At 67.0% G+C, this 227199-nt stretch carries 209 protein-coding genes (2 of these 209 only partly in view); 104 read left to right on the forward strand and 105 right to left on the reverse strand.

The features are described from left to right. The 4 genes from recD to recC form a co-directional block, all read right to left on the reverse strand. Positions 1-242, reverse strand: partial view of an exodeoxyribonuclease V subunit alpha gene (gene recD, locus RTW82_RS02905; protein ID WP_316924186.1) — the 5' end (the start) only. Its footprint begins 1609 nt before the window's first position; only the first 242 of its 1851 coding nucleotides appear in the window; the start codon lies at positions 240-242; its stop codon lies off the left edge, out of view. Continuing rightward, positions 239-3778 (reverse strand): exodeoxyribonuclease V subunit beta, encoded by a 3540-nt coding sequence (gene recB, locus RTW82_RS02910; RefSeq protein ID WP_316924187.1) that lies wholly within the window; start codon positions 3776-3778, stop codon positions 239-241. The genes recD and recB overlap by 4 nt, the downstream gene beginning before the upstream one ends. Continuing rightward, on the reverse strand, positions 3775-4860 hold the full coding sequence (locus tag RTW82_RS02915) for a Fic family protein (RefSeq protein WP_316924188.1): 1086 nt from the start codon (positions 4858-4860) through the stop codon (positions 3775-3777). The genes recB and RTW82_RS02915 overlap by 4 nt, the downstream gene beginning before the upstream one ends. A gap of 141 nt (positions 4861-5001) precedes the next feature. Further along, on the reverse strand, positions 5002-8250 hold the full coding sequence (gene recC / locus RTW82_RS02920) for an exodeoxyribonuclease V subunit gamma (RefSeq protein WP_316924189.1): 3249 nt from the start codon (positions 8248-8250) through the stop codon (positions 5002-5004). Between the two features lie 261 nt (positions 8251-8511). On the opposite strand from recC, the gene RTW82_RS02925 reads away from it, so the two are divergent. After that, complete coding sequence (locus RTW82_RS02925; protein ID WP_316924190.1) at positions 8512-10209, forward strand: Na/Pi cotransporter family protein; 1698 nt, start codon at positions 8512-8514, stop codon at positions 10207-10209. 44 nt (positions 10210-10253) lie between these two features. Continuing rightward, a complete protein-coding gene (locus RTW82_RS02930; protein ID WP_316924191.1) occupies positions 10254-11294 on the forward strand; it encodes an AraC family transcriptional regulator in 1041 nt (346 codons plus the stop codon). A 22-nt stretch (positions 11295-11316) separates the two neighbouring features. On the opposite strand, the gene RTW82_RS02935 is transcribed toward RTW82_RS02930, so the two are convergent. Both RTW82_RS02935 and RTW82_RS02940 read right to left on the reverse strand, forming a co-directional pair. Then, on the reverse strand, positions 11317-12279 hold the full coding sequence (locus tag RTW82_RS02935) for an NAD-dependent epimerase/dehydratase family protein (protein ID WP_316924192.1): 963 nt from the start codon (positions 12277-12279) through the stop codon (positions 11317-11319). Further along, on the reverse strand, positions 12267-13184 hold the full coding sequence (locus RTW82_RS02940; protein ID WP_316924193.1) for a bile acid:sodium symporter family protein: 918 nt from the start codon (positions 13182-13184) through the stop codon (positions 12267-12269). Before RTW82_RS02940 ends, RTW82_RS02935 begins: the two co-directional genes overlap by 13 nt. A 179-nt stretch (positions 13185-13363) precedes the next feature. Here RTW82_RS02940 and RTW82_RS02945 point away from each other — a divergent pair, with 179 nt between their 5' ends. From RTW82_RS02945 to RTW82_RS02965, 5 genes are all read left to right on the forward strand, one after another. Next, a complete protein-coding gene (locus tag RTW82_RS02945) occupies positions 13364-13669 on the forward strand; it encodes a hypothetical protein (protein ID WP_316924194.1) in 306 nt (101 codons plus the stop codon). 166 nt (positions 13670-13835) lie between these two features. Then, positions 13836-16067, forward strand: a complete 2232-nt coding sequence (locus RTW82_RS02950; protein ID WP_316924195.1) for a putative bifunctional diguanylate cyclase/phosphodiesterase — start codon at positions 13836-13838, stop codon at positions 16065-16067. Continuing rightward, positions 16064-17647: a methyl-accepting chemotaxis protein gene (locus tag RTW82_RS02955; RefSeq protein ID WP_043243832.1), complete on the forward strand. Its 1584-nt coding sequence runs from the start codon at positions 16064-16066 to the stop codon at positions 17645-17647. The genes RTW82_RS02950 and RTW82_RS02955 overlap by 4 nt, the downstream gene beginning before the upstream one ends. A 60-nt stretch (positions 17648-17707) precedes the next feature. After that, entirely contained in the window at positions 17708-19099 is a 1392-nt protein-coding gene (locus RTW82_RS02960; protein WP_316924196.1) for a pitrilysin family protein, read from the forward strand. 91 nt (positions 19100-19190) lie between these two features. Then, positions 19191-20228 (forward strand): DUF5924 family protein, encoded by a 1038-nt coding sequence (locus RTW82_RS02965; protein WP_184488232.1) that lies wholly within the window; start codon positions 19191-19193, stop codon positions 20226-20228. A gap of 347 nt (positions 20229-20575) precedes the next feature. Here RTW82_RS02965 and RTW82_RS02970 read toward each other — a convergent pair whose 3' ends face one another. Next, positions 20576-21802, reverse strand: a complete 1227-nt coding sequence (locus RTW82_RS02970; protein WP_316924197.1) for a nucleoside recognition domain-containing protein — start codon at positions 21800-21802, stop codon at positions 20576-20578. Between the two features lie 140 nt (positions 21803-21942). Here RTW82_RS02970 and wrbA point away from each other — a divergent pair, with 140 nt between their 5' ends. Then, the gene (gene wrbA / locus RTW82_RS02975; protein ID WP_316924198.1) at positions 21943-22539 is read left to right on the forward strand and encodes an NAD(P)H:quinone oxidoreductase; all 597 of its coding nucleotides are present in this window, start codon (positions 21943-21945) and stop codon (positions 22537-22539) included. 275 nt (positions 22540-22814) lie between these two features. Here the strand turns inward: wrbA and RTW82_RS02980 are convergent, their stop codons facing one another. From RTW82_RS02980 to RTW82_RS03005, 6 genes are all read right to left on the reverse strand, one after another. Next, entirely contained in the window at positions 22815-23279 is a 465-nt protein-coding gene (locus tag RTW82_RS02980) for an inhibitor of vertebrate lysozyme family protein (protein ID WP_184488228.1), read from the reverse strand. A gap of 9 nt (positions 23280-23288) precedes the next feature. Beyond that, positions 23289-23450 carry a DUF1328 domain-containing protein gene (locus tag RTW82_RS02985; RefSeq protein ID WP_021218842.1) on the reverse strand — a complete coding sequence of 54 codons (162 nt, stop codon included), beginning with the start codon at positions 23448-23450 and terminating at the stop codon, positions 23289-23291. Positions 23451-23482: 32 nt separating this feature from the next. Continuing rightward, positions 23483-23677 (reverse strand): hypothetical protein, encoded by a 195-nt coding sequence (locus tag RTW82_RS02990; RefSeq protein ID WP_021218841.1) that lies wholly within the window; start codon positions 23675-23677, stop codon positions 23483-23485. Between the two features lie 21 nt (positions 23678-23698). Next, complete coding sequence (locus RTW82_RS02995) at positions 23699-23962, reverse strand: hypothetical protein (RefSeq protein WP_184488227.1); 264 nt, start codon at positions 23960-23962, stop codon at positions 23699-23701. Between the two features lie 263 nt (positions 23963-24225). Continuing rightward, on the reverse strand, positions 24226-24660 hold the full coding sequence (locus tag RTW82_RS03000) for a ferritin-like domain-containing protein (RefSeq protein ID WP_021218839.1): 435 nt from the start codon (positions 24658-24660) through the stop codon (positions 24226-24228). A 32-nt stretch (positions 24661-24692) separates the two neighbouring features. After that, positions 24693-25526 carry a BON domain-containing protein gene (locus RTW82_RS03005; protein WP_316924199.1) on the reverse strand — a complete coding sequence of 278 codons (834 nt, stop codon included), beginning with the start codon at positions 25524-25526 and terminating at the stop codon, positions 24693-24695. A gap of 228 nt (positions 25527-25754) precedes the next feature. On the opposite strand from RTW82_RS03005, the gene algB reads away from it, so the two are divergent. After that, positions 25755-27101 (forward strand): sigma-54-dependent response regulator transcription factor AlgB, encoded by a 1347-nt coding sequence (gene algB / locus RTW82_RS03010; protein WP_263400284.1) that lies wholly within the window; start codon positions 25755-25757, stop codon positions 27099-27101. Next, a complete protein-coding gene (locus RTW82_RS03015) occupies positions 27098-28873 on the forward strand; it encodes an ATP-binding protein (RefSeq protein ID WP_043243836.1) in 1776 nt (591 codons plus the stop codon). Before algB ends, RTW82_RS03015 begins: the two co-directional genes overlap by 4 nt. A gap of 90 nt (positions 28874-28963) precedes the next feature. Here the strand turns inward: RTW82_RS03015 and RTW82_RS03020 are convergent, their stop codons facing one another. The 4 genes from RTW82_RS03020 to RTW82_RS03035 all read right to left on the reverse strand — a co-directional run bounded on the left by RTW82_RS03020 (position 28964) and on the right by RTW82_RS03035 (position 32847). Continuing rightward, the gene (locus tag RTW82_RS03020; protein ID WP_316924200.1) at positions 28964-30592 is read right to left on the reverse strand and encodes an EAL domain-containing protein; all 1629 of its coding nucleotides are present in this window, start codon (positions 30590-30592) and stop codon (positions 28964-28966) included. 99 nt (positions 30593-30691) lie between these two features. After that, entirely contained in the window at positions 30692-31504 is an 813-nt protein-coding gene (locus RTW82_RS03025; RefSeq protein WP_316924201.1) for an N-acetylmuramoyl-L-alanine amidase, read from the reverse strand. Beyond that, on the reverse strand, positions 31501-32094 hold the full coding sequence (locus tag RTW82_RS03030; RefSeq protein WP_021219840.1) for a MarC family protein: 594 nt from the start codon (positions 32092-32094) through the stop codon (positions 31501-31503). The genes RTW82_RS03025 and RTW82_RS03030 overlap by 4 nt, the downstream gene beginning before the upstream one ends. Positions 32095-32166: 72 nt before the next feature. Beyond that, positions 32167-32847: a hypothetical protein gene (locus RTW82_RS03035; protein ID WP_316924202.1), complete on the reverse strand. Its 681-nt coding sequence runs from the start codon at positions 32845-32847 to the stop codon at positions 32167-32169. A gap of 196 nt (positions 32848-33043) precedes the next feature. Between RTW82_RS03035 and RTW82_RS03040 the strand changes: the two genes are divergently transcribed. Further along, complete coding sequence (locus tag RTW82_RS03040; protein ID WP_316924203.1) at positions 33044-34465, forward strand: DASH family cryptochrome; 1422 nt, start codon at positions 33044-33046, stop codon at positions 34463-34465. Between the two features lie 6 nt (positions 34466-34471). Here RTW82_RS03040 and RTW82_RS03045 read toward each other — a convergent pair whose 3' ends face one another. The 5 genes from RTW82_RS03045 to RTW82_RS03065 all read right to left on the reverse strand — a co-directional run bounded on the left by RTW82_RS03045 (position 34472) and on the right by RTW82_RS03065 (position 39200). Then, on the reverse strand, positions 34472-36571 hold the full coding sequence (locus RTW82_RS03045) for a GGDEF domain-containing protein (RefSeq protein WP_316924204.1): 2100 nt from the start codon (positions 36569-36571) through the stop codon (positions 34472-34474). Then, a complete protein-coding gene (locus RTW82_RS03050) occupies positions 36568-37446 on the reverse strand; it encodes an endonuclease/exonuclease/phosphatase family protein (RefSeq protein WP_021219844.1) in 879 nt (292 codons plus the stop codon). The genes RTW82_RS03045 and RTW82_RS03050 overlap by 4 nt, the downstream gene beginning before the upstream one ends. A 21-nt stretch (positions 37447-37467) precedes the next feature. Next, positions 37468-38097, reverse strand: coding sequence for a thiol:disulfide interchange protein DsbA/DsbL (locus tag RTW82_RS03055; protein ID WP_021219845.1), 630 nt, complete (start codon positions 38095-38097; stop codon positions 37468-37470). 153 nt (positions 38098-38250) lie between these two features. Then, positions 38251-38856 (reverse strand): c-type cytochrome, encoded by a 606-nt coding sequence (locus RTW82_RS03060; RefSeq protein ID WP_021219846.1) that lies wholly within the window; start codon positions 38854-38856, stop codon positions 38251-38253. Between the two features lie 53 nt (positions 38857-38909). Next, positions 38910-39200 (reverse strand): c-type cytochrome, encoded by a 291-nt coding sequence (locus RTW82_RS03065; protein ID WP_031287843.1) that lies wholly within the window; start codon positions 39198-39200, stop codon positions 38910-38912. A 175-nt stretch (positions 39201-39375) separates the two neighbouring features. Between RTW82_RS03065 and yihA the strand changes: the two genes are divergently transcribed. Continuing rightward, positions 39376-40023, forward strand: coding sequence for a ribosome biogenesis GTP-binding protein YihA/YsxC (gene yihA / locus RTW82_RS03070; RefSeq protein WP_021219848.1), 648 nt, complete (start codon positions 39376-39378; stop codon positions 40021-40023). 251 nt (positions 40024-40274) lie between these two features. On the opposite strand, the gene polA is transcribed toward yihA, so the two are convergent. Continuing rightward, positions 40275-43022 (reverse strand): DNA polymerase I, encoded by a 2748-nt coding sequence (polA, locus tag RTW82_RS03075; protein ID WP_316924205.1) that lies wholly within the window; start codon positions 43020-43022, stop codon positions 40275-40277. A gap of 77 nt (positions 43023-43099) precedes the next feature. Here polA and RTW82_RS03080 point away from each other — a divergent pair, with 77 nt between their 5' ends. Then, entirely contained in the window at positions 43100-43384 is a 285-nt protein-coding gene (locus RTW82_RS03080) for a DUF2782 domain-containing protein (protein ID WP_111259321.1), read from the forward strand. A 32-nt stretch (positions 43385-43416) separates the two neighbouring features. Next, entirely contained in the window at positions 43417-44367 is a 951-nt protein-coding gene (locus tag RTW82_RS03085) for a homoserine kinase (protein WP_316924206.1), read from the forward strand. On the opposite strand, the gene RTW82_RS03090 is transcribed toward RTW82_RS03085, so the two are convergent. From RTW82_RS03090 to RTW82_RS03105, 4 genes are all read right to left on the reverse strand, one after another. Next, positions 44364-45443: a DUF4419 domain-containing protein gene (locus RTW82_RS03090; RefSeq protein ID WP_316924207.1), complete on the reverse strand. Its 1080-nt coding sequence runs from the start codon at positions 45441-45443 to the stop codon at positions 44364-44366. The genes RTW82_RS03085 and RTW82_RS03090 overlap by 4 nt on opposite strands. Positions 45444-45842: 399 nt before the next feature. Next, a complete protein-coding gene (locus RTW82_RS03095; RefSeq protein ID WP_169708402.1) occupies positions 45843-46532 on the reverse strand; it encodes an NrdJb in 690 nt (229 codons plus the stop codon). 12 nt (positions 46533-46544) lie between these two features. Then, positions 46545-48680 carry an adenosylcobalamin-dependent ribonucleoside-diphosphate reductase gene (locus RTW82_RS03100; protein ID WP_316924208.1) on the reverse strand — a complete coding sequence of 712 codons (2136 nt, stop codon included), beginning with the start codon at positions 48678-48680 and terminating at the stop codon, positions 46545-46547. Between the two features lie 167 nt (positions 48681-48847). Further along, positions 48848-49768, reverse strand: coding sequence for a zinc ABC transporter substrate-binding protein (locus RTW82_RS03105; protein WP_031287846.1), 921 nt, complete (start codon positions 49766-49768; stop codon positions 48848-48850). A gap of 63 nt (positions 49769-49831) precedes the next feature. Between RTW82_RS03105 and RTW82_RS03110 the strand changes: the two genes are divergently transcribed. Genes RTW82_RS03110 through znuB form a run of 3 tightly spaced genes read left to right on the forward strand, consistent with a single transcriptional unit; the run spans position 49832 to position 51910 of the window. After that, positions 49832-50332 carry a Fur family transcriptional regulator gene (locus tag RTW82_RS03110; RefSeq protein WP_021219856.1) on the forward strand — a complete coding sequence of 167 codons (501 nt, stop codon included), beginning with the start codon at positions 49832-49834 and terminating at the stop codon, positions 50330-50332. Then, the gene (gene znuC / locus RTW82_RS03115; protein WP_021219857.1) at positions 50329-51132 is read left to right on the forward strand and encodes a zinc ABC transporter ATP-binding protein ZnuC; all 804 of its coding nucleotides are present in this window, start codon (positions 50329-50331) and stop codon (positions 51130-51132) included. The genes RTW82_RS03110 and znuC overlap by 4 nt, the downstream gene beginning before the upstream one ends. Further along, a complete protein-coding gene (znuB, locus tag RTW82_RS03120) occupies positions 51125-51910 on the forward strand; it encodes a zinc ABC transporter permease subunit ZnuB (protein WP_043243847.1) in 786 nt (261 codons plus the stop codon). The genes znuC and znuB overlap by 8 nt, the downstream gene beginning before the upstream one ends. Here the strand turns inward: znuB and RTW82_RS03125 are convergent. Next, complete coding sequence (locus tag RTW82_RS03125) at positions 51907-53553, reverse strand: GMC family oxidoreductase (RefSeq protein WP_316924209.1); 1647 nt, start codon at positions 53551-53553, stop codon at positions 51907-51909. The two genes, znuB and RTW82_RS03125, sit on opposite strands and share 4 nt — an antisense overlap. 204 nt (positions 53554-53757) lie before the next feature. Between RTW82_RS03125 and RTW82_RS03130 the strand changes: the two genes are divergently transcribed. From RTW82_RS03130 to RTW82_RS03145, 4 genes are all read left to right on the forward strand, one after another. Beyond that, positions 53758-54591 carry a hypothetical protein gene (locus tag RTW82_RS03130; protein ID WP_316924344.1) on the forward strand — a complete coding sequence of 278 codons (834 nt, stop codon included), beginning with the start codon at positions 53758-53760 and terminating at the stop codon, positions 54589-54591. A gap of 234 nt (positions 54592-54825) precedes the next feature. Continuing rightward, positions 54826-55833 (forward strand): methionine ABC transporter ATP-binding protein, encoded by a 1008-nt coding sequence (locus tag RTW82_RS03135; RefSeq protein WP_316924210.1) that lies wholly within the window; start codon positions 54826-54828, stop codon positions 55831-55833. Continuing rightward, a complete protein-coding gene (locus tag RTW82_RS03140; protein WP_316924211.1) occupies positions 55833-56498 on the forward strand; it encodes a methionine ABC transporter permease in 666 nt (221 codons plus the stop codon). Before RTW82_RS03135 ends, RTW82_RS03140 begins: the two co-directional genes overlap by 1 nt. A gap of 56 nt (positions 56499-56554) precedes the next feature. Next, positions 56555-57325 carry a MetQ/NlpA family ABC transporter substrate-binding protein gene (locus tag RTW82_RS03145; RefSeq protein ID WP_021219863.1) on the forward strand — a complete coding sequence of 257 codons (771 nt, stop codon included), beginning with the start codon at positions 56555-56557 and terminating at the stop codon, positions 57323-57325. A 660-nt stretch (positions 57326-57985) separates the two neighbouring features. On the opposite strand, the gene RTW82_RS03150 is transcribed toward RTW82_RS03145, so the two are convergent. The 14 genes from RTW82_RS03150 to RTW82_RS03215 all read right to left on the reverse strand — a co-directional run bounded on the left by RTW82_RS03150 (position 57986) and on the right by RTW82_RS03215 (position 73170). Beyond that, a complete protein-coding gene (locus RTW82_RS03150; protein ID WP_021219864.1) occupies positions 57986-58381 on the reverse strand; it encodes a YbaN family protein in 396 nt (131 codons plus the stop codon). After that, positions 58374-58967 carry a biliverdin-producing heme oxygenase gene (locus tag RTW82_RS03155; protein WP_184488216.1) on the reverse strand — a complete coding sequence of 198 codons (594 nt, stop codon included), beginning with the start codon at positions 58965-58967 and terminating at the stop codon, positions 58374-58376. The genes RTW82_RS03150 and RTW82_RS03155 overlap by 8 nt, the downstream gene beginning before the upstream one ends. 154 nt (positions 58968-59121) lie before the next feature. Next, a complete protein-coding gene (locus tag RTW82_RS03160) occupies positions 59122-60459 on the reverse strand; it encodes a TolC family outer membrane protein (RefSeq protein WP_410478747.1) in 1338 nt (445 codons plus the stop codon). After that, a complete protein-coding gene (locus RTW82_RS03165) occupies positions 60456-61793 on the reverse strand; it encodes an HlyD family type I secretion periplasmic adaptor subunit (RefSeq protein WP_316924213.1) in 1338 nt (445 codons plus the stop codon). The genes RTW82_RS03160 and RTW82_RS03165 overlap by 4 nt, the downstream gene beginning before the upstream one ends. Next, the gene (locus RTW82_RS03170; RefSeq protein ID WP_316924214.1) at positions 61790-63562 is read right to left on the reverse strand and encodes a type I secretion system permease/ATPase; all 1773 of its coding nucleotides are present in this window, start codon (positions 63560-63562) and stop codon (positions 61790-61792) included. Before RTW82_RS03170 ends, RTW82_RS03165 begins: the two co-directional genes overlap by 4 nt. Positions 63563-63721: 159 nt before the next feature. Then, positions 63722-64483, reverse strand: a complete 762-nt coding sequence (locus RTW82_RS03175; RefSeq protein WP_184488212.1) for a heme acquisition protein HasA — start codon at positions 64481-64483, stop codon at positions 63722-63724. A 119-nt stretch (positions 64484-64602) separates the two neighbouring features. Further along, complete coding sequence (locus tag RTW82_RS03180) at positions 64603-67278, reverse strand: TonB-dependent receptor (RefSeq protein ID WP_316924215.1); 2676 nt, start codon at positions 67276-67278, stop codon at positions 64603-64605. A 144-nt stretch (positions 67279-67422) separates the two neighbouring features. Beyond that, on the reverse strand, positions 67423-68430 hold the full coding sequence (locus RTW82_RS03185; RefSeq protein ID WP_316924216.1) for a FecR family protein: 1008 nt from the start codon (positions 68428-68430) through the stop codon (positions 67423-67425). A 68-nt stretch (positions 68431-68498) separates the two neighbouring features. Further along, positions 68499-69014 carry an RNA polymerase sigma factor gene (locus RTW82_RS03190; protein ID WP_316924217.1) on the reverse strand — a complete coding sequence of 172 codons (516 nt, stop codon included), beginning with the start codon at positions 69012-69014 and terminating at the stop codon, positions 68499-68501. 81 nt (positions 69015-69095) lie between these two features. After that, positions 69096-69731, reverse strand: a complete 636-nt coding sequence (locus tag RTW82_RS03195) for an SCO family protein (RefSeq protein ID WP_316924218.1) — start codon at positions 69729-69731, stop codon at positions 69096-69098. Between the two features lie 89 nt (positions 69732-69820). Beyond that, positions 69821-70726 (reverse strand): heme o synthase, encoded by a 906-nt coding sequence (gene cyoE / locus RTW82_RS03200; protein WP_263400254.1) that lies wholly within the window; start codon positions 70724-70726, stop codon positions 69821-69823. Positions 70727-70749: 23 nt separating this feature from the next. Beyond that, on the reverse strand, positions 70750-71793 hold the full coding sequence (locus RTW82_RS03205) for a COX15/CtaA family protein (protein ID WP_316924219.1): 1044 nt from the start codon (positions 71791-71793) through the stop codon (positions 70750-70752). 86 nt (positions 71794-71879) lie between these two features. Beyond that, positions 71880-72467, reverse strand: coding sequence for a hypothetical protein (locus tag RTW82_RS03210; RefSeq protein WP_021219876.1), 588 nt, complete (start codon positions 72465-72467; stop codon positions 71880-71882). Next, a complete protein-coding gene (locus tag RTW82_RS03215; RefSeq protein ID WP_263400252.1) occupies positions 72442-73170 on the reverse strand; it encodes an SURF1 family protein in 729 nt (242 codons plus the stop codon). Before RTW82_RS03215 ends, RTW82_RS03210 begins: the two co-directional genes overlap by 26 nt. 69 nt (positions 73171-73239) lie before the next feature. Between RTW82_RS03215 and RTW82_RS03220 the strand changes: the two genes are divergently transcribed. Next, on the forward strand, positions 73240-73443 hold the full coding sequence (locus tag RTW82_RS03220) for a twin transmembrane helix small protein (protein WP_316924220.1): 204 nt from the start codon (positions 73240-73242) through the stop codon (positions 73441-73443). 78 nt (positions 73444-73521) lie between these two features. On the opposite strand, the gene RTW82_RS03225 is transcribed toward RTW82_RS03220, so the two are convergent. Genes RTW82_RS03225 through coxB form a run of 4 tightly spaced genes read right to left on the reverse strand, consistent with a single transcriptional unit; the run spans position 73522 to position 77706 of the window. Continuing rightward, positions 73522-74409 (reverse strand): cytochrome c oxidase subunit 3, encoded by an 888-nt coding sequence (locus RTW82_RS03225; protein ID WP_043241918.1) that lies wholly within the window; start codon positions 74407-74409, stop codon positions 73522-73524. 25 nt (positions 74410-74434) lie between these two features. Further along, on the reverse strand, positions 74435-74986 hold the full coding sequence (locus RTW82_RS03230; protein WP_184488204.1) for a cytochrome c oxidase assembly protein: 552 nt from the start codon (positions 74984-74986) through the stop codon (positions 74435-74437). Between the two features lies 1 nt (position 74987). After that, a complete protein-coding gene (ctaD, locus tag RTW82_RS03235) occupies positions 74988-76577 on the reverse strand; it encodes a cytochrome c oxidase subunit I (RefSeq protein ID WP_021219881.1) in 1590 nt (529 codons plus the stop codon). Between the two features lies 1 nt (position 76578). Next, a complete protein-coding gene (coxB, locus tag RTW82_RS03240; protein ID WP_316924221.1) occupies positions 76579-77706 on the reverse strand; it encodes a cytochrome c oxidase subunit II in 1128 nt (375 codons plus the stop codon). A gap of 375 nt (positions 77707-78081) precedes the next feature. Between coxB and RTW82_RS03245 the strand changes: the two genes are divergently transcribed. Further along, on the forward strand, positions 78082-78741 hold the full coding sequence (locus RTW82_RS03245) for a hypothetical protein (RefSeq protein WP_316924222.1): 660 nt from the start codon (positions 78082-78084) through the stop codon (positions 78739-78741). Between the two features lie 3 nt (positions 78742-78744). Here the strand turns inward: RTW82_RS03245 and RTW82_RS03250 are convergent, their stop codons facing one another. The 11 genes from RTW82_RS03250 to RTW82_RS31605 form a co-directional block, all read right to left on the reverse strand. Continuing rightward, positions 78745-80274 (reverse strand): SulP family inorganic anion transporter, encoded by a 1530-nt coding sequence (locus tag RTW82_RS03250; protein ID WP_316924223.1) that lies wholly within the window; start codon positions 80272-80274, stop codon positions 78745-78747. 72 nt (positions 80275-80346) lie between these two features. Next, positions 80347-80994: a carbonic anhydrase gene (locus RTW82_RS03255; RefSeq protein WP_374981977.1), complete on the reverse strand. Its 648-nt coding sequence runs from the start codon at positions 80992-80994 to the stop codon at positions 80347-80349. A 367-nt stretch (positions 80995-81361) separates the two neighbouring features. Further along, the gene (locus RTW82_RS03260) at positions 81362-82066 is read right to left on the reverse strand and encodes a carbonic anhydrase (protein ID WP_021219886.1); all 705 of its coding nucleotides are present in this window, start codon (positions 82064-82066) and stop codon (positions 81362-81364) included. A 148-nt stretch (positions 82067-82214) separates the two neighbouring features. Beyond that, positions 82215-83273: a PA0069 family radical SAM protein gene (locus tag RTW82_RS03265; RefSeq protein ID WP_316924224.1), complete on the reverse strand. Its 1059-nt coding sequence runs from the start codon at positions 83271-83273 to the stop codon at positions 82215-82217. A gap of 83 nt (positions 83274-83356) precedes the next feature. Beyond that, entirely contained in the window at positions 83357-83878 is a 522-nt protein-coding gene (locus RTW82_RS03270; RefSeq protein WP_271659536.1) for a hypothetical protein, read from the reverse strand. Beyond that, positions 83875-84699 (reverse strand): hypothetical protein, encoded by an 825-nt coding sequence (locus RTW82_RS03275; protein ID WP_021219889.1) that lies wholly within the window; start codon positions 84697-84699, stop codon positions 83875-83877. The genes RTW82_RS03270 and RTW82_RS03275 overlap by 4 nt, the downstream gene beginning before the upstream one ends. Before the next feature lie 128 nt (positions 84700-84827). Further along, the gene (locus RTW82_RS03280) at positions 84828-85469 is read right to left on the reverse strand and encodes a Vat family streptogramin A O-acetyltransferase (RefSeq protein ID WP_316924225.1); all 642 of its coding nucleotides are present in this window, start codon (positions 85467-85469) and stop codon (positions 84828-84830) included. A 37-nt stretch (positions 85470-85506) separates the two neighbouring features. Further along, positions 85507-86286, reverse strand: a complete 780-nt coding sequence (locus RTW82_RS03285; protein WP_316924226.1) for a DUF3658 domain-containing protein — start codon at positions 86284-86286, stop codon at positions 85507-85509. Between the two features lie 22 nt (positions 86287-86308). Next, positions 86309-86590: a YheV family putative zinc ribbon protein gene (locus tag RTW82_RS03290; RefSeq protein WP_021219893.1), complete on the reverse strand. Its 282-nt coding sequence runs from the start codon at positions 86588-86590 to the stop codon at positions 86309-86311. Then, a complete protein-coding gene (prlC, locus tag RTW82_RS03295) occupies positions 86587-88635 on the reverse strand; it encodes an oligopeptidase A (protein WP_316924227.1) in 2049 nt (682 codons plus the stop codon). Before prlC ends, RTW82_RS03290 begins: the two co-directional genes overlap by 4 nt. 82 nt (positions 88636-88717) lie before the next feature. Beyond that, complete coding sequence (locus RTW82_RS31605) at positions 88718-88906, reverse strand: hypothetical protein (protein WP_374979461.1); 189 nt, start codon at positions 88904-88906, stop codon at positions 88718-88720. A gap of 167 nt (positions 88907-89073) precedes the next feature. Between RTW82_RS31605 and RTW82_RS03300 the strand changes: the two genes are divergently transcribed. The 3 genes from RTW82_RS03300 to RTW82_RS03310 are packed head-to-tail and all read left to right on the forward strand — an operon-like array spanning position 89074 to position 91150. Continuing rightward, on the forward strand, positions 89074-89619 hold the full coding sequence (locus tag RTW82_RS03300) for a gamma carbonic anhydrase family protein (protein WP_316924228.1): 546 nt from the start codon (positions 89074-89076) through the stop codon (positions 89617-89619). Between the two features lie 36 nt (positions 89620-89655). Further along, positions 89656-90498: a DNA damage-inducible protein D gene (dinD, locus tag RTW82_RS03305; RefSeq protein WP_316924229.1), complete on the forward strand. Its 843-nt coding sequence runs from the start codon at positions 89656-89658 to the stop codon at positions 90496-90498. Between the two features lie 4 nt (positions 90499-90502). Beyond that, the gene (locus RTW82_RS03310) at positions 90503-91150 is read left to right on the forward strand and encodes an HAD family hydrolase (RefSeq protein WP_316924230.1); all 648 of its coding nucleotides are present in this window, start codon (positions 90503-90505) and stop codon (positions 91148-91150) included. A gap of 49 nt (positions 91151-91199) precedes the next feature. On the opposite strand, the gene RTW82_RS03315 is transcribed toward RTW82_RS03310, so the two are convergent. Then, entirely contained in the window at positions 91200-91433 is a 234-nt protein-coding gene (locus tag RTW82_RS03315) for a DUF1161 domain-containing protein (protein WP_316924231.1), read from the reverse strand. 31 nt (positions 91434-91464) lie between these two features. After that, positions 91465-92562 (reverse strand): aminopeptidase, encoded by a 1098-nt coding sequence (locus RTW82_RS03320; protein WP_316924232.1) that lies wholly within the window; start codon positions 92560-92562, stop codon positions 91465-91467. 49 nt (positions 92563-92611) lie between these two features. Here RTW82_RS03320 and RTW82_RS03325 point away from each other — a divergent pair, with 49 nt between their 5' ends. Next, entirely contained in the window at positions 92612-93028 is a 417-nt protein-coding gene (locus RTW82_RS03325) for a hypothetical protein (protein ID WP_316924233.1), read from the forward strand. Positions 93029-93079: 51 nt separating this feature from the next. Further along, positions 93080-93499, forward strand: a complete 420-nt coding sequence (locus RTW82_RS03330) for a hypothetical protein (protein WP_316924234.1) — start codon at positions 93080-93082, stop codon at positions 93497-93499. 1 nt (position 93500) lies between these two features. Here the strand turns inward: RTW82_RS03330 and RTW82_RS03335 are convergent, their stop codons facing one another. The 3 genes from RTW82_RS03335 to RTW82_RS03345 form a co-directional block, all read right to left on the reverse strand. Next, positions 93501-94499 carry an LLM class flavin-dependent oxidoreductase gene (locus RTW82_RS03335; protein ID WP_316924235.1) on the reverse strand — a complete coding sequence of 333 codons (999 nt, stop codon included), beginning with the start codon at positions 94497-94499 and terminating at the stop codon, positions 93501-93503. Positions 94500-94690: 191 nt separating this feature from the next. Then, complete coding sequence (locus tag RTW82_RS03340; protein WP_021219903.1) at positions 94691-94915, reverse strand: DUF1161 domain-containing protein; 225 nt, start codon at positions 94913-94915, stop codon at positions 94691-94693. Positions 94916-95072: 157 nt separating this feature from the next. After that, positions 95073-95288: a dodecin gene (locus RTW82_RS03345; protein WP_043241890.1), complete on the reverse strand. Its 216-nt coding sequence runs from the start codon at positions 95286-95288 to the stop codon at positions 95073-95075. Between the two features lie 137 nt (positions 95289-95425). On the opposite strand from RTW82_RS03345, the gene RTW82_RS03350 reads away from it, so the two are divergent. Then, entirely contained in the window at positions 95426-95749 is a 324-nt protein-coding gene (locus tag RTW82_RS03350; protein WP_052351281.1) for a hypothetical protein, read from the forward strand. Positions 95750-95861: 112 nt separating this feature from the next. Here RTW82_RS03350 and RTW82_RS03355 read toward each other — a convergent pair whose 3' ends face one another. Continuing rightward, entirely contained in the window at positions 95862-98108 is a 2247-nt protein-coding gene (locus tag RTW82_RS03355) for a TonB-dependent siderophore receptor (RefSeq protein ID WP_316924236.1), read from the reverse strand. A gap of 296 nt (positions 98109-98404) precedes the next feature. Here RTW82_RS03355 and RTW82_RS03360 point away from each other — a divergent pair, with 296 nt between their 5' ends. The 6 genes from RTW82_RS03360 (at position 98405) to RTW82_RS03385 (ending at position 106581) form a co-directional block, all read left to right on the forward strand. After that, on the forward strand, positions 98405-98905 hold the full coding sequence (locus RTW82_RS03360) for a sigma-70 family RNA polymerase sigma factor (protein WP_316924237.1): 501 nt from the start codon (positions 98405-98407) through the stop codon (positions 98903-98905). After that, a complete protein-coding gene (locus RTW82_RS03365) occupies positions 98902-99864 on the forward strand; it encodes a FecR domain-containing protein (RefSeq protein ID WP_316924238.1) in 963 nt (320 codons plus the stop codon). Before RTW82_RS03360 ends, RTW82_RS03365 begins: the two co-directional genes overlap by 4 nt. Positions 99865-99990: 126 nt before the next feature. Next, positions 99991-102414 carry a TonB-dependent siderophore receptor gene (locus tag RTW82_RS03370; RefSeq protein ID WP_316924239.1) on the forward strand — a complete coding sequence of 808 codons (2424 nt, stop codon included), beginning with the start codon at positions 99991-99993 and terminating at the stop codon, positions 102412-102414. 150 nt (positions 102415-102564) lie between these two features. Next, positions 102565-103083 carry a sigma-70 family RNA polymerase sigma factor gene (locus RTW82_RS03375; protein WP_021219910.1) on the forward strand — a complete coding sequence of 173 codons (519 nt, stop codon included), beginning with the start codon at positions 102565-102567 and terminating at the stop codon, positions 103081-103083. Then, complete coding sequence (locus RTW82_RS03380; RefSeq protein WP_316924240.1) at positions 103080-104039, forward strand: FecR domain-containing protein; 960 nt, start codon at positions 103080-103082, stop codon at positions 104037-104039. Before RTW82_RS03375 ends, RTW82_RS03380 begins: the two co-directional genes overlap by 4 nt. 100 nt (positions 104040-104139) lie before the next feature. Beyond that, complete coding sequence (locus RTW82_RS03385; RefSeq protein ID WP_316924241.1) at positions 104140-106581, forward strand: TonB-dependent siderophore receptor; 2442 nt, start codon at positions 104140-104142, stop codon at positions 106579-106581. An 11-nt stretch (positions 106582-106592) separates the two neighbouring features. Here RTW82_RS03385 and RTW82_RS03390 read toward each other — a convergent pair whose 3' ends face one another. After that, positions 106593-107486: a LysR family transcriptional regulator gene (locus tag RTW82_RS03390; protein WP_316924242.1), complete on the reverse strand. Its 894-nt coding sequence runs from the start codon at positions 107484-107486 to the stop codon at positions 106593-106595. Positions 107487-107593: 107 nt separating this feature from the next. Here RTW82_RS03390 and trpB point away from each other — a divergent pair, with 107 nt between their 5' ends. The 3 genes from trpB to RTW82_RS03405 all read left to right on the forward strand — a co-directional run bounded on the left by trpB (position 107594) and on the right by RTW82_RS03405 (position 110213). Then, positions 107594-108802 carry a tryptophan synthase subunit beta gene (gene trpB, locus RTW82_RS03395; protein ID WP_184488177.1) on the forward strand — a complete coding sequence of 403 codons (1209 nt, stop codon included), beginning with the start codon at positions 107594-107596 and terminating at the stop codon, positions 108800-108802. Further along, entirely contained in the window at positions 108799-109608 is an 810-nt protein-coding gene (gene trpA, locus RTW82_RS03400) for a tryptophan synthase subunit alpha (RefSeq protein WP_316924243.1), read from the forward strand. The genes trpB and trpA overlap by 4 nt, the downstream gene beginning before the upstream one ends. Before the next feature lie 80 nt (positions 109609-109688). After that, positions 109689-110213 carry an REP-associated tyrosine transposase gene (locus tag RTW82_RS03405; RefSeq protein ID WP_316924244.1) on the forward strand — a complete coding sequence of 175 codons (525 nt, stop codon included), beginning with the start codon at positions 109689-109691 and terminating at the stop codon, positions 110211-110213. 83 nt (positions 110214-110296) lie between these two features. On the opposite strand, the gene RTW82_RS03410 is transcribed toward RTW82_RS03405, so the two are convergent. Further along, positions 110297-111163, reverse strand: a complete 867-nt coding sequence (locus RTW82_RS03410; RefSeq protein ID WP_316924245.1) for a carboxylate/amino acid/amine transporter — start codon at positions 111161-111163, stop codon at positions 110297-110299. A gap of 105 nt (positions 111164-111268) precedes the next feature. Between RTW82_RS03410 and RTW82_RS03415 the strand changes: the two genes are divergently transcribed. Further along, complete coding sequence (locus tag RTW82_RS03415) at positions 111269-111949, forward strand: FadR/GntR family transcriptional regulator (RefSeq protein WP_265170172.1); 681 nt, start codon at positions 111269-111271, stop codon at positions 111947-111949. 67 nt (positions 111950-112016) lie between these two features. Further along, entirely contained in the window at positions 112017-113456 is a 1440-nt protein-coding gene (locus tag RTW82_RS03420) for a flavin monoamine oxidase family protein (protein WP_316924246.1), read from the forward strand. 4 nt (positions 113457-113460) lie between these two features. Here the strand turns inward: RTW82_RS03420 and RTW82_RS03425 are convergent, their stop codons facing one another. The 5 genes from RTW82_RS03425 to RTW82_RS03445 all read right to left on the reverse strand — a co-directional run bounded on the left by RTW82_RS03425 (position 113461) and on the right by RTW82_RS03445 (position 117808). Then, positions 113461-113829, reverse strand: a complete 369-nt coding sequence (locus RTW82_RS03425; protein WP_021219919.1) for a DOPA 4,5-dioxygenase family protein — start codon at positions 113827-113829, stop codon at positions 113461-113463. Between the two features lie 56 nt (positions 113830-113885). After that, the gene (locus RTW82_RS03430) at positions 113886-114491 is read right to left on the reverse strand and encodes a hypothetical protein (protein ID WP_316924247.1); all 606 of its coding nucleotides are present in this window, start codon (positions 114489-114491) and stop codon (positions 113886-113888) included. Further along, on the reverse strand, positions 114488-115708 hold the full coding sequence (locus RTW82_RS03435) for a peptidylprolyl isomerase (RefSeq protein WP_316924248.1): 1221 nt from the start codon (positions 115706-115708) through the stop codon (positions 114488-114490). The genes RTW82_RS03430 and RTW82_RS03435 overlap by 4 nt, the downstream gene beginning before the upstream one ends. A 40-nt stretch (positions 115709-115748) precedes the next feature. Continuing rightward, positions 115749-116735 (reverse strand): hypothetical protein, encoded by a 987-nt coding sequence (locus RTW82_RS03440; protein WP_316924249.1) that lies wholly within the window; start codon positions 116733-116735, stop codon positions 115749-115751. A gap of 122 nt (positions 116736-116857) precedes the next feature. After that, positions 116858-117808 carry a choline sulfate utilization transcriptional regulator gene (locus tag RTW82_RS03445; protein WP_021219922.1) on the reverse strand — a complete coding sequence of 317 codons (951 nt, stop codon included), beginning with the start codon at positions 117806-117808 and terminating at the stop codon, positions 116858-116860. 112 nt (positions 117809-117920) lie between these two features. On the opposite strand from RTW82_RS03445, the gene betC reads away from it, so the two are divergent. The 3 genes from betC (at position 117921) to RTW82_RS03460 (ending at position 122085) form a co-directional block, all read left to right on the forward strand. Next, positions 117921-119426, forward strand: coding sequence for a choline-sulfatase (gene betC / locus RTW82_RS03450; protein WP_316924250.1), 1506 nt, complete (start codon positions 117921-117923; stop codon positions 119424-119426). 52 nt (positions 119427-119478) lie between these two features. Beyond that, positions 119479-120405: a choline ABC transporter substrate-binding protein gene (gene choX / locus RTW82_RS03455; protein WP_316924251.1), complete on the forward strand. Its 927-nt coding sequence runs from the start codon at positions 119479-119481 to the stop codon at positions 120403-120405. 120 nt (positions 120406-120525) lie between these two features. After that, on the forward strand, positions 120526-122085 hold the full coding sequence (locus tag RTW82_RS03460) for a SulP family inorganic anion transporter (RefSeq protein ID WP_316924252.1): 1560 nt from the start codon (positions 120526-120528) through the stop codon (positions 122083-122085). A gap of 15 nt (positions 122086-122100) precedes the next feature. Here the strand turns inward: RTW82_RS03460 and aroE are convergent, their stop codons facing one another. After that, positions 122101-122925, reverse strand: a complete 825-nt coding sequence (aroE, locus tag RTW82_RS03465; RefSeq protein WP_184488167.1) for a shikimate dehydrogenase — start codon at positions 122923-122925, stop codon at positions 122101-122103. After that, the gene (hemF, locus tag RTW82_RS03470; protein ID WP_316924253.1) at positions 122925-123845 is read right to left on the reverse strand and encodes an oxygen-dependent coproporphyrinogen oxidase; all 921 of its coding nucleotides are present in this window, start codon (positions 123843-123845) and stop codon (positions 122925-122927) included. Before hemF ends, aroE begins: the two co-directional genes overlap by 1 nt. 156 nt (positions 123846-124001) lie before the next feature. Between hemF and RTW82_RS03475 the strand changes: the two genes are divergently transcribed. Next, a complete protein-coding gene (locus RTW82_RS03475; protein WP_316924254.1) occupies positions 124002-124979 on the forward strand; it encodes a quinone oxidoreductase in 978 nt (325 codons plus the stop codon). Here the strand turns inward: RTW82_RS03475 and RTW82_RS03480 are convergent, their stop codons facing one another. The 3 genes from RTW82_RS03480 to RTW82_RS03490 form a co-directional block, all read right to left on the reverse strand. Then, the gene (locus tag RTW82_RS03480; RefSeq protein WP_316924255.1) at positions 124980-125537 is read right to left on the reverse strand and encodes an L-threonylcarbamoyladenylate synthase; all 558 of its coding nucleotides are present in this window, start codon (positions 125535-125537) and stop codon (positions 124980-124982) included. It abuts the gene before it with no gap. Positions 125538-125576: 39 nt separating this feature from the next. Further along, complete coding sequence (gene dprA, locus RTW82_RS03485) at positions 125577-126662, reverse strand: DNA-processing protein DprA (protein ID WP_316924256.1); 1086 nt, start codon at positions 126660-126662, stop codon at positions 125577-125579. Positions 126663-126746: 84 nt separating this feature from the next. Next, positions 126747-127772, reverse strand: a complete 1026-nt coding sequence (locus RTW82_RS03490; protein WP_265170160.1) for a LysM peptidoglycan-binding domain-containing protein — start codon at positions 127770-127772, stop codon at positions 126747-126749. 141 nt (positions 127773-127913) lie between these two features. Here RTW82_RS03490 and def point away from each other — a divergent pair, with 141 nt between their 5' ends. From def to RTW82_RS03520, 6 genes are all read left to right on the forward strand, one after another. Then, the gene (def, locus tag RTW82_RS03495; RefSeq protein WP_043241851.1) at positions 127914-128420 is read left to right on the forward strand and encodes a peptide deformylase; all 507 of its coding nucleotides are present in this window, start codon (positions 127914-127916) and stop codon (positions 128418-128420) included. Positions 128421-128487: 67 nt separating this feature from the next. Next, positions 128488-129432, forward strand: a complete 945-nt coding sequence (gene fmt / locus RTW82_RS03500) for a methionyl-tRNA formyltransferase (RefSeq protein ID WP_265170159.1) — start codon at positions 128488-128490, stop codon at positions 129430-129432. Beyond that, positions 129429-130742, forward strand: a complete 1314-nt coding sequence (rsmB, locus tag RTW82_RS03505) for a 16S rRNA (cytosine(967)-C(5))-methyltransferase RsmB (protein ID WP_316924257.1) — start codon at positions 129429-129431, stop codon at positions 130740-130742. The genes fmt and rsmB overlap by 4 nt, the downstream gene beginning before the upstream one ends. 11 nt (positions 130743-130753) lie before the next feature. Then, positions 130754-132127, forward strand: coding sequence for a Trk system potassium transporter TrkA (gene trkA / locus RTW82_RS03510; RefSeq protein ID WP_021219935.1), 1374 nt, complete (start codon positions 130754-130756; stop codon positions 132125-132127). Between the two features lie 28 nt (positions 132128-132155). Beyond that, complete coding sequence (locus tag RTW82_RS03515) at positions 132156-132476, forward strand: tetratricopeptide repeat protein (protein WP_316924258.1); 321 nt, start codon at positions 132156-132158, stop codon at positions 132474-132476. 8 nt (positions 132477-132484) lie between these two features. Beyond that, entirely contained in the window at positions 132485-132913 is a 429-nt protein-coding gene (locus RTW82_RS03520) for a hypothetical protein (protein ID WP_052351279.1), read from the forward strand. Position 132914: 1 nt separating this feature from the next. Here RTW82_RS03520 and RTW82_RS03525 read toward each other — a convergent pair whose 3' ends face one another. From RTW82_RS03525 to RTW82_RS03535, 3 genes are all read right to left on the reverse strand, one after another. Continuing rightward, positions 132915-133178, reverse strand: a complete 264-nt coding sequence (locus RTW82_RS03525; RefSeq protein WP_021219938.1) for a PilZ domain-containing protein — start codon at positions 133176-133178, stop codon at positions 132915-132917. Positions 133179-133261: 83 nt separating this feature from the next. After that, positions 133262-134149: a lysophospholipid acyltransferase gene (locus RTW82_RS03530; protein ID WP_316924259.1), complete on the reverse strand. Its 888-nt coding sequence runs from the start codon at positions 134147-134149 to the stop codon at positions 133262-133264. Positions 134150-134231: 82 nt separating this feature from the next. Beyond that, positions 134232-134783 (reverse strand): DNA-3-methyladenine glycosylase I, encoded by a 552-nt coding sequence (locus RTW82_RS03535; protein ID WP_316924260.1) that lies wholly within the window; start codon positions 134781-134783, stop codon positions 134232-134234. Positions 134784-134991: 208 nt separating this feature from the next. Between RTW82_RS03535 and glyQ the strand changes: the two genes are divergently transcribed. The 4 genes from glyQ to RTW82_RS03555 all read left to right on the forward strand — a co-directional run bounded on the left by glyQ (position 134992) and on the right by RTW82_RS03555 (position 139381). After that, the gene (gene glyQ, locus RTW82_RS03540) at positions 134992-135939 is read left to right on the forward strand and encodes a glycine--tRNA ligase subunit alpha (protein ID WP_031287876.1); all 948 of its coding nucleotides are present in this window, start codon (positions 134992-134994) and stop codon (positions 135937-135939) included. Continuing rightward, positions 135936-137990 (forward strand): glycine--tRNA ligase subunit beta, encoded by a 2055-nt coding sequence (gene glyS / locus RTW82_RS03545; protein WP_265170156.1) that lies wholly within the window; start codon positions 135936-135938, stop codon positions 137988-137990. Before glyQ ends, glyS begins: the two co-directional genes overlap by 4 nt. A gap of 76 nt (positions 137991-138066) precedes the next feature. Then, entirely contained in the window at positions 138067-138597 is a 531-nt protein-coding gene (gene gmhB / locus RTW82_RS03550; protein WP_021219943.1) for a D-glycero-beta-D-manno-heptose 1,7-bisphosphate 7-phosphatase, read from the forward strand. A gap of 13 nt (positions 138598-138610) precedes the next feature. After that, positions 138611-139381 carry a lysophospholipid acyltransferase family protein gene (locus tag RTW82_RS03555; protein ID WP_316924261.1) on the forward strand — a complete coding sequence of 257 codons (771 nt, stop codon included), beginning with the start codon at positions 138611-138613 and terminating at the stop codon, positions 139379-139381. Positions 139382-139510: 129 nt separating this feature from the next. Here the strand turns inward: RTW82_RS03555 and RTW82_RS03560 are convergent, their stop codons facing one another. From RTW82_RS03560 to dnaA, 5 genes are all read right to left on the reverse strand, one after another. Then, positions 139511-139699 carry a hypothetical protein gene (locus RTW82_RS03560; protein WP_316924262.1) on the reverse strand — a complete coding sequence of 63 codons (189 nt, stop codon included), beginning with the start codon at positions 139697-139699 and terminating at the stop codon, positions 139511-139513. A gap of 65 nt (positions 139700-139764) precedes the next feature. Further along, a complete protein-coding gene (gene gyrB / locus RTW82_RS03565; protein WP_316924263.1) occupies positions 139765-142185 on the reverse strand; it encodes a DNA topoisomerase (ATP-hydrolyzing) subunit B in 2421 nt (806 codons plus the stop codon). Continuing rightward, positions 142182-143291 (reverse strand): DNA replication/repair protein RecF, encoded by a 1110-nt coding sequence (gene recF / locus RTW82_RS03570; protein ID WP_316924264.1) that lies wholly within the window; start codon positions 143289-143291, stop codon positions 142182-142184. The genes gyrB and recF overlap by 4 nt, the downstream gene beginning before the upstream one ends. 7 nt (positions 143292-143298) lie before the next feature. Then, positions 143299-144402, reverse strand: coding sequence for a DNA polymerase III subunit beta (dnaN, locus tag RTW82_RS03575; protein ID WP_263400189.1), 1104 nt, complete (start codon positions 144400-144402; stop codon positions 143299-143301). A gap of 38 nt (positions 144403-144440) precedes the next feature. After that, complete coding sequence (gene dnaA, locus RTW82_RS03580) at positions 144441-145904, reverse strand: chromosomal replication initiator protein DnaA (RefSeq protein WP_031286948.1); 1464 nt, start codon at positions 145902-145904, stop codon at positions 144441-144443. A gap of 524 nt (positions 145905-146428) precedes the next feature. Here dnaA and rpmH point away from each other — a divergent pair. The 24 genes from rpmH (at position 146429) to RTW82_RS03700 (ending at position 169283) form a co-directional block, all read left to right on the forward strand. Then, complete coding sequence (gene rpmH / locus RTW82_RS03585) at positions 146429-146563, forward strand: 50S ribosomal protein L34 (protein ID WP_021217136.1); 135 nt, start codon at positions 146429-146431, stop codon at positions 146561-146563. Between the two features lie 14 nt (positions 146564-146577). Then, positions 146578-146982: a ribonuclease P protein component gene (gene rnpA / locus RTW82_RS03590; RefSeq protein WP_043241807.1), complete on the forward strand. Its 405-nt coding sequence runs from the start codon at positions 146578-146580 to the stop codon at positions 146980-146982. Continuing rightward, entirely contained in the window at positions 146975-147220 is a 246-nt protein-coding gene (gene yidD / locus RTW82_RS03595; protein ID WP_021217138.1) for a membrane protein insertion efficiency factor YidD, read from the forward strand. Before rnpA ends, yidD begins: the two co-directional genes overlap by 8 nt. Before the next feature lie 2 nt (positions 147221-147222). Then, the gene (gene yidC, locus RTW82_RS03600; RefSeq protein ID WP_316924265.1) at positions 147223-148938 is read left to right on the forward strand and encodes a membrane protein insertase YidC; all 1716 of its coding nucleotides are present in this window, start codon (positions 147223-147225) and stop codon (positions 148936-148938) included. A gap of 86 nt (positions 148939-149024) precedes the next feature. Then, positions 149025-150392 (forward strand): tRNA uridine-5-carboxymethylaminomethyl(34) synthesis GTPase MnmE, encoded by a 1368-nt coding sequence (gene mnmE / locus RTW82_RS03605; protein WP_316924266.1) that lies wholly within the window; start codon positions 149025-149027, stop codon positions 150390-150392. A gap of 510 nt (positions 150393-150902) precedes the next feature. After that, on the forward strand, positions 150903-152795 hold the full coding sequence (mnmG, locus tag RTW82_RS03610; protein ID WP_316924267.1) for a tRNA uridine-5-carboxymethylaminomethyl(34) synthesis enzyme MnmG: 1893 nt from the start codon (positions 150903-150905) through the stop codon (positions 152793-152795). Continuing rightward, positions 152795-153442: a 16S rRNA (guanine(527)-N(7))-methyltransferase RsmG gene (gene rsmG, locus RTW82_RS03615; protein ID WP_021217142.1), complete on the forward strand. Its 648-nt coding sequence runs from the start codon at positions 152795-152797 to the stop codon at positions 153440-153442. The genes mnmG and rsmG overlap by 1 nt, the downstream gene beginning before the upstream one ends. A 15-nt stretch (positions 153443-153457) precedes the next feature. Further along, positions 153458-154246 carry a ParA family protein gene (locus RTW82_RS03620; RefSeq protein WP_021217143.1) on the forward strand — a complete coding sequence of 263 codons (789 nt, stop codon included), beginning with the start codon at positions 153458-153460 and terminating at the stop codon, positions 154244-154246. Positions 154247-154255: 9 nt separating this feature from the next. Continuing rightward, positions 154256-155128, forward strand: a complete 873-nt coding sequence (locus RTW82_RS03625) for a ParB/RepB/Spo0J family partition protein (protein ID WP_021217144.1) — start codon at positions 154256-154258, stop codon at positions 155126-155128. Positions 155129-155275: 147 nt separating this feature from the next. Continuing rightward, on the forward strand, positions 155276-155683 hold the full coding sequence (locus RTW82_RS03630) for a F0F1 ATP synthase subunit I (RefSeq protein ID WP_316924268.1): 408 nt from the start codon (positions 155276-155278) through the stop codon (positions 155681-155683). 16 nt (positions 155684-155699) lie between these two features. Continuing rightward, entirely contained in the window at positions 155700-156569 is an 870-nt protein-coding gene (gene atpB, locus RTW82_RS03635) for a F0F1 ATP synthase subunit A (protein WP_021217146.1), read from the forward strand. A gap of 190 nt (positions 156570-156759) precedes the next feature. Beyond that, a complete protein-coding gene (gene atpE, locus RTW82_RS03640) occupies positions 156760-157017 on the forward strand; it encodes a F0F1 ATP synthase subunit C (protein WP_003457994.1) in 258 nt (85 codons plus the stop codon). A gap of 48 nt (positions 157018-157065) precedes the next feature. Continuing rightward, positions 157066-157536, forward strand: coding sequence for a F0F1 ATP synthase subunit B (locus tag RTW82_RS03645; protein ID WP_021217147.1), 471 nt, complete (start codon positions 157066-157068; stop codon positions 157534-157536). A 12-nt stretch (positions 157537-157548) separates the two neighbouring features. After that, complete coding sequence (locus tag RTW82_RS03650) at positions 157549-158085, forward strand: F0F1 ATP synthase subunit delta (protein ID WP_021217148.1); 537 nt, start codon at positions 157549-157551, stop codon at positions 158083-158085. A 21-nt stretch (positions 158086-158106) separates the two neighbouring features. Further along, positions 158107-159651 carry a F0F1 ATP synthase subunit alpha gene (gene atpA / locus RTW82_RS03655; RefSeq protein WP_021217149.1) on the forward strand — a complete coding sequence of 515 codons (1545 nt, stop codon included), beginning with the start codon at positions 158107-158109 and terminating at the stop codon, positions 159649-159651. 50 nt (positions 159652-159701) lie between these two features. Next, positions 159702-160562, forward strand: a complete 861-nt coding sequence (atpG, locus tag RTW82_RS03660) for a F0F1 ATP synthase subunit gamma (RefSeq protein WP_021217150.1) — start codon at positions 159702-159704, stop codon at positions 160560-160562. Between the two features lie 30 nt (positions 160563-160592). Further along, a complete protein-coding gene (atpD, locus tag RTW82_RS03665; RefSeq protein ID WP_021217151.1) occupies positions 160593-161969 on the forward strand; it encodes a F0F1 ATP synthase subunit beta in 1377 nt (458 codons plus the stop codon). Between the two features lie 43 nt (positions 161970-162012). Beyond that, the gene (locus tag RTW82_RS03670; RefSeq protein ID WP_021217152.1) at positions 162013-162438 is read left to right on the forward strand and encodes a F0F1 ATP synthase subunit epsilon; all 426 of its coding nucleotides are present in this window, start codon (positions 162013-162015) and stop codon (positions 162436-162438) included. A 99-nt stretch (positions 162439-162537) separates the two neighbouring features. Continuing rightward, positions 162538-163902, forward strand: a complete 1365-nt coding sequence (gene glmU / locus RTW82_RS03675) for a bifunctional UDP-N-acetylglucosamine diphosphorylase/glucosamine-1-phosphate N-acetyltransferase GlmU (RefSeq protein ID WP_316924269.1) — start codon at positions 162538-162540, stop codon at positions 163900-163902. 116 nt (positions 163903-164018) lie between these two features. Then, positions 164019-164789, forward strand: coding sequence for a DeoR/GlpR family DNA-binding transcription regulator (locus RTW82_RS03680; protein ID WP_021217154.1), 771 nt, complete (start codon positions 164019-164021; stop codon positions 164787-164789). 11 nt (positions 164790-164800) lie between these two features. Then, entirely contained in the window at positions 164801-166633 is a 1833-nt protein-coding gene (glmS, locus tag RTW82_RS03685; protein WP_271659487.1) for a glutamine--fructose-6-phosphate transaminase (isomerizing), read from the forward strand. A gap of 222 nt (positions 166634-166855) precedes the next feature. Next, positions 166856-167641 carry a DUF1190 domain-containing protein gene (locus RTW82_RS03690; RefSeq protein ID WP_316924270.1) on the forward strand — a complete coding sequence of 262 codons (786 nt, stop codon included), beginning with the start codon at positions 166856-166858 and terminating at the stop codon, positions 167639-167641. Positions 167642-167668: 27 nt separating this feature from the next. Further along, positions 167669-168508, forward strand: coding sequence for a hypothetical protein (locus RTW82_RS03695; RefSeq protein ID WP_316924271.1), 840 nt, complete (start codon positions 167669-167671; stop codon positions 168506-168508). After that, the gene (locus tag RTW82_RS03700) at positions 168498-169283 is read left to right on the forward strand and encodes a hypothetical protein (RefSeq protein ID WP_316924272.1); all 786 of its coding nucleotides are present in this window, start codon (positions 168498-168500) and stop codon (positions 169281-169283) included. Before RTW82_RS03695 ends, RTW82_RS03700 begins: the two co-directional genes overlap by 11 nt. On the opposite strand, the gene RTW82_RS03705 is transcribed toward RTW82_RS03700, so the two are convergent. Next, a complete protein-coding gene (locus RTW82_RS03705; protein ID WP_316924273.1) occupies positions 169251-170414 on the reverse strand; it encodes a glutathionylspermidine synthase family protein in 1164 nt (387 codons plus the stop codon). The two genes, RTW82_RS03700 and RTW82_RS03705, sit on opposite strands and share 33 nt — an antisense overlap. 222 nt (positions 170415-170636) lie before the next feature. Next, on the reverse strand, positions 170637-171527 hold the full coding sequence (folE2, locus tag RTW82_RS03710; RefSeq protein ID WP_316924274.1) for a GTP cyclohydrolase FolE2: 891 nt from the start codon (positions 171525-171527) through the stop codon (positions 170637-170639). Positions 171528-171602: 75 nt separating this feature from the next. Here folE2 and dksA point away from each other — a divergent pair, with 75 nt between their 5' ends. Genes dksA through RTW82_RS03725 form a run of 3 tightly spaced genes read left to right on the forward strand, consistent with a single transcriptional unit; the run spans position 171603 to position 173918 of the window. Then, complete coding sequence (gene dksA, locus RTW82_RS03715) at positions 171603-172019, forward strand: RNA polymerase-binding protein DksA (RefSeq protein WP_111259210.1); 417 nt, start codon at positions 171603-171605, stop codon at positions 172017-172019. 49 nt (positions 172020-172068) lie between these two features. Then, the gene (gene zigA, locus RTW82_RS03720) at positions 172069-173274 is read left to right on the forward strand and encodes a zinc metallochaperone GTPase ZigA (RefSeq protein ID WP_316924275.1); all 1206 of its coding nucleotides are present in this window, start codon (positions 172069-172071) and stop codon (positions 173272-173274) included. After that, positions 173274-173918, forward strand: coding sequence for a DUF1826 domain-containing protein (locus RTW82_RS03725; RefSeq protein ID WP_316924276.1), 645 nt, complete (start codon positions 173274-173276; stop codon positions 173916-173918). Before zigA ends, RTW82_RS03725 begins: the two co-directional genes overlap by 1 nt. A 97-nt stretch (positions 173919-174015) precedes the next feature. On the opposite strand, the gene RTW82_RS03730 is transcribed toward RTW82_RS03725, so the two are convergent. Further along, complete coding sequence (locus RTW82_RS03730; protein ID WP_316924277.1) at positions 174016-174402, reverse strand: NADH:ubiquinone oxidoreductase; 387 nt, start codon at positions 174400-174402, stop codon at positions 174016-174018. A gap of 82 nt (positions 174403-174484) precedes the next feature. Here RTW82_RS03730 and RTW82_RS03735 point away from each other — a divergent pair, with 82 nt between their 5' ends. Next, on the forward strand, positions 174485-175450 hold the full coding sequence (locus RTW82_RS03735; RefSeq protein WP_316924278.1) for a CobW-like GTP-binding protein: 966 nt from the start codon (positions 174485-174487) through the stop codon (positions 175448-175450). Between the two features lie 534 nt (positions 175451-175984). Here the strand turns inward: RTW82_RS03735 and RTW82_RS03740 are convergent. The 4 genes from RTW82_RS03740 to RTW82_RS03755 form a co-directional block, all read right to left on the reverse strand. Further along, positions 175985-177292, reverse strand: a complete 1308-nt coding sequence (locus RTW82_RS03740) for an MFS transporter (protein ID WP_021217435.1) — start codon at positions 177290-177292, stop codon at positions 175985-175987. 1420 nt (positions 177293-178712) lie between these two features. After that, complete coding sequence (locus RTW82_RS03745; protein WP_263403836.1) at positions 178713-180053, reverse strand: sigma-54-dependent transcriptional regulator; 1341 nt, start codon at positions 180051-180053, stop codon at positions 178713-178715. Next, on the reverse strand, positions 180050-181810 hold the full coding sequence (locus RTW82_RS03750; protein ID WP_316924279.1) for an ATP-binding protein: 1761 nt from the start codon (positions 181808-181810) through the stop codon (positions 180050-180052). The genes RTW82_RS03745 and RTW82_RS03750 overlap by 4 nt, the downstream gene beginning before the upstream one ends. 71 nt (positions 181811-181881) lie before the next feature. Continuing rightward, positions 181882-182718, reverse strand: a complete 837-nt coding sequence (locus RTW82_RS03755; RefSeq protein WP_316924280.1) for a plasmid partitioning protein — start codon at positions 182716-182718, stop codon at positions 181882-181884. 328 nt (positions 182719-183046) lie between these two features. On the opposite strand from RTW82_RS03755, the gene RTW82_RS03760 reads away from it, so the two are divergent. Both RTW82_RS03760 and RTW82_RS03765 read left to right on the forward strand, forming a co-directional pair. Then, positions 183047-184801, forward strand: a complete 1755-nt coding sequence (locus tag RTW82_RS03760) for a DUF1302 domain-containing protein (RefSeq protein WP_316924281.1) — start codon at positions 183047-183049, stop codon at positions 184799-184801. A 16-nt stretch (positions 184802-184817) separates the two neighbouring features. After that, positions 184818-186179: a DUF1329 domain-containing protein gene (locus RTW82_RS03765; protein ID WP_316924282.1), complete on the forward strand. Its 1362-nt coding sequence runs from the start codon at positions 184818-184820 to the stop codon at positions 186177-186179. Here the strand turns inward: RTW82_RS03765 and RTW82_RS03770 are convergent. After that, positions 186176-186790 (reverse strand): TetR/AcrR family transcriptional regulator, encoded by a 615-nt coding sequence (locus RTW82_RS03770; protein WP_043241777.1) that lies wholly within the window; start codon positions 186788-186790, stop codon positions 186176-186178. The two genes, RTW82_RS03765 and RTW82_RS03770, sit on opposite strands and share 4 nt — an antisense overlap. Before the next feature lie 183 nt (positions 186791-186973). Here RTW82_RS03770 and RTW82_RS03775 point away from each other — a divergent pair, with 183 nt between their 5' ends. The 3 genes from RTW82_RS03775 (at position 186974) to RTW82_RS03785 (ending at position 189070) form a co-directional block, all read left to right on the forward strand. After that, a complete protein-coding gene (locus RTW82_RS03775) occupies positions 186974-187765 on the forward strand; it encodes an alpha/beta hydrolase (RefSeq protein ID WP_316924283.1) in 792 nt (263 codons plus the stop codon). A 67-nt stretch (positions 187766-187832) separates the two neighbouring features. Next, on the forward strand, positions 187833-188708 hold the full coding sequence (locus RTW82_RS03780; RefSeq protein ID WP_316924284.1) for an alpha/beta hydrolase: 876 nt from the start codon (positions 187833-187835) through the stop codon (positions 188706-188708). Continuing rightward, positions 188705-189070, forward strand: coding sequence for a hypothetical protein (locus tag RTW82_RS03785; RefSeq protein WP_265170135.1), 366 nt, complete (start codon positions 188705-188707; stop codon positions 189068-189070). The genes RTW82_RS03780 and RTW82_RS03785 overlap by 4 nt, the downstream gene beginning before the upstream one ends. Positions 189071-189620: 550 nt before the next feature. Here RTW82_RS03785 and RTW82_RS03790 read toward each other — a convergent pair. Together RTW82_RS03790 and RTW82_RS03795 are read right to left on the reverse strand one after the other, a co-directional pair. Further along, complete coding sequence (locus RTW82_RS03790) at positions 189621-190025, reverse strand: DUF3301 domain-containing protein (protein ID WP_021220995.1); 405 nt, start codon at positions 190023-190025, stop codon at positions 189621-189623. A 47-nt stretch (positions 190026-190072) separates the two neighbouring features. After that, complete coding sequence (locus RTW82_RS03795) at positions 190073-191611, reverse strand: sensor domain-containing diguanylate cyclase (protein WP_316924285.1); 1539 nt, start codon at positions 191609-191611, stop codon at positions 190073-190075. A 104-nt stretch (positions 191612-191715) separates the two neighbouring features. Between RTW82_RS03795 and pdxY the strand changes: the two genes are divergently transcribed. From pdxY to RTW82_RS03815, 4 genes are all read left to right on the forward strand, one after another. Continuing rightward, on the forward strand, positions 191716-192585 hold the full coding sequence (pdxY, locus tag RTW82_RS03800; protein WP_316924286.1) for a pyridoxal kinase PdxY: 870 nt from the start codon (positions 191716-191718) through the stop codon (positions 192583-192585). A 122-nt stretch (positions 192586-192707) separates the two neighbouring features. Beyond that, a complete protein-coding gene (locus RTW82_RS03805) occupies positions 192708-193091 on the forward strand; it encodes a DUF2946 domain-containing protein (RefSeq protein WP_316924287.1) in 384 nt (127 codons plus the stop codon). Between the two features lie 120 nt (positions 193092-193211). Further along, positions 193212-194591: a PepSY domain-containing protein gene (locus RTW82_RS03810; protein WP_316924288.1), complete on the forward strand. Its 1380-nt coding sequence runs from the start codon at positions 193212-193214 to the stop codon at positions 194589-194591. 71 nt (positions 194592-194662) lie between these two features. After that, positions 194663-195175, forward strand: a complete 513-nt coding sequence (locus RTW82_RS03815; RefSeq protein WP_316924289.1) for a copper chaperone PCu(A)C — start codon at positions 194663-194665, stop codon at positions 195173-195175. Positions 195176-195193: 18 nt separating this feature from the next. On the opposite strand, the gene ybaL is transcribed toward RTW82_RS03815, so the two are convergent. The 4 genes from ybaL to RTW82_RS03835 all read right to left on the reverse strand — a co-directional run bounded on the left by ybaL (position 195194) and on the right by RTW82_RS03835 (position 200623). Beyond that, the gene (gene ybaL / locus RTW82_RS03820; RefSeq protein ID WP_316924290.1) at positions 195194-196885 is read right to left on the reverse strand and encodes a YbaL family putative K(+) efflux transporter; all 1692 of its coding nucleotides are present in this window, start codon (positions 196883-196885) and stop codon (positions 195194-195196) included. Between the two features lie 177 nt (positions 196886-197062). Further along, positions 197063-197566: an acyl-CoA thioesterase gene (locus tag RTW82_RS03825; protein ID WP_316924291.1), complete on the reverse strand. Its 504-nt coding sequence runs from the start codon at positions 197564-197566 to the stop codon at positions 197063-197065. Between the two features lie 283 nt (positions 197567-197849). Next, complete coding sequence (locus RTW82_RS03830) at positions 197850-199217, reverse strand: glutamine synthetase family protein (RefSeq protein WP_316924292.1); 1368 nt, start codon at positions 199215-199217, stop codon at positions 197850-197852. Between the two features lie 14 nt (positions 199218-199231). Further along, positions 199232-200623 (reverse strand): aspartate aminotransferase family protein, encoded by a 1392-nt coding sequence (locus tag RTW82_RS03835; RefSeq protein WP_316924293.1) that lies wholly within the window; start codon positions 200621-200623, stop codon positions 199232-199234. Positions 200624-200902: 279 nt separating this feature from the next. Between RTW82_RS03835 and RTW82_RS03840 the strand changes: the two genes are divergently transcribed. Beyond that, positions 200903-201568 carry a GntR family transcriptional regulator gene (locus tag RTW82_RS03840; protein ID WP_316924294.1) on the forward strand — a complete coding sequence of 222 codons (666 nt, stop codon included), beginning with the start codon at positions 200903-200905 and terminating at the stop codon, positions 201566-201568. A 180-nt stretch (positions 201569-201748) separates the two neighbouring features. Continuing rightward, on the forward strand, positions 201749-203509 hold the full coding sequence (locus tag RTW82_RS03845; RefSeq protein ID WP_316924295.1) for a cation:proton antiporter: 1761 nt from the start codon (positions 201749-201751) through the stop codon (positions 203507-203509). Between the two features lie 4 nt (positions 203510-203513). Here the strand turns inward: RTW82_RS03845 and RTW82_RS03850 are convergent, their stop codons facing one another. Then, positions 203514-203921 (reverse strand): SMI1/KNR4 family protein, encoded by a 408-nt coding sequence (locus RTW82_RS03850; protein ID WP_021220983.1) that lies wholly within the window; start codon positions 203919-203921, stop codon positions 203514-203516. A 138-nt stretch (positions 203922-204059) separates the two neighbouring features. On the opposite strand from RTW82_RS03850, the gene RTW82_RS03855 reads away from it, so the two are divergent. Continuing rightward, positions 204060-204518: a GNAT family N-acetyltransferase gene (locus RTW82_RS03855; protein ID WP_021220982.1), complete on the forward strand. Its 459-nt coding sequence runs from the start codon at positions 204060-204062 to the stop codon at positions 204516-204518. Positions 204519-205225: 707 nt separating this feature from the next. Here RTW82_RS03855 and RTW82_RS03860 read toward each other — a convergent pair. The 3 genes from RTW82_RS03860 to uvrD all read right to left on the reverse strand — a co-directional run bounded on the left by RTW82_RS03860 (position 205226) and on the right by uvrD (position 210387). Further along, the gene (locus RTW82_RS03860; protein ID WP_021220981.1) at positions 205226-206074 is read right to left on the reverse strand and encodes a Tim44 domain-containing protein; all 849 of its coding nucleotides are present in this window, start codon (positions 206072-206074) and stop codon (positions 205226-205228) included. Positions 206075-206306: 232 nt separating this feature from the next. Further along, positions 206307-208094 (reverse strand): hypothetical protein, encoded by a 1788-nt coding sequence (locus RTW82_RS03865; protein WP_316924296.1) that lies wholly within the window; start codon positions 208092-208094, stop codon positions 206307-206309. Between the two features lie 109 nt (positions 208095-208203). Continuing rightward, positions 208204-210387, reverse strand: a complete 2184-nt coding sequence (gene uvrD, locus RTW82_RS03870) for a DNA helicase II (RefSeq protein ID WP_316924297.1) — start codon at positions 210385-210387, stop codon at positions 208204-208206. A 199-nt stretch (positions 210388-210586) separates the two neighbouring features. On the opposite strand from uvrD, the gene RTW82_RS03875 reads away from it, so the two are divergent. Next, entirely contained in the window at positions 210587-213472 is a 2886-nt protein-coding gene (locus tag RTW82_RS03875) for a putative bifunctional diguanylate cyclase/phosphodiesterase (protein ID WP_316924298.1), read from the forward strand. Here the strand turns inward: RTW82_RS03875 and yegQ are convergent. Continuing rightward, complete coding sequence (yegQ, locus tag RTW82_RS03880; RefSeq protein WP_316924299.1) at positions 213441-214799, reverse strand: tRNA 5-hydroxyuridine modification protein YegQ; 1359 nt, start codon at positions 214797-214799, stop codon at positions 213441-213443. The two genes, RTW82_RS03875 and yegQ, sit on opposite strands and share 32 nt — an antisense overlap. Positions 214800-215108: 309 nt before the next feature. Next, positions 215109-216530 (reverse strand): glucose-6-phosphate dehydrogenase, encoded by a 1422-nt coding sequence (zwf, locus tag RTW82_RS03885; RefSeq protein ID WP_263403901.1) that lies wholly within the window; start codon positions 216528-216530, stop codon positions 215109-215111. Between the two features lie 173 nt (positions 216531-216703). Here zwf and hexR point away from each other — a divergent pair, with 173 nt between their 5' ends. Beyond that, a complete protein-coding gene (gene hexR / locus RTW82_RS03890) occupies positions 216704-217570 on the forward strand; it encodes a transcriptional regulator HexR (RefSeq protein ID WP_316924300.1) in 867 nt (288 codons plus the stop codon). 33 nt (positions 217571-217603) lie between these two features. Here the strand turns inward: hexR and RTW82_RS03895 are convergent, their stop codons facing one another. After that, positions 217604-218380, reverse strand: coding sequence for an IclR family transcriptional regulator (locus RTW82_RS03895; protein ID WP_263403863.1), 777 nt, complete (start codon positions 218378-218380; stop codon positions 217604-217606). A 173-nt stretch (positions 218381-218553) separates the two neighbouring features. Here RTW82_RS03895 and RTW82_RS03900 point away from each other — a divergent pair, with 173 nt between their 5' ends. The 5 genes from RTW82_RS03900 to RTW82_RS03920 all read left to right on the forward strand — a co-directional run bounded on the left by RTW82_RS03900 (position 218554) and on the right by RTW82_RS03920 (position 222393). Further along, complete coding sequence (locus RTW82_RS03900; protein WP_316924301.1) at positions 218554-219312, forward strand: ABC transporter substrate-binding protein; 759 nt, start codon at positions 218554-218556, stop codon at positions 219310-219312. Positions 219313-219373: 61 nt separating this feature from the next. Further along, positions 219374-220030, forward strand: a complete 657-nt coding sequence (locus RTW82_RS03905; RefSeq protein WP_265170124.1) for an amino acid ABC transporter permease — start codon at positions 219374-219376, stop codon at positions 220028-220030. Then, entirely contained in the window at positions 220027-220770 is a 744-nt protein-coding gene (locus tag RTW82_RS03910) for an amino acid ABC transporter ATP-binding protein (RefSeq protein WP_316924302.1), read from the forward strand. The genes RTW82_RS03905 and RTW82_RS03910 overlap by 4 nt, the downstream gene beginning before the upstream one ends. Next, complete coding sequence (locus tag RTW82_RS03915; protein ID WP_316924303.1) at positions 220767-222056, forward strand: FAD-dependent oxidoreductase; 1290 nt, start codon at positions 220767-220769, stop codon at positions 222054-222056. The genes RTW82_RS03910 and RTW82_RS03915 overlap by 4 nt, the downstream gene beginning before the upstream one ends. A 112-nt stretch (positions 222057-222168) precedes the next feature. After that, entirely contained in the window at positions 222169-222393 is a 225-nt protein-coding gene (locus tag RTW82_RS03920; RefSeq protein ID WP_081672315.1) for a PA3496 family putative envelope integrity protein, read from the forward strand. Here the strand turns inward: RTW82_RS03920 and RTW82_RS03925 are convergent. Then, positions 222335-223282, reverse strand: coding sequence for a LysR family transcriptional regulator (locus RTW82_RS03925; protein ID WP_031288296.1), 948 nt, complete (start codon positions 223280-223282; stop codon positions 222335-222337). The two genes, RTW82_RS03920 and RTW82_RS03925, sit on opposite strands and share 59 nt — an antisense overlap. 201 nt (positions 223283-223483) lie before the next feature. Here RTW82_RS03925 and RTW82_RS03930 point away from each other — a divergent pair, with 201 nt between their 5' ends. The 3 genes from RTW82_RS03930 to RTW82_RS03940 form a co-directional block, all read left to right on the forward strand. Continuing rightward, a complete protein-coding gene (locus RTW82_RS03930; RefSeq protein ID WP_021220968.1) occupies positions 223484-224899 on the forward strand; it encodes an acetyl-CoA carboxylase biotin carboxylase subunit in 1416 nt (471 codons plus the stop codon). Between the two features lie 16 nt (positions 224900-224915). Further along, a complete protein-coding gene (oadA, locus tag RTW82_RS03935; protein ID WP_316924304.1) occupies positions 224916-226736 on the forward strand; it encodes a sodium-extruding oxaloacetate decarboxylase subunit alpha in 1821 nt (606 codons plus the stop codon). Between the two features lie 169 nt (positions 226737-226905). Further along, positions 226906-227199, forward strand: partial view of a CBS domain-containing protein gene (locus RTW82_RS03940; RefSeq protein ID WP_043243071.1) — the 5' portion only. Its footprint extends 147 nt past the window's final position; only the first 294 of its 441 coding nucleotides appear in the window; its start codon is at positions 226906-226908; the stop codon falls past the right edge of the window.

Below are 227199 nucleotides of genomic sequence, written 5' to 3' on the forward strand. Positions count from 1 at the left end.
GAGGCACGCAGGGCAGCCAGCCAGGTGGGCAGGGCCGGCAGGTCGAGACCGGCGGCGCCTTCGTCGAGCACCCGCTGTCCGGCCAGGCGCGCCAGGGGCAGGCACACATCGCCATTGGCCAGGGCCTGGCAGCACAGCGCGGCGGCGGCGGTGACCGCCTCGCCGGCATCCGGGTCGAGGCGCAGCAGGCTTTCGGCGAAGAAACGCTCCAGCGGGCCCAGCGGCCATTCGGCGAGCGTCATGGGCGGCCCTCCTCGAACAGGCGATCCAGGGCATCGAGCAACGCATCGTCGGGGCGGTGGAAATACACGCCGGCCTCCGGCATGCCCCGCAGGAACAGGTAGTAGGCGCCGCCCAGCTGCTCGCTGGCGAAGCCGTCCAGGCGCAGGCGCAGGAAGCGCCGCAGCGCCACCAGGTAGATCAGGTACTGCAGGTGATAGTGCTCGGCGGCGATGGCCTGTTCCAGGCGTTCGCCGCCGTAGTAGCTGGCGTCCGGGCCGAGCCAGTTGGACTTGTAGTCGGCGATGTACCAGCGCCCCCGGTGCTCGAAGGTCAGGTCGATGAAGCCCTTCATGAAGCCGTTCAACTGATCGAACTCCAGGCGCTCGGCGGCCAGGCGCATGGGCTCCGGCAGGCCGTGGGCGGGGTCGGCCAGCACCGCGCGCAGGCCCTGGATATCCAGCTGCGCCACGGGGAAGGTGAAGCCCAGCTCCGGCAGGCGCCGGCTCGGTTCGAGGGCGGCCAGGCTCAGGCCCTGGCCGTCGAGGTCGGCATCCAGCACCTTGCGCAGCTGCTCGATGGCGATCGCCGCCCAGTCCTCGGGCAGGCCGTGGCCCAGCAGGTGCAGCGGCACCAGGTCCTCCAGCTCGCCCTCACCGCGCACCCAGTCCTCGAGGATGGCGTGCAGGCAGGTGCCGGCACGGGCGCCCCGGGGGAAGCCGTAGAAGCCGGCCCCCGGGTCGGTGGCCGGGGGCACGAAGAAGGCGTCGCGGTCCGGCGCCTCCATGTGCATGCCGGCGGCCAGGCCGGAGAAGCTGCCCACCCGCCAGGCGCTGTGCAGGCCGCGTTGCAGGTGCGACAGGGCGGCGGGTGGCGCGGCGCGGGTCTCGCCCTGGGCGCTGGCCTCGGCCTCGCGGCAGGCCACCAGGGCGATGTCGCCGCCGCTGGCGTCAGCCAGGCCCTGCAGCTCGCGGCGCAGGCCGGCGCCATCCAGCGCGGCGAGGTGGCTGCCCAGCTCGGCCAGCAAGGCATCGCCGGGTAGTTCGCGGCCGTGCAGCAGCCAGGCGAGGGCGCTGCTGTGCAGGCCGTCCTCGGGCAGCTCGCCGTCCTTCTTCGCCTTGGGCAGGGCCACCGGGCCCCAGTGCAGCCACAGGCGGTCGCGGGCGCGGGTCAGCGCCACATAGGCCAGGCGCAGGCGCTCGGCGAAGCGCTCGCGGCGAGCACGCTCGCGGTTGTCGTCGTAGTCGGCGCCGCCCAGGTCCAGCAACGGGGTGCCGTCCTCGGCGTGGCAGGTAATGTCTTCGTCGCGCCGCAGCAGCGCGCCGTCCCAGAGGTAGGGGCAGAACACCAGCGGGTATTCCAGGCCCTTGCTGGTGTGCACGGTGACGATCTGCACCCGCTCGGCATCGCTTTCCAGGCGCAGCAGGGCGTCGTCGCCGTGGCTCTCCGCCGCGCGCTGGGCGTTGAACCAGGCCAGCAGCGGTTCCAGGCCGGGGCGCTGGAGGCTCTCGGCCTGCAGCAACTCGGCGAGGTGCAGGAGGTTGGTCAGGCGGCGCTCGCCGTCGGGCAGGGCGATCAGCCGTTCGGCCACCCGCTGCTCGTCGAGCCAGGCGCGGAAGGCGCGCATGAAGCCCTGCTGCTGCCAGAACTGGTGGTAGCGCTCGGCGTCCTCGCGCTCCTGGTCCCAGGCGTGCTCGTCGTCCTGGCAGCGCGCCAGGGCCTGGGCGTCGCGGCCCAGCAGGCGGGTGGCCAGGGCGTAGCGCAGCACGCCTTCGCGGCCGGGCTCGGCATAGGCGGCGAGCACGGCGGCCAGCTCCTCGGCCTCGGCGCTGTGCCAGACGCTGTCACGCCCCCGGCGCACGCTGGGCACGCCGCGCGCGGCCAGTTGCTCGGCCACGTCGCCAGCCTGGCGGTGGCTGGCCACCAGCACGGCGATGTCACCGCCGCGCAGGGGGGTGCGCACGCCGGCCTCGTCGAAATAGGCCTCGCCCCGGCCACTGGCGGCCAGCAAGGCGGCGATGCGCCGGGCGGTGTCGATGGCCACGGCGTTGCCGGCCTCGCCCTTGCCCATTGGTTCGTCGCCCAGCCACACCAGCTCCAGAGGCGCCCCCGCCTCGGGCAGCACCAGCTGGGCACGGGCCTTGTCGCTGGCGCCCACGGGCGGATAGGTCAGCCCCGGCTCGGCGAAGGGCAGGGGCCGGTCGAACACCTGGTTGAGCGCAGCGATCAGCGCCGGCACCGAGCGGTGGTTGGTGTTCAGGCTGTACTGCCGCGCGGCCTCGTCACGGGCCTTGAGGTAGGTGGCCAGGTCGGCGCCGCGGAAGGCGTAGATCGCCTGCTTGGGGTCGCCGACGAAGCACAGGTCGCCGCCTTGCTCGCCACCCGGGTAGATGCAGCGGAAGATGGCGTACTGCACCGGGTCGGTGTCTTGGAATTCGTCGATCAGCGCCACCGGGTAACGCTCGCGCAGGGCGGCGGCCAGCGCCTCGCCGGCAGGGCCCTGCAGTGACTGGTCGAGGCGGTTGAGCAGGTCGTCGAAGGCGAGCATGCGCTGCGCCGCCTTGCGCGCCGGCAGCTCGCGGTTGAGGGTGTCGAGCAGGCGCACCTGCAGGTCGATCAGCCGCGCCTCACCGGCGGGCTTGGCCTCTTCCAATGCATCGAACAGCCCCTGCAGCGCGGAATTGAGGGCATGCTCGGGCAGTTCGAAGCCCTTCTTGCAGGCCTTGATCAGCGCCTCGCGACCGAGCTTTTCCAGGCCCGTGGGCGCCGCGAACAGCGCCGCCGGGTCGGCGAAATAAGCGTCCAGCTCACCCTGCCAGAGGGCGAACTTGGCGGCGTCGTAGCTGCGCTTGTTGAGCCCGTCGAAGGCCGTCAGGTCGGCGAGGCAAGCCTGGGCATCCCGCAGCCAGGTATCCCGGGCATGGTTCCAGGCCTCGCCGGCCGCCCCCAGATCACCCAGCTCGGTTTCCCGGGGTTCGATGCGCAGGTAGGGCTTGCCCAGGTGCGAACGCAGGCGCTGGCGCAGGACCTGCGGGGTGAGGCGCTTCTGCGCGAGGAAGCGCGCCCAGGCCGGCTCGGCGGCTGCCAGCTCGGCACGCCAGAGGTCGGCGAGCAGGCCGTCGAGCACCTCGCGGTCGTCTGCCGTCAGCTCGCTGTCGAAATCGCCACCGGCCTCGAACGCCGCGTCCTGCAAGGCGCGCTGGCAGAAGCCGTGGATGGTGAAGATGGCCGCCTCGTCGAAGCCGTGCACCGCCAGCAACAGGCGGCGGTGGGCGTCCTCGCCCGGGTACTGCGCATGCAGGCCGGCCAGCACCGGGTCCGGCGCCGGTGCGCCTTCGTACATGGCCAGCAACGCCGCCAGTCGCGCGCGGATGCGTTCGCGCAGCTCGGCGGTGGCTGCGGTGGTGTAGGTCACCACCAGGATCTGCCCCACGCCCAGCTTGCGCTCCAGCAGCAGCCGCGCGTAGAGCGCGGTCAGGGTCCAGGTCTTGCCGGTGCCGGCGCTGGCCTCGATCAGGCTGCGCCCGGTGAAGGGATCGTTGAGCAGGTCGAGGCTCATGCTCCATCCCTCAGATCGTCGCCGGTGAGTACCGCATTGAGCGCCAGATTGCTGTAGTAGTTGGAGCGGCCGATTCGGCGCTTCTCAAGGAAACCGCTATCGGCGAGCTCCTGCAGGTAACGAGTGGCGGTGAGGCGAGAGACCCCAAGGTCGCGCATGACGAATTCGATCTTGGTGTACGGATGAGTGAACAGGTTGTTGATCAGGTCCTGGCTGTAGAACCTGTGCTGCGCCCTTATCCGATGCTTGTAATCGAGCAATGCCGCCTTGATCGCCTCGATGGTGCCGATTGTCTGGCGCGCGGTTTCCTCGACGGCAGCCAGCATGAAGAGCACCCAGTCCTCCCATTGCTCCTCATCACGCACCGCCTGCAGCAAGCGGTAGTACTCGGCCTTGTGGCGAACGATGTAGCGGCTCAGGTAGAGCACCGGGATGTCGAGCATTTTGCACTTGAGCAGGTAGAGCACATTGACGATGCGACCTGCCCTGCCATTGCCATCGTAGAAAGGATGGATGCTTTCGAACTGGTGATGGATAAGTGCCATCTTCACCAGCGGATCGGCGTCGAACAGCTCGTTATCGTTGATGAAACGCTCCAAATCCCGCATCAATTCGATGACACGCTCGGCATCCTGCGGCGGCGTATAGACCACTCTTCCCAGTCCGTCCTTCAGCGTGGTCCCCGGGAGGCGACGCAGCCCCGCGTTGTTGCGCTCCAACTCAGCCTGGATATCGATGATCTGGTTGGTCGTCAGCAGCCCGGTATCGCGCACGGATGCATAGCCGACATGGAGTGCCTGTCGATAGCGCAGGACCTCCTTGGCAGCGGGGCTGTTGGAGGCATCCGGAAATGCATCGTCCCGGAAAAGATCGTCGTGGGTAGTGACGATGTTCTCGATGGCCGAGCTGTCCTTCGCTTCCTGCATGCCCAGCGTATTGATGAGGATGCCTTGGTGGGGAATGGAAGAAGCGACACCCTTGAGCTCGGCCAACGCTCGGCTGGCCGTGGTCAGCTTGCGAAGTATCGATCGAGACTCGAAGCGGAGCGGATCGAGTTCGTGCAACCCGCGCAGATCAGTCATGACGACCGACTCCCTTCATGCATAGGAAGTCGCGATTTTCCGGCATATCAATACACATACGTATAGAAAAGGGCCGATTTCTATACATGTCGCGTCTGACCTGCATAGGGATATGCACAAACGCATCACTGTCGCCACGGTTCACGCGTCGTCCTCCTCGTCATCTGCCAGGGCGTCCAGCGCCGGGCCGAGGAGGGTTTCGGCGAGGCGCTCGAAGCGTTGGTCCAGCGGGTCACGGTCGCGGAAGGCGAGGGCGTACCAGGGGTCGCGGGACTCGCCCACGGGACCGAAGTCGATGCCGTCCCAGGCGATGCGCGCCTTGCTGCGGGCGGCGTCGAGGGGCTCCTTGCGCCCGGGCTTGCGCCAGCCGGAGACGAAGCCGTGGCTGGCCTTGGTCAGCAGCGGCAAAGGCTCGCACAGGGCCTCGCGGTAGGCGTGCAGCCAAGGTTCGAGGAGGGCGGCGGCATTGGCCAGGGGGCCGGCCTGCCAGTCGCCGGCGGGCGAGAGTAGGCGGCTCTCACGGGCGATGCCGGGGGTGGCCGAGAGGTTGAGCAGCAGGTGGCGCAGCCAGAAGGGCGCCAGCTCCCATTCGCCGAGGCGGTTGAGGCGCCAGCCGAACAGGCCGTCCTCGGTGACGCCGTCGAGCCAGCCGTGGATGCGCACGCCGGCCAGGCTGACGTCCACCAGCAGCGGTTGCGGCGCACTGTCCGGGCGCGCCTCGAACAGACGCGGGGCGAAGGCGCGCACCGGACCGCGCAACTGGCCCCAGAGCGCGTGGCCCAGCTCGCCGGTGGGCAACCAGCCGGCGGCGCGGGCGATGCGGCGTTCGTCCAGCTCCGACCAGCCGCGTTCCACCGCGTCCAGGGCCAGCTGGCGCAGGCCGCGCCAGGCAGGGCCTTCCAGGGCGAAGGGCTCGTCGCTGGCCAAGGCCTCCTCGGCTTCGGCCAGGCGCAGGCCCAGGCGCTGTTCGAGGAGGAAGCGCGCCGGGTGGCGGAAGCATTGGATCAGTTGCGCCGGCTCCAGGGTCAGCCAGTCAGCGTCGGGCTCCGGCAAGGGCAGGGCGAAGGGTGCATCCGGCTCCCGGGGCACCTCCGCCAGGCGCTGGGCGGCACGGAACCAGGGGGCGGAGAAACCGGCATGGCTGCCGCCGGCGAAGTTGCCGGAGGCGAAGGGCTGCAGCGGGTGGCTGATGAGCACCCGCTGGCTGGCCTTGGTCTCGCCGGCGGTGGCGGTGAGGTCGATGGTTTCCAGCAGTTCGCTGATCAGCACCGAGGGCGGCAGGTGTGCGTTGTCGCGCGGGTCGCGGCCCACGTAGCTGAGGTAGAGGCCATCGCGCGCCGATTGCAGGGTTTCCAGCAACAGGTAGCGGTCGTCGAGGCGCCGCGCGCGGTCACCCCGGCGCGGCTTGCGGGTGATCAGGTCGAAGCCGGCGGCCGGGGTGCGCCGGGGGAAGGCGCCGTCGTCCAGGCCCAACAGGCACACCAGGCGGAATGGCAGGCTGCGCATGGGCACCATGGTGCAGAAGGTCACCGCGCCGGTGAGGAAGCCCGAGGCGCCGCTGCCGGCGTCCAGGGCGGCCACCAGTTGCTGGCGCACCAGGCTCATGTCGATGGGCCGTTCGATGCCCGCCGCCTCGGCCTGTTTGCGCAGGTCGCCGCAGGCCTGGGACAGCAACAGCAGGGTGTCGCCGGCTTCGCGTTCGTCGAACAGCTGGTCGATCAGGCCCTGCAGGGTCTCGGCCCAGTCCGCCAACGGGCGCGGGCGGGCCAGGTCGTCGGCGAGATGGCCGAGGCGCTGGATGAAACCGGCCAGGCGCCCGAGCAGCTGGGCACGGGCGCCTTCCAGCGCATCCAGCGGCCAGCTGTCGCCGAGCAGGGGCGGAGCATCGCCGGCCAGTCGCGGCGGTGCGGCGAAGCCCAGCACCAGGCGCTCCAGGCCCTGGCGCCAGCTGAAGGCGTCTTCTTCCGGCAGGCCCAGGCGGGCGCGGTGGCGGCCATCGCGACCCCAGCGCACGCCGGCCTCGCGCAGCCAGTCGCGCACCAGCGGCAGATCCTCGGCCTCGATGCCGGCACGCACGGCCAGGGCCGGCTGCTCCAGCCAGCCAAGCAGCTCCTCGGCGGCGAAGCGGCTCTGGGCCAGGTCGAGCAGGGCGAGGAAGGCTTCCACCAGCGGCAGCTCCGCACGCAGGCTGCGGTCGGCCAGGCTGAAGGGGATGCGCGGCACGCCCTCGCGGGGGGCGAACACCGCTTCGATATAGGGGGCGTAGCGCTCGATGTCGGGGGTCAGCACCACCACCTGGTCGGGGGTCAGCCCGGGGTTGGCGGCGAAGCGCGCCAGCAGTTGGTCGTGCAGCACCTCCACTTCGCGCAGGGGCGAGTGGCAGACGTGCACTTCCAGGGAGCGGTCGTCCTCGCGCAGGGCCAGGCGCTCGTCAGCGTGGCGGGTGCGCAGGCGCAGGATGTCGTTCTGGATGGCCTGCAGCAGGCTGCCGTCGGCCAGGTCTTCGTTCTCGGCATAGATGCCGACTTCCTGGCCGCCGAGGGTGAACAGGGCGTCGAAGAAGTCGCGCCCCTGCTTGCCCAGGCTGGCCAGCAGCGGGTGGCCGACGTCGAGGTACCAGTCGTCGATGCCGGGCTCCGGCAGGGCGGCCAGTTCGCGGATGTCGCGGATATCGCCCCAGGCCTCACGGCAGGGGTTGAGGGCGAAGAGGATGACTTCGCAATGCCGCGCCAGCCCTTCGAGCACGCGCATATGGTGCGGCGGCAGGCTGCTGATGCCGAAGACGATAAGGCGCTCCGGCAGCCCGTCGATGGGCGCGTCGTCGTGCAGCCGCGCCAGCAGGTCGCCGAGCAGGCGCGCGCGGTGCGGGTGGCCGTCGGCGGTCAGTTCGCGCCAGAGCAGCGCCTGCCACTGTTCGTCGTTGCCCAGGCCGAGCAGCTCGCCGCGCTCCCAGGCGGCCAGCCAGTCGTCGCGGTACAGCAGGTACTGGTCGAGCACGTCGGCGATGCGCGCCGCCAGGGTCAGGCGCCGGCGCTCGTCGCCGCCCTCCAGGTACTGGGCGAGGCGCGGGGTGCGTTCGAGGTTGGCGGGCTCGCACAACCAGTCGTAGAGGCGCCAGGTCAGGGTCACCGGGTTGAACGCCGATTGCGGCGGCAGCTCGCCGAGGGCCTGGCGGGTGAGGTCCCAGATGAAGCGCGCCGGCAGCTGGATATCGAGCTGCATGGCGATGCCCTGGCGTCGCGCCAGTTGCAGCGTCAGCCAGCGCCCCATGCCCTGGCTCGGCACCACCACGCGGGACGGCGCCAGCGGGTCGCGCTGGGGCTGCACGAGCAGGCTGCAGGCCAGCTCGCCGAGGCTTTCCAGGTCATTGGCGTGGTAGAGGTTGAGCATCGAAAGGTCGCGTCCGCCGGGTCAGTACAGGTTATCAGTTCGACGAGGCTACAGGCAGCGGGCGACAGGGCCTGTCGCCTGCGACGGGCCGGGCAAGGCTGCGGTTTTACGACTTAACTTGCAGGTAGAAAAGGTGACGGGCACGGGTGAACGGGACGCGGGCTGGCAAGTCAGAATATGACGATCATGTTACAACCCCACCCCTAGATAGCCGCCCCACCTCCAGGAGCGGCTCATGTCGTTACCTTAAGGAGGGAACCGATGCTGACACTGCTCAACCTGCTCTCCGCCGTGGCCTTGCTCGTGTGGGGCACCAATATCGTTCGCACCGGCATCCTCCGGGTCTTCGGCAGCGACCTGCGCCGCTGGCTCAGCCACAGCATGAAGCGCGCGCCCCTGGCCTTCGCCGCCGGCATCGGCGTCACCGCCCTGGTGCAGAGCAGCAACGCCACTGCCCTGCTGGTCACCTCCTTCGTCGCCCAGGGGCTGATGGGGCTGTCCTCCGGCCTGGCGATCATGCTCGGCGCCGACGTCGGTACGGCGCTGATGGCGCGGGTGCTGACCTTCGACCTGTCGTGGCTGTCGCCGCTGCTGATCTTCTTCGGGGTGGTGTTCTTCCTCTCGCGCAAGCAGACCCGAATCGGCCAGCTCGGCCGCGTGGCCATCGGCCTGGGGTTGATCATCCTCGCGCTGCAGCTGATCGTCGCCGCCGCCGAGCCCATCACCACCGCCAAGGGCGTGAAGGTGCTGTTCTCCTCGCTCACGGGCGACGTGATGCTCGACGCCCTGACCGGCGCGCTGTTCGCCATGGTCACCTACTCCAGCCTGGCCGCCGTGCTGCTCAGCGCGACCCTGGCCGCCGCCAAGGTCATCCCGCTCAAGGTCGCCCTGTGCCTGGTGATCGGCGCCAACGTCGGCAGCGGCATCCTCGCCATGATCAGCGCCACCTCGCAAAACGCCGCCGGCCGCCGGGTGGCCCTCGGCAGCCTGCTGTTCAAGCTGGTGGGCTGCCTGCTGGTGCTGCCGGTGGTAGGGCCGGCGGCGGAGTGGCTGGACAGCTGGGCCTTCTCCACCGCCGAGCTGGTGATCGCCTTCCACGTTCTCTACAACAGCGCGCGCTGCCTGCTGATGCTGCCGCTGACGCCCTACATGGCGCGCTTCTGCGACTGGCTGCTGCCGGACCGCGAGCAGGCCACGGACGTGGCCAAACCCCGCCACCTGGACAAGAGCGCCCTGGACACGCCCAGCCTGGCCCTGGCCAACGCCGTGCGCGAGACCCTGCGCCTGGGCGATATCGTCGAGCAGATGCTGCACCACCTGCTCACGCTGATGCGCGGCGGCGACGCCCTGCTGGGCAAGGAGATCCACCGCCTGGACGACGACATCGACGCCCTCTACACCGCCATCAAGCTGTACCTGGCGCGCATGCCCCGGGAAGACCTGAGCGAGCGCGACAGCCGCCGCTGGGCCGAGATCATCGAGCTGACCATCAACCTGGAGCAGGCCGGCGACCTGATCGAGCGCATGGTCGGCGACGTGCAGCACAAGAAGACCTCCCAGCAGCGCTCCTTCTCCGAAGCCGGCCTGGCCGATATCGCCGAGCTGCACCAGCAATTGGTGAACAACCTGCGCCTGAGCCTCTCAGTGTTCCTCAACGGTGACCTGGAGAACGCCAAGCGCCTGCGTCGTGCCAAGCAGCGCTTCCGCATCCTCGAACGGCGCCTGTCCCACGCCCACGTCGAGCGCCTGCACCACCAGGTGGTGCAGAGCATCGAGACCAGCGCCCTGCACCTGGGCCTGATCAGCGACATGAAGCGCCTCAATTCGCTGTTCTGCGCCATCTCCTATGCGGTGCTGGACAACCCCGACGCGCCGCCGGTGGCCCTGGAGGACGGTGGCGTCGAGCCGCTGGTGGAGGACGATGTGGACTATCAGCCGGACGTCGGCTCCCATCGCTGAACAGGGCTCTTCCTGAGTCACGGCGGCTTGGGCAGAATCCCCCCATGAGCCCAACCGCCGCAGCACCCGACCAGGCCTCGGTCAGCGCCAGCCTGACCCAGGCCATCCTCCACGCCGCCGAGAGCCTTGGCCTGCCGCGCGCCGAGCTGCTGGCCGCCAGCGGCCTGGACGACGCCCAGCTGCGCGATCCCGACGCGCGCATCCCCTTTCTCGCCCAGGAAGCGCTGTGGAGCGCCATCGAATCACGCCTCGCCCATCCCGAGCCCGGCCTGGTGCTGGGCCAGGCCCTGGCGCCCGGCCAGTTCAGCGTGCTCGGCTACCTGCTGCAGAGCAGCCCGACCCTGGGCGACGCCCTGGAGGCCGAGCTGCGCTACCAGCGCCTGGTGGGCGAGGGCGGCACCCTGGCGGTGGACGTCCGCGGCGACGAACTCTGGACCCTCTACCGTCCGCTGCACCCGCAGCTGCCCGCCACCCGTGCGCGGGTGCTGGCGCTGATGGCCTTCTGGATGCGCCTGATGCAACCGCTGCTGGATGACTTCCGCCTACTGCGCGCCTGCTTCATCCATTCGCAGCCTGAAAGCCTGGCCGCCTATGAGGACTGCTTCGCCTGTCCGCTGGAGTTCGACGCCGCCGACTACGCCCTGGTGCTGCCGCTGAAACTGCGCGGCGCCGCCCTGCGCCAGGCCAACCCGCCCCTCCAGGCACTGCTGCGCCAGCACGCCGAAGCCCTGCTCGCACGACTACCCAGCGAAGGCCTGCGGGCCCGCGTGGTGGCCCTGCTGAGCGCCCAGCTGGCCCACGGCGAGCCGGACCGCGGCGCCCTCGCCTCCGGTCTCGGCCTCAGCGAGCGCACCCTGCAACGGCGCCTGGCCGAAGAGGGCAGCAGCTACCAGCAACTGCTCAGCGACACCCGCCTGCAACTGGCCGAGCGCCACCTGCAGGAGGGCAGCCTGCCCATCGCCGAGATCGCCGTGCTGCTGGGCTATTCCGAACCCAGCGTGTTCTTCCGCGCCTTCCGCCAGTGGACCGGCAAGACGCCAGGGGAGTATCGCCAGCAGCTGGTGGCTGATTCGGCCAGGACCTAGGGAGCGCTGCGCGCCGCCGGAGTCAGGTACGCGGCAACACACCCCGCGCATCGAGGAACGCCAGGAAGGCTTCGCGGCTGGAGTACTGCGGCTGGTAGCCGAACTCCTCCTTCAGGCGGCGGTTGTCGAGCACCGGGCGGTAGCGCAGGAAGTCCAGTTGCTCGGGGCCGTAGCGGGTCAGGCCGAGGGGTTTGAGCAGCGCCAGGGTGGCGAGGATCAGCGTCGCCGGCAGTGGCCGGTAGGGCTTGCCGAGGATGGCGGCGATCTCGGCCATGCTCAGCGCACCGTCGCCGGCCAGGTTGTAGATGCCTTCGGCGCCGCGCTCCAGGCCCTGGAGGATGATCGCCACCACGTCCTGGTCCCAGATGAACACGAAGCGGCTGTCATGGCCGCGCACGCCCATCACCGAAGGTTTGTCGAAGAGCGCGGTGATCTGGTTGTCCACCCGCCGGCCGAGGATGGTGCCCGGGCGCAGCACCAGCTGGCGCAGCTGCGGGTGGCGTTCCCGTGCCTCGGCTAGCAGCTCTTCCACCTCGCGCTTGTGGCGGGCATAGGCGAAGGCGTCATGGCCGCGCAGCGGGTCGGCTTCGTCGATCCACTCGGCGTTTTCCGGGTAGTAGCCGTAGGCGGCACCGGAGCTGGTCACCACCAGTTGCCCGACGCCATGAGCGGCGGCGGCCGTGACCACCGCGCGGGTGCCTTCGACGTCGATGGCGTGCAGGGTCGCCTCGCTCATGCCCGGCGGCGGCGTCACCACCGAGGCCAGGTGGACGATGGCCTGGGGCTGCCAGTGGGCGATGCAGGCGTCCACCGCCTCGGGCTGGGCGATGTCCAGCTGCACCTCCTCGACGTTCGCCGCGCGGGCGGACGCCGGCAGCGGGCGGATGTCCGCGGCCACCAGGCTCCAGTCGGGGTGGCGGGCGACCAGCGCCTCCAGCAGTTGGTGGCCGATGTAGCCGGCGGCGCCGGTGATCAGGACGCGCATGGCACACCCTCCTCGGCGACGGGCAACGGCCGGTTGCGCCAGAAGGCCACCAGCAGCAGGCCGCTGACCAGGTGCCAGGTGCCCCAGAAGGCCGCCACCAGGGCCATGTTCGGCTCACCGCCGAACTGGGCGAAGATCAGCCCCAGGGCGAGGCCGGAGTTATGCATGCTGATCTCGATGACCATGGCCCGCAGGTTGGCCCCGTGCTGGCGGGCGAGTCGGGCCATGGCCCAGCCGAGGACGATGGCGCTGGCGTTGTGCAGCACCACGATGAAGAACACCAGGCCGAGGTTGTCGACGAACAGGCGCCAGTTGCCGGCCACCGCGCCGCCGACGAAGACCACGAAGGCCAGCAGCGAGAAGCGCTTGAACCAGGGCATCACCCGCTCGGCCAGGCGCGGCCACAGGTTGCCCACCACCATGCCCGCCAGCAGCGGCAGGCCCAGCAGCAGGACAACGCTGACGAGAATGCTGCCGCGGTCCATCTGCAAGGCGCTGAGGCGCCCGGCCAGGTAGGCGGCGGCTTCCGGGTTGAGGCCGCTGGTGAGGGCGAAGTTGAGCGGTAGCAGCACCAGCGCCAGCAGGCTGGACAGCGCCGTCATGCTCATCGACAGCGCGGTGTTGCCGCGCGCCAGGTGAGTCATCACGTTGGACAGGTTGCCCCCCGGACAGCAGGCCACCAGCAGCAGGCCCAGCTCCAGCCCGGGATGCAAGTCCACCAGCAGGGTCACCGCCAGGGTGGCCCAGGGCAAAATCAGGCACTGCCCGAGCATGCCGGCGAGCACCGGCTGCGGCTGGCGCAGCACGGCGAGGAACTGGCCGATGCGCAGTTCCAGGGAAACACCGAAGATCATTACCGCCAGCACCAGCCCGAGGATGAGCTGCTGGTTCGCGTCGTAGTTCATGGCAAGGCGCCCGTGGTTCTTGTTATGGCCGCCACTTTAGCGGCAGCCACGGCGCACCGGCAGTGGCCGAGCCCGCCAGGCGGCGTGGCGATTCGCGACAGACTGACGCCGGTCAATGCCCGCCAACCGGGCGATGGCTAGAGTTCATAGCCAATTGCCATCAGCCATAGCCCCCGACCATGGACAGCTCCGATCCGCCGATCGCCGCCATCACCGATCCTGCGCTCGCCTGCCTGCTGCGCGAGATGCTGCCCGCCATGGGCGTCGTCTGCGAAGTGCTCACCGAGACCGGCCAATGCCAACGGGCCCCCCTGTGCCGATGGCTCAAGGACGCCCCCCTCAGCGAGACGACCCGATTGCGCATGCTCCTCGACGAGGCGGTGACGGTGCTCGACCGCACCCGCCACGCCTTCAAGTCCCGTGAACTCGGACGCTTGCGCCGGCGCCTGGAACAGGCGCTGGAAGAGTTGTCGGGCCCGGCCTGACTGGTGTACAACCTCGCGCTGCAAGGTTCCGCCAAGGGCGGGAACCGGCTTTGCCGGGCAGGACGCAAGGGCCTGCAAGACAAGGCGCCACGCGTGGCAGTTCACCCAGAACTGCCACCCGTGGCGCCTTTTTTATTGCCTGCAGGTTTTCACGAGGGATTGAGGGATGGGGCTGGAAACACAACTCAAGGGGATGCTCGGCAGAATCGGCCTCGGCCGTCGCGAAATCGACCAGCGCTGCCGCTACCTGGACTGGCAGGCGCTCGACGCCGCGCGCCTGAACCGCCAGGCGGAGGCGGTCGAGGCCCTGCATGAGGTGTTCGTCGAGCGCCTCTACGCGCACCTCGACCACTTCGAGCCGACCGCCAGCATCCTCCGCGACCCGGCGACCCTGGCGCGCCTGAAGGCCAGCCAGCTGGACTACTACCAGCGCCTGTGGAAGGGCCCCTATGACCGCGAATACGTCCTGCACCGGCTCAAGGTCGGCCTGGTGCACCAGCGCGTGGGCGTCGAGCTGAAGTGGTACCTGGGCGCCTACCGCCTGTACCTCGACCAGATGCTCACCGGCCTGCTCGGCGACAGCGAAACCACCCGCACCCTGGGCAGCCTCATGAAAGTGGTGTTCTTCGACATCGCCCTGGCCATCGACACCTACAGTGCCGCCCAGCACCAAGCCCTGGAGGACAGCGAGGCGCGCTTCGCCCGGGCCCTGCGCGGTGCCAACGACGGCCTCTGGGACTGGGACCTGGAGCACGACCGGCTGTACATCTCCGAGCGCTGGGCGAGCATGCTCGGCCGCTCACGCGATGCCTTCGGCGAGAGCAGCGCCGGCTGGTTCGCCCGCGTCCACCCCGACGACCTGCCGGCCCTGCGCCAGGCCATCGACACCCACCTGCGGGGCGACAGCCCCTGGCTCAGCCACGAGTACCGCATGCGCCAGCAGGACGGCAGCTACCTCTGGGTCCTGGTGCGCGGCGTCGCCGAGGGCCAGCGCATGGCCGGCTCGCAGACCGACATCAGCCAGCGCAAGGCCACCGAGCACCAGCTCAGCCACGCGGCGCGCCACGACCCGCTCACCGGCCTGGCCAACCGCCTGCGCCTCGACGAACTGCTGCAGCAGGCCCTGCAACGCCAGTTGCGCCCTGGCGCCCGCCAGGCGGCGCTGCTGTTCATCGACCTCGACCGCTTCAAGCTGATCAACGACAGCCTCGGCCACGCCGTCGGCGACCGCGTGCTGGTGGAAGTGGCCCACCGCCTGGAGCGTTGCCTGCGCCCGGGCGACCACCTGGCACGCTTCGGCGGTGACGAGTTCGTCGTGCTGCTGGACGACCTGGCCTGCCTGGGCGATGCCGAAGTGGTCGCCCAGCGCATGCTCGACAGCCTCCACCAGCCCCTGCACCTCGACGAGCGCACCCTGGTGGTCAGCGCCAGCATCGGCATCACCGGCCTCCAGGCCGAGGGCCAGACCATCGACGCCCTGCAGGCTGCCGACCTCGCCCTGTACCGCGCCAAGGAAGCCGGCAAGGCGCAGATCGCCCGCTACAGCAGCGAGCTGCAGGCCGCGGCGAAGAACCGCCTCGACCTGGAAAGCGCCCTGGCCCAGGCCCTGGCGCGCGACGAGTTCGAACTGCATTACCAGCCCATCTGCCGCACCGACCAGGGCCAGCCGCTGCTGGTGGGCGTGGAGGCCCTGCTGCGCTGGCGCCAGGGCGACCGCCTGGTGCAGCCGGCGCAGTTCATCCCGGCGCTGGAGGAGTCCGGCGAGATCATCGCCGTCGGCGACTGGGTGCTGCGCGAAGCCTGCCGCCAGACCCGCGCCTGGCAACTGGACGGCCAGCGCGGCCTGCGCTGCTCGGTCAACCTCTCCAGCCGCCAGCTGCACCAGCCGGGCTTCGCCGCGCGGCTCGAGTCGATACTCGAGGAATCGGGCCTGCCCCCTTCCAGCCTGGTGCTGGAGATCACCGAAAGCCTGCTGATGCAGGACGGCGCCGACACCCTCGCCTGCCTGCGCGAGCTGGCCTGCCAGGGCGTGCGCCTGGCGCTGGACGACTTCGGCACCGGCTACTCGTCCCTCGGCTACCTCAAGCGCTTCCCGCTGCACATCCTCAAGGTCGACCGCAGCTTCATCGACGGCGCCCCCGAAGACCCCGAGCTGCGCGCCATCTCCCGCGCCATCATCGGCCTGGGCGCCAGCCTGGGGCTGGAGGTGATCGCCGAAGGCGTCGAGCGCCCCGAACACCTGGACTTCCTCGCCGCCGAGGACTGCCACTACGCCCAGGGCTACTGGTTCAGCCGGCCGCGCCCGCCCCAGGCCCTGGAACGCCTGTTCAACGGCGAAGAATGTTTCGACGGGCACTGGTGCCTGCTGCCCGAAGCCACCACGAGAGCGACCTCATGAAACGCAACCTGCCGGTCAGCGGCCGCGCCATCGTCTTCGCCGACGACGCCAACATCCTCTCCACCACCGACCTCAAGGGCGTGATCACCCACGTCAACCAGGACTTCGTCGACGTCAGCGGCTTCAGCCGCCCGGAGCTGATCGGCCACAGCCACAACCTGGTGCGCCACCCGGACATGCCCGCCGCTGCCTTCGCCCACCTGTGGCAGACGCTCAAGGCCGGGCGCAGCTGGATGGGCCTGGTGAAGAACCGCTGCAAGAACGGCGACCACTACTGGGTCAGCGCCTTCGTCACCCCGGTGGTGCACGACGGCCAGGTGCTGGAGTACCAGTCGGTGCGCACCTGCCCGAGCGCCGAGCAGGTGCTGCGTGCCGAACGGGTCTACGCCCAGCTCGAGGCCGGCCGCATGCCCGCCCACACGCGCCTGCCGCTGCACCTGCGCCTGCTCGCCGGCCCGGCCCTGGGCATGGCGCTGGGCATCGCCCTGTACCAGGCCCTGGCGCCCTACGGCCTGCTCGCCGCCGTGCCGGCCTGGGGCCTGGCGCTGGGCTGCGCGGGGCTGGCCCTGCACCGCCAGCTGCGCCCGCTGCGTGAACTCCTGGGCCGCGCCCGGGGCATTGCCGACAACCCGCTGAGCCAGGCGGTCTATGGCCAGCGCAGCGACGAATTCGGCCAGCTCGGCTTCTGCCTGCAGATGCTGGAGATGGAGACCGGCGCGCTGGTCGGGCGCATCGCCGAATCCTCGCGCCAGCTCGCCGAGCACGCCGAGGAGCTGGCCACCGCCGTCGCCCACGGCAGTGCCGGCAGCCACCGCCAGCAGCAGGAGACCGACCAGGTGGCCACCGCCGTCGGACAGATGGCCGGCAGCGTCCAGGAAGTGGCGCGCAGCGCCCAGCAGAGCGCCTGCGCCGCCGACCAGACCGACGACGCCGCGCGCATCGGCCAGCACGAGGTGAGCGCCACCCGCGCCCGCATCGCCGAGCTGGACGAGGACGTGCGCAACGCCACCCGCGTGGTGCGCGAGCTGCAGGACCACAGCAGCGCGATCGGCCAGGTGCTGGACGTGATCCAGGGCGTCGCCGAGCAGACCAACCTGCTGGCCCTGAACGCCGCCATCGAGGCCGCGCGCGCCGGTGACGCCGGGCGTGGCTTCGCCGTGGTCGCCGACGAGGTACGCGCCCTGGCCGGGCGCACCCAGCAGTCCACCGCGCAGATCAACCAGATGATCAACAGCCTGCAGAGCGGCGCCGAGCAGGCCGTCGCGGCCATGCAGCGCAGCTGCGCCCAGGCCGAGAGCAGCCTGGCCCAGGCCCAGCGCGCGGCCGAGTCCCTGGAGCGGATCAACCAGCAGGTCGGCGCCATCAACGGCATGAGCCTGCAGATCGCCAGCGCGGTGGAGCAGCAGAGCGCCGCCAGCGAGGAGATCCAGCGCAGCCTGGCCACCATCCGCCGCGCCGCCGACGACAACGCCAACAGCGGCCTGTGCAGCCAGCGCAGCGCCGGCGAGGTGGCCGGCCTGGCCGCCGACCTGCGCCAGCTGGCCCTGCAGTTCTGGAGCAGCCGCCGCGGCCTGGGGTGATTGCGCAAGGGCGGGGGCGATCCGCTATGCTCGGCGCTTCCTCCCAGCCAGACCCTCGCCATGCGCTACCTGCTCTGCCTGCTGCTTTTGCTCGGTGCCTCGGCACAGGCGTTCGACCGCGACCGGGTCGAGGGCTACGACCTGCAGAACGGCTTGCAGGTGATCCTCAAGCCCACCCCCGAGCGCGGCCATGTCGCCATCCGCCTGGTGGTGGGTGTCGGTTTCGACGACTTCGCCTGCCCGGACAAGGAGCTGCCGCACCTGCTGGAACACCTGTTTTTCAGCGGCCTGGGCGGCGCCGGCGAGGCGGACCTGGAAGCGCGCATGCAGGCCCTGGGCGGCGAATGGAACGCCTTCACCAGCGCCAGCGACACCGCCTTCGTCATCGAGGCGCCGGCGCAGAACCAGCGCAAGGTACTCGACCTGCTGCTGCAGGTGCTCGACGACACCCAACTGACCGACGCCCGCATCGCCACCGCCAAGCAGGTGGTGCAGCGCGAGGGCGGCGGCCACTACTCGCACCTGGAACGCCTGCTGGACCGCCAGGACCTCGGCCGCGAAGCCCACGACCAGCTCGCCGTCGAACTGGGCCTGGCCTGCGCCGAGCGCCCCCAGGTGGAGCACCTGCAGCGCGAGGCCCTGGAGGCCCTGCGTCGCGACTGGTACGCCCCCAACAACATGAGCCTGATCGTGGTCGGCGACCTCGACCGCCTGCTGCCGGCCTTCATAGAGCGGCGCTTCGGCGCCCTGGCGCCGGTGGAAGTACGCGAGCACCCGGCCCTGCCGGAAAGCAACGACTACGCCGCCGAGCGCCGCACCCTGCGCCGCGGCCTGGTGGGCCAGAGCGCCACGCTGCACTGGATCTACCGCGAGCCGGAGGTAGACGGCGCCGACTACGCCGCCTGGGAGCTGCTCAAGGACTACCTGAACTGGGAGCTCTACCAGCAGCTGCGCATCCAGAACGGCCTCTCCTACGGGCCCTGGACCGAGCGCCGCGCCTTCGGCGGCGAAACCTTCCTCAGCCTCAACGCCGACCTGGAGCGCAGCGACGTGGAACCGGCGCTGCAGGTGCTGCGCACACTCACCACGCGCCTGCGCGACCAGGGGCTGGACCGCGACAGCTTCGAGCGCCTGAAGAACCTCGCCATCAGCCGTCAGGCATGGGCGGCACAGGGCAACTCGGCGCTGGCCGACTACTACTGGAACTCCCTGGGTGACTACCAGGAGGGCCGCTTCGGCAACGAGGCCGACGCCCTGCGTGCGGTGACCCTGCAGCAGGTCAACGCCATTGCCCGTGAGCTGTTCCACGAACCGGGCTACATCCGCATCGAGCAGCCCCTGCTGGGCTACGACCAGTTGGCCTGGCTGCTGCCGGCCCTGCTGGGCCTGGCCCTGCTCGCCGTCCTGCTGTGGCGCGGCCGGCGCCCGGGCACGCGCGCCGCGCCCGCCTGAGGCACTGGCCGTCGGCTGCCGCGCCGTGCGCCTTCTCAGGTCGGCGAGCGGGCAGTATCCTGCGGCCCCCGCAGCTTTCGCCGACCTGCCCATGTCGATCTGGAAAAACCGCCTGCTCGCCCTGATCGCGCTGATCCAGCGCCACCCGCGGCTCATCGCGCTCTATGGCTTCTGCTCGGGCGTCGGCAGCTTCCTGCTGGTGGATCGCGGCGCGCGCCTGGCCAAGGTGATCGCCATCGTCATGCTGGTGAGCTGGGTCTGGCTGCTGCTGGAGAACCTGTTCCGCAGCAGCATCGAGCGCCTGTTCAAGATCGAGCTGCCACCGCCGCTGACGCGCTTCCTGACCCAGCTGATCCACCAGGAAAGCCTGTTCTTCGTGCTGCCCTTCTTCCTCATCACCACCAGCTGGAACAGCGGCCAGTCGCTGTTCACCGGGCTGCTGGCGGTGGCGGCGGTGATCTCCATCGTCGACCCGCTGTACAACCGCTTCCTCGCGCCGCACCGCTGGCTGTTCCTCGCCTACCACACCCTGACCCTGTTCGCGGTGCTGCTCACGGCGCTGCCGATCATCCTCCACCTGACCACCGCGCAGAGCTTCGAGTGGTCCCTCGGCATCGCCGTGCTGCTGTCCTTCCTCAGCCTCTACAGCACCATCCGCGTGCAGCGCTGGTGGCGGGGCCTGGCCCTGGTCGGCCTGACCCTGGCCCTGGGCGCCACCGGCTGGCTGACCCGGGTGATGGTGCCGCCGGCCACCCTGTGGCTGACTGAAGTGGCGGTGACCCCGGAACTGGACGACCACCAGCGCACCCCGGGCAAGGGCGTGGAAACCGTGACCGCCGCCGAGCTGCGCAGCGATGGCCTCTACGCCTACACCGCGATCAACGCGCCGCGCGGGCTGAACGAACGCATCTACCACCTGTGGCGTTTCGAGGGGAAGGAAGTGGACCGCATCGCCCTGGACATCCACGGCGGCCGCGACAAGGGCTACCGCGCCTGGACCCACAAGCAGAACTTCCCCGCCAACCCGGTGGGCCGCTGGCAGGTGCGCGTGGTCACCGAGGCCGGGCAGATGATCGGCACCCTGCGCTTCGAGGTCACCGACGACCCGCTGCCGCCCAAGCCGCATTGACCTTGGCGCAGCGGAGCCTTTGGCGGTGCTACGCACCGCTTGGCGACTGAAGTCGCCCCTACAGGGTTGGACGCAGGCCGTAGGGCGGGTGCAACCCGCCAACCCGATCGCGAATGAATTCGCTCCCACCGGTTCAGTGCCGGCCGTAGCCCGGGCTTCAGCCCGGGAGCTGGGGTCAGCCGAAGAACCAGTAGCCCAACGCAGCGGGGCCGGACATCGCGCCGTTGGGCCTCGCTGCGCTCGGCGCCAACCTACGGTCGTTCCCTGTGGGATCGGGGTGGCTTCAGCGCGAATGAATTCGCGCCCACGGGGTGAGCCGTAGCCCGGGCTTCAGCCCGGGGCCGGGGTCAGCCGAAGAACCAGTAGCACACCAGGATCGAGGCGATGACGCCGGCGAGGTCGGCCAGCAGGGCGCAGCCCACCGCATGGCGGGCGCGCTGGATGCCCACGGCACCGAAGTACACCGCCAGCACGTAGAAGGTGGTTTCGGTGCTGCCCTGCATAGTGGCGGCCACTAGGGCGGGGAAGCTGTCCACGCCCTGGGTCTGCATGGTTTCGATGAGCATGGCGCGGGCGGCGCTGCCGGAGAACGGCTTGACCAGGGCGGTGGGCAAGGCGTCGACGAAGCGGGTGTCGAGGCCGGACCATTCCACCAGCGCGCGGATGCCATCGAGGCCGAAGTCCAGGGCGCCGGAGGCACGCAGCACGCCCACGGCGCAGAGCATGGCCACCAGGTAGGGCAGCAGGCTCTTGGCAACATCGAAGCCGTCCTTGGCGCCGTCAACGAAGGTTTCGTACACCGGCACCTTCTTCAACGCGCCCACCAGCAGGAACAGCATGATCAGGCCGAACAGCACCAGGTTGCCCAGCAGCGACGACAGGGCCGCCAGCGCCGTGGCTGAGAGGCCGGCCAGCAGCGCCATGAAGCAGCCCAGCAGCAGGGCGCCGGGTACCAGGTAGGCGAGCACCACCGGGTCCCACAGTTTCAGGCGTTGCATGAAGGCCACCGTGAGCAGGCCCACCAGGGTGGAAGCGCTGGTGGCCAGGAGGATGGGCAGGAATACCAGGGTCGGGTCGGCGGCCCCCTGTTGCGCGCGGTACATGAAGATGGACACCGGCAACAGGGTCAGGGATGAGGCGTTGAGCACCAGGAAGAGGATCTGCGCATTGCTCGCCGTGGTGGTGCTGGGGTTGAGTTCCTGCAGCGCGCGCATGGCCCTGAGCCCGATGGGGGTGGCGGCGTTGTCCAGGCCCAGGCCGTTGGCGGCGAAGTTGAGGGTGATCAGCCCCAGCGCGGGATGGCCCCGGGGCACCTCGGGCATCAGCCGGGCGAACAGCGGGCCCAGCAGGCGCGCCAGCACCTCCACCAACCCGGCCTTTTCGGCGATGCGCAGCAGCCCCATCCACAGGGTCAGGGTGCCGAACAGCAGGATCATCACCTCGACCGAAAGCTTGGCCATGGCGAAGAGGCTTTCCACCATGGCCGCCCAGACACCCGGGTCACCGCCGATCCAGCGCACCAGCGCCGCGGTCGCGGCCACCACGAAGAAGCCGAGCCAAAGGCCGTTGAGCATGAACGATCCCCCCGAAAACGATGGGCGGATGATAGCGGCGGCGGCACGGCGCGCGCCAGGAAGCCGCCCCGGCAATGTCATGAAAGCCATCTAGGCTGAACCGGGTCGGTCGATGACGACCTCTGTCCTGGGAGATGACGATGAAGAAGGTCCTGGTGCTCTATTACTCCATGTATGGCCATATCGAACGCCTGGCCGAAGCGGTGGCCGAGGGTGCGCGCAGCGTGCCGGGGGTGGAGGTGACCCTCAAGCGCGTCGCCGAAACCATCCCCGAGGACATCGCCCGCAACGCCGGCGCCAAGCTCGACCAGCCCGCCGCCGTGGCCAGCCCCCAGGAGCTGGCGGACTACGACGCCATCCTCTTCGGCACCCCGACCCGCTTCGGCAACATGGCGGGGCAGATGCGCACCTTCCTCGACCAGACCGGCGGCCTCTGGGTGAAAGGCGCCCTGGTGGGCAAATTCGGCAGCGTGTTCACCTCCACCGGCACCGGCGGCGGCTCGGAAACCACCATCACCTCGTTCTGGAACACCCTGGCCCACCACGGCATGCTCATCGTCGGCCTGCCCTACGCGGCACCCGAGCTGACCGACATCAGCGACGTACGCGGCGGCTCCCCCTACGGCGCCGCCACCCTCGCTGGCGCCGACGGCTCACGCACGCCGACCGACAAGGAACTCGCGCTCGCCAAATTCCAGGGCGCCCACGTGGCCAAGTTGGCAGTTAGGTTGCAATAGGAGTTGGTTGGGAATCAGAGGGAGGGATAGCTTGAAGCTTGAAGCTTGAAGCTTGAAGAAGAATCTAGCTTCCAGCTCTCGTCTTCCAGCTTCCAGCTGCTTTTAACGCTACCACCGAGAAGCTGGATCACAGCTTCCCGGCGGCGGCTTCGCCTGACCCGGCCCGCGTTCGCGGAGGTAACCCCTTTACCCCTAGGTCATGCCGCTCTACCGACGCGGAACAACCCGGCCCCATGGTCATGGCCCCGCCTGCGGGGCCTGTGGTCTGAATGGCTTCAGTACCAGTTCGGATCGCTTTTCAGCTGGTCTTCGAGAATCGCCTTCACCTCGTCATCCGGTTCGCCCAGCCAGCGCTTGCTGGCGTGGCGGCTCGGTGATTTGTCCTGGGGCAGGCCTTCCGGCACTTGCACCAGCAGGGCATAGGCGTCGTCCTTGTCCCAGCTGAAGGCGACGAGCAGTCGTTGGCTGGCGCAGGCATGCGGTTCGCACAACTCGCCAACCAGGTATTTATCGCCGTCCTGGTCAACCGCCTTCATCGGCGGTGCCGTCCCGCTCAGGTTCATTACCCATTCGGGCAGACGGCTTTCGTCCTTGACCAGCGCCTGCCAGGTCTCGCGGTACTGCGGGTCAGTGCCCAGCAGTTCGTTGAGCCTGTGCTGCGCGTCGGTATCGGCCGCCAGCACCAGGGTGCTGGCGAAGCCGAACGCGGCGGCGGCGCAGAGATCACGCAGGATGCGCATGCTGCCTCCCTAGCCCCTGCGGCGACCGAAGATGAAGGACACCACAAACAGGACCAGGAACAGCACGAAGAGAATCTTCGCGATACCTGCTGCGGTGCCGGCGATACCACCGAAGCCCAGAACGGCAGCGACGATGGCGATGACGAGGAAGGTAAGTGCCCAGCTGAGCATGATGGTTTCTCCTGCTTCGGTTTGTCGGGTTCTCAGTGCGCCGGCGACCAGGCCGGGTCGTGCTGAGCCGGCTGCGAGGCAAGGGCCTCGTCCGCCGGGGGATTGATGAAATCGATATCGCTGAAGTCGTTGCTGTCCTGCAGCGCCTGGCCAACCGCCAGGGCACTGCCGAGCATCAATACGGGGAGGATCAGGAGGGCGGTCAGGAACAGGGCGATGGTCCACATCTTCGTATCTCCTTTATGTACTCAGAACACCCAGCGGGGTTGCTGCGGTTGATCGTTCCAGCGCTGCTGGGCAACGCTCTGCAGCGAACCGTCGTGGAGCATGCCGTTGGCATGGAAAGCGGCCGGGGTGGGCGCGATATCCAGGCGGGCCGGCAGCGGGGGCTGCTGCTCGTGGCTGCGCAGGCTCTGGCGCAGCTGGTGTTCGGCCAGGAGGATCAACACCACGGCGAGGGAGGCCAGCAGTACCTTGCCCGCAAGGGCGAGACGCGCATGACGACGGTTCATCCTGAAACACCTCCTGAGCTGTTGATCGATCGAGGGAACCGAAGCGCCCCTGCCTGTCCTGTCCTTGCGGTCATCGCCGGCTGGCGATTTCCTTTTCCTGATGTATTGATTGCAGAGCGCATGCCAGTTTTTTGATTCAGGTAAATCCATTTAAATTCAACAACTTACAAATTGATTGATCACTGGATCTGCTGGCAACTTGCATGATCGCTAGCGCTGCGTCGTGCGTTTTGCATGGCCGGACATCCCTGTCCGATCCGGGCTCACTTCATCGCCAGCTTCAGGCTGCGCATGCGGTCATGGCAGGCCTTGACCCGGGGCATTTCCTGGGCGAGCAGGCCGCGCACCTCGGGCTCGGCGCTTTCCAGGGCGTCTTCGAAGGCGTGGAGGATGCGGTCCTCGGCTTCCTCCAGCTGGCTCACATAGGTGGCCTTCTCGTCGCTGGAGAGCGTGGCGCGGGTGTCCGCATAGACCTGGCGCAACTTGCCGACGAAGGTGCCGCCGGTGGACGGGTCTTCGTGGTTGGCCGCGACCCGGACCGCCAGGGCCTGGATGACCTGGGTCTTGGCCTGGGCCATGTCGCGGAACAGGCCCTGCAGGGCCGGGTCCTTCACTTCGTCGATGGCGTGCTGGTAGAAGCGCTCGCCGTCACGGGTGATCTCGATCAGCTCGTTGAGTTGCGCAGTGGTATTGGTCATGGCGTTTCTCCTTGGGGGTACGGGTCGCGCGTTCAGCCGGCGACCTTGAGGGATGCGGCGTGCACATCGAGCACGCCGCGAACATTTCTGGCCGTTTCCACCGCCAGCGCCTTTTCTGCCGCCGTGGCCACGTTGCCGGCGAGGCGCACCACGCCGTCGTCGGTTTCCACGGAGATATCCAGGGCGGCGAGGTTGTCGCTGGAGAGGAAGCGGGTCTTCACCTTGCCGGTGATCCAGGCGTCGCCCAGCAGGCTGCCGGCCTCGGCCCGTTGCTCACCGGCGCGCTGGGCGGTGCCGGGGTCGGCGCTGAGGTGAATGGCGTTGTCCACCCGCTCGACGCCCTCGGTGCTGGCGGCCAACTTGCCGGCCATCTCACGGGCCTCGGCGCTGGCGGAGCGACCACTGAGGGTGACCAGGCCTTCGCGGGTCTCGACACCGATGTCGAGACCTTGGGTGGTGGTGTTCCACAGCAGCTTGGATTTCACCTTGGCGGTGACGGTGGCGTCGTCGAGGTGGCTGTCGGCGGCGGCAATGGACAGCAAACGGGGCCGAACGCCCGGATCGACGCGGATGAGGTTATCCACAGCGTCGATACCCTCGACGCCGAGGGCGACCTGCTCGGCCAGCTCGCGGTTGACTTCATTCGCCACGGTGCCGGTGAGCGTGGCCAGGCCATGCTCGACATCGACGTTGAGGGAGAAGGGGCCGAGGTGATGGTTGAAGGCGAAGGCGGTCCAGATGCTGCCTTCCTGGCGGGCTTCGCGAATCTGTTCGCTGAAGCCGTCCCCGGCGGCCGCCGGCAGGGCGACCAGCCCCAGCAAGGCGCTACCGGCCATGGCGAGCGCCAGGCTGTGCAAGTGCGGCATGGAAACCTCCTGTCATCCACTTCGGCGCTCAGCGCCTCCAGATGCAGGGGTTATCGCAAGGCCTGTGCCAAGCCTTTTCTTGGCGTTTATTCCTTTAAAATCAATTGGTTATTGTAGATATCCAAATACCCGCTGCATGCAGGCTGCAATACATGTATGAAAGGACCTTGCAACTTGCACGATAATTCCTGGACTAAGCGATACGACTGAACAATGCGGAGCGACAAAATGGCATCAGCAACGGAAACCAAGGGACGCATCCTGCTGGTCGACGATGAGTCGGCGATTCTGCGCACCTTCCGTTATTGCCTGGAAGACGAGGGTTACAGCGTGGCCACCGCCAGCAGTGCGGCACAGACCGAGGCCATCCTGCAGCGCCAGGTGTTCGACCTGTGCTTCCTCGACCTGCGCCTGGGCGATGACAACGGCCTGGATGTGCTTGCGCAGATCCGCGTGCAGGCCCCCTGGATGCGGGTGGTGATCGTCACCGCCCACTCGGCCGTGGACACCGCCGTGGACGCCATGCAGGCCGGCGCGGCCGACTACCTGGTGAAACCCTGCAGCCCCGACCAGCTGCGCCTTTCAGCCGCCAAGCAGCTGGAAGTGCGCCAGCTCACCGCGCGCCTGGAGGCCCTGGAGGGCGAGGTGCGCAAGCCGGGCGACGGCCTGGATTCGCAGAGCCCGGCGATGATGGCGGTGCTGGAAACCGCTCGCCAGGTGGCGGGCACCGACGCCAACATCCTCATCCTCGGCGAGTCCGGCACCGGCAAGGGCGAGCTGTCCCGGGCCATCCACGGCTGGAGCAAGCGGGCGAAGAAGGCCTGCGTGACCATCAACTGCCCGTCGCTGTCGGCAGAGCTGATGGAAAGCGAGCTGTTCGGCCACAGCCGCGGCGCCTTCACCGGGGCCAGCGAGAGCACCCTTGGCCGGGTCAACCAGGCCGACGGCGGCACGCTGTTTCTCGACGAGATCGGCGACTTTCCCCTCACCTTGCAACCCAAATTGCTGCGCTTCATCCAGGACAAGGAATACGAGCGGGTGGGCGACGCGGTGACCCGCCGCGCCGATGTGCGCATCCTCGCCGCCACCAACCTCAACCTCGATGAAATGGTCCGCGAGGGCCGCTTCCGCGAAGACCTGCTCTACCGCCTCAACGTCATCACCCTGCACCTGCCGCCCCTGCGCGAGCGCACCGAGGACCTGATCGGCCTGGCCGAGCGCTTCCTCGCCCGCTTCGTCAAGGACTACGCGCGCCCGGCCCGCGGCTTCAGCGACGCCGCGCGCGATGCGCTGCTGGGCTACCACTGGCCCGGCAACGTGCGCGAGCTGCGCAACGTGATCGAGCGCGCCAGCATCATCTGCGGCCAGGAGCTGGTGGAAATCGCCCACCTGGGGCTGAGCGAAGCGCCGTCCAACAACGCCCCGCGCGTAGGAGCCTCCATGAGCCTGGAGGACCTGGAGAAGGCCCATATCGCCGCCGTGCTCGCGGCCAGCGAAACCCTCGACCAGGCCGCCAAGACCCTCGGAATCGACGCCTCGACGCTCTATCGAAAACGCAAGCAGTACGGTCTATGAAGCTGCCGATGAAGCTGCGGACGCGGCTTTTCCTCAGCATTTCGGCGCTGATCACCGTGGCCCTTCTGGGGCTGCTGCTGGGGCTGACCAGCGTCATGCAGCTGGCCCGTTCCCAGGAGCGCCTGATCTCCTACAACTTCGCCACCATCGACCTGGGCGAAAAGTTGCGCACACACCTAGGCGACCAGTTGGTGAACCTGACCCGCGAACAGCCGGATATCCAGGCACTGCTCACCTCGCAGCAACGTTTCCTCGCCGTGGTGCAACAGGGCCTGATGAACGCCCGCGACGAGCAGACCCGTCAGGGCTTCCAGGCCATCGCCGACAGCTACGGCGAGTTCCTGCGGGTCAGCGAACGCAACACCGACCGCCGCGACGATGATTTCAGCCAGGCGTTGAACGACACCCGCAATGCCATGCTGGCGCTGCAGAAGCATGCCTTGCAAAGCGCCGCCGAGGCCGAGCAGTCGGCCCGCGAGCGCGCCGGCCTGGTGGCCACCCTGCTTGGCCTGCTGGGCATCGCCGTACTGCTGATCGGCTTCGTCACCGCCCACGGCATCGCCCGGCGCTTCGGCCAGCCCATCGAGGCCCTGGCCCGCGCCGCCGACCGCATCGGCCAGGGTGACTTCCAGGTGACCCTGCCGATTTCCACGGTCAGCGAGATGGCCTCCCTGAGCCGCCGCTTCGGCCTCATGGCCGAGGGCCTGCGGCTGTTCAAGGAAACCAATATCGAGAAGCTGCTGGCCGAGCAGCGCCGCCTGAAGGCGGTGCTCGACAGCATCGACGACGGCTTGCTGATCCTCGACCGCCAGGGCCGCATCGAACACGCCAACCCGGTGGCCCAGCGCCAGCTGGCCTGGGAGACCGAGCAGCTCGGCCAACCCCTGAGCCAGGCCCTGGGCGACCCGGCCATGGAGGCGCCTACCCAGCAGGTGCTGCGCGGCCAGCCCCTGGAGCAGGTGCCGCCGGACCTGGCCATCGAGGTCGAGGGCGAGAGCCGCCTGCTGAGCTGGCGCCTGACCCCGGTGAGCCTGGACGAGGAGCGCATCCTCGGTGCGGTGATGGTGCTGCGCGACGTCACCGAGCAGCGCGCCTTCGAGAGGGTGCGCAACGAGTTCGTGCTGCGCGCCTCCCACGAGCTGCGCACCCCGGTGACCGGCATGCAGATGGCCTTCGGGCTGCTGCGCGAACGCCTGGTCTTCGCCGAGGAGTCCCGCGAGTCCGACCTGCTGCTGACGGTGGACGAGGAGATGCAGCGCCTGGTGCGGCTGATCAACGACCTGCTGCACTTCTCCCGCTACCAGAACGGCATGCAGACCCTGACCCTGGCGCCCTGCGATATCGACGACCTGCTCGGCGCCCTGCGCACGCGCTTCCAGGAGCCGGCGCAGAACAAGGGCATCAGCATCGAGCTGGACCTGCAGGAGCCGCTGCCCCGCGTGCCCATCGACCGCCCCCAGGTGGAGCGGGTGCTGGACAACCTGGTGAGCAACGCCATCCGCCACACGCCCAATGGCGGGCATATCCGCCTGCAGTCGCGGCGCCATGGCGAGCGGGTGATCCTAAGCGTCGAGGACAACGGCGAAGGCGTGCCCTACAGCCAGCAGGCGCGCATCTTCGAGCCCTTCGTGCAACTGGGCAGCTACACCGGCGGCGGCGTTGGCCTCGGCCTGGCGCTGTGCAAGGAGATCGTCCAGCTCCACGGCGGCCGCATCGGCATCTATTCACGCCCCGGCGAAGGCGCGCAGTTCTACCTGGCGCTGCCGCTCTAGCGGCGGGCTTGAACGCTATTTGGAGGATGGGTAGAGCGAAGCGAAACCCATCACCTCGGCGCGGCAGGATTCGCGGGACGCGCCCCATCCCTAGGCGGCAGGCAGGGTTTCGTCGTTGAGGGCCTGGGCAAGGTCGAGCTGGCCGGTCACCAAGTCGCGGAAGCGCGCGGCCGTGAGCGGCCGCGAGAACAGCCAGCCCTGGCCGTAGTGGGCGCCCTCGCTGGCGAGGAACAGCGCCTGGGCTTCGTGCTCGATGCCTTCGGCCACCACCTTCAGCTGCAGCGCCTGGGCCATGTGCACGATGTGCGGGGCGACACCGCTGCTGGCGGCGTCGTGGCCGAGGGCATCGACGAAGGCCTTGTCGATCTTCAGCACATCCGCCGGCAGCGCCTGCAAGTAGGCCAGGCTGCTGTAGCCGGTGCCGAAATCGTCGATGAGGATGCGATGACCCTGGGCGCGCAGCTGGCCCAGCACCTCCTGGGCGGCCTGGATATCGGCCAGGCCATGCTCGGTGACCTCGAAGGCGATCTGCTGTGCCGGCACCTGGTAGCGCGCCAGCAGGGCGGCGGTGAGCGGTGCGATGCGCGGCGAGCCGACATCGCAGGCGGCGAGGTTGATGGAAATGTACAGCTCGGGGTTCTTGCGCAGGAAGGCACTCTGCTGGGCCAGCACCTGTTCGATCATGAAGTCGGTGATGTCGCGGATCTGCCCGGTGCTTTCGGCCAGGGGGATGAACAGATCCGGGCTCATCATGTTGCCGTCGGTGCGGCGCCAGCGCACCAGCGCCTCGGCCCCCACGCAGCGGCGGCTGGCCAGGTCGAACAGCGGCTGATAGCGCACCCGCAGCTCGCGCCGGCGAATGGCACCCTGGAGCTCGCCACTGAGAGACTGGCGGCGACACATGGCGTAGTAGGCGAGCACGCCGAACAGCAGCGACAGCAACGCCGCCAGGGGCAACCAGCCGAGCAACGCATCACGGGCGCGGGCCATGAGTTCGCCGCGCGGGGTCATCACCAGCAGGTCGAACTCCGGCGTCTGCGTGGGCATGCGATAGGCCAGGCGATCGGCATTCACCTCCAGTTCGTAGTCCTTGGGCGTCGGCCACTCCGAGCCCGGCGGCCAGGGCTGCGCCAGGCCGAGGACCGGCAGCGCGGCGCCGGTGCTCCTGGGCAGCAACAGCAGGCTGGCCCCAGCGGGCAGCTCGACCATGTCGCTGAGGTGGCCGCGCGAGGTGGAGAGGCGGAAATAGCCGCGTCCCACCACCAGGGCGGCGAGGTTGTCGTCCGGCTGGTCGGTGCTGTTGAGCCAGTAGCTCTGGCGCTCGCCGACGATGTCCGCCGGGCGTTCGGGGCCGAAGGAGTTCTGCCGTGGCCAGGAGGAACAGCGCTGCCCCCCGCCGATGAAAGCCGCCTCGTAGATGAAGCGGTAGCGGAAGTTGATCTGCCGTAGGGTTTCCACCATGGCCATGTCGCAGCCCCGCAGGGGTTGGGCCTCCAGCGTGTCGAGGGCCTCGTGGAGCTGGCCGAAGACCTGCTCCAGGCGCGCCAGGAAGCGCTCGCCCTGGACCTTCATCTGTTCCTGCTCGGCGCGCTGGGCCTGTTGCGCCGACAGCCACAGGCTGGCCGCCACCAGCAGGCAGGCACTGAGCAGGCCGACCAGGATGGCCACGGGCAGGGGCTGGTAGAGGGTACGGCGCCAACGGGCGAAGGGGGGCTGCATGATGAGGAGGGTTGCGTCCGAGCGAGATCACTCAGGTATAGCCCACCGTCAGGAAATCATCGCGCCAGTCGCCAACCGGTGCAGGGCGCGATTCTAGCGTCAGTAAAACGTCACGGGACGGAGTGGCAGCGCCTCGCCCGGCATGCGGTTGAGCACCAGCAGCAGGGCGGCGGTCTCGGCGTCGGGCTGGCCGTCGAACAGGTGGGGGCGGTACTTCATCTGGAAGGCGGCGATGACATTACGCGTGGCCTCGTCCAGCTGGCCGTTGCGCGGCACCGGATAACCCTGGCGGGCCAGCTGCATCTGGAACCAGCCGACGGTGGGCAGCGCCTGGGCGAAGCGCGCCTGCTCGACCGCCACGGCGGAGGCTTCCGGCCAGGGCACCAGGCCGGCCTCGGCGAGGCGTTTCCAGGGGAACAGTGGGCCCGGGTCGACCTTGCGCTGGGGGGCGATGTCGCTGTGGCCGATGATGCTGCCCAGGGGCAGGTTGTGGCGTTTGACGATGTCCTTGAGCAGCACGATGAGCGCGTCGATCTGCTGGTCGTCGAAGGGCTGCCAGTTGCGCCCGGTGGGGGTCTGCTCGTAGCCCTCGTTGACCAGTTCGATGCCGATGGTGCTCGCATTCAGCCAGGTGCGCCCCTGCCACTCGCTCTGTCCGGCGTGCCAGGCGCGGCGGTTCTCGTCCACCAACTGGTAGATGGTCGGCGGCTGGGCGCCGATCAGGTAGTGCGCACTGACCTCGCCGTGGGTGAGCAGCGCCAGGGAGCGCGGCAGGTCGGTGGAGGTGTAATGCAGCACGACGTATTGCACGCGGCTGTTCTGGTTGACCGAGGTCTGGCTGCGATCGATGCGCGGGCCGCTGGTGCAACCGGCGAGCAGGGCCAGCAACAGGCCGAGGGCTAGGGTTCTCATGGGGTGATGTGTAGCACGCTTTGCAGGTTGTCCAGGAGCATGTCGACACTGAGCATGATCAGCAACATGCCGGTCAGGCGCTCCACCGCCATCAGCCCGCGCTGGCCGAGGAAGCGCTGCAGGAAGGCCGCCTGGAGCAGGATCAGGGCGGTGCAGGCCCAGGCCACCAGCACGGCGACGTAGAGCTCCCAGAGCTCGCCCTGGTGGGTATTGCGCAGGGTCATCAGCACCGCCAGCGCGGAGGGGCCGGCCACTGCCGGGGTGGCCAGGGGCACCAGCATGGGTTCGCCGTCCGGCAGGTCGCCGAGCACGCCCTCGGGCCGCGGGAAGATCAGGCGCAGGGCGATGATGAAGAGAATGATGCCGCCGGCGATGGCGATCGCCTCGCGGGACAGGCCGAGGCCACTGAGGATGTTTTCGCCGAAGGTGAGGAACAGCAGCAGCAGGCCGAGGGCGAACACCAGCTCACGCAGGGCCACCTTGAGCCGGCGCTCCGGCGCCACGTTCTTCAGGGCGGCGAGGAAGATGGCGATGTTGCCGAATGGGTCGGTGACCAGAAAGATCAGCACGGCGATGCCGAGAATTTCCATGGGCGCTCCTCAACTGAAGGACGAAGTGTAAAGGGCGCTGGCGGCGACGTCTCGCCGCCGTGCCGATCGGGGTCAGAAGTGGTACTTGAGCGTGCCGTTGACCGCGCGTTGCTCGCGGGAGGCGTTGCCGCGCACGTCGTCCAGCTCGCTGTAGCCACCGCTCTGCTGCAGGTACTGGATGCCGAGGAATAGCTGGCGACCCTGGGCGAAGAAGTAGTCGCCGGCATCGAAGCTCAGCTGCGGGCTGAAGCTCAGGCCCTGTTCGCGGTCGCCTTCGGCACCGGCCCAGTCGAGGCCGCCATCGAGCATCCAGCTGGCCTCGCCGAGGCGGAAGGCATAGGCCCAGGCGCCGCTGAACTGCACGCTGTGGCCGGGTTCGTCCTGGTCGTCGCGGTCGTAGAGGCTGAGGGTCAGGTAGTCGAAGCCGGGGGCCTGCAGGTCGAAGGCCGGGCCGAGCAGGTTGCCGCCCTGGCCAGGCGCCGGGGCCGCCTGGGCACCGCTGAGGCGCATCTGCAGGGGCGCCGGAGTGTGGCCGGGCAGCTCCGCCAGGACCTTGGGCGAGAGGCCGGCGGTGAAGGCCGGGCGCTCGGTGGCGAAGCTGAGGAAGCTCTCGCCGGCGGAATAGGGCAGGGTGGAGAACTGCAGGTTGCTGTCCTGCAGGTGCAGCAATTCGTTGCCGGCGACCTGAACGGCGCCGAAGGTCAGGGCAAAACCACCCAACCAGCTGGCGATACGGGAAAAGGAAAGACGCATTGACGATGTCTCCACAGGTGAATGCAGGCAGGGCCCGCGAAAAAAGGGGCGGATTATACGCAGCTCCCGGCCCGACGGCAGCAACGCCACCGGTCATCCTCCCGGCGGCACTGTTCAAGCCCGGCGAAAAGCCTATAACGTCTAGAAGCCAGCGGAATCAGTTGGCATAGGGAAATGCCTGCCGAGGATTTACGTCATGCGTCGTACTCTGCTCTGGTTCAAACAGGATCTGCGCCTCGATGATCACCCCGCCGTGCAAGCGGCGCTGGCGGCCGATTGCGTCCTGCCGCTGTTCGTTTTCGACCCGACCCTGCTGCGCCCGGGCGACCTCGGGATCCGCCGCATGGGCGTGCACCGCGCGCGCTTCCAGCTGGAGAGCCTCACCGCCCTGGACGCCGAGCTGCGCCAGCGCGGCTCGCGCTTGCTGGTGGTGCAGGGCAATGCCGCGCAGGTGATCCCGGCGCTGCTGGAACACCTGGACCTGAACGAAGTACTGACCCTGGAGGAGGTGGCGCCCCAGGAACGCACCCTGGTGGAGGAGCTGCGTCAGGCACTCGGCGACATTCCGCTGCGTGAGCTGGCCGGCAACAGCCTGCTGCGCCGCGAGGAGCTGCCGACCCCGGTGGAGCACCTGCCGGCGGTGTTCAGCCAGTTCCGCGAGCAGGTGGAGCAGCGCCCCAGCGTCTATCAACCACGCTCGGCCCCGGTGGCCTTGCCGCCCCTGCCCGAAGCGGTGGAGCCGCTCTTCGAACCCCTTCCGACGCCAACCCGCCTGGGTCTGGGCGAGCCGGTCGGCCTGCCCATCAGCGCCTTCCCCTTTTCCGGCGGCGAGGTCGCGGCACTGGCGCGACTGCGCGATTACCTGTGGGCGACCCAGGGCGTCCGCACCTACCAGGAGAATCGCAACGGCATGGTGGGCAGCGAGTACTCCTCCAAGTTCTCGCCCTGGCTGGCCAACGGCAGTCTCTCGCCGCGCCGCGTCGCCGCCGAGCTGCGCCGCCACGAGGCGCAGTACGGCGCCAACGCCTCCACCCACCAGCTGTGGCAACAATTGCTATGGCGTGACTACTTCCGCTGGACCCTGCTGCGCCATGGCCGCGCGCTGTTCGAAGCCGGCGGCCTGAAGGCCACGGTGCGCGCACCGCAGCAGCTGGACGAACGCTTCGAACGCTGGTGCCAGGGCCGCACCGGCATGCCGCTGGTGGACGCCAGCATGCGCGAGCTGGCAGCCACGGGCTTCATGTCCAACCGCGGCCGCCAGGTGGTGGCCGCCTACCTGGTGCACGACCTGGAGCAGGACTGGCGCCATGGCGCCGCCTGGTTCGAAGAACACCTGCTGGATTACGACCCGGCGAGCAACTGGGGCAACTGGGCCTACCTGGCCGGCGTGGCCAGCGATCCACGGCGCAGCCAGGCCTTCAACGCGCTGCGCCAGGCCCGTCATTACGACCCGGATGCGACCTATGTGAGCCTGTGGTTGCCAGAGCTGCGAGCGCTGCCCCAGGCGTTGCGGCATACACCCTTCCAGCTCTCGCGCCTGCAGCTGGACGCCCTGGACTACCCGCGCCTGGAGCACGTGCCGGAAGACTGGAAGCCCTACCTGACCCACGCCGCCTGAAGCGGCTCAGCCCAGTACGATGCGGTTGCGGCCTTCGCGCTTGGCACGATAGAGCGCCTGGTCGGCGCGCTCGAAGGCCTGTTCGTCCTTCTCGCCCTCGACGAAGGACACCAGCCCTCCCGACAGCGTGATGGTCACCGGCTCGCCCTTGAAGTGAAAGGGGCATTGCTCGATGGCCGAGCGCAGGGTGTCGAGCAATTGCTGGCCACCCTCCAGCGGCGTGGCGGGGAGCAGCAGGACGAACTCCTCGCCACCGAAGCGGGCGATGAAGTCGGTCTTGCGCAGGCGCTTGGCGATTTCGCCGGCGATGATCTTCAACACCTTGTCGCCCGCCAGGTGGCCGTAGTTGTCGTTGATGCGCTTGAAGTGGTCGATGTCCAGCACCGCCAGCAGCAACTCGCCGCCATAGCGCTTCCAGCGCGCCACTTCCAGCTCCAGGCGCTCGCTCCAGGCGGCGCGGTTGGGCAGGCCGGTGAGCGGGTCGCTGAGGGCTTTCTGCCGCTGCTCCTCGAGGTGGTCGCGGAAGGCACTGGCCTCCTGTTCCATGGTGGCGACACGATCCACCAGCACCTTGAGGCGCCCGCCGACTTCTTCTTCGCGGGCGGCGCGCTGGCGCTGGTAGTCGTTCATGGTGCTGAGCAGGCCGTCGAGGCGCTTTTCCACGGCGCGCTTGAGGTCGTCCAGGTCGGTGGCGTCCTGCACGCTGTTTTGCAGGTCGCTGACCTGCTCACGCAATTGGTCGTCGAGCACGCGCGCGCTTTCCAGGGTCTCGCTGTAACCCTCCTGGGCGGCGGAAATGGAGGCGACGAAGGCGACCAGGCGCTCGTTGAGCTGCTTGAGGTAGATGGCGAAGTCACGGTGCTCGCTGTTGGTGACGGCCAGCACCAGCACGGCGAGGTCATCCAGCACGGGCACCAGTTCGTACCAGTTCAGGCCACCTACCAGACGCTCGCGAAGGGCTTCTCCCTGGGGCTTGTGGCGCTCGGGCAGGTCGAGTTCGTCCAGCAGCCCGCGCAGGCTGGCGGCGACGTGGGGCGCGACGGCGCTGTAGCCGGGTTCGGGCGGCGTGGGCAGCGCATAGCCCGGGTCGCCTTCGCCGGTGAGCAGCGCCGCCGGCAAGGGCAGGCTGTCGAGGCGCGGCGTCAAGCTTGGGCTGACACCATCGGCCAGCGCGGTGACAGGCGCCGGAGCGGCGGCAGCGAGTGGCTCGACCGGGGCGGCAGGAGCAACCCCGGGCACGAGGGGCGCAACCACCGGTGCCGCTTCGGCGACCACCTGGGCCGAGGCAGACTGCTCGGTGGCGGCTGCCGGGGTGGGTACGGGAGCCCGGGCAGGAGCTGGGCCAGGCGCCGGAGCGGGAGCCGCAGCCACGGGGGCCGCCTCAACGGTAGGCGGCACGTCGGGAGCTGGCACGACAGGAGCCGGGGCGGCAGCGAGCGCCTGGGCCGGCGGTGCGGGCTCGTCGTCCAGCGGGGGCGCGGCCTGCAATGCGGCAGGTGCCGGGACGGCCGGTGGTGGAGCCAGGGCATCACCTGTCGGCAGCGCGGCGGCAGCGGGCTGAGCGTCTTCGGTGGTGTCACCCTGGCTGCCGAACAGACGCTGCAGCAGGCCGGGCTTGGGCGCGGCAGGGTCGGTGTTGGCGATCTCGTCGAGGGCGCGCTGTTGCAGGCCGCTGAGCTCGCCGAGGAGGGCAGGCATCTCACGCGCCTGGCTGGCGCGCTCGTCGATGCGCTTGGCGAACTGCTTGAGGGATTTGCGCACGTCACGCGGCACATCCAGCTTGAGCAACTGGTTGGTCAGCCCGGTGAGGGCGCCGACGTTCTGGTCGATCCGTTGCTGGCGACGCTGCTCGGAATCCAGCACGGCCTTTTCCAGGCGCGGTATCAGAGCGGAGAGGCCGGCGTCTATCTGGTCGCCACGGATGATCTCGCGCAGCTCCTGCATGCACTGGTCGACGGCCTTGTCGCTGCCTTCGGCGGCCAGGGAGCTGCGCACCAGGCCACGGCGCAGGAGATCGAGGCGGGCGTCCCAGCGACGCTCCAGCTTCTCCTGCTGCTCGAGGCTCTGCAGGTACTTTTCTTTCCAGCGCTGGCCGTCGTCGCTCATGAAGGTGATCCGTCGGGAGTGTCCACCAGGGCCGGCAACGCATCCCCGGTAAGGGACGTGGGCAGGCGGATGTCCACCGCCACTGGCAGGTGGTCGGAGATGGGTTGGCTGAGCACCTGCACGCGCTCCAGGGTCAAGCTGGGGCTGAGCAGGATGTGGTCGAGGCAGCGCTGCGGGCGCCAGCTCGGGAAAGTGGCCTCGACCTGTGGCGCGAGCAGCCCAAGGTCACGCAGGGGCGAGTTCTGCAGCAGGTCGTTGGCGTGGGTGTTCATGTCGCCCATCAGCACCTGGTGGCGGTAGCCGCCGATGAGCTCGCGGATGTAGGCGAGCTGGCGGGAGCGGGCCTTGGTGCCCAGGGCCAGGTGCATCATCACCACCACCAGTGCGTCCTCGCCCTCGCCGAAGCGCATAAGGATGGCGCCGCGTCCGGGCGGGCCGGGCAGGGGGTGGTCTTCCAGCTGGGTCGGCTGCAGGCGGCTGAGCAAGCCGTTGCTGTGCTGGGCGATGCGCCCGAGGTTGCGGTTGAGCTGTTGGTACCAGAAAGGGAAATCGGCCAGGTGGGCGAGGTGCTCGACCTGGTTGACGTAGCCGGAACGCAGGCTGCCACCGTCGACTTCCTGCAGGGCCACGAGGTCGAAATCGCCGAGCAGGGCACCGATGCGCTGCAGGTTGCTGGCGCGGCCGGCGTGGGGCAGCAGGTGCTGCCAGCTGCGGGTCAGGTAGTGGCGGTAACGGCCGGTGCTGATGCCGACCTGGATGTTGAAGCTGAGCAGCCGAAGGCGGCCATCCTTTGGGAGGCCGCTGGAGCCACAATGAGGATTGACCTGCGGAGCCCGCAGGCCTGCGGTTCGATCATTGCTCCAGCGGCGCAGCATCTTCGCTCTGCCGGGCGCCGCTTACTTCGCGGCGCGCTCCTTGGCAATGAGGAAGTCGGCGACCTGGGTGGCCTGCTCGAGGCCGCCCGAAGAACCGATGTCGAAGCGGTACTTGCCGTTGACGATCAGGGTCGGTACGCCGGAGATCTGGTACGCCATGGCGAGCTTCTTGGCCTTCTCCATCTGGCTCTTCACGCCGAAGGAGTTGTAGGCCTTGATGAAGGCCGCCTTGTCGACGCCCTGGCCAGCGAGGAACTCGGCCATCTCGTCGGGGGTGGAGAGCTTCTTGCCTTCTTTGTGGATGGCTTCGAACACGGCTTTATGCACGGCGTGCTCGACGCCCATGCTTTCCAGGGTAATGAACAGTTGGCCGTGGACGTTCCACACGCCACCGAACATGGCGGGGATGCGTACGAAGTTGACGTCCTCCGGCAGCTTCTCGGTCCAGGCGTTCAGGGTGGGTTCGAATTGGTAGCAGTGAGGGCAGCCGTACCAGAACAGTTCCACCACCTCGATCTTGCCGGGCTTGGAAATCGGGACCGGGCTGCTCAGTTCGACGTACTGTTTGCCGGCCTGGATATCCTCGGCCTGTGCGGTCATGCCGAAAAGGCTCGCACTGGCAAGAACGGCGGAAAGAATCAGGTTACGCATGCTCAACTCCTAAGCGGGTCATATGGTTCTGCGGCGGGCCTTGCTTCGACCGATCGCGTTGCGTCGGGTTCCGGCAATTGTAGCGGGGGCGCCAATGAAAAAGGGTGGCCATGGCCACCCTTTTATTTACCGTTTTCTACCGCTGGGCCGGACTTAGTGCAGGCCCTGAATGTAGCTGGAGACGGCTTCGATGTCCTTGTTGCTCAGCTTCGCGGCGATGGCGCGCATGATCATGTTGTCGCCATCGTTGGTGCGGTTGCCTTCGCGGAAGTCGGTCAGCTGCTTGGCCACGTACTGGGCATGCTGGCCACCCAGGTGCGGGAAGCCGGCAGCGGCGTTGCCGGCGCCGTTCGGGGAGTGGCAACCGGTGCAGGAAGGCATGCCTTCTTCCAGTTTGCCGCCACGGAACAGGGCTTCACCGCGAGCGACCAGCTTGGGATCGGCGGCGCCGACACTGCCGGACTGGCTGGCGAAGTAGGCGGCGATGTCGGCCAGGTCCTGATCGCTCAGGTTGGTCAGCAGGCCGGTCATTTCCAGGACCTGACGGTTGCCGGACTTGATGTCGTGCATCTGCTTGAGCAGATAGCGCTCGCCCTGGCCAGCCAGTTTCGGGAAGTTGGGGGCAGCACTGTTGCCGTCCGGGCCATGGCAGGCACCACATACGGCAGCTTTCGCCTGACCGGCTTTGGCGTCGCCAGCGGCGTGGGCCAGACCGGTGATGCCCAGGGTCAACAGCAGACTCACGAGTACTTTGTTCATCAGCTAATCCAATTACGGCTAAGGGTGAAAGAGTTAGCGCCGGGCTACCTTGATTATTGGCTCATCCACTGGATGACCGCTTGGTAGTCCTCGGCACTGCAGTCCATGCACAAGCCTCGGGGAGGCATGGCGTTCAAACCATTGGTGACGCTCTTGACCAGAGCATCGTTGCCCTTGGCCAGACGCGGCTCCCAGGCGGCCTTGTCGCCTTTTTTCGGCGCCATAGGCAGTTGACCGTTGTGGCAGGCACTGCAGGTCCGGTTGTAAACCGCTTCCGGATCCTGGGCAGCCTGCGCGCCAAAGGCCAGCGCCGCAAGGCTTGCGACGAGTAGCACTTTCTTCATGATCAACCTCATCAGAGGGGCCCTGCCATGCGTTCTGTCGCGCAACGGTCAGTCCCGTGAACACTGAACCCTGGGGGATAAAGCGCACACTAAATCTGCGGCATTATATACTGGCGATGCTCAAACGGAAACGAAACAGCCCCCTGCGACACCGCGTCGCACCCGTGGACACCTCATGTCATTCAAGAACCCGATCATCGGTCTGTGCCAACAGGCCCGCTTTCTCATCAGTGCCGCCAAGGTGGATCAGTGCCCTCCCGACGAAGGTCTGGAAGTCGCATTCGCCGGGCGTTCCAACGCCGGCAAGTCCAGCGCACTGAACACCCTCACCCACGCCAGCCTGGCGCGCACCTCGAAAACCCCGGGGCGCACCCAGCTGCTCAACTTCTTCTCCCTGGACGACCAGCGTCGCCTGGTGGACCTGCCCGGCTATGGCTACGCCAAGGTGCCGATCCCGCTCAAGCAGCACTGGCAGCGCCACCTGGAAGCCTACCTGAGCAGCCGCGAAAGCCTGGCCGGGCTGATCCTGATGATGGACATCCGCCATCCGCTGACCGACTTCGACCGGCTGATGCTCGACTGGTCCAGCGCTGGCAACATGCCCATGCACATCCTCCTGACCAAGGCCGACAAGCTGGCCTTCGGCGCCGCGAAGAACGCGCTGCTCAAGGTCCAGCAGGACATCCGCAAGGGGTGGGGCGAGGGCGTGACCATCCAGCTGTTCTCGGCACCCAAGCGCCAAGGCATCGAGGAAGCGCAGGCGGTGCTGGCCAACTGGCTGCAACTGGGCGAGGAATTCGAGCAGGTCGAGCCGGAGGCCTGAATCGCAGGCAAAAAAAACCCCGAGCTTCGTATGGGGAGGGGGAAGTTCGGGGTTCAAGTCTGAACCGCTAGGGCGGGGTTCAGATATCTGCCAACACTAAACACAGCAAAAGGAGCATCGAAGGCTTCACCAGCCATTCCCATCCTCTGACCCTGTGCCCAGGTATAAAGTTCACCGCCCCGCTGAAAACCGTTCGTTATTAGAGCCTCCGGCCTTATGCGCCGGAGGTCTATGTCAGGAATGGCGCCGGCTCAGTGCGCCTCGTCCCAGTTGTCGCCCACGCCCACTTCCACCAGCAGCGGTACATCCAGCTGCGCCGCACCGCTCATCAGCGGGCGGATGGCGTCGCGCACCTGGTCCACCAGATCCTCGCGCACCTCCAGCACCAGTTCGTCGTGCACCTGGAGGATGACCCGCGCATCGATGGCGGATTCCGTCAGCCAGTTATCCACAGCCACCATGGCGCGCTTCATGATGTCGGCCGCGGTGCCCTGCATCGGCGCGTTGATCGCGGTGCGCTCGGCGCCCTTGCGCATGGCCTGGTTCTTCGAGTTGATCTCCGGCAGGTACAGGCGACGGCCGAACAGCGTCTCGACGAAGCCCTGCTGGGCCGCCTGCTCGCGGGTGCGCTCCATGTAGGCGAGCACGCCGGGGTAACGGGCGAAGTAGCGGTCGATATAGGCCTGGGATTGCTTGCGATCGACGCCGATCTGCTTGGCCAGGCCGAAGGCGCTCATGCCGTAGATCAGGCCAAAGTTGATCGCCTTGGCGCTGCGGCGCTGGTCGTTGCTGACCTGCTCCAGCTCGACGCCGAAGACTTCCGCCGCCGTCGCCCGGTGCACGTCGCGGTCATGGCGGAAGGCATCCAGCAGCCCTTCGTCCTTGGCCAGGTGGGCCATGATGCGCAGTTCGATCTGCGAGTAGTCCGCCGCCAGCAGCTTGTAGCCCTTGGGCGCGACGAAGGCCTGGCGGATGCGCCGGCCCTCGGCGGTGCGGATCGGGATGTTCTGCAGGTTCGGGTCGGTGGAAGACAGCCGCCCGGTGGCCGCCACCGCCTGGTGATAGGAGGTGTGGATACGCCCGGTGCGCGGGTTGATCTGCTCCGGCAGCTTGTCGGTGTAGGTGCTCTTGAGCTTGCTCACGGTGCGGTACTGCATGATCACCTTGGGCAGCTCGAAGTCTTGCTCGGCCAGCTCCGCCAGCACGTTCTCGGCGGTGGACGGCTGGCCGGTGGCGGTCTTGGACAACACCGGCAGACCCAGCTTCTCGTAGAGGATGGCGCCGAGCTGCTTGGGCGAACCGAGGTTGAATTCCTGGCCGGCCAGCTCATAGGCCTGGCGCTCTAGCTCCACCATGCGCGCGCCCAGCTCGATGCTCTGCTGGCCGAGCAGCTTGGCGTCGACATAGGCACCGTTGCGCTCGATGCGTGCCAGCACCGGCACCAGCGGCATCTCGATATCGCGGAACACCGAAGCCAGCGAAGGCACGGCTTCCAGCTTCTGCCACAGCGCCTGGTGCAGCCGCAGGGTGACATCGGCATCCTCGGCGGCGTAGGGGCCGGCCTGCTCGATGGCGATCTGGTCGAAGGTCAGCTGCTTGGCGCCCTTGCCGGCGATGTCCTCGAAGCGGATGGTGCTCTGGCCGAGGTACTTCAGCGCCAGGCTGTCCATGTCGTGGCGGGTGGCGGTGGAGTCCAGCACATAGGATTCGAGCATCGTGTCGAACGCGATGCCCTGCATGAGGATGGGCGTCGAAGCGTTGGCCAGGACGTTCATGTCGTACTTGGCGTGCTGGCCGATCTTGCCCTTGGCCGGGTCTTCCAGCAGCGGCTTGAGGGCCTTGAGCACGGCATCGCGGTCCAGCTGCTCAGGCACACCCATATAGGAGTGGGCCAGCGGCACATAGGCCGCCTCGTGCGCGTTCACGGCGAAGGACACGCCCACCACCTGCGCCTGCTGCGGGTCGAGGCTGGTGGTTTCGGTGTCGAAGGCGAACAGCGGCGCGTCCTGCAGCTTCTTCAGCCAGGCATCGAACTGCGCCTGCTCCAGCACGGTTTCATAGCGGGTCTCGACCGCATCGGCCGGCGCTGCGGGCGGCGGCAGCGTCTCGCCGGCGGCCTTGGCCTGGCGCTGCAGGTCATCCAGGCCGGTCTTGAATTCCAGGGTGCGGTACAGCTCGGTCAGGGCCTCCACGTCCGGCTCGCCGGGGTGCAGCGCCTCGATCTCGACGTTCAGCTCCACGTCGCACTTGATGGTCGCCAGCTTGTAGGAGAGGTAGGCCATTTCCTTGTGCTCTTCGAGCTTGGCCGGCAGCCCCTTGGCGCCGCGGATCGCCAGCTCGGGCACCTTGTCGAGGTTGGCGTAGAGCACGTCCAGTCCGCCACCGACGCCGGTCAGCAGGCCCAGGGCGGTCTTTTCACCGACGCCGGGCACGCCCGGGATGTTGTCGACCTTGTCGCCCATCAGGGCCAGGTAATCGATGATCAGCTCAGGACCGACGCCGAATTTCTCTTTCACGCCATCGATGTCCAGCACGCTACCGGTCATGGTGTTGACCAGCGTAATGTGCCCGTCGACCAGCTGCGCCATGTCCTTGTCGCCGGTGGAGATCACCACCGCACGGCCCAGCGCCGCGCTCTGCCGGGCCAGGGTGCCGATCACGTCGTCGGCCTCCACGCCCTCCACGCACAGCAGCGGCAGGCCCAGGGCGCGCACGGTGGCGTGCAGCGGTTCGACCTGCACCCGCAGCTCGTCGGGCATCGACGGCCGGTTGGCCTTGTACTCGGCGAACATCTCGTCGCGGAAGGTTCCGCCCTTGGCGTCGAAGACCACTGCGAAGGGGCTGTCCGGGTACTGCTTGCGCAGGCTCTTGAGCATGTTCAGCACGCCCTTGACCGCACCCGTCGGCAGGCCGGCGGAGGTGGTCAGCGGAGGCAGGGCATGAAAGGCACGGTACAGGTAGGAGGAACCGTCCACCAGGACGAGAGGGGCTTGGCTCATGCGTGAATTCAACCTTTATTCGCCGGACCCGCAGTAGAATGGCCCGATCATTGACGATAAGGGACAAGGTTACCACCATGCGCGCCATCAACCGCCTGTTGCTTGCCAGCCTGCTGGTCGTCGCACCGGCCGGCGTATTCGCCGCCGACGACGCCCCCTCTGCCGAGCCCGACGTGACCATCCGCCAGGACGGCGACAAGACCATCCAGGAATACCGCGTCAACGGCTTCCTGTACGCCATCAAGGTCACCCCCAAGGGTGGCAAACCCTATTTCCTGGTCCGCGCAGACGGCGACAGCAACTTCATCCGGTCGGACAACCCGGACATGCTGATCCCGCAGTGGGAAATCTTCAGCTGGTAAGGCTGCTGCGCCGACCGTAACAAGGTAGTCCAATGTCCGTTTTCACCCCACTCGAACGCCCTGAACTCGAAACCTTCCTGGCCCCCTACGGGCTGGGGCGGCTCAAGGACTTCAAGGGCATCGCCGAAGGTTCGGAGAACAGCAACTTCTTCGTCAGCCTGGAGCAGGGTGAATACGTGCTGACCCTGGTGGAGCGCGGCCCCAGCCACGACCTGCCGTTCTTCATCGAACTGCTCGACGTGCTCCATGACGCCGGCCTGCCGGTGCCCTACGCCCTGCGTACCGGCGATGGCCAGGCCCTGCGCGAGCTGGCCGGGAAGCCCGCCCTGCTGCAGCCCCGGCTTGCCGGCAAGCATGTGCGCGAAGCCAACGCGCACCACTGCAGCGAAGTCGGCGCACTGCTGGCCCGCCTGCACCTGGCCACCCGCGAGCACCCCATCGAACGCAAGAGCGACCGCGGCCTGGACTGGATGCTCGCCGAAGGCCCATCCCTCGCCCTGCAGCTGGATGAGGCCGCGCTGCCTCTATTGCGTGACGCCCTGAAGGAAATCGCCGAGCTCAAGCCGCGCATCGTCGCCCTGCCCCGCGCCAACCTGCACGCCGACCTGTTCCGCGACAACGTGCTGTTCGACGGCCCGCACCTGGCCGGGCTGATCGACTTCTACAACGCCTGTTCGGGGCCGATGCTCTACGACCTGGCGATCTGCCTGAACGACTGGTGCTCCGACGACGAAGGCCGCCTGGACGCCCACCGCGCCCGCGCCCTGCTCGGTGCCTATGCCGCGCTGCGCCCCTTCAGCGCCGCCGAGGCGGATCTCTGGCCGGCGCTGCTGCGCATCGCCTGCGTACGCTTCTGGCTGTCCCGCCTGATCGCCGCCAACGCCTTCGCCGGCCAGGACGTGCTGATCCACGACCCCGCCGAGTTCCAGCGCCGCCTGGCCCACCGCCAGGACGTGCACCTGCCGCTGCCTTTCGCGCTCTAGCTGGAAGGCTCGTCCACCACCGCCCAGCCGAACGCCGGGTACAGCGCGCCGTCCGTGTCGCGCTGGGCCACGCCGAACAGGCCGCCCACCAGCCGTGCATTGCGCTTCGTGCCGGTGGTGAATTCGTCGATCAGCAGCACCGCACTCACCAGGCTCTTGGGGATGGCCTGCAGGCCCGGCCCCTGGGCCTGGTCCGCCATCAGCCAGCCACCGCTCCGCGCCATCACGCCCGCTCGCTCGAAGCGCACCTGCCAATCCCCCAGGTAGGGGTTCGGTCGCAGCGCGTCGGTGGCCGTGTCGACGATGTAGGGGAAGAGCGTGAGGATCCAGCCCGTCAGCTCCGACGGGCCCGAACCGCTGCGATAGCGGAAGAAGGACTCCCAGAAGGCGCGGTCCACCTCGCCGGCCGCAGTGCGGGCGATCGCCTCCAGCACCGGTTTCAGGCTCGCCACCCAATGGCCCAGGCCGTAACCCTCCAGGGCAGTGAAACGCTCGATGATCAGGCGCCAGTCATCCTCGCTGCCCTGCAGCTCGATCTCGGGGATGCCGCAGCCGGCCAGCATCTCGTAGTCGAAATAGCCACTGAAGGCATCCATCCAGCACAGCGAGAAGGCCGCCTGCTCGATGGGGCCGGTGGTGGAAAAGGCGGTGGCGATGAAGTCGGAGAACTGCGGGATCTCCCCGGCGATCTGCCGGGAGAAGTCACCGAACAGCTCGACCCAGCGGCTTTTGTCGGCGAAGGGGTAGTCGGGACAGAAGACCGTCAGCTTCTTCTTGCCCGTGTGGCTCACCAGGTCGGGGCGCAGCTGCTCGCCATGCAGGGCCATATGGTTCGCGAAGCCCTGGGCGAAGCAGAACCAGATGTCGTCCGGGCGGATCACCAGCGGGTGATGGCCATAGAAGGCACGGCAGGCGGCCTTGGCGAAGGCGTTGCAGTTGTCCTCCTCCAGCAACTCGGCGGCCGCACAATCCAGCGCCTCCACCGGCCGGTTGAGCAGCGTGCGCATGACGGTATCCGCCGGCAGGCGTGGATAAGGGGCGCCGTGTTCTACATCCGAAAGGGTGAAGCGGATCATTCGGGTTCTCCCTGAACCTGGAAAAGCGCCATGGTGCCGGTTTGCCGGAAGCGGTGCAGCTACCTACGTCCGACTCTGAAGCCACGGAAGGGCAAGGATAGAGGGCAGATGTAGCCTGGGCTTTAGCCCAGGAAATGCGCGCGAGGACGAAGCATGCTTGTCCGTGTGAAGGTAGAGCCCGCTGTGGACGTCCCTGTCGGTGCTCCGCTGCCTCAGTTCGACCCCGGCCCGGCCATCCGTGGCCGGGCGTTCGCCGGGGCAACGCATGCGTTGACCGAATGAAGGTAGAGCCCGCTGTGGACGTCCCTGTCGGTAATCCGCTGCCTCGGTTCAACCCCGGCCCGGCCGTCCTTGGCCGGTCGTTCGCCGGCGCAACGCATGCGTTGCGAAAACTCCGGCTCACCCACATTTCGAGTGCCCGCAGTTGAGGCAGGTGGCGCAGCCGTCCATTTGCACCACGGCCTGGGTGTTGCACTTGCCGCAGAGCTGGGAGCCAGGGGGGAAGCCTTCGCCAGGTTCGGCGGTGCTGGTGCCCAGGCTGGCTTCGTAGGCGGCGCGTTTTTCGGCGAGGTAGAGTTTCTGCTCCTCACCCAGTTGCTGGCCTTCCATCAGGCCGATGGCGATCAGGTGGCGCTCCAGCACCGCGCCTATCTCCGCCACCAACGAGGGCATGTAGATACCGCCGCGCTTGAGGTAGCCGCCGCGCGGGTCGAACACCGCCTTGAGCTCCTCCACGAGGAAGGTGCAGTCACCGCCCTTGCGGAACACCGCCGACATGATGCGGGTGAGGGCGACTATCCACTGGAAGTGCTCCATGCCCTTGGAGTTGATGAAGATCTCGAAAGGCCGGCGCTGCTCGTAGGCCGTGCCGGGGTTGAGCACCACGTCGTTGATGGTCACGTACAAGGCATGCTCGAACAGCGGCGACTTGATCTTGTAAGTGGCACCCACCAGGGTTTCCGGGCGCTGCAGGGTCTCGTCCATCTGCACCACGGCGGCGGCTTCCTCGGCGGCCAGGCGCACGCGCTCGGCCTCGACGTCGACCACCTTGAAGCCCTTGATCTTCTGGCTGATCTTCACGCTCATCACTGCCTCCGCGAATCAGTACTTGCCGTAATAGCCTTCTTTCAAGGCGTCGAAGAGGTTGGCGGCGCTGTGCAGCTCGCCGTCGTACTCCACCTGCTCGTTGCCCTTGAACTCCACCACGCTGCCGTCTTCCAGTTCGAAGCGGTAGCGGGTCTTCTCCAGGTCCGCGTCCTTCACCAGCACGCCCTGGAAGGCCGCCGGGTTGAAACGGAAGGTGGTGCAGCCCTTGAGGCCCTGGCGCCAGGCGTAGCGGTAGATGTCCTTGAAGTCCTCGAAGGGGTAGTCGGTGGGCACGTTGGCGGTCTTGGAGATGGACGAGTCCACCCACTTCTGCGCCGCGGCCTGGATGTCCACGTGCTCGGCCGGGCTGATGTCGTCGGCAGCAACGAAGTACTCCGGCAGCTTCTGCGCCGCGGCCTCGGCGCCCGGCACGGCGTGGGCGTTGACCAGGGTGCGGTAGGCCAGCAGCTCGTAGCTGCACACCTCGATCTTTTCCTTGGTCTTGCGCCCGGGGCGGATCAGGTTGCGCGAATAGGCGTGGGCGAAGCTCGGCTCGATGCCGTTGGAGGCGTTGTTGGCCAGGCTCAGGCTGATGGTGCCGGTGGGCGCGATGGAACTGTGGTGGGTGAAGCGTGCGCCGACCCGGGCCAGTTCCTCCACCAGCTCCGGTGCGTACTCGGCGATGCGCTGCATGTAGCGCGAATAGCGCGCGTGCAGCAGGCTGCCGGGCACCTCGTCGCCCACCTTGAGGCCGTCCGCGGCCATCTCCGGGCGCTTGCGCAGCATCTCCGCGGTCACCGCGAAGCGCTTGGCCAGCAGCGGCGCCGGGCCTTTCTCCCGGGCCAGCTCCAGGGCCTGCTGCCAGCCCACCAGGGCCATCTCGCGGGCCACTTCCTCAGTGAACACGCAGGCTTCCGGGCTGCCGTAGCGCAGGCGCAGCAGGGTCAGCGCCGAGCCCAGGCCGAGGAAGCCCATGCCATGGCGACGCTTGCTGGTGATCTCCTCGCGCTGCTGCGCAAGCGGCAGGCCGTTGATCTCCACCACGTTGTCGAGCATGCGGGTGAAGACCTTCACCACCTCGCGGAAGCGGTCCCAATCGAAGCGCGCATCCTCGCTGAAGGGCGCCTCGACGAAGCGGGTCAGATTGATCGAGCCCAGCAGGCAGGAGCCATAGGGCGGCAACGGCTGCTCGCCGCAGGGGTTGGTGGCGCGGATCGCCTCGCACCACCAGTTGTTGTTCAGGTCGTTGACCCGGTCGATGAGGATGAAGCCCGGCTCGGCGTAGTCGTAGGTGGAGACCATGATCATGTCCCACAGGTGCCGGGCCTTGAGCCGGCCATAGACGCGGCAGGCCACTAGCCCGTCCTCGCGCACCTGGTAGCCCTCGTGCACCGGCCACTCGCGCCACACCACCTGCTCGGGGTCGCCCAGGTCCACCTCGCCCAGCTCCTTGGCGTGCACGGGGAATACCAGGGGCCAGTCGTCGTCCGTCTCCACCGCCTGCATGAAGCCGTCGGTGATCAGCAGGCTGAGGTTGAACTGGCGCAGGCGCCCGTCCTCGCGCTTGACCCGGATGAACTCGCGCACGTCCGGGTGGCTGACGTCGAAGGTGCCCATCTGCGCGCCCCTGCGGCCACCGGCGGAGCTCACGGTGAAGCACATCTTGTCGTAGATATCCATGAACGACAGCGGCCCGCTGGTATGGGCGCCGGCGCCGGAAACATAGGCGCCACGCGGGCGCAGGGTGCTGAATTCGTAGCCGATGCCGCAGCCGGCCTTGAGGGTCAGCCCGGCCTCGTGGACCTTGGCCAGGATGTCGTCCATGGAGTCGTGGATGATCCCGGAGACGGTGCAGTTGATGGTGGAGGTGGCCGGTTTGTGGCCCAGGGCGCCGGCGTTGGAGATGATCCGCCCGGCGGGGATGGCGCCGTTGCGCAGCGCCCAGAGGAAGCGTTCGTACCAGTGTTCGGCGTCCTTGCCCTCCACCTCGGCCAGGGCCTTGGCGACCCGCTGCCAGGTGTGGTCGAGGGAGGTGTCGACCGCGGTGCCGTCCTTGTGCTTGAGACGGTATTTGCTGTCCCAGATATCTTCCGAAGCGGCCTGCAGGGCAATGCCCTCGCGCGCCTGGATCGTGGTGCCTGTCTTCGCCATTCGCCGGAACCTCCTGTCGTCTGGATGAACCCTTGGAAGCGGCTCACCCTATCAACATGTAGTGCCAGATCGATGACGCATATCAATATCTTGTGTCACCGAGCCAAAATCCTCGATGACACCTTAGTCGCTGGAACGCTCCCTCGCCGGGCGTTCCGTCCGAACCTTCAGAGCGCTTCCAGGCAACCGGCCAGGCCGTCGCCCAGGTTCTCCAGCAGCTTTTCGTAGCCACCGGCATCCAGGGTTGCCTGCATGCCCAGGGCGTCCAGCTCGGCCAGGCGCACCGGCAGGCCGGCGGTCAGGGTTTCGGCCAGGCGTGGACGCACCGGCGGCTCGTTGAACACGCAGCTGGGGCCGGCTTTTTGCAGCCGCGCGCGCATGGCGGCGACATGGCGGGCACCGGGCTGCACCTCGGCGGCGACGCTGAAGACCCCGGTGTGGCGCAGGCCATAAGCGGATTCGAAATAGTCGAAGGCCTCGTGGAAGACGAAGAACGGCTTGCCCGACACGGCGGCCATGCGCGCCTTGAGGCGCTGGTCGAGCTGGCCCAGGCGCTCGTCGAAGGCCTTGAGGTTGGCCTGGTAGCGGGCGGCGTTGGCCGGGTCGGCGGCGGCCAGGTCGGCGGCCATGCGCGCGGCGATCACCCGGGCGTTGGCCGGCAGCAGCCAGAGGTGGGCGTCGAGGGAGCCGGGGCGGTGGTCGTGGTCGTGCTCGTGTTCATCCTCCGCCCCGTGCTCATGCTCGTCGTGGCCGATGGCTTCGAAATGGCGCAGGGTCATGCCGGGCAGGGACTGCACCGCCACCGATGGCTTGCTGCGGCCTTCCAGCACGCGGGGGAGGAAGCCTTCCAGGTCCGGGCCGACCCAGTACAGCAGGTCCACTTCACGCACCCGCCGCACGTCGGATGGGCGCAGCGCGTACTGGTGCGGCGAGGCACCCGGGGGCAGCAGCACCTCGGGCGTGCCGACACCGTCCTGCACGGCGGCGGCGATCAGTTGCAGCGGCTTGATGCTGGCCAGCAGGCGCACTTCGGCCTGGGCCGGAAGGGCCAGGCAAGCGAGGAGAAGAAGAGGCAACAGACGTGACACGGGAACAGACTCCGGCTCGAAAGCGTAATAGAATAACGTCTCTTTGCCCGGACGTCGCCGCCCATGCTCAAGCCCATCAAGACCAAAGCCCCCCTGGCCTGCCTGCCCCACGACCATTCCCATTGCGTCCGTGATGCCCTGGCCGAAGCCGAGGTGCTCTGCGCTCGCGACGGCCTGCGCCTGACCGCCCTGCGCAAGCGCGTACTGGAGCTGGTCTGGGCCAGCCACAAGCCGCTGGGCGCCTACGACATCCTCGGGGTGCTCACCGAGGAAGACGGCCGCCGCGCCGCGCCGCCTACCGTTTATCGGGCGCTGGATTTCCTCCTGGAAAACGGCCTGGTGCACCGCATCGCCTCGCTCAACGCCTTCGTCGGTTGCAACCACCCGGGCGACGCCCACCAGGGCCAGTTCCTCATCTGCCGCGAATGCCAGACCGCCATCGAGCTCGAACAGCCGACCATCAGCAACGCCATCGTCGCCAGCGCCCAGGCCGTGGGCTTCAGCGTCGAAGGGCAGACGGTGGAGATCGTCGGCCTCTGCGCCACCTGCCGGGAGGCGGCATGAGCGACGCGCTGATCCGCCTCGACGGCGTCGGCGTCAGCTTCGCCGGCCAGGCGGTGCTGCAGGACGTCGGCCTGAGCCTGAAGCCCGGCGAGATCGTCACCCTGATCGGCCCCAACGGTGCCGGCAAGACCACCCTGGTGCGCACCGTGCTCGGCCTGCTCAAGCCCGAGCGCGGCAGCGTCTGGCGCAAGCCGCGCCTGCGCATCGGCTACATGCCGCAGAAGCTCCAGGTGGACGCGACACTGCCGCTTTCCGTGCTGCGCTTCCTGCGCCTGGTGCCGGGGGTGGACCGCGACGCCGCCCTGGCCGCCCTCAAGGAAGTGGGCGCCACCCACGTCATCGACAGCCCGCTGCAGAGCGTGTCCGGCGGCGAGCTGCAACGGGTCCTGCTGGCCCGGGCGCTGCTGCGCCAGCCCGAGTTGCTGGTGCTCGACGAGCCGGTGCAGGGCGTCGATGTCGCCGGCCAGGCCGAGCTCTACCGCCTCATCACCCGCCTGCGCGACCGCCTCGGCTGCGGCGTGCTGATGGTCTCCCACGACCTGCACCTGGTGATGAGCACCACCGACCAGGTGGTCTGCCTGAATCGCCACGTGTGCTGCTCCGGCCACCCCGAGCAGGTCAGCTTCGACCCAGCCTTCGTCGAGCTGTTCGGCCAGGACGCCAAGAGCCTCGCCGTGTACCACCACCATCACGACCATGCCCACGACCTGCATGGCGAAGTCGTGGCCACCCCCACCTTCCCCGAGGGCACCCGCTTCACGCCCGTCCACAAGCACGGCCCCGACTGCAACCATGGCTGATTTCCTCGTCAACGCGCTTCTCGCCGGTCTCGCCCTGGCCCTGGTGGCGGGCCCGCTCGGCTCCTTCGTGGTCTGGCGGCGCATGGCCTACTTCGGCGACACCCTGTCCCACGCCGCGCTGCTGGGCGTCGCCTTGGGGCTGATGCTGGATGTCAGCCCCACCCTGGCGGTCACCGTCGGCTGCGTGCTGCTGGCCGTGCTGCTGGTGACCCTGCAACAACGCCAGCCGCTGGCCTCGGACACCCTGCTGGGCATCCTCGCCCACAGCACCCTGTCCCTCGGCCTGGTGGCCCTGAGCTTCATGAGCGAGGTGCGCATCGACCTGATGGGCTACCTGTTCGGCGACCTGCTGGCGGTGAGCCCCACCGACCTGGCCTGGATCCTCGGCGGCAGCGCCCTGGTGATGCTGATCCTCATCCCGCTGTGGCGGCCGCTGCTGGCCATCACCGTGCACGAGGAACTGGCCCGGGTCGAAGGCCTGCCGGTGGCAGCGATACGCCTGGCGCTGATGCTGCTGATCGCCGTGGTCATAGCCGTGGCCATGAAGATCGTCGGCGTGCTGCTGATCACCTCGCTGCTGATCATTCCCGCCGCCGCCGCCCAGCGCCACGCACGCACCCCCGAGCAGATGGCCGCCGGTGCCAGCCTGCTGGGCCTGGTGGCGGTGTGCGCCGGCCTGGCGCTGTCCTGGTTCAAGGACACCCCCGCCGGCCCCTCCATCGTCGTCTCGGCGGCGGCACTGTTCCTCCTCAGCTTCGCCCTGCCCAAGCGCACCTAGCCACTCACCACCTGCGCCACGGTCGCCTTCGCAGCGCCCGTGGCCGCGTCCACCAGGATCATCCGTGCCGCCTTCTCGGCGATCATCAGGGTCGGCGAGCAGGTGTTGCCGGAGACGATGGTCGGCATGACCGACGCATCCACCACCCGCAACCCCGGCACCCCGTGCACCCGCAGGCGCGCGTCCACCACCGCCTCGCGGCCCTGGCCCATGCGGCAGGTGCCCACCGGGTGGAAGATGGTGGTGCCAATGGCCCCGGCCGCCTGGCGCAACTCCGCCTCGCTCTGCAGCGCCGGACCCGGCAGGTACTCCTCCGGCCGGTAGCGCGCCAGGGCCGGTGCGGCGGCGATGCGCCGGGTCAGGCGGATCGCGTCGGCAGCCACGCGCAGGTCCTCGTCCTCGCTCAGGTAGTTCGGCTGGATCAGCGGCGCCGCACTGGCCTCGGCGGCGCGGATATCCACCCGCCCGCGGCTGGCCGGACGCAGGTTGCACACCGAGGCGGTGAAGGCCGGGAAGGCGTGCAGCGGCTCGCCGAAGCGCTCCAGGGACAGCGGCTGCACGTGGTATTCGAGGTTGGCGCGGTCCTGCTCCGGGCCGCTGCGGGCGAAGGCGCCCAGCTGGCTCGGCGCCATGGCCAGCGGGCCGCTGCGGCTGAGCAGGTAGCGCAGGCCCATGCCGGCCTTGCCCCAGAGGCTGCCGGCCATCTGGTTGAGCGTCGGCACGCCGCTGACCTTGAAGATCAGCCGCAGCTGCAGGTGGTCCTGCAGGTTGCCGCCGACGCCCGGCAGCTCGTGGCGCACGGCGATGCCCAGCCCTTCCAGCAGCGGGCGCGGGCCGATCCCCGAGCGCTGCAACAGGGTGGGCGAACCGATGGCCCCGGCGCTGAGGATCACCTCGCGGGCGCGGAACTCCCGGGCCTGGCCCTGCCAGCGGGCCAGCACGCCCCGGGCGCGACCGTCCTCCAGCAGCACCCGCTCGGCCTCGACGCCGGTGAGCACCGTGAGGTTGGGGCGCTGGCGCGCGGGGCGCAGGTAGGCCTTGGAGGCGTTCCAGCGCACCCCGGAGCGCTGGTTGACCTGGAAGTAGCCGCAGCCTTCGTTGTCGCCGGTGTTGAAGTCCTCCACCGCAGCGATGCCGGTCTCGCCCGCCGCCTCGCGGAAGGCGTCCAGCAGGTCCCAGGACAGGCGCTGGCGCTCCACCCGCCATTCGCCGCCGGCGCCGTGGTGCTCGGAAGCGCCGCCGTGGTGGTCCTCGCAATGCTTGAACAGCGGCAGCACGTCGCTCCAGCCCCAGCCCGGGTTGCCCAGGGCGGCCCAGTGGTCGTAATCCGCCGCCTGGCCACGCATGTAGATCATCCCGTTGATCGACGAGCTGCCACCCAGCACCCGTCCACGGGGGTAGCCCAGGGCGCGGCCGTTGAGGCCCGGCTCGGCCTCGGTGCGGTAGCACCAGTCGGTGCGCGGGTTGCCGATGCAATAGAGGTAGCCGACAGGGATGTGGATCCACGGGTGGTTGTCGCGGCCCCCGGCTTCCAGCAGCAGGACCCGATGCCGCCCGTCGGCCGAAAGCCGGTTGGCCAGCAGGCAACCGGCGGGGCCGGCGCCGACAATCAGGTAGTCGTAGGGGCTGTTGTCAGGCTGCATCGGAACCTCGCCAGAGCGTGTAATTGTTGTCGTTCACCATGGTAGGGAAGCCGCCGCAGAAATACAGGACGAACGGCGAACGGCGCGCGGGCCGCCTGGTCTGATAGCACGCAGATGGCCAAAAAGTGGCCCCGACTTTTGTCCTGCCCGGTCGCGCAGTGTAGAATTGCGCGTTTTTTGAGCAACACGAGACTTGCAGGAATGATGCTGTTCGCAACCCGATACCTTCCCGTTATCGCGATTTCCCTGCTGTTAGCCGCGTGCCAGAGCAAACCGCAGGTGGCCAGCCTGCCCACCGACGACCTGGTCACCAGTTTCCGTCAGCTGGACCTGAGCCTGAACAACGGGCAGCTGGCCGACGCCGAAACCCAGCTCAAGGACCTCCAGCAGCGCGCCGCCGGCGACACCCGCCTGGAGCAGTACCAGCGCCAGCTCACCGAAGCCTGGCTGAAGAAAGGCCAGGCCGCGCTGCAGCAGGGCGACCTGGACACCGCCACCACCGCCCTCAGCCACGCCCGCAGCCTGATGCCCCAGGCCCCGGCGCTGACCACCGGCCTCGACGGCGCCATCGCCCAGGCCCGCGCCAGCGAGCTGGACCGCGCCGAGCAAGCCCGCACCGCCACCGAGCAGGCCGCCGCCAAAGAAGTCGCCGCCCGTACCGAGCAGGCCCGCCAGCAGCGCCTCGCCCTGGAGCGCCAGGCCGCCGAAGCCGCCAAGCTGGTGGCCATCCCGGCACCCGTGGCGCAGCCGGCCGCAGCCGCCAAGCCCGTACGCCGCGTGGCCAACCAGGTGGCGCTGCCGATGCTGGACAACGACGACAACGAGCGCCTGCGCAGCCTGCTCGATGCCGTCGCCGCCGACGTGGTCGCCTTCGACTGCGGCGTGCGCCTGCAGGTGCGCGAAGCCAAGCAGTACCCCTGGGTCGTGGCCCTGCTTTCCGCCCGGGTGAAGAAGCTCGACCCCAGCTACAAGCTGCGCGTGGACCACAGCGTCGACCCCGCCAAGGTGCCGAACCTGGTGCTCAGCCCGAAGAGCTGAGGCCCCGGCCCGCGCGCGCCGGGCTCCACCCGACCTACGTCACGCAACGCCGATCCGTAGGGCGGGTGGAACCCGCGTTTACCCCCGCCATGGCGTGACGCGCGTACTCCCATTCTTATTCCAACTGGCTATAGCCATAGGCCGACAAAGATTTTCGGCGCCTATGCGTGAACAGGTAAACTACTCGGCTTTTTAGGCCCCATCCGGCCCCCGAGAACCCACAAGGTTTCCCCCGTGATCGAATTCCATGACGTCCACAAGGCGTATCGCGTCGAAGGCCGCGAGATTCCGGCCTTGCAGCCCACCGACCTGCGCGTCGAGCAGGGCGAGGTGTTCGGCCTGATCGGCCACTCCGGCGCCGGCAAGAGCACCCTGCTGCGCCTGATCAACCGCCTGGAAGAACCCAGCGGCGGGCGCATCGTCATCGCCGGCGAAGACGTCACCGCCCTCGACGCCGAAGGCCTACGCCGCTTCCGCCAGCGCGTCGGCATGATCTTCCAGCACTTCAACCTGCTGTCTTCCAAGACCGTCGCCGACAACGTCGCCCTGCCGCTGAAGCTGGCCGGCGAGCTGTCGCGCAGCGAGATCGACGCCCGCGTCGCCGAGCTGCTGGCCCGCGTCGGCCTCAGCGACCATGCGAAGAAGTACCCCGCCCAGCTTTCCGGCGGCCAGAAGCAGCGCGTCGGCATCGCCCGCGCCCTGGCCACCCAGCCGAAGATCCTGCTCTGCGACGAGGCCACCAGCGCCCTCGACCCGCAGACCACCGGCCAGGTCCTGCAGCTGCTGGCGGAGATCAACCGCGAGCTGAACCTGACCATCGTCCTCATCACCCACGAGATGGACGTGATCCGTCGCGTCTGCGACCGCGTCGCGGTGATGGATGCCGGCGTCATCGTCGAGCAGGGCCCGGTGGCGGATGTGTTCCTCCACCCGCAGCACCCCACCACCCAGCGCTTCGTCCAGGAGGACGAGCAGGTGGACGAGGGCGAGCAGCGTGACGACTTCACCCACGTCCAGGGCCGCATCCTGCGCCTGACCTTCCGCGGCGAAGCCACCTACGCGCCGCTGCTGGGCACGGTCGCGCGCCGCACCGGCGTCGACTACAGCATCCTCGCGGGGCGTATCGACCGCATCAAGGACACCCCCTACGGCCAGCTGACCCTGGCCCTCACCGGCGGCGACATCGAGGCCGCGCTGACCTGCTTCCGCGAAGCGGACGTGCACCTGGAGGTCCTGCGCTGATGAACGAGCTCATCGCCAACATCGACTGGTTCGAAATCTGGCTGGCCAGCCTGGACACCCTGCTGATGCTGGGCGGCTCCCTGCTGTTCACCGTGCTGCTGGGCCTGCCCCTGGGCGTGCTGCTGTTCCTCACCAGCCCGCGCCAGCTGTTCGAGAACCGCGCCGTCTACAGCCTGCTGTCGCTGGTGGTGAACGTGCTGCGTTCGCTGCCCTTCATCATCCTGCTGATCGTGATGATCCCCTTCACCGTGTTCATCACCGGCACCTCCCTGGGTGTCGCCGGCGCCATCCCGCCGCTGGTGGTGGGCGCCACGCCGTTCTTCGCGCGCCTGGTGGAAACCGCCCTGCGCGAGGTGGACCGCGGCATCATCGAAGCCACCCAGTCCATGGGCGCCACCACCCGCCAGATCGTGGTCAACGCCCTGCTGCCGGAAGCGCGCCCGGGCATCATCGCCGCCATCACCGTCACCGCCATCACCCTGGTGTCCTACACCGCGATGGCCGGCGTGGTGGGCGCGGGCGGCCTCGGCGACCTGGCCATCCGCTTCGGCTACCAGCGCTTCCAGACCGACGTGATGGTGGTCACCGTGGTGCTGTTGCTGGTGCTCGTCCAGATCCTGCAAACCATCGGCGACAAGCTGGTGGTGCATTTCTCGCGCAAGTGAAAGGATGGCCGGCGTCCAACCCGACCCGGCCCTCGCATTCTCATAAGGAGCGTTCCATGAAAAAACTGCTGGTGGCCGCTGCCGCCTTCGCCGCCCTCTCCGCCCAGGCCGACACCCTGACCGTGGCCGCCACCCCGGTGCCCCACGCGGAAATCCTCGAATTCATCAAGCCGCAGCTGGCCAAGGAAGGCGTGGACCTGAAGATCAAGGTCTTCACCGACTACGTGCAGCCCAACGTGCAGGTCGCCGAGAAGCGCCTGGACGCCAACTTCTTCCAGCACCAGCCGTACCTGGATGAGTTCAACAAGGCCAAGGGCACCCAGCTGGTGAGCGTCGCCGGCGTGCACATCGAGCCCTTCGGTGCCTACTCCACCAAGATCAAGAAACTCGACGAGCTGCCCCAGGGCGCCGCGGTGGTCATCCCCAACGACGCCACCAACGGCGGCCGTGCGCTGCTGCTGCTGGACAAGGTCGGCGTGATCAAGCTGAAGGACAACACCAGCATCACCGCCACCCCCAAGGACATCGCCGAGAACCCCAAGGGCATCAAGGTGCGTGAGCTGGAAGCAGCCACCCTGCCGCGCGTGCTGACCCAGGTCGACCTCGCCCTGATCAACACCAACTACGCCCTGGAAGCCAAGCTGAACCCCACCAAGGACGCCCTGGCCATCGAAGGCAGCGACTCGCCCTACGTGAACATCCTGGTGTCCCGCCCGGACAACAAGGACAGCGCCGACATGCAGAAACTGGCCAAGGCCCTGCACAGCCCCGAGGTGAAGCAGTTCATCCTCGAGAAGTACAAGGGCGCCGTGGTCCCGGCGTTCTGATCGCTTCCCGGTCATGAAAAAGCCCGCTCATCGAGCGGGCTTTTTTGTGGGCGCGGAACGGCGTTAATCAAGGCTCTGTCTGCGTTAGCTGTTGTAGTTTTAAAGCAAGCGCTCAAGCACAGCCCTTTCCGGGCGCCCAAAGGTTTGTGCCTGCTCCGCCGCATGGGTTTCGCTTCGCTCTACGCCATCCTACGAAAGCCGTCGCCACGTGCGCGCTGGGTTGGTGCGTACATCAATGCGAGATGGAGCGAAAGAAAGTTGGAGCAGCCGCCAAACGCCCCTTTCAGGAGGCCGAGCGAATCGTCGTGGAAGGGGTTGAGCGACATGGATGTCGCGAGAGCCGCGATGGGCCAGGGATGGCCCTTCGCGGCGTGCCCCTGGAACGATGATGGAGCGAGGGAAGTCTTGCGAAGCCAGACCCGTATGCAGGGGCAAGCCCTTTTGGTTCCTTTTAAGGCGATTGTTAAAAGGGACTCGCCCGGGCGGGCGAAACCAGAAGCACCAGCAAAGCTCGGCAATCAGCTGGGCTCAACTCTTCTAGCAACACTTAACGCAGACAGAGCCTTAATCAACATCGTAGGGCGGGTGAAACCCGCGTGTTCACCGTGCTCGGTCGTCGGGTTTCACCCGACCTACGAAACGGCGCCAGGGTGCGGGTCTTCAGCCCGCGTCCGGCAAACGCTCCGGGCGCGACCAGATCCACGCGGCGCCGATGGCCATGCCGATGCCGGCCATGATCACCGACGGCAGGTGCGGCACGGTGCAGGCCATCAGCGTCAGGCCCAGGCACATGCTGGTACTGGCGACGACCTTGGTGCGCCGGGTGATGACCCCGCCGTTGCGCCAGTTGCGTAGCGAGGGGCCGAGCAGGCGGTGGTTCTCCAGCCAGGCGCTGAGGCGCGGCGAGCCCTTGGCCGCCGCCCAGGCCGCCAGCAGCACGAACTCGGTGGTGGGCAGCCCCGGCAGCACCACACCCAGCAGCGCCAGGCCGATGAACAGGTAGGCGAGGGCCTGCCACAACCAGCGCAGCGGCCCTCGCGCAACGGCCTCAGGCAAAGCAGCGCTCCAGGTGATCAGCGAAGCGGTTGAAGGCAGCGATGGCGGCGGCCTCTGCGTGGCGCTCCTGCTCGGCGTCCAGCTCGATGCCATCGAGGGTGGCGACGAAGCTCTTCCAGCCCTGGGCGCGGCCGCCCTCCGGGTCACCCAGGTGACGGGCGCCGAAGCTGTCGGACAGCTGCAGCGCCTCGGCGCGCTTGTAGAGGAAGGCGGCGCCGAGCTTGGAGCCCTCGGAAACGAACAGCCAGCCCAGGGCGGCACCCAGCGGGTGCTTGGCGCCACGCACGCTCTCGTCACCCTCGGGCACGGCCTGGCCCAGGTCGGCCAGGTCGAGGCGCGCCTGCTCGTGGCGGGCGCGGCTGGCGAGGTTGTCGAAGATCAGGCCCAGTTCGGCGTCGGCATAGAGCGCGGCCAGGTCGTACTGGAACAGGTACTGGGCGGCGACGAAGCGGGCGAAGTTCTCGCGGTTGCCGAAGGGGTCGTGGCTCTTCACCAGGGCGTCCAGGCGGCTGTGGGGCTCGTGGGTGAGCTGGTTGAGGCGCTGGGAACGCAGGGGATGGGAGAGTTGCGACTGGGAAGCGGTCATGACGATGTCTCGATTCGGGTTGGCCTGCCCGGTCGATCGGCCGGGCTTTGCACTGGATGACGTTTCAGCGAATGAAACTCAGTAAAAAATATTCCGAACGGTTTTCCCCGGGCTGAAACCCGGGCTACATCCGGGTATGGAACCCGATGCGGAGTCAGCTGCGGGCCTGGAAATACCCGGCCAGCACGTCCAGGTCGCCGGCCTCCAGCAGGCCGGCGTGGTACTTCAGCTGCAACCAGGCGCGCAGGTAGCCGTAGCGGGCCTGGGCCAGGTCGCGCCGGGCGCTGTAGAGCTGCTGCTCGGCGTTGAGCACATCGAGGTTGACCCGTTCGCCACCCGTCACGCTGCGCCTGGTGGCCTCGATCAGGGTGCTGGCCGATTCCACCGCCAGCTCGTAGGCACGCACCTTGGCACCGCTGCTGACGCAGAGGTTGAACTGCTTGCGCAGCTGGTTGAGGGTCTCGGCGGTCTGCGCATCCAGGGCATGGCTGGCGCGCTCCATCTCGGCGGCAGCCTGGCGGGTGGAGGCGGAGACCGCGCCACCGGCGAACAGCGGCAGGCTGATCTGGATGCCGATGCTGTCGGTGTCGTACTTCTGGTTGTAGGTGCTCTCCGAGCTGGAGCTGGTCTTGCTGGTGCTGGCGTAGGCGCTGAGGGTCGGCAGGTGGCCGGCGCGGTTGCGCTCCACCGCGTAGCTGGCGGCGTCCACCGCGTGGCGTTGGGACGCCAGCTCGGGGTTGCTGGCCAGGGCCAGGTCGCGCCAGGTCTCGAAGCGCGCCGGTTGCAGCGGCTGCACGTGGAAGCCCTCGGCCAGGGGTGTCAGGTCCTGGATGTCCAGCGGCTCGCCAACGATGGCCTGCAACTCGCGCAGGGCCGCATCGAGGTTATCCACAGCCTCGATCTCCTGGGCCTGGGCCAGGTCGTAGCGGGCGCGGGTTTCCAGCAGGTCGGTGCGGGTGCCTTCGCCGGCCTCGAACAGGCGCTGGTTGAGCTGCAACTGCTCGGCATAGGCGCGGCGCTGGGCCTGGGCGAGGGCGATCTGCTCGCTGGCGAACAATGCCTCGCTGTAGGCATTGAACAGCCGCACCGCCAATTCCTGGCTGCGGCTGCGCAAGCGCTCGTCGGCCAGCAGCGCCTTGGCCTCGCCCTGGCGGTACTCGGCCCAGGCGGCGTAGTCGAACAGCGGCTGCTGCAGGGTGAAGGTGGAGGAGTAGCTGCGGTAGTCCCGCTCGTTGGTGATGTCGCCGATCACGGTGGACTGGGTCACCTTCGAGTCGTTGCGGCCGTTGTTGTAGCTGTAGGAGAGCTTGGGCAGCAGCGCCGCGCGGCCGATGATGCGCTCCTCCTGGCCGGCGTCGCGCTCGGCGAGGGCGGCGTGGAAGGTCGGGTCGTTGCGCAACGCCAGGGCATAGGCGTCGCGCAGCTCCAGGGCGCTGGCGGGGAATACGGGCAACAGCAGGAAGAGGGCGAACAGCAGGCGCATCGGGCTCATTCCTCCGTCAGCGCGACGTGGGCGCGGTCGGTCAGCGGCTTGAACAGGTAGTTGAGCAGCGAGCGCTCGCCGGTGCGCACGAAGGCTTCCACCGGCATGCCGGGGCGGATCTGCACGCCGGCCAGCTTGTGCATACCCTCGTCGCTCACCTGCACACGCATGCGGTAGTAGGGGATGCCGGTCTTCTCGTCCTGCAGGCGGTCGGCGGAAACCAGCGTCACCCGGCCCTCCACCCGCGGGGTCAGACTCTGGTTGAAGGCGACGAACATCAGCTCCACCGGCAGGCCGGGCTGCAGGGTGTCCACCAGGTCCACCGGCACCTGGGCGTCCACCAGCAGCGGCGCGTCCTGGGGGACGATCTCCATCAGCTTCTGCCCGGGGCTGATCACCCCGCCCTCGGTGAACACGCTGAGGCCCACCACCACGCCGCCGCTGGGCGCGCGCACCTGGGTGTTGGCCAGTTCGAACTCGGCGCCGCGCAGGCGGTTGGCCAGGTCCTCGGCGCGCACCTGCTCCTCGGCGAGCTGGCCGCGCACTTCCTTCTGGTATTCCTCGCGGCGCTGGCCGGCGTTCAGGCGCAGCTCGGCCACCTGGCGCTGCAGCCGGCCGATATTGCCCAGGTCCTCGGAGAGGGTGCCGTTGATCTGCGCCAGCAGGCGCTCGTTCTCCAGCAGGCGGTTGCGGGCGATGTAGCCGTCACGGGCCAGGTCGCGCAGACCGCGCAGCTGTTCTTCCAGGGTGTCGCGCTGGGCTTCCTTGCTCGCCATCGAGGCGCGCAACCCCTGGAGGATGGCCTGGGTGCCGGCGATGCTTTCATCGATGGCCGAAAGCTCCATGCGCAGCGCCTGGCGCCGGCTGTTGAGCAGCTGGCGTTGCAGGGCCAGGCTGGCGGCGACGCGGGGTTCGCTCTCGCTGGCCAGCAGGTCGTCGGCGAAGGTGATGGTTTCCAGCCCATCGCGCTCAGCGGTCAGCCGCGCCTCGGCGGCGCGTGCCCCGAGGTACTGGGCATGCAGGGATTCCCGCTGCGCCCGCGCCTGGGTGGCGTTGACCTGCACCAGCACCTGGCCGGCCTGCACCGTGTCGCCATCGCGCACCAGGATGCGCTCCACCACGCCGCCGCCGGGGTGCTGCACGGCCTTGCGGCTGTCGGCGACCACCACGCTGCCGGAGACCGGCACGCCCTTGTCCAGGGGCGCCAGCGCGGCCCAGGCCATGAAGCCGCCGAAGCCCAGCAGCACCAGCCACCAGCCGAGGCGGGTAAAGCGTCGTTCGTCCAGGGGCAGCACCGGCGCCAGGGTCGGCTCGGGGGCCTTTTCCACCACATGCAGGCTCATGATTGCACCGGGGCGGCGGGGCCGCTGGCGTAGCTCACGCTCAGGCTCGGGGCCGCACGCAGGGGCGCGGCTGCCGGGGTGGCGGGCCGCCCTTGCAGGTCCTGCCAGACCCGCGCCGCCGGGCCGAAGGCCTGCATCTGCCCGCCCCGCAGCACCAGCAGCTTGTCGGCACCGGCCAGCAGCGAGGGCTTGTGGGTGACCATCACCAGGGTGCGGCGCAGGCGGCGCAGCTCGGCGATGGCCGCCAGCAGCGCCTGCTCGCCGGCTTCGTCGAGGTTGGCGTCGGGCTCGTCGAGCACGATCAGCGCCGGCAGGCCGTAGAGCGCACGGGCCAGGCCGATGCGCTGCTTCTGCCCGCCGGAGAGGCCATTGCCGCCGTCGCCCAGCGGCGTGTCGTAGCCCTGGGGCATGCGCAATACCAGTTCATGCACGCCGGCCAGGCGCGCGGCAGCGACCACCTTCTCCGCGTCCACCTCGGCGAAGCGCGCGATGTTCTCGGCGATGCTGCCGGCGAACAGTTGTACGTCCTGGGGCAGGTAGCCCAGGTAGGGGCCGAGGGCGGCCTTGTCCCATTGCTGCAGGTCGGCACCATCCAGGCGCACCTTGCCCGCCTGGGGGGCCCAGACGCCCACCAGCAGCCGTGCCAGGCTGGATTTGCCGGAGCCCGATGGGCCGAGCACGCCGAGGGTTTCCCCGGCCGGCAGGGCGAAGCCCAGGTTGAGCAGGGCGGGAATGCGGCTGCCCGGCGCGGCAGCGCTGAGCTGCTCCACACTCAGGTTGCCCTCGGGCACCGGCAGCGGCATCGCCTGGGGTCGGCGCGGGTGGGCCTGGAGCAGGGCCACCAGGCGCTGGTAGGCCAGCCGCGCGGCGCTCCATTGCTTCCAGGCGCCGATCAACTGGTCCAGCGGCGCCAGCACCCGGCCCATGAGGATGGAGCCGGCGATCATCATCCCCGGCGTCACCAGGCCGATCACTGCCAGCCAGGCACCGAGGCCGAGCACCAGGGACTGCAGGGCGATGCGGGCGATCTTCGACAGTGCGCCGATCATCGCCGTGCGCTCGCTGGCCAGGTTCTGCTGGCGGAGGAACTCGCCATGGCCGGCGAACCAGCGGCTGCGCAGGGCGCCGAGCATGCCCATGGCTTCGATCACCTCGGCGTTGCGCAGGCTGCTGCCGGCCTGCTGGGAGGAGCGGATCGACAGGCGGCTGGCGGCAGCCAGGGGCTCGGCGGACACCCGCTCGTTGAGCCAGGCCAGCAGCACCAGGATCAGCGAGCCGACCAGGGCGAACAGCCCGAGCCAGGGGTCGAAGAGGAAAATCACCCCCAGGTAGGCGGGGAACCAGGGCGCGTCGAAGAAGGCGAACAATGAGGGCCCGGTGACGAACTGGCGCAGGGTGGTGAGGTCGTTCAGCGCCTGGGCGGCGGCCTGGTCGCCACTCTTCAGGCTGGACTCGAAGGCCGCGCTGTAGACCCGCTCGTTGAGCTGCATGTCGAGGCGTGCGCCGATGCGGATGACCACGAAGCTGCGCACGTATTCCAGCAGCCCCATGAAGGCGAACAGGCCGAGCACCATCAGCGTGAGCATGGCCAGGGTCATGGTGTTGCCGGAGGCCAGCACCCGGTCGTAGACCTGCAGCATGTAGAGCGCCGGGGCGAGCATCAGCAGGTTGATGACGGCGGTGAAGATGCCGACGCTGCGAAAACTCGACCGGAACAGCCCCAGCGCGGTGAGGATCTCGTTGCGCGGGCCCTGCTGTTGTGTGGCCATGACCGACTAGCTCCTGCGACATGCGCCCGGCGGGCATTGACGTGCCCCCGGGCGCCTTTCAGAATTCGGCGCCGTCACAGCCGGCCTGCAAGCGAGGGCTGTGACGACGTGGTAACGGAGCGGATGGAAGAGCGATCTTTCATCCGCTTTTTGCTTTCGTCAGGCGACGAATTGCAGATCGCTGGTGCTGAAGCTGGTCACCCCGGTGAGGGTGATGGTGCCGTGACCGTTGGTGTCGATGACGGTGTTGCCGCCCACGGTGCCCACGGTGCCGCCGGCGGCGGTGAAGGCGCTGTAGTTGGCGAACAGCGAGTTGGAGATCTGGATCTTCTCGCCGCTGGCGTAGTCGGTGACGGTGTCGTTGCCGAAGCTGGTGGCCGCGCCGTTCACGCCGAAGAAGAAGTTATCCACACCCGCGCCACCGGTGAGGGTGTCGTTGCCGTTGTAGCCGGTGACGGTGTCCGCGCCGGAGCTGCCGGTGATCGACAGGTTGTTGGCATTGAGCACGGCTTCCAGCTCGGTGGTGGTGCCCTGCATCAGGCCGTAGACGACCTTGTGCACGATGTTGTTGGCGGTCTGGGTGCCGGTCAGGTTGAGGCCGGTGATGGACAGCTCCGGGCCGTTGTTGAAGCTGTAGCCGGCGTTGTTCACGATCTGGTTACCGAAGCCCAGGCTGTCCAGTTGGCCGTACAGGGTGTGGGCCGGCGGCGAGAACAGGGTGTAGTTCAGCGAGCCACCGGCGATGAAACCTGCGGTGTGGCCTTCAACGCCGCTGGACAGGGCGTACTGGGTACCGCTCAGCGCGCCCGGGTAGAAACCGCCGGTGTTGTCCGGGTGGTTGCCGCTGATGAAGTCCGCGCGCCAGTCGGCGAAGTAGGTGCGGCCATTGGTGGCGGTTCCGTAGTTGATTGCGATAGTCACAGGTGAGTCTCCATCGTTTGGGGTTTCCCTCGGCGCCGTCCGGTGCCTCGGGGCCTGCCTGCCGGCTCAGGGCCGAAAGGCGTGCTCGTCGATGCCCGCCACGGGGGCGTGCATCAGGATCAGAAGCGGATTTCCACGGTGCCCTGCGCCGTGCGTCCACGGCCCATGGTGGCGGCCAGGGCATCGCCCATCGGCACCACGTAGGCACGGTCACGCAGGTTCTCCACGGAGAGGCGCAGGGTCAGGTTGTCGCTGACGCGGTAGGCGCTGTAGAAGTCCCAGACCACGTAGCTCTTCCAGATCAGCGGGTAGACGTCTTCTTCACCGGCGGCGCGGCGCTCGGCATAGGTCTCGAAGAAGCCTTCGCTGTAGCGGGCGCGCAGGCCCATATCCAGTTTCTTGTCGAAGAAGCGCAGGCCGCCGTGCCAGCTGCCGCGGTCCATGGGCATGTGTTCGGCGCTGCCCATCATGAAGCCGCAGGTCACCCTGTTGTCGCGCCAGGCCTGGCCGGTGGCGACGGCGGAGGGGCCGATGTACCAGACTTTGTAGCAGAGCTCGTTCCTGCCGATCATGTGGGTGTAGGTGAGGCCGGTGTACCAGCGCTCGGCGTCGTATTCGAGCTCGTATTCCACGCCCTTGAAGCGCGCCGGGTTGAGGCTGTTGACGAAGGCCGAGGTGCCCAGGTTGGTGACCGCCGTATTGGGCAGGCCCACCTCCAGGCTCATGAACATGTAGTCGTCGACCTTGGTGTCGAAGTAGGCGACCTTGCCGGTGAGCTTGTCCCCGGGGATGAACAGCCCTTCCTTGAACAGGTTGATGCCGGCTTCCCAGGTCCGGGATTCCTCGGGTTCGAGGAAGGGGTTGGGGTACATCTTCGAGGCGGCGTCGCCGATGTGGGTGCCGTGCATCAGGGTTTCGGTGATGGCCGGCGGGCGCCAGCCCTTGCCGTAGTTGGCGAACAGCTGCAGCCAGTCGAGGCCCGGGTTCACCGCGATGGAGAAGGTCGGCGAGATGTGGCCGCGCTCTTCGTCCACGCTGTACTGGGGTGACTGGGTGCGGCCATTGAAGTCGCGGTAGGCCGTCAGGCGGGTGTCGCCTTCCAGGTGGTAACGGTCATAACGCAGGCCGCCGTTGATCTGCAGCCAGTCGTCGTAGCGATAGCCCAGGCCGGTGAACAGGCTGGCCATTTCCCGGGTGCCCTTGGGGGTCACGCCCAGGGTGTCGCCGATGGGGTCGGTGGCGACGCGAGGGGTGGCCAGGCCGGCTTCGGGCTTGGTCTTGTCCTCGAAATATTCCATGCCGTAGTTGGCGGTGACCACCGAGCGCTCATCCAGCTCGAAGGTCGAGGTGTTCTGCAGTTGCGCACCCCAGGTGTCGGTGCGGTGGGTGATCGAATACGCCGGTGCGCAGTTGCGCTCCCAAGTCGCGGTCGAGCGCGGCACGTCGCAGTAGTCAGACGGATAGCCGGTGGGCGGGTTGCCCTTGTAGACGTCTTGCTCGTTACGGGTGGTGCCGTAGTAGAGCTTGGCCTGCAGGTCGATCAGCGGGTTGTCCGGGGTGTAGTTGTAGTCGAGGCTGTAGAGCGTGTTGGTCAGCTTGTCCTCGCCGGTCTTGCGCCAGGTATCGGTGCTCAGGGCGTTGGCCATGCTGGCGTTGTCGTAGCTGACGCGGCTTTCCAGGTAGCTGAAGCCCAGCGTCTGGTCCGGAGCCAGCTTGAGGCCGAGCTTGAACAGGTCGGAACGCTGCATCTGGTTGGTGAACTTGACGAAGGTCGGCTTGCCCGGCTGGGCGTCGAGGCCCAGCTGGTTCTCGGCGCCGGACTTGCCGCGCTGGCCCGGCTCGTACTCGCCCAGGTGCTTTTCGCTGTGGGCCACCAGCAGGCTCCAGAGGTCTTCGTCGAGGGCGAAGGCGGCGCTGCCGATGAAGTTCGTGCCGTTGTCGTAGCCACCCAGGCCGGTGGTGCCGCGCAGGCGCGCGCCGTAGTCATGGCCGGGCAGCAGCACGTCCTCGACGTTGAGGGTGCGGAAGTTGGCGATGCCGCCGATCACGCCGGCGCCGCCCATGCCCGAGGTCGGGCCCTTCTCGATATCCACCTGGGTCAGCAGCTCGGTGTCCACCAGCACTTCACCGTTGCGCTGCTGGTGGCCGCTCTGCTGGAAGTTCTGGCGGGCGCCGTCGATCGACATGTTGACCCGGCCGAAGTCCTGCAGCCCACGGATGTTCACCGACAGGCCTGGGTCCTGCTGGCTGACGATGCTGTACACGCCGGAGGTTTCCTCGAGCATGTCGGCGGCGTGACGCGGCGGGTTGCGGTCGATCTGCTCGCGGCCGATCACCGCCACCGAACGCGGCGTGCGGTACATCCAGTCGTTGGCATCGGCCTGGCTCTGTACATGGGTGGTGCCCAGCTGCATCACGCTGCCGGCATCGGCGTAGGTGCGGGTCAGGCTGACCTGGCGCGGCGAGCTGAAGCTGTAGCTCACCGGGTGGCCGCGCAGCAGCGCCTGCAGGCCCTCGCGGATTTCCAGGCGGCCACGCACCGCGTTGCCCTGCAGCCCTTCCAGCAGGGCGGCGTCGAAGATCACCTGCACGCCCGACTGTTCGGCGAAGGCCAGCACCGCGCTGCTCAACGGCTGTACCGGAATGTCGAAGGCGACCAGTGCCTGTTGCGCCTGTGCCGTCGCCGGAGCGGATTCGACGGCCTGCAGCTCCCCAGCGCAGGCCAGCATCCAGCTTCCCCCCAAGGCGAGCAGCGCACGACGGAATCGCTGGCCCGGCCCCTTGTATGCGTTCATCGGTTTTCCTTGTGGCTGTGTTTATTATTTGGTGAATGAAAATCACTCTCATCACCAAGACGAACCAGTCGGGAAAACTCAGTAAGGTTTTTTTGCGATTTTTCTCAGGGGAACGCTGGAAGCCGCGCGGAACGGGCTTCCAGGTCAGTAGAGGAAAGTGACGCCGGGCAGGTCGAGACGGCTGACCTTGAGTTCGTGGGTGAGGGTGTCCAGGGCCTCGTCGAGGATGTCGAGGCGGAACACGCCGCTGACCTCGCGACGGGCCAGGGCGGAGTCAGTGATCAGCACGCGGCCGGGGCGATAACGGTTGAGCTGCTCGGCGACCTGCCCCAGGGGCACGCGCTCGAACACCAGCACGCCACGGCGCCAGCTGGTGGCGCGTTGCAGGTCGCGGGCGGCCAGGGGCTGGATGCCGCCACGGGCGTCATAGCGGGCGCTCTGGCCCTCCCTCAGCACCTGCTCGCGGGGGCCCCGATCGGGCGCGCGCTCCAGGGCGACGGCGACACTGTGTTCGGTGACGCCGACCCAGGCGCCTTGTTCGTCGTCCTGGCTGACCAGGAACTGGGTACCCAGGGCGCGCGTGGCGCCCCCGGCGCTCTCGACCACGAAGGGCCGCGATTCGTTGGGCCCCAGGGGCGCCACGGTGAAGTAGGCGTCGCCGCCGAGCAGGCGCACCCGGCGTTCGGTATCGCTGAAGGCCAGGTCGATGGCGCTGCGGGTATCCAGCTCCACACGGCTGCCGTCCGGCAACTGCACCTGGCGTATCTCGCCCTTGGCGGTGGCATGGTCGGCCAGCAGGGGCAGCAGCAGTTGCTTGCCCTGCTCGACGCCGAGCCCGGCCAGCAGCAACACGGCGGCAGCACTGGCCGCCCAGCGCAGGCGCGGACGCCGGCGTGCCGGCTGCTGTGGCCGCGCCCGTGGCAGCACCTGGCCGGCGGGCGCATAAGCGGGCGCGGGCATCTCGCCCAGGCGCGCGAGGTCCGCCCAGGTGCGCTGGGCGAACTGCAGCGCCGGCCCGTGGCGCGGGTCCTCGGCCTGCCAGCGGGCCAGGGCCTGCGCCTGTTCGGCGTCCAGGGCCCCGGCGCTGAGGCGGATGGCCCAGTCGGCGGCTTGCTCGCGGATGTCCTGCTCGCGCAGGTCGTGGCTGATCACGGCGGTCTCTCGAGTTCTCGTTATATGAATGCTGACGTCTGAGGGGCCGATATTCGGTAAACCATTTGTCATCTTTCGCTCGAAGCGCCGGTTTGCAGGCGCTGCATGACATGCGCCAGGGCCTTGGACAGGTGCTTCTGCACCGAGCTGTCGGAGATATCCAGCTGCCGGGCGACCTCGGCGTGGGTCAGGCCTTCGAGGCGGTTGAGGCGGAAGATTTCACGGGTGCGCGGCGGCAGTTCCGCCACCGCTTCGCGCAGCCGGAGCATGTGCTGGGCCTCGGCGGCTTCTTCGTCGAGGCCGGGGCGTTCTTCGACTATTTCTTCCAGCGCCTCGTGGGGCACCGACTCGGTCTTGCGCCGCGACTGCTGCCGGGCGTGATCGATCATCAGGTTGTGGGCGGTGCGGTAGAGGTACGCGGGGCTGTTGTCGATGCGTTCCCTGCCACGCTGTTCGGCCAGGCGCAGGAAGCTTTCCTGGACCAGGTCGGCGGCCAGCTGCGGGTCGCGCACCTTGCGCGTCAACAGGCTTTGCAGGGCCTTCGCATGCTTGATGAAAAGGCTCTTGAGATCGGGCTCCGACAAGCGCGCTCCCTGACAGGCGGAGGGTGAGGGAGCGCCATCTTATTTTTATTGAGAATCGGTTGCAATTGAGAAACGAGTTTCTCAGCTGGCCGGTGCCAGCAGGGAGGGCAACTGGTCCTTGAGCTTCTGATTGTTCAGCGGCGCGCGGATGAAGCCGCGCTGGGTGCCGTCCGGGCCGATCACCACCAGGTTGCCGCTGTGGTCGACGGTGTAGTTTTCCTTGCTGGTGTCAGCCGGGATGAAGGGGATGCTCACGGCATTGGCCAGCTTCTGGATCGCGGCCAGCTCGCCGGTGTAGCCGACGAAGGCCGGGTCGAAGTAGCCCAGGTACTGCTTGAGCTGCTGCGGGGTGTCGCGGTTGGGGTCGACGCTGACCAACACCACGCGCAGGTTGTCACGCGCCGCTTCCGGCAGCAGGCCCTTGAGCTCGCGCATCTGCGCCAGGGTGGTGGGGCAGATGTCCGGGCAGAAGGTGTAGCCGAAGAACAGCAGGCTCCATTTGTCCTTCAGCTCATTGACCGCCACCGGCTTGCCGTCCTGGTCGGTGAGGCTGATGGACGGCAGGGTGCGGCTTTGCGGCAGCAGCACGATGCCGGCGTCGAGCAGTTGGGTCGGGTCGGCCTGGCGCTGGTTGTTGAGCACCTTGTGCACGGTCAGGCCGAGCACCAGCGCCACCAGGGCGATGAGGACGAATACGGTTTTCTGCACACGGGTCATGGGCGGTCTTCACTCGGGGATTTCGGTGGCGGCAAGACTAACCGCGAAGCGTGCCGATGGCACGGTCCGCGGTGTAACAGCCTTTGGAGTCAGATGTTCAGCAGCAGGTAGTGGTCCACCAGCAGGGCGATGAACAGCAGGAACAGGTAGGCGATAGAGTACTTGAAGGTCTTGATCGCGGCGTGCGGTCGGCTGTCGCGGTAGAGCACCCAGGCCCATTGCAGGAAGCGCCCGCCCAGGGCGATGGCGCAGACCAGGTAGAGCAGGCCGCTCATGTGGATGGCGTAGGGCAGCAGGCTCACGGCGAACATCACCAGGGTGTAGAGCAGGATGTGCACCTTGGTGTAGTGCTCGCCGTGGGTCACCGGCAGCATGGGGATGTCGGCCTTGGCGTATTCCTCCTTGCGGTGGATGGCCAGGGCCCAGAAGTGCGGCGGGGTCCAGGCGAAGATGATCAGCACCAGCAGCAGCGGCTCGGCGGACAGGTGCCCGGTGACCGCGACCCAGCCGAGCATCGGCGGGGCGGCGCCGGCGAGGCCGCCGATGACGATGTTCTGCGGCGTGGCGCGCTTGAGGAAGCCGGTGTAGATCACCGCGTAGCCCAGCAGCGAGGCGAGGGTCAGCCAGGCGGTGAGTTCGTTGGTGAAGTGCAGCAGCATCACCTGCCCGGCCACCGCCAGGAGCAGGGCGAACACCAGTGCGGCGACCGGCGAGACGCGGCCGTTGACCACCGGGCGCTTGAGGGTGCGCGCCATGATCGAGTCGATGCGCCGGTCCACCACGTGGTTCACCGCCGCCGCCGACCCGGCGCACAGGGCGATGCCGAGGTTGCCGAAGATCAGCACCTCCCAGGGCACGCCCGCGCGGGTGGCGAGGAACATCCCCACCAGGGAGGTGATGAGCATCAGCACCAGCACCTTGGGCTTGGTCAGTTCCAGGTAATCGCGCCAGCTGGCGTGGACCCGGGCCTCGCGTTCGCTGAGCAGAGTGGCCATGGCGTCTCTCCTTCTTCTTGTGTTCAGGCAGGCTTGCCGGCGTGCAGCCGGAGAGCCGTGGTCGCGGGGGCGGCGGCCAGGGCCGGCGCACGCACGCGGTAATTCACCAGCACCAGGGTCAACAGCAGCATCGCACCGCCGCCGTTGTGGGCCACTGCCACGGGCAGCGGCAGGTGGAAGATCACGTTGCTGATGCCCAGCCCCACCTGCAGCGCCAGGGCGCCGAGCACCAGCACAGAGAGGCGGCCGAGGCCGGCGGCACGCAGGCGCCAGGCGAGCACCAGCAGGGTGAGGGTCACCACCAGGGCGCCGAGGCGGTGGGTCATGTGGATGGCGGTGCGGGCGTCGCTGTCCAGCTGCCCGCCCAGGTAGTTGGGGCCGATGTGCTGGCTGAGGTGGAAGCCGTTGGCGAAGTCCATCTCCGGCCACCACTGGCCGTGGCAGGTCGGCAGATCGACACAGGCCACCGCCGCGTAGTTGGAGCTGACCCAGCCGCCGAGGGCGACCTGGCCGATCACCAGCAGCAACCCGAGGGTCGCCAGGTAGCGCAGCCGCGCGGGCAGCTGCAACGGGGCGAAGGCGCCGGACAGGCGCAAGCTGAGCAGGAACAGCAGCGCCAGGGTGGTGAAGCCGCCGAGCAGGTGCGCGGTGACCACCTGGGGCCAGAGCTTGAGGGTCACCGTCCACATGCCGAACGCGGCCTGGGCGATGACCACGCCGAGCAGCAGCAACGGCAGCTTGTGCGGCTGCCCATCACGCCCGCGCCGCACCAGGGCATGCACGGCAAGGCCGAGGATGGCCAGGCCCAGGGTGCCGGCGAAGTAGCGGTGGATCATCTCGTTCCAGCCCTTGTCGGCCTCCACCGGCGCCTCGGGGAAATGCACCTCGGCGTGGGCCAGCTGGGCTTCGGTCTTGGGCACGCTGATAAAGCCATAGCACCCCGGCCAATCGGGGCAACCGAGGCCGGCATGGGTCAACCGGGTGTAGGCGCCCAGCAGCACCACCACCACAGCCAGCGCGGTGGCCAGCACCGCGAGGTAGAAACCGGGACGGGACGATCTTGGCATGGGAGAACTCCGTTCTCAGCTACAGCTCGCTCTTATGATTTGCCGCTTCTAACTTGCGGCTTGCCACTTGCAGCTTGCCGCTGCCCCTAACCTATATTCGAGAGCTTCATGAGGTGCCGCAGGTCGTTGAGGATCTGCTTGCCCTTGATCTTCGCGTCGTAGCGCAGCACCAGGTTGCCGTGGGGGTCGACTATCCACAGCTGCGGGCCGGTGACGTCGCTTTCCACCGCCTTGCCATAGGCCGCCGGGTCCAGCGTGTAGCGTTGCAGGCGCGGGTATTCGCGCTCCAGGGTCTGCTGGTAGTCCGCCGACAGCGGCTGCGCGGCGGCGAAGGCGTGGCTGCCGCGCTCGGCCTCGCGGCCCAGGCCGATGTGGATCTGCCGGGCGACGTAGACCAGTTGCTGGCAGTCGGCCTCGCAAGCCTGGGGGGCAGTGACCAGCAGCTGCCACAGCGCAGGCTCCCCGGCGCCCTGCACGCCGAGGTCGGCGCGGGTCTGGCCGTTGCCGATCAGCGCGCCGTGGTAGCTGCGCCCCTCCGGCACCCAGAAGCGCAGCTTGTACATGGCCGAGGCCAGCACCATGGGGCCGAGTACCACCGCGAGGATCAGCAGCAGCTGCAGGCGCCCGCGCGTACGGCGCGGCGGCGTATCAGGCAGAGCGAGGGCTGGATTCATCCGTTAACTCCCGTGCTTGGCGAAAACCGAAATAGGTGAAGAGTGCGCAGAGGGCCGCCGCCATGGCGAACCACTGCACTGCGTAACCGAGGTGTTTTTCCGGCCCCATGGCCACCACCGGCCAGTCGGCTTCATAGGCGGCGAGGCCGGGCTCGATGCGCAGCTCGAAAGGCAGGCCGCCACGGCCGAGCTTCTGCCACAGGGCACGTGGCTCGACCTGGTTGATCAGTTGCGGCCACTCGGCGCTTTCCACGTGCTTGAGCTCGAAGGCGGCGCCGGGCGGCACATAGACCCAGGCGTCGAGGGCCAGGGGCTGGTGCGGGGTGTCGAATTGCGGCGGGGTGCGCCGGTCCGGCCAGGGCAGCCAGCCCCGGTTGACCAGCAGCCAGAGCCCGCTGGCCTGGTCGTAGAAGGGTTGCAGCAATTCGACGCCAGGCTTGCCGGCGCGGATGCGGCTGTCCAGCAGCAGGCTGTGCTGGTCATCGAAACTGCCCTGCAGGCGCACCCGCACATAGGCCGGGTCGGGCAGGCGTTCGAGCTCGGTGATGGCGATGGGTTCGGCGCTGCGACGCGCTTCGTAGCCGGCCAGCAGCTGGCGCTTCTCCTCCGCGCGGGACAGCTGCCAGACGCCCAGGCCGATCAGCAGGGGCAGCAGCGCCAGCACCACGAGGGTAGGCACGAGGCCGGGGCGGAAGGCCCTCAACCGACGTGGCCTGGAGCCTGGAAAGCTCTGGCTATACTGCACAACGTCCCCCTTGCCCCGGATTCGCCCATGCTCAAGGCGCTTATCGTTTTCATGCTGCTGGCCACCGTGGTCAGCCTGTTCAGCGGCCTGTTCTTCCTGGTCAAGGACGAGGGCCGCGACTCACGCGTGGTCAACGCCCTCACCGTCCGTGTCGTCCTTGCCGCCCTCACCCTCGGCCTCGTCGCCTGGGGCTTCTACAGCGGCCAGCTGGTGTCGCATACGACCTGGTAACCAGAGCTGGAAGCTTGAAGCCAGAAGCTGGAAGAAGAACTGCTTCGAGCTTCCCGCTTCCGGCTTCCAGCTGCTTTTTCAAAGCACATACACAAAGATGAACAGCCCCACCCAGACCACGTCGACGAAGTGCCAGTACCAGCTGGCGGCTTCGAAGCCGAAGTGGTGGTCGGCGTCGAAGTGCCCGCGCAGGATGCGCACCAGCATCACCGTGAGAATCAGCGTGCCCATGGTCACGTGGGCGCCGTGGAAGCCGGTGAGCATGAAGAAGGTGGCGCCGTAGATGCCCGAGCCGAGGGTCAGGCCCAGTTCGGTGTAGGCGTGGATGTATTCCTCGGCCTGCAGGGCGAGGAAGGCCACGCCCAGGAGGATGGTCAGCGCCAGCCAGATCTTCAGCAGCTTGCGGTTGGCCTTCTTCAGCGCGTGGTGGGCGAAGGTCACGGTGAAGCTGGAAGACACCAGCAGGAGGGTGTTGATCAATGGCAGGTGCCAGGGGTCGATCACCTCCTTGGGCCCGGGGAAGAGTTTCGGGTCGGGGGTGTTGAGCAGCGGCCAGGTGTATTGGAAGTTGGGCCAGAGCATGTTGGCCACGCCCTTGTCGCCCTCGCCGCCGAGCCAGGGGCCGGCCCAGGTGCGCACGTAGAACAGCGCGCCGAAGAAGGCGGCGAAGAACATCACCTCGGAGAAGATGAACCAGCTCATGCCCCAGCGGAACGAACGGTCCATCTGCGGGCTGTAGAGCCCGCCGCGGCTTTCCTTGATCACCGCGCCGAACCAGCCGAACAGCATGTACGCCAGGCACAGGGCGCCGACGAAGAAGATCAGCGGGCCGTTGGAATCCGGGCGGGCGGCCTTGAGGTCGTTGAACCAGGTGCCCAGGCCGTAGACGGTGACGAGCATGCCGATGGTGGCGATGATCGGCCATTTGCTCTGGGCGGGAACGTAATACTGCTCGTGACTTGCCATCGTTGTTGTTCTCCTTGTCGGCGCGTCAGCTGCCGGTCTTGGCGACCGGGGGCTTGCGGGCCGTGATATCGAACAGCGTGTAAGCGAGTGTCAGGTGGTGCACGTCGGGCGGCAGGTCGCGGTCGACGATGAAGCGCACCGGCATTTCGATGCGCTCGCCCGGTTGCAGGACCTGCTGGGTGAAGCAGAAGCATTCGGTCTTGTGGAAGTACGCGGCAGCCTTGGACGGCGAGATGCTCGGCACCGCCTGGGCGGTCATGGGCTTGTCCGTCGTGTTGTGGGCGATGAACAGCATCTCGTTGCTGGCCCCCGGGTGCACCACCAGGTCGTCCGCCTTGGAGCGGAATTCCCAGGTCATGTCCGCCGAGTTGGTGGCGAGGAACTGCACCCGCACCTGGCGTTGCTCGTCCAGCGCCTGGCTGCCTTCGTAGGCGGAGGCATTGGTCTTGCCGTTGATGCCGAAGGCCACGCACATCACGTCGTAGATCGGCACCAGGGCGAAACCGAAGCCGAACATCGCCACCACCAGCACCAGCAGGCGTGGAATCAGGCGGCGATTGTTCAGTTCCCCGCTCATCTCACTTCACCTCCGGCGGGGTGCTGAAGGTGTGGTACGGCGCCGGCGAGGGCACGGTCCACTCCAGCCCTTCGGCACCGTCCCAGGGCTTGGCCGGTGCGGGTTTGCCGCCACGGATGCACTTGATGACGATGAACAGGAAGAGCAGCTGGGTGGCACCGAAGGTGAAGGCGCCGATGGAGGAGATCATGTTGAAGTCGGCGAACTGCAGGTTGTAGTCCGGGATGCGTCGCGGCATGCCGGCCAGCCCCACGAAGTGCATGGGGAAGAACGCCATGTTCATGCCGATGAAGCTCATCCAGAAATGCAGCTTGCCGAGGGTCTCGTCGTACATGTGGCCGGTCCACTTCGGCAGCCAGTAATAGGCCGAGGCGAAGATGCCGAAGATGGCGCCGGGCACCAGCACGTAGTGGAAGTGGGCCACCACGAAGTAGGTGTCGTGGTACTGGAAGTCCGCCGGGGCGATGGCAAGCATCAGCCCGGAGAAGCCGCCGATGGTGAAGAGGATGACGAAGGCCACCGCGAACAGCATCGGTGTCTCGAAGGTCATCGAGCCCTGCCACATGGTGCTGGCCCAGTTGAACACCTTCACCCCGGTGGGCACGGCGATCAGCATGGTGGCGTACATGAAGAACAGCTCGCCCGTCAGCGGGATGCCGACCACGAACATGTGGTGCGCCCAGACGATGAAGGAAAGGAAGGCGATGGAGGCCGTGGCGTAGACCATCGAGGTGTAGCCGAACAGCGGCTTGCGCGCGAAGGCCGGGATGATCGAGCTGACCGCGCCGAAGGCGGGCAGGATCATGATGTACACCTCGGGGTGGCCGAAGAACCAGAACACGTGCTGGAACAGCACCGGGTCGCCGCCGCCGGCCGCGCTGAAGAAGCTGGTGCCGAAGTGGATGTCCATCAGCATCATGGTCACGCAGCCCGCCAGCACCGGCATCACCGCGATGAGCAGGAAGGCGGTGATCAGCCAGGTCCAGACGAACAGCGGCATCTTCATCAGGGTCATGCCCGGGGCGCGCAGGTTGAGGATGGTGGCGATCACGTTGATCGCGCCCATGATCGAGCTGATGCCCATCAGGTGGATGGCGAAGATGAAGTAGGTGACGCTCTCCGGCGCGTAGGTGGTGGACAGCGGCGCGTAGAAGGTCCAGCCGAAGTTGGGCCCGCCACCGGCGGTGAACAGGGTGCTGATGAGCAGGCCGAAGGCGGCCGGCAGCAGCCAGAAGCTGAAGTTGTTCATGCGCGGCAGGGCCATGTCCGGCGCGCCGACCATCAGCGGGATCATCCAGTTGGCCAGGCCGACGAAGGCCGGCATCACCGCGCCGAAGACCATGATCAGGCCGTGCATGGTGGTCATCTGGTTGAAGAAGGCCGGTTCGACGATCTGCAGCCCGGGCTGGAACAGCTCGGCGCGGATCACCATCGCCATGGAACCCCCGAGGAGGAACATGGCGAACGCGAACCACAGGTACATGGTGCCGATGTCCTTGTGGTTGGTGGTGAGCACCCAGCGCATCAGGCCCTTGGCCGGGCCGTGGTGGTGATCATGCCCGGCATGATCGTGGTCGATCACTGCACTCATGTCATTTCTCCTCGGCTTGCTTGAGCGCAAGCACTTCTTTCGGCGTCACCATGTCGCCCTTGGCATTGCCCCAGGCGTTGCGTTCGTAGGTGATGACGGCGGCGATATCGACTTCCGACAGCTGCTTGCCGAAGGCGGCCATCGCGGTGCCGGGCTTGCCGTGGAAGACGATGCTGAGGTGGTCTTCCTTCGGCCCGGTGGCGATCTTCGAGCCCTTGAGCGCCGGGAACATGGGCGGCATGCCCTGGCCCTCGGCCTGGTGACAGGCGGCGCAGGTGGTGTGGTAGACCTTGTCGCCACGGGCGGTGAGCTCTTCGAGCGTCCACTCCTTGTCGGTCAGCTCCTTGAGCTTGGCCACCTCTTCCTTGCGACCGGCGAGCCACTTGGCGAAGTCCTCCTTGGACTTGGCCTCGACCACGATGGGCATGAAGCCGTGGTCCTTGCCGCACAGCTCGGCGCACTGGCCGCGGTAGATGCCGGGCTTGTCGATGCGCGTCCAGGCTTCGTTGACGAAGCCGGGGATGGCATCACGCTTGACCGCCAGCGCCGGTACCCACCAGGAGTGGATGACGTCGGCGGCGGTGATCAGGAAGCGCACCTTGGTGCCCACCGGGATCACCAGCGGCTCGTCCACCTCCAGCAGGTAGTGCTCGTCCTTCTCCGCCTTGTTGTGGATCTGCTCGGCGGGGGTGGCGAGGTTGCTGAAGAATTCGACGTCCTGGCCCAGGTACTTGTAGTTCCACTTCCACTGGTAGCCGGTGACCTGGATATCCAGCTCGGATTCGGAACTGTCGTAGATGTCGATCAGGGTCTTGGTGGCAGGTATCGCCATCAGCACCAGGATGACGAAGGGCACGACCGTCCAGAGGATCTCCACCGTGGTGCTCTCGTGGAAATGCGCCGGCTCCTGGCCGGTGGAGCGACGGTGGATGATCATCGACCAGAACATGGCGCCGAACACGATCACGCCGATCACGACGCAGATCCAGAAGATCGTCATGTGCAGATCGAAAACGGTACGGCTGACCTCGGTGGCACCAGGTGCCATGTTGACGGTCCAGGCGGCCTGCGCCTGGCTGAAAATCGACCACAGCAGGAGTCCCATCCAGACTCGTGGATGTCGCATCATTGCGGGTTCCCCTTATCGTTCTTGTTATCCCGCCGGCTGGGCCAGCGGCTAAGGGAGCGGTCGTTAATACGGCTGACTTTAACGGCCGACCTTCAGCACGTGGTGCACAGTCGGGTGTCATCAGGTATCGCCTTTCGAGTCGGAGTATAGACACCGACTTGAAGCTGGCAACGCGACGGGAAAATTGGCGCAAGGGCCGCAAGCCTTGTCCTAAACGCCACGGCTGGCGCGGGGTTGGCGGGAATGCGCGGTGGCCGTTATCGCGACCATGCATAAGCATTGCGGCATTATGACAATCGGGTCTTAGCTGGCCGCCGGGGCGAGCTAAGTTGTGTCTTCCCCTCCCTTCGATCCATGTCCTATCCAGGAGCAGTCATGAATACCCTCGCCCTGCGCGAACTCATCCAGCGAGCCCACGAACAGGAAGCCCGGAGCGGGCACCTGGCGCGCATCCTCTCCACCCAGCTGGACCGCCTCCACCCCGCCATCCGCCTGCCCGACGACGACGCCCAGGGCGTGCTGGCGCGCTTCGTCAGCGCCTATATCGAACAGGTGCCGGACGTGCTCGACGCCGCCGCCAATGTCGCCCGCGAGGCCGGCATCGAGGCCCAGGTGAAGCCGGTACTGAAGGTGGCCGAGCAGTTCTTCCTGCAGCCGCCGAGCATGGTGGAAGGCCACGAGGGCCTGGACGGCCTGCTCGACGAGGCCTACCTCGCCCACCGCCTGGTGGAGGAAGTGAACGACCGCTACATCGCCCACCTGGGTGAGCCGCTGATCCCGCTGGACACCACCGTGGCCAACCTCATCGCCCACCAGCTGATCGGCGAACCCTTCGCCAACCAGCTGGACGAAGCCGTGCACCATGCGGTGGATGGCATGCTCGACGAGGCGGTGTTCGAGCGCGCCTCGGTGCAGCACTACCGCGACAGGCTGCACGACCCAAAGGTGGAAGCGGCGTGGAAGCGCTGGCCCTGCCTCTCACGCCAGCTCGGCGTCGAACTGCAGCTGGACCAGGCACAACGCGCCGCCAGCTGATCTTCAGACGGCGCGGCCGCGCAGGCTGAGCAGCCGTCCCTCCAGGCGCCGGTTCAGGGCACGGGGCTCGATCTGCAGGGCCCCACCCTGGCGCTGCGCGGCGCGCCCCCAATCCTCCAGCAGCTCCATGCAGGCATGGTCGATGTAGCTGAGGTTATCCAGCGGCACCTGCAGCCGCGTGCCCGGCTCCACCCCCTCCAGAACCCGCGCCAGCTGCGGCACCCGCAGGAAGGTAGCGGCGCCGGCCAGGCGCAGCTCGGCCTCGCCGGGAGCACCCTGCACCAGGGCGACCTTCAGGCGCGACGCCTTCCAGGCCAGCTTGGCCAGGGTCAGGGCGAAGCCGATGAGCACGCCGCTGAGCAGGTCGAAGGCGACGATGCCCAGTGCCGTGGCGGCATAGATTAGCAAGGGTGCGCGACCGTAGCGCGAGAGGCTGCGCATGGCCTTGGCATCCACCAGCTTGAAGCCGGTGAACACCAGCACGCCGGCCAGAGCGGCCACCGGGATGCTCTGCAGCACCGCCGGCAACAGCGCCACGAAAGCCAGCAGCCAGGCACCGTGCAGCACGGCGGACAAACGCGTGCGGGCGCCGGCCTGGACGTTGGCCGAGCTGCGCACTATCACCCCGGTCATGGGCAGCGCGCCGAGCACGCCACACAGCAGGTTGCCCACGCCCTGGGCCGACAGCTCGCGGTCCAGGTCGGAGCGCGGCCCTGCGTGCATGCGGTCCACGGCGGCGGCGGAAAGCAGCGTCTCGGCACTGGCGACGAAGGCCACCACCAGCGCCGCCAGGAGGATCTGCGGGTCGGCCAGGCCGAGCAGGTCGGCCGGGCGCAGCCAGTCGATGGCTTCGCCCAGGGTGGCCGGCACCGTCACCCGCTGCACATCGAGCGCCAGGGCGAGGCTGGCCAGGGTCGCCAGGCTGACACCGATCAGCGCGCCGGGCAGGAAACGCAGCGACTGCGGGCGCCAGCGCTCCCAGCCCCACATGCAGGCGATGGTGCCCAGGCCCAGCGCCGCGGCTGCCAGGCCACCGCCCGGCCCCACCTGGGCGAGGGCGCCCACCAGGGTCGCGGGGAACGCCAGGAGGTTCTCCAGGCCTGAGGCGTGGGGCTTGGCATCGAACATCACATGCACCTGCGACATTACGATGAGCGCGCCGATGCCGGCGAGCATGCCGTAGACCACCGCCGGCGCTGTGACCCGGAACCAGCAGCCCAGGCGCAGGCGGCCTGCGCACAGCTGCAACAGCCCGGCCAGCACCAGGATCGGCCCGAGCATGGCCATGCCGTGCTCGCGCACCAGCTCGAAGACCAGCACGGCGAGGCCCGCCGCCGGCCCGCTGACCTGCAACGGCGAGCCCGCCAGCCAGCCGACCACCAGACCGCCGACGATGCCGGTGATCAGGCCCTTGGCCGGCGGCATACCGGAGGCGATGGCGATGCCCATGCACAGTGGCAGGGCGACGAGGAAAACCACCACCGAGGCCAGCAGGTCCCGGGGTAGCGTGGATTGAAGGGAAGCAAGGCGCATGTCGCGATCTCCTGCGGCACGAAAGGGGGACGCGCGGCGGTCTCGGCCGCCACGGCGTATGGGAAGGGGGCGTCAGGACGCCAGGTAGCGCGGGCGCGGTGTCGCCATGGCGGCGCGGCCTTGCTCCAGCGGCCGGAAGCGGCCGGCCTCGGCGTCGTAGGCGCGGATGGCGGCGGTCTCGATGTCGTAGACCCAGCCGTGGATGAACAGCTGGCCGGCGGCCAGGCGCGCGGCCACCGCCGGGTGGGTGCGCAGGTGGTCGAGCTGGGCCACCACGTTCTCCTCGGTGAGCACGCCGAGGGCATCGTGGCCCACGCAATCGCAGTTGCGTTCCACCAGGCTGCGGGCCACCTCGGCGTGGCGCAGCCAGGCGCTGACGGTGGGCATGCCGTTCAGGGATTCCGGGGCCAGCACCGCCTTCATGGCGCCGCAGTCGGAGTGGCCGCAGACGATGAGGTGCTGCACGCCCAGGGCCATGACCGCGTACTCGATGGCAGTGGAGACGCCACCGTTCATCTGGCCGTAGGGCGGCACCAGGTTGCCGACGTTGCGGGTGACGAAGAGATCGCCCGGCGCGCTGTGGGTGATCAGCTCCGGGGCCACCCGCGAGTCGGCGCAGGTGATGAACATGGCCCGCGGCGACTGGCGCTGCGCCAGCTGCTGGAAGAGGGCGCGTTGCCGGGGGAAGGTCTCCTCGCGAAAACGCCGGCAGCCCTGCATCAGGGTGTCGAAGGCGGCCTGGGCGTCGATGTCGTCGGAGGGGGCGGGCGGGATGCTGCGGATGTCCTGGTTCATGGTTTCTCCTGTTTGCGTTCCGAGCGGGCCGATGGCCCTCGTGACCTGCCGCTTGATGGCAGATTGCAACCCGACCGGGCGGTCGGGATGGAGAAAAACCTTAGGCGCGCAGACTTAACTCAAACTGAAGAAACCGCTCTGGAATGAGCATTACAGACGAATGGCCGATAGCAGTCTGCCAGCCCGGACTGGTGATGGGACGACCGTGCAGAAGTTCGACGCAGCGAAAGCGCAGCCACGAGAGGAAGGAAGGGAACGGACGGCGCCCCGGCCGCAGCCGGGGCGCCGGGGCTCACAGGTAGCGGGCGCGGGGCGTGGCCATCGGCAGCGGGCCATCACCGATGGTGCGGAAGCGACCGCTCTCGGCGTCGTAGGCGCGGATGGCGGCAGTCTCGATGTCGTAGACCCAGCCATGGATGAACAGCTGGCCGCTGGCCAGGCGCGCCGCCACCGAGGGGTGGGTGCGCAGGTGGTCGAGCTGGGCCACCACGTTCTCCTCGGTGAGCACGCCGAGGGTTTCGTGGTTGGCGCAGCCGCAGTTCTCGGCGACCACGGTGCGGGCCACTTCGGCATGGCGCAGCCAGGCCTTGACGGTGGGCATGCGCTCCAGCTGCTCGGGGTTGAGCACCGCCTTCATGGCGCCGCAGTCGGAGTGGCCGCAGATGATGATGTGGTGCACGCCGAGGGCCATGACGGCGAACTCGATGGCGGTGGAAACGCCACCGTTCATCTGCCCGTAGGGCGGTACCACGTTGCCGACGTTGCGGGTGACGAACAGGTCGCCGGGGGAGCTCTGGGTGATCAGTTCCGGGACGATTCGCGAGTCGGCGCAGGTGATGAACATGGCGCGGGGTTTCTGCTCATGGGCCAGGCGCTTGAACAGCTCTTCCTGCTCCGGGTAGACCTGGTCGCGGAAACGCTGGAAACCTTCGACGATGTTGCGCAGCGCTTCTTCAGCGCTTTCCTGGGTTTGCGGGGTATCGTGCTCGTCGCTCATGCCGACCTCGTTCGCCTTGGGACTCTGTAGGGGAAAGTGGGATTACTTTACCGATATGGTCGGATTTATCCGACCCCCTACAGGACACCGTTCGGCGTGTTCCGGTCACACTTCGGCCCCGCAAAAGCCCTTCCGCCCATCCTTTCGCTCACAGCAACGCCATCTGCCCACCAGGCGGACAGAAGCGCGAGCAGTCCAGCGCCACGTCGCCACGTTTCTCCAGGCCCAGGCGGCGCATGGCGACGGCGAAGCGCTGGGCCAGCAGCTGGGCGAAGGCGCCTTCACCGCTGAAGCGCTTGCCGAAGCGGCTGTCGTAGACCTCGCCGCCGCGGCACTGGCGGATGATGCTCATCACATGGGCAGCCCGTTGCGGGTAGTGGGCCTGCAGCCACTCCTCGAACAGCGGCGCCACCTCCCGGGGCAGGCGTACCAGCATGTAGGAGGCGCTGCGCGCACCGGCGTCGCGGGCGGCCTCCAGCAGGCTTTCCAGCTCACTGTCGTTGATCATCGGGATCATCGGCGAGCAGAGCACGCCCACCGGAATACGGTTTTCACGCAGCACGCGGATCGCCCGCAGGCGCGCGGAGGGCGCGGCGGCGCGGGGCTCGAGCACGCGCTTGAGCGCGTCGTCGAGGGTGGTGAGGCTGATCATCACCTTGACCAGGCGCTGTTCGGCCAGCTGGCTCAGCAGGTCGAGGTCACGCAGCACCAGCGAGCCCTTGGTGACGATGGTCAGCGGGTGGCGGTAGCGCAGCAGCACTTCGAGTATCTGCCGGGTCAGGCGATGCTCGCGTTCGATGGGCTGGTAGGGGTCGGTGTTGGCGCCCAGGGCGATGGGCGCGCACTGGTAGCCGGGCTTGCTCAGCTGTTGCTCCAGCAGGGCGGCAGCGTTGGTCTTGGCGATCAGCCGGGTTTCGAAATCGATGCCCGGGGACATGTCCCAATAGGCGTGGCTGGGCCGCGCATAGCAGTAGATGCAGCCGTGTTCACAGCCGCGATAGGGGTTTATCGAGCGGTCGAAGGGCAGGTCGGGTGACTGGTTGCGGGCGATGATGCTCTTGGCCGTCTCGATGCGCACTTCGGTGGCGCGGGTCGGCGGCACCTCCTGGTACCAGCCGTCGTCCTCGGCCACCGAGAGGGTCGGGGCGAAACGGTTGAACGGGTTGCTGCCGGTTCCCCGGCCACGGGGCGGGAGGGTGACGGACATGGCGAGGCGCTCCGGAAAATACTGTATGCATGAACAGTATATTCTTACAGCGTCCTACGCCAGCCGGTTTTCGTCGGAAAGCCCTACTCGTCCTCGTCGGACTCGCTCGGCGGGGTAAAGGGCTCGATCAGGTATTGGTGGCCGTGGGCCTTGCAGTCGGCGAGGGTGCCTTCGGCCGAGGAGCGCAGTTGCAGGAAGCTGCTGCCGAAGCGCTGCTCGTCGGTGTCCACCAGGCCGTCCTTCAGGTCCACGCTGTTGGCCATGGCCATGGAGTCGGCGTACTTGAATTCATCGCTCACGCCGGATTTGCCGGTCCAGAGGACGATGCGCTGGCCTTCCTGCCAGTGCACCGCCGCCTTGCGCTTGCCATCCGGCCACTGGTAGCCGACCACGCAGAAGTGGTTGGCGCTGTCGTTGCGCTTGGCCTGCACCAGCAGGTAGCGCATGTCCTGCTCGGGGTCGGCGAAGGCCTTGTCCTCGGCGATGTCGAAACGCGCCACCTGGCCGGTGTAGATCGACGGGCCGAAGGACTCGGCCGCGCAGGCACCGAGGGTGACGAAAAGCAGGGCGCCGGAGAAGAGTCCGGCCAGGCGTGAGCTGTTCATTTCTTCGGTTTACCCGGGTTGTTGGGGTTGTCGATAAAGGCCTGGGTGAGGCTGAAGAAGGTCTGGCCACCCTTGTCGACCGCCTTGATGAAGTAGCCGCCCGGGTCGCTGCCTTCGGTCATCCAGCCATAGACCGGCGGCTTGTAGGGCTTGGCGACGCTCTTGCCCGCCGCCACGTCCAGCGCGTTCTGCACATGCTGGCGGACGAAGGAGAAACGCAGGTCGCTGCCATCGTTGGCCAACCGCAGGTAGCTGTCGATCTTGCCTTCCTTGGCGCCGATGGCCGGATAGTTGCCGAACCCCTCGAACTGCAGCGGGTCACGGGCGGTGATGAAGCCGGTCATGGTCTTGTTGGCGGGCTTGCCGAAGTGCTTCGGTTCGGAGAACGCCATGCGGTTCTCGATCACCTGGCGCATCAGCTGCATGGAGAACAGCGCCTCCTCCAGGCCTCCCGCGTTCTTCGGCACCACCGACTCGGCCAGCAACAGGCGCGCGAGGCAGCCTTCGTCGGTCTTGCCATCGGGCAGCGTCAGCGCTTCCAGCACGGTGATGACCACGTGGATGCCCGAGGGCAGGTCATCGACGGCGGAAAAGGCTTCGACGCGCACCGACTGGCAGGCGCGCAGGGCCTTGATGGTGATGCTCTGCTCGCTCTGGCGGTCGTTGGCGTCCTGCTTCACTTCCAGGCAGGTGTTGGCGCTCTTGATGCGGTAGTGCTTCTTGCCCGGCCCCAGGCCGTTGAGCTTCAGCTTGAGCACGTTGCCGACCACCAGTTCGAGGCTGCCGACGACCGGGAGTTTGTTGCGGGTAAAGGTGGGCACCTGGGGTCTCCTTGCTGTATTGCCGCCCTCTGCGACGGCTCCCTGTGCAGCGGGGCACAGCAGGGAAAACTACTCCCGGCCCCGCGCCGGGGCAAGGTGCCCGCTCGGCGGAAGTGACGCAGTTCGCCTCAGCCTTCCCGGGCGCAGCGCTCCAGGGCGTCGAGATCGGCGGCCATGATCGCCGCCATGTGCCGGCTGATCTTCTCCACCGGCCAGTCCCACCAAGCCAGGGCGAGCAGGCGTTCCACCACTTCATCGGGGAAGCGCCGCTTCAGCGGTTCGGCCGGGTTGCCGCCGACGATGCCGTAGGGCGCCACGTCGCGGGTCACCACCGAGCGCGAGGAAATGATGGCGCCATCACCGATCTTCACCCCGGGCATGATCAGCGCCTCGTAGCCGATCCACACGTCGTTGCCGATCAGGGTGTCGCCCTTGTTGGGAAACTCGGACAGCTCCGGCATGTGCCGCTCCCAGCCGCCGCCAAAGATCTGGAAGGGGTAGGTGGAGAAGCCGGAGAGCTTGTGGTTGGCGCCGTTCATGATGAACTTCACCCCGCGCGCGATGGCGCAGAAGCGCCCGATCACCAGGCGATCGCCGATGAAGGGGAAGAGATAGAGCACGTTGCGCTCGAAGTTCTCCGAGTCGTCCGGGTCGTCGTAATAGGTGTATTCGCCGATCTCGATCTGCGGGTTGTTCACCGTGTTGCGGATGAAGCAGACCTGCGGGAAGCCCGCCATGGGGTGCGGGTTGCGGGGGTCGGGTCCGTGCATGAAGCCTCCGGCTCGAAGGAATGAGTGCAGCCCGGAATCAACCGGGCAGGCGCACCTGCAGGCCGCCGTAGCCATTGGCACCGGGTTCGCCCTCGATCTGGACCCGGCCCTGGACGGCCAGTTCCCGAGCACGCCAGAAGAGGAAGAAGTCGGTGGCGAAGAAGCCGTCGCAATGGCCCATGACATCGGCCATCACCCGGCCCAGCGGGCGCCATTCAGGGGTGCAGCGCTCCAGCAGGTCGGCATCGATAAAGCTGAAGTCTTCACCCTGGAAGGCCCCGTCGCGCCAGCGGCGGATGCCCGCGCCCTCGCTGAGCACATCACGCCATTGCGCCGCCAACTGCTGTCGACGCTCCGGCCCCACCAGTTTGGGCAGGTACAGCTCGGCGAGTTCGGCCGGCGCGTGCATGGCCACCGCGCAGCGGCTGGCCACGCGGCTGTCACCGCTGCCGCAGGGCACTTCCCAGAGGGGCAGCTCGCTGTGCTCCAGGGCCGCCGCGACGCGGGCCAGCAGCAGTTGCTCGGAGGCGCTGTCGCCATGCCAGACGGTGACCGCATGACTCTGCCCGGCCAGGCCGGCGAGCCATTGGGCGTCTTCGCCCAGGCCGCTTTCGAAGTCCGGCACCGGCTGCACCGCAACCGGCCATACCGCGCGCCAGAAGGCGGCGCGGCGGGTGCAAGGCGGCTGTTCGATGCCGCTCAGCGGGCCGACGGCGAGGTCATCGCGCAGCACCCGCAGGAAGGTGCGCGACGTGGCCTCACCGAGGACGAAACCCACGCCTTCCGCCGCGTTGTCACCGCATACCAGGTGCCACATGACGCCCTCCTTGGCCTCGACGCTATTCGCTGGGTTTCTTCAGCTTGGGATTGGGGAAGAACTGCACGCCCTGGACCTTGGGGTCGGCCGGCTTGGGCACAGCCTTGTTGACCCGCGTCCCCAGCTCCTTGGGCACCGACTGGCCCTGGGCGTTGAGGGTGTCGGCATAGCCGCAGGCCACGCACTGGCGGTGCGGTACACCGTCCTCGTCCCACATCTGGATGCGGTCCTGCTCGCTGCACGCCGGGCACACGGCACCGGCGATGAAGCGTTTCTTGGTGACGTTCACGGGGCCTTCGCTCATGCGGCCTCCGCGGACAGGCCGAGGTGGCGCAGCAGGGCGTCGATGGAGGGTTCGCGGCCGCGGAAGTCGACGAACAGCACCATGGGCTCCTGGGAGCCGCCACGGGCGAGGATGGCCTCGCGGAAGGCGCGGCCGGTGTCGGCGTTGAACACGCCCTCTTCCTCGAACTTGGAGAAGGCATCGGCGGAGAGCACTTCGGCCCACTTGTAGCTGTAGTAACCAGCCGCGTAACCGCCGGCGAAGATGTGCGCGAAGCTGTTGGCGAAGCGGTTGAAGGCCGGCGGGCGCATCACCGAGACCTCGGCGCGGATGCCTTCGAGCACCTCCAGCACGCTGCGGCCATCGCCGTGGGTGGCGTGCAGCTCGAAGTCGAACAGGGAGAACTCCAGCTGGCGCACCATCATCAGGCCGGACTGGAAGTTCTTCGCGGCGAGCATCTTGTCCAGCAGGTCCTGGGGCAGGGCCTCGCCGCTCTGGTAGTGGCCGGAGATCAGCGCCAGGCCTTCCGGCTCCCAGCACCAGTTCTCCATGAACTGGCTGGGCAGCTCGACCGCGTCCCAGGCCACGCCGTTGATGCCGGAGGCACCGGCGTGCTCGACGCGGGTCAGCAGGTGGTGCAGGCCGTGGCCGAATTCGTGGAACAGGGTGGTCACTTCATCGTGGGTCAGCAGCGCGGGCTTGTCGCCCACGGCCGGGGTGAAGTTGCACACCAGGTTGGCCACCGGGCTCACCAGCGTGCCGGCGGACGTGCGGCGCTTGTCGCGGGCACCGTCCATCCAGGCACCACCGCGCTTGTTGGCACGGGCGTAGAGGTCGAAGAAGAAACGGCCGACGTGCTGGCCGTTCTCGCGGATCTCGAACAGGCGCACGTCCGGGTGCCAGGTGTCGAAGCCCGACAGCTCGCGGATCTCGATGCCGTAGAGCTTCTGCACGATGGCGAAGAGGCCGGTGAGCACCTTGTCGATGGGGAAGTAGGCGCGGAGGATTTCCTGGGAAATGCTGTAGCGCTGCTCGCGCAACTTCTCGGCGTAGTAGCCGGTGTCCCAGCTCTGCAGGTCGTCCAGGCCCTGTTCGGCGGCGAAGGCGCGCAGCTCGTCGAGGTCCTGCTTGGCGAAGGGTTTGCTGCGCACGGCCAGGTCGCGGAGGAAGCTCAGCACCTGGTCGCTGGTCTCGGCCATCTTGGTGGCCAGGCTCAGTTCGGCGTAGCTGCCGAAGCCGAGCAGGGCGGCCAGCTCCTGGCGCAGGTCGAGGATCTGCTCCATCACCGGGCCGTTGTCGTTCTGGCCGGCATTGGGCCCCTGGTCGGAGGCGCGGGTGCAGTAGGCGGTGTAGACCTCTTCGCGCAGGGCGCGGTCGTTGGCGTAGGTCATCACCGCGTAATAGCTGGGGAATTCCAGGCTGATCAGCCAGCCGTCCAGGCCCTTGGCCTGGGCCGCCTGCTTCATCTGGGCGCGGGCGGATTCGGTGAGGCCATCCAGCGCGGCTTCGTCGCTGACCTGCTTGGTCCAGGCCTGGGTGGCGTCCAGCAGCTGGTTGGAGAAGCGGCTGGTGAGCTCGGAGAGCTTCATCTGGATTTCGCCGTAGCGCTGCTGCTTGTCGCTCGGCAGGTCGATGCCGGACAGGCGGAAGTCGCGCAGGGCGTGTTCGAGGATGGTCTTCTGCGCCACGTCGAAGCCGGCGGCCTCGGGGCTGCTGGCCAGGGCCTCATAGGCCTGGAACAGTTCGCGGTTCTGGCCCAGCTCGGTCCAGTATTCGGACAGCTTCGGCAGGCAGGCCTCGTAGGCGCTGCGCAGCTCGGCGCTGTTGCACACGGCGTTGAGGTGGCTCACGGGGCTCCAGGCGCGGCCCAGGCGTTCGCCCAGTTCGTCCAGCGCCAGCACCAGGCCTTGCCAGGTGGGCGTGCCTTCCTGGCGGGCGAGCAGCGCGTCGATGGCGGCACGGCTGTCAGCGAGGATGGTGTCGATGGCGGGCTCTACATGCTCCGGGCGGATGGCGGAGTAGGGCGGCAGGTCGAAGTCCTGAAGGAGGGGATTGCTGGAGCTCACGGCATTCACCTGTTGCGTCTGGAAAGGTTGATGGAGCGTAGATACCGGGAAAGAGAGAGGGGGCACAAGGCCCCCTCCTGAATCATTTCCTGCGCCTGGACAAGTGCCAGGAACCGTTCAATGGCATCCCGCTCACCCCCCGGGCGATCTTCTGGATCTGCCCCCCACGCCGCAGATAGGCGGCGACCTGGGATTCGAGGGATTCACGGGTTACCGTGGCCGCTGCGGCTTTGGTTCTGTTCGCAGAGGATCTGAAACGCAAGGTAGTCATGGACTCTCTCCTTTTCCAGAGACGACCAGCCACATTGCCAGATTTTTGACGGTCCTACGCCGGGTGCACCTGATGAGTGGGACAACCGACGCGCCACGAGGTTTAACCCGGGTCGATGGCGTTCATCTTAATTACAATCGGCGCACAACGCAGCCACAGGACTTTCTATGAGCGCGATAAGAACCTACCGGGGCACCGTTCCACAGCTGGCCGAGCGGGTTTTCGTCGACCGATCCGCCGTGGTCATCGGCGATGTCGAACTGGGCGATGACAGCTCCGTCTGGCCCTTCACCCTGATTCGCGGCGACATGCACCGTATCCGCATCGGGGCACGTACCAGCGTGCAGGACGGCAGTGTCCTGCATATCACCCACGCCGGTCCCTTCAACCCGGACGGCTTTCCCCTGCTCATCGGCGACGATGTGACCATAGGACACAAGGTGACCCTGCACGGCTGCACCCTGGGCAACCGCATCCTGGTGGGCATGGGCAGCATCGTCATGGACGGTGTCGTGGTGGAAGACGACGTGGTGATCGGCGCCGGCAGCCTGGTACCACCGGGCAAGCGCCTGGAAAGCGGCTACCTCTATGTCGGCAGCCCGGTGAAACAGGCTCGCCCGCTGAGCGACAAGGAAAAGGCCTTCTTCACTTACAGCGCCGCCAACTACGTGAAGCTGAAGGACCTGCATATCGCCGAGGGATACGGCGAGTGAAGATGCCTTGACCCTTTCAAAGGCAAGGAGAGCGCCATGAACCGGAACGTCACCGATCAGCACCACGCCACCTTCGAAGGCCTCCGCCAGACGGATGAGGAAGGAAACGAGTTCTGGCTGGCCAGGCAATTGGCCGAGGTGCTGGGCTACTCCCAGTACCGCCACTTCACCCCGGTGGTGGAGCGTGCGCGTGAAGCCTGCCTGCGCAGCGACCATGTGATCGAAGACCATATTGAGGACATCCTCACAATGGTTGCGATCGGTTCCGGCGCGCAGCGCCAAGTCCCTGATATCCGTCTGTCCCGCTACGCCTGCTACCTGATCGTGCAAAACGGCGACCCGAGCAAACCGGTCATCGCCAACGGCCAGACCTACTTCGCCATCCAGACCCGCCGACAGGAGCTGGCCGATGACGAGCGCTTCGCCCAGCTGGACGAAGACGAAAAGCGCCTGGCGATACGCAACGAACTGGCGCAACACAACAAACACCTGGCCGCAGCGGCCAGGGATGCCGGCGTCGCCAGCGGCCTGGACTACGCCCTATTCCAGGACCACGGGTACCGCGGCCTTTACGGCGGCCTATCAGCACGGGACATCCACACCCGCAAGCAGTTGAAGAAAAACCAGAGGATTCTCGACCACATGGGTAGCACGGAACTGGCCGCCAACCTGTTCCGCGCCACTCAGACCGAGGACAAGTTGCGTAGGGAAGACGTACAGGGCAAACAGCACGCCAATCAGATCCACCATGAAGTAGGCAGGAAGGTCCGACAGACCATCGAGGACTTGGGCGGCACCATGCCCGAGTCACTCCCCACGCCAGATCGCAGCATCCAGCAAATCGAATCCGAACAGAAAAAGATCAAGAAAGAGCCCTGACGCCATGCACCAGCAGAACATCCTCTTCGACCTCGATGGCACCCTCACCGACCCGCGCGAGGGCATCACCCGTTCGATCCAGTACGCCCTGGGCAAGCTGGACATCCACGAGCCGGACCTGGCGCGCCTGGAGCACTTCATCGGCCCGCCGCTGCTGCAGTGCTTCATGCAGACCTACGCCTTCGACGAGCCCCGCGCCTGGGAGGCGGTGAACCACTACCGCGACCGCTTCAAGGTCACCGGCCTCTACGAGAACCGCGTGTTCGACGGCGTCGCCGAACTGCTGGGGATGCTCGGCGAGCAGGGCCGCACCCTGTACATCGCCACCAGCAAGCCGGCGGTGTTCGCCCGCGAGATCGCCCGGCACTTCGATTTCGCCAGGCACTTCAAGGTGATCTATGGCAGCGAGCTGGACGGCACCCGCACCAACAAGGTGGAGCTGATCCGCCACCTGCTGGACGAGGAAGGGCTGGACCCGGCGGAGACGCTGATGATCGGCGACCGCAAGCACGACCTGATCGGCGCCCGGGAGAATGGCCTGCTGGCCATTGGCGTCGGCTACGGCTTCGGCAGCCATGAGGAATTAATGGCGGAAGCCCCGGCCTGGTACTTCGCCACCCTGGCGGATATGCACCAGGCCTTCGCGCGCTAGATACCGCGCCTGTAGCCCGGGCTTCAGCCCGGGAGATTCAACGCAGGGCTCAGGTCCCGTTGCGCTGGTAGACGATCTTCTTCGTGCCGTTCTCGCAGGTGCCGACCACCATGTTCGGGTCTTCCACCTCGGCGGCCGGCACGATCTCCAGCGTATAGGCGGTCACCCCGGCGGCCTGGATCTTCACCTCGATTTCCTGCTTGAGTTCCTCGCACGGCTTGGGCGCCGCCACGGCGGCGCTGCCCAGCAGGCCGAACAGCACGGCCAATCCCCATCTGTTCATCGCACACCTCCTCTGTCAGGCGAATCCACGTTCATTCGACCGATGCGGCCACCGGCGAGTTCTCCGGCATCAACGCGGCCACAGCCGCCTGGCGTTGCGTGGGCTCGAGCGCGGCCAGCGCCGCCACCCGCTCGTAGAAATCGGTCCAGCCGGCACTGCGCCGGTACAGCTCGGCGAAGGCCGGCACCCAGCGGTCGTAGAGGCCGAAGGGCAGCAACTTGGCGTTGTTCAGCGGGCTCTCGATCCAGCCGTCGTAGCGGCCGACACCCTGCCACTGGCTGTCGCGCAGCTGGCGGTAATCACGGCGCAGGCGCTCGAACTCGGCCTGCTTGGCTGCGCGCTTCTCGGCATCCGGGCGGTCGCTGGCGTAGAGCCTCTCCAGGCGCTCGCGGCTGGCCAGCACCAGTGCGGTGAACTGCTCGCGCTGGCGCACGCCCTCCTCGCCACCCGCCGGCAGGCCCTGGCTGGCGCGCCATTGGCGCAGGCCCTCGCGCTCGACGAAGCTGGCGAAGGACTCATTGAAGGCACTGTCGTCGGCGACGTACAGCTGCTGGTGCGCCAGCTCGTGGAAGATCACCGCCGCCAGTCGGTCCTCGTCCCAGCGCACCATGCTGCTGAGGATGGGGTCGTCGAACCAGCCCAGGGTGGAATAGGCCTCGACGCCGCCGATCCAGGTATCCAGCCCCTCCTCGCGCATCAGCGCCGCAGCGCCACGGGCGCGGCCCGGCTGGTAATAGCCGCGATAGGCCACGCAGCCGGCAATGGGGAAGCAGTGGGTGATGGGCGCCAGGGACAGCTCCGGCGTGGCGAACACATTCCACACCACGAAGGGCCTGTGGATATCCGCATAGACGCGGTAGCTGCCGTTGTCCGGCAGGACCAGCTCGGCGCTGGCAAAAATCCGCGCCCGCTGCGAGAGCGCCAGGCGGTGGCGCAAGGTGGCGTCGCGGCTGGGGTCGGCGAGCACCCGGGCCACCGGCTCCCGGGCGTGCAGCAACTGCAGCTGCCCGCTGGCCAGCTGGCCGTAGTAGTCCAGGCTGGAGCAACCGTTCAGCGCCAGGGCGAGCAGCAACGGAACCGCCAGGGTGCGGACGCGGTCGAGAGAGGCTAGAAGAATGGTGGCCGGCATGGCGTGAAGCTAGCGCATGGGCCCACCGCACGCCATAAGGAGTTGCCGCATGCGTCGCCTGCTTCCCACTGTCCTGCTGCTCAACCTCGGCGGCTGCTCGCTGATCATGCCGAGCCACGACCCCGACCAGGCCTGGATCGACCTCGACCAGCCGGAAAAGCACGCCCTGCAGGCGGCCAGCGTCGACCGCCAGCCCCTGGAGGACGACCGCTACTTCCAGGTGACCCCCGGCAGCCATGAACTGGAAGTGCGCTTCAGCTTCGATGTGGACGGCCACGACATCGGCCCCCAGCGCGAAGCCATGACCCGCACCTGCCTGCTGAAGCTGGACTACCCGGAGTTCAGCGCCGGCCAGCGCTACGAGCTCAAGGCCGGCGGCATCGGCTTCCGCCCCTGGGCGCGGCTCTATACCGACGACAACCGCGAAGTGGCGCGGGCCCGGGAAAGTCGCTGCGGCGATGTCTGAAAGCGGGCGGCGGGTTTATCCTGAAGGCCACGCCCTCCTGAGGATTCCGCCATGCGCAAGCTACCTGCCGCGCTCCTGCTGGCCAGCCTGACCGCCTGCGCCGGCCCGCTGCCCCAACCCGACCCGGCCCAGGCCTGGATCGACCTGCGCGGCGAGCCGGGCACCAGCTTCATGGCCGATCGCCTGGACGGCAAGCGCACCGCCGACGGCCGCTACTACCAGGTCAGCCCCGGCCGCCACGAGCTGGAGATGCGCTACCAGTTCGAGGTCTCCAGCGGCGGCACCCTCAACAGCGATTCCGGTTCTTTCCAGCTCACCTGCTACGTGCGCATCCGCTACGACGGCTTCGTCGCCGGCGAGCGCTATCGCGTCGACGCCCGGCCCATCGTCATGCGCCCGCAGGTGCTGATGTACGACGCCCAGCGCAACGTGGTGGCGCGGGGCGACACCCTGGGCTGCGGGCCGATCTGACTCAGCCGCGCAGCTCGGCGAGGATGTCGAAGGCGCGCAGGCGGTGTTCGTGCTGGTAGACGTCGCAGGTGAAGATCAGCTCGTCGGCGCCGGTCTGCTCCAGCAGAACCTCCAGCTTGCCGCGGATCTTCTCCGGCCCGCCCACCATGGCCATCGCCAGGAAGCTGCCGACCGCCTCCTTCTCGTGGGGCAACCAGCGCCCGGCCATGCTCTCCACCGGCGGGCGCAGCACCAGGCTCTCGCCACGCATCAGGCTCAGCACCCGCTGGTAGACGGTGGTGGCGAGGAAGTCCGCCTCTTCGTCCGTGGGCGCCGCCACCAGGGGCACGCCGAGCATCACGTAGGGCGCATCGAGCACCGCCGAGGGGCGGAAGTGGTTGCGGTACACGCGTATCGCCTCGTGCATGTAGCGCGGTGCGAAGTGCGAGGCGAAGGCATAGGGCAAGCCCTTCTGCCCGGCCAGCTGGGCGCTGAACAGGCTGGAGCCGAGCAGCCAGATCGGCACCCGGGTATCCATGCCCGGCATGGCGATGACCTTCTGGCCTTCCACGCGCGGGCCGAGCAGCAGCTCCAGCTCTTCCACGTCCTGGGGGAAATCGTCGGCGCTGCCGGAACGCTCGCGGCGCAGGGCACGGGCGGTCAGGTGATCAGCGCCCGGCGCGCGGCCGAGGCCCAGCTCGATGCGCCCGGGGTAGAGCGTGGCGAGGGTGCCGAACTGCTCGGCCACCACCAGGGGCGCGTGGTTGGGCAGCATGATCCCGCCGGAGCCGAGGCGCAGCGTCGAGGTATTGGCCGCCAGGTAACCCAGCAGCACCGAAGTGGCGGAGCTGGCGATACCTTCCATGTTGTGGTGCTCGGCCACCCAGAAGCGCGAGAAACCGAGTTGCTCCACATGGCGCGCCAGGGCCAGGGAGTTGTGCAGCGCTTCGGCGGGGCCGCCATCGTCGCGGATGGGGGCCAGGTCGAGGACGGAAAGGGGCAGGGAAGAAAGGGCTGACATAGCGAAGGGACCTTGCTCGGGGGAAGACTCACGCCTTCCGTAAGACACAGGCGAGCTACTGTAGGCCTACCCGGCGGCAGCCACCAGAAGGCACTTTTCGGTAACCAGGGCACCTCCGGGTAAGCCATGGGGCCCGCCGGGCGCCCATAAAAAAGCCGGCGCGAACGCCGGCTTTACTGCTCATCGCGCGATCAATTGCGCTGGTAGACGATTTCCTTACTGCCCGCTTCGCAGCTGCCGACCACTTTCTTGTCGGTCGCGCTGCCCTTGTCGACGATCTCAAGGGTGTAGGAGGTGGCTCCGTTCGCCTTGATCTTCGCGTCGATTTCGGACTTCAGCTCTTCGCAGGGCTTGGCGGCGGCAAAAGCCGAACCGGCAAGGGTGAACAGGCCAACGGCCAACAACAGTTTCTTCATCGGTAACGCTCCCTCGTTGTAGAAAAGAAAGGCTCGAGCGAGCCAAGGGGACCAGACGTCCCCAAGCGGATGGCACCTGTGGTCTTGTTCGTTTAGACGCCACATGGCCAAACCTGTGTGAGCCTAGCCCAGGGGGCAGGCCTTTTCTGTAAGACGCTCAGCTATCGCTGAGTCGGAATCCGACCTTCAAGGTGACCTGGTAGTGGCCGACCTTGCCGTTCTCGATGTGGCCCCGGGTCTCCACCACCTCGAACCAGTCGAGGTTGCGGATGGACTTCGCCGCCTCGGCCAGGGCGTTGTTGATGGCTTCGTCGATGCTGGTGCGGGAGGAGCCGACGATCTCGATCTTCTTGTAGGTGTGATGATCAGACATGGTTGTTCTCCTTGCTTTCGGAAATGGGCCACTTGCCATCTCAGGCCCGGAATCCCACGAATAAGTTCAGATTAGCTGCACTCCTCGGCGATACGTGGGTCGGACCTAGTACCCCAACCCGAAAGAGGAGGTACGACATGGCTTTCTTCATGTCTTCGCGCAAGAAATCCACCCTGCAGGGCATCGAGCAGGAAATCGAACAACTGCGCAGCGGTATCGAGCGCATCAAGCACGTGGTGGAAGCGGAGTCGCAGCACTCGCTCAGTGCCATCCAGGACGGCGCCCTGCGCACCCTGAGCCGCTCCCGTGACCTGGCCGGCCAGGCCTGGGAGCGTACGGCCAAGGCCGGTGCCGCCACCCGCGAGTATGGCCGTGAGCACCCGCTGGCCACCGCTGGCGTCGCGGCGGGCGCCGTAGGTGCCGTGGCCCTGGCGACCTACATGCTGCGCCATCGCGGCTAGATCCGTCGCCCACCCCGAGCCGCCCGCCCAGGGCGACTTCCACGAGGCCGGTCCCGCCTGAGGGAGCCGGCCTCGCCCCTGCCCGCTCCTCAGCAACCCGCGCGGCGAAGGCTCAGAGCGTCCAGTCCAGGCCCAGGGTCAGGGTGCGCGGTTCGCCCCAGTAAACGCCGTTATAGAAGCCAACCCGCTCGTAGTACTTCTTGTCGAACAGGTTGCTCACGTTGAGCGACACCGACAGGTGCCTGTCGAACTCGTAGCGCGACATCAGCCCCGCCACACTGTAGGCCTGCTGATGGACGCGGGTGGTCTGGGTGATGATCGCACCGCCGCTGTCGCGCCCCACCGGGCGCCGGGTGTTGCCGTAGATCTCGCTCTGCCAGTTCAAGGTGCCGCCGACGGTCAGCGCGCGCCATTGCCCCGGCAGGCGATAGGCCGTCGACAGGCGCAGCATGTTCATCGGCTCGCCGCCATTGCTGCGCTGCTTCTCGCCATCCAGCGCGTGGGTGTAGGAGTAGCCGGCCGTCAGGTTCCAGTCCGGCAGGACCTCGCCCGAAACCTCGGCCTCGAACCCCTGCGCCTTGCCGCCCTTGCCGCCGGATTTGTAGAACTCCTCGCCGGTGACCGGGTCCGGCGGCACCGAGCTGTCCAGCTCGCCGACGTTGTCCTGCTTGCTCCAGAACACCGCCGTGGCCAGGTTCAGGCGCTCCTCCAGCAGGCTGCCCTTGAGCCCCAGCTCGTAGTTGGCGCCCACCACCGGCTCCAGGTACTTGCGGTTGGCATCGCGCAGTTCCTGGGGTTTGAAGATGTCGGTGTAGCTGACGTACAGCGTGTATTCGGGGGTCAGGTCGTAGAGCAGGCCGGCATAGGGCGTCCACATGTCATTGTGCTGCTGGCGGGTGTCCTCAATGCCGGTCAGCTGGTCGTTGGCATCGTACTCATAGCTGCGGGCCTGGTTTTTCCAGCTGCCGTAGCGGCTGCCCAGCACCGCATGCAGGTCATCGCGCAGGCTCAGGCGGGTGGCCAGGTAGCCGGCCTTCTGCCGGGTGCTGCCGTCGGAACTGGGCAGGTGGGTCACGGTGTCGGGGAACTTGCCGATGCCGCCCATGTACTTCCAGTCATCGATGTCGGTGTAGCCCGGGGGTGTCGGGCCGGGAATGGTGTAGGGCGACCAGTCGCGGCGCTCGGCTTCGCCATAGCCCAGCATCAGTTCGTGATCGCGCCCCAGCAGGCTGTAGGGACCCGCCAAGTTGAGGTCATACACGCGCATTTTCTGCGTGCCGATCATGTGGCTGGTCCAGGCGCTCATGCCCGAGCGGTCGGCCTCCGGGATACCGCCACCGCCGTAGTAGACCTTGCCGTCGCTCTCGCTGTCGCGGTGGGTGTAGGCCGCCTTGAGGTGCCAGTCACCGCCCAGCTGCTGGTCGAGGGTCGCGAAGCTCGTCTTATCCTCGAGGGGCCAGGAACTCCAGTGCGCCGCCATGTTGGTGGAGCGCGGCAGGTTGGCCTTGTCACCCGAGGCATTCCAGTAGGGCAGCGTGCCCCAGGAGGTGCCCTGGACCTGCTTGTCCTGGTAGTCGAAGCCCAGGGCCAGGGTGGTGCTTTCGGTCAGGTCGGCCTCGAGGATGCCGTAGCCCACCTCCCGTTGCTGCGCGTAGTGATCACGGAACGACTGGCTGTCGCGATAGGCCAGCACCGCGCGCCCGCGCAGGCGCCCCTCGAACGCCAGGGGGCCGCCGACATCCACATAGCTGTAGTAGTTGTCGTAGCTGCCACCGCTGGCGCCGGCCCTGGCCGCCCATTCGCGGGTGGGGCGCTTGCGCACCATGTTGACGGTGGCCGAGGGATCACCCGCGCCCGTGGTCAGGCCGGTGGCGCCGCGCACCACTTCGATGCGGTCATAGATGATGGTGTCCGAGTCGGACTTCATGCGGCTGAAGGTGTTGAGCATGCCGTCGACCTGGAAGTTGTCGATGCCATAGCCCCGTGACGAATAGATCGCCCGGTCGGAGTCCAGGTGCTGCACCACCACCCCGGTGGTTTGCCCCAGCACCTCGGTCAGGGTGTCGAGCTTGAAGTCATCCATCTGCTGACGGGTCACCACCGACACCGACTGCGGGGTCTCCTTGATCGACAGGTTCAAGCGCGTGGCGGTGCTCATGCTGCCGGTGGTGTACGACCCGGTGTTCTCGGTGGTCGCCCCGAGGCCCTCGGCGGTGACGCTGGTGGCCTCCAGCTCCAGGGGCGTAGCGTGCGGATCGGGGCTCCGGGCAGGCTCGGTTTCGGCCAGCAGGGCGGGGCTGAGCGCCGCGCCACAGAGGCCGAATGTGATCGTCATGAAACGGGTGAATGGCACGAACATCGCTGCCGACTCCTTGTCGTCGAGTGAAAAATTCCGTTGCACTGGAGACGAAGAGGGGGCGGCTTATTTAGCCTTTACGAGAATAATTATCATCTGAAAGGTCAGGAAAATGCCCTTGATGAGGTGCCGAGGGCAGGCATCACGAGGGCTGCGGCAGCCCTGCAGAAGGCGGCGTATCGGTGCGCCGGACGCTTGGCCCCTGGCCCGCTGCATCGGGCCCGCAACGGTTCAGGTGGACCTGCACGGGCATTTGTATAAGATACGACGCATTCTCATTTGTATCCGGTTCCCCTCCCGTGTCCGCGTCCAGCAAACTGGGTTTCTTCTTCAGCGACCACCACCGCTGGCTGCTGCAGCATGTGCAGCGGCAGCTGCGCAACCGCGCGGACGCCGAAGACACGGCGGCCGAAACCTTCTGCCAGCTGCTGGTCGCCCAGGTCGACCCGGCCACCATCGAGCAGCCCCGCGCCTACCTCTCCACCATCGCCCGGCGGCTGATCTTCGACCGCCACCGGCGTCGGCGGCTGGAGCAGGCCTACCTGGAGCGGCTGATGCTGCTGCCGGAGGAGCTGGCCCCCTCGCCGGAAGAAATCCACCTGCTGCTGGAGGCCCTGCACGCCGTCGACCGCAGCCTCGCCGGCCTGCCCCAGGCGGTGAAGAAGGCCTTCCTCATGAGCCAGCTCGATGGCCTCGGCTATGCCGAGATCGGCCGCCGCCTGGACGTCTCCGAGCGCACCGTCGGCCGCTACATGACTCAGGCCCTGCGCCAGTGCTACCTCAGCGGGGTGCAGCCATGAGCCAGGCCCACATCGACCGCGCCGGTGAAGAAGCCATCGCCTGGATGGTGCGGCTGCGCGCCGGCACGCCCGACGCCCGCCAGCAGGCTCGTTTCGAAACCTGGCTGAACAGCGACAGCAGCCACCAGGACGCCTGGGCCCGCCTGCAAAGCGGCCTCGGCGGCCATTACGACACCCTGCGCAGCTTCGAGCGGCGCGCCCCGGGCCAGGCCCGCGAAGCCCTGCTGCAACCGGAACTGTCGCGGCGCAACCTGCTGCGTGGCCTGGCCGGCCTCGGCCTGCTGGGTGGCGGCCTCTGGCTCGGCGCCAGCAGCCAGGCCGGGCAGGCGTTGATGGCCGACCTGCGCACCGGCACCGGCGAGCGACGCCGCTTCACCCTGGCCGATGGCAGCCTGCTGGAGCTCAACGCCGACAGCGCCGTCGACCTCGATTTCTCCACCAACGCCCGCCTGCTGCACCTGCGCCAGGGCGCGCTGGTGATCAGTGCGGCCGCGGGGAGCACCCTGCCCCTGGTGGTGCGTACCCGCCAGGGCGACGTGCGCACCCTCGGCGGGCGCCTGCTGGTGGAACAACTCGCGGAAAGCACCCGCGCGGTGGCCCTGGAGCGCGGCGCCCAGGCGTCGCAGTTGCTGGGCGGCTCCCTCGGCCTCGGCGAAGGGCAGGCGGCGCTGCTGCATGCCCGCCACATCGAACTGCTCAGCGGCGACCAGCGCAACCGCGCGGGCTGGCTGCAAGGCCGCCTCAATGTGCTGGACGAGCCCCTGGAGGCGGTGATCGACGCCCTGCGCCCCTACCGGCGCGGGCTGATCCGGGTCAGCCCCGAGGTCCGCCAGATCAAGGTCCAGGGCGTGTTCCCCCTGGACGACCCCGACCGCGCGCTCACCGCCCTGGGCGAAACCCTGCCGATCCGCGTCGACACCTACGGCCCCTGGCTGACCTTGATCAGCGCGGCCGTTTGAATGCCGCGAAGCCCATGGATAGCGGCCTGCACAGGCAGCGAATGAAAATTCATCTCATTCGTGTCCGGTTTTTTGCGTTCGTCCCACCTATCTCCTGACAACGCCCACACATTCAGGAGAATCTCCGTGCGCAAACCCTGGCCTCGCGCCATTGCCATCGCCGTCGCGCTCGCCGCCACCGGCCCGCTCGGCTACGTCTACAGCCAGCCCGCCAGCCAGCAACAGGTGCTGGCATTCGACCTGCCCGCCGCCAGCCTGGCGGAAACGCTCAACGCCATCGCCAGCCAGAGCGGCCAGGTGGTGTCCCTGGAGCCGGTGCTGGTCAAGGGCAAGCTGGCGCCGGCCGTCAGGGGCTCGATGACCGCCACCCAGGCCATGCAGCGCGCCCTCGAAGGCAGCGGCCTGGAACTGCGGGTCACCGAAAGCGGCAACTACAGCGTGCAGCCCAAGGCCGACAGCACCGGCGCCATGGAGCTGGGCGCCACCACCGTCAACGCCGCCGGCTTCGGCAATGCCGCCACCACCGAGGGCAGCGGCTCCTATGCCGCCCGCGCCATCAGCATCGGCAAGGGTGAGCGGACGCTGAAGGAAATCCCCCAGTCGGTCACCGTCATCACCCGCAAGCAGCTGGACGACCAGGGCATCACCGACCTGCGCGAAGCGGTCAACCGCACCACCGGCCTGGTGGGCGCCCAGGGCATCGGCCCGGGCATGGTCATCTCCTCGCGCGGCTTCCAGATCGACGACTGGCAGTACGACGGCGTGCCGGTGCCGCGCAACTTCTACGTGCTGGGCAACTGGGCGACCCAGGACCTGGTGTTCTTCGACCGCGTGGAAATCCTCCGTGGCGCCGCCGCCCTGCTGCAAGGCGCCGGCAGCCCAGGCGGCGCGGTGAATCTGGTACGCAAGCGCGGCCAGGACGCCCCCACCGTCGCCATCACCGGCAAGGCCGGCACCTGGGACCACTACGGCCTGCAGCTCGACGCCGGCGGCCCGCTCAACCCGGAAGGCACCCTGCGCGGCCGCGTGGTGGTGGACGAAGACCGCAGCCACTCCTTCACCGACTACGTCTGGGACGAGACCCGCTCGTTCTACGCCGCCCTCGACTACGACTTCACCCCCGACACCACGGTCGGCTTCGGCGTCAGCAACACCGACGGCGAATCGCGACCGATGATGCGCGGCCTGCCGCGCTACCCGGACGGCAGCGACATCGGTTTCTCGCGCTCCACCTACAGCGGTGCCACCTGGAACCACCTCGACACCGACCAGACCACGGTCTATCTCGATCTCGAGCACCGCTTCGACGACAACTGGAAGTTCAAGTCCTCGCTGCTGCGCATGCAGGAACACAGCGACTCGATCCACCGGCGCATGCACGGCGATGTCGCCGCCGATGGCAGCGGCCTGAACTTCGCCGACTGGATCACCAACTTCCAGTCCACCAAGATCGGCATGGACAACTACCTCACCGGGCGCTTCAACGCGCTGTCGCTGGAACACGAAGTCACCCTGGGCGGCAACTACTCCAAGTACACCTCGGACGACTTCTACGCCCGGCGCTTCGTCCCCGGCGGCAACATCTTCGCCATCGACCACCACCGCCCGAAACCCACCGTCGCCGACATCCTCGCCTCGCCAGGCGGCCGCGCCTACAACGCCGGCTACGACGTCCGCCAGAAGGGCCTGTACGGCAGCTGGCGGGTCAAGCTGGCCGAGCCGCTGACCCTGGTGATGGGGTCCCGCGTGAGCGGGTACGACTACGAGTACAACGTCACCGGCGGCACCCCGAGCCGCACCACCGCCACCGGCGAAGTCACCCCCTACCTGGGGCTGATCTACGACCTCAGCGAGCAGTGGGCGGTCTACGCCAGCTACACCGACGTGTTCGAGCCGCAGACCGAGCGCTCCGCCGATCAGAAGATCCTCGAACCGATCGTCGGCACCAACTACGAGGTCGGCCTCAAGGGCGAACTGCTCGACGGCCGCCTCAACACCTCGCTGGCGGTGTTCCGCTACAACCAGAAGAACCGCGCCACCCAGGACCTCGACTCCGGCTTCGAATGCGACGGCTGGTACTGCTCCCGGGCATCGGGCCAGGTGCGCAGCCAGGGCATCGAGGCGGAGATCAGCGGCGAGCTGCTGACCGACCTGCAGGTGTTCGCCGGCTACACCTACAACACCACCAAGTTCCTCGAAGACCCGGACAACAAAGGCAGCATCTACAGCCAGTGGACGCCCAAACACATGCTGCGCGTGTGGACCGACTACCGCCTGCCGGGCAACCTGCGTCGCTTCAGCGTCGGCGGCGGCTTCAACACCCAGAGCCACACCGTCAGCTTCGCCCGTGACTTCGAAGTGCCCGGTTTCACTGTGTGGAACGCGCGGTTGGGCTACGAGCTGAGCTCGGAGGTCGACCTGGCGCTCAACGCCAACAACCTCTTCGACAAGCGCTACTACCAGCCCGGCTTCGCCGCCGGCGACGGTGCCAACAACTTCGGCGACCCGCGCAACCTCATGCTCACGGTCAAATACACCCCGGAGTTCTGATCCCGCGTCATTACTGCAGGATGGGCGCCGCCACAAGGCCGCCCATCCTGCGGCCCCGTCTCCGCACCCATGGCGTATTCCCAAGCGCACCCGCTCCACTTAGAATTGCGATCAATTCTTATCCGCACTTAGGCATCACGGGAGCATCGGGTGTCCACTGTCATCCCCGAGCCATCGCTGCAACAGGATGTGCACCGTCTCTACAAGGACCATCACGGCTGGCTGCAAGGCTGGCTGCGGCGGCGCCTGGGCGACCGTGAGCGGGCGGCCGACATCGCCCAGGACACCTTTCTCCGCCTGCTGGTGACCCGGCGCCTGCCCGGTAGCGGCGAGGGCCGCAGCTACCTGGCGCAGATCGCCCGCAACCTGGTCATCGACCAATGGCGGCGCCAGCGCATCGAACAGGCCTACCTCGACAGCCTGGCCATGCTGCCGGAGCCGGAAACCCCCTCCCTGGAGACCCGCGCCATGGTCATCGAGACCCTGCTGCAGATCGACGCCATGCTCGACTCGATGCCGGCCAAGGTGCGCGAAGCCTTCATGCTCTCGCAGTTCGAGGGTCTGACTTATCCACAGATCGCCGAGCGCCTGCAGGTCAGCGTCAGCTCGGTGCAGAAGTACATGATCCGCGCCATCCAGGCCTGCTACCAGGTGCTCTACGCCGAATGACAGCCCATCGCGACGCGCCCATCGCCCCCGCCATCGTCGAGCAGGCCAGTCACTGGCTGATGCTGCAGTGGGGTGGCGAACTGGACGGCGAGCAACAGCGCCGCTTCGTCGCCTGGCAGGACGCCGACCCCGAGCACCAGCGCGCCTGGCAGCGCCTGCAACAGCTGCAGGGCACCCTCGCCGGCGTACCCGGCGACACCGCCCGCGCGGTGCTGCGCGACATGCCCGACGCCCGCCGCCGGCAGACCCTCAAGCTGCTCGGCCTGCTGCTGGTGGCCAGCGGCAGCGGCTACGCGGCCCAGTCGCACCTGCCCTGGCGCGAAGCCATGGCCGACCTGCGCAGCGGCACCGGCGAACGCCTCGAACGCACCCTGGAGGACGGCAGCCAGCTGATGCTCAACAGCGGCAGCGCGGTGGACATCCTCTTCAGCAACGCCGAGCGGCGCATCCGCCTGCTGGCCGGCGAACTGCTGCTGGACAGCGGCCAGGACCCGGCCGGGCGACCGCTGATCGTGGAAACCGCCGCCGGGGAGATCCAGGCCCTGGGCACGCGCTTCTCGGTCTACGAGCAGGACGGCGGCAGTCGCGTCCAGCTCTACGAAGGCCAGTTGGAACTGCGCCCGCGCCACGCAGCCGCTACGCGCCTGCAGGCCGGGCAGAGCCTGTGGTTCTCCGCCGAGCGGCTCGGCGAGCTCGGCAGCGCCGATGCCAATGCCATCGCCTGGAGCCAGGGCCGCCTAGTCGCCGAGCGCATGGCCCTAGGCGAGTTCATCGGCCAGCTGTCGCGTCACCGCCCCGGTGTGCTGCGCTGCGACCCGGAGGTGGCGGGCCTGGTCCTCACCGGCGTCTTCCCCCTGGCCGACACCGACCGTGTGCTGGCCGCCCTGCAGCAATCGCTGCCCGTCGAGGTGCACAGCCTGACCCGCTATTGGGTCACCGTCCGCGCCCGCGCCTGAGCCCTGAAAAAAAACTTCACCCGGCGTTGTCGGTTTCCCCGGCTCGCTCGGGATACCTCTTGAAATCAATCAAGAAGCATTCTCAAGAGGACGTTCCAGAATGCCGTATCTGCCCACTTCCCAACGCTCCCGCCTCAGCGCCGCCATCCGCCACGCCCTGTTCGCCAGCCTGCTGGTCGCCGGCCCGGCACTGGTCGCCACCGCCACCCTGGCCCAGGCCGCCAGCGAACAGACCCGCGCCTACGCCATCCCCGCCGGCAACCTCGACCAGGCGCTGAACCGCTTCGCCAGCGAGGCCGGCATCCTCCTCTCGGTGGACGCGAAGCTCACCGCCGGCAAGCGCAGCCCCGGGCTGAACGGCAACTATGGGGTGAACGAAGGGCTGGCCCGGCTGCTGGCCGGCACCGGCCTGCGCGCGCTCAACAGCGGGGGCAACTACGCCCTGGAAGTGGCAACGGGCAGCGGCGACGCCCTCGAACTGGGCGCAACCACCATCAACAGCACCGGGCTGGGTGAAACCACCGAAGGCAGCGGCTCCTACACCACCGGGGCCGTGACCATCGGCAAGAGCGCCCAATCGCTGCGGCGCACGCCGCAGTCGGTGACCGTGGTCACCCGCAAGCTGATGGACGACAAGAACCTCGTCTCCCTCGACCAGGTGATGGCCCAGACCCCGGGCATCACCCGCGCCAACCGTGGCTACGGCAACCACCACTTCAGCTCCCGTGGCTTCGACCTCACCGACGAGAGCTACATGGTCGACGGCGTGCCCGGGCAGGCCTTCGCCTACACCGGCTGGATGACCCCCGACATGGCCATGTTCGACCGCGTCGAAGTACTGCGCGGCGCCTCCGGGCTGCTGGTGGGCGCGGGCAATCCGGGTGGCGCGGTGAACCTGGTGCGCAAGCGCCCCACGGTGGACCCGCGCTTCTCCATCACCACCCGCGCCGGCTCCTGGGACAACTACCGCCTCGACCTGGACGCCAGCGGCAAGCTCAACGACGAAGGCACCCTGCGCGGCCGCATGGTCGCCTCCTATGAGGATCGCGGGTACTTCATTGACGTCACCGAATCCAAGCGCCCGCTGCTCTACGGCATCGTCGAGGCCGACCTCAACGACGCCACCACGGTCGCCCTCGGCCTGCGCCGGCAGACCTCGCGCATCGACGGCTACAGCGTGCTGGGCCTGCCGATGAACCCCGACGGCAGCAACCCGCACCTCAAGCGCTCGACCTTCCTCGGTCAGGACTGGGCCAAGCTGCAGAGCCGCACCGACGAGGTGTTCGCCGACCTCAGCCACCGCTTCGACGACAACTGGACCGGCAAGCTGGCGCTGTCCCACTCCGAGAGCAGCTACAACCGCAGCGCCATCGAATGGGGCGCGGGCGACACCCTGGACTACGGCAGCCCCACCGGCCCGATGGTCAACGACATCAGCTACCACAAGTTCGACGCCACCTCGAACGCCGTGGACGGCCACCTGGACGGCGAGTTCGAGGCCTTCGGCCTGCCCCACCAGGTGACCCTGGGCGCCAACTGGTCCAAGCGCAAGATGAACGACAAGGACGCCACCGTCGCGCTGCCCAGCCCCATCCCCCTCGACGTCTTCAACCCCAACAACAGCAACGTGCCCCAGCTGGCGCGCCAGGGCTGGGACGCCAAGGACGACACCATCGAAACCCGCTACGGCACCTACCTCAGCACCCGCCTGCACATGACCGAGGACCTGAGCCTGGTCCTCGGCGGCCGCCTGAGCTGGTACAAGACCGACGCCTGGAGCGGCGACCTGCTGTCGACCAACGAGCAGAAGCACGAATTCACGCCCTTCGCCGGCGCCATCTACGACCTCGACGACGCCTGGTCGCTGTACGCCAGCTACGCCGACATCTTCATGCCCCAGGCCGGCTACCGCACCGCAGGCGGCAGCATGCTCGACCCGGCCATCGGCTCCAACTACGAGACCGGCATCAAGGGCGAGCTGTTCGACAAGCGCCTGAACCTGTCCTTCGCGCTGTTCTACATCGAGCAGGAAGACGTCGCCGCCCGCGACTACGCCAACGACGGCAACTGCCCGCAGGACGTCGCCAACCGCTGCTACGTGAACAGCGACGGCATCAGCCGCAGCAAGGGCTTCGAGGCGGAGGCCAGCGGCGAGGTGCTGCCGGGGCTGCAGGTGGCGGCCGGCTACACCTTCAACACCACCCGCTCGGAAAACGGCGGCCCCATCTCCGCGCAGACCCCCAAGCACCTGCTGCGCCTCAACACCCACTACAGCCTGCCAGGGGAGTGGAACCGCCTCAGCATCGGCGCCGGCGTATCGGCGCAGTCGGGCTACGAGGATGCCTACAACGAGACCGCCAACAGCGGCCGGGCGATCTACGATGCGCGCGCCGCCTACAAGATCGACCCGAACTGGACCGTCGGCGTGGACGTCGAAAACCTCTTCGACCGCACCTACTTCGACTCCACCGGCTACTGGACCCGTGGCACCACCTACGGCACCCCGCGCAGCTACATGCTCACCCTGCGCGGCGACTTCTAGCGCAACCTGTCTCAGCCGGGCTGGGTGAAGGCCTGGCGCAGCCATTGCGCCAGGCGTTCGGCGCGCGGGCCCTGGCGCCCGGCCGGCACCCACAGGGCCAGCCGCGCCGGAGTCGCGACGAAGCCCCAGGGCGCCACCAGGCGGCCGGCGGCCAGGTCGTCGGCCACCAGCTGCTGCGGCGCGATGGCCACGCCCAGGCCGGCCACCGCCGCCTCCAGCAGGTAGTAGAGGTGCTCGAAGCCCTGGCCCAGCTGCAACCCGTCCGCATCCAAACCCTCTGCCCGGGCCCATTGCGGCCAGGCCTGGGGGCGCGATTCCGTGTGCAGCAGCGGGCGCCGTAACAGGCGCTCGGGCTTCGCCTGCTCCAGCTCGGCGAAGCCGGCGTAGCGCGGGCTCAACACCGGGCCGATGCGCTCGCCGGCCAGCTCGAACACCTGCATGTCCGCGGGCCAGGGCGGCTCGGCGAAGAGCAGCGTGGCGTCCAGTTGCGGGCTGCGCGGGTCCAGCTCGCCCTGGCTGCTGGAGAGCTGCAGGCGCAGCTCCGGCAGCTCGCGGTTGAGGCGGTCCAGGCGCGGGATGAACCAGCGCGCCAGCAGACTGCCTGGGCAGCCGAGGACGAAGGGGCGGTCCTCCTCCTGGCGGCGCAGGTCGGCGCAAACGCCACGTAGCCGCTCGAAGGCATCCCCCGCCGCCTCGGCCAAACGCTGGCCGGCATCCGTGAGTTTTATGCCGCGCCCATCCTTGGCCAGCAGGGCCACGCCCAGTTGTTCCTCCAGCGCGCGCACCTGGCGGCTCACCGCGCCGTGGGTGACATGCAGCTCTTCCGCCGCTCGGCTTACGCTGAGCAGGCGGGCGGCGCTTTCGAAGGCCTTCAGGGCATTGAGGGGAGGGAGGTCGCGGCTCATGGTCATCTGTGAGTTTAGCTGACATGTCAGCGCAATCTAATCGCTTTTCCCGGCACCGGCCAGCGGTAGAATGGCTGCCATCGGATACCACTCCCAGGAGTTCCACCATGACTTCACTGCGCACCGGCCCAGACGCCAAGGGCCTGTTCGGTTCCTTCGGCGGTCAATACGTCGCCGAAACCCTGATGCCGCTGATCCACGACCTGGCCCGCGAATACGAAGCCGCCAAGGAAGACCCGGAATTCATCAAGGAGCTGGCCTACTTCCAGCGTGACTACGTCGGCCGCCCGAGCCCGCTGTACTTCGCCGAACGCCTGACCGAGCACTGCGGCGGCGCGAAGATCTACCTCAAGCGCGAAGAGCTGAACCACACCGGCGCGCACAAGATCAACAACTGCATCGGCCAGATCCTCCTGGCCAAGCGCATGGGCAAGAAACGCATCATCGCCGAGACCGGCGCCGGCATGCACGGCGTGGCCACCGCCACCGTGGCCGCGCGCTTCGGCATGGAATGCGTGATCTTCATGGGCACCACCGACATCGACCGCCAGCAGGCCAACGTCTTCCGCATGAAGCTGCTGGGCGCCACCGTGATCCCGGTCACCGCCGGCACCGGCACCCTCAAGGACGCGATGAACGAAGCCCTGCGCGACTGGGTGACCAACGTCCACAACACCTTCTACCTGATCGGCACCGTGGCCGGCCCGCACCCGTACCCGGCCATGGTCCGCGACTTCCAGGCCGTCATCGGCAAGGAAACCCGCGAGCAGCTGGCCGAGAAGGAAGGGCGCCTGCCCGATTCCCTGGTCGCCTGCATCGGCGGCGGCTCCAACGCCATGGGCCTGTTCCACCCCTTCCTCGATGACACCGGCGTGGCGATCATCGGCGTCGAGGCGGCCGGCCACGGCATCGAGACCGGCAAGCATGCCGCCAGCCTCAACGGTGGCGTACCCGGTGTACTGCACGGCAACCGCACCTTCCTGCTGCAGGACGAAGACGGCCAGATCATCGACGCCCACTCCATCTCCGCCGGCCTCGACTACCCCGGCATCGGCCCGGAACACGCGTGGCTGCATGACATCGGTCGCGTCGAGTACACCTCCATCACCGACGACGAAGCCCTGGACGCCTTCCACCAGTGCTGCCGCCTCGAAGGCATCATCCCGGCCCTGGAGAGCTCCCACGCCCTGGCCGAAGTGTTCAAGCGCGCACCCGGCCTGCCGAAGGACCACATCATGGTGGTCAACCTCTCCGGCCGTGGCGACAAGGACATGCAGACCGTGATGCACCACATGCAACAGGAGCCCAAGGCATGAGCCGCTTGCAGACCCGCTTTGCCGAACTGAAACAGCAGAACCGCGCCGCCCTGGTGACCTTCCTCACCGCCGGCGACCCGGGTTACGACGCCTCCCTGGCGATCCTCAAGGGCCTGCCGGAAGCCGGCGCCGACGTGATCGAGCTGGGCATGCCCTTCACCGACCCGATGGCCGACGGCCCGTCGATCCAGCTGGCCAACATCCGTGCCCTGGCGGCCAAGCAGAACCTGGCGAAAACCCTGCAGCTGGTTCGCGAGTTCCGTGAAGGCAACCAGAGCACCCCGGTGGTGCTGATGGGCTACTTCAACCCCATCCACTACTACGGCGTCGAGCGCTTCATCGGTGACGCCAAGGAAGCCGGCGTGGACGGCCTGATCGTCGTCGACCTGCCGCCGGAACATAACGAAGACCTGTGCCACCCGGCCCAGGCCGCCGGCATCGACTTCATCCGCCTGACCACCCCGACCACCGACGACAAGCGCCTGCCCGTGGTGCTCGATGGCAGCTCCGGCTTCGTCTATTACGTCTCGGTGGCCGGCGTCACCGGTGCCGGCTCCGCCACCCTGGAGCACGTGCAGGAAGCCGTGGCCCGCCTGCGCCGCCACACCGACCTGCCGGTGGCCATCGGCTTCGGCATCCGCACCGCCGAACACGCCGCCAACATCGCCCGCCTCGCCGACGGCGTGGTAGTGGGCTCCGCCCTGGTGGACCAGATCGCCAAGGCCGAAACCGCCGAACAGGCCATCGACGGCGTCCTCACCCTCTGCAAATCCCTGGCAGAAGGCGTGCGCAGCGCCCGCGCCTGAGCCAGACATGTGAGCTGAAGTCCACGTAGGGTGGGCTTCAGCCCACCAAGAAAGACCCGAACACGAGGCAACGGATTGCCATGTCGAACTACCGCCGAAGCCTGGTGCCCGGCGGCACCTTCTTTTTCACGGTCACCCTGGCCGATCGCCGCGCCACACTGCTGACCGATGCCATCCCTTCGTTGCGCCGGGCCTACTCCATCGCCCTGCAACGCATGCCCTTCGACACCGTCGCCATTTGCGTACTGCCGGACCATCTGCACGCCATCTGGGCCCTGCCGCCCGGGGATGCTGACTTCTCCAGCCGCTGGAGCCTGATCAAGAGCCAGTTCTCCATGACGCTGCCTCCGTCCCCACGCTCGGCAAGCAAGGCGAACCGGCGGGAAAAGGGCATCTGGCAACGGCGCTTCTGGGAGCACCAGATAAGGGACCAGGTCGACCTGGAACGGCACGTCGACTACATCCACCACAACCCGGTCAGACATGGGCTGGTGACACAGGTGAAGGACTGGCCCTATTCGAGCTTCCACCGCTACGTGAAAGACGGGCTGCTACCGGAAGACTGGGCCGGGGATGGGGAGGATGCCGGTGATTTCGGTGAGTAGCGGGGGCATCGTGGTGGGCTGAAGCCCACCCTACGCCCGGAACCGGTGCTCTCGGTAGGGTGGGCTTCAGCCCACCATTGTTACTAAAGCCGCAACTCGACAGGCCGCCGGCCCAGGCGACTTATCCACAGGGAAGCGAGGATGACCGCGCCGCCCAGGGCGAGGCGGGGGAGGTCGGCGTCGCGGTTCCAAATCAGCAGGTTGACCACCAGGCCGGCGGGGACGTGAAGCTCGTTCATCACCGCCAGGGTGCCGGCGCTTACGGCGGTGCTGCCCTTGACCCACCAGAACATGCCCAGGGCCGTGGCGAACAGGCCCATCCACACCAGCACGCCCCATTGCACCGACGTTTGCGGCAGGCGCTCGGGATTGCCGAAGAGCAGGAAGGAGGGCAGCGCCAGCAGCAATGCGCCGAGGAAGAAGTGGCCGAAGAAGCGGTGCAGCGGCTGCTCCACCGGGTAGCGCACCAGCAGGCGGCGGCAGAGCACCTGGCCGGCGGCGAAGGTCGCGTTGGCCACCTGCAGCAGGATGAAGCCCAGCAGGTAGTCGCCCTCCAGGCGGTCGAAGCGGATGATCACCCCGCCGCCCACCGCCACCAGGGCCGCCAGCAGCGCCCAGGGGCTGAAGCGGCGGGACAGGGCGTCGTCCAGCAGGGTCACGTAGATGGGCGTGAGCACGGTGAACAGCAGCACCTCCGGCACCGTGAGCACGGCGAAGCTGCGGTACAGGCACAGGTAGGTGATGCCGAACTGCAGCGCCCCGGCCAGCCAGAACCCCGCCAGCAGCCTTGTCGGCAGCCCGCGCCAGCGGGTGAAGGGCAGGAACACCAGCGCCGCGATCAGCACCCGCGCCAGCACGGCGAAATCGCTGTCCACCCGCCCGGCCAGGTACTCGCCTATGAGGCTGAAGGAAAAGGCCCAGAGCAGGGTGACGACGAGCAGGTAGCGCATGGCGGGTCTCCGAAAACAGGCGGCGGATCATAGGCCGTGGCTCAGCGCGCGTCGATTCGCCACGGGGCCTTGACTTAACTTGGTAACCAAGTAGATTTTCCCGCCATGGACGAATCGATCACACCCGCCCCCAGGGGGCATGCCGCCGACGCCGCGCTGGAAGGCCTGTTCATCGAGATACTCGATGGCCAGCTGGCGCCCGGCGAATCGCTGCCAGCCGAGCGCCTGCTGGCCGAGCGCTACGGCGTCTCGCGCATCACCGTGCGCCAGGCCGTGCACAAGTTGAAGGACGTCGGCCTGGTGGAGGTCCGCCAGGGCGGTGCCAGCCGCGTGCTGGACCCGGCCCGGGCCGATGCACGGGTCTTCGAGCTGCTGCTGCGCTGCGCCGATCGGCTGCAATCCGACGCCGCCACCCGCCTGCTGCGGGACCTGGCCGAGTACCAGCAGCTCTATGCCATCGGCCTGCTGGAGGCGGCCTCGCGCCATGCCACGGATGCCGAGCGGGAACACCTGCTGCAACAGGTGGACACCTGCCCGGCCACGCTCGATGCCGCCGACGCGCAGCGCCTGGAAGACGCCTTCTGGCGACGCATCACCGCCATCGGCCGCAACCGCATCCTGCAGATGGAAATGGCCCTCTGGCAGCGCTGGACCGACGACCAGGACGCCATCGACGGCGATCCCGCCGAGCTGCGCTGGTTCTACCTGACCCTGGCCCGCCAGCTCCTGGCCCGCCAGGACCCCGTGCCCTTCTACCTGGCCTCGGTGCGCACCACCTCGGCCTGAACCCGACGACCGCGGGAAGCGGTCGTTTTTTTGCCTCCGGCAACTTGGTTACCAAGTGGAGAACACCATGCGCTACCGACTGCTCGAACCCCTCTCACTCACCCGTCGGCACCTGCTGTGCCTCAGCGGCGCCGCCCTACTCGCCGCGATTACCCGTAGCGGGCGCGCGGCGGTCCCCGAACCCGCAGCGCTGGAACTGGATGTCGCGATCATCGGTGCCGGCCTCTCCGGCCTGGTGGCGGCGCGGCGCCTGGCCGGCAGCGGCCTGCGCGTGGCGGTGCTGGAGGCCCGCGAGCGGGTGGGCGGGCGCACCGTCAACCAGCCCATGGGCAACGGCCTGGAAGTGGACGGCGGTGGCCAGTGGGTGGGCGGCGACCAGCCGATGGTGATGGAACTGGCCAGCGACCTGGGCATTCCCCTGGTGCCGCAGTACCGCGGCGGGCAGATGGCCGCCCTGCTGGGTGGCGAGCGCTACACCTTCGATGCCGACGAGCCGCCAGGGGACGCCGTGCGCGCACTGCAGGCACGGCTGGAGGCCATGGCCGGGCAGGTGCCCCTGGAAGCGCCCTGGAGCGCGGCCCGCGCCGATGAGTGGGACCGCTGGAGCCTCGCCGCGTGGCTGAAGGCCGAGCGCGCCGATGCCGAGGCCGTCGAGGCGGTGTCCACCACGGTCGCCACCACCCTGAACAGCGCGCCGGACCGGGTCTCGCTGCTGTGGTTTCTCTTCTACCTGCACTCTGCCGGCGGCTTCGCCGCGCTGGACGACCAGGCCCAGCAGTTCCGCCTGCAGGGCGGCGCGCAGCGGCTGTCCCTGAACCTGGCGCAGCAGCTCGGCCCCTCGGTGCTGCTGGGCGCGCCGGTGCGACGCATCGAGGGCTGGGACCGGGAGGCGGTCACCCTGGATTGCGCCCTGGGCCGCCTGCGTGCCCGCCGGGTGATCGTGGCGATGATGCCCGCCGACATGGCCCGCATCGGCTTCTCACCGGCACTGCCCAAGGGGCGCGCCGCCCTGCAGAAGGGCTGGACCGGCGGCAGCGGTATGAAGGTGCACTTGCGCTATGCGCGGCCGTTCTGGAAAGAATCGGGGCTCTCCGGTGCCGGCTTCATCGACAGCGCTCTGGTGCAGATGACCTTCGACAGCAGCCCCGCTCATCAGGGCCTGGGCGTGCTGCTGGCCTTCCTCGACCCGGCGCGGGCGGGGAATGATGCCCGCAAGCGCCAGGCACGGGTGCTGAAGGAGCTGGTGCGGCTGTTCGGCGAGGAAGCGGGCCGACCGCTGGCCTACGTGGAGCAGGACTGGAACCACGAGCCCTGGACCGCCGGCTGCGTATCGCCGCTGCCGCCGGGCCTGCTAAGCCGCCACGGCCGCCACCTGCGCGCGCCCCTGGGCAACCTGCACTGGGCCGGCAGCGAAACGTCGTCTGTCTGGTGCGGCTACCTGGAAGGCGCGGTCCGCGCCGGCCGGCGCGCGGCGGACGAAGTCCTAGCAGCCCTGCGCCCGGCCTGAGTCGCTAGAGGTCGTACTCGATGGCGCCGTCGCTGAGGTCGGAGAGGTCCAGCGGCCGCACGGCGCCCATCCACATCGGGTAGTCGCGGTGGTCGCGCAGGTCGCTGCCGGTGATGGGGTGGACCAGCACGTTGAGGCCGGCCCGGTTGAGGGCGAGCCAGGGGATGAGTTCGCCGAACAGCTCGGGGCGGAAGGCCAGCTGGCAGCTCCAGTCCGGATGGGGGCCGACGGGCTGGCGGTGCAGGCGGCCCATCTTCAGGGGGAAGCGGCGCGCGGCCTCTTCGCAGAGTTCGCGGGCCTGTTCGAAGCTGTCCGCGTCGTAGTAGATGTGGGCGTGGAAGCCCTTGATGCGGGGTAGGGGGGCAGCCTGCATGTTCACCTCTCTCGGGTACCGACGCGCCATGGTACCCGCAACCCACGCGCCCTGGCTCAGGGTTTGGGCGGTGTCGGCACAGTGCCGCCGGGCAGCAGCTGCGGCGCCTGCCGTTCCAAGCGGCTCTGCAGGGCTTCCAGTTGCTGCAGGGCGGCGCGGGCTTCGTCCAGCTCGGCGGCCGTGCGCTCGCCGCTCTGGGCTGCCGCCTCGATGCGCGCGCGGATCTCGGGGATCTGCTGCACGCCGCTGGTGTAGGCCTGCACCAGCTCGCGGGCCTGCCGGTCTTCCAGCGCGGCATACTGGCGCGGGTCGGCCAGCTCGGCGGCAGTGGCCCCCTGGCGGGGCTTGAGGCCGCCCAGCTCGGGGCGGCGCGGGTCGCCCTCCTGCTCCATCATCTGCATGAAGAGAATGGCTTCCTGCTGGTCCAGGGGGCGTTCCTCCGGCACCGCTGCGGCCACCTGGGCCACGGCGGGACGGGGCGCAGGTGTCGGAACGGGGCTGAGCACCGGCTCACGGGCCGTTGCGGCTTCAACCGCCTTGGGGCGTACCACCGGGGCCGCTTCGACGGCGGCCACAGGCGTCGGCTCCAGGGTCACCATGATTCCCGCCACAGCCACGGCGCCCGCACTGCAGACCAGGGCGGCGGCGATCCAGCCCTTCACAGGCCTTCCACCTTGGCGCTGGCCAGCAGGGCGCCGAGTTGCGCATCCACCTGGGCGGCGAGCTTTTCCCGCGCCACGGCCTGGTTCACTTCGAAGCGCACGCTGCGGTCGTCCAGGGGCAGTTGACGGTCCTCGCGGCTGCGCACCCGGACGATCTCGAAGGCGCCGTCGATGTGCATGGGCTGGGACAGGCTGTCGGCCTTCTGGATCAGCGCGGTCTTGCGCAGCAGGTCGAGGTCCTCGTCAGCGGGGCGGATCAGCCCCAGGTCGCCCGGCGGCGTGCGGGTCTTGTCCTCGGCCTGGGAGTAGCGACGCACCGCGTCGTCGAAATCCAGGCCCTTCTGCAGCTCTTCGTAGACGCGGTCGGCGCCGGCCTGGTCGACCAGGCGGATGTGCGCGGCCTGCACCTGGGCGACGTTGCGGTACTGCGCCAGGTTGCGCTGGTAGTAGGCCTGGGCCTCGGCATCGGTGACCTGGGCGGCGAGGGCGCGCAGGGCGTCGGATTCGTGGTGGAAATCGCTGTAGAGGCCGATCTGGTGCAGGTAGCGGTGGCGCACCAGGCGGTCCCGTACCAGGGTTTTGACGCCCGCGCGCTCGGCCGGGGTGAAACCGTCGCGGCCCAGGCGGTACCAGAGGTGATCACGCTGCACCCGGGCCTGCACCTGGCGCGCCAGGTATTCGAGGTTGCCCTTCTGCAGCTCCACCTGGCCCTGGACGTTGTCGCCCCGGTAGAGGTCCAGCAGGTCGAGGCTGTGCTCGGGCTCGCCCGGGAACTGCCAGCGGATCAGCTCCACCTTGGCCGCCGCCTGCTCCTGGACCGGGCCGAGCACCAGGCTGTTGGCCACCAGCACGCGGCTGGACGGTGCCAGCACCTCGCGCAGGCGCCGCGAATCCAGGGGCTGCGGTTGGCGCAGGAAGGGGCGCATGTCCTGGCGGGCGTCGCGGCCGTAGTACTGCTCCAGCAGGTTGCCGGCCTCGATCTCCACCGTGGCGTCCAGGTCGGCGCGGCTCTGGGCGTTGAGCTGGCCCTCCACGTCGCGGGCCAGCAGGTGGTTCTCCACCAGGCCCCGGCGCAGCTGCGCCGGGTCGGTGTTGAACTTCACCCGCGACAGCACCTGCTGCAACAGGGCGATGCTGCGCCCGGGCAGCAGCTCGCCGTCGATGCGCAGGTCCTTGGCGGTGGGCATGGCCTGGGCCGCGCCCAGGTACAGCCCCACCACCAGTCCGGCCAGCAGCCGAGCCCGGCGCCGGGTTCCTTCAGAGTGCCTTGGGTGCATTGAAGCTGTTGGCTCCCTTGGTCAGGACGCTGACGGTGAGCGCGATGGATTCGGGGATCAGCTCCTTGGCCACGCGCAGGCGGGTTGCATAGCTGGTGTCGTAGAGCGGCTCGGGGTGCGCGTAGGCGACCCGGCCGGTCTGCAGCATCAGGTCGCTGACGCTGCGGCTGGCGTCATAGCGACCGATGAGGTTGGCCACCGCGGCCTGGTCGTTGAGGCGCTCGCTGGCGTAGTGGTCGTCGACCCAGCCTTCCCAGCTGGAGTGGCCGTTGGCCGAGGTGATCCACACGTGGTGGGGCTGGGCCACATCGCCCGTGGCGTGCAGCGCGTAGCCGATGGTCTGCAGCGAGGGGGCGGCGCGGAACTGGTCGAACCAGTAGCTGGCGAGGTTATCCACAGGCTGGAACGCGGCGGTCTGGAAGTCGCCGTAGTGCTCCTGCCAGTCGGAGCGACTGCCCCGGCGGTAGTGGGCTTCGGTGGTGTCGAAGTCGGCCCGCTTCAGCTCGCGGTTGTAGAGGTAGACCATGGCGTACCAGTCGACGTCGGAGATGGTGCCGTCGACCTTGTGGTAGCGGTAGTCGTAGCCGCCGTGACGGTTGCCGTGGGCGTCGCCCTCGCGGGTGAGGTTGAGGAAGTGCCAGTAGGAGGTGTAGTTGACGATGCCGGACGCGGCGCCCCACAACGGCGCGTGCTCGTAGCCGACCCACCAGCCGCCCAGGCGCGTGTCCTTGAAGTCGTCCACGTCATAGGCGGCCTGGCCGAGGGTTTCGCCCGCCTTGGCTTCGCTGCCGGCCGCGCTGACGTAAAAGCTGTAGGCCCGGCGCATCTCCTCCGTGGCATAGGGGGAGTTCATGTAGGCCAGTGCATCCTTGACGATGTTCTTGTGGGTGGGCTGGGACCAGGCGTTGGCCTGGCCGGCCATGGCGCAGATGCAGAGACCTGCAGCCAGGTGGACGAGGGGTTTCATCGGCAGCGCTCGGGGAAGTGAATGACCCCAGAAGTGATAGCCGCGCTTTGTGCAACCCGAATGACAGCTCGCGCCCTTTATGGGACTGGCGTCTCAAAATCCTGCAAACCCAACTCCGCCCGTCAGACGGCAATGCCCTCGCGGTTGCGGATACGCTGCACCGGGTCTTCGTCCGCCAGCTCGCGCTGCAACCAGTCGACGAAGCAGGCCACCACCCGCGCCCGGCGCTTGCGCTCGGGCAGCACCACGTAATAGCCGAAGTCGGAGGTGAGGCTGCCTTCGATCACCCGTGCCAGCAGGCCCTGCTCGATGAGGTCATCCACCAGGTAGCGCCAGCCGATGGCCACGCCCTGGCCGGCGATGGCGGCCTGCACCAGCAGGGTGTAGTTGTCGAAGCGCAGGGATCCGGAGCCCGGCGGGCGGTCGATGCCCAGCTCGCGGAACAGCGCCTCCCAGTCGAACCAGCGGGTGCGTACCTCGGGCTTGAGGTGCAGCAGCGGTAACTGGGCGAGGGCGGCGGCGGGCAGGGGGGCGGCCTGGTCCTTGAGCAGGCGTGGGCTGCAGATGGGGAACACCTCCTCGCGGAACAGCAGCAGGGCGTCGCCGTGCTTGAAGCGGCCGTCACCGAAGGCGATGGCGACGTCGATCTCCGAACGCAGCATGTTCATGGTGCGGTCGCTGGTCACCAGACTGACGTCGATTTCCGGGTGGGCTTCGTGGAAGCGGTGCAGGCGCGGCATCAGCCAGTAGGCGGCGAAGGCGAAGTCGGTGGCCACCTGCAGCACCTCGTGCTGGGCCCGCGCGCCCACCGCCTCCAGGCCGAGGTTGATGGCGCGCAGGCCGTCCTGCACATGAACGAAGAGCAGGCGCCCGCTGTCAGTCAGTTCGATGCCGCGGTAGACGCGGTCGAACAGCCGCGTCGCCAGCTGCTTCTCCAGGCGCTGGATCTGCTGGCTCACCGCCGGCTGGGTGGTGCCCAGTTCCACCGCCGCGGCGGTGAAGCTCAGGTGGCGCGCCGCCGCTTCGAATACGCGCAGCAGGTCGAGGGAGAGTTCGGGTTGCAGGTCTGCCATAACGTTTACTTATCCGAGGCATGTCCGCCCATGCGGTTTACCGAAAAGGTGCGGTGATTCCATGATCGACGCCAGCACTCTCGCATAAACCCATCGTATGGATGAAGGCCCCATGAACCGCCCCAACATCCTCTTCATCATGGCCGACCAGATGGCCGCGCCGCTGATGCCCTTCCACGGTGGCCTGCCCCTGCACATGCCCAATCTTTCGCGCTTGGCGGAACGTGCCGTGGTGTTCGACTCGGCCTACTGCAACAGCCCGCTCTGCGCGCCCTCGCGCTTCACCCTGGTGAGCGGCCAGCTGCCGTCGAAGATCGGCGCCTACGACAACGCCGCCGACTTCCCCGCCGACGTGCCCACCTACGCCCATCACCTGCGCCGCCTGGGCTACCGCACCGCGCTGTCCGGCAAGATGCACTTCTGCGGCCCGGACCAGCTGCACGGCTACGAGGAACGCCTGACCAGCGACATCTACCCCGCCGACTACGGCTGGGCGGTGAACTGGGACGAGCCGGACGTGCGCCCGAGCTGGTACCACAACATGTCTTCGGTGCTGCAGGCCGGGCCCTGCGTGCGCACCAACCAGCTGGATTTCGACGACGAGGTGGTGTTCAAGGCGCGCCAGTACCTCTACGACCACGTGCGCGAACAGGCCGGGCGGCCCTTCTGCCTGACGGTGTCGATGACCCATCCCCACGACCCCTACACCATCCCGCGCGAGTACTGGGACCTGTACCGCGAGGCCGACATCCCGCTGCCCTCGGTGCTGCTGGCCCAGCACGAGCAGGACCCGCACGCCCAGCGCCTGCTCAAGGTCATCGACCTGTGGGACAAGCCGCTGCCCAACCAGAAGATCATCGACGCCCGCCGCGCCTACTTCGGCGCCTGCAGCTACGTCGACGCGCAGATCGGCACCCTGCTCAAGACCCTGGAGGACTGTGGCCTGGCCGAGGACACCATCCTGGTGTTCTCCGGCGACCACGGTGACATGCTTGGCGAGCGCGGCCTCTGGTACAAGATGCACTGGTTCGAGATGGCCGCGCGGGTACCGATGCTGGTGCATGCGCCGCAGCGTTTCGCGCCGCGCCGGGTGAAGGCCTCGGTCTCGACCATGGATCTGCTGCCGACCCTGGTGGAACTGGCCGGCGGCAGCCTGGACCCACAGCTGCCGCTGGACGGCCGCTCGCTGCTGCCACACCTGGCAGGCGAGGGCGGGCATGACGAGGTGTTCGGCGAATACATGGCCGAAGGCACCACCAGCCCGCTGATGATGATCCGCCGTGGCCCGTGGAAGTTCGTCTATTCGGAGCAGGACCCGCTGCTGCTCTTCAACCTGGAAAGCGACCCTCGCGAGCTGGAGAACCTGGCCGCATCCGCGAGCCACCGCGAGGTGCTCGAGGCCTTCCTCGCCGAAGCCCGGGCGCGCTGGGACATCCCCGCGATCCACCAGGCGACGCTCGCCAGCCAGCGCCGCCGCCGCTTCGTCGCCGGCGCCCTGGAGCAGGGCCGGCTCACCAGCTGGGACCACCAGCCCTGGGTGGACGCCAGCCAGCAATACATGCGCAACCACATCGACCTCGACGACCTGGAGCGCCGCGCACGTTATCCACAGCCCTGACCAGAGGGGACGAACCCACGGCCGGCCACACCTTCACTCACAAGGAAAAGGCATGAAGACCATCACCACCCTGTTCGCCGCCGCGCTGCTTTCCAGCGCCCTGATCACCACCGCCCAGGCCGAGGACGCCCGTTGCGCCACCGTGAAGCTGGGCGACCCGGGCTGGAGCGACATCGCCGTCACCAACGGCGTCGCCCGCTTGCTGCTGGACGGCCTGGGCTACAAGGCCGAAACCCAGACCCTGGCGGTGCCGATCATCTTCGCCGGCCTGCAGAAGGGCCAGGTGGACGTCTTCCTCGGCAACTGGATGCCAGCCCAACAGAGCAACTACGACAAGTTCGTCGCCGCCGGCGAGGTGGACAAGGTGGCGCAGAACCTCGGCGGCACCGAGTACACCCTGGCCGTGCCGAGCTACGCCTATGACGCGGGGGTGAAGACCTTCGCCGACCTGGACAAGCACGCCGACAGGTTCAAGCACACCCTCTACGGCATCGCCGCCGGCTCGCCGGCCAACATCTCCATCCAGGACATGATCAAGGGCGATGAATTCGGCCTGGGCGACTGGAAGCTGGTGGAGTCCAGCGAGCAGGCGATGCTGGTGCAGGTGGGCCGCGCGGTGAAGCGCAAGGAGTTCGTGGTGTTCCTCGGCTGGACCCCGCACCCGATGAACGTGCAGTACGACATGAAGTACCTCAAGGGCGGCGAGAAGTACTTCGGCGCGAGCGGCACGGTGAACACCCTGGCGCGCAAGGGCTACGCCCAGCAGTGCCCCAACGTCGGCAAGCTGCTGGCCAACCTGGCGTTCACCCAGGAGATGGAGAACGCGGTGATGAACGAGGTGCTGAGCAAGAACGCCAGCAACGACGAGGCGGTGAAGGCCTGGCTCAAGGCCAACCCGCAGGTGGTCGAGGGCTGGCTGCAGGGCGTGACCACCCGCGAGGGGGGCGATGGGCTGGCGGCGGTGAAGGCGAAGCTGTGATTCGCGGGGGCCGTGAAGCGGCCCCCTTTCGCCCGAGGTGGCGTATGGTCGCTGCCCATCGCGATTGAAAGTTCGCGCCACGTCTCCCACGTCTGCCGATGAGGCCCTGCCCGTCCCACAATGAAGCCTTCCACCCTCTTCCCCTTCCTCGACTGGCTGCCCCGGACCACCGGGCGCAGCCTCGGGCGTGACGCGCTGGTGGGCCTGACCGGCGCCATCCTCGCCCTGCCGCAATCCATCGCCTATGCGCTGATCGCCGGCCTGCCGGCCGAATACGGCCTCTACGCCGCCGTGGTGCCGGTGATCATCGCCTGCCTCTGGGGCTCGTCCTGGCACCTGATCGGCGGGCCGACGGCGGCCATCTCCGTGGTGCTGTTCGCCAGCGTCAGCCCCCTGGCTTTGCCGGGCAGCGGCGACTACATCGCCCTGGTGCTGCTGCTGACCTTCCTCGCCGGGCTGTTCCAGTGGCTGCTCGGCGTACTGCGCTTCGGCGCCCTGGCCAACTTCGTCTCGCAGTCGGTGGTGATCGGCTTCACCTGTGGCGCGGCGCTGGTCATCGCCCTGGGGCAGATTCCCAACCTGCTCGGCCTGCCCAGCCTGGAAGGCCGCGCGACGGCATTGCAGGGCGCGCTGGAACTGGCCGGGCACGTGCGCGAAGTGCATGTGCCGTCGGTGCTGGTGGCGCTGGCCACCCTGGTGGTGACGTTGCTGCTGCGGCGCTTCGCCCCGCGCCTGCCGGCCCTGTTGCTGGGCCTGGTGGCCGGCAGCCTGCTGGTAATGGCGTTACCCGCCAGCATGGCCGGCGTGCCCTTGGTGCCGCCCTTCGAGGGCAGCCTGCCGCCGTTCACGGCCTTGCGCTTCGACCTCGACGACATCCTCCGCCTGCTGCCTTCGGCGGTGGCCTGCGGGCTGCTCGGCCTGGTCATGAGCCTGTCCATCGCCCGCGCCCTGGCCACCCAGTCGCAGCAGGTGCTGGACGCCAACCGCGAGACCCGCGGCCAGGGCCTGTCCAACCTGGTCGGGGCCTGGTTCTCCGGCTACCTCTCCAGCGGCTCCTTCACCCGCTCGGCGCTGAACCTGCAGGCCGGCGCCCGCTCGCCCCTGGCAGGGGTGTGCTCGGCGCTGTGGGTGGCGCTGTTCGCCCTGGTGGGCGCGCGGCTGATCGCGCATATCCCGTTGCCGGCAATGGCGGCGAGCATCCTGCTGATCTGCTGGAACCTGATCGACCTGCCGGGCATGCGCCAGCTGTGGCGGGTGAGTCGGGCGGAGTTCGTGGTGATGGCGCTGACGGCCTTGGCCACCCTGGTGCTGGAACTGCAGACGGCGATCTACGCGGGGGTGCTGGCGTCGCTGTTCTTCTACCTCAAACGCACCTCGCAGCCGCGCGTGCTGCATTCCGGCGACGCCGAGGAGGAGGTGCTGCGCATCGAGGGCTCGATCTTCTTTGGTGCCTGCCCCTATGTGCAGCGGCTGATCCAGCGCAGCCGGGGCAAGCGCCTGGTGCTGGACGGGCACCACATCAACTTCATCGATTTCGCCGGGGTGAGCCTGCTGCACAACGAGGCCCGTCGCCTGCACGGGCAGGGCCGCACCCTGGTGCTGCGCCGCGCCCGGCCCCATGTGGAGCGCGAGCTGCGCAAGCTGGAAGACGAGCACAGCCGGCTGGTGATCGAGCCGTAGCCCGGGGCGACCGAATCAGCCCTGGGCGAGCAGCCGACGCAGTTCGGCGAGGACCGGCGCCGTTTCCGGGCGCACGCCGCGCCAGAGCAGGAAGGCTTCGGCCGCCTGCTCCACCAGCATGCCCAGGCCGTCGAGGGTACGCGCGGCGCCCTGCTCCTGGGCCCAGCGGTTGAAGGCAGTGATCTGCGCGCCGTACATCATGTCGTAGCAGACCGTGTGGCCGGCCTCGATCAGGCTCGGCGAGATGGGCGGCAGCTCGCCGGCGAGGCTAGCGGAGGTGCCGTTGACGATCAGGTCCACCGGCTCTTCCAGCCAATCGAAACCACTGGCCAGCACCGGGCCCAGGTCGGCGAACTCATGGGCCAGCTGCTCGGCCTTCTCCACCGTGCGGTTGGCGATCACCACCGCAGCCGGGCGCTGGGCCAGCAGGGGTTCGAGCACACCGCGCACGGCACCACCGGCACCGAGCAGGAGGATGCGCGTGCCGGCGAGTTCGAGCCCGGCGTTGCGCATCAGGTCGCCCACCAGGCCGGCGCCGTCGGTGTTGTCGCCCAGCAGGCTGCCGTCATCCAGGCGCTTGAGGGTGTTCACCGCACCGGCGCGGCGGGCGCGCTCGCTGAGGCTATCGGCCATCTGGAAGGCCTGTTCCTTGAAGGGCACGGTGACGTTGCCACCCAGGCCCTGCGCAAAGAAGGCGCGGGCGAAGCCGGTGAAGTCGTCCAGGGGCGCCAGCAACGCCTCGTACTCCAGGGCCTGGCCGGTCTGCGCGGCGAACAGGCGGTGGATCAGTGGCGACTTGCTGTGGCCGATGGGGTTGCCGAAGACAGCGTAGCGGTCCATCAGAGCCCTGCCTCCTCAAGCCAATTTCGGTCCTGAAGGAAGTACTCCGTCAGGCGCGCTTCTTCGCTGCCCGGCTCCGGCTTCCAGTCGTAGCCCCAGCGCACCTGGGGCGGCAGGGACATGAGGATGGATTCGGTACGCCCACCGGATTGCAGGCCGAACAGGGTGCCGCGGTCGAACACCAGGTTGAACTCCACGTAGCGACCACGGCGGAAGGCCTGAAACTCGCGCTGCTGCTCGGTGAAGGGGGTGTTGCGACGCTTGCGCACGATGGGCAGGTAGGCCTGGATATAGGCATCACCGATGGCACGCATGAAGGCGAAGCTGGTGTCGAAGTCCCACTGGTTCAGGTCGTCGAAGAACAGGCCGCCGATGCCACGCGGTTCGTTGCGGTGCTTGAGGTGGAAGTAGCGGTCGCACCATTCCTTGTAGCGCGGGTAGACGTCCGCGCCGAAGGGTGTGCAGGCGTCACGGGCCACCTGGTGCCAGAGCACGCAGTCTTCCTCATGGGCGTAGTAGGGGGTCAGGTCGAAGCCGCCACCGAACCACCAGACCGGCTCTTCACCTTCCTTCTCGGCGATGAAGAAGCGCACGTTGGCGTGGGAGGTGGGGATGTGCGGGTTCTCCGGGTGGATCACCAGGGACACGCCCAGGGCCTGGAAGCCACGGCCGGCCAGTTCCGGGCGATGGGCGCTGGCCGACGGCGGCAGGCTGCTGCCGAACACATGGGAGAAGTTGACCCCGCCCTTTTCGATCAGCTTGCCGTTCTCCAGCACGCGGGTGCGACCGCCGCCGCCGGCCGGGCGCTCCCAGGCTTCTTCGAAGAAGCCGGCGCCGCCGTCCTCGGCTGCCAGTTCGGCACAGATACGGTCTTGCAGATCGAGCAGGTAGGCCTTCACGGCCTCAATGTGTTTACTCACGTCGAATACACCTTGGATCGGCTTGCGCGCGCCGCAGGACGGGGCTTGCAGGGAAAAAAGAGGGCGCAAGCATACCACCGCGAGCGGCTCGCGGTGGCTTGACGCCGATCAAGCGGAAGGCTTGGATTGAGGCTTTTCCCGGAAGGAGAGTCGACCATGGCCAGGCGCGTGCAGTTTTCCCAGTACGGCGGTCCCGAGGTGCTCGAACTGGTGGAGGCGCCAGTCGCCGAACCCGGCCCTGGCCAGGTGCGGGTACGCAACCACGCCATCGGCCTCAACTTCATCGAGACCTATTTCCGCAGCGGGCTCTACCCGGCGGCGTCGCTGCCCTCCGGGCTGGGCAACGAGGGCGCGGGCGAGGTGGATGCCGTGGGCGCGGGCGTGGAGCACCTGAAGGTGGGCGACCGGGTCGGCTACGGCACCGGCCCCCTGGGCGCCTACGGCGAGTACCACGTGCTGCCGGCGGCCAACCTGGTGAAGCTGCCGGACGCCATCGGCTACGAGCAGGCCGCCGCGGTGATGCTCAAGGGCCTGACGGTGCAGTACCTGCTGCGCCAGACCCACGCGCTGAAGGCCGGCGAGACGGTGCTGTTCCATGCCGCCGCCGGGGGTGTCGGCTCCATCGCCTGCCAGTGGGCCAAGGCCATCGGCGCGCGCCTGATCGGGGTCGCCGGTTCGGCGGAAAAGGCCGAGCGAGCCAAGGCCCTGGGTGCCTGGGCCTGCATCGACAGCAGCCGCGAGAACGTGGTGCAACGGGTGCTGGAGCTGACCGAGGGGCGCAAATGCCCGGTGGTCTACGACTCGGTGGGCAAGGACACCTGGGAAACCTCGCTGGACTGCGTGGCCCCGCGCGGCCTGCTGGTGAGCTTCGGCAACGCCTCGGGCGCGGTGAGCGGGGTCAACCTCGGGGTGCTGGCGCAGAAGGGTTCGATCTACGTGACCCGGCCCACCCTGGGCAGCTACGCCGACACGCCGGCGCACCTGCAGGCCATGGCCGACGAGCTGTTCGGGATGATCGCCAGCGGCGCGCTGAAGGTGGAGATCGGCCAGCGCTATGCCCTGGCCGACATCGCCCGCGCCCATGCCGACCTGGCGGGCCGGCGCACCAGCGGTTCGAGCGTGCTGCTGCCCTGATCAGGACGCGCGCACGACCTGCCCGGTAACCAGGTCGCGGATGGTGCTGGGGTTGCGGCGCCCGCCCAGGGCGCCCACCAGCACGGCATCCAGCTCGCCGGGGAAGTACTGCTGCACACGCAGGCGCGACACGGCGGAAGGCCGTCCAGCGGGGTTGGCGGAAGTGGACACCAGCGGCCCGACCTGGGCGCACAGGGCGCGCACCACCGGGTGGTCGCTGACGCGCAGGGCGACGCTGTCGTGCTTGCCGGTGATCCACTCGGGCAGCAGGTTCTGGTGCGGCACCAGCCAGGTGTTGGGGCCCGGCCAGGAAGCAGCCAGCGTGTCCTTCCATTCATCGGGCAGGTCGTCGAGGAGGAAGTCGAACTGCTCGATCGCATCGGCCACCAGGATCAGCCCCTTCTCCACCGGCCGCGCCTTGAGCGCCAGCAGGCGGTAGACGGCGTCCTCGTTCCAGGGGTCGCAACCGAGCCCCCAGACGGCTTCCGTGGGGTAGGCGATCACACCGCCATTGCGCACCATCCGCGCCACTTGCTGAACCCGCCAGTTGCTGACCATTGCCCACTCCCGAAAAACGATGGCGCGAGTGTACAGGCCTCAACCACGACGGTGCACCCAGAGCCCCGCCTCACGGGCGATGCAGCCGTCGAGTTCGAGGTCGGTGAGCGCGGCCAGCACCCGGGGCAGCTCCCAGCCACTGGCGCTGGCCAGGGCTTCGCTGCTGTAGGGCGAGGCGCGCAGCAGGTCGAGCAGTGGGTGATCCAGCAGCGCAGCACGGGGTTCCGGCGCGACCACCTGCCAGCCACGCAGGGCTTCGAGCACATGCCCGACCGTCTCCACCAGCACGGCGCCGTCGCGGATCAACTGGTGGCAACCGCGCGCACCGGGATGGTGGATGGAGCCGGGGATGGCGTAGACCTCACGGCCCTGCTCGACAGCCAGGCGCGCGGTGATCAGCGAGCCGCTGGACGGGCTCGCCTCCACCACCAGCACGCCCAGCGAGAGCCCGCTGATGATGCGGTTGCGCCGGGGGAAGTTGCTGGCCTGGGGCGCGCAGTCCAGCGGCAGTTCGGAAACCAGCGCCCCGCCGCTTTCGACTATCGCCGTCGCGAGCGCCTGGTGCCGGCTCGGGTAGATGCGCTCCAGCCCGGTGCCGAGCACGGCGACCGTGTGCCCACCGGCATCCAGCGCGCCCCGGTGGGCGGCACCGTCGATGCCCAGGGCCAGGCCGCTGGTGATGCAGAAGCCCCCGGCGGCCAGGCTGCGGGCGAAGGCGTGGGCGGTATCCAGCCCGGCACGGGAGGCACGGCGGCTGCCGACCATGGCCAGCTGCGGGCGTTCGAGCAGGGCAGGGTCACCGCGCACGAACAGCAGCGGCGGGGCATCGTTGAGCTGGGCGAGCAGGGCGGGGTAGTGGGGGTCGTCCCACATCAGCAGGTGGTTGCCTTCCTGTTCCAGCCAGGCCAGTGACCAGGCGGCGCAGTTGCGCACCTCTTCACTGCGGCGGGGGCCGGCGCAGGCCTCGGGCAGGCGCAGCGAGCGCCAGGCAGCGGCCGGGGCACTGAGGGCAGCGGAGGCACTGCCGAAGGCGTCGATCAGGATGCGGAAACGCTGGGGGCCGAGTTCGGGAAGACTGTGAAGACGCAGGCGGGCTTCGATTTCAGCGGGAGAGGCGGGCGGCACGGGGATCGTCCTTGACCATCGCCGCGCAGGGCGGCTGGCCACCCTGTATACAACAAGCCCCCGTAGGACGGGGGCTTGGTTTGCTTAGGGATTGTGCACCTTGTCCATCACCGCCAGCTGTCGGCTGGCCGCCAGGATCAGGCCGTAGCTGAGCTTGTCATAGGTGCGGAACACCATCAGCAGGCCGGCACGCTCGTCGGGGATCTTCACCGATTCACCGGTGACGCGGTCACGCACGATCTCGCCGGTCTTGTAGACCGCCAGTACGTTGCCTTCCACCAGGCCGTCGCGCTTGCCCTTGTTGATGGTCACCACATCGAACTGGCCGATCTGGTTCACGCCACGGGGCACGTCGAGGATCACACCCTTGATGTCGGTGCTCGGAGCACTGGGCATGAAGGTGGAGTTCACCGAGCGCTGTTCGGTCGGGAACAGGCGATCGCCCAGGCGGACTTCCTGGGTCGAACGGGTGAGGGTCATGGTCGCCACGTCGCCTTCCTGGGCCACCAGGTCACCGCCACCGATGTCGTCGGCGTTGATGCCGAGGAATTCCTTGGTCTCGGGATCGATGTAGGTCTTGCCCTGACGGAAGATGCCGTAGGTGGGGTTCTGCTCGTCGAAGCTGCCGCGTGCATAGACGCGATCACCGGCGCCGCTGACCACGCGCTCGGCGTTGCCGGCAACGATGTAGGGCGCGCCGTTGAACTGGTCGGGCGTGTCGACGATGCGGTTGCTCAGCAGGAAACTGTTGATGGCTTCCAGCGGGATGGTCGGAATGGCTTCGGCCATCGGCGTGCTGCGCACCTGGGGCGACAGCTTGATGGTGCCGCGGGATGCGCCGCGATCCAGCATCAGGCGAGGCTGGCCATCGACATAGACGAGGCTCAGGCTGTCGCCCGGGTAGATCAGGTGCGGGTTCTCGATCTGCGGGTTGGCGTGCCAGATTTCCGGCCACTTCCAGGGTTCGCGCAGGAACTTGCCCGAGATATCCCAGAGGGTATCCCCACGCACTACCGTGTAGTGCTCCGGGTGGCCTTCCTTGAGTTCCACCGCAGCCTGTGCCAGCCCACTGGCAGCAAGGAGCAGCAGGGCGAGTAGTGATTTCCTCATGCGGTGAATCCCTTTATTATGTGCGTTCACGCGAAACGGCCTGAAAGCCGCCCCAACCGGGCTTTGCAGGCGTTTTTCAATGCTGCTCATCATCTTAGCAGCGGATTTTGACTTTATTCTACAAGTGCATCACAAACGCATATGGCGATCCTGAACATCCTCGAATTTCCCGATCCACGCCTGCGTACCATCGCCAAACCGGTGGACGTGGTGGACGACGCTGTGCGCCAGTTGATCGACGACATGTTCGAAACCATGTACGACGCACCGGGTATCGGCCTCGCCGCGACCCAGGTCAACGTGCACAAGCGCGTGGTGGTGATGGACCTGTCCGAAGACAAGTCCGAGCCCATGGTCTTCATCAACCCCGAGTTCGAATCCCTGACCGACGAGATGGACCAGTACCAGGAAGGCTGCCTGTCGGTCCCGGGCTTCTACGAGAACGTCGACCGTCCGCAGAAGGTGCGCATCAAGGCCCTGGACCGCGACGGCAAGCCCTATGAGCTGATCGCCGAAGGGCTGCTCGCGGTGTGCATCCAGCACGAGTGCGACCACCTCAACGGCAAGCTGTTCGTCGATTACCTGTCGACGCTCAAGCGTGACCGGATCAAGAAGAAGCTGGAAAAGCAGCACCGCCAGCAGGCTTGATCGCCGAACCCCAAAGGCTTGCTCCGGCAAGCCTTTTTCTTTTTCAGAGTGACCAAGTGAGCCCCGCATGACCCAAGCACTGCGCCTCGTCTTCGCCGGCACCCCGGAGTTCGCCGCCGAGCACCTCAAGGCCCTGCTCGACACGCCGCACAGTATCGTCGCCGTCTACACCCAGCCGGATCGCCCGGCAGGCCGTGGCCAGAAGCTGATGCCGAGCCCGGTCAAGCAACTCGCCCTGCAGCACGGCATCCCCGTGATGCAGCCGCCGACCCTGCGTGACGCCGATGCCCAGGCCGAGCTCAAGGCCCTCGGTGCCGACCTGATGGTGGTGGTCGCCTACGGCCTGATCCTGCCCCAGGTGGTGCTCGACACCCCGCGCCTCGGCTGCATCAACAGCCATGCCTCGCTGCTGCCGCGCTGGCGTGGCGCCGCGCCGATCCAGCGTGCGGTGCAGGCCGGCGATGCCGAGAGCGGCGTCACCGTGATGCAGATGGAAGCGGGCCTGGACACCGGGCCGATGCTGCTCAAGGTCGTCACCCCGATCACCGCCGACGACACCGGCGGCAGCCTCCACGACCGCCTCGCCGCCCTCGGCCCGCAGGCCGTGGTGCAGGCCATCGGGCAACTCGCCGCCGGCACCCTGGTGGGCGAGGTGCAGGACGATGCCCTGGCCACCTATGCGCACAAGTTGAACAAGGACGAAGCCCGCATCGACTGGAGCCGCCCGGCCGATGAGCTGGAGCGCCTGGTGCGCGCCTTCAACCCCTGGCCGATCTGCCACAGCACCCTCGGCGGCGAGCCGCTGAAGGTACTGGCGGCCCAGCTCGGCGAAGGCCAGGGCCAGCCGGGGCAGATCCTCGCCGCCAGCAAGGACGGCCTGACCGTGGCCTGCGGCAGTGGTGCCCTGCGCTTGACCCGCCTGCAACTGCCCGGCGGCAAGCCACTGAGTTTCGCCGACCTGTTCAACAGCCGCCGCGAGCAGTTCGCCGCCGGCCTGGTACTCGGCGCATGAATCCGCGTCTCGCCGCCGCCCGCGCGCTGACCGCCGTCCTCTCCGGCAAGGCCTCGCTGGGCGGCAGCCTGCCCGCACAGCTGGAAAGGGTAGACCCGCGCGACCGTGGCCTTGCCCAGGACCTCGCCTTCGGCGCCGCCCGTTGGCAGCCCCGCCTCTCGGCCCTGGCCGAGCGCCTGCTGCAGAAGCCGTTCAAGAGCGCCGACAAGGATGTGGAGGCGTTGCTGCTGGTCGGCCTTTATCAACTGTTCTACAGCCGCATCCCCGCCCACGCCGCCATCGGTGAAACCGTGGGTGCCGCCGAGAAGTTGAAGAAGCCCTGGGCCAAGGGCCTGCTCAATGCCGTGCTGCGTAATGCCCAACGTGACGGCGAGGCGATCTTCGCCGAGCTGGAGCGCGACCCCATGGTGCGCACCGCCCACCCACGCTGGCTGCAGAAGGCGCTCAAGGCGGCCTGGCCCGAACACTGGGAAGCGATCTGCGCCGCCAACAACGCCCATCCGCCGCTGATCCTGCGGGTCAACCGCCGTCACGGCGAGCGCGACGCCTACCTCGCCGAACTGCGCCAGGCCGGCATCGAGGCCGAGCCCTGCGCGTTCAGCCGCGACGGCATCCGCCTGCTCGAAGCCCGTGACGTGAAGACCCTGCCCGGCTTCGCCGACGGCCGCGTCAGCGTGCAGGACGAAGCCGCGCAGCTGGCCGCCGACCTGCTCGAACTCGCCCCCGGCCAGCGCGTGCTCGACGCCTGCTGCGCCCCTGGCGGCAAGACCTGTCACCTGCTGGAGGCCGAGCCCGGCCTGGCCGACGTGGTGGCCGTGGACCTGGAAGAGAGCCGCCTGGTACGGGTGCGCGAAAACCTCCAGCGCCTCGGCCTGCACGCCACGCTGATCGCTGCCGATGGTCGCGATACCGCTGCCTGGTGGGACGGCAAGCCGTTCCAGCGCATCCTCCTGGACGCGCCCTGCTCGGCCACCGGCGTGATCCGCCGCCACCCAGACATCAAGCTGACCCGCCAGGCCGAGGACATCCCCGCCCTGGCGCAGCTGCAGGGCGAGCTGCTCGATGCCCTCTGGCCGACCCTGGAGGTCGGCGGCATCCTCGTCTACGCCACCTGCTCCACGCTGCCGATGGAGAACAGCGAGAACATCGCCGCCTTCCTCGCCCGCACCCCTGGCGCGCGCGAACTGGACATCGCCGGCACCTTCGGCCTCAAGCAGCCCCACGGGCGCCAGTTGCTGGCCCGGGAAGACGGCCACGACGGCTTCTACTATGCCAAGCTGATAAAAATCGCCGCCTCACCACGCGGCTAACGGAGCGATCAGTGAAGATCATCATCCTCGGTGCGGGACAGGTCGGCGGCACGCTCGCCGAACACCTCTCCGGCGAAGCCAACGACATCACGGTGGTGGACACCGACGGCGACCGCCTGCGCGACCTCGGCGACCGCCTCGACATCCGCACCGTACAGGGGCGGGGTTCCTTCCCCACCGTGCTGCGCCAGGCCGGCGCCGACGACGCCGACATGCTGGTGGCGGTAACCAACAGCGACGAGGTGAACATGGTGGCCTGCCAGGTCGCCTACACCCTGTTCCATACGCCGACCAAGATCGCCCGCGTGCGCGAGGCGGCCTACCTGACCCGCGCCGGGCTGTTCGACAACGAGGCCATCCCGGTCGACGTGCTGATCAGTCCCGAGCAGGTGGTCACCAACTACATCAAGCGCCTGATCGAATACCCCGGCGCACTGCAGGTGATCGACTTCGCCGAGGGCAAGGCCCAACTGGTGGGCGTCAAGGCCTACTACGGCGGCCCGCTGGTGGGGCAGGAGCTGCGCCAGTTGCGCCAGCACATGCCCAACGTCGACACCCGCGTTGCCGCGATCTTCCGCCGCAACCGGCCGATCACGCCCCAGGGCGATACGGTGATCGAGGCCGACGACGAGGTCTTCTTCATCGCCGCCAAGGCGCACATCCGCGCCGTGATGAGCGAGATGCGCCGCCTCGAGGACAGCTACAAGCGGGTGGTCATCGCCGGTGGCGGCCACATCGGCGAGCGCCTGGCGGAGGCCATCGAGAGCCGCTACCAGGTGAAGATCATCGAGATGAACCCGGCCCGCTGCCGCTACCTCTCCGACACCCTCGACAGCACCGTGGTGCTGCAGGGCAGCGCCTCCGACCGCGACCTGCTGGTGGAAGAGAACATCAACGATGCCGACATCTTCCTGGCGCTGACCAACGACGACGAGGCCAACATCATGTCCTCGCTGCTGGCCAAGCGCCTGGGCGCGCGCAAGGTGATGACCATCATCAACAACCCCGCCTACGTCGATCTGGTGCAGGGCGGCGATATCGACATCGCCATCAGCCCGCAGCTGGCCACCATCGGCACCCTGCTGACCCACGTGCGCCGCGGCGACATCGTCAGCGTGCACTCCCTGCGCCGGGGCGCGGCGGAAGCCATCGAGGCCATCGCCCACGGCGACGCCAAGTCGAGCAAGGTGGTGGGCCGCATGATCGAGGACATCGCCCTGCCGCCGGGCACCACCATCGGCGCCATCATCCGCAACGACGAGGTGCTGATCGCCCACGACGACACGGTGATCGAGTCCGGCGACCACGTGATCCTGTTCCTCGTCGACAAGAAGTACATCCGTGATGCCGAGCGCCTGTTCCAGGTCGGGCTGACGTTCTTCTAAAGGCGCACGAACAAGGGAAGGAGGGGAAATGCTCGAAGGACTGGAGAAGATGCTCGCCAAGGGCAACGACAATTCGCTGCTGCGCTTCGGCCTCGGCAAGGGCTACCTCGACCAGGGCGACGCTGCCCGGGCCGCCGAGCACCTGAAGGCCTGCGTGGCCTTCGACGCCAAGTACTCGGCGGCCTGGAAGCTGCTCGGCAAGGCCCTGCAACAGGCAGGGGACGACGAGGGGGCACGTCAGGCCTGGACCCAGGGACTGCAAGCGGCCGAGGCCCAGGGCGACAAGCAGGCGGAGAAGGAGATGACGGTGTTCCTCAAGCGTCTCGACCGCCAGGCAGCGCCCCGTTGAGCGCCGCCATGAGCCGCCTCGTGCCCTTCGCGCTGGCCACGACCCTGGCGCTGCCGGCCGGCGCCGCCGAGCCCAATGGGCCCTATACCCTGCTCGAAGCCTCGCGCCCGCTGTTCGAAGGCGTGACCAACACCGACAGGGCCACGGCCGAAGCCTGCGCGGGCTGGTCGATGTCGAAGGCCCAGGTCGAGCGTTTCTTCACCCTTGGCGAGCTGCTCGATGGCGTGGTCCTGCATCACCAGTTCGCCTGGCTGCCCTGCAGCATAGAGGGCCGGGTGCATGACGGGCGTGGCCAGGTGTGGAACTTCCGCATCAACGCGGCGGCCACGGCCACCACCTGGCGTGGTGACGGGCCGACCCGGGAGGAATACCGCTGGGGTTGTCGCCGTGAAGGCTGCGAATCCCTGGTGCTGATGGGCGCCGAGGGCGACGGCTGAGTCAGCGATCGATGAAGCGCAGGCCGACGCCTTCGACATCCGCGCGCATGATCTCCATCTGCAAGACCGGCGCCTCGAAGGGCAGGTCCTGGACCTGGCCAGTGACGATGGTACCCAGGGGCAGGGCGACGAGATCGGGGTGGCGCACGTAGACACCACCATCGGAGAGGTCGCGGGTCTGGGCGAGTATTTCGCCGAAGCTTTCGTGACTGATCTTGATCCGGCACTTCATCGGAGTGCGCGGGTACTGCCGCTGGTTCGACATCGTCTGTTCGCCATCCTCAGCCTTGGTGTGCCGTTAATAGCCTAAATCACAGCGGCGACGGAAAAAAGGCGCCATAAGGCGCCTCAATACCAGCGTTTCTCCCCTTCGGGGCGCTTCTTGAAGCGCTTCATGCTCCACATGTACTGGGTCGGGTAGGTGCGCACGTAGCGCTCGACCACAGCGCTCATCGCGGCGACCGAGGTCTCGACGTCCTCGCTGTACATGGCCTCGGGCGCGGCCTCGAGGATCACCTTGAAGCCGGAGCCATCGGGCAGGCGCAGCGCATGCAGGAACACCCCGCGGGCCTTGCCGCCGGAAAGCATGCCGTGGACGAACTTGCTGGTCAGCGCGGTGGTGCCCAGGAAGGGCACGAACAGGCCGCTGGAAAGGCTCGGCTCGGGGTCGGCCGGAATGCCCACGGCACCGCCCTTGCGCACTTCCTTGATGACGCTGAGGATGCCTTCACGGGTGGAAGGGGCCACACGGTTGCCCAGCTGCACGCGCTGCTTGCGCAGCAGCTCGTCCACCGCCTTCAGCTTCGGCGGGCGGTAGAAGATGATCGGTTTGCACTGGTCGCAATAGAAGTGGTTGAGCACTTCCCAGTTGCCCAGGTGGCTGGTGATGCCCACCACGCCCTTGCCGCTGGCCAGCGCCTCGCGCAGCACCTCCAGGCCCTCCACCTCGCGCACCAGGCCGATGGATTTCTGCGCCGGCCAGATCCAGGCACAGGCGCTTTCGGTCAGGGTGCGGCCGATGTCCATCAGGCTCAAGCGGGTGCGCTCGTCCAGCTCGGCCGCGTTCAGCTCGGGGAAGCACTTGGACAGGTTGATGCGCACCACCTCGCGCGAGCGGTTGGGCAGGCGCCACATCAGCCAGCCGATGGCGGCGCCCAGGCGCTGGACCACGCCCCAGGGCAGGAGGGCGAAGAGCCGCAGGAATCCCACGACCAGCGCGCCTTTGAACTTCTCCACGGGCAACTCCAGCAATCGACGAGGCGCGTATTCTAACCAGCCGCGCGCCAGCGTCGATGACCAATTGGTCTCGACGGAGACGTCAGCCCTTCAGCGCCGGGTAGCGATCGCAGTCGGTGGTGTGGTCCATGACCATGCCGCAGGCCTGCATGAAGGCATAGCAGATGGTCGGGCCGACGAAGGTGAAGCCGGCCTTCTTCAGCGCCTTGCTCATGGCTTCGGCCTCGGGCGTGACCGCCGGCACCTCGCCACGCCCGACGAAGTGATTGATGCGCGGCACCCCGCCGACGAAGGACCAGAGCAGCTTCACCGGGTCTTCCAGGCGCAGCCAGGCCTGGGCGTTCTGCCGCGCGGCCTTTAGCTTGGCGAGGTTGCGGATGATGCCCGGGTCCTGCATGCGTTCCTCGATCTCCTCGTCGCTCATGCGCGCCAGGCGCTGGGCGTCGAAGCCGAACATCACCTCGCGGTAGCGCTCGCGCTTCCTCAGCACGGTGATCCACGACAGCCCGGCCTGGAAGCCTTCCAGCAGCAGCATCTCGAAGAGCCCCTGCGGGTCACGCTGGGGCACGCCCCATTCAGTGTCGTGGTAGTCGATGTAGAGCGGGTCGTCGTTGCACCAGAAGCAGCGGGGCATGGGGGGTCCTTCCTGGAACGGGGAAAGGCGCACTATACGCACCAGGCTGTATAAAAAACCAGTAATGCGAGAGCCGCAAACCGACGGCCGGAAGGAGAGGCGGGCCGCCTCCGGGGAAATCAGCGAGACGCCTGTGGCTGCTGGGTTCGGCGGGATTCGATCGGGTATACTCCCCGGCTTTGTCGCAGCCTCAGCACAGGTAAATTTCGTGAGCCAGACTACGCCTGCCGTGCGCACCTTCCAAGACCTGATCCTCGTCCTCCAGCAGTACTGGGCGGAGCAGGGTTGCGTGGTGCTGCAGCCCTACGATATGGAAGTTGGCGCCGGCACCTTCCACACCGCTACCTTCCTGCGGGCCATCGGCCCGGAAACCTGGAACGCTGCCTATGTGCAGCCCAGCCGTCGCCCCACTGACGGTCGCTATGGCGAGAACCCCAACCGCCTGCAGCACTACTACCAGTTCCAGGTGGTCCTCAAGCCCAACCCGGAGAACTTCCAGGAGCTGTACCTGGGTTCGCTCAAGCGCATCGGCATCGATCCGCTGGTGCACGACATCCGCTTCGTCGAGGACAACTGGGAATCCCCCACCCTCGGCGCCTGGGGCCTGGGTTGGGAAATCTGGCTGAACGGCATGGAAGTCACCCAGTTCACCTACTTCCAGCAGGTCGGTGGCATCGAGTGCTACCCGGTGACCGGCGAGATCACCTATGGCCTGGAACGCCTGGCCATGTACCTGCAGGGCGTGGACTCGGTCTATGACCTGGTGTGGACCGACGGCCCCTTCGGCGTGGTCACCTATGGCGACGTGTTCCACCAGAACGAGGTGGAGCAATCCACCTTCAACTTCGAGCACGCCAACGTGCCGAAGCTGTTCGAGCTGTTCGACTTCTACGAGAGCGAGGCCAATCGCCTGATCGAGCTGCAGCTGCCGCTGCCGACCTACGAGATGGTGCTCAAGGCTTCCCACACCTTCAACCTGCTGGATGCCCGCCGCGCCATCTCGGTGACCGAGCGCCAGCGTTACATCCTGCGTGTGCGCACCCTGGCCCGCGCCGTGGCCCAGAGCTACCTGCAGGCGCGCGCGCGCCTGGGCTTCCCCATGGCCACCCCCGAACTGCGTGACGAAGTACTGGCCAAGCTGGAGGCGGCAGAATGAGTGCACAAGATTTCCTCGTCGAACTGGGCACCGAAGAGCTGCCACCCAAGGCCCTCAAAACCCTCGGTGACGCCTTCCTCGCCGGCATCCTCGGCGGCCTCAAGAACGCCGGCCTGAGCCACGGCGCCGCCCGCGTCTACGCCGCCCCGCGTCGCCTGGCGGTGCAGATCGAGCAGCTGGCCACCCAGCAGCCCGACCGCAGCGTCAACCTCGACGGCCCGCCGCTGCAGGCCGCCTTCGATGCCGCCGGCAACCCGACCCAGGCCGCCCTCGGCTTCGCCAAGAAGTGCGGCGTCGACCTCGAGCAGATCGACAAGAGCGGCCCCAAGCTGAAATTCAGCCAGACCATCCCCGGCCAGGCCGCCGCCGGCCTGCTGGCCGGTATCGTCGAAGCCTCCCTGGCCGCCCTGCCGATTCCCAAGCGCATGCGCTGGGCGGCACGTCGTGAAGAGTTCGTGCGCCCCACCCAGTGGCTGGTGATGCTCTTCGGCGACGAGGTGGTCGACTGCGAGATCCTCGCCCAGAAGTCCGGCCGCGAAACCCGTGGCCATCGCTTCCACCACCCTGAACACGTCCGCATCGGCAGCCCCGCCAGCTACCTGGACGACCTGCGCGCCGCCCACGTGCTGGCCGACTTCGCCGAGCGCCGCGAGATCATCTCCCGCCGCGTCGCCGAGCTGGCCGCCGAGCAGAAGGGCAGTGCCGTGGTGCCTGCCGACCTGCTGGACGAAGTCACCGCGCTGGTGGAGTGGCCGGTACCCCTGGTGTGCTCCTTCGAGGAACGCTTCCTCGAGGTGCCGCAGGAAGCGCTGATCACCACCATGCAGGACAACCAGAAGTACTTCTGCCTGCTGGATGCCAACGGCAAGCTGCTGCCGCGCTTCATCACCGTGGCCAACGTCGAGAGCAAGGACCCGGTGCAGATCGTCTCGGGCAACGAGAAAGTGGTACGCCCGCGCCTCACCGACGCCGAATTCTTCTTCAAGCAGGACAAGAAGCAGAAGCTGGAAACCTTCAACGAGCGCCTGAAGAACGTGGTGTTCCAGGCCCAGCTCGGCACCGTGTTCGAGAAGGCCGAGCGCATTTCCGCCCTGGCCGCCTACGTCGCCGAGCAGGTTGGCGCCGACCCGGTGAAAGCCGCCCGCGCCGGCATCCTCGCCAAGTGCGACCTGGCCACCGAGATGGTCGGCGAGTTCCCGGAGATGCAAGGCATCGCCGGCTACTACTACGCCAAGAACGACGGTGAAGCGGAAGACGTCGCCCAGGCCCTGAACGAGCAGTACATGCCGCGCGGTGCCGGCGCCGAACTGCCGCAGACCCTGACCGGTGCAGCCGTGGCCGTGGCCGACAAGCTGGATACCCTGGTGGGGATCTTCGGCATCGGCATGCTGCCCACCGGCAGCAAGGACCCCTTCGCCTTGCGTCGCCAGGCCTTGGGCGTGCTGCGCATCCTCATCGAGAAGCAGCTCGACCTGGACCTCGCCGGCGCCGTCGACTTCGCCATCGCCCAGTACGGCGCCAAGGTGAAGGCCGAAGGCTTGTCCGCACAGGTGCAGGACTTCATCTTCGACCGCCTGCGCGCGCGCTATGAAGACGAAGGCGTGGACGTCGCCGTGTACCTCTCGGTGCGTGCACTGCAACCCACCTCGGCCCTGGACTTCGACCAGCGCGTGCAGGCCGTCCAGGCCTTCCGCAAGCTGCCGGAAGCCGCCGCCCTGGCCGCCGCCAACAAGCGGGTCTCCAACCTGCTGGGCAAGGCCGAAAGCGCCGTGCCGGAGAGCGTCGATGCGACCCTGCTGCAGGAAGCCGCCGAGAAGGCCCTTGCCGAGGCCGTAGCGGCCGCCGAGCGCGCGGTACAGCCCATGGCCGCCGCACGCTGCTACAGCGAAGCCCTGGCCCATCTGGCAAGCCTGCGTGAGCCGGTCGACGCCTTCTTCGAAGCAGTGCTGGTCAATGCCGAAGACGCCGCCGTCCGCGCCAACCGCTACGCCCTGCTGGCGAAGCTGCGCGGCCTGTTCCTCGGCGTCGCCGATATCTCGGTATTGGGGTAAGAGAGCCTGAAGCTGGAAGCCTGAAGCGGCAATGGTTTCGCTTCCAGCTTCCGGCTTCTAGCTTCAAGCTGAAGCCATGAAATTACTCATCCTCGACCGCGACGGTGTCATCAACCAGGACTCCGACGCGTACATCAAGTCCGTTGAAGAATGGATCCCCATCCCGGGCTCGATCGAAGCCATTGCGCAGCTGTCCCGCGCAGGCTGGACCGTGGCCGTGGCCACCAACCAGTCCGGCGTCGCCCGCGGCTACTACCCCCTGGAAACCCTCGATGCCATGCATGCGCGCCTGCGCGAGCTGGTGGCGGAGCAGGGCGGGGAGGTGGGGCTGATCGTGCATTGCCCCCACGGCCCGAATGACGGCTGCGATTGCCGCAAACCGAAACCCGGCATGCTGAAGCAGATCGCCGCGCACTACGGCGTACCTCTGGTCGGCGTGTGGTTCGTTGGCGACAGCAGTGGTGACCTGGAAGCGGCTCAGGCCGTCGATTGTCAGCCCGTTCTGGTTAGGACCGGCAAGGGCGAGATCACCCTGGCGAAGGGTTTGCCCGGGAATACGCTTTTATTCGACGATCTGGCGGCCATCGCCGCGCACCTTCTCAACTAAGGCCAAGGACACCATGACGACAGTGCAGGCAATCAGAACCTTCTTCTTCTACCTGCTGCTGTCGTCCAGCGCCTTCGTCTGGGGCACGCTGAGCTTCTTCATCGCCCCCTTCCTGCCGTTCCGCGCCCGCTACCGCTTCGTCGTCTGGCGTTGGTGCCGCTTCGCCACCTGGCTGGCGAAGACGGTTGCCGGTGTGCGCTATGAAGTGCACGGGCTGGACAACATCCCCGCCGAGCCCTGCGTGATCCTGGCCAAGCACCAGAGCACCTGGGAGACCTTCTTCCTCTCCGGCTTCTTCGAGCCCCTGAGCCAGGTGGTGAAGCGCGAGCTGCTGTTCGTGCCCTTCTTCGGCTGGGCCATGGCGCTGCTCAAGCCCATCGCCATCGACCGTAACAACCCCAAGGCGGCGCTCAAGCAGCTGGCCAAGCAAGGCGACGAGCGCCTCAAGCAGGGCGCCTGGGTGCTGGTCTTCCCCGAGGGCACCCGCGTGCCAGTGGGGCAGATGGGCAAGTTCTCCCGGGGTGGCACGGCGCTGGCGGTAAACGCCGGGATGCCGGTGCTGCCCATCGCCCACAACGCGGGCAGCTTCTGGCCCAAGGAAGGCTGGGGCAAGCGCCCCGGCACCATCCAGGTGGTCATCGGCCCGCTGATGTTCGCCGAGGGCAGCGGCCCCCGCGCCATCGCCGAACTCAACGACCGCGCCCACGCCTGGGTCGAGCAAACCCAGCGCGAAATCGAAGGCCTGCAGCAGCCGCTGCAAGAGCCCATTTCCAGCCAAGCCTGAATCTGTGGATAAGCTGTGCATGAAATGCCGGCTTTGTGCCATTGGAAGCGCTGGAGGCCTTGATCTGAGAGGCTTTCAGCCAGGCTGGGGAAAACTGGGAAAAAGTGCATAAGCTTCTTTCCGTTGGTGCTATCCCTTGAGGTACTTGGAGTCCAGCGCGTTGAAGCAGCGGATGATCCTATCCCTGCCCGCCATAGGAAATTCCTTCTCCGTCTGCACCACCAGCACCGTCGCCTTGACCCTTCCGGAACGCACCAGGCGCATCATGTAGGCGGAGATTTCCTCGTCGCTCGGCACCGGTTTTTCTTCGTCACTCATCGTGTTCTCCATTCCAATAAAAAGCCCCGGCATGCCGGGGCTTTTCCTTGCGATCCGTCCTCGACTCAAACGTCGAGGTTGGATACCGCCAGGGCATTGCTTTCGATGAAGTCACGACGGGGTTCGACCGCATCACCCATCAGGGTGTTGAAGATCTGGTCGGCGCCGATGGCGTCCTCGATGGTGACCTTGAGCATGCGGCGCACGTTCGGGTCCATGGTGGTTTCCCACAGCTGCTCCGGGTTCATCTCACCCAGCCCTTTGTATCGCTGGATGGTGTGGCGCTTGGTGCTTTCGGTCATCAGCCAGCTCAGGGCTTCCTTGAAGCTGGTGATGGCCTTGCGGCGCTCGCCACGCTGCACGAAGGCATCTTCTTCCAGCAGGTTGTTCAGCTGGTCGCCCAGGGCGGTTACCAGCTTGTAGTCGTTGCTGGCGAAGAAGTCGCGGTTAAAGGTGATGTAGTGGGACAGGCCATGGGCGACCTGCTCCACCTCGGGCAGCCAGAGGTGACGCTCGCGGTCTTCACGCAGGCTGGCGGAGTAGGTCAGCCCGGACTTCTCGGACGCGCTCAGGCGCGCCTGGAAGCCTTCCAGCCAGCTCTGCATGGCGGCCTGGTCGGCCAGCTGCTCCACGCTTACGCGGGGCAGGTAGATCATGTGCTCGGTGAGCTCCTGCGGGTACAGGCGCGACAGGCGCTTGAGGGTGCGCATCACCGCACGGTACTCGTTGACCAGGCGCTCCAGGGCCTCGCCGGAGAGGCCGGGGGCGCTCTCGTTGACGTGCACGCTGGCGTCTTCCAGGGCCGACTGGGTCATGTATTCATCCATGGCCTCGTCGTCCTTGATGTACTGCTCCTGCTTGCCACGCTTCACCTTGTAGAGCGGCGGCTGGGCGATGTAGATGTAGCCGCGCTCGATCAGCTCGGGCATCTGGCGGAAGAAGAAGGTCAGCAGCAGGGTACGGATGTGCGAGCCGTCGACGTCGGCGTCCGTCATGATGATGATGTTGTGATAACGCAGTTTGTCGATGTTGTATTCCTCACGCCCGATACCGCAGCCGAGCGCGGTGATCAGGGTGCCGACTTCCTGCGACGACAGCATCTTGTCGAAGCGAGCCTTCTCAACGTTGAGGATCTTGCCCTTAAGCGGCAGGATCGCCTGGGTCCTGCGGTTACGGCCCTGCTTCGCAGAACCGCCCGCGGAGTCACCCTCCACTATGTAGAGTTCGGAGAGGGCAGGGTCCTTCTCCTGGCAGTCGGCAAGCTTGCCGGGCAGGCCGGCGATGTCCAGGGCGCCTTTACGGCGGGTCATCTCACGGGCCTTGCGCGCGGCTTCACGGGCACGGGCGGCGTCGATCATCTTGCCGACGACGGCCTTGGCTTCGTTGGGGTTCTCTAGCAGGAAGTCGGCGAAGTACTTGCCCATCTCCTGCTCGACCGCAGTTTTGACTTCGCTGGAGACCAGCTTGTCCTTGGTCTGGGAGCTGAATTTCGGGTCCGGAACCTTGACCGAGATGATGGCGGTGAGGCCTTCACGGGCATCGTCACCGGTGGTGGCGATTTTGAATTTCTTCGCCAGGCCTTCCTGCTCGATGTAGTTGTTCAGGTTACGCGTCAGCGCCGAGCGGAAGCCGGCAAGGTGGGTGCCGCCGTCGCGCTGGGGGATGTTGTTGGTGAAGCAGAGGATGTGCTCGTTGAAGCTGTCGTTCCACTGCAGGGCCACTTCCACGCCCACGCCGTCTTCTTCGCGCTGCATGTTGAAGTGGAAAATCTGGTTCACCACGGTCTTGTTGGTGTTCAGATAATCGACGAACGCCTTCAGGCCACCTTCGTACTTGAACAGCTCTTCCTTGCCGGAGCGCTCGTCACGCAGGACGATGCCCACGCCGGAATTGAGGAAGGAGAGCTCGCGCAGGCGCTTGGCCAGGATGTCCCAGCTGAAATGGATGTTGTTGAAGGTCTGGCCGGAAGCCTTGAAGTGCACTTCAGTGCCGGTGCCATCGGTCTCACCGACCGGGCGCAGGGGGTACTGCGGCACGCCGTGGTGGTAGATCTGTTCCCAGACCTGGCCCGCGCGGCGAATGGTAAGGCGCAGCTCTTCGGAGAGGGCGTTCACCACCGATACACCCACACCGTGCAGACCGCCGGAAACCTTGTAGGTGTTGTCGTCGAATTTACCGCCGGCGTGGAGCACGGTCATGATGACTTCGGCAGCGGAGACGCCTTCTTCCTTGTGGATGTCCACCGGAATGCCACGGCCGTTGTCGCGAACGGTGATGGACTCATCGGTGTGGATGGTGATGCTGATCTCGGAGCAATAGCCCGCCAGCGCTTCGTCGATGGAGTTATCGACGACCTCGAACACCATGTGGTGCAGGCCGGTACCATCATCGGTATCGCCGATGTACATGCCGGGGCGCTTGCGTACGGCGTCCAGTCCCTTCAGCACCTTAATGCTGGAAGAGTCGTACGTATTGTTCTCGCTCATGCTTCACTCCGATGATCAAAGGTCTGGGTGATACCACCATGTTCCACGTGGAACATGGCTACCGGCGTATCCGTTCGCCAGCCGTCCCTCATTAGTTCGTGATCGACACAGGTGATGAACACCTGGCAATCCAAATCGTCCAGCAAGCGGCACAGTGCGCGCCGATGCTGCTCATCCAGTTCAGACGGTAGGTCGTCCACCAGATAGATACATTGGCCGTGCTTGGCCTGGTTCAACAGGTGCCCCTGCGCGATTCGTAGCGCACAGACGACCAGCTTCTGCTGACCACGCGAAAGGATATCGGCCGCGTTATGCGCTCCAAGGCGCAGTCGCAAATCGGCTCGTTGGGGGCCAGATTGGGTGTGTCCCATTTGCTGGTCCCGGAGGAGGGAAGAGGCGAGTACGTCGGAAAGCTGGCGATCTTTATCCCAGCCTCGGTAGTAGCTCAGGCTGAGCGCATCGAGTTCGACCAACTCACCCAGGGTGCGTTCGAAAACAGGCTTCAGGGCCTGAATATAGGCCCGTCGATAACCGTCGATTTCATCGCTGGCCAAGCACAGTTCCCGGTCCCAAGCCGCTTGCGAAACGGCGTCAAGTGTACCATGCCGGAGCCACGAGTTCCGCTGTCTCAGGGCCTTCTGCAGGCGCTGCCAAGCAGGCAGAAATCGAGGTTCCACGTGGAACACTCCCCAATCGAGGAACTGTCTCCTGATCTTCGGGGCGCCTTCGAGCAAACGGAAACTGTCCGGGTTGATTACCTGCAGCGGCAGCGTTTCGGCGAGCTGCGCGGCACTGCGCGCATTCTGTCCATCGATACGGATCTGGAACTCGCCTTGGCGATCGCGTGAAATCCCCAGGCTGCTGCTACGCCCTTCGAGCAATTCAACCTGGCCGAATACCGTGCAGGCAGGCTGCTCGTACTGGATGACCGGTTGCAGTTTGGTGCTGCGGAAGGAGCGGGCAAGGCCGAGGAGATAGATGGCCTCGAGCACGCTGGTTTTACCGCTGCCGTTGGCGCCGTGAATGATGTTGATGCGGGGAGAGGGGGAGAGTGTCACCGGGTGCAGGTTACGCACCGCGGTGACAGTGACGCGGCTGAGGGACATCGAGTGGTTACAGGCGCATCGGCATAACGACGTAGGCAGAGTCGTCGTTGTCCGCTTCCTGGAGCAGGGCGCTGCTGTTGGAATCGGAGAGGATCAGACGTACTTGATCAGTGGTCATCACGCCCAGCACGTCCAGCAGGTAGCTGACGTTGAAGCCGATTTCCAGGTTGCTGCCGTTGTACTCGACGGCGACTTCTTCCTCGGCCTCTTCCTGCTCCGGGTTGTTGGCCTGGATTTTCAGCAGGCTGGCAGCCAATTGCAGACGGATACCGCGGTACTTCTCGTTGGAAAGAATCGCAGTTCGGCTGAAGGCTTCACGCAGGGCCTGACGATCACCCACTACCAGCTTGTCGCCGCCACGGGGAAGGACGCGCTCGTAATCCGGGAACTTGCCGTCCACCAGCTTGGAGGTGAAGGTGAACTCGCCGGTGGTCGCACGGATGTGGTGCTGGCCAAGGACGATGCGCACTTCGCCGTCCTGCTCGGTGAGCAGACGAGCCAGTTCGAGAATGCCTTTGCGCGGCACGATCACCTGATGACGATCAGCCTGCTCGATACCGGATTCCATGGAGCACATGGCCAGGCGGTGGCCATCGGTGGCGACGGCGCGCAGCAGGTTGGCGCTGACTTCCAGCAGCATGCCGTTCAGGTAATAGCGGACATCCTGCTGGGCCATGGCGAAGCTGGTGCGTTCGATGAGGCGACGCAGCTTGCTTTGCACCAGGCTGAAGGTCAGCGAACCCGGGCCTTCCTCGACGGTGGGGAAGTCATTGGCAGGCAGCGTCGACAGGGTGAACTTGCTGCGGCCGGCCTTGATCAGCAGCTTCTGCTCATCCACGCGGATGTCGATCAGCGCATCGCTCGGCAGGCTCTTGCAGATATCCATCAGCTTGCGTGCCGGAACGGTGATCTCGCCAGGCTCGGCGGTCTCTTCCAGGGCTACGCGGCCAACCAGTTCGACTTCGAGGTCGGTACCGGTGAGCGACAGCTGCTGGCCTTCCACGACCAGAAGAACGTTGGAGAGAACCGGCAAGGTCTGGCGGCGCTCGACGACGCCGGCGACCAGTTGCAGGGGTTTCAACAGGGCTTCGCGTTGAATGGTGAAATGCATGGTCTAGTCCCTTGCCTCAATGGGCTGCGCTTGAGCTATCAAGTGGTGAGCGTACGCAGCAGGTTCTTGTAGTCCTCGCGGATATCCGCGTCGGATTCCCTGAGTTCCGCAATCTTACGACAGGCGTGCAGAACTGTGGTGTGGTCTCTTCCGCCAAAGGCGTCGCCGATCTCCGGAAGGCTGTGGTTGGTCAGCTCCTTGGAAAGAGCCATGGCCACCTGGCGCGGACGCGCAACCGAGCGCGAACGGCGCTTGGAAAGCATGTCGGAGATCTTGATCTTGTAGTACTCGACCACGGTGCGCTGAATGTTATCGATGCTGACCAGCTTGTCCTGCAGGGCCAGCAGGTCCTTCAGCGACTCACGGATAAGCTCGATGGTGATGTCGCGTCCCATGAAGTGGGCGTGGGCAATCACCCGCTTCAGAGCGCCTTCCAACTCACGCACGTTGGAACGAATGCGCTGGGCGATGAAGAACGCGGCATCGTGGGGCAGGTCGACCTTCGCCTGCTCGGCCTTCTTCATCAGAATGGCGACGCGGGTCTCCAGCTCCGGCGGTTCCACGGCGACCGTCAGGCCCCAGCCGAAGCGGGACTTGAGGCGCTCTTCCAGGCCCTCGATCTCTTTCGGGTAACGGTCGCTGGTGAGGATCACCTGTTGGCCGCCTTCAAGAAGGGCGTTGAAGGTGTGGAAGAACTCTTCCTGGGAGCGTTCCTTGCGCGCGAAGAACTGGATGTCGTCGATCAGCAGGGCGTCCACCGAGCGATAGAAGCGCTTGAACTCGTTGATCGCGTTCAGCTGCAACGCCTTGACCATGTCTGCCACGAAACGCTCGGAGTGCAGGTAGACGATCTTGGCGTTGGGGTTCTTCTTCAGCAGGTGGTTGCCCACCGCATGCATCAGGTGGGTTTTACCCAGGCCCACACCGCCATAGAGGAACAGCGGGTTATAACCATGCTTGGGGTTGTCCGCCACCTGCCAGGCAGCCGCGCGGGCCAGCTGGTTGGACTTGCCCTCGACGAAGTTCTCGAAGGTGAAGGTGCGGTTCAGGTAACTGGTGTGCTTGAGCGCACCTTCGACCTGGACCGAACGCTCGGTGCGCACAGCCTGTGGCGCTGAGACCGACGCCAGGGGATCGAAGCCGCCCCGGGAGTCCTGCACCGTTTCCACGCGCTGCGCAGCGACAGGCGCAACCGGGGGTGCGGTCATCACAGGCGGAGCCGTAATCGGCAGCGGCGCGACACGCGGCGGCATGCTGCGTTTGCTGCCTATTAATAAGGAAAGGGCTGGGGCGAGTCCGTTGCCGCGCTCGCCGAGCAGTTCGAGAAGGCGGCCCATGTACTTTTCATTGACCCAATCCAGCACGAAACGGTTGGGCGCGTAGACACGGAGCTCGTCTCCCTCGGCCTCGACCTGCAACGGGCGGATCCAGGTGTTGAATTGCTGGGCGGGCAGCTCGTCACGCAGTAGCTCGACGCACTGCTGCCAAAGTTCCACTGACACGGATATCCCCCAAACGGAAAGGAGTACGACGCGAAAAAACAGGCGTCATTGTAGCTGCCGTGGACAAAGTTATCCACATGAAGAACGGCGTTTCACCAAGGAAAATCAAGATGTTATTGGATATCTCCAATCCAGGAGCAACGCTCAGGAAGTTTGTGGATAACCACACAATAACCCTCTGGACAACCCCACCCGGAACACGGTGGACAACCGCCCTGTGGGCAACTCGTACTTTAATCCCCAGCTTGCCCCCAGACCGCGCACAGCCAGGGCACCGCTTTCGGACAGGCTTATCCTTTGGTCAAGCCTTCGCCTACCGCAGCTCAGAGGCAGTTTTCCACAGGACCTGATGCCACCAAGAGTTATAAACAAAACAAGCCTTTCTTAAGTACTTCTTCCTTTCTTATTCTTTTGATCGGAACAGGTTGGTTGGAAATTGACCTGCACGCGCCATTTCTCTAGAATCGCCGGTCTCTTTAAACGGGGGCCACGTCGGCCCGTTGTGATCACCCAGGTAAAGCATCATGAAACGCACTTTCCAACCCAGCACCATCAAGCGCGCTCGTGTTCACGGTTTCCGTGCCCGCATGGCTACCAAGAACGGCCGTGCAGTCCTGTCGCGTCGCCGCGCCAAGGGCCGCAAGCGTCTGACTGTCTGATTCACCCGGAACAGGTGGTGAGTCGAGGCTTCGGCCGGGAGAAGCGTCTGCTGGTCCCCCGGCAATTCAAGGCAGTCTTCGACTCCCCAACCGGCAAGGTTCCCGGCAAGAACGTCCTGCTGCTCGCGCGCGACAACGCTCTGGATCATCCCCGCCTCGGCTTGGTGATCGGCAAGAAGAGCGTCAAGCTTTCAGTCGAACGCAACCGCCTCAAACGCCAGATCAGAGAAACCTTCCGCCACAACCTCGAGTTGCTGGCCGGCTGGGACATTGTGATCGTGGCGAAAAAAGGCCTGGGTGATCTGGAGAACGCAGAACTGAAGCATCAGTTCGAAAAGCTCTGGAAGCGTCTAGCCCGCAGCCGGCCTCGCCCTGAATCCCCGACCGAATCAGGGGTGGCCGACAGTCCCCATGCGTAAACTGGCCCTCGTACCGATCCAGTTCTACCGCTATGCCATCAGCCCGCTGATGGCCAGTCACTGTCGCTTCTATCCCAGCTGTTCCTGCTACGCGCTGGAGGCCATCGAAAACCATGGTCTCCTGCGCGGTGGCTGGCTGACTGCGCGTCGGCTGGGCCGCTGTCATCCCTGGAATCCCGGCGGCTACGACCCGGTTCCGCCCGTAAAAACCTCCCAATCCTCTTCGATGGCCGAGTAATCATGGATATTCAACGCTCGATCCTGATCGTCGCCCTGGCAATCGTGTCCTATCTGATGGTTCTCCAATGGAACCAGGACTACGGCCAGGCCGCCTTGCCGACCGCCAGCGCACCCGCCGCCAACACCGCGACGCTGCCTGACTCCGCGACTCCGACTCAGCAAGCCGCCAATGACGACGTCCCGACCGCCGACAATACCGAGCACAGCGCACCTGCCGCTGCTCAGGTAGCGCCGAGCAACGAGCTGATCCGCGTCGAAACCGACGTGCTCAACCTGGCCATCGACCCCAACGGCGGTGACATCGTCCAACTGACCCTGCCGAAGTACCCCCGTCGCCAGGATCGCCCGGATGTCCCCTTCCAGCTCTTCGACAACGGTAACGAGCGTCTGTACCAGGCCCAGAGCGGCCTGATCGGCACCAACGGTCCCGATGCGCGCCCCACCGGCCGCCCGCTCTACAGTGCCACTCAGCGCCAGTACAAGCTGGAAGACGGCCAGGACCGGCTGGTGGTCGAGCTGACCTTCAGCGAAAACGGCGTCAACTACATCAAGCGCTTCACCCTGACCCGCGGCAAGTACGACCTGCAGGTCGCCTACCGCATCGATAACCAGAGCGCCCAGGCCTGGAACGGCAGCATGTACGCGCAGCTCAAGCGCGACGGCAGCGCCGACCCGTCCTCCAGCACCGCGACTGGCGTTTCGACCTACCTCGGCGCCGCCGTCTGGACCCCCAGCGAGCCCTACAAGAAGATTTCCACCAAGGACATCGACAAGCAGGACGAGAAGCGCCGCGAAGGCAATCCTGACGCCTGGTTCAAGGAAAGCGTGAGCGGTGGCTGGGTCGCCTGGCTGCAGCACTACTTCGTCACCGCCTGGGTCGCCGACAAGGGCCAGACCAACGTCATCCAGACCCGCAAGGATCCGAAAGGCAACTACATCGTCGGCTTCGTCGGCTCCAGCCTGGCAGTATCTGCCGGTGCCCAGGCGGAAACCTCGGCCACCCTGTATGCCGGTCCGAAGGTCCAGGATCACCTGAAGGAACTGTCCCCGGGCCTGGAACTGACCGTCGACTACGGCTTCCTGTGGTTCATCGCCCAGCCGATCTTCTGGCTGCTGCAACATATCCACAGCATCCTCGGCAACTGGGGCTGGTCGATCATCGCCCTGACCGTGCTGATCAAGCTCGCCTTCTTCCCCCTCTCCGCTGCCAGCTACAAGTCCATGGCCCGCATGCGCGCCGTGTCGCCGAAGCTGCAGGCGCTGAAGGAACAGTTCGGTGACGATCGCCAGAAGATGTCCCAGGCGATGATGGAGCTGTACAAGAAGGAGAAGATCAACCCGCTCGGTGGCTGCCTGCCGATCCTAGTGCAGATGCCGGTCTTCCTCGCCCTCTACTGGGTACTCCTGGAAAGCGTCGAGATGCGCCAGGCCCCATGGATGTTCTGGATCACCGACCTGTCGATCAAGGATCCGTTCTTCATCCTGCCGATCATCATGGGCGCCACCATGTTCATCCAGCAGCAGCTGAACCCGACGCCGCCGGATCCCATGCAGGCCAAGGTGCTGAAGCTGATGCCGATCATCTTCACCTTCTTCTTCCTCTGGTTCCCTGCCGGCCTGGTGGTTTACTGGGTGGTCAACAACTGCTTGTCCATCGCCCAGCAGTGGTACATTACCCGCAAGATCGAAGCAGCGACGAAGAAAGCAGCGGCCTGATAATCACGCTGTAATCCGTTGAACAAGACGCCCCCTCAGTGGGGCGTCTTGCTATCCGCCATTCAGTGACCTTCCGGGAGCCAGCCATGAACGCTGTGCGTGAAACCATCGCCGCCGTCGCCACCGCCCAGGGCCGTGGCGGCGTCGGCATCGTCCGGGTCTCCGGCCCACAGGCATCGCGTATCGCCCAGGCCATCGCCGGTCGCCAGCTCAAGCCCCGCCATGCCCATTACGGCCCCTTCCGGGATGCTGCCGGCGACACCCTGGACGAAGGCCTGTCACTCTATTTCCCCGGCCCCAACTCATTCACAGGCGAGGACGTGCTCGAACTGCAAGGCCATGGCGGCCCCGTGGTCCTCGACCTGCTGTTGCGCCGCTGTCTGGAGCTGGGCGCGCGCCAGGCCCGCCCGGGCGAGTTCAGCGAACGTGCGTTCCTCAACGACAAGCTCGACCTGGCCCAGGCGGAGGCCATCGCCGACCTGATCGAGGCCAGCTCCGAGCAGGCCGCGCGCAACGCCCTGCGCTCCCTGCAGGGTGAATTCTCCCGTCGCGTACAAGGGCTCACGGAAAGGCTCATCCAGCTGCGCATCTATGTAGAAGCCGCCATCGACTTCCCGGAGGAGGAAATCGACTTCCTCGCCGATGGCCATGTCCTGGGACTGCTGGATGGCGTTCGGGATAACTTATCCACAGTCTTGCGTGAAGCTGGCCAGGGCGCACTGCTGCGGGAAGGCATGACGGTGGTCATCGCCGGGCGGCCCAATGCCGGCAAATCCAGCCTGCTCAACGCCCTGGCAGGCCGTGAAGCCGCCATCGTCACCGAGATCGCGGGCACCACGCGGGATGTACTGCGCGAACATATCCACATCGACGGCATGCCGTTGCACGTTGTGGATACTGCAGGCCTGCGGGATACCGATGACCATGTGGAAAAGATCGGCGTAGAGCGCGCCCTCAAGGCCATCGAGGAAGCGGACCGCGTCCTCCTGGTGGTCGACGCCACAGCAGCGGAAAGCGCCGATCCCTTCGCCCTCTGGCCCGAGTTCCTCGACAGCCGCCCCGACCCGGCCAAGGTCACCCTGATCCGCAACAAGGCGGACCTGTCGGGCGACGCCGTCGACCTGCAGACCAGCGCCGATGGCCACGTCACGCTGAATCTCTCCGCCCGTTCAGGAGAGGGTCTGGAGCTGCTGCGCGAGCACCTCAAGGCCTGCATGGGTTACGAGCAGACCGCCGAAAGCAGCTTCAGCGCGCGTCGGCGCCACCTGGAAGCCCTGCGCCAGGCCAGCAGCTATCTTGAACATGGTCGCTCGCAACTCACCCTGGCCGGGGCGGGTGAACTGCTGGCGGAGGACCTGCGCCATGCTCAACAGGCACTGGGGGAGATAACCGGCGCCTTTAGCTCGGACGACCTGCTGGGTCGTATCTTCTCCAGCTTCTGCATCGGCAAGTAGCGGTTTTCCGCTGATGGAACGAGCCACCTTCGGGTGGCTTTTTTATGCCCGCCGACTTATCCAGAGGCAAATAAACCCTGTTGATAACTAGTCCTGAACCCCGTCGATAAGCCTGAGGATAACCGGGGGCATAACCGCCCTGTGCATAAGTACCCATTCCATCCACAGGGGGTGCACGGCTTACCCGGAGGAAACCGCCAGGTTCAGCACAGGCTTATCATTCTCTGCAGCCAGCGGCCTTTATGGTCTTGAGGCACTTATCCACAAAAAAGCCGTTCACCATTCATATAAACAATGAACAAGCTCTATAAGAATTCTTTCTCTCTTCTTATCTATTAGCCCCGAAGCCCGGGAAGCCAAAGCCGGTCGAACAGGATGTGGACAGGCGAAAGGGGAGTACACCGAACGGTTGGCTATTTTTTGTGCAAAAGGCTTCATTCACGGGGGGGAAGTCCCTATACTTGGCGCCTTCCCTATTTCCCCATTTACAGAACAGGCACGAGGTGCGTGGTGGATTTCCCTTCCCGTTTTGACGTGATCGTTATCGGCGGCGGCCATGCCGGCACCGAGGCTGCATTGGCAGCTGCGCGCATGGGGGTGAAAACCCTGCTGCTGACGCACAACGTCGAAACGCTCGGCCAGATGAGCTGCAACCCCGCTATCGGCGGCATCGGCAAAAGCCACCTGGTCAAGGAAATCGACGCCCTCGGCGGCGCGATGGCGACTGCCACCGACCTCGGCGGCATTCAGTTCCGTGTGCTCAACAGCCGCAAGGGCCCCGCCGTGCGTGCTACCCGCGCCCAGGCCGACCGCGTGCTGTACAAGGCGGCCATCCGCGAGATTCTCGAGAACCAACCCAACCTGTGGATATTCCAGCAGGCCTGCGATGACCTGATTGTGGAAAACGATCAGGTGAAAGGCGTTGTGACCCAGATGGGCCTTCGCTTCCACGCGGATTCCGTGGTGCTGACCACCGGTACCTTCCTCGGCGGACTTATCCACATCGGGCTGCAGAATTATTCAGGTGGCCGTGCCGGCGACCCGCCGTCCAACGCCCTGGCCAAGCGCATGCGCGAACTGCCCCTGCGTGTCGGCCGACTGAAGACCGGTACCCCGCCGCGCATCGATGGTCGTTCGGTGGATTTTTCGGTGATGACCGAACAGCCCGGTGATACGCCGATCCCGGTGATGTCCTTCCTTGGCAACAAGGAACAGCACCCGCGCCAAGTCAGCTGCTGGATCACCCACACCAACGCGCGCACCCACGAGATCATCGCCAGCAACCTCGATCGCTCGCCGATGTACTCCGGTGTGATCGAAGGCGTCGGCCCGCGCTACTGCCCGTCCATCGAAGACAAGATCCACCGCTTCGCCGACAAGGACAGCCACCAGGTGTTCCTCGAGCCGGAAGGCCTGACCACCCACGAGCTGTACCCCAACGGCATCTCCACCTCGTTGCCCTTCGATGTGCAGTTGGACATCGTCCGCTCCATCCGCGGCATGGAGAACGCCCACATCGTGCGTCCGGGCTACGCCATCGAGTACGACTACTTCGACCCGCGCGACCTCAAGTACAGCCTGGAGACCAAGGTCATCGGCGGGCTGTTCTTCGCCGGCCAGATCAACGGCACCACCGGTTATGAAGAAGCCGGTGCCCAGGGCCTGCTCGCCGGCGCCAACGCCGCGCTGCGCGCCCAGGGCAAGGAAGCCTGGTGCCCGCGTCGCGATGAGGCCTATATCGGCGTGCTGGTCGACGACCTGATCACCCTGGGCACCCAGGAGCCGTACCGCATGTTCACCTCGCGTGCCGAGTACCGGTTGATCCTGCGGGAAGACAACGCCGACCTGCGCCTGACTGAAAAAGGCCGCGAGCTCGGCCTGGTGGACGATCGCCGCTGGGCGGCGTTCGAAGCCAAGCGCGAAGGCATCGCCCTGGAAGAGCAGCGCCTTAAAAGCACCTGGGTGCGTCCCGGTACGCCCCAGGGCGACGCCATCGCCGAGCGCTTCGGCACGCCGCTGACCCATGAATACAACCTGCTCAACCTGCTCAGCCGCCCGGAGATCGACTATGTCGGCCTGGTGGAAGTGACCGGCAACGGCGCCGAAGACCCGCAGGTCGCCGAACAGGTGGAGATCAAGACCAAGTACGCCGGCTACATCGACCGCCAGCAGGACGAGATCGCCCGCCTGCGCGCCAGCGAAGACACGCGCCTGCCTGCCGACCTCGACTACGCGACCATCTCCGGCCTGTCCAAGGAGATCCAGCACAAGCTCGGCCAGGGCCGCCCGGAAACCCTCGGCCAGGCTTCGCGCATCCCCGGCGTTACGCCGGCGGCCATTTCGCTGCTGCTGATCCACCTGAAGAAACGCGGCGCCGGTCGCCAGCTGGAGCAGAGCGCCTGATGTCGCACGTCACCTCCCGCCACGCCGACGAACTGTCCCGTGGCGCCCAGCAGCTCGCCGTCGAACTTTCCCCCCGGCAGCACGAGCTACTGCTCGGCTACCTGGCATTGCTGATCAAGTGGAACAAGGCCTATAACCTGACCGCGGTGCGTGACCCGGACGAAATGGTTTCGCGCCACCTGCTCGACAGCCTCAGCGTGGTGCCATATGTGGCCGCACTGGGCGACAGCTGGCTCGATGTCGGCAGCGGTGGCGGCATGCCCGGCATTCCCCTGGCGATCCTGTTCCCCGAACGCCGTTTCACCCTGCTCGACTCCAACGGCAAGAAGACCCGCTTCCTCACCCAGGTGAAGCTGGAGCTCAAGCTGGACAACCTCGAAGTTATCCACAGCCGGGTCGAAGCCGTGCAGCCTGAGCGCCCGTTCGCCGGCATCATTTCCCGTGCCTTCAGCTCGCTGGAGGACTTCGCCAACTGGACCCGTCACCTGGGCGATGGCGAAACCCACTGGCTGGCGATGAAGGGCCTGCACCCCACCGACGAGCTGGTTGCACTGCCTGCGGACTTCCGCCTTGATGCGGAGCACGCCCTGGCGGTTCCCGGTTGCCAAGGTCAACGCCATCTGCTGATACTGCGCCGCACGGAATAAGGGGGAAAGGCAGCCATGGCTAAGGTATTCGCGATCGCCAACCAGAAAGGTGGAGTGGGCAAGACCACCACCTGCATCAACCTGGCGGCATCGCTGGTTGCGACCAAGCGCCGCGTGCTGCTGATCGACCTCGATCCCCAGGGCAACGCCACCATGGGCAGCGGCATCGACAAGCACGCCCTGGAAAACTCCATCTACGACGTGCTGATCGGTGAATGCGACCTGGCCGAAGCCATGCAATTCTCCGAGCACGGCGGCTACCAGCTGCTGCCGGCCAACCGCGACCTCACCGCCGCGGAAGTCGCCCTGCTGGAAATGAAGATGAAGGAAAGCCGCCTGCGCTATGCGCTGGCGCCGATCCGCGAGAACTACGACTACATCCTCATCGACTGCCCGCCGTCGCTGAACATGCTGACCATCAACGCCCTGGTCGCCGCCGATGGCGTGATCATCCCCATGCAGTGCGAGTACTACGCGCTGGAGGGGTTGTCGGACCTGGTCAACAGCATCCAGCGCATTGGCCAGCTGCTCAATCCGAGCCTGAAGATCGAAGGCCTGCTGCGCACCATGTACGACCCGCGCATCAGTCTCACCAACGACGTCACCGCGCAGCTCAAGGAGCATTTCGGCGACAAGCTCTACGACGCCGTCATCCCGCGTAACGTCCGTCTCGCCGAGGCCCCCAGCTTCGGCATGCCGGCACTGGTCTACGACAAGCAATCCCGTGGCGCCCTCGCCTACCTGGCGCTGGCTGGCGAGCTGGTTCGCCGCCAGCGTGCGAACGCCAAAACCGCTACTGCATAAGGAAACCGCATGGCAGCGAAGAAAAGAGGTCTGGGCCGTGGCCTGGACGCCCTGCTGGGCGGAAACACCGCGACCGTACTGCAGGAGGAGGCCGCCAAGGCCGACACCCGCGAACTGCAGAACCTGCCCCTGGAGCTGATCCAGCGCGGCAAATACCAACCCCGCCGCGACATGGACCCGACCGCCCTCGAAGAGCTGGCGCAGTCGATCCGTGCCCAGGGCGTCATGCAACCCATCGTGGTGCGTCCCATCGACGGTGGTCGCTTCGAGATCATCGCCGGTGAACGTCGCTGGCGTGCCAGCCACCAGGCCGGCCTGGATCGGATCCCCGCCCTGGTGCGCGAAGTGCCGGATGAAGCCGCCATCGCCATGGCGCTGATCGAGAACATCCAGCGCGAAGACCTCAATCCCATCGAGGAAGCCGTTGCCCTGCAGCGCTTGCAGCAGGAGTTCCAGCTGACCCAGCAGCAGGTCGCCGAGGCCGTCGGCAAATCGCGGGTGACCATCACCAACCTGCTGCGTCTGATCGCCCTCCCCGAGGAGATCAAGACCCTGCTTTCCCACGGTGACCTGGAAATGGGCCATGCCCGTGCCCTGCTCGGTCTGCCGGCCGAACAGCAGGTCGAAGGGGCGCGACATGTTGTCGCACGAGGCCTGACCGTGCGCCAAACCGAGGCACTGGTGCGGCAATGGCTGAGTGGCAAGGACAAAGCTGTCGAACCGGTCAAGGCCGATCCGGACATCAGTCGCCTCGAACAGCGCCTCGCTGAGCGGCTGGGCGCTCCGGTGCAGATAAAACACGGCCAGAAAGGCAAAGGTCAGCTGGTCATCCGCTACAACTCCCTCGACGAGTTGCAAGGCGTTCTGGCTCACATTCGCTGAAACATTTGACCATGTAGCGCGCGGTCGGAATTCACTACCCGGCAGTTGAATAGGGGGTATTCCACCCCTATACTCTGCGCGCAATTTTGTCGGCACAAACTATGCCAAGTTATTGATTCGAGGCGCCGACTCAGAGGACCCGCTGCGATGGATCTACGCATGCAAAACCGCCTGCCCTTCCATCGCCTTCCGGTATTCCCGGTGCTGCTGGTCCAACTGGTCGTGTTGCTGATCGCCGCTGTCGTTCTTTGGCTATGGCGCGATGGTGTAGCTGGTTACTCTGGTTTGTGCGGCGGCCTGATCGCGTGGGTGCCGAACCTGTATTTCGCCCACAAGGCGTTCCGTTTCAGTGGAGCGCGCGCGGCTCAGGCGATAGTCCGGTCTTTTTATGCCGGCGAGATGGGCAAGATGATTCTGACGGCGGTGCTCTTCGCACTGACGTTCGCAGGCGTGAAACCCCTGGAAGCACTGGCGGTATTCGGTGTCTTCCTGCTGACCCAGGCGGTCAGCTGGTTCGCTCCCCTGTTAATGAGAACAAGATTTTCGAAACCTTAGGGCGTTTGAGGCAAACATGGCAGAGCAAACCGCTTCGGGCTATATCCAGCACCACCTGCAAAACCTGACTTTCGGTAAACTGCCGTCCGGCGAATGGGGCTTCGCCCACACCGCCGAGCAAGCCAAGGAAATGGGCTTCTGGGCTTTCCACGTGGACACCCTGGGCTGGTCCATCGCCGTAGGCCTGCTGTTCGTGATCCTGTTCCGCATGGCGGCCCGCAAAGCCACCTCCGGCATTCCCGGTGGCCTGCAGAACCTGGTCGAAGTCATGGTCGACTTCGTCGACGGCAGCGTGAAGGACACCTTCCACGGCCGTAACCCGCTGATCGCCCCCCTGGCACTGACCATCTTCGTCTGGATCTTCCTGATGAACGCCATCGACCTGGTTCCGGTCGACTGGATTCCGGTCCTGGCGGCGAAGATCACCGGTAACGAGCACCTGTTCTTCCGTGCCGTACCGACCACCGACCCGAACGCCACCCTGGGCATGGCCCTGTCGGTGTTCGCGCTGATCATCTTCTACAGCATCAAGGTCAAGGGCATCGGCGGCTTCGTCGGCGAGCTGACCCTGCACCCCTTCGGCAGCAAGAACATCTTCGTTCAGATCCTGCTGATCCCCGTGAACTTCCTGCTCGAGTTCGTGACCCTGGTGGCCAAGCCGATCTCCCTGGCCCTGCGTCTGTTCGGCAACATGTACGCCGGCGAGCTGGTGTTCATCCTGATCGCCGTGATGTTCGGCGCCGGCATGATCCTGCTCAGCGGCCTGGGTATCGCACTGCAGTGGGCGTGGGCTGTGTTCCACATCCTGATCATCACCCTGCAGGCCTTCATCTTCATGATGCTGACCATCGTCTACCTGTCGATGGCGCACGAAGACAACCATTAAGAACGCAGCTCGTCCCTGATGTCCTTCTCCCTCGGGGGAAGGCGCCCGAAGGGCGGATGAGGGATGAGGTTCGAGATGGTCCCGCGCCAACCAGCGCGGGAATGCCCGAAAGGGCAGCTGGAAAGAAGACGATTTCGTTTTACCGCTTCACTTAAACCTTAACCAACACGACATAAAGTCGGGAGGAAAAATGGAAACTGTAGTAGGTCTCACTGCGATCGCCGTAGCTCTGCTGATTGGCCTGGGTGCCCTGGGTACCGCTATCGGCTTCGGTCTGCTGGGTGGCAAGTTCCTGGAAGGCGCCGCTCGCCAGCCGGAAATGGTCCCGATGCTGCAGGTCAAAATGTTCATCGTCGCCGGCCTGCTGGACGCCGTGACCATGATCGGCGTTGGTATCGCTCTGTTCTTCACCTTCGCTAACCCGTTCATTGCTCAGGTAGCCCAATAATCCTCTTTCTAGAGGATTGGACTGACAACGAACGAGCGAGGTGTTGGCGTGAACATTAATGCAACCCTGATCGGCCAGTCCGTCGCGTTCTTCATTTTTGTACTGTTCTGCATGAAGTTCGTGTGGCCTCCGGTCATCACGGCACTGCGCGACCGTCAGAAGAAGATTGCCGACGGCCTGGACGCTGCCAACCGCGCGGCTCGTGACCTGGAGCTGGCCCACGAAAAAGTGGCCCAGCAACTGCGCGAAGCCAAGACTCAGGCAGCTGAAATCATCGAGCAAGCCAAGAAACGCGGTACCCAGATCGTCGACGAAGCTCGCGATCAGGCCCGTGTAGAAGGCGAGCGCCTCAAGGCGCAGGCTCAGGCCGAGATCGAACAGGAACTGAACAGCGTCAAAGACGCGCTGCGCGCCCAACTGGGTAGCCTGGCCGTCGGCGGTGCCGAGAAGATCCTGGGTGCCACTATCGATCAAAACGCGCACGCGGAGCTGGTTAACAAACTGGCCGCCGAAATCTAAGCGAGGGCGATCATGGCAGAACTGACCACGCTGGCCCGACCTTACGCCAAGGCTGCTTTCGAGTACGCCCAGGCCCATCAGCAGCTGGCCGCCTGGTCGGCCATGCTAGGCCTGGCCGCTGCGGTGTCCCAGGACACCACCATGCAGCAGGTGCTCAAAGCCCCGCGTCTGACGAGCGAAGAAAAAGCCAACACCTTTGTCGAGGTGGTTGGTGAGAAGTTCGATGCATCGGTAAGCAATTTCATCCACGTGCTCTCCGAGAACAGCCGCCTCGTGCTGCTGCCGGAAATCGCCGAACTGTTCGAGCTGTACAAGGCCGAGCAGGAGAAGTCGATCGACGTGGAAGTCACCAGTGCCTTTGCATTGAACACAGAACAGCAAGACAAACTCGCCAAGGTTCTCAGCGCACGGCTCAGCCGGGAAGTGCGCCTGCACGCCGCGGAGGATGCCAGCCTGATAGGCGGCGTCGTCATCCGTGCCGGCGACCTGGTTATCGATGGCTCGGTTCGCGGCAAGCTCGCGAAACTGGCCGAAGCGTTGAAATCCTGAGTTTGAAGGGGCAGCAGAGCAATGCAGCAACTCAATCCGTCCGAAATTAGTGAAATCATCAAGGGGCGCATCGAGAAACTCGACGTGTCCTCCCAAGCCCGTAACGAAGGCACCATCGTCAGCGTATCCGACGGTATCGTGCGTATTCACGGTCTGGCCGACGCGATGTACGGCGAGATGATCGAGTTCCCCGGTGGCGTCTATGGTATGGCGCTGAACCTGGAACAAGACTCCGTGGGTGCCGTGGTACTGGGTAGCTACCTGACCCTCGCCGAAGGCATGAGCGCCAAGTGCACCGGCCGCATCCTGGAAGTACCGGTTGGTCCGGAACTGCTGGGTCGCGTGGTCGATGCCCTGGGCAACCCGATCGACGGCAAAGGCCCTCTGAACAACGTCGCTACCGACGCTGTCGAGAAGGTTGCGCCGGGCGTGATCTGGCGTAAGTCGGTCGACCAGCCGGTACAGACCGGTTACAAGTCCGTCGACGCCATGATCCCGGTAGGCCGTGGCCAGCGCGAGCTGATCATCGGTGACCGTCAGATCGGCAAGACCGCCCTCGCGGTCGACGCCATCATCAACCAGAAGAACAGCGGCATCCGCTGCGTCTACGTTGCCATCGGTCAGAAGCAATCGACCATCGCCAACGTCGTGCGCAAGCTGGAAGAGAACGGCGCCCTGGCCAACACCATCGTGGTGGCTGCCTCGGCTTCCGAATCTGCTGCGCTGCAGTTCATCGCACCGTACGCCGGCTGCACCATGGGCGAGTACTTCCGCGACCGCGGCGAAGACGCGCTGATCGTTTATGACGATCTGTCCAAGCAAGCCGTTGCCTACCGCCAGATCTCCCTGCTGCTGCGCCGCCCGCCGGGCCGCGAAGCCTACCCGGGCGACGTGTTCTATCTCCACAGCCGTCTGCTGGAGCGCGCTTCCCGCGTTTCCGAAGAGTACGTCGAGAAGTTCACCAATGGCGCCGTGACTGGCAAGACCGGTTCCCTGACCGCTCTGCCGATCATCGAAACCCAGGCCGGTGACGTTTCCGCATTCGTTCCGACCAACGTGATCTCCATCACCGACGGTCAGATCTTCCTGGAATCCGCCATGTTCAACTCGGGTATCCGTCCGGCCGTCAACGCCGGTATCTCGGTATCCCGCGTAGGTGGTGCAGCCCAGACCAAGATCGTCAAGAAGCTGTCCGGTGGCATCCGTACCGCCCTGGCCCAGTACCGTGAACTGGCGGCTTTCGCCCAGTTCGCCTCTGACCTGGACGAAGCGACCCGCAAGCAGCTGGAACACGGTCAACGCGTTACCGAGCTGATGAAGCAGAAGCAGTACGCGCCCATGTCGATCGCTGACATGTCGCTGAGCCTGTACGCGGCCGAACGTGGCTTCCTGCAGGACGTCGAAGTCGCCAAAGTCGGCGCCTTCGAGCAGGCCCTGATTGCCTACTTCAACCGGGATCACGCCGCTCTGCTGGCGAAGATCAACGAGAAGGGTGACTTCAACGACGAAATCGACGCTGGTCTCAAAGCCGGTATCGAGAAGTTCAAAGCCACCCAAACCTGGTAAGCCGCAGCGGGCGTCGCAAGACGCCCGCTTGCTAACCCGATAGGTGTCAAATGGCAGGCGCAAAAGAGATTCGCAGCAAGATTGCGAGCATCAAAAGCACGCAAAAGATCACCAGCGCCATGGAAAAGGTGGCCGTCAGCAAGATGCGCAGGGCTCAAATGCGCATGGCTGCCAGCCGTCCCTATGCGGAGCGTATCCGTCAGGTGATTGGTCATCTGGCCAACGCCAACCCGGAATACCGCCACCCGTTCATGATCGAGCGCGAAATCAAGCGCGTCGGTTATGTCGTGGTGAGCAGTGACCGTGGTCTGTGCGGTGGCTTGAACACCAACCTATTCAAGGCCCTGGTCAAGGACATGTCGGCGAACCGCGAGAAGGGCGTGGAGATCGATCTCTGCGTGATCGGCAGCAAGGGTGCGGCATTCTTCCGCAACTTCGGCGGCAACGTCGTCGCAGCCATCAGCCAACTCGGCGAAGAGCCTTCGATCAACGACCTGATCGGCAGCGTCAAGGTGATGCTGGATGCCTACCTGGAAGGTCGTATCGACCGTCTCTCGGTGGTTTCCAACAAGTTCATCAACACCATGACCCAGAAGCCCACCGTGGAGCAGTTGGTTCCGCTGGTGGCAGATGCCGACCAGGATCTCAAGCACCACTGGGACTATCTCTACGAACCCGACGCCAAAGAGCTGCTGGACGGCCTGATGGTGCGCTACGTGGAGTCGCAGGTGTACCAGGCGGTCGTCGAGAACAACGCAGCCGAACAAGCGGCGCGGATGATCGCGATGAAGAACGCCACTGACAACGCCGGTGACCTGATCAGCGAACTTCAGCTGGTCTACAACAAGGCCCGTCAGGCTGCGATCACCCAAGAGATCTCGGAAATCGTCGGCGGCGCTGCCGCGGTTTAAGAACGGTTCAAATATTCAGAGGACCAAATGATGAGTAGCGGACGTATCGTTCAAATCATCGGCGCCGTCATCGACGTGGAATTCCCGCGTGACCAGGTGCCGAACGTCTACGAGGCGCTGAAAGTTCAAGGCGCTGAAACCACCCTCGAAGTTCAGCAGCAGCTGGGCGACGGCGTGGTACGTACCATTGCGATGGGTTCGACCGAAGGCCTGAAACGTGGCCTGGACGTCGCCAGCACTGGCAAGGCCATTTCCGTACCGGTGGGCAAAGCGACCCTCGGCCGGATCATGGACGTGCTGGGCAACCCGATCGACGAAGCCGGCCCCATTGGCGAAGAAGAGCAGTGGGAAATCCACCGCGCTGCTCCGTCCTATGCCGAGCAGGCTGGCTCCAACGAGCTGCTGGAAACCGGTATCAAGGTCATCGACCTGGTTTGCCCGTTCGCCAAGGGCGGCAAGGTCGGTCTGTTCGGTGGCGCCGGTGTCGGCAAGACCGTAAACATGATGGAACTGATCCGTAACATCGCCATCGAGCACAGCGGTTATTCCGTGTTCGCCGGTGTGGGTGAGCGTACCCGTGAGGGCAACGACTTCTACCACGAGATGAAGGACTCCAACGTTCTGGACAAAGTGGCCCTGGTATACGGCCAGATGAACGAGCCGCCGGGCAACCGTCTGCGCGTTGCACTGACCGGCCTGACCATGGCCGAGAAGTTCCGTGACGAAGGCCGTGACGTTCTGCTGTTCGTGGACAACATCTACCGCTACACCCTGGCCGGTACCGAAGTGTCCGCGCTGCTGGGTCGTATGCCGTCCGCTGTGGGTTACCAGCCGACCCTGGCTGAGGAAATGGGCGTTCTGCAAGAGCGCATCACCTCTACCAAGACCGGTTCGATCACCTCGATCCAGGCCGTATACGTTCCTGCGGACGACCTGACCGACCCGTCCCCGGCGACCACCTTCGCCCACCTGGACGCCACCGTCGTTCTGTCCCGTGACATCGCGTCCCTGGGTATCTACCCGGCCGTGGACCCGCTGGACTCCACCTCTCGCCAGCTCGACCCGCTGGTGATCGGTCAGGACCACTACGACACCGCTCGCGGCGTCCAGTACGTTCTGCAGCGTTACAAGGAACTGAAGGACATCATCGCGATCCTGGGTATGGACGAACTGTCCGAAGCGGACAAGCAGCTCGTATCCCGCGCTCGTAAGATCCAGCGCTTCCTGTCCCAGCCGTTCTTCGTGGCTGAAGTATTCACCGGTTCGCCCGGCAAGTACGTCTCCCTGAAGGACACCATCGCTGGCTTCAAAGGCATCCTCAACGGCGACTACGATCACCTGCCCGAGCAGGCGTTCTACATGGTCGGCGGCATCGAAGAAGCCATCGAGAAAGCGAAGAAACTGTAACCCCCTGGGCGCCCGGCGACGGGCGCTTACGTGAGGCAAGCGTATGGCTATTACTGTCCATTGCGATATCGTCAGCGCCGAAGCGGAGATCTTCTCCGGTCTGGTGGAGATGGTGATTGCGCACGGCAACCTCGGCGATCTGGGTATCGCGCCGGGTCACGCCCCGCTGATCACCGACCTCAAGCCGGGCCCGATCCGCTTGGTGAAGCAGGGTGGCGAGGAGGAGGTGTACTACATCTCCGGTGGTTTCCTCGAGGTGCAGCCGAACATGGTGAAGGTCCTGGCCGACACCGTTCTGCGCGCCGGCGACCTGGACGAAGCTGCTGCTCAGGAGTCCCTGCGGGCTGCTGAAAAGGCTCTGAACGAGAAGGGTGCGGAGTTCGATTACTCCTCCGCCGCTGCTCGCCTGGCCGAGGCTGCTGCCCAGCTGCGCACCGTCCAGCAGATCCGCAAGAAGTTCGGCGGCTAACCCCGCGCTCTTCATCGCAAGCGAGTAAAAGGGTAGCCTTGGCTACCCTTTTTCTTTTCCGGCAGTGCCGGTTATCCACAGGCTCGGAAGCTCCCCTCCATGTCACTCGATATCGTCATCCTCGCCGCTGGCCAGGGCACCCGCATGCGTTCGGCCCTGCCCAAGGTCCTCCACCCCATCGCCGGCAAGGCCATGCTCGGCCACGTCATCGACAGCGCGCGCAAGCTGCAGCCCCAGGGCATCCACGTGGTGATCGGCCATGGCGCCGACACGGTGAAGGAACGACTGGCAGCGGATGACCTCGGTTTCGTGATCCAGGCCGAGCAGCTGGGGACCGGCCACGCCGTCGCCCAGGCCCTGCCGCAGCTCAGCGCCGAGCGCGTGCTGATCCTCTACGGCGACGTGCCGCTGATCGAAGTGGAGACCCTGGAGCGCCTGTTGCAGAAGGTCGGCCCCGAGCAACTCGCGCTGCTCACCGTCGAGCTGGACGACCCCACCGGCTACGGCCGCATCGTGCGTGACGAGCAGGGCGTGGTGAAGGCCATCGTCGAGCACAAGGACGCCAGCCCCGAGCAGCGTCTCATCCGTGAAGGCAACACCGGCATCCTCGCCGTGCCGGGCAAGCGCCTGGCCGACTGGCTGGGCCGCCTTTCCAACAACAACGCCCAGGGCGAGTACTACCTCACCGACGTCATTGCCATGGCCGTGGCCGATGGCCTGGTGGTCGCCACCGAGCAGCCCCAGGACGCCATGGAAGTGCAGGGCGCCAACGACCGCATCCAGCTTTCCGAGCTCGAGCGCCACTACCAGAAGCGCGCCGCCCGCCGCCTCATGGCCCAGGGCGTCACCCTGCTGGACCCGGCGCGCTTCGACCTGCGCGGCGAGGCCTCCGTCGGCCGCGACGTGTTCATCGACGTCAACGTGATCCTCGAAGGTCGCGTGGTGATCGAGGACAACGTGCAGATCGGCCCCAACTGCGTGATCAAGGACAGCACCCTGCGCCGTGGCGCCATCGTCAAGGCCAACAGCCACCTGGATGGCGCCGAAGTGGGCGAGGACGCCGACTGCGGCCCGTTCGCCCGCCTGCGCCCGGGTGCGGTGCTGGGGGCCAAGGCCCATGTGGGTAACTTCGTCGAGATCAAGAACGCCGTCCTCGGCGAGGGCGCCAAGGCCGGCCACCTCAGCTACCTGGGGGATGCCGAGATCGGCGCGCGCACCAACATCGGTGCCGGCACCATCACCTGCAACTACGACGGCGCCAACAAGTCCCGCACCGTCATGGGCGAGGACGTCTTCATCGGCTCCAACAGCGCCCTGGTCGCCCCGGTGACCCTGGGCGACGGCGCCACCACCGGTGCCGGCTCCACCATCACCCAGGACGTGCCCGCCCACGCCCTGGCGGTCGGCCGCGCCAAGCAGCGCAACATCGAAGGCTGGAAACGCCCGGTGAAGCTGAAGAAATAAGCCTGTGGATAACTGCAATAGGCGGCCTGTGCCGCCTTTTGTCATTTTCGGTCTTGACGCAAAAGCTTCGTTGAGTTTTGATTCGCACACTTTTTCTTTCGAATCGAAACTTAAGCATGTCGAAGCGCAATACGCCGCAACGTCGCCACGCCATCCTCGCCCTCCTGGCCGAGCAGGGCGAAGTCAGTGTCGACGCGCTCGCCAAGGGTTTCGCCACCTCGGAAGTCACCATCCGCAAGGACCTCGCCGCCCTCGAGGCCAACGGCCTGCTGCTGCGCCGCTACGGCGGCGCCGTGCCGGTGCCTCAGGAGTTCATGGTCGAGGCCAGCCAGCCGGTCTCCCGCTACAAGCAGGCCATCGCCCGGGCGGCCGCCGACCGCATCCGCGAACATGCGCGGATCATCGTCGACAGCGGCAGCACCACCGCCGCGCTGATCCCCGAGCTGGGCCACCGCCCCGGCCTGGTGGTGATGACCAACTCGCTGAACGTCGCTACCGCCCTGCGCGACCTGGAACAGGAACCCGTGCTGCTGATGACCGGCGGCACCTGGGACCCGCACTCCGAGTCCTTCCAGGGCCAGGTGGCCGAGCAGGTCCTGCGCTCCTACGACTTCGACCAGCTGTTCATCGGTGCCGACGGCATCGACCTGGCCCGTGGCACCACCACCTTCAACGAACTGCTGGGCCTGTCGCGGGTCATGGCCGAGGTCGCCCGCGAGGTGATCGTCATGGTCGAGGCCGACAAGGTCGGGCGGCGCATCCCCAACCTGGAGCTGCCCTGGAGCAGCGTCCATACCCTGATCACCGACGAGCGCCTGCCCCAGGACGCTCGCCAACAGATAGAAGCGCGCGGCATCACCCTGGTCTGCGCGCCTGTGGATAACTGAGGAGAAAACTTATGTGTGGCATCGTCGGCGCAGTGGCTGAACGGAATATCACCGCCATCCTCGTGGAAGGCCTCAAGCGTCTCGAATACCGCGGTTACGACAGCGCCGGCGTCGCCGTGCTGGACAACGAAGGCGTGCTCCAGCGCCGCCGCCGCGTCGGCAAGGTCAGCGAGCTGGAACAGGCCCTGGCCGAGCAGCCCCTGGTCGGCCGCCTCGGCATCGCCCACACCCGCTGGGCCACCCATGGCGCGCCCACCGAGCACAACGCCCACCCGCACTTCTCCGGCGACCTGGCCCTGGTGCACAACGGCATCATCGAGAACCACGAAGCGCTGCGCGCCCAGCTCAAGGGCCAGGGCTACGTGTTCACCTCCGACACCGACACCGAAGTCATCGTCCACCTGCTGCACCACACCCTGGGCGAGGCCGGCGACCTTGCCGCCGCCCTCAAGGCCGTGGTCCCGCAACTGCACGGCGCCTACGGCCTGGCGGTGATCAACCGCGCCCAGCCCGACCGCCTGCTGGCCGCCCGCAGCGGCAGCCCCCTGGTGATCGGCCTCGGCCTGGGCGAGAACTTCCTCGCCTCCGACCAACTGGCCCTGCGCCAGGTCACCGACCGCTTCATGTACCTGGAGGAGGGCGACATCGCCGAAATCCGCCGCGACAGCGTGCAGGTCTGGGACCAGCAGGGCAACGCGGTGCAACGCGAGGCCGTGCAGTACCACGAAGGCGCCGAAGCTGCCGACAAGGGCGAGTACCGCCACTTCATGCTCAAGGAAATCCACGAGCAGCCCAAGGTCGTGCAGCGCACCCTGGAAGGCCGCCTGGGCTCCGACCACGTGCTGGTCCAGGCCTTCGGCCCGCAAGCCGCCGAGCTGTTCGCTAAGGTGCGCAACGTGCAGATCGTCGCCTGTGGCACCAGCTACCACGCCGGCATGGTCGCCCGTTACTGGCTCGAAGAGCTGGCCGGCATCCCCTGCCAGGTGGAAGTGGCCAGCGAGTTCCGCTACCGCAAGGTCGTGGTGCAGCCCGACACCCTGTTCGTCACCATCTCCCAGTCCGGTGAGACCGCCGACACCCTGGCCGCCCTGCGCAACGCCCGCGCCGGTGGCTACCTGGCTAGCCTGGCCATCTGCAACGTCGGTACCAGCTCCCTGGTGCGTGAGTCCGACCTCACCTTGCTGACCCTCGCCGGCCCCGAGATCGGCGTCGCCTCCACCAAGGCCTTCACCACCCAACTGGTAGCCCTGCTGCTGCTCACCCTCAGCCTCGGCCAGGTGCGCGGCACCCTGGCCAAGGCCGAGGAAGCGCGCCTGGTCGAAGCCCTGCGCCGCCTGCCGACCCACCTGGGCGAAGCCCTGGCCATGGACAAGACCGTGGAGAAGGTCGCCGAGCTCTTCGCCGAGAAGCACCACACCCTGTTCCTCGGCCGTGGCGCCCAGTACCCGGTGGCCATGGAGGGTGCGCTCAAGCTCAAGGAGATCTCTTACATCCACGCCGAGGCCTACCCGGCCGGCGAGCTCAAGCACGGCCCCCTGGCCCTGGTGGATGCGGACATGCCGGTGGTCACCGTCGCGCCCAACAACGAGCTGGTGGAAAAGCTCAAATCCAACCTGCAGGAAGTGCGCGCCCGTGGCGGCCAACTGGTGGTCTTCGCCGACCGCGAAGCCGGCATCGACAACGGCGAGGGCACCCACGTGGTGGCCATGCCGCACATCCTCGACGCCCTGGCACCGATCCTTTACACCCTGCCGTTGCAGTTGCTGTCCTACTACGTCGCCGTGCTCAAGGGCACCGACGTCGACCAGCCGCGCAACCTGGCCAAGTCCGTCACTGTGGAGTGACGGGCGGCCCGCAAGGCGTCAGCGGCGGGTTTCCGGCCGCGGGTGCCTTGGCGGGGCGAGGCACGCACCTCGGTTTCCCAGGGGCGGGCAAGCCGATCGGAACGCCCTGTGCCTTGGGCGGTGCACACCCTTCGGGACTGGATCACATCCTGTTCGAAGGCGGTTGACCCGAGGGAGGCGTCACTTTCTAATCCGCAGCTCAATCTTGAACATGGACCGTTTATGTCTTCCGGCGACGCCGCCTCGGCCCCTGCTGCCGCCTCTTCCGCCCCTGTACCTGCCTCCGTCCGCCGGCAGAAGCGCGCCGGCTTGCTCACCCTCAGCCTCATGGGCGCCACTCCCCTCGTCCTGCTGGCCTGGGACCCGATGTACCGTGACGTGCGGGTCTTCGACAGCCTGGCGGTCTGCGAACAGGGCACCACCCTGACCGCCGAGCAATGCCTGCGGCTGCGCGACGAGGCGTTCCGTCGCACCGTCCTTATGGCGCCGGTCTACACCAGCTTCCTGGCCTGTGAGCGCGACTTCATTCGCATCAATGCCGACTGCAAGGTTGGCGAGTGGTGCGAGGCCGACGCCGTGCAGAGCTGCACACAGGGCGACGATGGCCTGGCCCGCCCCCAGCCGGTGGCGTTCCTGGTCAGCGATGCCCTGGTCAGGCGCCTGCGCAGTGGTGAACCGGAGGATTGGAGCGAGGTCGGCCTCGATGAACTGCAGCCGGTCTTCGGCATGAGCGAAGACACCCTCTATGGCAGCGGCAGTAGCACCAGTGGCCATTACGGTGGCTACTACGGCGGTGGCGGCCGCAACCTGCACTTGTTCACCAGCCAGGGCCAATACCTGGGGGATGAGCGCACCCGCCAGGCCAGCGTGCATCGCAGCCAGTTGCAGGCGTCCGGTTATGCCCAGCAGTTCCAGAGCGGGCAATTGCCGACGCGCCTTCAGGGCGTTGCCAGTCGCGGCGGGTTCGGCTCGACGGCCCGCAGCAGCCTGGCCATGGCCAGCGGGTAACCGATCATGTGGATACGGATTGGCCTAGTGCTTGGTTGTCTCTTCGGCAACTCGATTGCCCAGGCAGCAGGCCTGGATAGCAGCATTGGCGAGGCCGATGCACGTCTCGAGGAACTGCGCCGGCTCATCGCCGAAAAGCCCGACCGGCTGCGGGTGCGCCTGCCGAACAGTCGCGAATGGCAGAGCCTGGAGTCCCTCGGTCTTGCCCCTACCTGCCGGGCGCCCGTGCTGGTGCGTCTTGCGGCCCCTTTGCGGGCGTTTACGCAGTGCGGCGGCATAGAGGTGACCGAGGAAGGCGTGAGGTGGATGACGACCTCGATCTTCTGGACCCATGACCGTACCTGGGAGCATGGGCGGATGCTGCACATGCAGGTCAGGAGTTTCGCCCGTCAGGGCAGACCCACCGATGACGTCGACCTGCGCGCCGAGTCGCCACTGGTCAAGGCCCTGGTGGACGCCAGGCCGCTCGAACTGGAAAAGCTCGCCGAGCTCTGGGTGACCCTGCGGCAGCAACCGTTGCCGGCCCGACCGGATGGCCAGTGGGGGGCCAACGAGTCCTGGCCCACCGGCCTGCTGGCGTTGCATACCGATGGGCGGATCAAGCTGGCCGGCTCGAACCTGGCGGGCTTGCATGCCTGGCAGGCCTGGTGGGCGAGCCAGCCTCGGACCGATAACGTCGCTGCCCTGGTGGGGGTCGACCTGCAGCTGGGAGGCAAGTCCCCGGCCTTGCAGTTGGGCGAGTTCACGCTGGGCCAGACGCCCTTTGCGGTGGTGGTGTTGCCGGCTGACCAGCAGCCCCGCGATGAGCCTGCGCTGTGGCGTGATGACAGTTGGCAATTGCTGATGGTGCGCACCGATGGCAAATGAATACCTGAAAGCAACCCTGGTGGCCGAAAATGGCGGCCCGCTCGACGTGTCGGAGCCTCGCATCGTGCGCGTCGACCCGGCCAGCGGCAGTGCCATGCTGATCGGCGCCACCCATGGGTTGACCCTGATGCTGGGCTGTATGACGCCGCTGGTGATCGGCCTGATGTTCGCCGCGCAGCTGGCCTGTGACCTGTCGCCTTGGCCCGTGGGCAACTACGAGCTGACGTTGCTGGTCTGGACCGTCCTTTGGTTGGCTTTCCTGGGCTACAGCCTGTGTTGCGGCAGCTACATGGAGACCTACCTGTTCAACCCGCAGCAGCGGCGGCTGTGGCACCTGAACAGTGGCGAGGTGCTCGACCTGAAGGCACTGGCCGAGCTGGCACGCGCCCGCCAGAAGCCAGCAGATGCCGCCGTGACCGACGCGTCACCGCAGGAGCGCCTGTTGCCCATGGCCGCCGAGCGGCTGCTGGGGATCAACTGGCAACGGTTGCAGAAGCTTCAGCCCTACAGACCCAGCCCATTGCGCGCCTACCTGCGCAGTTTCTGGCCCGTGGACGCCTGGTGGATCGCGGGGGTAACGGTGGGCACCTGCCTGCTGGTCATCCTGCTGGTCGTTGGCTCGCTCGCCGGCCTGCTCCTCGCTGTAATGGCGCTGGCTGCCGCCTGGCTGGCCAGCGCCCTGGCCGGTTTCTGCCTGCAGCATCAGGCACCGAGGCGGGCCGAGGCCCTGCTGCGCGGGCGTTCAATCGAGGATGTAGTGCGGAACGAAGCGTGAGCTGTCCTGGGTGATGGCGCTGCGGTCCTCGCGAATGCCCATGCCTACGGGCCGGCCGCCGACCAGCCAGCTGCCGATGATGGGGTGCTCCCCGCCCATGCAGGGCGGCGGACACCAGCTCTGCAGAATCGCCGGCCCCTGCTCGTAGGGGCCGGGCGTCGCCAGCTCCACACCGCCTTCGCTTTCCACCTGGATGTTCGCCCCCTCGCGGGAGAAGAACGGCTTGCGCACCCAGCGCGGGCCCAGCGGCGCCGCATCCGGCTCATCGGCGAAGCAGGCCGGGATCAGGTTGGGGTGGCCGCGATGGCGTTGCCAGAGCAGCGGCAAGATCGCCTTGTTCGACAGCAGGGTCTTCCAGGCGGGTTCGATGAAGCGCGTCCGGCTGTGGGCCAGGTGGTGGGCGAAGTCCTCCTCCAGCAGCCACTCCCAGGGGTAGAGCTTGAACAGCTGGATGATCGGCTGGTCGTGCAGGTCGACGAAGCCCTTGCCGGGTACGTGGCCGATGTCGTCGATGTGCAGCAGATGGGGCAGCAGGCCAGCCTGGTTGGCACAGTCGGCCAGGTAGGTGACGGTGCCCTCGTCCTCGATGTGGTCGCGGCAGCAGGCCAGGTGGAAGGGCTCACCCGCCAGGCCGATGCGCCGCAGGCGCTCGACCAGCGCATCCTGGATGAGGTTGAACTGATCGGCCCGCTCCGGCAGCACGCCACGCTCGCGGCACTGTTCCAGCCATACCCACTGGAAGAAGGCCGCCTCGTAGAGGCCGGTCGGGGTATCGGCGTTGTACTCGTAGAAACGCGCCGGGCCCTGGCCGTCGTAGGTCAGGTCCATGCGCCCGTACAGCGCCGGCTCGCGTGTACGCCAGCTGTCGCGGATCAGCGTCCAGTGCGCCTCGGGCACCGCCATGCGCCGCAACAGGGCTTCGCTCTCCACAGCATCTTCCACCAGGGCCAGGCACATGGCCTCCAGCTCGGCGCTGGGTGCCTCGATGTCGTCCTCGATCTGCTGCAGGCTGAAGCGGTAGCAGACGCTTTCATCCCAGTAGGGTTCGCCGCCGATGGAGTGGAAGTGGAAGCCGAGTGCCGCGGCTTGTTCGCACCAGTCGTGGCGCGGCGTGATGGGGTGCCGATGCATGGAACGTCCGTGTACCGCCAGGAAAATGGAGCGCCATTCTAGCGGCCAGCCAGGGCCTTGGTTGTTGATGGAGGCAGCAACCCGGTGAGGCATCCTTGTCGGCGTGCCTGCCGCAGGCTTCACCGCCGAGCTCGCCAGCGTCGGATGACCCGCAAATGGGGCGCTCATTGGGATGTCAGTCGGATTGCGTCGCGAGGCCAGGCGCCGGGCGGGGAAGGGGGCTCAGGTCCAGAGCCAGTGGATTTCCGCCACTGCGTCGTGGGCGTGCAGGCTTTCCTCGTGCTCCACGCGGACCTTGAACGCGGCCAGGTCCGGTAGCGCCCGCAGGGGCTCGGCCAGGCGCCGCGCGGCGTCCTCGCAGAACATCAGGTTGTGGCCATTGGCCAGCGCGAATGCCTGCTCGTCGGCACGCTTCACGGCTGTCTGCAGGGCCGTGCCCAGGGCGGCTTCGCAGCGGTCCACCAGCTCGATCCAGCCCGGCGCCCGCAACGGGTCCGCTGGGCGCAGCCAAAGCCGCGCCTTGCTGCGCTGGCTGTGGGGAGTGGCGGGCATGGCGGCTTCGCTGCCCAGCCATTCATGCAGTGCTTCCCAGGTGGGTGCTTGCCCGGCGAAACGTTCACTGAAGGCGCGCTGGGCCATCTGCCGTGACAGCGCCGCCGAGCACGGGCAGGTGGAGGAGTAGCCCAGTTCCAGCATGAGTTCCACGTGAAACCCCCTTGGATCGAGGCTGAGCGCGATTTCGAAGGGGTAGGCCTTGTGCCCCGACAGTGGGCTGACCAGTGCCACGCGCCTGAGCAACAGCTCGCCCGCCACCCTTAGATGCGCGGAGAGGGAGAGATTCTGGTGGCTGTCGAGGAAGCCCTGAAGCAGCGCCTGCAGGGCCGGGAGGGTCAGTTCCTCGCCGGCCAGGGCTTCCAGCGCCAGGTACAGCCGTGACATGTGGATGCCGCGTACGCCCGGGGTGTCGAGGCTGACACTGGCCTCCACTCGCGCTTGCACGGCTTGCCCGGCCACCTGCAATGGGAGACGGATGCCGGCCATGCCGACGCGGTCCAGCGGTGCGAGGGTCGCGTGGGTCTGGCTGGCCACGTCGGGTAGGGAGAGGTCGTTCATCGTCGGGCTCAGCTTGCGGAGAAAGTGATATGTTATGTTATAACACTTGAAAATCAAGCCGCCCTTGCCAAAGCCATGCACCTCATCACCAGCGAAGACGACCTGCTCAGCCAACCGGCCGAGCAGTACATGGACGACGCCCAGCAAGCTTTCTTCCAGCGCCTGCTGGAGGCCCAGCGGGACGATCTGCGCACGCGTGTCGACAACGAAATGATCGAGCTGCGGGAGATCGAGCCCGCCAGCGACGACGTCGACGTGGCCTCCCTAGAAGAACAGCGCCAGTGGCAACTGCGGCGCCTGGAGCGGGAAAAGAAGCTGCTGGACAAGATCGACAGCGCCCTGGGCCGCCTGGCCCGTGGCGAATACGGCTGGTGCCGGGAGACCGGCGAGCCCATCGGCCTGCGCCGCCTGCTGTTGCGGCCTACCGCCGAGCTGTGCATCGAGGCCAAGGAGCGCCAGGAACAACGCGAGCGCCACCGGCGCGACGCCTGATATCCACAGAGCGGCCACCCGAGCCGCCCAGCCTGAACCGGAGAACCCCATGACCGCCCGACTCCCCGTCACCCTGCTTTCCGGCTTCCTCGGCGCCGGCAAGAGCACCCTGCTCAACCACGTGCTGAAGAACCGCGAAAACCTGCGCGTCGCCGTGATCGTCAACGACATGAGCGAAATCAACATCGACGGCAGCGAGGTGCAGCGCGACGTCAGCCTCAACCGCGCCGAGGAGCGCCTGGTGGAGATGAGCAACGGCTGCATCTGCTGCACCCTGCGCGAAGACCTGCTGGAAGAGGTCAGCCGCCTCGCCGGCGAAGGGCGCTTCGACTACCTGCTGATCGAATCCACCGGCATATCCGAACCGTTGCCGGTGGCGGAGACCTTCACATTCCGCGACGAGCAGGGCCAGAGCCTGTCCGACCTGGCGCGGCTGGACACCCTGGTCACCGTAGTCGACGGCGTGAACTTCCTGCGTGACTTCCACGAAGCGCAAAGCCTCGCCAGCCGTGGCGAAACCCTGGGCGAGGAAGATGAGCGCTCCATCACCGACCTGCTGATCGAGCAGGTGGAGTTCGCCGACGTCATCCTCATCAGCAAGATCGACCTCATCAGCCAGGCCGAGCGCGAGGAGCTGACCGCCATCCTCAGCCGCCTCAACACCCACGCCGAGATCCTGCCCATGAGCATGGGCCAGGTGCCGCTGGAGAAGATTCTCGACACCGGCCGCTTCGACTTCGATCGTGCCGCCGAAGCCCCCGGCTGGCTCAAGGAGATGCGCGGCGAGCACGTGCCGGAAACCGAGGCCTATGGCATCGCCTCCACCGCCTACCGGGCGCGCCGGCCCTTCCACCCCGAGCGCTTCCACGCATTCCTCAATCGTGAATGGAGCAACGGCCGGCTGCTGCGCTCCAAAGGCTTCTTCTGGCTGGCCAGCGCCTGGCGCGAGGCGGGCAGCTGGTCCCAGGCCGGCGGCCTGATGCGCTACGGGCATGCCGGGCGCTGGTGGCGCTTCGTGCCGCGCGAGCAGTGGCCGACGGACGAAGACGGCTTGGGCGCGGTGATGAAGCACTGGGATGCGGAGGTGGGCGATTGCCGCCAGGAGCTGGTGTTCATCGGCCAGGGCATCGACTTCGAGCGGCTGCACGCCGAGCTGGACGCCTGCCTGCTGGATGCCACCGAGATGGCCCAGGGCGTGGAGGGCTGGGCGCGCCTGCCCGACCCCTTCGGCGGCCTGGTCGGGGAGGCCGCCTAATGCAAGCCCTGGCCTTGCGCCCCCAACCTCGGGTGGCGACCAGCGACAACCTGGCAGTGTTGAGCGAAGCGCTGCACGACGAGGTCAACCTCGCCGTGTGGGAGCGCCGCCTGCCCCTGCACATCAGCGACTACGCCCAGTGCCTGCTGGGGCTCGGGGAGCCGCTGAGCGAATCCCTGACCCTGGAGCTGCCAGACCCTGAAGCCACCCTCGACCTGGACAGCCTGGCCCGGCGCTTCGCCGACATCGACGGACATGCCGCCTTCCTCGCCGACGTCGCCTGGCTGGTGCGCGCCTTCGCCTGTCTGCTGGATGCGCGGCGCATCGGCCTGCGCCTGCGCCGCCTGGACCGCGCCATGTGCCCGCGCTACCACGTCGACCATGTACCGCTGCGGCTGATCACCACCTATGCCGGTGTGGGCAGCCACTGGCTGCAGGAAGGGCAGATGCCACGCAGCCGCCTGGGCGACCCCGCCGCCGAGCCGAAGGCCGTGCCGGCCGGGCAGACCCTGGCGCCGGGTCATGTTGCGTTGTTCAAGGGCGAAAAGTGGCTGGGCAACGAGGGGCGAGGGGTTATCCACAGGTCGCCCGACGTCATGCCGGGTGATGCGCGCCTGCTGCTGACCTTGGACTGGCTGGCCTGACGAGGCGCTCCGCAGCGCGAAAAAAAGGGCCACCCGAAGGCGGCCCTGTATCACCGAGGCCCTGCCGGCTGGGCCGGTACGGGCGAGGTACCCAAGGCTATTGCACACCCTGGCTGTTACCGGCTGATGACGAGGAGCTTTCCCAGGTTCCCTTGCTCTGCCCCTCGCAGAAGGGCTTGAGGTAGCGCGCGTCGGTGACCACGCCGTAGTAGTGGATGTCCTGGCGGTAGGCGATGTTGCTCACCTGGGCGTTGCTGCACACGCCGAATGCACCGCTCGGGCACTGGTCGGCGTAGCTCACCTCCACCTTCTGCCCGGGCATCTGCGGCTTGCAGAAGCCGTCGCGGAACAGCTGCGGCGGGATGCTGCGGTTCTGCTGGCAGACCTTCACATCGAGCTGGTCGCTCTGGCTGTGGACGATGCAGGCCTCGGCCAGCGCATCGGCGGACAGGACCAGCAGCAGGGGCAGTAGGCAGAGACGCATGAACGCAGGACCTCGGGAAATTAATGGGCGCGACTCTAGCACGAGGCTTTATTCCGAACCCGTGACGCAGCACCATAGCGCGATGCTTGCCCATATCCCCACCCACCTGGTGGCCGGCCCCCTGGGCGCCGGCAAGACCAGCCTCATCCGCCACCTCCTGGCGCAGCGCCCCAGCGACGAGCACTGGGCGGTGCTGATCAATGAGTTCGGCCTGGTCGGCCTGGATGCCGCGCTGCTGGAAACCGGCGACGACGGCATCGCCCTGGCCGAGGTGGCCGGTGGCTGCCTGTGCTGCGTCAACGGCGCGCCCTTCCAGGTCGGGCTCGGTCGCCTGCTGCGCAAGGCCCGGCCGGACCGACTGTTCATCGAACCGTCTGGCCTCGGCCACCCCGCCGAGCTGATGCGCCAGCTGCGCGAGCCGCCCTGGGAAGGCGTGCTGGCCCTGCAGCCGAGCCTGCTGGTGCTGGACGCCGCCGCCCTGGCCCGTGGCGATGCCCTGCCCGACAGCCAGCGCGATGCCCTCGAGGGCGCCGGCCTGCTGGTGCTGAACAAGGCCGAGAACCTCGACGCCGATAGCCGCCAGCGAGTGGCCGAGCAACTGCCGGCGCTGCCCCTGAGCTGGACGGTGCAGGGCCGCCTGCCCCTGGCCGACCTGCCAGGGCTCGAGGCCAGGGCCGGTGCCGCTGTGGATAACCCGGCCCTGCCCGCTGGTCAGGCGGCTCCGCCCGCGCTGTGGATAAACCCCGGGCAGCCCATCATCCAGGCACAGGGTGCGGCGGATGGCTGGACCATCGGCTGGCGCTGGCACCCCTCGCAGACCTTCGAGCTGATGCGCGTGCAGCTGTGGCTGGCAAGCCTCGGCTGGCGCCGCGCCAAGCTGGTTATCCACAGCAACGCCGGCTGGCTGTCCGGCAATGCCCTGGACGGCGCGCCGCTTCACTGGCAGGCCAGCGAATGGCGCAAGGACTCGCGGCTGGAGCTGATCTTCTCCACGCCCCAGGACGAGGACGCGCTCAAGGCTGGATTCGAAGCCTGTCGGCTGACTTGAGCCGGTGTTGATTCAGTGTCTGGCTGATTATCGAGTTCTGCTGAAGGTTCCTGTTTCGCCTTGCCGGGCGAGTCTCTTTCTTCAGTCGTCGGGATGCCGAACCACAAGAAAGAAACCAAAGAGGCTTGCCCCATCATCCGGCCCCGGCTTCGCCGTGGTTCCCTCACTCCATCGCCGTTACTCGCTACGCTCGCCCTTCGGGCCGCACTGAAGTGCGTTCGCCGCAAGCGTCGTCTGGGGGCCGGCGCGATGGGCCATCCATGGCCTGGCGCGCCTCTCGCGGCATCCATGCCGCTCGTCCCCCGGCGCAACGACTGCGTTCGGCCTCCTGGAGGGGCGTTGGCGGCTGCTCCAACTTTATCGCTAACTCTTCAGGATGCTGTGCGCTTCGGCATTCTCGATAACACGGGAAAAGCCAGACCGAAGGTCTCAAGGCGTTATGGGGACACAAACGAAAACGGGCCCTCACGGGCCCATCTTCGGGAATAAAACGGCTACGGATTAGCGCAGCCAGAGCCACGGGGGCTCAAGGGATCAATCGTCGTTCATCCGCGAGTGGGTGCGGGTGTCCTTCATGAACACGTACACCAGCAGCGAGCAGGCGATGCAAGCAGTTACGTACCAGTAGAAGCCGCTCTCCATGCCGATGCTCTTGAACCACAGCGCCACGTACTCGGCGGTGCCGCCGAAGATGGACACGGTCAGCGCGTAGGGCAGGCCCACGCCCAGGGCACGGATCTCGGTGGGGAACAGCTCGGCCTTCACCACGGCGTTGATCGAGGTGTAGCCGCTGACGATGATCAGCGCCGCCATGATCAGGAAGAACGCGCCCCACCAGGTATCGATGGTGTGCAGGGTGCTGAGGATCGGGTAGGTGAACAGGGTGCCCAGCACGCCAAAGGCGATCAGGATCGGACGGCGGCCGACCTTGTCCGAGAGCGCGCCCACCAGGGGCTGCAGCAGCATGAACAGGAACAGGGTGGCGGCCGAGATCATGGTCGAGTCGTTCTTGCTCATGCCGACCGTGTTGACCAGGTATTTCTGCATGTAGGTGGTGTAGGTGTAGAAGGCCAGGGTGCCGCCCATGGTCAGGCCGATCACGGTGAACACTTCCTTGGGGTGGCGCATCAGGGTGCGCAGCAGGCTTTCCTTCGGCTTGTCCTTCTTCTTGGTGAAGGACTCGGTCTCTTCCATGCCGCGACGCAGGAACATCGCCACGACCGCGCACAGGGCGCCGATGAAGAAGGGCACACGCCAGCCCCAGCTTTCCAGCTGCTCGGTGGTGAGGGTCTGCTGGAGGATGATCAGCACCGCCAGGGCGATGAGCTGGCCGGAGATCAGGGTCACGTACTGGAAGCTGGAGAAGAAGCCGCGACGCTCCTTGGTCGCCATCTCCGACAGGTAGGTGGCCGAGGTGCCGTATTCGCCACCGACCGACAGGCCCTGCAGCAGGCGGGCGACCACCAGCAGGATGGGCGCGGCGATGCCGATGGTTTCATAGCTGGGGGTCAGCGCGATGATCAGCGAGCCGAAGCACATCAGCAGGACCGAGGCCAGCAGCGCGGCTTTGCGGCCCTTGCGGTCGGCGTAGATGCCCATAAGCCAGCCGCCGATCGGGCGCATCAGGAAGCCCACGGCGAAGATCGCGGCGGTGTTCAGGAGCTGGGCGGTCAGGTCGCCCTGGGGGAAGAAGGCCTTGGCGAAGTACAGCGAGAAGGCGGCGTAGACGTACCAGTCGTACCACTCGACCAGGTTGCCCACCGAGCCGCTGAAAATGGATTTGATGCGTTGCGAGGTGGTGCGGGGTGCTGCTGAGGCAGTCAGGGTGCTGGTGCTTTCCATCGTGTTTCCTCGAGTCATAGTTGTTGTTGTAGGCACGGCTCTCGCCGCGCTTGGGGTGCGGGCACATAGCAGGAGCTGTGCCAGCGCCGCAAAGCGCCGGAATAGAAGGCTCGGAGGGATTGCACAGGGCATTTATGCGCGGATTGGCGCTTATCGCGAAGGGGTCATAAGCGGGATTCCGCCTATCCATTGATGGCCCGGTAGGGGCGAATTCATTCGCCAAGCGGTGCGCAGCGCCGCCGACCCAACCGAGCTATCCACAATGACTTTTCTGGGCGAATGAATTCGCCCCTGCATTGCCCACAATTACTGTGGAGCCAACTGTTGGTGGTCTGTGGATAGATTGCTGAACGCCAGTGGATACGCTGCTTTCATGAATGTGATCAGATATTGAGCAGTGCCACCTGTTCGCGGTTGAAACCGCTCCCACAGGCAGGCGAGCACCCGTGGGAGCGAATTTATTCGCGAAGAAATCCCCAGGAAGACGGATTCATCCTCAATTGCCCACAATAGCTGTGGAGCCAACTGTTGGTTAGCTGTGGATAGATTGCTTAGCGCTAGTAACGGCAGTGCTTTCAAGCTTGTGTTCAGACTTTGACCAGTGCCACCTATTCGCGGTTGAAACCGCTCCCACAGGCAGGCGAGCACCCCTGGGAGCGAATTCATTCGCGAAGAAATCCCCAGGTGAGCGGCTTCATCCCCAGTTGCCCACAATTGCTGTGGAGCCAACTGTTGGCTGGCTGTGGATAGATCGCTTAGGGCCAGTCATAGCGCTGCTTTCAAGCTTGTGCTCATATTTCGACCAGTGCAGCCTATTCGCGGTTGAAACCGCTCCCACAGGCAGGCAAGCACCCGTGGGAGAGAATTTATTCGCGAAGAAATCCCCAGGCGAGCGAGTTCATTCCCAGTTGCCCACAATAGCTGTGGAGCCAACTGTTGGCGGGCTGTGGATAGATTGCTTAGGGCCAGTCAAATCGCTGCTTTCAATCTTGTGCTCATATTTCGACCAGCCCCACCCATTCGCGGTTGAAACCGCTCCTACAGGCAGGCGAGCACCCGTGGGAGCGAATTCATTCGCGAAGAAATCCCCAGGAGAACGGATTAATCCCCAGTTGCCCACAATAGCTGTGGAGCCAGCTGTTGGCTGTCTGTGGATAGATTGCTTGGCGCCAGTAACAGCAGTGCTTTCAGGGTTGTGATCAGACTTTGACCAGTGCCGCCTATTCGCGGTTGAAACCGCTCCTACAGACGGGTGCGCGCCTGTAGGAGCGAATTCATTCGCGAAGAAATCCCCAGGCGAACGGATTAACCCCCAGTTGCCCACAATGTCTGTGGAGCCAACTGTGAGCGGCCTGTGGATAGTTTTCTGTATGCCAGTCGCTACGGTGCTTTCAGGGCTGTGCTCAGCTTTTGACCGATTTCAGTCTTCATCACCCGGCAGGAACTCGCCCCGGGCCAGGCCGTGGCGTTGCATCTTTTCGTTGAGGGTGCGGCGGGGTAGCTGCAGCAGTTCCATCACCGCCTTGATGTCGCCCTTGCTGCGGGCCAGGGCCTGGCGCAGGCATTGGGCCTCGTAGGTTTCCATCAGTTCGGCCAGGGAGGGCGCGGCGTTGTCGGCTGCGTGCCCGCCTGTGGATAACCCCAGCACATGGCGTTCGGCGGCGTTGACCAGCTCGCGTACGTTGCCCGGCCAGTCGTGGGCCAGCAGTTGCGCCAGCTCGGCGGGGGTGAGGCTGGGGACGGGGCGGCCGAGGCGTTCGCTGGCCAGGGCGGCGAAGTGCTCGAACAGCAGCGGCACGTCTTCGCGGCGCTCGCGCAGGGCGGGCAGCTGCAGCTCGGCGACGTTGAGGCGGTAGAGCAGGTCTTCGCGGAAGCGCCCGGCGCGCACTTCTTCCTTGAGGTCCGGCTTGGTGGCGGCGATCACCCGCAGGTCGACGCGGATGCTCTGGTTCGAGCCCAGGCGCTCCAGCTGCTGTTCCTGCAACACGCGCAGCAGCTTCACCTGCTGGGCCAGGGGCATGCTCTCGATCTCGTCGAGGAACAGGGTGCCGCCGTCGGCATGTTCCAGCTTGCCAATGCGTTTGCCCTGGGCGCCGGTGAAGGCGCCGCTTTCATGGCCGAACAGCTCGCTCTCGAACAGGTTCTCCGGGATGGCCGCGCAGTTCAGCGCCACGAAGGGCTTGCCGGCACGCGGGCCGAACTCGTGCAGGCAGCGGGCGACCAGTTCCTTGCCGCTGCCGGTGTCGCCGCGCAGGAGGATGTTCACCGGCGTCTGCGCCAGGTCCAGCACCTGGCGGCGCAGCTGTTCCATGGGGCGGGAGAAGCCCATCAACTGCCCATCGAGGCGGGTGCGGTCGTCCACCTGGCGGCGCAGGCGGCGGTTCTCCTGGGTCAGGCGGCGCTTTTCCAGAGCCCGGCGCAGGCTGCCCAGCAGGCGTTCGGGGGTGAAGGGTTTTTCGATGAAGTCGTAGGCGCCAAGGCGCATGGCTTCCACCGCCTGGGGCACGTCGCCGTGGCCGGTGACCAGCAGGAAGGGCAGCTCGCGGTCCAGCGCCTGCACCGCTTCCAGCAGGGCCATGCCGTCCATGCCGGGCATGCGCAGGTCGCTGATCACCACGCCCTCGAAGTCGGCGTCGAGCCCGTCCAGGCATTCGGCGGCGCTGGCGCAAAGGCGCACGGTGAAGCCCGAGAGCTCCAGCCACTCGCGCACCGCTTCGCGGATCGCGGCCTCGTCGTCGACGAAGATCAGGTTCGGGGTCATGGCTGCTCCTCGGCAGGATCAAAGATGGGCAGGCACAGGCGGAACACCGCGCCGGCGTCACGGTTGCCGGCGCTCAGCCGGCCCCCCAGTTCATGGACGATGGCATAGGAAACCGCCAGGCCGAGGCCGAGCCCTTCGCCCACCGGCTTGGTGGTGAAGAAGGGGTCGAACACCTGGGCCAGGGTGGCCTCGGGGATGCCACCGCCGTTGTCGGCGACCTCCAGGCACCAGTGGCCGTCCTCCCGTTGCAGGCGGATGTCGACGCGCGGCTCGGCCTGGCCGGCGACCGCGTCGAGGGCGTTGCGCAGCAGGTTGACCAGCACCTGCTCCAGGCGGATGGCATCGCCGCGCACCCAGGCCAATGGGCGCGGGTGCTGCTCGATGTGCACGGCACCGTCACGCAGGCGCGGCGCCAGCAGCTGCAGGGCCTTGTCCACCACGCTGCCCAGTTCCAGCTTCTCGCGCAGGCCGCCGGGGCTTTGCCGGGCATAGGTCTTCAGGTGGCCGGTGAGGGCGGCCATGCGTTGCAGCAGTTCGTCGTGGCGGCCGAGGGCGTTGCGCGCCTGCTCCAGCTGACCGTTGTCGAGCATCAGGCGCAGGCTGCCCAGGTGCATGTGCAGGGCGGTCAGCGGCTGGTTGATCTCGTGGGCGAGGGCGGCGGACATCTGCCCCAGGGCCGCCAGCTTGGCCGCCTGCACCAGGCCATCCTGGGCTGTGCGCAGGGCGGCGGTGCGCTGTTCCACCAGGCGCTCCAGTTCGTCGTGGCTCTGCCGGCGCAGCCGCGCCAGGCGCCAGCGCTGGTGCAGGAACAGGGCGAGGAAGAACAGCGCCAGCCACAGCCCGCCAGCGGCCAGGCTGGCGTCGCGGGCGTTGCCGGCGGCGTTCTGCGGGCGGTGCAGCAGGTGCAGGGTCCAGCCTTCGCTGGGCAGCGCCAGGGATTCCCACAGGTAGTCGGCCTCGCCATCGGGGCCCTGCACGCGCACCAGGCGGCTGTCGTCGCCGAAGTCATCGAGGGTGCGGTGCACCAGGGGCGTCAGCGGCTTCTTGTCGTACTGGCGGGTGGCGGCCAGTTCGGCACGTTGCGCGGCGTCGATCGGCGCCAGTTCGCGGTAGCGCCACTGCGGCTGGTTGGCGATGAAGACGATGCCCTTGGCGTCGCTGACCAGGATGGTGTCCGGGCGCTCGCGCCACTGCTGTTCGATCTCGGGGAACTCCAGCTTCACCACGATGGCGCCGAGGAAGTGGCCGGTTTCGTCGTGGATGGCGTGGGAGAGGAAGTAGCCGGGGATGCCGCTGACCACGCCCACCGCGTAGAAGCGCCCGGTGCCGTGGGTGCGGGTCTGCAGGAAGTAGGGGCGGAAGCCGTAGTTGTGGCCCACGTAGCTGGTGGGCAGGCGCCAGTTGCTGGCGGCGATGGCCAGGCCGTCGCTGCGCATCAGCTCGAGGGTAGAGGAGTGGGCGGCGCCGTTGATGCGTTCCAGCTTGAGGTTGAGGCGCTGCTGCAGCTCGGGTGACAGCGGTTGCTGCAGGGCCTCGCGCAGTTCCGGGTCGAGGGCGAGCACGGCGGGCAGGGCCCGGTAGCGGTCGATCAGGGTGCGCAATGCATCGGCGTAGAGGCCCAGCTGGGCGCCGGCCTGCTGGCCTTCCTCGCGCAGGGCCTGGCGCTCGGCGTGGCGGCCGGCCAGGTGCATCGTCAGCAGCAGGCCGGCGAACAGCAGCAGGGTCAGCAGGGCGATGCGCAGGGAACGGGGCAGCACGGGCGGGGTCCGGGTGTCGCGACAGGCGGCGACGATAGCATGGACCCGGCCCGGGCTGCGTCCGCGGTGGATCAGGGGTGGGCGTTGAACCAGGCGAGCACCTTGGCCGGCGAGGCGGCGAACCACTCGTGGCCGCCCAACGGCTCGGTGTAGCGCGCGGTCTCGATGCCCTGGTGGAGCAGGCGGTCGTAGTAGAGGTCCATGCTCCACCAGGGCACCACGGCGTCGACGAAGCCGTGCAGGAACAGCGTCGGCGGGTGGTCGGCGGGGAGCTGGTCGGGCACCACGCAGAGAGGCCCGCTGCAGGTGGCGTAGGAGCCGGATTGCACCGCCAGGGCGCGGAACTTGCCAGGGAAGGACACGGCCATGCGGCTGGTGTTGTAGCCGCCGCTGGAGATGCCGGTGGCGTACTGGCGCTGGGCGTTGAGCGGGCCGAAGTGACCGCTGGCGATGGCGGCGAGCACGTTGCCGAGGAAGTCGTAGTCGGTGCTCAGCTCATAGGCCTGGGCGAGGCCGGGGATGTTGGTCTGCCAGAACAGGTCCGCCGGGGCGCTGGGGGCGATCACCGCGTAGCCGTGGTCCAGAAGGTTCTGCACCAGCTTGCCTTCGTAATAGCCGCCGAAGGGCAGGTTGCTGTGGTAGCTGAAGTCGTTGAGGGGGAAGAACGAGCCCTGGTAGATCAGCACCACCGGCCAGCCGCCGGCCGGCGGGGTGCCCAGGGGCGTCTGGTAGATGATCTTGCGCTGGCCCACCAGGCCCGAATCCAGCCAGGTGCTCTGGTAGGAACAGCTGACTTCGGCAGGGCGCAGCAGGGTACGGGGGCGTTCGCTGCAGCGGGAAGCGGCCAGGGCGTGCTGGCCGAGGCAGACGGCCAGCAGCAGGCCGCAGAGCAGGGTACGAAGGGGCATGACGGGTCTCCTATTTGTTGTTGTTTGACCGCTTTTAAATCGAAACAGAAATTCCGATTCCGTCAATAGGGTTGATCGAAATTCGTTCAGTGTGGCGGGGGAGAGCAGCGTTCCAGAGCCTGTGGACAGGTGCGCCAAGGCGACGGACGGCGGGGCCTAAGGGTGCCTACCCACAGCTCACGAGCCGCCGCTGTGCGATGGCCAGACCGGTGCCGCACCTGTGGATAAAAAATAATTCGAGCGGCGTCTTGTCAGCGGCAATGCGCAGGATTAGATTATTTCGGAACCGATGTTCCGATTCCGATAAAAACAACAGCTGGAGACCATCGTGGCAAATCAAGGAAGAGGCCTGGCAGCAGCCGGCCTGGCGTTGCTCGGCGCGTTGCCCCTGGGTGGCGCACAGGCGTTTCAGGTGCGCTCCGGAGACGGAGACTGGACCACCTCGCTCGATACCACCCTGTCCTACGGGCTCAGCTACCGCGTGGAGGGGCAGGACAGCAAGCTGATCGCCCGCGCCAACGGCGGCACCGGCGACAACGCCGGGCTGATCAACTCCGACGACGGCGACCTCAACTTCCGCCGTGGCGACCTCTTCTCCGAGGTGGTCAAGGCGGTGTCCGAACTCGACCTGCGCTACCAGGACCGCTTCGGCGTGTTCGTCCGGGGCCGCGCCTTCTATGACTTCGAGCTGAAGGACGACGAGCGCCGCCACCGCCAGATCAGCCACGCCGGCCTCGACGAAGCGGGCTCCAGCGCCGACCTGCTGGACGCCTTCGTCTACGGCAGCTGGACGGTCAACGACCGCGCCCTCAACGCGCGGCTGGGGCGCCAGGTGATCAACTGGGGCGAGGGACTGTTCTACCAGAACGGCATCGGCGCCACGAACCCGGTGGACATCAACGCCCTGCGCGCGCCGGGCTCCGAAGTGAAGGAGGCGTACATGCCCACCTTCATGGCCTATGCCTCCTTCGAGCTGCGCGACAACCTCAGCGTCGAGGGCTACTGGCAGCCGGGCAAGGCCTGGGAAGCCTCGAAGATCGACCCCTGCGGCACCTACTACTCGACCCTCGACGTGATCGGCGAAGGCTGCAACTACCTATCCGTCTCGCCGCTGCAGGAAGCCGTCGCCGGCGGCCGCGCCTTCGACAACCCGGCCATGGCCCAGGCCTATGCCGATGCCCTGGCGCCGGGTGGCCTGAACAACCTGCTCAAGGCCTACCTGCCCACCACCTTCATCCCCCGCGCCCAGGACATCGATGCCGACGGCGCCGCCCAGTACGGCCTCGCCCTGCGCTGGTACGTGCCGGAGCTGAATGACACCGAACTGGGCTTCTACTACCTGCGCTACAACATGCAGGTGCCCATGCTCGGGCTCACCGTCGGCCGCCAGGTGACGCTGCCCGTCGTCGGCACCGTGCCTGACGCCAGCAGCGCGCGCTACTACGCCGAGTACCTGGAGAAGCGCGACCTGTTCGGCATCAGCTTCAACACCTCCATCGGTGGCGACAGCATCTTCAACGGCCTGTCGCTGGCCGGCGAGCTGAGCTACCGCCCGGACACGCCCATCGCCCTCGGCCTCAACGAGTACCTGCCCGACGCGCTGTTCAACCCCAATGGGCTGCCCGTGGGCACCCACCTGGATGGCTACCGCGAGAAGGACATGTACCAGGCGTCGTTGGCCGCCATCTACAACTTCACCGGGGTGCTCGGCGCCGACTCGGCGACCCTGTTCACCGAGCTGGTGGCCAGCCGCGTGCAGGGCCTGGAATCCGACGTCGACTATTACGAGGCCACCAGCACTGCCACCGGCGCCCAGGCCAGCCTGCAGCTGACCTACACCAACGTGCTCAACCTAGTGAACCTGGTGCCGTCCTTCGGCTACCAGTACAGCATCAACGGCGTCGCGCCCCAGCTCACCAACGGCCTGGACGAAGAGGCGCAGAGCTGGTCCGCCGGCATCGACGCCATCTACAAGGAGTCCCTCACCGTCGGCACCCGCTACGTGGGCTACAGCGGCGGCGGTGTCTCCAACAAGCGCAGCGACCGTGACTTCGTCAGCTTCAACATCAAGTACAGCTTCTGAGAAGGGATTCGACGCCATGCACAGACCAGGACTTATCCACAGCAGCCTGCTCGCCGCCCTGCTGCTGGCCGCGCCGTTCGCCCAGGCCCAGGTGGGTGCCGACCAGGCCGCGCGCCTGGGGGCCGACCTGACCCCGCTGGGCGCGGAGAAGGCCGGCAACGCCGCCGGCACCATCCCCGCCTGGACCGGCGGCCTGGCCCGCGATGCCGCAGCCTACGACAAGACCCTCGGCTACAAGGACCCCTTCGCCGCCGACCAGCCGCTGTTCAGCATCGATGCGAAGAACGCCGAGCAGTACCGTGCCCACCTCAGCCCCGGCCAGTTGGCCATGCTCAAGCGCTACCCGGACAGCTGGAAGCTGGTGGTCTACCCGACCCGCCGCTCGGCCTCCTATCCCGAGGCGGTGTACGCCGCGATCAAGGACAACGCCACCCACGCGAAGCTGATCGAGAACGGCAACGGCATCGCCGACTTCAAGGTCGCCACGCCGTTCCCGATTCCGCAGTCGGGGCTGGAGGTGCTGTGGAACCACCTGGTGCGCTTCCGAGGCAACAGCGTCAAGCGCTACTACGCCCAGGCCGTGCCCCACGCCAGCGGCGACTACTTCATGACCCGCATCGAAGACCTGTTCCTGTTCAACCAGAACGCTGGCGACTACAGCAAGGACAACGGCAACGTGCTGTTCTACTTCCGCCAGTCGGTGCTGGCGCCGGCGCGCCTGGCAGGCACCGAGCTGCTGGTGCACGAGACCGTCAACCAGGTGAAGGAACCGCGCCTGGCCTGGCTCTACGCCGCCGGCCAGCGCCGCGTGCGGCGCACGCCGAACGTCGCCTACGACTCCCCCGGCACCGCCTCCGAGGGGCTGCGCACCACCGACAACTTCGACATGTTCTCCGGTGCGCCGGACAAGTACGACTGGAAGCTGGTGGGCAAGGAAGAGCTCTACGTGCCCTACAACAGCTACCGTTTCGCCTCGCGCACCAGCAAGTACGCCGACATCGTCAAGGCCGGCCACGTGAACCCCGACCTGCTGCGCTACGAGCTGCACCGCGTGTGGCACGTGCGCGCCACCCTCAAGGACGGGCAGCGCCACCAGTACAAGCAGCGCGACTTCTATTTCGACGAGGACAGCTACCAGGTGCTGCTGGTGGACCACTACGACAACCGCGACCAGCTGTGGCGGGTGGGTGAGTCCTACACCATCAACCTCTACGACCAGCCGCTGGTATGGACCAAGGGCGACGCCGTATATGACCTGATCGGCGGCCGCTATGTAATTGGCATATTGTCCAACGAAGAGCCGGCGGATGAATTCGATATAGCGCTGAAGGCGTCCGACTTCACCCCGGCACAACTAAGGCGGGACAGCCGGCGTTAAACCCGGCGAACTTCCAGATACTTGCAAACGAGGCGGGAAAGTTCCCCCGGCACAACTTCCCGGGGGGTGACGCCGAGGGTGCCGACCATGGTCAGGTAATTCAGGCTGGCAAGCAGCATATGGGCGGTCAGGTCGGCCGCCTGCTGCGGCTGCGGATGGCCGAGTTCCTGCGCATGGGCGAGGACGATGCGGCAGAAGGATTGGCCGATGTAGGCATTGAGCTGGTGGAAGCGCTCGCGGAACTGGACGTCCATCGAGCTGCGCCGGATCAGGGCGCGGAGCAGGCCTTCGCTGCCATCGAACAGGCGTGTCACGCCCTCGATGAAGCCCTCGATCTGCGCGGGCAGCGGCAGGTTCTCCAGGCTGGCAATGACCCCGTCGACCGCCTCGCGGCTTTGTTCGACGAAGCGCTCGTGGACGGTATAGAGCAGCACGTCCTTGTCGCCGAGCAGGCGATAGAAGGTGCCCACCGAGGACTCGGCGAGCTGGGCGATCTGGGAAATGCCGGTTTCTTCGAAGCTGTCGTTGGCGAGCAGTTCGGCGGCGACGTTGAGGTAGCGCTCCAGGGCTTTCTTGCTGCGTGCCTGGGTCGGACTGGCGATGCTGTACATGGTGGTTTCTCGAGTCGGCGCTGGGCGATTCTAGGAGGTTTGGGCGGGCAAAGGCAAACACCGGAAACTTGTTTACGGGCGCTTCGGAAGTTATCCGATCCACCAACTTTTCATCGGTCCTTTTAATAAGGAACGGCGTCTTTTTATTGGCCATCGATTATTCAAAAGGGAATTAACTCGACCATGGAACAGATCAACTTGTCGGGCGGACGTTTCAACTATATCTGCCAGGGAGAGGGCGCCTCGGTGCTGCTGGTGCACGGCCTGGGTTCCTCCCTGGAGGACTGGCAGCCCCAGGTCGAGGCGCTGTCCCGGCACTTCCGCGTCTACGCCCTGGACCTGCGCGGCCACGGCGCCAGCGAACCGCTGCGCGCGCCGGTGAGCATGGCCGAGCTGGCCGCCGACGTGGCCGAGTTCATCGTCGCCATGGACCTGGAGCCCTGCATCCTGGTGGGCATCTCCATGGGCGGCATGATCACCTTCCAGCTGCTCGCCGAGCACCCGCACCTGGTGCGCGCGGCAGCGGTTATCAACAGCTCGCCGAACTTCCCCGTGGACAGCTGGCAGGTGCGCTGGCAGGTGGCGCTGCGTTTCACCCTGGTGCGCCTGTTCGGCCCCGCCGGCATGGCGCGGCTGCTGGCCGGCAAGCTGTTCCCCAAGCCGGAGCAGGCGGGCTTGCGCCAGCGGGTGATGGCGCGCATCGCCGGCAACGACCGGCGTTCCTACCTGCATGCCATGGGCGCTATCCCCGGCTGGTCGGCGCTGGCGGGCGCCTGCCGGGTCAACACCCCGCTGCTGGTGATCAGCGGTGACCGCGACTACACCCCGGTGGCGGCCAAGGCGGCCTACGTCAGCCAGTTGCGCAATGCACGCCTGGAGGTGATCGCCGACTCCGGGCACGCCACCCCCCTGGACCAGCCCGAGGCGCTGAACCGCCTGCTGGATGCCTTCATCCGCGAACACGCCGCCATCTGAACGCAACGGCTGCGCCGGAGGCGGCGCGGCGGATAAACTGCACGCAGTTCATTTCGAGTGCGTTGCGATGCAGTTGTCCGCCTGGTCCCACCCGAGTTCCGCCGGCTTCACCCTGCGCGGCTGGCACAGCCAGCCCAGCGGCAAGCCCCTGCTGCACTTCCTCCATGGCAACGGCTTCTGCGGCCGCGCCTACTCGCCGATGCTGGAAGCCCTCAGCGAGCACTTCGACCTCTGGCTCTGCGACGTACAGGGCCATGGCGACAGCGACCACGGCGGGCGCTTCCTCGGCTGGAACCGCAACGCCGAACTGGCGGTGGAAGCCTTCGAGGCCGGGCGCGGCCTCTTCGGCGACGTCCCCCGTTTCGCCCTCGGTCACAGCTTTGGTGGCGTGCTCACCAGCCTGGTGCTGGCGCGCCACCCCGAGCTGTTCCAGCGTGCGGTGCTGCTCGACCCGGTGCTCTTCACCCCGGCGATGATCGGCGTCATGGCCTTCTCCGAAGTGCTCGGCCTGCACCGCCGCACCACCATGGCCAAGCGCGCGCGGGCCCGGCGCAGCCACTGGGTGGATCGCCCCGCCGCCTTCGCCGCCCTGCATGGGCGCGGCATCTTCAAGGGCTGGACGGACGACGCCCTGGGCGCCTACGTGGAGCACGCGCTGAAGGCGGTGGACAGCGGCGTCGAGCTGAAATGCCGGCCCAGCCGCGAGGCGGAGATCTTCAGTTCCTGCCCCAAGCGCCTATGGCCCTCGCTGGCGCGCATCGTCACGCCGACGCAGATCTTCCACGGCCAGCACAGCTACCCCTTCGTCGCCCGTTCGGTGGCGCGGATCAGCGCGCTGAACCCCCATGTCGGCGCCCAGGTGGTGGAGGGCGGGCACTGCTTCATGCAGGAGTTCCCCGAAGCCGCCGCCGAGCGTGCCGCCGGCTTCCTCCTGCAGCGATGAGCGACGCGGCGCGGGAGCGGGTCTGGCTGGCGCTGTCCGAGCTGTGGCTGGACACCCAACGGGATGAGGCCAACCTGCGCGTGATCGCCGACACGCTGCGCGCCAGCGCCCTGCCCCCGGCCGAGCTGGAGGCCATCTACCTTTACGAGGTGGCACCGGTGGTCTGGTTGAACGCCTGGAGCGTGGCGGGGGAGTGGATCGGCTTCGATCCCGAATGGCTCTTCGAGCATTGCCGGGTTAACCGGGCGCGACGTGCCAGCCGCTGGTTCCGCTGGCGCTGCCGGCTACTGCGCTGGCCGATGACCTACACCAACCGCGAGCAGTGGCAGCAGGTTATCCACAGGGTGACGTTAGAGAGTTGAAGCGAGTTTTCCACAGCGGCCGTGCTGTGGAAAACAGCGTCTTCATTGGCTATGTCTGCGTTAAGTGTTGCTAGAGGATTTGAGTCCAGCTGATTGCCGAGTTTTGCTGATGCTTCTGGTTTCGCCCCCCCGGGCGAGTCTCTTTCTTCAGTCGCCAAGAAAGAAACCAAAGAGGCTTGCCCCTCCATACGGGTCTGGCTAAAGCCAGACTCCCCTCGCTCCATCATCGTTCCAGGGGCACGCCGCGAAGGGCCATCCCTGGCCCATCGCGGCTCTCGCGACATCCATGTCGCTCAACCCCCTACACGACGATTCGCTCGGCCTCCTGGGAAGGGGCGTTTCGCGGCTGCTCCAGCTTTATTCACCCAGATATCTATTGATGTGCGCATCACATTCGGTACGCGCTGCGTTGCAGCGGCCCACTCGTAGGATGGCGTAGAGCGGAGCGAAACCCATGCGGTGGAGGTGGCAGAGGTCCATAAATGCCCGAAAACCAACGTGCTTAAGCGGTTGCTTAAAGACTGCAACACACAACGCAAACAGAGCGTCTTCATTCGACGTGGCGTTGCTCATCCGGGCGCGGGTGGCTGCGTCGCCAGTCGCTGATCTGGATGACGTTGCCTTCCGAGGCCGCTGGCGGCTCGAAGGGGTGGGCATCCAGCTCGATGCGGCCGCCGTGGCTGCCGAACATCTGGATGGTGCCTGTGAGGCGCTGCTCGCCGGTGACGGTGAACTCGAAGCCGTAGATGCGTGCCAGGCGGCGGTTACCCCGGGCATCGCGGACCACGGTCAGACGCTGCAGGGCGACGTTGCCGTCCAGCAGTTCGATGTCGAAACGCGAGCAGTGCTGCTTGACCAGCGCCAGTGCGCGCTCGCGAATGCCGTGGCCACGCCAGAGCCAGGCGGCACCGGCGGCGAAGAGCATAAACAGGAATACATCGCCCAGACTGATCATGATCACTCCCCTGGAATACCCAGAAGCTTAACCCATCCGCAGCGATTTCAGAGGGCCAGTTCGACGCGGTTGCGGCCATGTTGCTTGGCGCGATAAAGCGCCGTATCGGCAGCCTCCTGCAGCAGGTGCAGGTCCGCGTTCGGCGGGCTGGCGGCCAGGCCGATGCTGACGCTCACGCGCAGGGAAATGCCATTGGCATCCACTCGCAATTGCTCCACCGATTCGCGCAGGCGCTCGAGAAAATTGCGGGCGGCGTCGGGGGTGGTATCGGGCAGCAGGAAGACGAACTCCTCACCACCGAAGCGGGCGAACAGGTCAGTACTGCGGGCTTCGTGTTGGCACAGCCTGCTGAATTCGCAGAGCACCCGGTCGCCGCTGCCGTGGCCGTGGGCATCGTTGATGCGCTTGAAATGGTCGAGGTCGAGCATCGCCAGGCACAAGGTCTGGCCCTGGCGCCGCGCGCGCTGCAACTCGTGCTCGGCGCGGGCGTAGAAGGCCCGGCGGTTGAGGGCGCCGGTCAGCGGATCGGTGGTGGCCTGCAGGCGCAGGCGCTCTTCCAGGGCCTTGCGGTGGCTGACATCACGGACTTCCAGCAACTGCTGGCCGGCGCCATCGAGGTGGGTGACCGAGAGTTCGGCCGGGAAGGTCGAGCCGTCGCGGCGCAGGGCGGTGACGTCGGCGGGGGTGCCATCGGCCTGGGCCAGCAACGGGCCGATACGGGCGCGCTCGGCATCGACGAACAGCTGTTCGGGCGCCTGCTGCAGCAGGCCTTCGCGGGGCTGGCCGAAGAGCGCGTCGAGCGTCGGGTTGCTGTCCTGGATGCGCCCGTCCTGCAGCACCAGCATGCCGCAGCGGGTGACGTTCATCAGGCGTTCGAAGCGCTGGGCACTGGCCTCCGCCTGGCGGGCGTTGCGTTGGCTGTCGAGGAGGATGCGGCGCATGGTCATCAGCGCCAGGCCGACCAGGGCGATGACCCAGAGCGGAATGGCGAAGTTGTACGGCAGCAGGTACGCCATGGAGCGGGTGACGTCGGGATGCTCGATGGCGTTGAGCCAATCGTGCACGGCGATGCCGCCGCGCAGCAGGGTGACCAGGGCATAGCCGAGCAGGACGATGCCGACGCAACGGCAGACGACGCGCAGCTCCGCGTCGCGCGGGTGGCGCAGCAAGGCGCCGGCGGCCTGCAGCGGCAGCAGCCCGCCGATGCCGGCGTAGATGGCGATCAGCAGCTCGCTGTTCAGCGGCGCCACCCACCAGTGCCAGCTGTTGGCCGCAGCCATCAGGCCGGCGCTCACCGGCACCGTCCACCAGGGCAGCGGGCGATCGAGGAAGCGGAATACGCCGAGCATCAGCACCGCCTCGCCTGCCAGCTGGGTGGCGTTGCCGAAGACGTTGAGCGGGCGGTTGCCGGTGGCGACGAAGACGAAGAAGGAGAAGATGCCGAGAATCAGCAGCCAGGCGCCGGCCATCCAGAAGCCCGGGCCCCGGTAGGGGCGGGAGAAATACCACAGGCCGGTACAGGCCACGGCACTGGCGAGCATCAGGTTGAGTCCCAGCAGCATCGGCGAAAAATACAGGGATTCCATGATGGCTCTGACGGCGGAGGATGGGAGAATCTTGCCATTATGGTAGTGAACCTGTCGTTGCACGTCAGGCCGCCTTTCTTCCCGTCGAGACCAGGGTTTATTCAATGCCACGAACGCCCCACCTCCTCAGCATCCAGTCCCATGTGGTCTTCGGCCATGCCGGCAACCGCGCCGCGGTGTTCCCCGTTGAGCGCCTCGGGGTCAATGTCTGGCCGCTGAACACCGTGCAGTTCTCCAACCACACCCAGTACGGGCAGTGGACGGGCGAGGTGCTGTCGCCGAACCAGGTGCCGGTGCTGGTGGAGGGCATCGCCGCCATCGGCGAACTGGGCAATTGCGACGCCGTGCTCTCGGGCTACCTCGGCAGCGCCGCCCAGGGCCGCGAGATCCTCGAGGTGGTGGCGCGTATCAAGCAGGCCAACCCGCGGGCGCTGTACCTCTGCGACCCGGTGATGGGCCACCCGGAGAAGGGCTGCATCGTGGCGCCGGAAGTCAGCACCTTCCTCCTCGAAGAGGCCGCCGCCGTAGCCGACCTGCTGTGCCCCAACCAGCTGGAGCTGAACAGCTTCGCCGGCCGCCGCCCCACCTCCCTGGAGGATTGCGTGGGCATGGCCCGGGCCCTGCTGGAGCGTGGGCCGAAGGCGATCCTGGTCAAGCACCTGGATTACCCCGGCCGCGCCGCCGAGGACTTCGAAATGCTGCTGGTCAGCGGCGAAGGCACCTGGCACCTGCGCCGCCCGTTGCTGGCCTTCCCGCGCCAGCCGGTGGGCGTGGGCGACCTCACGTCCGGGGTGTTCCTGGCGCGTCTGCTGTTGGGCAACGACCTGCTCGAGGCCTTCGAATTCAGCGCCGCCGCCGTGCATGAAGTGCTGCTGGAGACCCAGGCCTGCGGCAGCTACGAACTGGAACTGGTGCGCGCCCAGGACCGCCTCGTCCACCCCCGGGTGAAGTTCGAGGCGCGGCGCCTGGGCTGACCGCGCCCCACGGGAATTTGCCGCCGCGTACTGCGGCCTTGTGACTCAGCCGCTATGCTTCAACCCGTGGCGGTGCACGGCTAGCATTGCACCTGTTCCAATCCCCTGTCCCGGACGGCACCTTGGCTCGACACACGACAATCCGCAGCGGCGCCTGGCTTGGCCTTCTGGCCATGCTGCTGGTGTTCGCCGGTCCGTTGCTGTCCCAGGCGCGCAGCCTGGACCACCAGGGCGTGCCGGACTGGATGGGCGAGCTGGCCTGTTCCACTGAGCACGGCACTGTGCAGAAGGCGCCGGGCCAGCCCGGCCACGAGGCGGCCTGGGCCAAGTGCGGCTACTGCACCCTGCTGCTCAATTGCCCGGCGCTGAGCTCCGCCCCGCTGATCGCTTCCACCCTGCTGGATGCCGTCCGTGCGCCGCGCCTGGTGCCGGTCGCCTCGGGCCACGCCGGCTCGGCCATCTTCCCCGGCTCCCGCTCCCGCGCGCCGCCTGCCTCCCTCGCCTGATCCGCACACCGCGTCACCCCTGCGCCCGTTATGGGCGAGGCGGCTGACGACAAGCCTCCATTGCGCCAGCCACCGTGCTGCGCGTGAACCCAGAGAGGCGCTTTCCAGGCGAGCCCGACCATGAGCAAACCGGCTGTTTCGTTCTACAACCTGGCGTGGCGCTGGCATTTCTATGCCGGCCTCTTCGTCATTCCCTTCATGATCCTGCTGTCCATCACCGGCAGCATCTACCTGTTCAAGCCGCAGCTCGATGAGCTGATGTACGCCGACCTGCTGCGGGTCGCCCCCGGGCACCATGCGCTGGACGCCGACGCCCAGTTGCAGCGGGTGCGCGAGGCTTATCCACAGGCCAGCGTCAGCCAGTACCTGCCGCCGGTGGATGCCGGGCACAGCGCCCAGTTCGTCATCGCTGACGGCGGCCGCACCCTCAACCTGTTCCTCGACCCCTACAGCGGCAAGGTGCTGGGCACCCAGGACGCCTTCTGGAACCTGCAGGCGGCGACCCGCGCCCTGCACGGCGAGCTGATGATCGGCACGGTCGGCGACCGGCTGATCGAACTGGCCGCCGGCTGGGGCATCGTCCTGGTGGTGTCCGGGCTCTACCTCTGGTGGCCGCGCGGGCGCTCCGGTGCCGGGGTGCTGTGGCCGCGCCTGTCCGCGCGCGGGCGCCTGTTCTGGCGCGACCTGCACGGCGTCACCGGCTTCTGGGGCAGCCTGCTGCTGCTGTTCATGCTGCTCACCGGCATGACCTGGACCGGCTTCTGGGGCGCGAGCTTCGCCGATGTGTGGAACCGCTTCCCCGCCGCCATGTGGAACGAGGTGCCGAAGTCCGGCGAGCTGGCGCGCAGCCTCAACAGCGCCAGCGACCAGACCGTGCCCTGGGCCGCGGAAACCACGCCGTTGCCGGAGTCCGACGCCCACGCCGCCCACCGCGCCCATGCCGGGCACGACAGGGCGCCGGCCAGCGAGGTGCCGAGCATCCCGCTGCAGCAGGTGGTGGACACCGCCCGCGAGCGCGGCGTGGTGCCCGGCTACGGCATCACCCTGCCGACCACGCCCACGGGCGTCTTCAGCATCGCCGTGTTCGCCGCCGACCCGCGCCAGGACGCGACCTTGCACCTCGACCGCTACAGCGGCAAGGTGCTGGCCGATGTGCGCTGGAAGGACTACGGCCTGGTGGCCAAGAGCGTGGAGATGGGGGTGATGCTGCACGAGGGGCGCTTCTTCGGCCTGGCCAACCAGCTGCTGATGTTTGCCGTGTGCCTGATGATCCTGCTCAGCGCGGTCAGCGGCCTGGTGCTCTGGTGGAAGCGCCGGCCCAGCGGCCGCCTCGGCGTGCCGCCGCTGCCCCATGGCCTGCCCCTGTGGCGCGGCGCGGTGGTGATCATGCTGGTGCTGGGGGTGGCCTTCCCCCTGGTAGGCCTGTCGCTGGTGCTGGTCTGGGTCCTGGACCGGCTGGTGCTGTCGCGCTTCGGCGGCGACCGGGTGATGGCGGGCTGAAGCCGCCACGGGTTTTCATCGGCGCTCGCCTGGCGGGCGCCCAATCTGCTTATCGATGGATGGAGTTGAACATGCGCAAGACACTGCTGACCCTGATCGCCCTGGTGGGCTTCGTTCCCTTCGCCCAGGCCCATGAGTACGAACTGGGCAAGCTGCACATCGAACACCCCTGGGCCCTGGAAGTGCCGCCGGTTTCGCCCAACGGCGCGGCCTACCTGGTGGTGCACAACGGCGGCGACACGCCGGACCGCCTGCTGGGTGCCGACACCCCGCGCGCGGCCAAGGCCGAGATCCACGAGCACGCTCACGTCAACGGCATGATGAAGATGCAGCAGGTGCAGGGCGGCCTGGCCATCCCCGCCGGCAGCGAGGTGCGCCTGGAGCAGGGCGGCTACCACCTGATGCTGTTCGGCCTGAAGCAGCCGCTGAAGGATGGCGAGCGCTTCCCGCTCACCCTGCACTTCGAGAAGGCCGGCGACCTGCAGGTGGAGATCGCCGTACAGAAGGAAGCGCCCGCCAAGGCCGACGGGCAGATGCAGCACATGGAGCACATGGACCACGGCGCGCACCAGCACGCCGAGTAAGGGCTCCCACCGCCGTCGTCAGGCCGCTGCCGGTGCGTCCGGTGCGGCCTGGTCGTCGGCGACGCGATTGATCATGGCGCGGGCGATCTCGCGCTCGCCCATGATCACCAGGTCCGCACCGTTCTGCTCCAGGTGCTCCACCTCGGCATCGAAGTGGGCGCGGGCGATGATGGTCAGCTGCGGGTTCACCGCGCGGGCCTGCTGGGCGATCTGCCCGGCCTCGAAGCCATTGGGGATCGCCAGCAGCAGCCAGCGCGCCCGCGCCAGCTGCGCCAGTTCCAGCACCTCGGGCCGTGCCGCGTTGCCCAGCACCGCGCTGATGCCCGACTCGCGCAGTTCATCCAGCCCCGCACGGCTGTCCTCGATCACCACCAGCGGCGTGCCCGCCTCGCGCAGGCGCAGGGCGATCTTGCGACCTACACGGCCGTAGCCGATGAGGATGGCGTGGTCGTGTTCCTCGATGGCGGGCGGCACGTCCTCGGCCGGCACCTGCTCCGGGGGCAGCTCCGCCGCCTTGCGGTCCTGGCGCGCCTGCCAGCGGCCGATGGCGATGAACAGCAGCGGGTTGACCAGGATCGACAGAATGGCGCCGGCCAGCAGCAGGTCGCGGCCGGTCTGCGGCATCAGCTCCAGGTCCAGCCCCAGGCCGATGAGGATGAAGCTGAACTCGCCGATCTGCGCCAGGCTGGCGGAGATGGTCAGGGCCGTGCTCTTGGGATGGCCGAAGGCGCGCACGATCACATAGGCCGCCACCGACTTGCCGAGCACGATGACCAGGAAGGTGGCCAGCACCGGCAGCGGTTCGTGGATCAGGATCAGCGGGTTGAAGAGCATGCCCACCGAGACGAAGAACAGCACCGCGAAGGCGTCGCGCAGGGGCAGGGTCTTCTCGGCGGCGTCATGGCTCAGCTCCGACTCGTTGAGCACCATGCCGGCGAAGAAGGCGCCCAGGGCGAAGGACACGTCGAAGAGGATCGCCGAGCCATAGGCGATGCCCATGGCGATGGCCAGCACGGCGAGGGTGAACAGCTCCCGCGAGCCGGTGCCGGCGACCTTGGCCAGCACCCAGGGAATCAGGCGGCGGCCCACCACCAGCATCAGCACCACGAAGGCGGTGACCTTGCCCAGGGTCAGCAGCAGCTCGACGCCGAGGCTGAGCTCGCCGCCGCCGTGGGCCTTGCCGCCGAGCATGCCGGAGAGCGCCGGCAGCAGCACCAGGGTCAGCACCATCACCAGGTCTTCGACGATCAGCCAGCCCACGGCGATGCGGCCGCGCTGGGTGTCCAGCAGCTGGCGCTCCTCCAGGGCCCGCAGCAGCACCACGGTGCTGGCCACCGACAGCGCCAGGCCGAACACCAGACCGCCGCCCAGGGACCAGCCGAGGCCCCAGGCCAGGCCCATGCCCAGCAGGGTGGCGACGGCGATCTGCACCACGGCGCCGGGGATGGCGATGTTCTTCACCGACATCAGGTCCTTGAGGGAGAAGTGCAGGCCCACGCCGAACATCAGCAGGATCACCCCCAGCTCGGCGATCTCCTGGGACAGCGCCTGGTCGGCGACGAAGCCTGGGGTGAAGGGGCCGGCCAGCACGCCAGCCAGCAGGTAGCCCACCAGCGGCGAGATGCGCAGGCGGTTGGCCAGGCTGCCGAGCAGGAAGGCCAGCACCAGGCCGGCGGAGAGGGTGGCGATCAGCGGTGTGTGGTGGGGCATGCGGCGGCTCCTTGCACGCAGGGAACGACCCGGCCGCAGCGGCGGCTGGCAGCGCTGCGGGGAGAGGTTCGAAGGTGGTTCACGGGGCCTGGCCCGTGGCGAACGCGGCTGCCGCCGCGTGCGCCAGGTTACCCGTTGGCTGACGTTGTTTGTATGAAAAGTCCGTCAGATTATTTTTCAGGATGTAGCGGCGGGCTCGCTGCCGTTCTCCCGCAGTTCGCGGTAGCGGCGTTCCATTTCCTGGCGGATCTGCCGGCGTTGCTGGCCCTGGACGAAGCGGCGTTTCTCCTCGGCGGTTTCCGGCTGGCGCGGCGGCACGGGCGCCGCCTTGCGGTCGTCGTCCAGCGCCACCATGGTGAAGAAGCAGCTGTTGGTGTGGCGCACCGAGCGCTCGCGGATGTTCTCGGTGACCACCTTGATGCCGATCTCCATGGAGGTGGTGCCGGTGTAGTTCACCGAGGCGAGGAAGGTCACCAGCTCGCCCACGTGCACCGGCTCGCGGAACACCACTTGGTCCACGGAAAGGGTCACCACGTAGCGCCCGGCATAGCGGCTGGCGCAGGCGTAGGCCACTTCGTCGAGGTACTTGAGCAGGGTGCCGCCGTGGACGTTGCCGGAGAAGTTGGCCATGTCCGGGGTCATCAGGACGGTCATCGTCAGTTGCGCGTTGCCGGGTTCCATGGAGGGGCTCTGTCTCGGGGCTGGGAAGTGAAACTGTAGACGCAGCGAGACAGGGACGGAGCCACAGGAGCACCGCCTGTGGATAAACACCCGGCCGCACTCTGCCCCGTAGGATGGGTAGAGCCCCGCGAAACCCATGCTGCCCGCCCGACGCCGAAGCCATGTCGGTACTCGGAATTGATGGGTTTCGCTCCGCTCTACCCATCCTACGGATTACGGATTGCGAGTTGCGGATCGGAGGAGGCGGGGCTGTGGACAAGTCGCTTATCCACAACCCCATGCATCAGGCGTGGGTCAGGTACCAGCGCCAGTCCTGCTCGCCCACCTCGCTGACGAACTGGCGGAATTCCTCCCATTTGATGGCGAGGAAGATGTCGAGGAAGCCTTCGCCCAGCGCTTCCTTCGCCCATGCCGAGCGCTCCAGGGTGCGCAGGGCGGTGAGCCAGTCGGTGGCCAGGGTCTCGCGGGCCTGCTCGTAGCCGTTGCCGGTGATGGCTTCGCCCGGGTCGATCTGTTCGCGGATGCCTTTATGGATGCCCGCCAGCAACGCGGCGGCGGCCAGGTAGGGGTTGGCGTCGGCGCCGCAGATGCGGTGTTCGACGTGGCGGCTCTGGGCCGGGCCGCCGGGCACGCGGAAGGACACGGTGCGGTTGTTCACCCCCCAGCTCTTGGCCAGCGGCGCGTAGCTGTTGGCCTGGAAGCGGCGGTAGGAGTTGGCGTTGGGGCAGAAGATCGCCAGGGCGTCGTCGAGGGTCGCCATCATCCCGCCGATGGCGTGGCGCAGCAGCGGGGTGCCGTGCGGGTCCTCGCTGGCCATCAGGTTGTTGCCCGCCTCATCGGCCAGGCTGACGTGCAGGTGCATGCCGCTGCCGGCCAGGTCGCCGAAGGGCTTGGCCATGAAGCAGGCCACCAGCCCGTGCTTGTTGGCCACGCCCTTGACCAGGCGCTTGTAGCGCACGCCTTCGTCGATGGCCTGCAGCGCGTCGAAGCGGTGCTCCAGGGTCAGTTCCAGCTGGCCCGGCGCGTATTCGGAGATGGCGGTGCGCACCGGCAGGCCCTGGGCCTCGCAGGCGGCGTAGAGGTCGTCGAGGAAGGGCTGCAGCTGCTCCAGTTCGTACACGCCGTAGACCTGCGGCGCCTGCGGGCGCACGCCATTGGCCTGCAGCGCCGGCTGCGGTCGGCCGTTGGCGTCGCGGGCCTTGTCCAGCAGGTAGAACTCCAGCTCCACCGCCATCACCGGGTGGTAGCCGTCGGCCTTGAGCCGGTCGATGGCGCGGGCCAGCACGTGGCGCGGGTCACCGGGCGTGGCGGGCAGGCCCCGGGTCGGGTGCATGCTCACCTGCACCTGGGCGGTGGGGCTGCTGCGCCAGGGTTGCAGGGCCAGGGAGCCGGGCACCGGGTAGGTCCAGCAGTCGGCGTCGGCCACTTCCCAGACCAGGCCGCTGGCTTCCACATCCTCGCCCTGGATGGTCAGCGAGAGGATGGAGCTGGGCAGCGGACGGCCGTTCTCGTAGATGGCCAGCAGCTCGTCGCGGTGCAGCAGCTTGCCGCGCGGGATGCCGTTGGCGTCGATCAGCATCAGCTCGATGCTGCGCACCTCGGGGTGACGTTCGAGGAAGTCACGGGCTTCCTGGGGTTCGGCGAATCGCATGGGGGTTCTCGCGGTCAGAGGCGGGCGCCGGGGATGGCCAGCAGCTCGGCCAGGGCCTGGTCGAGGGTGGCGATCAGGCGGTCGACATCGGCTTCGGTGGTGGCCGGGCAGCACAGGGTCATGTTGTGGAACGGGGTGATGAGGATGCCCCGGTTGATCAGGTAGAGGTGCAGGGCCATCTGCAGGCTGTCGTGGAAGGCCGCTTCGGCCTCGGCGCCGGTGCGTGGCGAGGTGGCGCAGAACTGGAACTCGCAGCGGGCGCCCAGCTCGGTCACCGACCAGGCCAGGCGGTGCTTGTGGATAAGTCCACGGAAGCCCTCGGCCAGGCGCGCCGCCAGGGGCAGCATGTGGGCGTAGGCGGCCGGGGTCATCACCTGTTCCAGGTTGGCGCGCATGCAGTGCATGGCCAGGGCATTGGCCGAAAGGGTGGTGCCCATGCCGCTGTGGCCGTGGCCGCCGGATTGCTCGCTGGCGTGCTTGCGGGCCAGCTTCATGGCCTGGGCCATTTCGGCGGTGCAGCCGTAGACGGAGCAGGGCACGCCGCCGGCGATGGGCTTGCCGAGGGTGATGAAGTCCGGCTGCAGGTTCCAGGCGCGGGTGCAGCCGCCGGGGCCGGTGGAGATGGTGTGGGTCTCGTCGATGATCAGCAGGGTGCCGTGGCGCCGGGTCAGCTCGCGGAGCTTCTCCAGGTAGCCGGCATCGGGCAGGACCATGCCGATGTTGGTCATCGCCGGTTCGCAGAGCACGGCGGCGACGTCGTTCTGCGCCAGGGCCTTTTCCAGCGCCTCGAGGTCGTTGAAGGGCACGGCACGGCTGGTCTTGGCCAGGTTGCGTGCCTGGCCGATCAGGCCGCTGCGGTGCACGGTGCGGCCCTCGCGGTGGCGCACCATGACGTCGTCGACGGTGCCGTGGTAGCAGCCGTCGAACACCAGCAGCACCTTGCGCCCGGTGATGGCGCGCACCCAGCGGATGACGAAGCGGTTGGCGTCGGTGGCGGTGGTCGCCACCTGCCAGTAGGGCAGGCCGAAGCGCTCGGCCAGCAGCTCGCCGGCGACCACGGCGTCTTCGCCCGGGAGCATGGTGGTCAGGCCGCGCGCGCCCTGTTCGGCGATGGCGCGGGCGATGGGTTCGGGGGAGTGGCCGAACATGCTGCCGGTGTCGCCCAGGCAGAAGTCCACGTACTCGTGGCCGTCGACGTCGTGGAAGCGCGCGCCCTGGGCACGCTCGACGAACAGCGGGCAGGGGGTCGACCAGTCGCTCATCCAGTGCATCGGCACGCCGCCGAACAGCGATTGGCGGGCGCGCTCGGCGAGCGCCAGGGATTTGGGGTTGTGGGCGATGAAACGGGCACGCTCGGCGGCGGCGAAGGTTTCAACGGCGGATTCTGCGATGCCACTGGCGGTCATGCTTGAACACCTCGTTCGAATTTCCGCACATCCTGTTTTGTGATCACAGATATGTCAATAGCTGGACTGTTTCCAACAAAAGCTTATGATCGAACTGCTTTTGTGATCACACAGAGCGGAGGCCGATCGGCCTTGTCCCCAGGCACGTGCCACGCCTTCGCGGCGCGCCCGGCGGGTTATCCACAAGCGGACAGCCGCCCTACACCGGAGATTCCCATGCGCAATTGCAGCCTTACCCTCGCCCAGCTGCCGGCTCCACCGGCCATCCAGGAGTGACCCATGGCCGATAACCTGCAGGAACAGCTTTACCTACGACTACGTGAAGGCTTGCTGGCGGGGCGCTTCCAGCCCGGCGAGCGCCTCAAGATTCGCGACCTCGCCGCCGAATGGGGCACCAGCCCGATGCCGGTGCGTGCGGCGCTGCAACGCCTGGTGGCCGAAGGCGCCCTTGAAGGCGAGCCGCAGCGCTCCCTGCGGGTGCCGATCATGACCCGCGAGCGCTTCCAGCAGATCTTCCTGGTGCGCCTGTCCCTCGAGGGGCTGGCCGTGGAGACCGCCACGCCGCGGCTCACCGCGGAGGACATCGAGCAGTTGCGACGCTGCGTCGAAAGCATGGAGCGCGCCCTGGAGCAGCGTGACGTGCAGGGTTACCTGGACGACAACAGCCTGTTCCACATGACCCTCTACCGTGCCTGCGCCAACCCCACGCTGCTGCGCATGATCGAGTCGCTGTGGCTGCAGGTCGGCCCCTTCTTCAACCAGCTGTTCACCGAGGCCGACCTGTCCCTGCGCCTCAACGATTTCCACGAGGACGCCTTCAAGGCGGTGCTCGCCGGTGACGCCAAGGGCGCCCGGGCGGCCATCGAGCAGGACATGACCTACTTCGGCAATTTCCTCATGAACCTGCTGGAGCTGGAGACCGCCCAGGCGAAGAACGGCAGCTGACGAGCAAAGCTGTTTCGGTTTGTTTCGCCGAAAAAGACGCTGCAACGCCCGGTGTTACTCTGCCGAAAGTTCTGACTAGGAACTTCCCTAATTCATACAGGGGCTCCCAAGGAGCCAAGCGAGCAACCCCGGGCGCGGCATTGTCCAGCGCACTGACCAGCGAAAAGGAGCCGGTGCGCCATGCATGCCATCAGTTTCATCCAGGACATGGCGGTGATCATGCTGGTGGCCGGCCTGGTCACCATCCTCTGCCACCGCTTCAAGCAACCGGTAGTGCTGGGCTACATCATCGCCGGCTTCCTCATCGGCCCGCACACGCCGCCCTTCGCCCTGATCCACGAAGAAGAGACCATCAAGATCCTCGCCGAGCTGGGGGTGATCTTCCTGATGTTCTGCCTGGGTCTGGAGTTCAGCCTGCGCAAACTGTTCAAGGTGGGCGCCACGGCCTTCATCGCCGCCTTCCTCGAAATCGTGCTGATGATCTGGATCGGCTACGAGATCGGCGCTTTCTTCGGCTGGAGCACCATGGATTCGCTGTTCCTCGGCGCCATCCTGGCCATTTCCTCCACCACCATCATCATCAAGGCGCTCAGCGACCTGAAGATGAAGAACGAGCGCTTCGCCCAGCTGATCTTCGGCGTGCTGATAGTCGAAGACATCCTCGGCATCGGCATCATCGCGCTGCTGTCGGGCATCGCCCTGTCCGGCTCGGTGGAGACCGGCCAGGTGTTCGCCACGGTGGGCAAGCTCAGCCTATTCATGGTCGTCGCGCTGGTCATCGGCATCCTGCTGGTGCCGCGCCTGCTGGCCTACGTGGCGAAGTTCGAGAGCAACGAGATGCTGCTGGTGACGGTGCTGGGGCTGTGCTTCGGCTTCTGCCTGCTGGTGGTGAAGCTGGAATACAGCATGGTGCTGGGCGCCTTCCTGATAGGCGCGATCATCGCCGAGTCGCGCCAGCTGGCGCAGATCGAGCGGCTAGTGGAGCCGGTGCGCGACATGTTCAGCGCCATCTTCTTCGTCGCCATCGGCCTGATGATCGACCCGGCGATCCTGGTGGAATACGCCTGGCCCATCGCGGTCATCACCGTCGCCGTGGTGCTGGGCAAGATGGTCTCCTGCGGCATCGGCGCCTTCATCGCCGGCAATGACGGGCGCACCTCGCTGCGGGTCGGCATGGGCCTTTCGCAGATCGGCGAGTTCTCCTTCATCATTGCCGCGCTGGGCATGACCCTGCAGGTCACCAGCGACTTCCTCTACCCCGTGGCGGTGGCGGTCTCGGCCATCACCACGCTGCTCACGCCCTACCTGATCCGCTCCGCCGACCCGCTGTCGCAAAAGCTCGCCGGCATCGTGCCTTCGCGAATCGCCCGGGTGTTCAACCTCTACGGCGACTGGCTGCGCAGCATCCAGCCCCAGGGCCAGGGCGCGGTGCTGGCGGGGATGATCCGCAAGATCCTCCTGCAGGTGGGGGTGAACATCGCGCTGGTGGTGGCGATCTTCCTTTCCGGCGCCTATTTCGCCGGCACCCTGGCCGGCTACCTGAGCGACTGGGTGGGCCAGGCGAACCTGCAGAAGGGCCTGGTCTGGGGCGCCGCGCTGCTGCTCTCGCTGCCCTTCCTGATCGCCGCGTACCGCAAGCTCAAGGCGCTGTCGATGCTGTTGGCGGAGATGGGCGTGACCCCGGAGAAGGCCGGGCGCCATACCGCGCGGGTGCGCAAGGTGATCGCCGAGGTGATCCCGGCGCTGTCGCTGGGGGTGATCATGCTGCTGCTCATGGCGCTGTCGGCGAGCATCCTGCCGACCCTGGAGCTGCTGGTGCTGATCGCGCTGCTGGCGGCCGGGGTGATCGCGCTGCTGTGGCGCTGGCTGATCCGCGTGCATTCACGCATGCAGATCGCGCTGATGGAGACCCTGGAGCAGAGCCAGGATCACCACCACTAGCGGTTCAGCTCGCCAGCCACACGTCGCGGGCCCAGTGCCAGACGGAGTCCCAGCTCTCGTCGGTCATGTCGCCCTCGTCGCCGGACCAGAGCAGCACTTCGCCCTCCAGGTCGACCACGTAGTAGTCGCGGCCGTCCTGGCAGATCGGCACCAGGTCGCGGGGCACGCCCAGGTCCCAGGCCACCGAGGCCACTTCCGGCAGGTAGGTGTGGGATTGCGGGTCGGTCGCGGTCACCGGCTCCAGGCGGCCGTAGACCACATCGCTGACCTTGAGCAGGAACTCGCGGAGCTCGAAGGGCAGGTTGATCAGCAATTGCTCTTCGATCTCCACCAGCAGCTCGTCGTCCGGCAGCTCCAGCGGGACGGGGACGGGTTCGTTGAGTTCACGCAGCTGTTCGATGACTTCTTCCACGGCGACAGGCCCTCGTGCATTGGGATGCGCTTTATACAGTAGCTGGCACCCGGAAGAAAAAAACCGCAGGCGGACCGCTCGTCCGGTGGTGGTGCATTGCATACTGCCGCCTTCGCATTCACCACCACGGAGCCCCCAATGCCGATCGTCTGGAGCAGCAGCCATCACACCGAACTCGACAAGCAGGCGCTCTACGACATCCTCGCCCTGCGCACCCAGGTCTTCGTCGTCGAGCAGAAGTGCCCCTACCTGGAAGTGGACGGTCTGGACCTGGTAGGCGACAGCTGCCACCTCATGGCCCGCGACGGCGATGCGCTGGTGGCCTACCTGCGCCTGCTGGACCCGCAGCGCAACCAGGGCGACGTGGTGATCGGCCGCGTGGTGATCGCCGAAGCGGCGCGCGGCACCGGGCTGGGCCACCAGCTCATGGAGCGCGCCCTGGAAGACTGCCAGCGGCGCTGGCCGGGCCTGCCGGTGTACCTCTCGGCCCAGGCGCACCTGCAGAAGTACTACGGGCGCTACGGCTTCGTGCCGGTGACCGAGGTCTACCTGGAGGACGACATCCCCCATATCGGCATGCGCAAGGCGGCGGTCTGAAGGGGCACCGCGTTGCGGGAATGACCGGGGCGGGTGCCTGTAGGGGCGAATTCATTGGCTCTGTCTGCGTTAGCTGTTGTGGTTTTAATGCAAGCGCTCAAGCACGGCCATTTCCGGGCGTCCAAGGGTTTGTGCCACCGCCACCGCATGGGTTTCGCTTTGCTCTACACCATCCTACGAAAGCCCGTGCGCACCACGGACGATGCGCTGGACGAAGAAAGGTGGGGCAGCCGCCAACGCCCCTCCAGGAGGCCGAACGCAGTTGTTGCGCCGGGGGACGAGCGGCATGGATGCCGCGAGAGGCGCGCCAGGCCATGGATGGCCCATCGCGCCGGCCCCCAGAGCAACGATGGAGTGAGGGAACCCGACGCAGTCGGGCCGGATGATGGGGCAAGCCCTTTTGGTTCCTTTTAAGGCGATTGTTAAAAGGGACTCGCCCGGGGGGGCGAAATCAGAAGCACCAACAAAACTCGGCAATCAGCTGGGTCCAAATCTTCTAGCAACACTTAACGCAGACAGAGCCAATTCATTCGCCAAGGACCGCGTAGCAGTCCATGCTGTGGCACATGCAGGGTGTTTCCTGTGGCATCGCCTGGTGGATGAAAAGAGCGTCATCCACCCTACATGTCGATCAGCCCAGCGGCTGGTCGAACACACAAAAGAAAACCCCGGGCATGCCCGGGGTTTCTTCATTGCGCGAACGCTGATCAGTTCTGGCGGATGCCCGCCACCAGCCAGGGCTGGTCGTCGCCGTTGGCGCGTTCCATACGCCAGCTTTCGCTGAACACTTCGCCCTGGTCGAAGCGCGAGGTCTTCGACACGCCGTTGAAGGTCAGGGTGGCGACGGTCTTGTCGGCCAGTTCGTCGATGCCGTCCAGCTGCACCTGCAGGTTGTCGATGTAGGTGGACTGGAAGCCATCGCCCAGGCTGGCGCGCTCTTCCTTGAGGAAGCTGAGCATCTGCGGGGTGACGAACTCGGCGATCTTGTCCATCTCGGCCGCGTCCCAATGCTGCTGCAGGGACAGGAAGTGCTCACGGCCGGCTTCGATGAAGCGCTCTTCGTTGAACCAGCTCGGGGCGTTGAACGCACGCTGGGCCACCGCTGCCGGCGCGGCGCTGCCACCGAAGATCGGCGACGGCTGCTGCTGCGGCATTTCGCGCTGGAACGGGCCGCCGGCCATGGCGGGCTGATGGCCCTGCTGCTGGCGCTTGCGGGCGGCGATGAAGCGGAAGATCACGAAGGCGATCAGGGCGATGATCAGGAAGTCGAAGATCTGCATGCCCTGGAAGCCGTCACCCATGAACATGGAGGCGAGCAGGCCACCGGCGGCGAGGCCGGCCAGCGGGCCGAGCCAGCGCGAAGCACCGCTGGCAGCAGCGGGCTGACGGCCGGGGGCGGTCGGGGTGGCGGCAGGGGTGTTGGGCTGCGCCTGGCGGGTCTGGTGGGTCGGCGCGGAGCCGAAGGTCTTGCCGCCGCCCATACGCTTGGCGTTGGCATCCAGGCTGAGCGTCAGGCCGACGCATAGGGCCAGGGCAATACTGAGAAATCGGCGCATCACAGGCATCTCTTGGTTAAGGGTCCACGCGCGCCATGCTGCACAGTCGCGTTCGTGATGGCTAGCAGCAGAATGTATCGGGATTTTTTACGGCTGCGCTGAGCGCGTGCGCCTCACCTCCCTGTAGGAGCGAATTCATTCGCGATGGAGCTGCCGGCTACGCGGAACCGGCAGTGAGGCGGCGGGCTTTTCGCGGCTGAAGCCGCTCCCATGGTTAACCCCGGCCGACAATCTAGCGGGCGGCACAGCCCGCACGGGCTCGCAGCTGGTGGTCGGCGCGCAGACGGATGGCGCCCTTGGCGCCGGGCTGGTAGTCGAAGTTGCGGGCGAACCAGGCGGCGGATTGCTCCAGCGTGGCGTTGACCGGCGGCTGGGTGAACTCCCAGTAGGGGTCGTCGTCCCGGCGGCATTTGGCGTTGAGCACCAGGCCCGGCAGCGATGGGCCCTCGCCGCGCTCGTCGCCGAAGGTGCGCTGGCCGAGGGTGAGGCGGTCTTCCTGGCTGTCGCCGTAGCTGAACAACAGGGTGTCGCCGCGGATATCCAGCAGGCTCTCGCCGGCCTGCTCATAGGCGAAGGGAGCGAGGCGCACCAGCAGCCCTGGCTTGCGCAGGTAGACCCAGCCCGCGCGGCTGGCGTCGAAGGGGCTGGCGGGGTAGGGCAGGGTGTCCAGGTACTCGAGGCGCAGCTTGCCGTCGGCGTCGGTCGAGGCCCGCAGCAATTCATAGGCGCCGTCGCCACGGGTCTTCAGCAGGGCCTCGCCCTTGCCGGTGGGCAGTACTTCGCGGATCGCCAGGGCCTCGTCAAAGCCCCGGCTGCCGGCGATGTAGCGGTTCACCGTCGTGCCCTGGCGCAGTTGGTAGACCGTCTGCTCGATGGCCGTACCCTTGCCGCCCGGGCGATAGCCGTAGCGCACCTCTTCCAGCGCCCACTGCGTGCTGCCAGCCAGGGTGCGGGTGCGTGTCGGCAGCACGCAGCGTTGCTCGCGGAAGGTGGGGGGCACGCCCTTCAGTAGCTCGCCCAGGCACAGGTCATCGGCCGCCACGCTGGTGCTGGGGTAGGGCTCCTGGCCGGCGCGCAGCGGCGGGTTGGGGTTGCTGGCCTGGCATTGCTCGGGGATCAGGTCGAGGGTGTCGGCGAACTCTTCGATTTCCGGGCTGGAGGCGTCACCCATGGACTCCGGGGTACGCGGTTGCGGGCCGGCGTCCACCTCGCGCAGGGTCACGCCCCAGCGCACCGGGTCGGGTTGCGGCAGCTGCTGGGTCGGGCGCAGGCGCAAGGCCGGCTTGGGGGCGGTGAGCAGTTCCAGGTTGTGCTCGAGCCAGGCGGGGCCGTCCTGGAAGCGCAGGCGCTCGGGGGTGGAGGAGCCCAGCCCGGAATAGATCAGCGGGTGGCTGAACTCGAAGTCGGGCAGCACGAAGCAGGCGGGGTCCAGCTCCAGGCGGGCGACCTCGCGGCCACGCTGCATGTCCACCGCGCGGAAGGCCGGCGGGCGCTGGTTCCAGCCCGGGTCGGCGAGCACGGCCAGGTCGCCGCGCACATCCAGCAGCGCGCCGGGGCCTGCATCGACGATGCGCAGCGGTTGCAGTTGCACCAGGTACAGGCGGTCCGCGCCGCCCACGCTCACCCAGCCTTTGCGGCGGGCGTCGTTGAACCAGTTGTAGGGCAGGTCGCGCAGCAACACCTCGGCCTGCGGCTTGCCGCCGTTCTTGCGGTACAGGCGGGCCAGCTCGAAGTCCTGGCCGCTGCCACGGTTGAAGAGGATCAGCGCCTGGTCGGGGCCGCTCACGCGGGCGTCCCAGAGGGTCGGGTAGATGGGCTTGCCGTCGGTCGCCAGCAGCTGTGCGAGCGCCTTCATCGACAGGGTGCCGCCGTCCAGGTGCAGGGAGGTTTCGGTGCGCTCGCGGCGTTGCCCGGTGTTCCAGTCGCGGTAGCTGTCGGTGTCGCGCTTCACCTCGAAGCCGGGGGCGGCCTCGATGCTGGTGGCGATGATCAGGCTGAGCAGCAGCAGGGGAAGGCGCACGTCCGTGTTTCCGCAAGGAGGATGGGAGCGGCCATCCTGCCGTGCCTGTGGATAACTGCCAAGGGGCGCTGCGCCGGGCCCCACCATGACGACGGGGCCCGGGAAGGCATCAGAGGGGTTCGAGCTTGGCGTAGGCGAGCATCAGCCATTTGCTGCCTTCGCTCTCGAACGCCACCTGGACCCGGGCCTGGGCGCCGGAGCCTTCGAAGTTGAGGATGGTGCCCTCGCCGAACAGCGAATGCTGCACGCGCTGGCCGAGGTTGAAGCCGGTCTGCGGCACTTCCGCGCCAGCGAACATCGAGCCGCTGCTGCGGTTGCTGCCCGCGACCGGGCGGCTGACGCTGTTGCTCAGGCGCACTTCGCGGATCAGCTGCGGGGGGATTTCTCGGACGAAGCGCGAGACCTTGTTGTAGGTCTCGCTGCCGTACAGGCGGCGGGTTTCCGCGTAGGTCAGCACCAGGCGCTGCATGGCGCGGGTGACGCCGACATAGGCCAGGCGGCGCTCCTCCTCCAGGCGGCCGGATTCTTCCAGGCTCATCTTGTGGGGGAACAGGCCTTCTTCCATGCCCACCAGGAACACCAGGGGGAATTCCAGGCCCTTGGCGCTGTGCAGGGTCATCAGTTGCACGCTGTCTTCGAAGGCGTCGGCCTGGGTATCACCGGCTTCCAGCGAGGCGTGGCTGAGGAAGGCCTGCAGCGGGGTGAGTTCCTCGTCGTCTTCGTTGTTCTCGAAGGCGCGGGCGGCGCTGACCAGTTCCTCCAGGTTCTCCACCCGGGCCTGGCCTTTCTCGCCTTTCTCTTCCTTGTGGTAGGTGATCAGCCCAGTCTGCTCAATGACGGTCTGGGTCATCAGGTGCAGGGGCATCTCCAGGACCTTGGCGGCGAGGTTCTCGATCAACTCGATGAACACCGCCAGGGCGCCGGATGCGCGGCCCGGCAGGCCCTTGTTGGCCACCAGCAGGCGGATCGCCTCCCACATGGAGACGTCCTGGGCGCGGGCGAACTCACGGATGCTTTCCACGGTCTTCTCGCCGATGCCGCGGGCGGGGACGTTGATCACCCGCTCCAGGGCGGCGTCGTTGCCACGGCCGTCGAGCAGGCGCAGGTAAGCCATGGCGTTCTTGATCTCGGCGCGCTCGAAGAAGCGCTGGCCGCCGTAGATGCGGTAGGGGATCTTCTCCCGCAGCAGGGCCTCTTCCAGCACCCGCGACTGGGCGTTGGAGCGGTAGAGGATGGCGATCTCGCTGCGCGCCATGCCGTCCTTCAGCGCGCTTTCGATGCTTTCCACCACGTAGCGGGCTTCGTCGTGTTCGTTGAAGGCGGCGTACAGGCCCAGGGGCTCGCCGTCCTCGCCGTCGGTCCACAGCTCCTTGCCCAGGCGCCCCTGGTTGTTGGCGATCAGGGCGTTGGCGGCCTTGAGGATGCCGGCGGTGGAGCGGTAGTTCTGCTCCAGGCGGATGGTCTCGGCGTCGGCGAAGTCGCTGGAGAACTGCTGGATGTTCTCGATGCGGGCGCCGCGCCAGCCGTAGATGGACTGGTCGTCGTCGCCCACCACCATGAGGCTGTCGCCACCCTGGGCGAGCAGGCGCAGCCAGGCGTACTGCACGGCGTTGGTGTCCTGGAACTCGTCCACCAGGATGTGGCGGAAGCGGCGCTGGTAGTGGGCCAGCAGGCCCGGCTTGTCGCGCCACAGGTCCAGGGCGCGCAGCAGCAGCTCGGAGAAGTCGATGACCCCGGCGCGGGCGCAGGCGGCCTCGTAGGCTTCGTAGATCTTCAGCATGGTGCCGAGGAACAGGTCGCCGCCGGCCTGGATGTGCTGCGGGCGCAGGCCCTCGTCCTTCTGCCCGTTGATGAACCATTGCGCCTGGCGTGCCGGCCAGCGCTGCTCGTCCAGGCCCAGCTCGCGGATCACCCGCTTGACCAGGCGCTGCTGGTCATCGCTGTCGAGGATCTGGAAGTTCTCGGCCAGGCCGGCTTCCTGCCAGTGGGCGCGCAGCAGGCGATGGGCCAGGCCGTGGAAGGTGCCGACCCACATGCCCGCCGGGTTGATGCCCAGCAGCTGCTCGATGCGGTGGCGCATCTCGGCGGCGGCCTTGTTGGTGAAGGTCACCGAGAGGATCGAGTGGGGCGAGGCGTGCTCCACCTGGATCAACCAGGCGATGCGGTGCACGAGCACGCGGGTCTTGCCCGAGCCGGCGCCGGCGAGGACCAATTGACGCCCCAGCGAGGCCGCTACGGCCTGGCGTTGAGCGTCGTTCAGGGAGTTCAGGAGGAGAGAGAGATCGTCATGCATCGCGGCATTCTATTGACCGGCCCAGGCGAGGGCAAACCGATGACCGGATGGTCAGCCAGACGGTGCGGGCGCTGCATCCCGAAGGCCCGCCGAAAGTTAGGCGGCGCGCTGTCAAAACCGGGCACATAAAGCTTTGGCAGCTCGTTCTGCTCGGGTAAGCTCCGCCGACGCCTAGGCAACCATTACAAGAAAATCGCCTATGACCGCGACACCCAACGAAGCCCCAATCGACCTGCACGGCGACGACAGCCGCGCCATCAGCCAGCATTTCGCGACGGATCTGGCCGTGGAGCGCACGCGTCTGCTCTATCAGGGCTCGCAAACCCCCACGCTCTTCATGCTGCTCAACGGCCTGGTCTGCGCCTACCTGCTGTGGGAGCCCGCCAACGGCTTGCTGCTGGGCGGCTGGCTGGTATGGCTGGTGCTGCTGGCGGTGCTGCGCCTGACCCAGGTGGCCGCCTTCAAGGCCGCGCTGCCCTCGCGCCAGGCCCAGCCCCAGTGGCGCCGCACCTTCCTCCTCGGCGCCGCCGCCTCCGGCCTGACCCTGGCCCTGCCGGTGATCTTCCTGGTGCCGGGCGATGCCTTTCTGCAGCAGGCGCTGGTCTATGGCCTGATCGCCGCCGCCATCCTTTCCGCCAGCGTCGCCTATGCCGTCAGCCTGCAGGCCTTCCTCACCTTCGCCTTGCCGTGCCTGGTGCCCACCGTGTCCTGGCTGCTGGCCAGCGGTGAGCCGTTGCAGCGGGGCTGGGGGCTGCTCAGCCTGATCCTCCTGGCCGCGCTGATGGTGGTGGCCTGGCAGGTCAACCGCCTGGTGCAGCGCAGCCTGCTGCAGCGCTTCCACAACCAGGCGCTGATCGACAACCTGGAACACGCCAAGGTCCGCGCCGAGGGGCTCAACAGCGAGCTGGCGCGGGAAGTGGAGCAGCGTCGCCGCGCCGAGCGCGAGCTGCGCGCGGCCCATAACGACCTGGAAATCCGCGTCGCCCAGCGCACCCTGGAGCTGGCCGACGCCAGCCACGCCCTGGTCAAGAGCGAGGCGCGCCTGGCCATGGCCCTGGAGGCCAGCGAGCTGGGGATGTGGGACTGGAACCTGGAGACCGACGAAGTCCATCACTCGCACCTGAAGGAAATCTTCGGCATCGAGATGGACGACGTCACCCGCGTGCTCAGCGACCTCAAGCCGCGCCTGCACCCCGACGACCTGCCGCTGCTGCGCCGCGCCCTGGTGGACCACTTAAAGGGCCGCAGCGATGGCTACGCCATCGACTACCGGGTGCGCCACAGCGACGGCCGCTGGCTCTGGGTCGAGGACCGTGGCCGGGTGGTGGAGCGCGACGAACGCGGCAAGGTGCTGCGCATGCTCGGCACCCGCCGCGACGTCACCGAACGCAAGCAGGCCGAAGAGCAGCAGCGCCTGTCGGCGATGGTGTTCGAGGCGGCCAGCGAGGGCATCGTGGTGCTCGACCCGGAATACCGCCTGCTGGCGGTCAACCAGGCCTTCAGCGAGGTCACTGGTTATCGCCGCGAAGAAGTGCTCGGCCACACGGTGGTGGAGATCAACAGCACCCGCGAGAGCCGCCGCCAGTACCACCTGATCCGCGAGGAGCTGGAGCAGAGCGGCAGCTGGCAGGGCGAACTGGTGGACACCCGCAAGAACGGCGAGCTCTACCCGCAGTGGCTGCAGCTCAACCTGGTGCGCGACGCCCGAGGCAACGCCAGCCACATCGTCGGCTTCTTCGCCGACCTGTCCGCGCGCCGCGAGGCCGAGGAGCGCCTGCGCTACCTCTCGCACTACGACGAACTCACCGGCCTGGCCAACCGCACCCTGTTCAAGGACCGCCTGCACGAGGCCAGCCAGCGCGCGCGCCAGAGCGGCCGCAGCCTGGCCCTGCTGCACATCGACCTGGACCGCTTCAAGGTGCTCAACGACAGCCTCGGCCATGAAGTGGCCGACCAGCTGCTGCGGCAGATGAGCCGGCGCCTGGCCCAGGCGGCCCCCGAGGCGGACACCATCGCCCGCCTTTCGGGCGACGAATTCGCGGTGATCCTCGACTCCTACGGCAGCCTCTCCAGCCTGGCGCGCACTGCCAGCCGCCTGCTGGCCAAGCTGCGCACACCGATGACCGTGGGCGGCGAGGAGCTGGTGGTCAGCGCCTCCCTGGGCATCAGCCTGCTGCCGGACAACGCCCGGGAAATCTCCGCGCTGATCACCCAGGCCAACATGGCCATGCAGCATGCCAAGCACCTGGGCGGCAACACCTTCCAGTTCTTCACCGACAACCTCCAGGCCTGCACCCTGGAGCGCCTGCAGATGGAAACCCAGCTGCGCAAGGCCATCGAGGAGGGCCAACTGGAGGTCTTCTACCAACCCAAGCTGTGCCTGGCCGACGACAGCCTCAACGCCGCCGAGGCGCTGGTGCGCTGGCGCCACCCGCAACTGGGCCTGGTGCCGCCGGGGGACTTCATCGGCCTGGCCGAGGAGACCGGGCTCATCGCCCCCCTGGGCGAGTTCGTGCTGCGCCAGGCCTGCCTGCAGGCCCGCGAGTGGCAGCGCCAGGGGCTGGCGGATATCCGCGTCTCGGTGAACCTCTCCGGCCACCAGCTGCGCCAGGGCAACCTCACCAGCCTGGTGCGGCAGGTGCTGGACGAGACCGGCCTGTCACCGCGCCTGCTGGAGCTGGAGCTGACCGAGAGCCACCTGCTGGAGAACGTCGAGCACGTCATCGCCACCTTCCGCCAGCTGCGCGACCTGGGGGTGAAGCTGGCCATCGACGATTTCGGCACCGGCTACTCGTCCTTGAGCTACCTCAAGCGCTTCCCGGTGGACTACGTGAAGATCGACCAGACCTTCATCCGCGACCTCTCCTCCGGGGGCGAGGACGCCGCCATCACCCGCGCGATCATCGCAATGGCCCACGGCCTGGAGCTCAAGGTGGTGGCCGAGGGCGTGGAAACCCAGGGGCAGATGGACTTCCTCAAGAGCCAGGGCTGCGACGAGATCCAGGGCTACCTGATCAGCCCGCCGGTGGAAGCGCCGGTGTTCGCCGCGCTGCTCAAGGAGCAGGCGACGGCGCTGTGGCGCTGACCGCCTCGGGCAGGTCGCGCAGCAGCAGGGCGTATTCCAGGTCGAGGTCCGCCGGCAGCGGGATATAGAGCAGGTGGCCGTCGCCGGGTGCCACCTGGCGGCTCTCGCCGTTGGCGCCTTCCAGGCCGTGGAGGATGAAGCCCAGGTTGCCCGTCGGGGTCATCAGCTCCAGGCGGTCTCCCACCTCGAAGCGGTTCTTCACCCGTACTTCCGCCATCTCGCCCCGGCGCACGCCGGTCAGCTCGCCGACGAACTGCTGGCGCGAGGGCCGCGAGCTGCCGTGCGCGTAGTTCTGATAGTGGTCGTGGGTGTGGCGGCGCAGGAAGCCTTCGGTGTAGCCACGGTTGGCCAGTGAATCCAGGCGCTCCAGCAGGCGCGGCTCGAAGGGGCGGCCGGCGAGGGCATCATCGATGGCCTGGCGGTAGGCCTGGGTGGTGCGTGCGACGTAGAAGTGCGACTTGGTGCGGCCCTCGATCTTCAGCGAGTGCACGCCCATCTCCAGCAGGCGCTCCACGTGCTGTACGGCGCGCAGGTCCTTGGAATTCATGATGTAGGTGCCGTGCTCGTCCTCGAAGGCGGGCATGTACTCGCCCGGGCGGCTGCCGTCCTCCAACAGGAACAGGCGCTCGCTGGGCGCGCCTTCGCCCAGGGTCGGCTGCGGCGTGCAGGCGTGCACCACATCGCCCAGCGCGTCCTCGCGGGCTTCCCCGGCCTTGTACTGCCAGCGGCAGGCGTTGGTGCAGGTGCCCTGGTTGGGGTCGCGGTGGTTGATGTAGCCGGAGAGCAGGCAGCGGCCGGAGTAGGCCATGCACAGGGCGCCGTGGACGAACACCTCCAGCTCCATCTCCGGCACCTCGCGGCGGATCTCGCCGATCTCCTCCAGCGACAGCTCGCGGGAGAGGATCACCCGGGTCAGCCCCTGGGCCTGCCAGAACTTCACGCTGGCCCAGTTCACCGCGTTGGCCTGCACCGAGAGGTGCACCGCCATCTGCGGGAAGTGCTCGCGCACCAGCATGATCAGCCCCGGGTCGGACATGATCAGCGCGTCCGGCGCCATCGCCACCACCGGCGCCAGGTCCTTGAGGAAGGTCTTCAGCTTGGCATTGTGCGGGGCGATGTTTACCACCACGTAGAAGCGCTTGCCCTGGGCGTGGGCCTCGGCGATGCCTGCGGCCAGGGTGGCGTGGTCGAACTCGTTGTTGCGCACCCGCAGGCTGTAGCGCGGCTGGCCGGCGTACACCGCATCGGCACCGTAGGCGAAGGCATGGCGCATGGCCTTGAGGGTGCCGGCGGGGCAGAGCAGTTCGGGGGCTTGGCGGCTGGACATGGGCGGGGCTCGTTGCGCGAAAAGCCGCGGATTCTAGGCAAGCCGCGCGGAACGGGTATTGCGCTGGAGCAATGACGGCGCGGGGAATTCATTCGCCAAGGGACGGGCGTCGCTGCGTTGGGCCTCGCTGCGCTCGGCGCCAACCTACGGGGCTTAGTTGATGCGGATGTGTAGGGTGGACCCCGCTTCACCGGTCCACCGTTGCGGAGTACCAGGCGACACCGCCGGTGGACGTAAAGAGCGACGCCCATCCACGCAGCGGTTCGGCTTTTTTGTGGAATTCATTCGCGATCGGCGGGGCAGGGCGCTTCAGTCATTCCACTCCCGCCCCTGCAGCTCCAGCAGGCTGTGGGCCTGCTCGGGGCCGGTGGAGCCGGCGGGGTAGTTGCGCGGGCTCTGGTAGTACTCGTGCCAGCCTTCGAGGATGGGGTCGACCCAGCGCCAGGCGGCTTCCACCTCGTCACGGCGCATGAACAGTGTCGAGTCGCCTTCGATCACGTCCAGCAGCAGGCGCTCGTAGGCATCCCAGCGGCGCTGGGTGAAGGCCTGGGCGAGGTTGAGGTCCAGCTCCACCGGTTCCAGGCGCATGCCCTTGCCGGGGTTCTTGGCCATCAATTGCAGGCTGATGCGCTCTTCCGGCTGCAGGCGGATCAGCAGGCGGTTGGCCTCGCCGCCGTTGAACAGGCGGTGCGGCACCGGCTTGAACTGGATGACGATCTCCGAGTACTTGCGCGCCAGGCGCTTGCCGGTGCGCAGGTAGAAGGGCACGCCGGCCCAGCGCCAGTTGTCGATCTCCGCCTGCACGGCGACGAAGGTCTCGGTATCGCTGTCGTTGTCGACGTTCTTCTCGAAGTAGTAGGCGGGTACTTCCTGGCCGCCGATCTTGCCGGCGCCGTACTGGCCGCGCACGGTCTTGTCCTGCACGTCGAGCCCGGAGATGGGCTTGAGGGCTTCGAGGATCTTCACCTTCTCGTTGCGCACCGCGTCGGCGTCGAAGCGCACCGGCGCCTCCATGGCCACCAGGCAGAGCAGCTGCAGCAGGTGGTTCTGCACCATGTCGCGCATGGCCCCGGCGTGGTCGTAGTAGCTGCCGCGGTTCTCCACGCCCAGGGTCTCGCAGACGCTGATCTGCACGTGGTCGATGTGCCCGGCGCGCCACACCGGTTCGAACAGGGCGTTGGCGAAGCGCAGGGCCATGAGGTTCTGCACCGTCTCCTTGCCCAGGTAGTGGTCGATGCGGAACACCTGGCGCTCGTCGAACACCGCGCCGATGGCGGCGTTGATCGCCAGGGCCGATTCCAGCGAATGGCCGATGGGCTTCTCCAGCACGATGCGCGCCTGGGGCCCGGCGAGGCCGGCGATCTGCAGGTGGCGGGCGATGTCCTCGAACAGGCGCGGGGCGATGGCCAGGTAGTAGACCCGGCCACGGTCATCGGCCGGGCCCAGGTGGCGGGCCAGGCGGCCGAAGTCGGCGCTCTGGGAAACGTCCATGACGAAGTAGTCGAGGCGCGCGGCGAACCCCGCCCAGGCCTCGTTGGTGAAATCGGCGCGGGCCACCTGGGCGCGGCAATGGCGTTCGGCGAGGGCGCGGTACTGCTGTGCGTCCAGCGGATTGCGGGCGATGGCGAGGATGCGCAACTGCGGATGCAGGCGCCCGTCGCGATGCAGGTGGTAGAGCGCCGGAAGCAATTTGTGCAGGGCGAGGTCGCCGGTGCCGCCGAAGACCAACATGTCACAAGGCTGGGTCAAGGGTGCACTCCTGCGTGGTTTAGCTGAGCGGAAAAGCGGGTCATGTAGTATAACTACAAGGTCACTACAGCCCGACGGCCGTCGATCATAACCGAGTTGCCACCCCGAGTTGATCGAGCCTTTGGGCGTATCCCCCACTTCGAAGAGCCTGCCCAGTGAATCTGCTGCAACACATCGCCCAGTCGCGCCACCTGCTGCGCAAGTCGGAACTGAAAGTCGCCGACCACGTCCTGCTCGATCCCGCCGCAGTCATGCACAGCTCCATGGCCGACCTGGCGCAGAGCGTCGGGGTCAGCGAGCCCACCATCGTGCGCTTCTGCCGCGCCATCGGTTGCGGCGGCTTCCAGGATCTCAAGCTCAAGCTGGCGCAGAGCCTGGCCGCCGGTGCCAGCTTCGGCCAGTTCGCGATCCACGAGGATGACTCGGTCGCCGACTTCAGCCTGAAGATCTTCGACACCACGCTGCACACCCTGATGGACGTGCGCGAGAAGCTCGACCCCCAGGCCCTGCAGCGCGCCATCGCCGCCTGCGCACAGGCCCAGCGCGTGGAGTTCTACGGCTTCGGCGCTTCCGGCGCGGTGGCTGCCGATGCACAGCACAAGTTCTTCCGCCTGCTGCTCACCGCCGCCGCCTATTCCGACCCGCACATGCAGGCGATGTCGGCGGTGACGCTCAAGCCCACCGACGTGGCCATCTGCATTTCCCAGTCCGGCCGCTCCAAGGACCTGCTGATCACCGCCAACCTGGTGCGCGAGGCCGGCGCCACGCTGATCACCCTGTGCCCGAGCCAGACGCCGCTGGCGGACCTGGCCACGGTGAACCTGGCCATCGACGTGCAGGAAGACACCGAGATCTACACCCCGCTGACCTCGCGCATCGCCCACCTGGTGGTGATCGACGTGCTGGCGATGGGCGTGGCCATGGCCCGTGGCCCGACCCTGGTCAACCACCTCAAGAGCGTGAAGCGCAGCTTGCGCAGCCTGCGTCTGTCGCCCAAGTCGATCAAGGTGATGGAAGACTGATCGACCTCCCCCGCCCCGAGCGCCAGGCGGCGCTCAGAGGGTCCTGATCGAGGTGCGGATCGCCCGCGCGCACTCGATCACCGCAGGCGCCAGCTTGCGTTCCGCTTCCTCCAGGCTCCAGCGGCTGGTCGGTGCCACCACGTGCACGGCGGCCACCGGCTGCCCCTGGCTGCCGACGATGGGCGCGGCGATGGTCATGTCGCCGAGGAACAGCTCCTCGTTGTTGATCGCATAGCCCTTGCGCCGGGTCGCCTCGATCTGCGCGAAGATTTCCTCCGGGCCGGTCAGGGTCTGCTGGGTGTGGCGCTTCAGTTCGCTCGCCGCCAGTGCTGCGTGCACCTCGTCGTCGCCCAGGGCGCTCAGGTAGGCGCGGCCGGAGCCGGTGCAGTACATGGGGATGCGGCTGCCGATGGGCATGTGGATAGGGATGAACTTGGGCGCTACGAAGCGCGCCACGTAGACCATCTCCAGGCCGTCGGGCTCGGTGAGGTTGGTGGTTTCCCCGGTGATCTGCGCCAGTTCGGCGAGGAAGGGGTTGGCCACGTCCACCAGGGTGTCGGCGGCCAGGTAGTTGTAGCCGATCTCCATCACCCGGGGCGTGAGCTGGAAGCGCTTGGTCTGCGGGTGCTTGCGCACGTAGCCCAGCTCTTCAAGGGTGTGGATCATGCGCTGCGCCGAGCTCTTGTTGATGCCCGCCGCCTCGGCCACTTCGGCCAGGTTCATGGTGCGCTGCCGGGCGTTGAAGGCACGCAGCACGGCCAGGCCTTTCTCCAGCGACTGGTTGAACAGTGAATTGTTGTTATCGCTCATGTCGCGTCCTTTCAGCGGATTTTCTGCTGCTTTGAATATCGATATTCGATATTTATAAATCTCTTTACGATTCTTGTAAATTGTTTATATTCGGGAAAACGCCCCCTGCCGATTCAGAAGGGGCTATCCATAGCGCACAACGACAATAAACAGCGTCCAATGGGAGACTTGCCATGCATCCTCGCCTTCGTGCACTCACCTGCGCCTGCGCCCTCGTCGCCGGCCTCGCCACGTCCTTCGCCGCCAGTGCCGAGAGCTACCGGGTCGGCGCCACCGCCACCGGCGTGCCTTTCACCTTCCTCGACGTCAAGAGCCAGAGCATCCAGGGGATGATGGTCGATGCCGCCCAGGCGGTGGCCAAGGCCGGCGGCTTCGAGGTGGAGATCCAGCAGACCACCTTCGCCGCGCTGATCCCCTCGCTGACGGCGAACAAGATCGACGTCATCTCCGCCGCCATGCTGCGCACCCCCGCGCGGGAGAAGGTGGTTCAGTACTCCGACCCGGTGTTCAGCTACGGCGAGGGGCTGATCGTCCGCGCCGACGACACCACCGCCTATACCCGCATGGACGACCTCGAGGGCGAGGTGGTCGGCGCCCAGGTCGGCACCGTGTTCATCGACGAGCTGAACAAGCGCGGCATCTTCAAGGAGGTGCGCGGCTACGACTCCATCGCCGACCTGATGCGCGACCTGGCCCTGGGGCGGATCAAGGCCGGCTTCGCCGACCGCCCGATCCTCGCCTACCAGCTGGCCCAGGGCACCCAGGACAAGGTGCGCCTGGTGCAGGGCTACCAGCCGGTGATCATGGGCGATGTCTGCCTGATCGTGCGCAAGGGCGATGCCGCGACCCTGGAACGGGTCAACACCGGCATCGCCGCGATCAAGGCCGATGGCTCGCTGGACCGCATCATCGCGAAGTGGAAGCTCGACTGACTGCGCTCGCGGCCCGCCGGCGTGGCGGGCCTTTCCCTGAACCCATCCACGGGTAGCCTCCATGTTTCTCCAGAACGCTCTGGACTTCCTCCCCATTCTGCTGAAAGGGGCGGTGGTCACCGTGCAGGTCACGGCCGGGTCCTTCCTGCTCAGCTCCGTGATCGGCCTGGTCTTCGCCCTGATGATGGTGTCGAAGGTCCGCGCCATCTCGCTGTTCGCCATCGGCGTGGTCAACGTCATCCGCGGCCTGCCGATCATCGTGCAGCTTTTCTACATCTACTTCGTGCTGCCGGACTTCGGCATCCAGCTCAGCGCCTTCCAGGCCGGCGTCATCGGCCTCGGCATCGCCTACTCGGCCTACCAGGCGGAGAACTTCCGCGCCGGCATCCAGGCCATCCACCAGGGGCAGATCGAAGCGGCCGAATCCCTCGGCATGCGCGGCGCCATGGTGATGCGCCGGGTGGTGCTGCCCCAGGCCTTCCGCATCGCCCTGCCGCCCTACGGCAACACCCTGGTGATGATGCTCAAGGACTCCTCGCTGGTCTCCACCATCACGGTGGCGGAGATGACCCGCGCCGGCCAGCTGATCGCCTCCTCGACCTTCGAGAACATGACCGTCTACACCCTGGTGGCGCTGCTCTACCTGGCGCTGAGCCTGCCGCTGTCCTACGGCCTGCGACGGCTGGAAGCGCGAATCGGCAAGAGGAGCAAGCCATGATCGAGATCAAGCAGCTGCACAAGAGCTTCGGCAGCCAGGCGGTGCTCGAAGGCATCGACCTGAACATCGAGAGCGGCGAGGTGGTCTGCCTGATCGGCCCCTCGGGCTCGGGCAAATCCACCCTGCTGCGTTGCATCAACGGCCTGGAGACCCACGACCGGGGCGAGATCCTGGTCAGCGGCCAGGCGGTGGACCGGCACCACGACAGCATCCATGAGATCCGCACCCAGGTGGCCATGGTGTTCCAGCGCTTCAACCTGTTCCCCCATCGCACCGCTGTGGAAAACGTGATGGAGGGGCCGATCTACGTGAAGAAGGAAGACCCCCGCGAAGCCCGGCGCCAGGCCGAGGCGCTGCTGGAAAAGGTCGGCCTCGCCCACCGCATGAACGCCTACCCGGACGAACTCTCCGGCGGCCAGCAGCAGCGGGTGGCCATCGCCCGCGCCCTGGCGATGAAACCCAGGGCGATCCTCTTCGATGAACCCACCTCCGCCCTCGACCCCGAGCTGGTGGGGGAGGTGCTGGCGGTGATGCGCCGCCTGGCCGATGAAGGCATGACCATGATCGTGGTCACCCACGAGATGGGCTTCGCCCGTGACGTGGCGGACAAGGTCTGCTTCCTCCACAGCGGCCGCATCGTCGAACAGGGCCCGGCCCGCGAGGTGCTGAGCGCACCGAGCCACCCGCGTACCCAGGACTTCCTCAAGCGCCTGCTGAACAGCGGCGAGGTGCCGGCATGAATGCGCCCCTGGTGCCCACGCTGCCGTCCTCGCTCTGGGCGGCCACCGCCAAACCTGCTGTCGCCACCCCGCCCTTGAGCGAGAGCACCCAGGCCGATGTCGCCATCGTCGGTGCCGGCTACACCGGGCTGGTCACCGCCCTGCACCTGGCAGAGGCGGGCGTGCGCGTCTGCGTGCTGGATGCCGGTGAGCCGGGCTGGGGCGCCTCCGGGCGCAACGGCGGGCAGGTGATTCCCGGGCTCAAGTTCGACCCCGAGCAACTGGTCGCCAAGTTCGGTGCGGCCCGTGGCGAGGCGATGATCGCCGCCGCCGGTGGCGCCGCCGACGAGGTGTTCGCGCTGATCGAGCGGCTCGGCATCGACTGCGACGCCACCCGCAAGGGCTGGATTCAGCCGGCCGCATCCCCCGTCGCCATGCGTGGCCTGGAGCAGCGCGCCGGGCAGTGGCGTGCGCGCGGCGTGGCGGTGGAGCTGCTGGACAAGTCGGCCGTGGCCCGGCGCATCGGCAGCGTCAATTACCTCGGCGGCTGGGTCGACCCGCGCGCCGGCAGCGTCCAGCCCCTGAGCTACGCCCGTGGGCTGGCGCGTGCTGCTGTCGAGCGCGGTGCGAAGGTCCATGGTCACAGCCGGGTCACCGGCCTGCGCCGCGAGGAGGGCGGCTGGGTGTTATCCACAGCCGCTGGTGCCCAGGTGCGGGCCGAGCGTGTGCTGCTGGCCGGCAACGGCTACACCGATGATCTCTGGCCCGGCCTGCGGCAGACGCTGATCGCCGCCAACAGCTTCATCGTCGCCACCCAGCCGCTGCCCGCGCACCTGCGCCATAGCGTGCTGCCGGGGGGCGAGGTCTGCTCGGATGCGCGGCGCCTGTTGCTGTACTTCAAGCAGGACGCCCAGGGCCGCCTGCTGCTGGGTGGGCGCGGGCCCTTCCCCGAGCCGCGCCAGGCCAGCGACTGGGCGCACCTGGAGCGCTCGCTCACCGGGCTGTTCCCGCAACTCGCCGGGGTGCCCATCGAATACCGCTGGAGCGGGCGCGTGGCGCTGACCCAGGACTTTCTGCCCCATGTCCACGAGCCGGCGCCGGGGCTGTCCATGCTGCTGGGCTACAACGGTCGCGGCATCGCCCTGGCCACCAGCCTGGGGCGGCACATGGCGGCGCGCCTGGCGGGGCAGGGCGGGGATTTCCCCTTCCCGATCACGCCGCTGCGGCGCATCCCGCTGCACGGCCTGCAGCGTCTCTACCTGGGCGCGGGGATCGCCTGGTACCGCCTGCTCGACGCGTTGTTTTGAAGGTGCCAGTGGCTGTCGCAAGACGGTCACCGCAGCGTCACCCGCCTGCCGTCAAAGCGTCACGCCGCTGGCCGATGCTGGTGCTCCCGCACTTCGTCCTGGGAGACCTGACATGCCTCGACACCATGCACAGCGTTTTGACGAGCCGGCCATCGACAGCAAGACCCGGCGCAAACTCGAAGACCAGCGCCGGATGCAGTTCCGCCGGGCCATCGAGGACCGCGCCGAACAGCGCCGCTTGCTGGCGGAGCTGAACGATTATCCCGACCTGATCGCGATCAACTACCTGTTGTCGTCAACGGCAGAGCGCCGTCGAACCGCTGGGAAAGCGTGCTGATCTGGGCGCGTTCTTCGCGGATAAAGGCCATCAGCGCCTGGGCGACCGGTGACAGCCGCTTGCCCTTGGCGTGGACCACGCACCAGCTGCGGTAGAGCGGCAGCTCCTCCACCGGCAGCTCGCGTAGCACACCGGTGGCCAGCTCCAGGCTGACCGCATGGCGGGGCAGCAGCCCCAGGCCGAGGCCGGCCACCACGCATTCGCGCAGGGCATCCAGGGAGGCGACTTCCTGGGTCTGGGCGAAGTGCGCGCGCTTCTGCTGGAAATATTCCTCGCAGGCCTTGCGGGTGCCCGAGCCCGCCTCGCGGATCAGCAACGGGAAGGGCTCCAGGTCCTTCAGCGTCAGGCTGCGCGCGTGGCACAGCGGGTGGTCCGGTGGCGCCACGGCGATGATCGGGTTGTTGAGGAAGGGCAGGAATTCCAGGGCCATGTCCTGGGGCACCAGGGACATGATCACCAGGTCGTCGCGGTTGTCCGCCAGGCGCTTGATCACCTGGGCGCGGTTGACCACCGCCAGGTGCAGGCTGACGTCCGGATGCTGCTGCTTGAAGGCGGCGAACAGGTGCGGCACGAAGTACTTGGCGCTGGATTCCACCGCCAGGTTGAGCTGGCCCTGCAGCGAGCCCTGCAGATCCGAAAGCTGCATGTCGAGGCTGGCCAGGCGCTGGAAGATGTCGCTGCTGGCCACGTACAGCGCCTCGGCGGCGTCGGTCTGGTAGAGCTTCTTGCCCACGTACTCGAACAGCGGCTGGCCCACCAGTTCTTCGAGCTGGCGGATCTGCAGACTGACGGCCGGCTGGGTCAATGCCATTTCCTCCGCCGCTCGGCTGTAGGAGCGGGTCTCGAACACGGCACGGAACACCTGGAGCTGGCGCAGCGTCATGCGCAGCAAGGTCTTGCGCATAGGGTAGGGCCTCGAAAACGTGGGGTCGCGGCGGCGACTATAAGGCTTTCCTAATGGATACCCCAATAATTATTGATTTGGGTTATCCCAGGGCTGGGCGTAGGTTAATCACGCACCGCTACAGCACCGGCGGTCACTCGCCGAACGGCCCGCCGTTCGCCTGCCCACTTGGTCGAGGGAACGCTCGTGATCAAGAAAATCCTCATCGCCAACCGGGGTGAGATCGCCGTCCGAATCGTGCGTGCCTGCGCCGAGATGGGCATCCGCTCGGTGGCCGTCTACTCCGACGCCGACCGCCACGCCCTGCACGTCAAGCGTGCCGACGAGGCCCACAGCATCGGCGAGGACCCGCTGGCCGGCTACCTCAACCCGCGCAAGCTGGTGAACCTGGCCGTGGAAACCGGTTGCGACGCCCTGCACCCCGGCTACGGCTTCCTCTCCGAAAACGCCGAGCTGGCGGACATCTGCGCCGAGCGCGGCATCCGCTTCATCGGCCCGTCGGCGGAAGTGATCCGCCGCATGGGCGACAAGACCGAAGCCCGCCGCAGCATGATCAAGGCCGGCGTACCGGTCACCCCGGGCACCGAAGGCAACGTGGCGGACCTCGAAGAGGCCCTGCGCGAAGGCGAGCGCATCGGCTACCCGGTGATGCTCAAGGCCACTTCCGGCGGTGGCGGCCGTGGCATCCGCCGCTGCAACTCGCGCGCCGAGCTGGAGCAGGCCTACCCGCGGGTCATCTCCGAGGCGACCAAGGCCTTCGGCTCGGCCGAGGTGTTCCTGGAAAAATGCATCGTCAACCCGAAGCACATCGAGGCCCAGGTCCTGGCCGACAGCTTCGGCAACACCGTGCACCTGTTCGAGCGCGACTGCTCGATCCAGCGCCGCAACCAGAAGCTCATCGAGATCGCCCCCAGCCCGCAGCTCACCCCCGAGCAGCGCGCCTACATCGGTGACCTCTCCGTGCGCGCCGCCAAGGCGGTGGGCTACGAGAACGCCGGCACCGTGGAGTTCCTGCTCGCCGAGGGCGAGGTGTACTTCATGGAGATGAACACCCGGGTGCAGGTGGAGCACACCATCACCGAGGAAATCACCGGCATCGACATCGTCCGCGAGCAGATCCGCATCGCCTCGGGCCTGCCGCTCTCGGTGAAGCAGGAAGACATTATCCACCGCGGCTTCGCCCTGCAGTTCCGCATCAACGCCGAGGACCCGAAGAACAACTTCCTGCCCTCGTTCGGCAAGATCACCCGCTACTACGCACCCGGCGGCCCCGGCGTGCGCACCGACACGGCGATCTACACCGGCTACACCATCCCGCCCTTCTACGACTCCATGTGCCTGAAGCTGATCGTCTGGGCGCTGACCTGGGAAGAGGCTCTGGACCGCGGCCTGCGCGCGCTGGACGACATGCGTGTGCAAGGGGTCAAGACCACCGCGGCCTACTACCAGGAGATCCTCCGCGATCCCGAATTCCGCAGCGGCCAGTTCAACACCAGCTTCGTCGAAAGCCACCCGGAGCTGACCCAGTATTCGATCAAGCGCAACCCGTCGCACCTGGCCATCGCCATCGCGACCGCCATTGCCGCCCACGCGGGCCTGTAAGGGAAGGATGCAGAACATGAGCAAGACCCTCGAAACCAAGAAGATCAGCGTCACCGACACCATCCTGCGTGACGCGCACCAGTCCCTGCTGGCCACCCGCATGCGCCTGGAAGACATGCTTCCCATCTGCGACAAGCTGGACAAGGTCGGCTACTGGTCGCTGGAAGTCTGGGGCGGCGCCACCTTCGACGCCTGCGTGCGCTTCCTCAAGGAAGACCCGTGGGAGCGCCTGCGCAAGCTCAAGGCCGCGCTGCCCAACACCCGCCTGCAGATGCTCCTGCGCGGGCAGAACCTGCTGGGCTACCGCCACTACAGCGACGACGTGGTCAAGGCCTTCGTGGCCAAGGCGGCGGTCAACGGCATCGACGTGTTCCGCATCTTCGACGCCATGAACGACGTGCGTAACCTACGCGTCTCCATCGAGGCGGTGAAGGCCGCCGGCAAGCATGCCCAGGGCACCATCGCCTACACCACCAGCCCGGTGCACACCATCGATGCCTTCGTGGCCCAGGGCAAGGCCATGGCCGCCATGGGCGTCGACTCCATCGCCATCAAGGACATGGCCGGCCTGCTGACCCCCTACGCCACCGGCGAGCTGGTCAAGGCGCTGAAGGATGCCCTGCCGCTGGACGTGGTGATCCACTCCCACGACACCGCCGGCGTTGCCAGCATGTGCCAGCTCAAGGCCATCGAGAACGGCGCCGACCGCATCGACACCGCCATCTCCAGCATGGCCTGGGGCACCAGCCACCCGGGCACCGAATCCATGGTCGCGGCCCTGCGCAACACGCCCTATGACACCGGCCTGGACCTGGAGCTGATCCAGGAGATCGGCATGTACTTCCACGCCGTGCGCAAGAAGTACCACCAGTTCGAAAGCGAGTTCACCGGCGTCGACACCCGCGTGCAGGTCAACCAGGTGCCGGGCGGGATGATTTCCAACCTCGCCAACCAGCTCAAGGAGCAGGGCGCCCTCAACCGCATGGGCGAGGTGCTGGAAGAGATCCCGCGCGTGCGCGCCGACCTCGGCTTCCCGCCCCTGGTCACCCCGACCTCGCAGATCGTCGGCACCCAGGCGTTCTTCAACGTCCTGGCCGGCGAGCGCTACAAGACCATCACCAACGAGGTGAAGCTCTACCTGCAAGGCCGCTACGGCAAGGCCCCGGGCCAGATCAACGAAGAGCTGCGCCGCCAGGCCATCGGCAACGAAGACGTCATCGACGTGCGCCCGGCCGACCTGCTCAAGCCCGAGCTGGACAAGCTGCGCAAGGAAATCGGTGCCCTGGCCAAGAGCGAGGAAGACGTCCTCACCTTCGCCATGTTCCCCGACATCGGGCGCAAGTTCCTCGAGGAGCGTGAAGCCGGCACTCTCAAGCCCGAGGAGCTGCTGCCCATCCCCAACGGCCAGGGTGCAGCCCCGGTCGGCGGCGAAGGCGTGCCCACCGAGTTCGTGGTCGACGTGCACGGCGAGAGCTACCGCGTGGACATCACCGGCGTCGGCGTGAAGACCGACGGCAAGCGCCACTTCTACCTGTCCATCGACGGCATGCCGGAAGAAGTGGTGTTCGAGCCGCTCAACGACTTCGTCGCCGGCAGCAGCAGCAAGCGCAAGCACGCCAGCGCACCGGGCGACGTCAGCACCACCATGCCGGGCAACATCGTCGATGTACTGGTCAAGGAAGGCGACAGCGTCAAGGCCGGCCAGGCCGTGCTGATCACCGAAGCCATGAAGATGGAGACCGAAGTGCAGGCGCCCATCGCCGGCACCGTCAAGGCCATCCACATCGCCAAGGGCGACCGGATCAACCCGGGCGAGGTCCTGATCGAGATCGAGTGATCCCGAGCAAGCAGTCCCCTGGGGAGCCCACGGGCTCCCCTTTTTTTGCGCTTTTTCCAGGTCTCGGCCACAAAACTTTCAATGGCCGCCATGCAAATCACCGTTTGGCCGGGCACCGGCCGGCGACGGCATGCTGGGCGCCAATCACGATCACCGAAGGGGTTCACCGATGAAGACCGTTGCCCAGATGCTCCACGCCAAGCCGCTCCAGCAGGTGCACACCGTCGGCGCCGAAGTGCCGATGCTCGATGCCCTGCGCCTGCTGGCCGAACACAATATCGGCGCCCTGCCGGTGGTCGAGGAGGGCCGCCTGGTGGGCATCGTCAGCGAGCGTGACTACGCCCGCCGGGGTGTACTGCAAGGGCGTTCGTCGGTGGTCACGCCAGTGCGCGAATTCATGACCGAAGCGGTGCTGACGGTGAATGGCCGGCAAAGCATCCGCGAGTGCATGGCGCTGATGACC

The organism is Pseudomonas sp. zfem005, from assembly GCF_032621735.1.
Lineage (GTDB): Bacteria > Pseudomonadota > Gammaproteobacteria > Pseudomonadales > Pseudomonadaceae > Metapseudomonas > Metapseudomonas solani.

Excerpts from the sequence above, each read along its gene's own strand:
- RTW82_RS03405 (WP_316924244.1), top strand. The coding sequence starts at position 109,689 with ATGTCGAACTACCGCCGAAGCCTGGTGCCCGGCGGCACCTTCTTTTTC.
- RTW82_RS03560 (WP_316924262.1), bottom strand. The coding sequence starts at position 139,699 with ATGAGTGACGAAGAAAAACCGGTGCCGAGCGACGAGGAAATCTCCGCC.
- RTW82_RS03475 (WP_316924254.1), top strand. The coding sequence starts at position 124,002 with ATGGCCAGGCGCGTGCAGTTTTCCCAGTACGGCGGTCCCGAGGTGCTC.
- ybaL (WP_316924290.1), bottom strand. The coding sequence starts at position 196,885 with ATGCCCCACCACACACCGCTGATCGCCACCCTCTCCGCCGGCCTGGTG.
- RTW82_RS03795 (WP_316924285.1), bottom strand. The coding sequence starts at position 191,611 with ATGGAATCCCTGTATTTTTCGCCGATGCTGCTGGGACTCAACCTGATG.
- gmhB (WP_021219943.1), top strand. The coding sequence starts at position 138,067 with ATGAAATTACTCATCCTCGACCGCGACGGTGTCATCAACCAGGACTCC.
- RTW82_RS03035 (WP_316924202.1), bottom strand. The coding sequence starts at position 32,847 with ATGCGTCTTTCCTTTTCCCGTATCGCCAGCTGGTTGGGTGGTTTTGCC.
- RTW82_RS03520 (WP_052351279.1), top strand. The coding sequence starts at position 132,485 with ATGAGCCGCCTCGTGCCCTTCGCGCTGGCCACGACCCTGGCGCTGCCG.
- oadA (WP_316924304.1), top strand. The coding sequence starts at position 224,916 with ATGAGCAAGACCCTCGAAACCAAGAAGATCAGCGTCACCGACACCATC.
- RTW82_RS03700 (WP_316924272.1), top strand. The coding sequence starts at position 168,498 with ATGGCAAATGAATACCTGAAAGCAACCCTGGTGGCCGAAAATGGCGGC.
- RTW82_RS03315 (WP_316924231.1), bottom strand. The coding sequence starts at position 91,433 with ATGAACAGATGGGGATTGGCCGTGCTGTTCGGCCTGCTGGGCAGCGCC.
- gyrB (WP_316924263.1), bottom strand. The coding sequence starts at position 142,185 with ATGAGCGAGAACAATACGTACGACTCTTCCAGCATTAAGGTGCTGAAG.
- RTW82_RS03125 (WP_316924209.1), bottom strand. The coding sequence starts at position 53,553 with ATGCAGCCTGACAACAGCCCCTACGACTACCTGATTGTCGGCGCCGGC.
- recC (WP_316924189.1), bottom strand. The coding sequence starts at position 8,250 with ATGCTCAACCTCTACCACGCCAATGACCTGGAAAGCCTCGGCGAGCTG.
- def (WP_043241851.1), top strand. The coding sequence starts at position 127,914 with ATGGCGATCCTGAACATCCTCGAATTTCCCGATCCACGCCTGCGTACC.
- RTW82_RS03080 (WP_111259321.1), top strand. The coding sequence starts at position 43,100 with ATGCGCGCCATCAACCGCCTGTTGCTTGCCAGCCTGCTGGTCGTCGCA.
- dksA (WP_111259210.1), top strand. The coding sequence starts at position 171,603 with ATGCACCTCATCACCAGCGAAGACGACCTGCTCAGCCAACCGGCCGAG.
- RTW82_RS03325 (WP_316924233.1), top strand. The coding sequence starts at position 92,612 with ATGCGTCGCCTGCTTCCCACTGTCCTGCTGCTCAACCTCGGCGGCTGC.
- RTW82_RS03345 (WP_043241890.1), bottom strand. The coding sequence starts at position 95,288 with ATGTCTGATCATCACACCTACAAGAAGATCGAGATCGTCGGCTCCTCC.
- RTW82_RS03245 (WP_316924222.1), top strand. The coding sequence starts at position 78,082 with ATGAATACCCTCGCCCTGCGCGAACTCATCCAGCGAGCCCACGAACAG.
- RTW82_RS03735 (WP_316924278.1), top strand. The coding sequence starts at position 174,485 with ATGCTTGCCCATATCCCCACCCACCTGGTGGCCGGCCCCCTGGGCGCC.
- yidC (WP_316924265.1), top strand. The coding sequence starts at position 147,223 with ATGGATATTCAACGCTCGATCCTGATCGTCGCCCTGGCAATCGTGTCC.
- RTW82_RS03670 (WP_021217152.1), top strand. The coding sequence starts at position 162,013 with ATGGCTATTACTGTCCATTGCGATATCGTCAGCGCCGAAGCGGAGATC.
- RTW82_RS31605 (WP_374979461.1), bottom strand. The coding sequence starts at position 88,906 with ATGACTACCTTGCGTTTCAGATCCTCTGCGAACAGAACCAAAGCCGCA.
- RTW82_RS03145 (WP_021219863.1), top strand. The coding sequence starts at position 56,555 with ATGAAAAAACTGCTGGTGGCCGCTGCCGCCTTCGCCGCCCTCTCCGCC.
- dinD (WP_316924229.1), top strand. The coding sequence starts at position 89,656 with ATGAACCGGAACGTCACCGATCAGCACCACGCCACCTTCGAAGGCCTC.
- RTW82_RS03525 (WP_021219938.1), bottom strand. The coding sequence starts at position 133,178 with ATGTCGAACCAGCGGCAGTACCCGCGCACTCCGATGAAGTGCCGGATC.
- RTW82_RS03005 (WP_316924199.1), bottom strand. The coding sequence starts at position 25,526 with ATGCCGCACTTGCACAGCCTGGCGCTCGCCATGGCCGGTAGCGCCTTG.
- rsmB (WP_316924257.1), top strand. The coding sequence starts at position 129,429 with ATGAATCCGCGTCTCGCCGCCGCCCGCGCGCTGACCGCCGTCCTCTCC.
- rsmG (WP_021217142.1), top strand. The coding sequence starts at position 152,795 with ATGTCGCACGTCACCTCCCGCCACGCCGACGAACTGTCCCGTGGCGCC.
- rpmH (WP_021217136.1), top strand. The coding sequence starts at position 146,429 with ATGAAACGCACTTTCCAACCCAGCACCATCAAGCGCGCTCGTGTTCAC.
- RTW82_RS02990 (WP_021218841.1), bottom strand. The coding sequence starts at position 23,677 with ATGTGGACCATCGCCCTGTTCCTGACCGCCCTCCTGATCCTCCCCGTA.
- RTW82_RS03350 (WP_052351281.1), top strand. The coding sequence starts at position 95,426 with ATGGCTTTCTTCATGTCTTCGCGCAAGAAATCCACCCTGCAGGGCATC.
- RTW82_RS03390 (WP_316924242.1), bottom strand. The coding sequence starts at position 107,486 with ATGAGCCGCGACCTCCCTCCCCTCAATGCCCTGAAGGCCTTCGAAAGC.
- RTW82_RS03725 (WP_316924276.1), top strand. The coding sequence starts at position 173,274 with ATGCAAGCCCTGGCCTTGCGCCCCCAACCTCGGGTGGCGACCAGCGAC.
- RTW82_RS03790 (WP_021220995.1), bottom strand. The coding sequence starts at position 190,025 with ATGATCAGTCTGGGCGATGTATTCCTGTTTATGCTCTTCGCCGCCGGT.
- RTW82_RS03875 (WP_316924298.1), top strand. The coding sequence starts at position 210,587 with ATGACCGCGACACCCAACGAAGCCCCAATCGACCTGCACGGCGACGAC.
- yidD (WP_021217138.1), top strand. The coding sequence starts at position 146,975 with ATGCGTAAACTGGCCCTCGTACCGATCCAGTTCTACCGCTATGCCATC.
- RTW82_RS03040 (WP_316924203.1), top strand. The coding sequence starts at position 33,044 with ATGCGTCGTACTCTGCTCTGGTTCAAACAGGATCTGCGCCTCGATGAT.
- RTW82_RS03020 (WP_316924200.1), bottom strand. The coding sequence starts at position 30,592 with ATGCAGCCCCCCTTCGCCCGTTGGCGCCGTACCCTCTACCAGCCCCTG.
- atpE (WP_003457994.1), top strand. The coding sequence starts at position 156,760 with ATGGAAACTGTAGTAGGTCTCACTGCGATCGCCGTAGCTCTGCTGATT.
- atpG (WP_021217150.1), top strand. The coding sequence starts at position 159,702 with ATGGCAGGCGCAAAAGAGATTCGCAGCAAGATTGCGAGCATCAAAAGC.
- RTW82_RS03650 (WP_021217148.1), top strand. The coding sequence starts at position 157,549 with ATGGCAGAACTGACCACGCTGGCCCGACCTTACGCCAAGGCTGCTTTC.
- choX (WP_316924251.1), top strand. The coding sequence starts at position 119,479 with ATGAAGACCATCACCACCCTGTTCGCCGCCGCGCTGCTTTCCAGCGCC.
- znuB (WP_043243847.1), top strand. The coding sequence starts at position 51,125 with ATGGCTGATTTCCTCGTCAACGCGCTTCTCGCCGGTCTCGCCCTGGCC.
- RTW82_RS03895 (WP_263403863.1), bottom strand. The coding sequence starts at position 218,380 with ATGAGCGATAACAACAATTCACTGTTCAACCAGTCGCTGGAGAAAGGC.
- RTW82_RS03290 (WP_021219893.1), bottom strand. The coding sequence starts at position 86,590 with ATGAGCGAAGGCCCCGTGAACGTCACCAAGAAACGCTTCATCGCCGGT.
- yihA (WP_021219848.1), top strand. The coding sequence starts at position 39,376 with ATGTCATTCAAGAACCCGATCATCGGTCTGTGCCAACAGGCCCGCTTT.
- RTW82_RS03830 (WP_316924292.1), bottom strand. The coding sequence starts at position 199,217 with ATGCGATTCGCCGAACCCCAGGAAGCCCGTGACTTCCTCGAACGTCAC.
- RTW82_RS03515 (WP_316924258.1), top strand. The coding sequence starts at position 132,156 with ATGCTCGAAGGACTGGAGAAGATGCTCGCCAAGGGCAACGACAATTCG.
- aroE (WP_184488167.1), bottom strand. The coding sequence starts at position 122,925 with ATGGACCGCTACGCTGTCTTCGGCAACCCCATCGGCCACAGCAAGTCG.
- RTW82_RS03905 (WP_265170124.1), top strand. The coding sequence starts at position 219,374 with ATGTTTCTCCAGAACGCTCTGGACTTCCTCCCCATTCTGCTGAAAGGG.
- wrbA (WP_316924198.1), top strand. The coding sequence starts at position 21,943 with ATGAAGAAGGTCCTGGTGCTCTATTACTCCATGTATGGCCATATCGAA.
- RTW82_RS03425 (WP_021219919.1), bottom strand. The coding sequence starts at position 113,829 with ATGCAGGCTGCCCCCCTACCCCGCATCAAGGGCTTCCACGCCCACATC.
- yegQ (WP_316924299.1), bottom strand. The coding sequence starts at position 214,799 with ATGTCCAGCCGCCAAGCCCCCGAACTGCTCTGCCCCGCCGGCACCCTC.
- RTW82_RS02945 (WP_316924194.1), top strand. The coding sequence starts at position 13,364 with ATGGACAGCTCCGATCCGCCGATCGCCGCCATCACCGATCCTGCGCTC.
- atpD (WP_021217151.1), top strand. The coding sequence starts at position 160,593 with ATGAGTAGCGGACGTATCGTTCAAATCATCGGCGCCGTCATCGACGTG.
- RTW82_RS03300 (WP_316924228.1), top strand. The coding sequence starts at position 89,074 with ATGAGCGCGATAAGAACCTACCGGGGCACCGTTCCACAGCTGGCCGAG.
- coxB (WP_316924221.1), bottom strand. The coding sequence starts at position 77,706 with ATGATGCGACATCCACGAGTCTGGATGGGACTCCTGCTGTGGTCGATT.
- RTW82_RS03140 (WP_316924211.1), top strand. The coding sequence starts at position 55,833 with ATGAACGAGCTCATCGCCAACATCGACTGGTTCGAAATCTGGCTGGCC.
- glmU (WP_316924269.1), top strand. The coding sequence starts at position 162,538 with ATGTCACTCGATATCGTCATCCTCGCCGCTGGCCAGGGCACCCGCATG.
- RTW82_RS03840 (WP_316924294.1), top strand. The coding sequence starts at position 200,903 with ATGGCCGATAACCTGCAGGAACAGCTTTACCTACGACTACGTGAAGGC.
- uvrD (WP_316924297.1), bottom strand. The coding sequence starts at position 210,387 with ATGCATGACGATCTCTCTCTCCTCCTGAACTCCCTGAACGACGCTCAA.
- recB (WP_316924187.1), bottom strand. The coding sequence starts at position 3,778 with ATGAGCCTCGACCTGCTCAACGATCCCTTCACCGGGCGCAGCCTGATC.
- recF (WP_316924264.1), bottom strand. The coding sequence starts at position 143,291 with ATGTCCCTCAGCCGCGTCACTGTCACCGCGGTGCGTAACCTGCACCCG.
- RTW82_RS02980 (WP_184488228.1), bottom strand. The coding sequence starts at position 23,279 with ATGCGCATCCTGCGTGATCTCTGCGCCGCCGCCGCGTTCGGCTTCGCC.
- RTW82_RS03130 (WP_316924344.1), top strand. The coding sequence starts at position 53,758 with ATGCTGTTCGCAACCCGATACCTTCCCGTTATCGCGATTTCCCTGCTG.
- RTW82_RS02985 (WP_021218842.1), bottom strand. The coding sequence starts at position 23,450 with ATGCTCAGCTGGGCACTTACCTTCCTCGTCATCGCCATCGTCGCTGCC.
- RTW82_RS03915 (WP_316924303.1), top strand. The coding sequence starts at position 220,767 with ATGAATGCGCCCCTGGTGCCCACGCTGCCGTCCTCGCTCTGGGCGGCC.
- RTW82_RS02930 (WP_316924191.1), top strand. The coding sequence starts at position 10,254 with ATGAGCCCAACCGCCGCAGCACCCGACCAGGCCTCGGTCAGCGCCAGC.
- RTW82_RS02965 (WP_184488232.1), top strand. The coding sequence starts at position 19,191 with ATGTCGATCTGGAAAAACCGCCTGCTCGCCCTGATCGCGCTGATCCAG.
- RTW82_RS02925 (WP_316924190.1), top strand. The coding sequence starts at position 8,512 with ATGCTGACACTGCTCAACCTGCTCTCCGCCGTGGCCTTGCTCGTGTGG.
- RTW82_RS03755 (WP_316924280.1), bottom strand. The coding sequence starts at position 182,718 with ATGCCCCTTCGTACCCTGCTCTGCGGCCTGCTGCTGGCCGTCTGCCTC.
- RTW82_RS03780 (WP_316924284.1), top strand. The coding sequence starts at position 187,833 with ATGCAGTTGTCCGCCTGGTCCCACCCGAGTTCCGCCGGCTTCACCCTG.
- glmS (WP_271659487.1), top strand. The coding sequence starts at position 164,801 with ATGTGTGGCATCGTCGGCGCAGTGGCTGAACGGAATATCACCGCCATC.
- RTW82_RS03110 (WP_021219856.1), top strand. The coding sequence starts at position 49,832 with ATGCTCAAGCCCATCAAGACCAAAGCCCCCCTGGCCTGCCTGCCCCAC.
- RTW82_RS03260 (WP_021219886.1), bottom strand. The coding sequence starts at position 82,066 with ATGAGCGACGAGCACGATACCCCGCAAACCCAGGAAAGCGCTGAAGAA.
- algB (WP_263400284.1), top strand. The coding sequence starts at position 25,755 with ATGGCATCAGCAACGGAAACCAAGGGACGCATCCTGCTGGTCGACGAT.
- RTW82_RS03270 (WP_271659536.1), bottom strand. The coding sequence starts at position 83,878 with ATGAACAGCTCACGCCTGGCCGGACTCTTCTCCGGCGCCCTGCTTTTC.
- RTW82_RS03090 (WP_316924207.1), bottom strand. The coding sequence starts at position 45,443 with ATGATCCGCTTCACCCTTTCGGATGTAGAACACGGCGCCCCTTATCCA.
- ctaD (WP_021219881.1), bottom strand. The coding sequence starts at position 76,577 with ATGAGTGCAGTGATCGACCACGATCATGCCGGGCATGATCACCACCAC.
- RTW82_RS03320 (WP_316924232.1), bottom strand. The coding sequence starts at position 92,562 with ATGCCGGCCACCATTCTTCTAGCCTCTCTCGACCGCGTCCGCACCCTG.
- znuC (WP_021219857.1), top strand. The coding sequence starts at position 50,329 with ATGAGCGACGCGCTGATCCGCCTCGACGGCGTCGGCGTCAGCTTCGCC.
- RTW82_RS03210 (WP_021219876.1), bottom strand. The coding sequence starts at position 72,467 with ATGAATCCAGCCCTCGCTCTGCCTGATACGCCGCCGCGCCGTACGCGC.
- RTW82_RS03810 (WP_316924288.1), top strand. The coding sequence starts at position 193,212 with ATGAGCAAACCGGCTGTTTCGTTCTACAACCTGGCGTGGCGCTGGCAT.
- RTW82_RS03860 (WP_021220981.1), bottom strand. The coding sequence starts at position 206,074 with ATGCGCCGATTTCTCAGTATTGCCCTGGCCCTATGCGTCGGCCTGACG.
- RTW82_RS02935 (WP_316924192.1), bottom strand. The coding sequence starts at position 12,279 with ATGCGCGTCCTGATCACCGGCGCCGCCGGCTACATCGGCCACCAACTG.
- RTW82_RS03100 (WP_316924208.1), bottom strand. The coding sequence starts at position 48,680 with ATGGCGAAGACAGGCACCACGATCCAGGCGCGCGAGGGCATTGCCCTG.
- RTW82_RS03355 (WP_316924236.1), bottom strand. The coding sequence starts at position 98,108 with ATGTTCGTGCCATTCACCCGTTTCATGACGATCACATTCGGCCTCTGT.
- RTW82_RS02915 (WP_316924188.1), bottom strand. The coding sequence starts at position 4,860 with ATGACTGATCTGCGCGGGTTGCACGAACTCGATCCGCTCCGCTTCGAG.
- RTW82_RS03620 (WP_021217143.1), top strand. The coding sequence starts at position 153,458 with ATGGCTAAGGTATTCGCGATCGCCAACCAGAAAGGTGGAGTGGGCAAG.
- RTW82_RS03230 (WP_184488204.1), bottom strand. The coding sequence starts at position 74,986 with ATGAGCGGGGAACTGAACAATCGCCGCCTGATTCCACGCCTGCTGGTG.
- RTW82_RS03015 (WP_043243836.1), top strand. The coding sequence starts at position 27,098 with ATGAAGCTGCCGATGAAGCTGCGGACGCGGCTTTTCCTCAGCATTTCG.
- glyS (WP_265170156.1), top strand. The coding sequence starts at position 135,936 with ATGAGTGCACAAGATTTCCTCGTCGAACTGGGCACCGAAGAGCTGCCA.
- RTW82_RS03900 (WP_316924301.1), top strand. The coding sequence starts at position 218,554 with ATGCATCCTCGCCTTCGTGCACTCACCTGCGCCTGCGCCCTCGTCGCC.
- RTW82_RS03265 (WP_316924224.1), bottom strand. The coding sequence starts at position 83,273 with ATGTCCGTCACCCTCCCGCCCCGTGGCCGGGGAACCGGCAGCAACCCG.
- RTW82_RS03055 (WP_021219845.1), bottom strand. The coding sequence starts at position 38,097 with ATGCGTAACCTGATTCTTTCCGCCGTTCTTGCCAGTGCGAGCCTTTTC.
- RTW82_RS03690 (WP_316924270.1), top strand. The coding sequence starts at position 166,856 with ATGTCTTCCGGCGACGCCGCCTCGGCCCCTGCTGCCGCCTCTTCCGCC.
- RTW82_RS03480 (WP_316924255.1), bottom strand. The coding sequence starts at position 125,537 with ATGGTCAGCAACTGGCGGGTTCAGCAAGTGGCGCGGATGGTGCGCAAT.
- RTW82_RS03255 (WP_374981977.1), bottom strand. The coding sequence starts at position 80,994 with ATGCAGGGCTGCCGGCGTTTTCGCGAGGAGACCTTCCCCCGGCAACGC.
- RTW82_RS03225 (WP_043241918.1), bottom strand. The coding sequence starts at position 74,409 with ATGGCAAGTCACGAGCAGTATTACGTTCCCGCCCAGAGCAAATGGCCG.
- RTW82_RS02995 (WP_184488227.1), bottom strand. The coding sequence starts at position 23,962 with ATGAACCGTCGTCATGCGCGTCTCGCCCTTGCGGGCAAGGTACTGCTG.
- RTW82_RS03845 (WP_316924295.1), top strand. The coding sequence starts at position 201,749 with ATGCATGCCATCAGTTTCATCCAGGACATGGCGGTGATCATGCTGGTG.
- RTW82_RS03440 (WP_316924249.1), bottom strand. The coding sequence starts at position 116,735 with ATGAAACCCCTCGTCCACCTGGCTGCAGGTCTCTGCATCTGCGCCATG.
- RTW82_RS03680 (WP_021217154.1), top strand. The coding sequence starts at position 164,019 with ATGTCGAAGCGCAATACGCCGCAACGTCGCCACGCCATCCTCGCCCTC.
- atpA (WP_021217149.1), top strand. The coding sequence starts at position 158,107 with ATGCAGCAACTCAATCCGTCCGAAATTAGTGAAATCATCAAGGGGCGC.
- RTW82_RS03000 (WP_021218839.1), bottom strand. The coding sequence starts at position 24,660 with ATGACCAATACCACTGCGCAACTCAACGAGCTGATCGAGATCACCCGT.
- dnaN (WP_263400189.1), bottom strand. The coding sequence starts at position 144,402 with ATGCATTTCACCATTCAACGCGAAGCCCTGTTGAAACCCCTGCAACTG.
- RTW82_RS03410 (WP_316924245.1), bottom strand. The coding sequence starts at position 111,163 with ATGCGCTACCTGCTCGTCGTCACCCTGCTCTGGGCCTTTTCCTTCAGC.
- RTW82_RS03855 (WP_021220982.1), top strand. The coding sequence starts at position 204,060 with ATGCCGATCGTCTGGAGCAGCAGCCATCACACCGAACTCGACAAGCAG.
- RTW82_RS03195 (WP_316924218.1), bottom strand. The coding sequence starts at position 69,731 with ATGACCCGTGTGCAGAAAACCGTATTCGTCCTCATCGCCCTGGTGGCG.
- trpB (WP_184488177.1), top strand. The coding sequence starts at position 107,594 with ATGACTTCACTGCGCACCGGCCCAGACGCCAAGGGCCTGTTCGGTTCC.
- RTW82_RS03330 (WP_316924234.1), top strand. The coding sequence starts at position 93,080 with ATGCGCAAGCTACCTGCCGCGCTCCTGCTGGCCAGCCTGACCGCCTGC.
- RTW82_RS03745 (WP_263403836.1), bottom strand. The coding sequence starts at position 180,053 with ATGACCCCGAACCTGATCTTCGTCGACGACGAGGCCGCGATCCGCGAA.
- RTW82_RS03220 (WP_316924220.1), top strand. The coding sequence starts at position 73,240 with ATGCTCAAGGCGCTTATCGTTTTCATGCTGCTGGCCACCGTGGTCAGC.
- RTW82_RS03250 (WP_316924223.1), bottom strand. The coding sequence starts at position 80,274 with ATGCGCCTTGCTTCCCTTCAATCCACGCTACCCCGGGACCTGCTGGCC.
- RTW82_RS03045 (WP_316924204.1), bottom strand. The coding sequence starts at position 36,571 with ATGAGCGACGACGGCCAGCGCTGGAAAGAAAAGTACCTGCAGAGCCTC.
- zwf (WP_263403901.1), bottom strand. The coding sequence starts at position 216,530 with ATGTTGGTCTTCGGCGGCACCGGCGACCTCGCCCTGCACAAATTGCTT.
- RTW82_RS03630 (WP_316924268.1), top strand. The coding sequence starts at position 155,276 with ATGGATCTACGCATGCAAAACCGCCTGCCCTTCCATCGCCTTCCGGTA.
- RTW82_RS03775 (WP_316924283.1), top strand. The coding sequence starts at position 186,974 with ATGGAACAGATCAACTTGTCGGGCGGACGTTTCAACTATATCTGCCAG.
- folE2 (WP_316924274.1), bottom strand. The coding sequence starts at position 171,527 with ATGAACGACCTCTCCCTACCCGACGTGGCCAGCCAGACCCACGCGACC.
- RTW82_RS03380 (WP_316924240.1), top strand. The coding sequence starts at position 103,080 with ATGACAGCCCATCGCGACGCGCCCATCGCCCCCGCCATCGTCGAGCAG.
- RTW82_RS03825 (WP_316924291.1), bottom strand. The coding sequence starts at position 197,566 with ATGGAACCCGGCAACGCGCAACTGACGATGACCGTCCTGATGACCCCG.
- RTW82_RS03160 (WP_410478747.1), bottom strand. The coding sequence starts at position 60,459 with ATGAGCCCGATGCGCCTGCTGTTCGCCCTCTTCCTGCTGTTGCCCGTA.
- RTW82_RS03815 (WP_316924289.1), top strand. The coding sequence starts at position 194,663 with ATGCGCAAGACACTGCTGACCCTGATCGCCCTGGTGGGCTTCGTTCCC.
- betC (WP_316924250.1), top strand. The coding sequence starts at position 117,921 with ATGAACCGCCCCAACATCCTCTTCATCATGGCCGACCAGATGGCCGCG.
- RTW82_RS03365 (WP_316924238.1), top strand. The coding sequence starts at position 98,902 with ATGAGCCAGGCCCACATCGACCGCGCCGGTGAAGAAGCCATCGCCTGG.
- RTW82_RS03910 (WP_316924302.1), top strand. The coding sequence starts at position 220,027 with ATGATCGAGATCAAGCAGCTGCACAAGAGCTTCGGCAGCCAGGCGGTG.
- RTW82_RS02970 (WP_316924197.1), bottom strand. The coding sequence starts at position 21,802 with ATGCTCAACGGCCTTTGGCTCGGCTTCTTCGTGGTGGCCGCGACCGCG.
- RTW82_RS03155 (WP_184488216.1), bottom strand. The coding sequence starts at position 58,967 with ATGACCGCTTCCCAGTCGCAACTCTCCCATCCCCTGCGTTCCCAGCGC.
- RTW82_RS03730 (WP_316924277.1), bottom strand. The coding sequence starts at position 174,402 with ATGCGTCTCTGCCTACTGCCCCTGCTGCTGGTCCTGTCCGCCGATGCG.
- RTW82_RS03050 (WP_021219844.1), bottom strand. The coding sequence starts at position 37,446 with ATGCTGCGCCGCTGGAGCAATGATCGAACCGCAGGCCTGCGGGCTCCG.
- fmt (WP_265170159.1), top strand. The coding sequence starts at position 128,488 with ATGACCCAAGCACTGCGCCTCGTCTTCGCCGGCACCCCGGAGTTCGCC.
- polA (WP_316924205.1), bottom strand. The coding sequence starts at position 43,022 with ATGAGCCAAGCCCCTCTCGTCCTGGTGGACGGTTCCTCCTACCTGTAC.
- atpB (WP_021217146.1), top strand. The coding sequence starts at position 155,700 with ATGGCAGAGCAAACCGCTTCGGGCTATATCCAGCACCACCTGCAAAAC.
- RTW82_RS02955 (WP_043243832.1), top strand. The coding sequence starts at position 16,064 with ATGAAACGCAACCTGCCGGTCAGCGGCCGCGCCATCGTCTTCGCCGAC.
- RTW82_RS03835 (WP_316924293.1), bottom strand. The coding sequence starts at position 200,623 with ATGACCGCCAGTGGCATCGCAGAATCCGCCGTTGAAACCTTCGCCGCC.
- RTW82_RS02960 (WP_316924196.1), top strand. The coding sequence starts at position 17,708 with ATGCGCTACCTGCTCTGCCTGCTGCTTTTGCTCGGTGCCTCGGCACAG.
- mnmE (WP_316924266.1), top strand. The coding sequence starts at position 149,025 with ATGAACGCTGTGCGTGAAACCATCGCCGCCGTCGCCACCGCCCAGGGC.
- RTW82_RS03740 (WP_021217435.1), bottom strand. The coding sequence starts at position 177,292 with ATGGAAAGCACCAGCACCCTGACTGCCTCAGCAGCACCCCGCACCACC.
- RTW82_RS03340 (WP_021219903.1), bottom strand. The coding sequence starts at position 94,915 with ATGAAGAAACTGTTGTTGGCCGTTGGCCTGTTCACCCTTGCCGGTTCG.
- RTW82_RS03060 (WP_021219846.1), bottom strand. The coding sequence starts at position 38,856 with ATGAACAAAGTACTCGTGAGTCTGCTGTTGACCCTGGGCATCACCGGT.
- RTW82_RS03335 (WP_316924235.1), bottom strand. The coding sequence starts at position 94,499 with ATGTCAGCCCTTTCTTCCCTGCCCCTTTCCGTCCTCGACCTGGCCCCC.
- RTW82_RS03785 (WP_265170135.1), top strand. The coding sequence starts at position 188,705 with ATGAGCGACGCGGCGCGGGAGCGGGTCTGGCTGGCGCTGTCCGAGCTG.
- RTW82_RS03490 (WP_265170160.1), bottom strand. The coding sequence starts at position 127,772 with ATGAGGAAATCACTACTCGCCCTGCTGCTCCTTGCTGCCAGTGGGCTG.
- RTW82_RS03705 (WP_316924273.1), bottom strand. The coding sequence starts at position 170,414 with ATGCATCGGCACCCCATCACGCCGCGCCACGACTGGTGCGAACAAGCC.
- RTW82_RS03065 (WP_031287843.1), bottom strand. The coding sequence starts at position 39,200 with ATGAAGAAAGTGCTACTCGTCGCAAGCCTTGCGGCGCTGGCCTTTGGC.
- RTW82_RS03285 (WP_316924226.1), bottom strand. The coding sequence starts at position 86,286 with ATGTGGCACCTGGTATGCGGTGACAACGCGGCGGAAGGCGTGGGTTTC.
- cyoE (WP_263400254.1), bottom strand. The coding sequence starts at position 70,726 with ATGGCCACTCTGCTCAGCGAACGCGAGGCCCGGGTCCACGCCAGCTGG.
- RTW82_RS02940 (WP_316924193.1), bottom strand. The coding sequence starts at position 13,184 with ATGAACTACGACGCGAACCAGCAGCTCATCCTCGGGCTGGTGCTGGCG.
- RTW82_RS03085 (WP_316924206.1), top strand. The coding sequence starts at position 43,417 with ATGTCCGTTTTCACCCCACTCGAACGCCCTGAACTCGAAACCTTCCTG.
- RTW82_RS03770 (WP_043241777.1), bottom strand. The coding sequence starts at position 186,790 with ATGTACAGCATCGCCAGTCCGACCCAGGCACGCAGCAAGAAAGCCCTG.
- RTW82_RS03555 (WP_316924261.1), top strand. The coding sequence starts at position 138,611 with ATGACGACAGTGCAGGCAATCAGAACCTTCTTCTTCTACCTGCTGCTG.
- RTW82_RS03030 (WP_021219840.1), bottom strand. The coding sequence starts at position 32,094 with ATGGAAATTCTCGGCATCGCCGTGCTGATCTTTCTGGTCACCGACCCA.
- RTW82_RS03625 (WP_021217144.1), top strand. The coding sequence starts at position 154,256 with ATGGCAGCGAAGAAAAGAGGTCTGGGCCGTGGCCTGGACGCCCTGCTG.
- trpA (WP_316924243.1), top strand. The coding sequence starts at position 108,799 with ATGAGCCGCTTGCAGACCCGCTTTGCCGAACTGAAACAGCAGAACCGC.
- RTW82_RS03460 (WP_316924252.1), top strand. The coding sequence starts at position 120,526 with ATGAAGCCTTCCACCCTCTTCCCCTTCCTCGACTGGCTGCCCCGGACC.
- pdxY (WP_316924286.1), top strand. The coding sequence starts at position 191,716 with ATGCCACGAACGCCCCACCTCCTCAGCATCCAGTCCCATGTGGTCTTC.
- RTW82_RS02950 (WP_316924195.1), top strand. The coding sequence starts at position 13,836 with ATGGGGCTGGAAACACAACTCAAGGGGATGCTCGGCAGAATCGGCCTC.
- RTW82_RS03385 (WP_316924241.1), top strand. The coding sequence starts at position 104,140 with ATGCCGTATCTGCCCACTTCCCAACGCTCCCGCCTCAGCGCCGCCATC.
- RTW82_RS03025 (WP_316924201.1), bottom strand. The coding sequence starts at position 31,504 with ATGAGAACCCTAGCCCTCGGCCTGTTGCTGGCCCTGCTCGCCGGTTGC.
- RTW82_RS03170 (WP_316924214.1), bottom strand. The coding sequence starts at position 63,562 with ATGGCCACACAACAGCAGGGCCCGCGCAACGAGATCCTCACCGCGCTG.
- RTW82_RS03310 (WP_316924230.1), top strand. The coding sequence starts at position 90,503 with ATGCACCAGCAGAACATCCTCTTCGACCTCGATGGCACCCTCACCGAC.
- RTW82_RS03420 (WP_316924246.1), top strand. The coding sequence starts at position 112,017 with ATGCGCTACCGACTGCTCGAACCCCTCTCACTCACCCGTCGGCACCTG.
- zigA (WP_316924275.1), top strand. The coding sequence starts at position 172,069 with ATGACCGCCCGACTCCCCGTCACCCTGCTTTCCGGCTTCCTCGGCGCC.
- RTW82_RS03415 (WP_265170172.1), top strand. The coding sequence starts at position 111,269 with ATGGACGAATCGATCACACCCGCCCCCAGGGGGCATGCCGCCGACGCC.
- RTW82_RS03280 (WP_316924225.1), bottom strand. The coding sequence starts at position 85,469 with ATGCACGGACCCGACCCCCGCAACCCGCACCCCATGGCGGGCTTCCCG.
- RTW82_RS03535 (WP_316924260.1), bottom strand. The coding sequence starts at position 134,783 with ATGCCCCGCTGCTTCTGGTGCAACGACGACCCGCTCTACATCGACTAC.
- RTW82_RS03205 (WP_316924219.1), bottom strand. The coding sequence starts at position 71,793 with ATGCCAAGATCGTCCCGTCCCGGTTTCTACCTCGCGGTGCTGGCCACC.
- RTW82_RS03165 (WP_316924213.1), bottom strand. The coding sequence starts at position 61,793 with ATGAGCCTGCATGTGGTGGAAAAGGCCCCCGAGCCGACCCTGGCGCCG.
- RTW82_RS03445 (WP_021219922.1), bottom strand. The coding sequence starts at position 117,808 with ATGGCAGACCTGCAACCCGAACTCTCCCTCGACCTGCTGCGCGTATTC.
- RTW82_RS03765 (WP_316924282.1), top strand. The coding sequence starts at position 184,818 with ATGCACAGACCAGGACTTATCCACAGCAGCCTGCTCGCCGCCCTGCTG.
- RTW82_RS03180 (WP_316924215.1), bottom strand. The coding sequence starts at position 67,278 with ATGAACGCATACAAGGGGCCGGGCCAGCGATTCCGTCGTGCGCTGCTC.
- RTW82_RS03920 (WP_081672315.1), top strand. The coding sequence starts at position 222,169 with ATGCCTCGACACCATGCACAGCGTTTTGACGAGCCGGCCATCGACAGC.